The following is a 226,426-nucleotide window of genomic DNA, read 5'->3' on the forward strand; positions in this document are numbered from 1 at the left end:
GCCCACCGGTAGGGCCTTGCCCAGAGTCTTTTCGCCTTTTCCGGTCTTGACCAAAACTGGCTGACAATCGACGGCCTTCGCCGCCTCCAGGTCACCGAGGCTGTCGCCGACAAACCACACGCCCGACAGCGCAACGCCATAGTGAGCGGCGATGGTTTTCAGCATGCCGGGCTTGGGCTTGCGGCAATCGCAGCCTTCGTCCGGCCCATGTGGGCAATAAACGATCAGCCCGATGTCACCGCCCTGCCCGGCCACCAGCTCACGCAAGCGTTCATGCATGGCGTTGAGGACGGCGAGTTCGTAGTAACCGCGCGCAATGCCCGACTGGTTGGTGGCGACCGTCACCGTCCAGCCGGCCTTGCTCAATTGTGCGATGGCCTCGATGGAACCGGGAATCGGCAACCACTCCTCCACCGACTTGATGTAAGCGTCGGAGTCGTGATTGATCACTCCGTCCCGATCGAGAATCAGCAGTTTCAAGACTTACCCCAGCAGCGAAATATCGGCAACACCGAGGAACAACCCACGCAGACGCGCCAGCAGCGCATAGCGGTTGGCTCGCACGTTGGCGTCTTCGGCATTGACCATCACCGCTTCGAAAAACGCATCCACCGGTTCACGCAATGCTGCCAGGCGCGCCAGGGTTTCGCTGTACTGACGCGCCGCTGCCATCGGCTGGACTGCCTGGTCCGCCTGCTGGATCGCCGAGTACAGGGAGAACTCATTGGCGTTGTCGAAGTACTTGGCTTCAACGACGGCCGCAATGTTGCCTTCGGCCTTGCTCAGCAGGTTCGACACGCGCTTGTTCACCGCCGCCAGCGCCGCCGCTTCCGGCAGTTTGCGGAACGCCTGCACTGCCTGTACACGTTGGTCGAAGTCCAGGGCAGAGCCCGGTTTCAGGGCTCGCACCGACAGGTAGGTCGCGACGTCGACACCTTCGTCTTCATAACGCGCACGCAGTCGGTCGAAAATGAATTCCAGCACCGCGTCGGCCAGGCCGGCAGCCTTGACCTTGCTGCCGAACGCATTCACGGCGAAGGCCACGGCGTCGTTCAGGTCCAGGTCCAGCTGCTTGTCGATGAGGATGCGCAGCACACCCAGCGCTGCGCGACGCAGTGCGTACGGGTCCTTGCTGCCGGTGGGCAGCATGCCGATACCGAAGATGCCGACCAGAGTGTCGAGCTTGTCGGCGATCGCCACGGCCGCACCGGTCAGGGTGGTCGGCAATTCAGCGCCGGCGCCACGCGGCATGTACTGTTCGTTCAGCGCCAGGGCAACATCCTGCGGCTCGCCGTCGTTGAGGGCGTAGTAGTAACCGGCGATACCTTGCATCTCCGGGAACTCACCGACCATCTCGGTGGACAGGTCGCACTTGGACAGGATGCCGGCACGTGCAGCGCGCTGGGCATCGCCGCCGATGCGTGGAGCGATGAATGCTGCCAGTTTCGATACGCGCTCGGCCTTGTCGTAGACACTGCCGAGTTTTTCCTGGAACACCACGTTGCGCAGGCGCTCGTTGAAGCTTTCCAGGGGCTGCTTCTTGTCTTGCTTGAAGAAGAACTCGGCATCGGTCAAACGCGGACGTACGACTTTTTCGTTACCGGCGATGATCTGCTGCGGGTCCTTGCTTTCGATGTTGGCCACCGTGATGAAGCGCGGCAGCAACTTGCCTTCGGCGTCCAGCAGGCAGAAGTATTTCTGGTTGTCCTGCATGGTGGTGATCAGCGCTTCCTGGGGCACTTCAAGGAAGCGTTCCTCGAACGAGCACACCAGTGGCACCGGCCATTCCACCAGCGCGGTCACTTCGTCCAGCAGGTTGGCCGGCACGATAGCCGTGCCTTCCTGGGCGGTCGCCAGTTCTTCGGTGCGTTTGCTGATCAGCTCGCGGCGCTCGTTGGAATCGGCCAATACATAGGCAGCGCGAAGGTCGGCCAGGTAATTGGCCGGCGACGTGATACGCACGCTCTGCGGATGATGGAAACGGTGACCGCGAGAATCACGACCGGCCTTTTGGGCGAGGATCGTGCAATCGATGACCTGGTCACCGAGCAGCATCACCAGCCATTGGGTCGGACGCACGAACTCTTCCTTGCGCGCAGCCCAGCGCATGCGCTTGGGAATCGGCAAGTCATTGAGGGAGTCTTCGACGATGGTCGGCAACAGGCTGGCGGTCGGCTTGCCCTTGATGCTCTGGCTATAGCGCAGCTTCGGGCCGCTCTGGTCGATTTCGCTCAGATCGACGCCGCACTTCTTGGCGAAGCCCAGGGCGGCCTGGGTCGGGTTGCCGTCGGCATCGAACGCGGCTTGCACGGGCGGGCCGTCGAGGTTGATGCTGCGGTCCGGCTGTTGCGTCGCCAGGGCGGTGATCAGCACGGCCAGGCGGCGCGGCGCGGCGTAGACATGCTTGGTTTCGAAGTTCAGGCCAGCGGCTTGCAGGCCTTTCTCGATGCCGGCCAGGAATGCATCGGCCAGGGTGTTCAGGGCTTTGGGTGGCAGTTCTTCGGTGCCCAGTTCAACCAGAAAATCTTGAGCACTCATTGTGCAGCCTCCAGCTTAGCCAACACTTCATCACGCAGGTCCGGGGTCGCCATCGGGAAGCCCAGCTTGGCACGGGCCAGCAGGTAGGCTTGCGCGACGGAACGCGCCAGGGTGCGCACACGCAGGATGTATTGCTGGCGCGCGGTCACGGAAATCGCCCGGCGTGCATCCAGCAGATTGAAGGTATGAGATGCCTTCAAGACCATTTCATAACTCGGCAGCGGCAGCGGCTGGTCCAGTTCGATCAGGCGCTTGGCTTCGCTTTCATAGAAATCGAACAACTCGAACAGCTTGTCGACGTTGGCGTGTTCGAAGTTGTAGGTCGATTGCTCGACTTCGTTCTGATGGAACACGTCGCCATACGTCACTTTGCCGAACGGACCATCGGCCCATACCAGGTCGTAGACCGAATCCACGCCTTGCAGGTACATGGCCAGGCGTTCCAGGCCGTAGGTGATCTCACCGGTCACCGGGTAGCATTCGATGCCGCCCGCTTGCTGGAAGTAGGTGAATTGGGTCACTTCCATGCCGTTGAGCCAGACTTCCCAGCCCAGGCCCCAGGCGCCCAGGGTTGGCGATTCCCAGTTGTCTTCGACGAAACGAATGTCGTGCACCAGCGGGTCGAGGCCCACGTGTTTGAGGGAGCCCAGGTACAGCTCCTGGAAGTTTTCCGGGTTCGGCTTCAGCACGACCTGAAATTGATAGTAATGCTGCAGGCGGTTCGGGTTTTCGCCGTAGCGGCCGTCAGTCGGGCGGCGGCTTGGTTGCACATAAGCGGCGTTCCAGGTTTCCGGGCCGATGGCACGCAGAAACGTGGCAGTGTGGAAAGTGCCGGCGCCTACTTCCATATCGTAGGGCTGAAGTACCACGCAACCTTGCTCGGCCCAGTATTGCTGGAGGGCGAGGATCAAGTCTTGGAAGGTACGCACGGCTGGCGTAGGCTGGCTCACGAAATTCACCTGTTTCTTGGGCTGCGATTTAAAGAGCGGGAGTATACCCGATTCGTTCGTGCGCACGCCCCCTGGAGCCTTATGCCACGCTGCTTTTGGTGTTCCGAAGATCCGTTGTACATGGCTTATCACGATCAGGAGTGGGGGACGCCGCTGCGCGATGCGCAAGGTTTGTTCGAGTTGCTTCTGCTCGAAGGGTTCCAGGCCGGTCTGTCCTGGATCACCGTTTTGCGCAAACGCGAACGTTACCGGGAAGTGCTCTACGGCTTCGATGTACAACGGGTGGCGCAGATGAGCGACGCCGAAATCGATGAACTGATGCTCGACCCCGGCATTATCCGCAACCGCCTCAAGCTCAAGGCGGCGCGGCGCAATGCCCAGGCCTGGCTGGCGCTGGAAGACCCGGTGGCATTCCTCTGGTCGTTCGTAGGCAACCAACCGATCATCAACCATTTCAAGGACCGCACCGAAGTGCCGGCCATCACCCCCGAGGCACTGGCGATGAGCAAAGGCCTGAAAAAAGCCGGGTTCACCTTCGTCGGCCCGACCATCTGCTACGCCTTGATGCAGGCCTCGGGCATGGTCATGGACCACACCCAGGACTGCGACCGCTACGCCGAGTTGGTAAACGGCGGTTAGAATAGCCGGCTCGCAACACGGCCCATGAATTCAGGAGTGACCTGTGGATAAATTGAAAGGCGCCTTGCTGGTCGGCGCTCTGCGGTTGTTTGCGCTGCTCCCTTGGCGAGCGGTGCAGGCGGTGGGCTCGGCCATTGGCTGGCTCATGTGGAAATTACCCAACCGTTCCCGCGACGTGGTGCGGATCAACCTCGCCAAGTGTTTTCCCGAGATGGACCCGGCCGAGCGCGAGCGCCTGGTGGGCCAGAGTCTCAAGGACATCGGCAAATCCCTGACCGAAAGTGCCTGTGCCTGGATCTGGCCGGCCCAGCGCTCCATCGAACTGGTGCGCGAAGTCGAAGGCCTGGAAGTGCTGAAAGAAGCGCTGGCCTCGGGCAAAGGCGTGGTCGGCATCACCAGCCACCTGGGCAACTGGGAAGTGCTCAACCACTTCTATTGCAGCCAGTGCAAACCGATCATTTTCTACCGCCCGCCCAAGCTCAAGGCGGTGGATGAGTTGCTGCAAAAGCAACGCGTGCAACTGGGCAACAAGGTCGCGGCGTCCACCAAGGAAGGCATCCTCAGCGTCATCAAGGAAGTGCGCAAGGGCGGCCAGGTGGGGATCCCCGCCGATCCGGAGCCGTCCGAATCCGCCGGCATCTTCGTGCCCTTCTTCGCCACCCAGGCCCTGACCAGCAAGTTCGTGCCGAACATGCTCGCCGGCGGCAAGGCGGTCGGCGTCTTCCTCCACGCCCTGCGCCTGCCGGACGGCTCCGGCTACAAAGTCATCCTCGAAGCCGCCCCGGACGAGATGTACAGCACCGACACCGAAACCGCCTGCGCCGCCATGAGCAAAGTGGTCGAGCGTTATGTACGGGCCTACCCGAGCCAGTACATGTGGAGCATGAAACGCTTCAAGAAACGCCCGCCGGGCGAGGCGCGGTGGTACTGAAAACCTGTTCTGGATGGCGCACCGCGAACCCTGTGGGAGCGAGCTTGCTCGCGATAGCGCCCTGACAGTCGCCACATGACTGACTGTCCCCACCCTCCCCGTGACGAGGGAGCTTGCTCCCGCTGGGCTGCGCAGCGGCCCTTCATCGATATGCACAACATCAACCGGTGGGAGCGAGCCTGCTCACGAAAAGATATTCACCCATACATCACCATCGCGAACGAACTCCAACGCATCGGCGCCGCTCTCAATCATTAGCTGAGGACAGGCGCAAATCATCAATCGTGTCCATGATGAGTACCTGCGATATCCGGGGGGCCGGCGTATTGCCCGGCCAAAAATATCGCCTTGTCCCTTTGATCCATCAATTAAAGGAGTCACGCTCATGAACATCGACTTCACCGGACGTAACGTATTGGTCACCGGTTCCACCAGCGGAATCGGTTTTGCGACCGCCAAAGGTTTTCTGGAAGCCGGTGCCCAGGTCGTCATCAACGGGCGCAGCGAAAGCAGCGTGGAGGACGCGTTGCAGCGCCTGGGCAATCTGGCTTCCAGGGCGACAGGCTTTGTTGGCGATCTCAGCAACGAACCGGGCTGCAAGGCATTGATCGCCAGGCATCCAAGTTTCGATATCGTCATCAACAACCTGGGCATTTTCAAGCAGGAGGACTTCTTCGAGACGCCGGACAGCGAATGGCAGCGTTTCTTCGAAACCAACGTGATGTCGGGCGTGCGTGTTTCCAGGGCCTACGCGCAGGGCATGGTCGAGCGTGGTTGGGGGCGGATCGTGTTTGTTTCGTCGGAGTCGGGCGTGAACATTCCTGCCGACATGATCCACTACGGCTTCACCAAAACCGCCCAGCTTTCAATCGCTCGCGGCCTGGCCAAACGCCTCGCGGGCACGGGCGTGACGGTGAACTCAGTGTTGCCTGGGCCGACACTGTCCGAAGGCGTTGCCAAGATGCTCCAGGCGGACGTCGAGCGCAGCGGGGAAAGCCTGGAGAAGGTCGCGGCAGATTTCGTCAACGAGCACCGCAGCACCTCGATCATCCAGCGCGCGGCACGGGTAGAGGAAGTCGCCAACATGATTATCTATGCCAGCTCGGAACAGGCCTCGGCCACCACCGGAGCGGCGCTGCGAGTTGACGGCGGTGTGGTGGACAGCATCGTTTAGCTGCGTTGCCAAAAGCATGGCAAGTGTCCTTGCTCCGGTTCCCATGACGCCATACAAAAAAATGCCGCTTCCTCATCCGAGAGAAGCGGCGTTTTTTCTTTTGGAAGCAACATTGGTTGATTTGACCAACTTTCGAAACGTTGAAGGGATTGGTTCAGCCCGCCCCTGTTTTGCAGTGGATCCGAGCCCCTTCGGCTAGCCGTTCTCGCCTAGGCGATCCGAGCCAACTTCGGCTACCCGTAACTCGATCAGACGATCGGAACCACCTTCGGCTACGCGTTTCTCGATAAGACGATCGGAGCCGCCTTCTGCTACCCGGTTTTCGATCAGGCGATCCGAGCCGCCTTCGGCTATGCGTTTCTCGATAAGACGATCGGAGCCACCCTCGGCTATTCGTTTTTCGATCAGGCGATCCGAACCGCCCTCAGCGAATGTAGGTTGAACAAAAGAAGTCGCGAACGCATTGCCGAGCGACAGTGCCAGAAGCGAGCCAACGAGTGTTTTGCTGAAAGTGTTCATGTCCTGATCCTTATTTATTCGTAGATGAGTGAGTTAGACGGCGACGTGCAAACGGACGTCGACGTTGCCGCGGGTCGCGTTGGAGTACGGGCAAACCTGGTGAGCCGCGTCGACCAGCGCTTGAGCATCGGCTTGATCCAGACCTGGCAGGCTGATGTGCAGGTCGATGTCCAGACCGAAACCGCCAGGGATCTGGCCGATGCCGACGTGTGCCGTGATCGAGGCGTCAGCCGGAATGCTGCGTTTGCTTTGGCTGGCGACAAATTTCAACGCGCCGATGAAGCAGGCGGAGTAGCCGGCTGCGAACAACTGCTCAGGATTGGTGGCTTCACCACCGGCACCGCCCAGGGCTTTTGGCGTGGCCAGTTTCACGTCGAGGATCTTGTCGCTGGAAACAGCACGGCCATCACGGCCACCGGTGGAGGTTGCGACTGCGGTGTAGAGAACGTTCATGGGGTGCTTTCCTTTTTTCCTGATGGGTCTGATTGAGTTTGGTTTGCGCTAAATGTTTGTGCGCTAACCAGTGGTGCTAAAGTTAACGCCCAAATACTTAGCGCGCAAGATAAATTTTCGAGAATATTCTCAGATTTCTTTAAGCTATTGATAAATTAGAAAATTTATTTTTAAGCGACGCAGCGGTGCCAGCCCGCGCGAATTGAGGGGTGAGCCAAGAGAACAAAGGTGGCAGGGGTACTGGCCGAGCCAGCGCAATGGTGGGCCCTTGGAGAAAGGGAATTCACAAGCAGGATGACGGGGTTGAACGAACCACCCTAGTGAGCGACGGCAACCTGGTTACGCCCCAGCGCTTTCGCCCGATACAGCGCCTTATCAGCGTTATTCATCAAGCCATGCAGATCCTTGTGATTCGCCTCCGTCGACGCCACGCCAAGGCTGGCGGTGATGCGATGGACAGGCTCGATCATCAAGCCAGCGATACTCTGGATAAGTCCTTCTGCAATTTCTATAGCGACGTCAATGGACGTATCCGGAAGCAGAATGGCGAACTCTTCCCCACCGAGCCGACCGTGTATATCCGTGGCCCGAAACGACGAGCTGATGACCACGCCCATCTGGCGTAGGACCTGGTCCCCGACCTGATGGCCGTAGGTGTCGTTGATGTGCTTGAAGTGATCCATGTCCAACATGACGGCGCACAACCCCAACCGGTTGGTTCTGCATTCGTCGTAAAGCTGCTGGGCATGCTCGAAAAAAGCCCGTCGACTTTTCAGGCCGGTCAGTTCATCGGTTTGTGCGGCGCGGGTTGAAATGCTGTTCGCCTGTTCCATCTCGCGGGTGAGTCGAAAAGCGGTTTCCAGTGCCTGGGACATTTTGTGGGTGGCGCGGGCAGCAAATGCCGCGAACACCAGGATCGAAAGCGCCATGCCGACTTGAATCGGCGACGGTTGGAACAGCAGCCACACCGTGCACGGAAACAGCACAAGGCCAATGGAGACCAGTGTCATGTCCCGGTAGGCGGAGTAACAGGAGACCGCGCTGACAGTCATCCCCACGGTAAAAAGCATGACGAGAGCTTGCGAGAGGAGATCATCTTGCGGCATCAAAACAAGCGCGCCGCCGCCCCAGATGCTCGCGGACAACACCAGCGAGACCCAGTATCTGCGCTCCCAGCGTTGAGGCGTGCGCTGAACCTCGTCGCTGCGAAAATAGGCAACGAACATCGCGATCCGCAGCAGCGTCGATCCGCTTAATATGGCCAGCCACCACACAACCGTGCTGTGCTCAAAGCGATCCCAACACAGCCAACACAACATGATGGCCGCGAGGTAACTACCAAACACCGCGGAAACGGATTGGCGAAACAGTTGCTGCAGTCGGTCAGTGCGCACTTGTCCGGCTATGCAAAAGTCCATGCCATTGCGAGATCTCGGGCCATCCATGTGATCCACCTGATCGTGAAGCCGCTAGAAAACGCGATTGTGGCACCCTGCCAGCAACGCAAACAACCGAATTACGCCTGCACTCACAAAGCTTTAAATCGTGGCGAGGGGATTCATCCCCGCTGGGTTGCGCAGCAACCCCATAATTCCCACCCCTACCCTGACTAAAACCGGCCCCCTGTGGCGAGGGAGCTTGCTCCCGCTGGGCTGCGCAGCGGCCCCAAACAGGTCGACGCTTTCCTACAGACAAACTCGTGATTCGGTTGCGACGGCTGCGCCGGAAGCGTCGGACCGGCCCAGCGGGAGCAAGGGATCGAGGTCAAAACAAAGCGCTGTTTATTCCCGCTCTGCCATCTTTCCATCAAGCTACACATCCTTGCGCCATTACCTACAACTACGCCAGAATCCGCCGGCTTGTGCGCCTTGCCCTCGGGTTCTATTGTCGTCCTGCCACTGCCCATCAGTGGTCGGGTTTAGTAGCTCGAGGTTGTGTCAGTAAGATGCACGGGTTCTCCATCGAGGTAGATTCCTACCTTGCACTTGATGGTGGCTGTGCGCAGGGCGCTTCGGCGCGCCGGCAATGCTGATCTCCCCGGTCTACTAACCTGCGTACAGCTGCCACCCTTCTTTTAGTAGGGAAGAGGTTGTGGCTTAACCTTGGAGTATCAGCTCATGTCGAAATCTACAACGAATCCGCCTGAGGCGGACCGCACCTCCTCGCCACCAGAACCGAAAGATGCTCTCCAATCCGCTCAACTCTTCACCGTCGTACAAGACACCGACAACGAATGCCTGCTCGCCAACCTCAGCGAAACCCTGGCTTCAGCCGACGCCATGGTCAGCAACCTCGCGTTCGATCTGGAAGGCTCACACCGCCACATCGCCCTCGGCGTCCAGCAACTGATCGAGCTGAGCTCATTACTGGCGAACCGAGTTCTGGACAACGTTGATCCAAGATAAACGTCACACTGCAACCCCGTGGCGAGGGAGCTTGCTCCCGCTGGCTGCGAAGCAGCCCATTGGATAACGCTGAGCCGCGATAGCGAGCGAACCCCACCAAAGAAAAACCCGACGCTTTACGTCGGGTTTTTGTGTGCGGGTTACTCGACTTGCGACAGTTTGGCGTCGTCGCAACCGGCAGCGCGGCACTCGCGCTCGACAGCCTTGAGTATGACGATACGCGCCTCGGTCTTCTCATTGGCACAGTCCAGGTAGAGCAGGCCATCGTTGGAACAGGCGTTGTCACGAATCTTGATCCACTGGATCTGAGCGGCTTTCACCTTCTTCTTTTGATCCGGGTTCAGGGCACTCATCGTCTTTTTGTATTGCTCGTTGATTTCCTGGTCCGACTGAACCATTTTCAGCGACGCGCAATAGGTTCTGTCATAGGCGTTTCTAGGGTTATCGCAACTCATCGCAGATGCCGATGCTGATGCCATTGCCAGCAATGCCCCAACCAACAAAGACTTGATCACTCACTTTTCTCCCTGAATGCCCTCTATTGATTAGAGGTCGCGGCGGGGAATTTATCATGAGGGTCGTAGAACAATGAAGCGGATCCTGGGGTTCATTCGGCCCTGTGTATGACTTTTTTCGGGCCGAAACCAAGCTCCTGATTCTTCCGCTGGCGTAATCCTTGCGGCAAGCTACACATCCTTGCTCCTTGGCCTACAACTACGTCGGAATCCGCCGACTTGTAAGCCTCGTCTATGGCTTCTATTGTTCGTCTACGCTTACATTGGCCTGAAAGTTGGAATGTTTAAACCTTTACTCGGACCAAATCACGAGGGCTAAAGTGGAAGATTTTTATGCAAATTGAATACGCCATGGTCGCGTTGGGGTTTTTTGCTTTTTGCGGGGGGATGATCGATGCTGCTGTAGGGGGCGGAGGCTTGGTTCAGGTACCCGCTCTACTTCATGCATTACCTCAGCACTCGCTAAGCACAGTTTTTGGAACTAATAAGCTCGCTGTACTTGCAGGAAATATTTCTTCTATATTTAGTTACGTTAAAAGAATAAAAATCGTCTGGAAGCTGATGCTTCCAACCATGCTCTCGGCTTTTTTATTTTCGTTTTTGGGGGCTTTTTCCGTCTCGCTCGTTCCGAAGGCGATCATGGAATATTTTGTGTTTTTTGTATTGGTGGTCATGGCTGTTTATACATTTGCAAAAAAGGATTTAGGGCTTGTTCACTCGGACGCTCAATGCGGATCCAAAGAAGTGCTCCTTGGGGTTTTTTTTGGCGGCATAATTGGATTTTATGACGGAGTTTTTGGACCCGGCAGTGGTAGTTTTTTGTTATTTGTTTTCGTTAAATATTTTGGCTACGATTTTCTGAATGCATCCGCTTCAGCAAAACTGGTTAACTTGGGAACATTTAGCGCGTCGCTGCTATTTTTCATACCTTCAGGTCATGTGCTGTGGGTAATTGGTGGACTGGTCGCGGTGTGTAATATGGCGGGTGCGCTGACAGGCACTTTTTTGGCTTTGCGCTATGGGAGTGGATTAATTCGTATCTTGTTTCTCTTTTTATTGGTTTTCCTTATTGGCCGAATGGGATTGTCCATATGGCTGTGACAGGTTGCGCGCAATGCCTTCAGATAAAAAAAACGGGACCTCGCTTTCACGCAGTCCCGTCTTTCACACCCGATCAGCTCAAAACGCCGGCAGAACCGCGCCTTTGTACTTCTCGAGAATAAACGCCTTCACTTCCGGCGTATGCAGCGCTGCAACCAGCTTCTTCATGGCCTCGCTGTCCTTGTCGTCCGGACGGGCTACCAGAATATTCACATAAGGCGAGTCGTTGCCTTCGATCACCAGCGCATCCTTGGAAGGGTCAAGCTTGGCCTCCAACGCATAGTTGGTATTGATCAATGCCAGATCCACTTGAGTCAGCACGCGCGGAATGGTTGCCGCTTCCAGCTCACGGAACTTCAGATCCTTCGAATTCTCGGTGATGTCTTTGGTAGTCGACAGGATGTTGTTCGAATCCTTGAGCTTGATCAGCCCGGCTTTGGCCAGCAACAACAGCGCACGGCCACCATTGGTAGCATCGTTCGGGATCACGACATTGGCGCCGCCTGGCAGTTCTGTAAGTGCCTTGTACTTGCTGGAGTACGCGCCCAGGGGTTCCAGGTGCACACCGGCTACGCTCACCAGATTCGTGCCCTTGGCCTTGTTGAACTCATCCAGGTACGGCTGGTGCTGGAAGAAGTTGGCGTCCAGGCGCTTTTCGGCGACTTGTACGTTGGGCTGGACGTAGTCGGTGAAGACTTTGACCTTGAGGTCCACGCCCTCCTTCGCCAATGCCGGTTTGACGAACTCGAGAATTTCCGCGTGAGGAACCGGCGTGGCCGCGACGGTCAGGGTGTCGGCGTGTGCGGAGAACGCTGCGGCGGCAGCGAAGGCGACCAGTAGTTTTTTCATTCAGCTAACTCCTTTTGAGGCGCTTGCTCTTGGCGCCTGCCAGCGAATGGCCGGCTCATGGTTTATTGGCGCGAGGCCTTATTTTCTAGAGAAATGCACAACCAGTTTGTCGCCCACGGTTTGCAGGACCTGGACCAGCACCAGCAGCAACACCACCGTGACCACCATCACGTCGGTCTGGAAACGCTGGTAGCCGAAGCGGATCGCCAGGTCGCCCAGGCCACCAGCGCCGACCACACCGGCCATGGCCGTGTAGGACACCAGAGTAATCGCTGTCACCGTAATCGCTGCGAAAATGCCCGGACGGGCTTCCGGCAGCAATGCGTTGACGATGATCTGTCGCGTGGTAGCGCCCATGGCCTGGGTCGCTTCGATGATGCCGCGATCGACTTCGCGCAGGGCGGTTTCCACCAGGCGGGCGAAGAATGGCGTTGCGCCGACCACCAGTGGCGGGATCGCGCCGGCCACGCCCAACGACGTGCCGGTGATCAACACCGTGAACGGGATCATCACGATCAACAGGATGATGAATGGCAGCGAACGCAGGACGTTCACCATCAGCGACAGCAGCGCGTAGAGTCCCCGGGCTTCAAGCAATTGGCGCGGGCTGCAGAGAAACAGCAACACGCCCAGCGGCAGGCCGAGCAGTACGGTGAAGAGCAGCGAACCGAATAGCATCAGGAAGGTGTCGCCGGTTGCCAGCCAGATTTCCAGCCAGTCGATGTTTGCAAAAAATTCCATCAGCGCAGCACCTCCATGTGGACATCGGCCGCGGTGAAGCGGGCGAACGCCGCTTCCATGTCACCGCCGGTGATGGCGAGGGTTAGTTGCCCGTAGGGGGTGTCTTTGATGCGGTCGATACGACCGGCCAGGATGCTGTAGTCCACACCGGTTTCGCGGGCGACGGTTCCAAGTAACGGCGCGTAGGTCGCTTCGCCCTGGAATGTCAGACGCACGATGCGCCCCGGGACGTGAGCGAAGTCGTCGCGCTGTTCGCTTTCGTCGATCTGCTCGTCTTCCTGGACGAAACGCTTGGTGGTCGGATGCTTGGGGTGCAGGAACACCTCGGCCACCGGGCCTTGCTCGACGATCACGCCGGCGTCCATCACCGCAACCTCATCGCAGACACGCCGGATCACGTCCATCTCATGGGTGATCAGCACGATGGTCAGCTTCAGCTCACGGTTGATCTCCGCCAGCAGTTGCAGCACCGAGGCGGTGGTCTGTGGGTCGAGCGCGCTGGTGGCTTCGTCGCACAACAGGATCTTCGGCTTGGTTGCCAGTGCGCGGGCGATGCCGACGCGCTGCTTCTGGCCGCCGGACAACTGCGCCGGGTATTTGCGGGCGTGGTCGGACAGCCCTACCCGCGCCAGCAATTCGGCGACGCGGCGGTCGATATCGCTGCGGGACAGTTCGCCCGCCAGCGTCAGCGGCATGGCCACGTTGTCGGCCACGGTCTTGGACGCGAGCAGATTGAAGTGCTGGAAAATCATCCCGACCTGCTGGCGAAAACGGCGCAGGCCGTTGGCGTCCAGGGCGGTGACTTCTTCGCCGTCGACGATGATCTTGCCGCCGCTGGAATCTTCCAGGCGATTGATCAGGCGCAGCAGGGTACTTTTTCCCGCACCGGAATGGCCGATCAGGCCGAAGACCTGACCGTTCTGGATGGTCAGACTGGTCGGGTGCAGCGCGGGGATATCCCTACCGGCAACCCGGTAGGTTTTATGGACGTTTTGAAACTCGATCACGTAGCGAACCTTGTGGGGCGCGGTGGAAAAGGATCAGCGGTAAGCCGGGCGCGCATTTTAGCCTGTCCGTATAGAGGTCCTTAGCATTTATTTGAGATTGAACCAGCGATTTGGCAATAAGGCGATCAAAGGGCATAAAAAAGGAACACAGCGAAACGGTATCGGTCACTCATTAGGCACCTCCACATATGCCCAGGTACCGTGCCTGGCGCATCGAACTCACGGGTCCTGGCCACGGCGGGGATCGCAACGAGGAGTCATGCCTGATGAGCACTAAAAAACCTGCCGCCCCCAGCCAGATGGCCGGGACCGACACGCTGGATCGCAGCAATACCAACGCCAAGCTGGAGAGCCTCGAGCAGTTTCGCTCCGATGCCACCGAACAGGCCTTGCGCACCAACCAGGGCGTGAAGATCGCCGATAACCAGAACACCCTCCGCGTCGGGCCGCGTGGGCCGTCGTTGCTGGAAGACTTCATCATGCGTGAGAAAATCACGCATTTTGACCATGAACGTATTCCCGAGCGCATCGTTCACGCCCGAGGGACCGGTGCCCATGGCTACTTTCAGGCCTACGAATCGCATGCGGCCTTGACCAAGGCCGGTTTCCTGCAAGACCCAGGTAAAAAGACGCCAGTGTTTGTACGTTTTTCCACCGTGCAGGGCCCACGGGGTTCCGGTGACACGGTGCGGGACGTGCGCGGCTTTGCAGTGAAATTCTTCACCGACGAAGGCAACTTCGATCTGGTGGGCAACAACATGCCGGTGTTCTTCATCCAGGATGCGGTGAAGTTTCCGGATTTCGTCCATGCGGTGAAACCCGAGCCCCATAACGAAATCCCCACCGGCGGATCGGCCCACGACACCTTCTGGGACTTTGTCTCGCTGGTACCGGAGTCGGCTCATATGGTGATCTGGGCGATGTCCGACCGGGCAATTCCGAAAAGCCTGCGCTCCATGCAGGGTTTCGGCGTGCACACCTTCCGCATGATCAACGCCGAAGGCCGCAGCAGCTTCGTCAAGTTCCACTGGCGGCCCAAGGCCGGGACGTGTTCCCTGGTATGGGACGAAGCCCAGAAGCTCGCGGGCAAGGACACTGATTACCACCGTCGCGATCTCTGGGAGTCGATCGAGATGGGCGACTACCCCGAATGGGAATTTGGCGTACAGATCATCGCCGAGGAAGACGAGCACAAGTTCGACTTCGACCTGCTCGACCCGACCAAGATCATCCCCGAAGAGCTGGTACCCATTACGCCGCTGGGCAAGATGGTGCTGAACCGCAACCCGGACAACTTCTTCGCCGAAGTCGAGCAGGTTGCGTTCTGCCCCGGACATATCGTGCCGGGCATTGATTTCAGCAACGACCCATTGCTGCAAGGCCGGCTGTTTTCCTACACCGATACGCAGATCAGCCGACTTGGTGGGCCGAATTTTCACGAGTTGCCGATCAACCGCGCCATCACCCCGGTGCACAACGGCCAGCGTGATGCCATGCACCGCACCACTATCGACAAGGGGCGCGCGTCCTACGAGCCGAACTCCATCGATGGCGGCTGGCCGAAGGAAACCCCGCCCGGTCCGCAGGATGGTGGTTTCGAAAGTTATCCGGAGCGCATCGACGCCCACAAGATCCGCCAGCGCAGCGATTCGTTCGGCGATCATTTCTCCCAGGCGCGGTTGTTCTACAAGAGCATGAGCCCCCACGAGCAAGAGCACATCATCGCGGCGTACAGCTTCGAACTGGGCAAAGTGGAACGCGAGTTCATCAGGGCGCGGCAGGTGAACGAGATTCTCGCCAACATCGATCTGGAACTGGCCGGGCGAGTTGCGAAGAACCTCGGCTTGCCGGCTCCCACTGCCGGTACGGTCGATGTTCCGACGCCTTCCCTGGAGCAGTCCCCGGCGTTGAGCCAGGCCAATCTGCTGTCCGGCGACATCAAGACCCGCAAGGTCGCGGTGTTGGTGGCCAATGGCGTCGAGGGGACAATCATTGATGCGCTCAAGCAGGCACTGGAAGCCGAAGGGGCCCACGCGAAAATCCTCGGCCCAACCTCCGCGCCGGTGACCACCGCTGCTGGGCAAACGCTGCCGGTGGATGCGTCCATGGAAGGCTTGCCGTCGATTGCCTTTGACGCGGTGTTCGTGCCGGGCGGGGTGGAGTCGATCAAGGCGCTGAGCGCCGATGGCGTGGCGTTGCATTACCTGTTGGAGGCCTACAAGCACCTGAAGGCCATCGCGCTGCATGGCGAAGCGCGACAGTTGCTGGTGTTGTTGAAGCTGGAGGCGGATGCGGGGCTGATTCCGGACGCTGATGCGGGCAAGTTCCAGGCGTTTTTTGACGCGATTGCCCAGCATCGGGTTTGGGCGCGGGAGCCTAAGGCCAAGGCTATTCCAGCCTGAAGAGATTTGTTGTTTGGTAGGACGCCTTCGCGAGCAGGCTCGCTCCCACAGGGATATGTGTCGATCACAACACCCATGTGGGAGCGAGCCTGCTCGCGAAGCTTTCAGAGCTTACGCGGAGTCAGAACCACTTGCGCCGGCACGCTACGCAAGATCTGCTTCTGCAGTTTCAGATCAAACCCGGGATCGAGTTTCTTGACCCGCTTGGTCAGCAATGTCGCCAACCAAGGGTAATCATCGGTGCGCGGGGCCTGGATGCTGACGTCGCACTGGTAATTCACCACATCGGCGGCGATAGCGTCCAATTGATGACGCATTTTCTGGATATCGCCGATATTCAGCGCAACCGTGGTGCTCTGCGCACTCGGGTCGATCACCTTTGCAACTGGCTTGGCTTCGGCGGCCTGGAGGGCGGCTTCGGCTTTTTCCAGCTCGGCCTTGCGGGCCTGGGCGATCGCACTGTTCACTTCGCCGGTAAGTGCCGGCGCTTTTGGCATCAGCGCGCGAGCCCGGCTCAGGGCGGTGGCGGCCGCGTTTACATCGCCCTTTTGCAGGTCGATCTGGCTGCGGCGCAAGTACGCCTCGGCCAGTTGCCGCTGGTAAGGCTCCAGCGACGGATCTTCAGGCGTCTGGGCTTGCAACGCGGCCAGCTGACCTTCTGCGGTGGCCAGTTCATTGCTGGCCAGGCTCTGTTCGAGCTGCGCGATGGCCGGGCCCCGGGTGTCCGGGGTTTCGACGGTCGGCGGCGTGCTCTGGCAGGCGCCCAGCAGCAGGGAAAACGCGACAAGGAGCAGATAACGGGAGGCGAACGGCTTCATTCCTGCGACTCTCTAATTGCGCAAAAAGCGAGCAAGTCTACACCCCTCGACGGGGCAGGACAAAACTCAGCAGAAACAACGCCGCCGCGCTGACCACGATCGACGGTCCGGCCGGAGTGTCCTTGAACCACGACAACGCCAGCCCGCCACACACCGCGAGCATGCCCAGCAGGCTTGCGCCCAAGGCCATCTGCTCCGGTGAGCGGGCGTGACGCTGTGCCGCAGCCGCCGGAATGATCAGCAATGAAGTAATCAGCAATACACCGACGATTTTCATCGCCACGGCAATCACCACTGCGATCAACAGCATCAGCGCCATTCGCAGGCCCACCACGGGCAGGCCCTCGACCCGTGCCAGTTCCTCATGGACGGTAACCGCCAGCAACGGACGCCACAGCGCCACGAGCAACAGCAATACCGCCGCGCTACCGCCGAGGATCCAGGCCAGGTCCATCGGACTGATCGCCAGCAGATCGCCGAACAGATAGGCCATCAGGTCGATCCGCACGTCGCGCATGAAGCTGAGCACCACCAGCCCTAGGGATAGCGTGCTGGGAGCCAGGATGCCCAGCAGGGTGTCGGACGCCAGCGGCTGGCGCTGTTGCAAGGTCACCAGCACCACTGCGAGCAGCAGGCAACCCACGGTCACCGCGATGGCGGGGCTGACGTCCAGCAGAAACCCCATGGCCACGCCGAGCAGCGCCGCGTGGGACAAGGTGTCGCCGAAATAGGCCATGCGCCGCCAGACCACGAACGAGCCCAAGGGGCCGGCGACCAGCGCCAGCGCCAAACCTGCAAGCAGGGCGTACAACAGAAAATCAGCCATGCTTGCAGCCGTCTCCATGAACATGATTGGAAGCAGAAGGAGCGCTGACCACCGAACCGTGCAGGTCATGGGAATGGTCATGATGGTGGTGATAAATCGCCAGGCTTTGTGCGTTTTTTCCGAACAATTCGACAAAGGCCGGATCGCCACTGACTTGCTCGGGATGCCCGGAGCAGCAGACGTGACGGTTGAGACAGACCACCTGGTCGGTGGTGCTCATCACCAGGTGAAGGTCGTGCGACACCATTAATACCCCGCAGCCGTGGCGGTCGCGCAGGCGGGTGATCAAGCTGTAAAGCTCGGCCTGTCCCGCCACATCGACGCCTTGCACGGGCTCGTCGAGCACCAGCAGCTCGGGTTCGCGCAACAGGGCGCGGGCCAGCAATACACGCTGCATCTCGCCGCCGGACACACTCTGCACCGGGCTGTCGATCACGTGCTCGGCGCCGACTTCCTTCAGCGCCGCCAAGGCTCGCTCGCGGTCGACGCCCGGCACCAGGCGCAGAAAGCGCAGCACGGACAGCGGCAAGGTCGGGTCGACGTGGAGTTTCTGCGGCATGTAGCCGACACGCAGCCGGGGCTTGCGCCAGACGCTGCCGCTGTCCGGCTTGAGCAGGCCCAGCACGGCGCGCACGAGGGTGGTCTTGCCGGCGCCGTTGGGGCCGATCAGGGTGACGATCTGCCCCGGTTCGACGCTCAGGTGAATGTTGTCCAGCACGCTCTGCCCGGCGAACGTCACGGCCACCTGTTCGAGGCGGATCAACGCGTTGCTCATCAGGCCCCCTGGCAACCGGAGCACAGGCCGACCACTTCGACGGTCTGGGTGTCGACAACGAAGCCGACGTCCTTGGCGCTGGCGACGATCGCGTCGCTGATGGACTTCTGTTCCAGCTCGATGGCCGCATGACATTCGCGGCAGATCAGGAACTGGCCTTGGTGGGCGTGCTCCGGATGGTTGCAGCCAACGAAGGCGTTCAGCGAAGAAATGCGATGTACCAGGCCGTTTTCCAGCAGGAAATCCAGCGCCCGGTAGACTGTCGGCGGCGCGGCACGGCGGCCGTCCTGCTCGCTGAGTACCGCGAGGATGTCGTAGGCACCCAGCGGCTTGTGGCTTTGCCAGACCAGCTCCAGCACTCGCCGACGCAAGGCGGTCAGCCGCAGGCCCTGGCGCGCGCAAATGGCGTCGGCCTCGGACAGCGCGCTGTGCACGCAATGGGAGTGATCATGGGGACGACTGGCAAGGGGGGTAATGGGCATGGGCAGCGACGAGTTTAGTGAGAGACGTTATTATGTTACCCGTTCTCGCCTCTTCGAGTGGTCATCGTGTCCCGAATTTTTTCGCTCTTTGTCGCTTTTGTCGCAACATTTCTGCTGATTGGCCCGGCCCGGGCCGACGTCAAGGTGCTAACCAGCATCAAGCCGCTGCAACTGATTGCCGCCGCGGTGCAGGACGGCGTGGCCGTTCCGGAAGTGCTGTTGCCCCCTGGTGCCTCGCCTCACCACTATGCGCTGCGTCCATCCGACGTACGGAAGGTGCAATCGGTGGACCTGCTTTACTGGATCGGCCCAGACATGGAAGGTTTCCTGCCGCGTGTGTTGAATGGTCGTACGCAGCCTTCCGTCGCCGTGCAGGATCTGCCGGGGCTCAAGTTGCGTCATTTCGCCCAGGACAGCGCGTCCCACGAGGACGAGGACGAGAAGCATGCCGACGAACATGACCACGACCATCGTCCCGGCACCGTGGATGCCCACTTGTGGCTGTCGCCGCTGAACGCCCGGGTGATCGCCGCCAGAATGGCTGCCGACCTGAGCGCGGCGGATCCGGCGAACGCGGCCCGCTATGACAGCAACCTCAAGGCTTTCAACCAGCGCCTCGATGCATTGGACGTACGCCTCAAGGCGCGTCTGGCCGGGGTCGCAGGCAAGCCGTATTTTGTGTTCCACGAAGCGTTCGACTATTTCGAGGACAACTACGGCCTCAAGCATGCCGGGGTTTTCGCCGTGGCCGCCGAGGTCCAGCCCGGTGCCCAGCACGTGGCGGCGATGCGCACGCGCTTGCAGGCGGTGGGCAAGACCTGCGTTTTCAGCGAACCGCCGCTGCGTCCGCGCCTGGCCGAGACGCTGGTGGCCGGGCTGCCGGTGAAGCTGGCCGAACTGGATGCGCTGGGCGGCTACACCCCGGCAACGGCACAAGGGTATGAGCAATTGCTGGAAAAGTTGGGGAATGATCTGGCGGGGTGCCTGGAGTCGTTGTAACACCCCGCTCTCGTGGCGAGGGAGCTTGCTCCCGCTCGGTTGCGCAGCAACCGCAAATCTTGGGCCTGCTGCGCAGCCCAGCGGGAGCAAGCTCCCTCGCCACAAAGGCATTCAGGTCCGCTGGTTGCTAAAGGGCGAACGGCAACAGCGTGCTGACCTTCTGCCGCTGCGCCAGCCGCCGCTGAAATTCCTTCGGATCATGAATCAACACATCCTGCCCGGCGAACGATTCGGCGGCAATCAGCCGCGACAGCCAGAACCGCACGCACGCCACGCGCAGCATGGTCGGCCATAGTTGCGCCTCGGCGGATGTGAACGGCCGCAGCGCCGCATAAGCGCCAAGCAACGCTCGCGCCCGCGGGCCATCGAGCATGCCTTCGTCATCCGAACACCAGTCATTCAGTGCAATGGCGACGTCATACAGCATCGGCCCGGAACAGGCGTTGTAGAAGTCGATCAACCCGGTCAGGTGGGTGCCTTCGAACATCGCGTTGTCGCGGAACAGGTCGGCATGGATGTTGGCGCGGGGCAGCGCGAGGATGCCGATTTTCTGCACGGTGATTTCGTCCAGTGCCGCCTCCAGCAACTGACGGGCATCGGCGTCGAGGTGTGACAACAGCGTGGCGCCCTCCTCCTGCATCCAGTCCAGGCCACGGTCGGTCTTGCGCTTGATCATGTTGTCGCGGGTCGCCAGGTGCAGGTGCGCAAGTAATTCACCAACCTGGGCGCAATGCTGGGCGTTGGCCTGCTTGACGTGCTTGCCGGCCAGGCGCGGTTGCAGCAGCGCCGGTTTGCCGGCCAGTTCCCTCAGTGCGACCCCCTCGGTGGTGCGCAAGGCGTAAGGCACCGGCAAATTGGCGCCGTGCAGCACGTCCAGCAGTTCGATGAAGAACGGCATCTCCTGCACCGGGCCGCGCTCGACCAGCGTCAGGACGAACTCGCCCTGTTCCAGGCTGATGAAAAAATTGGTGTTTTCGCTGCCGGCGGCGATCCCCTGGAAATCAAGCAGGCGGCCGAGCCCGTAAGGGGCAAGAAAGGTTTCCAGCTCGGGCCGAGCCAGGGGCGTGAACACAGACATGGTTAGAACTGCCAGTACGGGCGCCCTTCAGCGGGCGCCGGTTGAAGTCGCGAGCGGTATCACCACTCAAAAATTTTCCACGAAGGGATCAGCATATCCGGCTGGTCCGAACGAATGAAATTTGCATCAGTGCCGTCGGCGCGTACCAGGAAATAAGGCTTGCCGTTCTTTGGCGTGACCTTGATCGCGTACAGGAAGCCGTTTTGCCGATATTCCTGAATGGTTCTGTCGCCTTCGGTGCGGATGGTGACATCCGGGTCCGCCGAAGGAGCGTCATCCGCCGCCATGACGGCCAACGGTGTGAATGCAAACAAGCCAGCCAGTAACAGGCGATTTAGTGTACGCATGATAACCTTGTCCCTTTGTCGTCAACGGTCCCGCTATTCTAGCCCCGGACCCGCCGAAAAGGTTGATCCTGCTCATGAGCCAAGCCCCCCTCGTCCTGGTGGACGGTTCTTCTTATCTGTACCGCGCCTTTCATGCGCTGCCACCGCTGACCACGTCCAAAGGCCTGCCGACCGGTGCGGTCAAGGGCGTGCTGAACATGCTCAAGAGCCTGCGCAAGCAGTATCCGGACAGCCCGTTCGCGGTGGTCTTCGACGCGAAGGGTGGGACGTTTCGCGATGCGTTGTACGCCGAATACAAGGCCAATCGCCCGAGCATGCCCGACGACATGCGCGTGCAGATCGAGCCGCTGCACGCCAGCGTCAAGGCCCTGGGGTTCCCTCTATTGTGCGTGGACAACGTCGAAGCCGACGACGTGATCGGCACCCTGGCCCGCAGCAGTGCCGCAGCCGACCGCCCGGTGGTGATCTCCACCGGCGACAAGGACATGGCGCAACTGGTCGACGGGCACATTACCTTGGTCAACACGATGACCGGTAGCTCACTGGACGTGGCTGGCGTGAAGGAGAAGTTTGGCGTCGCTCCGGAGCAGATCATCGATTATCTGGCATTGATGGGCGATTCGTCCGACAACATCCCGGGCGTTCCGGGCATCGGGCCGAAGACCGCATCCGGCCTGCTGGTGGGCGTCAACGGTGGCCTGACCGAGCTGTTTGCGCAACTGGACATCGTGGCCACGCTGCCGATTCGCGGTGCCAAGACCTTGGCCGCCAAGCTGGAAGAGCACAAGGAAATGGCGTTTCTTTCCTACGAGCTGGCGACCATCAAGACCGACGTTCCCCTGGATATTGGCCTCGACGACCTGCAGATGGGCACGCCGGATCACGAAAAGCTCGCCGAGCTGTACACCCTGTTGGAATTCAAGAGCTGGTTCGAAGAAAACCAGCGCGACGCCAAACGTGCCGGGCAGGAAATCGTTGAAATCGCTGATGAGCCAGCGGCGGGCGTCGAGAAGCGGTATGACCTTATCCTCGATCAGGCGAGCTTCGACGCCTGGCTGGCCAAGCTTGAAAAGGCGCCGCTGTTTTCCCTGGTCACGCAAACCAACGGTCGCGACGCCCAACACTCGCAACTGGTGGGGTTGTCCTTCGCGGTTGCGCCGTTTGAAGCGGCTTACCTGCCGCTGACGCATTCCTACATGGGCGTGCCGGAGCAACTGGACCGCGACACCGTGCTCAAGGCGCTCAAGCCATTGCTGGAAAATCCGGCCAAACTCAAGGTCGGCCAGCATGCCAAATTCGAAATCAACATCCTGGCCAATTGCGCTATCGATGGTGATCAGAACAACGGCATCCTGGTGCAAGGCATCGCTTTCGACACCATGCTTGAATCCTATGTGCTCGATTCCACGGCGACTCGTCACGACATGGACAGCCTGGCGCTGAAATACCTTGGGCAAAGCAAGACCGATATCCAGGACATTGCCGGCAAAGGCGTCAAGCAGCTGAGTTTCGATCAGATCTCCCTCGAACTTGCCGGCCCATACGCCGCTGAGGATGCTGACGTGACCTTCCGCCTGCACCAGGCCTTGCAGGAAAAACTCGCCGTCACGCCAAGCCTGGGCAAGGTGCTCAACGAGATCGAAATGCCGTTGATGCCGGTCCTGGCGCGTATCGAGCGCCAGGGGGCGTTGGTCGATGCCAACCTGCTGGGCGTCCAGAGTGTCGAGTTGGGCGAGAAGCTGGTGGCACTGGAGCGTGAGGCATTTGCCATCGCCGGTGAGGAATTCAACCTCGGCTCACCGAAGCAATTGGGCGTGATCCTTTACGAAAAACTCGGTTTGCCGGTGCTCAGCAAAACCGCCAAGGGCCAGGCGTCGACTGCCGAAGCGGTGCTCGCCGAACTGGCCGAGCAGGATTATCCGCTGCCCAAGGTGCTGATGCAGTACCGCTCGCTGAGCAAGCTCAAGAGCACTTACACCGATCGCCTGCCGGAGCAGATCAACAGCCGCACCGGGCGCATTCATACGTCTTATCAACAGGCTGTGGCCGCCACCGGACGTCTTTCGTCCATTGACCCGAACCTGCAGAACATCCCGATCCGTACCGCCGAAGGGCGGCGGATTCGCCAGGCATTCGTCGCGCCGAAAGGCTACAAGCTGCTGGCGGCGGACTACTCGCAGATCGAACTGCGGATCATGGCCCACCTGGCCAAGGACGCAGGGCTGCTCCATGCGTTTCGCAACGACCTGGACGTGCACCGCGCCACCGCAGCGGAGGTCTTCGGGGTCGAGCTGGACGCCGTCAGCCATGACCAGCGCCGTAGCGCCAAGGCGATCAACTTCGGCTTGATCTATGGCATGAGCGCGTTCGGCCTCGCCAAGCAGATCGGCGTCGATCGCAAGCAGTCCCAGGCTTACATCGACCGCTACTTCGCGCGTTACCCAGGGGTACTGGAATACATGGAGCGCACCCGCGCCCAGGCCGCCGAGCAAGGCTTCGTCGAGACCATCTTCGGGCGCCGGTTGTACCTGCCGGACATCAATGCGAAAAACCCTGCCCTGCGCAAAGGCGCCGAGCGCACCGCGATCAACGCGCCGATGCAGGGTACGGCCGCCGACATCATCAAGAAAGCCATGGTGGCCGTCGATGGCTGGCTGGCGACGTCAGGGCTCGATGCGAAAGTCATCCTGCAGGTGCACGACGAATTGGTGCTGGAGGTTCGTGAGGACCTGGTCGACCAGGTGAGCGCGGAAATCCGCCAGCACATGAGCGCCGCCGCCACGTTGGACGTGCCGCTGCTGGTGGAGGTGGGCGTGGGCAATAACTGGGACGAGGCGCACTGAACCGAAGCCCCGTGGACGGCCTTTGTGGTGAGGAGCTTGCTCCCCTCACCTCAGGGTTGGGTGTCGGTTGACCTGTTTGCAATTAATGGGAGATTGCCATCGCGAGCAAGCTCGCTCCCACACGGGTTTGGATTGAGCCGGATACCCTAGCCCGACACCGACCCACTGTGGGAGCGAGCTTGCTCGCGATGGCGTCAGCCCAGCCAATACATGCCACGTTGAGGCGCTGCAAACCCAGGTACGGCATCGTCAGTTCTGAGAATGCCAACGATTATTACCAAAAATAATCTGAACTAAACCCGTGAATTGCTACTCAGAGATTCTGAATGGCTGGTGAAGCCCTTCAATGCTCCTATGTTGTGTTAAGTGTTGGCAGATATCTGGACCCCGCCCTAGCGGTCCGGAACTTGGACCCCGAACTTCCCCCTCCCCATACGAAGTCCGGGGTTTTTTTTGCCTGCGATTTGGCTTACTCGGCCGCTTCGCTGCCCTTGTCCGCTAATTCCATCCAGTCCGCCAACACCGTGTAGGCCTCTTCAAGGCCCATGCGCTTGGGCGCGGAGAACAGCTGGATGGTGATCGTGTCGCCCCAGCCCTTGCGAATTTCCGACTGCACTTTGAGCAGGGTGTTTTTCGCTGCGCCGTAGGTGAGCTTGTCGGCCTTGGTCAACAGGATGTGCATCGGCATGCCGCTGGCAACGGCCCAATCGAGCATCAGCAGGTCGAAGTCGGTCATTGGATGGCGGATGTCCATCATCAGGATCAGACCTTTCAAACTCTCGCGGCTGCCCAGGTAGGCTTCCAGGTGACGCTGCCAATGTTGCTTGAGCGGGATCGGCACTTTGGCGTAGCCATAACCGGGCAGGTCGACCAAACGGCGTTCATCGTCTAGCTTGAAGAAGTTCAAGAGTTGCGTGCGGCCCGGGGTTTTCGAGGTGCGTGCCAGGCTCGCATGGGTCAGGGTGTTCAGCGCGCTGGATTTACCGGCATTGGAACGCCCGGCAAAGGCCACTTCGAAGCCTTCGTCGTCAGGGCATTGATCGACTTTGGCGGCGCTGAGCATGAAGGTGGACTGTTGGCACAGGCCGAGGATGGGGTTTTTCAGTTGCATGGGATTTCCGATGTGGGCGGCGTCGGGAATGGACGCGGCAAGCTGTGTCGTTTCCGTTTCAGTGACGCCAGTATATAATGCCGCAGATTTTGTGTGCGCTTTGTCCCAGCGTAGGATGAAGTTCACGGGAGCGACCGACCGAAATTGCGCACTAGAACGCAGCTCGCTCTCAACCCTGAAAAGGTCGTTTTATGACGAAATGGCTGCTAGCTGCCGGTGTCTTGATGCCGCTTTACAGCGCTCAGGCTACACAGGATCCGGAAGCTGTGTACAACCGTGTTTGTGGTGCCTGTCATTCCGGCCAACTACCCACGGCGCCCCGCAAGGGTGACCGCGAAGCCTGGACGCCGAGGTTGGCGAAAGGCATGGGGACGCTGGTGCAACACGTGACCCAGGGTTTCAAGGCGATGCCGCCGCGTGGTTTGTGCATGGACTGCAGTGCCGAGGATTACCAAGCCATCATCCAGTGGATGAGCGAGTAAGCCCGGTCCATAACTCTTAACCCTTAGCCGTAGTTGGATTAGCTGATGAACAAACTGATCGTGAGTCTGCTGTTGACCTTGGGGATATCCGGTGTAGCCCACGCCGCAGGCGATGCTGCCGCAGGCCAGGCGAAAGCCGCCGTGTGCGGAGCCTGCCACGGTCCGGATGGCAACAGCATGGCGCCCAACTTTCCGAAACTGGCCGGCCAGGGTGAGCGTTACCTGGTCAAGCAGTTGAAGGAAATCAAGGACGGCAAGCGTGTCGTGCTGGAAATGACCGGCCTGCTGAACAACCTGAGCGATCAAGACCTGGCGGACATCGCGGCCTACTTCGCCAGCCAGAAAGGCAGCGTCGGCGCCGCTGATCCAAAACTCGTGGCACGGGGTGAGGCGCTGTTCCGTGGCGGCAACCTGGCCAAGGGCCTGCCAGCCTGCACGGGCTGCCATTCGCCTGACGGCAAGGGCAACGCCGCCGCCGGCTTCCCGCATCTGGGTGGCCAGCACGCCCAGTACATCACCAAGCAGTTGACCGATTTCCGCAAGGAAGAAGGCGGTCGTGCCAACGACGGCGACGCGATGACCATGCGCACCATCGCCCGCAAGCTGAGCGACGAAGATATCGCGGCAGTCTCGAGCTACATCCAGGGCCTGCATTGAGGCAGCTGCAAGGGGGAAACCTCTTGCAACGTTAACGCCCGATTAATCCGTCGGTGCAAACATCAAAAGGGTGGCTTTGGCCGCCCTTTTTTGTGGCCGCTGCCGTTACACTAGCGAAACTGAACCCGTGGCGGCCTGTCTGAAAAACACGCCCCGCGAGGCCACCTCATTGTCCAGGAGTAAAGCATGCGTAATCTGATCATCAGCGCCGCGCTCGTCGCCGCCAGCCTGTTCGGCGTGACTGCCCAAGCGGCTGAAAAGCCCGCTGCCCCTTATGTCGAATTGACCAACCCCGTTCCGGTGGCGGTGCCTGGCAAGATCGAGGTCGTGGAGCTGTTCTGGTACGGTTGCCCGCATTGCTATGCCTTTGAGCCGGTCATCAACCCATGGGTTGATAAGCTGCCTTCGGACGTGAATTTCGTGCGCATCCCAGCCATGTTCGGTGGCCCATGGGACGCCCACGGCCAGATGTTCCTGACTCTTGAAGCCATGGGCGTCGAGCATCAGGTTCACGCGGCGGTATTCAACGCGATTCAGAAAGAACACAAAAAACTGACCGACAAGAACGACATGGCCGACTTCCTCGCCACCCAAGGCGTCGACAAGGACAAGTTCCTGGCGACTTTCGACTCCTTCGCTATCAAAGGCCAGATCACCAAGGCCCGCGAATTGGCAAAGAAATACGAGATCACCGGCGTACCGACCATGGTCGTCAACGGCAAATACCGCTTTGACATCGGCTCCGCTGGCGGCGCGAACGAAGCGCTGCAACTGGCCGACCAGCTGATCGCCAAAGAGCGGGCGGCCACCAAGGCTGCTGCCAACTAAGCGCGGCCACGTCCATGGCCCGCTGGAGTACCGAACGCATCGTTGGCCTGCATGAACCGCGGGTCAACGAGCATCACGTCACGTCCACGGGCCTGCCCGCCGACAATCGCCTGCGGTTGCTCAGCTTCAACATCCAAGTGGGCATCAGCACCGAGCGCTACCGGCACTATCTGACCCGGGGCTGGCAACACCTGCTGCCCCACACCGGGCGAGCCGGCAACCTGCAGAAGATCGGCGACCTGCTGAAGGATTTCGACCTGGTCGCATTGCAGGAAGCCGACGGCGGCAGCCTGCGCTCCGGCTACGTCAATCAGGTCGAACACCTCGCCCAACTGGGCGCGTTTCCTTATTGGTATCAGCAACTCAATCGCAACCTCGGTCGTCTCGGCCAGCACAGCAATGGCGTGCTGAGTCGTCTGCGGCCCTGGGCGATCGAGGATCACCCGTTGCCGGGCCCCAAGGGGCGCGGAGCGATCCTGGCGCGTTTCGGCGAAGGTCCGGAGGCGCTGATAGTGGTGATGATGCACCTGGCTCTCGGGGCTCGGACCCGAACCATGCAACTGGCCTACATTCGTGAGTTGATTGGCGGCTACAAGCACCAGATCCTGATGGGCGACATGAATACCCATGCCAATGACCTGTTGCAGACCTCACCGCTGCGCGACCTTGGCCTGCTCGCCCCGCAACTGGAAGCCACTTTTCCCAGCTGGCGCCCCCAGCGCTGCCTGGACCATATCCTGCTGAGCCCTACCTTGGCCCTCGAACGGTTCGAAGTGTTGGCCCAGCCCATTTCCGATCACCTGCCGGTCGCGGTCGAAATACGTTTGCCGGGTTCGCTCACGGCCGATGCATTTCCCGCGCTGAGTCCTGCCCCTCGCGGATCCGATGAATGAGCGACGACGCCGAACGCTGGAGAGAGAAATACCTCAAGAGCATCGAGCAACAGGAAAAGCTCGAGCGTCGCTGGGACGCCCGGCTCGACCTGCTGCGTCGTGGCCTGGTGCGCAGCACCCTGGCCGCCGAAGGCACCGATCGCGCGGTAGACCAGTGCATGAAAGAGATGCGCGAAGTGGTGCGCACCGATGACATGGACGCCGCCCTCGCCGCCCTGCTGCCGCGCCTGGAAAAAGCCGTACTCGATTCCGAGCAGCGCCGCGAGACCCGGGTAGAACAGATGAGCGCCGCGCTGACCGCCCTGGTCGTCCAGTTGCAAAAGCTGCCGCTGCCGAAGGACGTCAGCCGGCCCTTGAAGAAATTTTCCAAGCAACTGGAGACCCGGGTTGGCCAGGCCCGGGAAATCCCGTTGCTGCTCAGCGAGCTGAGCAGCCTGCAGGGCAAGGCGCTGGGTGCGCTGGACGCGCCCGACGAGCCGAGCCGTCCGGGCCTGCTGCAACGATTGTTCGGCGGCCATGGCCATGAAGAGCCGCTACCGTCGCCCGAGCCTGCCCAACCCGGCGCTACGCCTGAGCCGAAGGCGGTTATTTCGGCTCCTGCCGAGCCGACCGCCGAAGCGTTCTCCGCCGCACCTGCACCTGCACCTGAACTTGAACCTGAACCTGAACCGCTGGTCGAGCACCCCCCCACACCAGATGCGCCGCCAGCGCCGGTTGAGTCCCATGCTCCGGTCGATGAGCCTGACCCGGCGTCCGCGCCAGCATCGGTTGCCTCTGTTGCCCAGCCGACCGCCGAGCCGGCACCGATCGACCCTGAGCCCGCCGAACCGGTACCGGCGCTGGACAATCCCGACGAACTGACGCCGGGTGAACCGCCGCTCGACGAGGCACCGATCGCCCCTGCGGAACCCGCCGAACCTGTGGCGCCTGAGGCATCCGCTGATCCCGATGAGACCCACTACGCCCTGCCCGACTCCCCGGAACCTTCCTACAGTTCGGTCGCCAGGCATATCGAAGACACCTTGCTCGGCCTGCTGGGCGACCTGACGCTGCCCGAGCGCCACCGCCCGCAAGCCGAGGCCATGCGCGAGCGCCTGCGAAACGGCTTGAACTGGTACGAGTTACTGCCGATCCTCGACGATCTGGCGGTCCTCATGCTGGCGATCACTGACAGTGGCCAGCATGAATTCGAAGCGTATCTGCAGCGACTCAACGATCGACTGGAATCTTTCCAGAGCACGTTGCAGGCCGCCAGTGAGGACCACGCCGATAACCTGTCCGCCTCCAGGGAAATGAACAACCAGATTCGCGAGCAGGTGGATGGCTTGCAGAGCAGCGTGCAGCAAGCCGACGACCTGGAAGGCCTCAAGCAGGTACTGGAGAATCATCTCGAAGGCCTGATCGGCACGATGGATCAGCATCAGAAGCAGCGTGACCAGCGTGAAAAGGAAGTTTCAGCCCGTCTGAAGAGCCTCGCCGAGCGCGTTGCACTGATGGAACAGGACGCCCTGATTGTCCGGGAGAACCTGGAAGAGCAACGGCAAAAAGCGCTCATCGATCCGCTCACCGGGCTGCCTAACCGCGCGGCCTGGACCGAGCGTCTCGAACATGAGGTCGAGCAGTGGCAGCGGCACGGCAACAGTCTGTTGATCGCCATGCTCGACCTCGATCATTTCAAGCGGATCAACGACAACTACGGTCATCTGGCCGGTGACCGAGTGCTCAAGCTGATTGCCTCGGTACTGCGCAAGCGCGTGCGCGGCAGTGATTTCATCGCCCGTTTTGGTGGTGAGGAGTTTGTCCTGCTGGTGCCCGATACGTCGCTGGCCGCAGGCGCCAAGCTGGCCGAGGCCTTGCGCGCCGCCATCGAAGCCTGTCCGTTCCACTTCAAGGGCGAGCCGGTCACGGTCACGGTATCCATGGGCATGACGGCGTTCAAGCCGGGCGAGCACAGCGATCTGGTGTTGAAAAGAGCCGATCAGGCGCTATATCGGGCTAAAAGCGCGGGACGCAACCGCGTGGAGTTGGGCTAAGGCGCAACTTCCTTTTTGTAATATCCAATTACCGGCCGGATCATTACTGGGCGATACGTTACACTGTTGCATTATTTTCTTCGGGCATGTCCTCGCCATGAAATTTTTCCCGATCATTCTTTCGTTGATTGCCCTGGCCGGATGCGCCAGCGGCCCTCGGCTCGATACCAGCCATCCTTCCGTCAACCACGACAGCCGCATCCAGTTTGTGGTGGTTCATTACACCTCCGCCTCCCTGGAGCGCTCCCTGGCCCTGCTGACCCATGGCGAAGTCAGCGCCCATTACCTGATCGGCGACGATAAGGACGCCACCATCTACCAACTGGTGGATGAAAGCCGGCGCGCCTGGCATGCCGGGGAAAGCGAATGGCAGGGCCGCACCTGGCTCAACTCCAGCTCCATCGGCATCGAAATCGTCAATCAGGGCTATGTCGACACGCCTGAAGGACGGCGCTGGTACCCCTACAGCGAAGCCCAGGTGCAATCGTTGATTGTCCTGCTCAAGGACATCACCCGCCGTAACGGGATCAACCCGGTCAATATCATTGGCCACAGCGACATTGCCCCCATGCGTAAGCTGGATCCCGGGCCGCTGTTTCCCTGGAAACGCCTGGCGCAAGCGGGCCTGGGTGTCTGGCCGGACGAAGGGGCTGTCGCGCGTCAGCAGACGGCTTATGCGGGACAACTGCCCAGCGCCAGCTGGTTCCAGGCTGAACTGGCCCGCCTTGGCTACCCGACGCCACGGACCGGCGAGTGGGACGTCGCCACGCATCAGGTATTGGCCGCCTTCCAGATGCGCTACCGGCCAGGCCGTTTCGACGGCGCGCCGGACACCCAAAGTGCGGCGATTTTGCAGGTGCTTAACCAGACAAAATAATGACGCTCGTCCGACTGATCGGGCCGAATCCAAAACAGCAGCTATAACTCATTGGTAACTTTCGGATTACCGATGATGACGGCTGCACGCGAAACCCTGCAGAGTTGGCTCCATCGCCCTATTTTTCTGGCGATGATGGCGGCTGCCCTGAGTACGGTGCTGCTGTTGGCCGGGAGCCTGTTTGTAGTGATGCAGCAGATCCAGCAGCGTGAAAGCGAGCAGATGAATGCCCAGGGCGAGCGTTTCCTGCAGCGGCTGGAACAGCTTTTCGGGCAGTTGCGCGAGAGTCTCGACGATTTGCAGGCGCAACCGCTGCGCGGCTGCAACGACGACATGATCGCCACGTTGCAGCAGGTGAGCTTCAGCTACCGCTTTGTCTATGAGGCGGCTTATCTCGATGCCAACGGTGTCTGCTCGAATCGACCGCGTCAGAGCGGTATGTCGTTGGTTCGTCCGCCCGATCTGCGCGGCCCGGCCTACAGCTACTGGCTCAACACCACCACCGAGCCCGACGAAAATCGCGCGGCGTTGATGTTGGGGCGCGGCAATTTTCGCGTCGCTACGTCCCGCGGGCACCTGACCGATGTGGTCGACTTGCCGCCCGGCAGCAGCCTGCTGGTGGTCCTGGACCATGGCGAGCGGGCGATTCCGGTGCTGGGCAGCGCGCAGCGTTGGCCTCCGACAGAGCCTTGGCCACTGAAAAGCCAACAGTCTCTGCAAGTGACCCAGACTCGGCTGATCTATCGGATGCCGACCGACAATCCGGAGTACCAATTGGTGCTCATTGCACCGCGCAACGGTCTGCGCATTCCGGCCAATGCCTGGTGGATGTTGCCCATCAGCCTGATGCTGGGGCTGGGGATCGGCTTCCAGGTCTTCCTGCTGGTGCGCCAGCGCCAGTCCATGGATGCCGAGTTGCACGGGGCTATCCGGCGGGGTGAATTGCAGGTCTTGTACCAGCCGATCTTCGATCTGCACAGCCGCAACTGCGTCGGTGCCGAAGCGCTGCTGCGCTGGCGGCGGCCGGACGGCACGCTGACCAGTCCGGACCTGTTCATCCCGATGGCGGAAAATACCGGGCAGATACGCCAGATCACCGATTTCGTCCTGCAGCGGCTGTTCGACCAGTTGGGCCAGATGTTGCGGGCCAACCCGCACCTGTATATCTCGGTGAACCTGGCGGCATGTGACGTGATGGTGCCGCGCATCGGCGAGGTGATTGCCCGCTTGCTGGCGCTGCATCGGGTGTCGGCGCGCCAGATAGCCTTTGAAGTGACCGAGCGCGGGCTGGTTGATGTGCTGGTTGCGAGGGATAATTTGCAGTCGCTGCGCGATGTCGGGCATCAGGTGCTGATCGATGACTTCGGCACCGGCTATTGCAGCCTCGCCTATCTGCAAACGCTGCCGGTTGATTGCCTGAAAATCGACAAGGCCTTCATCGATGCGCTGGGTCATGACGCCGCCAGCAGTGGCGTGGCCCCGCACATCATCCGCATGGCCCACGCCCTGGAACTCAAGGTGATCGCCGAAGGCATCGAGCATGAGGCCCAGGCGTCCTACCTGAGCAGTGAAGGCGTGAAGTTCGGCCAGGGCTGGTTGTTCGCCCATGCGCTCAGCGCGGTGCAGCTTATCGAATTGATTACGCGCGGGCGGCGCCTGCTTGGACGGCGCCTGGACGACGAAGCCTGATGGCCCCTCAGACGGTCAGTGCCATGTAGAACTGAGTGCCCTGCCCTGGCCTGGAATAAACGCCCATGCGTCCACCATGGAGCTGGACGATTTCCTTGCACAGCGCCAGACCGAGGCCGGCGCCACCCTTCTTGCGCCCGACCTGGACGAAGGGCTCGAAGATCCGTCCTTGCTGGCCGTAGGCAATGCCCTCGCCATTATCTTCAACGCTGATGATCACCCGCTCGCCGTGGCGCCGGGCCTGCAGGCGGATCTGGCCGTCGCCGTTGGTGTGGCGCATCGCGTTGTCGATCAGATTGTCCAGGACCCGGTCCAGTTGCGCGGCATCGGCGTGCAGGCGCGGCAAGGGGCCCTGGATCTCCACGAGCAGCTCGATGCCCTTCTCTTGCGCCTGCTTGGCAAAGCGCATCCTGGCCGTTTCCAGCAGGTCTTCGATGGAGCAAGGCGCCAGGGTGAGCTTTTGCAGGCCATTCTGGTAGCGAGAAAAATTCAGCAGGTCGTTGATCAGCTGCATCAGACGCTGCATTTCTTCGTTGACGGTGTTGAGCAGGTCCGCCTCGCGTGAATCTTCAGGAAAATGCATGCGTTCCTGCAGTAGCCCGAACGCCATGTGCATGCCTGTCACCGGTGTGCGCAACTCGTGGGACGCCCGCAAGACAAACTCGCTGCGTACCCGTTCGAAGGCGCGTTGTTCAGTGACGTCGTGCAGGATCATCACCGCGCCGAGAATCTGGCCCTGGGTATGGATGACGGGCGTGAGGCTGTAAGTCAGCACCCGGGACTCTCCATCCACTTCGATGCTCAAGTCGTCCGGTGCGCGCTCCTGGCTGCCACCGCGCAGTACCAGCTGCAGCTCTTCATCCAGCTCGACGCGTCCAAGGGCCTCGCCCAAACCCTGGCCCAGGCGCTCCTCGTCCCAGCCCAGTTGACGCTGGGCCACCGGGTTGAGGTGTTCCAGGCGGCCCTGGCGGTCGATCATCAGCAAGCCGTCGTCGATGCTGTCGAGGACCGCTTGCAGGCGCTGCTGGCCGGCAAGCAATTCGTCCACATTGGTGGCCTGATGTTCCCGTAATGCCTGGGCCATGATGCCGAAGCGACGCGTCAGCAGGTTCAGTTCAGCCGCCGAGGAAACCGGCAAGGTCACTTCGAAATTGCCTTGGCCGATATCATCCGCCGCCGCGGCCAGGGCTTCGATCGGCGCACCGAAACGTCGGGCGATGCCGTGGGCGGTAATGAAACCGATGATCAGCACAGCCAATCCCACCAACCCCAGCAGACCGGAAATCAGCAACGCCCGGGCGCGGGCGCGGTCCTGGGTTTCGCTGATCTTGTTCAGGGCATGACGGTAGCCTTCGATCAACCCTCCGCGCAGCACGTTGAATTTTTGCGTCAGGTCCTGGATGCCAGTCAGTTGTGTCGGTTGCCGACGAGAGGCCTCGAAGGCCTCGAGGAAACTGAGGTAGTCGGCTTTCGCGCGACTGAAGCTGGTGGTCGATTCAGCCAGTTGCTCCTCATGGGCAATGCCTTCATCCAACAACTCGAAATACTGCCGTTTGGATTGCTCCAGCACTGTCAGGTCGGGCTTTTCCTCCAGCATGATCATTAATTGATCACCGAGTGTCTGGCGCAGCTTGAGGCCCAGGTCCAGCAAGAAGAAGTTGTCACGCACCGATTGTTCCTGGGTATTGGCCATCTGCATGACGCTGACCAGGCCGAGCAGCAGCCCCAGCAACGCCACGGTAATCAGTGCCGAGATACTGAGAAACAGCCGTGTGCGCAGCTTCATCGCCAGTTTCATAAGATGGCGCTCATAAGTTGTATTGCTTGCGTTTGCGATACAACGTGGAGGCGTCGATACCCAGGGTCTTTGCCGCCTGGTCCAGCGTGTCGGCGGTGGCCAGCACTGCGCCGATGTGGGCTTTCTCCAACTCGTCGAGGCTCAGCGCCGCGCCGATCCGCGGGGCGTTGTTGACCGGTTGTTCGGCCATGCCCAAATGGCTGATCTCGACTTTTTCCTGTGGGCAGATGATGCTGGCGCGCTCGACCACGTTGCGCAGTTCCCGGATGTTACCGGGCCAGCGATAGCCCAGCAGCGCTTCGCGGGCCTCATCGCTGAAACCCCGGGCCGGGCGTGCGTATTCCTTGACGAAGCGCGCCAGGAAGCGATCGGCAAGGGTCAGGATATCTTCGGCCCGCTCGCGCAATGGCGGCAGGTGCAGGGTAATCACGTTCAGGCGATACAGCAGGTCCTCGCGAAAACGCCCGTCGCGCACCATGTCCTCGAGGTTGAGGTTGGTCGCCGCGAGAATCCGCACATCGGCACGGCGAGTGACCGGGTCACCCACTCGCTCGTATTCCTTGTCCTGAATGAAGCGCAACAACTTGGGCTGCAGTGCGAGGGGAAAGTCGCCGATCTCGTCGAGAAACAGCGTCCCGCCATCGGCCTGGTTGACGCGCCCCAGGGTACTTTCGCTGGCGCCGGTAAATGCGCCACGGCTGTGGCCGAACAGTTCGCTCTCCATCAGCTCGGTGGTCAGCGATGGGCAGTTGATGGTGACGCAGGATTTTTTCGCGCGTTTGCTCCAGCCATGAATGGCCCGCGCCAACTCGCCTTTACCAGTGCCGGACTCGCCAAGAATAAGGATGTTGGCATCAGTGCTGGCGACCTGGCGGGCGGTTTCCAGCACCACTTTCATTGCTGGGCTGTGGGAGTCGAGCCCATCCTTGGGCTTGCGCACCTCGCCTTCGAGGGCTTCGAGTCGGGCGGACAGCTGGCGCACTTCCAACTGCTTGGCCGTTGCCAGGCGCAGTTGGTCAGGGCTGCACGGCTTGACCAGGTAATCAGCGGCGCCGGCCTGAATTGCGTCGACGGCGGTGTCCACCGCGGAATGCGCGGTAACGATGACGACGCGCATCCATGGCGCCTGGATGCGCATCTGCGCCAACACATCGAGGCCATTGTCCTCACCCAGGCGCAGATCCAGAAAACACAGGTCGAACACCTGGCGCTGCAGCAGGGCATCGGCCTGGGCTGCGCTGTTGGCGGTAGCGACGGTATAGCCTTCGTCTTCCAGGCAATAACGGAAGGTACGCAGGATGGCGGACTCATCGTCTACCAGCAGAATGCGGCCTTGATGCTCAGTGGCGGATTCCATTTTTCCTACGCTCCTTAAAGAATGATGATGATTAGTGTCAGAAAAATCGGGCAAGTTGCATGGTCGATTCTGACTGAATATTACCCATCGAGCGTACGTCTGTGGATCATCGGTTCACAACAAACTGATTTTAAAGCGGTTTTCCCCCGCCTCCGGGCTTCATACGTTTCGGCTCGCTCATTCCGACATCCATTTCCGACTTTCAATTCAAAAAGAATCTTACGCCTCTTCTGTAGGGAGTCGTGCAGAACGCACGACACTTGGCTGGGCCATCGTGCAGGATGCGCCCCGGCTAGTTTTTATTGCGATCATAACTTATTGATTATAAAGGGTTTTATATGCTCTTTATTTCTGGCACGGCGGCTGCAATGTCCTAGTCAACGTGGCGTTTGAGCGCCTCAACCAGATCACCGCTAGGGTGGGGAGGAATTCCAGGATGAATCGTCAATGTGCCGCCCAATTTCGCATCAGCCCCCTGCATATCCAGCAGGGCCTGTGGGCTGTCGTCGCCCTGTTGATTACTCTCGTGGCCGGTCAGCAATTAATGCTCTGGCACGAAAGCCAACAGCCGGAAGCGCCGCTGGTATCGGTTCAACGAGCTCCCCAGACCCATTTCACTTCCGTCAGCAACCTCGCCGATGCAGCCGCTTCGATGCGCATGATGGAAGTCGACCAGGCGCAGACCGCCAACGACATGCCCCGTGAAGAACGCTGGGTCTTCTGACCCGCCGAACCGGCTGTCCGTTGTGTCGGAACCATTACCGCCAGACCCTAACTAAATAGAAAAGTGTAAGGAGAATCATCATGTTGAGCTGGGCAATTACATTCCTGATCATTGCCATCATTGCCGCCGTACTGGGCTTCGGTGGTATCGCGGGCACCGCCACGGGCATCGCCAAGATTCTCTTTGTCGTGTTCCTGGTCATGTTCATCGCTTCGTTCTTCTTTGGCCGTCGCGGCCGAGGCTGACCATGAATCGGTCATTAAAAGGACTGGCCGCCGCCCTGCTTCTGGGCGGCAGCGCCATGGCAATGGCTGCCAATGATGGACAGATGCGGGTTAACCAAGTGCTTCAGGCGGATCCGCAGTACCGTGAGACCTGGCAGCAAGTGGTCAAGAAGGAGGAGCGTCTGCCGGAGTGGGTCATGAACCTGACCGGTGTTTCCGAGCAGATGAACGCGGTCGAGGAGGACGGCGATAAATATCTGGTCGGACCCTTGTGCGAAACCCAGGATACCTGCCGCAGCAAGCGCATGTTCGTTGCTTTCAGCTTCGACAAGGACGAGGCCTACGCATTGTTGGTAGAGGTCCCCGCGGGACTGCCGGCCGACAAGTCGCCAACCCGCCATGCGGACTACCGCTTTCTCGGCAACCCCGACGAAGGTATGCAGGAAATGTTGATGGAACAGCTCAAGAAAGATCCGAATTGGTACTGACTTGAAAACAAGGAAGACAGCCATGTCTTTCTTTCTGCGAGGCCCGAGGAGGGCCGTCGCATGACCAGGGGGCTGGGACGTTCTGACCATTGAAGGTCGGAGTGACCTACGGGCACAAGGGGTGCCTGCGAAAGGGCCGGGTCAGGTAAAAAGCTGCGACGCAAGTTCGCAAAGCCACCTTGGCTTTAGCGAACTTGCGGAGAGCTTTAGCTGCTCAGGCTTGTGCCAGAGCGGTTGCCTCCTTGCAGCGAGAGTCCTCGCATGTGTTGCGGCGTATTGCCTCGCCAAATTCCTTCCTCCACTGATACCTGACCGTATATCGGAGAGCGCCCATGGCGTTTTCATGATCAAGGCAGGCTCGAGGCGTTGTCCTTTCATCGCCTTCCGCGCAAGCCAGGTTGAGCCCGGCTACGCTGAAATGGCCGGTCCACGGCAGTTATACCCGCATAAATGGCGTCTTCGAACCGGTTGGGACGCGCGTTTCATTCGCGTAATCTCATGCCGATTCGGCATAGGGTAGGCGTTTACGGCATTAGACGATCCCCCCTTGCATCGCAATAGTTGCGCCTTTTTTCGCCTGCCAGTGAGCCGCCGTGGCCGCTCGGGGCAACCTTATACGGGGGCAGAGGACACGAATTGCGATCGTCTACGCTGATCGGTTCATGTCGCTGCCCGAGTCAAACTGAAGTAAGGGTAATGATATGAAGAAGGCACGACTAAGCCTCGCCTGGCAGATCCTCATCGGTCTGGTGCTCGGGATTGCAATCGGTGCGCTGCTCAACCATTTCAGTGCCGAGAAGGCCTGGTGGATCAGCAATGTGCTGCAACCGGCGGGCGATATCTTTATCCGTCTGATCAAGATGATCGTGATACCGATCGTGATCTCTTCGCTGATCGTCGGTATTGCTGGCGTGGGTGACGCCAAGAAGCTCGGGCGCATCGGCTTCAAGACGATCATCTACTTCGAAATCGTCACTACCATTGCCATCGTCGTTGGCCTGTTGCTGGCCAACTTCTTCCAGCCGGGCAGCGGCATCGACATGAGCACCCTGGGCACGGTGGATATTTCCAAGTACCAGGCCACCGCCGCCGAAGTCCAGCATGAACATGCGTTCATCGAGACCATCCTCAACCTGATTCCGTCGAACATCTTCGCGGCGGTTGCCCGCGGCGAGATGCTGCCGATCATCTTCTTCTCCGTCCTGTTCGGCCTCGGTTTGTCGAGCTTGCAAGCGGATCTGCGCGACCCGCTGGTGAAGATGTTCCAGGGCGTGTCGGAGAGCATGTTCAAGGTCACTCACATGATCATGAATTACGCCCCGATCGGCGTGTTCGCGCTGATTGCGGTGACTGTCGCCAACTTCGGTTTCGCCTCCCTGCTGCCATTGGCGAAACTGGTGATCCTGGTTTACGTCGCCATCGCCTTCTTCGCCTTTGTGGTGCTGGGCCTGATCGCGCGCTTGTTCGGCTTTTCGGTGATCAAGCTGATGCGCATCTTCAAGGATGAGCTGGTGCTGGCTTATTCCACCGCCAGTTCCGAAACCGTGCTGCCGCGCGTGATCGAGAAGATGGAAGCGTACGGCGCGCCGAAAGCTATCTGCAGCTTCGTGGTTCCTACCGGTTACTCGTTCAACCTCGATGGCTCGACGCTGTACCAGAGCATTGCGGCGATTTTCATCGCGCAGTTGTATGGCATCGACCTGTCGATCAGCCAGCAGTTGCTGCTGGTGCTGACCCTGATGGTCACCTCCAAAGGCATCGCCGGCGTGCCGGGCGTCTCCTTCGTGGTTCTGCTGGCGACACTCGGCAGCGTGGGTATTCCGCTGGAAGGCCTGGCGTTCATTGCCGGTGTCGACCGCATCATGGACATGGCCCGTACCGCGCTGAACGTCATCGGCAACGCCTTGGCCGTGCTGGTCATTTCCCGCTGGGAAGGCATGTATGACGATGCCAAGGGCCAGCGCTACTGGAACTCCCTGCCGCACTGGCGCAGCAAGGAGCCGCTGCCGGCGGGGGAAACTTCCAGCCGTTGAGAAGGCCTTCGCGAGCAGGCTCGCTCCCACAGGTGGTTGGGGTTGTTGCAGATATCTCAGCCAGCACAGGTCCAATGTGGGAGCGAGCCTGCTCGCGAAGATCGCGGTACTTGATGATGCCAACCAGACCCCGGAGAAATCCGGGGTTTGTCGTTTCTGCGGGCCCCGCTATCATTCGCCGCATCTTCCGGGGGACTTACCGATGCTCAATGGCCTGTGGCTTGGCTTCTTTATCGTGGCAGCCGTGTCGGCGCTGGTGCAGTGGCTGGTCGGCGGCAACGCCGGCATTTTCGCGGCGATGGTGGAAAGCATTTTTGCCATGGCCAAGCTGTCGGTGGAGGTGATGGTCCTGCTGTTCGGCACCTTGACGCTGTGGCTGGGCTTCCTGCGCATCGCGGAAAAAGCCGGCATTGTCGATTGGCTGGCCAAAGCCCTCGGCCCGCTGTTCCTGCGCCTGATGCCGGAAGTCCCGGCCGGGCATCCGGCCATCGGCCTGATCACCCTCAACTTCGCGGCCAACGGCCTGGGGCTGGACAACGCGGCCACCCCGATCGGCTTGAAGGCCATGCGCGCCCTGCAAGACCTCAACCCGAGCCCGACCATCGCCAGCAACGCGCAGATCCTGTTCCTGGTGCTCAACGCATCGTCACTGACACTGCTGCCGGTAACGATTTTCATGTACCGCGCCCAGCAAGGCGCGCCGGACCCGACCCTGGTGTTCCTGCCGATCCTGCTCGCCACCAGCGCCTCGACCCTGGTGGGGCTGTTGTCCGTGGCGTTCATGCAACGGCTGCGCTTGTGGGATCCGGTGGTACTGGCCTATTTGATCCCGGGCGCGCTGGTGTTGGGTGGTTTCATGGCGTTGCTGGCGACGCTCTCGGCCACGGCGCTGGCGGGGCTCTCATCGATTCTCGGCAACTTGACGCTGTTTAGCCTGATCATCCTGTTCCTGATGGTGGGTGCGCTGCGCAAGGTCAAAGTGTATGAAGCCTTTGTCGAAGGCGCCAAAGAGGGATTCGACGTCGCCAAGACGCTGCTGCCGTATCTGGTGGCGATGCTCTGCGCTGTCGGTGTGCTGCGGGCTTCGGGGGCGCTGGATTTCGGCCTGGACGGTATCCGCCATCTGGTGCAGTGGGCCGGCCTGGACACGCGTTTTGTCGATGCCTTGCCCACCGCCATGGTCAAGCCGTTCTCCGGCAGCGCCGCCCGGGCGATGCTGATTGAAACCATGAAGACGTCGGGGGTGGACAGCTTCCCGGCCCTGGTGGCGGCAACTATTCAGGGCAGTACCGAAACCACGTTCTACGTGCTGGCGGTGTATTTCGGCGCCGTGGGCATCCAGCGAGCCCGCCACGCGGTGGGTTGCGCCCTGCTGGCCGAGCTGGCCGGGGTGATAGCGGCCATCGGAGTCTGCTACTGGTTCTTTGGCTGATCTGTAGGAGCGAGCCTGCTCGCGATAAGGTCCGCAGGCCCTTCAGTCCTTCACCTCGAACCTCAACACACCAATCATCTGGCCATTTTCGGTGAGTATCCGCACTTGCCATTTTCCCGTCGGGTTGTCCGGGAAGTTCTGCTTGTGGGTCCAGGCGCGATAGCCTTCCTTGCGTCCGCCATGGATGTCCAGAGCGATGCGATCCACCTCTTTGCCGTTGAACTGCCAGACGTGGTAGATCCGCTCATCGAGCCCGCGCGGTGCGTTGATGGCGGTGTAGGCGTACAGGCCGTTACCACGGATCTGGGCCGCGCTGACTTCCTTGAGACTGGCGCCAGGCGTGCGGTCTTCCAGCTGGGTACTGATTGCCACTTCGGTCATCCAGAGCGTGGCGGGTGGCACCCAGGAGCGCAGCACCCAGCCGGCGGCGCCGATGCCCAGGGTGATGCACAGAATCGCCAGGGCGTTGCGCACGGTGCGGATCGGGAAGATCGAGGCCAGGCTCGGGAACGACAACAGCATGGCGGTGCCCAGTGCCAGCTTGAAGCTCTGGTCAGTGGTCAGGTGCAGGATCACCGGCAGCGCGGTGAGCAGGGCGGCGAACAGCGTCAGCGTGTGCAACGCCAGGAACGCCCAACGCCGGGGCGCCAGCCATTTGTAGTACAGCGGATCGATGATCGAGACCAGCGCCGACGCCGCCAGCAAGCCGGTAAAGAGCAGCTGGCTGCTGTTCCAGGTTGTCGTGATGAAAAAAAACGGCAAGACGAAGAACAGGCTTTCCTGGTGGATCATCTGCGTGGCGTAACGCAGCAGCGGCTGGGGTATTTCCCGTTTGAAAATCCGCGTGAACAGCCGCGTCAGGCTGTTCTCCAGCATCAGCCAGAGCCAGCTCACCAGCATCATGATGGCGATCCAGGTCGCCAGACCCTGCTGGCGATCCACCAGCATGAAACTGCCGACCCCGGAAATGAAACCGCCGAGCGCGATGACCCCCGGATAGCGCTTCATCAGTTCGAGGATGCGCTGGATTAAATGAGTCAGGTTCGGCATCGGCGGTTTCACAGTAAGTCTTGGGAAATATCCCTGACAGAGTATCGCCAGGACGGTGACATGGCGAGGATCGCGACGCCTGCCGCGGTGATCTTTCGTGGCGAGGGAGCAAGCTCCCTCGCCACGGGATTTGTGTTGTCCCATCGCGGGCAAGCTTGCTCCCACAGGTGTATCAGTCTGGCTGCGGTCGCGCCCTGCGCTTCCATCGCCAGCCAATTCCCACCAGCAGCAACACCACCAACCCAGCCAACACCCAAACGAGTTCGTCATCACCAAGCAACGGCTTCTCGATCCGCAGGTAACCCGGATCCTTGAGAAGTTCGCGCAGGGCCTGGTTGGCCTGCTCCAGGCTGACGGCCTGCAAGCGGGCGGCCGGATTGGCGAAGCGGCCATCCTCATAGTCGCCCAAGGCGCCCCAGTAATAGTCGGCCAGCGCGCTGTTGCCTTGCACCGCCCAGGACTGATGGGCGATAGCGGCGCGTTTGATCCGCACGAAGCTCTCGGGGTCCAGGCCGTCCTTGAGCAGCGTGCCGCGCAATTGTTCCAGCACCTGCTCGGCTTTCGGCAGGTCTTCGCGCGCCAGGTCTGCGTTCAGGCTGAGAAAACCGACACCGCCAAAGACTTCCCGCTCCACCCAGGGGCCGTAGGACAGGCCGTTGGCCAGGCGCAACTGGCGATAAAGCGCCCAGTCCAGATAATCCTTGAGCAGGTCGAAGGTTTCGTCGTGCTGCTGTTCCAGCACCGGTTCCGGGAACAGCCAATGAAGCTTGGCGCCATCGCCGGCCAGGCCGCGAATCAGGTTGCGTTTGGTGACCGCGCTGTAGCGGATCTGCGGCAGCGGCTCGTGGACGCTGGGCTCGACCGGTTCGAGCTCGCCGAAACTGCGTTCCAGGTAGGCCGGCAATAACCGGTCGAGATCGCCGACGACGATCAGCGTCATATTGTTGGAGGCATACCAGGCCTTGCGCACCTGCTCGACCCGGGCCAGGGTAAGGTGACCAACCTCGGCCCGTTCCGCGCACCGCAAGCCCAGTTCCACGGCCAATTGATTGCTGGCTTTATGGCCCAGGTCCTGTCGGTCGAGCCAGCGTTGCAGATGGGTGTAGTGACCGCCGTCCTCGCGCTCGACCACCCGTTTGGCCGCCTCCAGGGCTTTTTCGTCGATGCGGGTGCGGGTCAGCAGCGCCAGCAACAGGTCGAGGACCTTGCGCTGATTGCGCGCCGGTGCCTCGATGACAAACGTTGTATCGGCATTGCTGGTAAAGGCGTTCCACTCGCCGCCCAGGGCCTGCATGCGTTCCTCCAGGCCACCTTCGCCGCTGTCGTCGACCCCACTGAACAGAAGATGTTCGAGCAGATGCGGCAGCTCCTTGTCGGCGCAGCTGAAATCGTCGAGCCCCACGCCGACCACCAGCCGAATCGCCACGTGCCCGCGTTCGGTGCCGGGTTTGAGCAACAATTGCAGGCCGTTAGGCAACGTATAGCCTTCGACCTGAAAGCGATCCTGGGCAATGGCGGGGAGTGAGCCGAACAAAAGCAAGGCGAGCAGCAGACAACGCATAACGGGCTTCCTGGCGGCTGAGTGAAGATCCATGGTGCCGGGTCAGCCTTCATCGCGAGCAGGCTCGCTCCCACTTCGCGGAGTTGTCTGGCTGGCGATGGGCTTGAGCCCCGGCCCCTTTTAATGACTGACCAGGACGCCAGTCGTTCACGGCGAATGGGTGATGTCGGAAATTTCATCGACGGAAAGGGCGCCGATCTCCGAGGTTTCCAGCACCACATAGGCGCTGCCGCAGAACAGCGAATTCAGGCGCCGCATGTCAGCGATCAGCTCAAGATGCAGGGAACTGGTCTCCAGGCTCTGCACGACCTTGCGTTGCAGACGGCTGACATGGGCATGGGCCATCCGCCGTTCCTGCGCGCGAAAGCGACGTTTCTCACGCAGCAACTGCCGTGCGCTTTCCCGATCGGCACTCAGGAATACCGTCAACCCCAGCCGCAGGTTGGCCAGCAGATGACTGTGCAGCCCCGCCAGTTCTTCCAGGCCCACATCGGAAAACGACCGGCGTTGCGAGGTCTTCTGCTGCTGGACCTTGCGCAGCATGCGTTCGATGAGGTCGCTGGCCAGCTTGAGATTGATCGCCAGCTCGATGATTTCCGCCCAGCGGCGGCTGTCCTGTTCGCTGAGGTCCTCGCGGGGCATTTGCGCCATATACAGCTTGATGGCGCTGCACAGTGCTTCGACATCGTCGCTCATGGCGCGCACTTGCTGAGTAATCGCCGTCTGCTCGCCGCGCAGTACGCCGAGCATGGCTTCGAGCATGTTTTCGATCAGGTCGCCGATGCGCAAGGTTTCCCGGGCCGCGTTCGCCAGGGCCAGGCTCGGGGTCGCCAGGGCGGTGGGGTCGAGGTGCCGGGGCTTGGCCGTGCCGTTGGTGTCCGGGCGCTCCGGCAGCAGCCACGCGCAGAGCCGGCCCATCGGCCCGACGCTAGGCAGCAATACCAGGCAACGCACGGTGTTGTAGAGCAGATGAAAACCGATGACGGTTTCCTGGTGGCTGAAATCCAGGCTGTCCAGCCAGCCCACCAGCGGATCGAGTACCGGAATGATCAGCAACAGGCCAATCAGCTTGTACAGCAGGCTGCCGAGTGCCACCTGGCGTCCGGCGGCGTTCTGCATGCTGGTGCTGAGAAACGCCAGGATGCCGCTGCCGATATTGGCGCCGATCACCAGGCCGATAGCCACTGGCAAACTGATCACCGCCGCGCCGGCCAGTGTCGCGGTCAGCAGCACGGCGGCGAGGCTGGAATAGGAAATCATGGCGAACAGCGCGCCGACCAGCGCATCGAGCAGGATATCGCCGGTCAGTGAGGCGAAAATCACCTTCACGCCCTGGGCCTGGGTGATGGGCGCAGCGGCTTCGACGATCAGTTGCAGGGCCAGGATGATCAGGCCCAGGCCGATGGCGACCCGGCCCATCTGCCCGACGCGCGTCTGTTTGCGCGACAGGAAAAAAATCACCCCGAGGAAAATCAGCAACGGTGACAGCCACGACAGGTCGAGGGTCAGCACCCGTGCCATCAGCGCGGTGCCGACGTCGGCGCCAAGCATGGTCGCCAGGGCGGGCGTCAGCGACATCAGGCCCTGGCCGACAAAAGAGGTGACGAGCATGGCCGTGGCGTTGCTGCTCTGGACCATGGCGGTGACCATGATCCCGGCGATGAAAGCCAACCAGCGCCGGGACATGTTCTGGCTGATGACGTGACGCAGGTTCGAGCCATAGACCCGCAGAATGCCGGTACGGACGATGTGCGTGCCCCAGATCAGCAAGGCCACGGCGGAGAGCAGATTCAGCAGGGTCAGCATGAGAAGCCCCCTGTTAGCGTCCCAAAGGAACAAATTGACGATGCCACATCGTTCTACTGGTACTTAAGCTGTAGTTGGCGAATGGTTCGGACGCCAGCATTGCATAGCTGAAGATCGCTTTGAAACAAAACTGTCATGAAATACTTCCTCGAAAACACCCACACCCCTGTGGGAGCGAGCTTGCTCGCGATGAGGCCATAACATCCAACATTTTCTTCGACTGTCAGGCCGCTATCGCGAGCAAGCTCGCTCCCACAGGTATTGCATCCGGCTGCTTCCTGCAGACATGAAAAAAGGGGCTCCCAAGAGCCCCTTCGTTCATTGCCCTGCATCTTTACTGACCCGGAACATCCTTGCGCAGTTTCACCGGATCCTGCTGCTTGCGCTTGCGTGCCATCGCGGTACGCATCTTGATATTGATCGCTTCCACCGCCAGCGAGAACGCCATGGCGAAATAGACGTAGCCTTTAGGCACATGCACATCGAACGATTCGGCGATCAGTACGGTACCGACCACCAGCAGGAACGACAGCGCCAGCATCTTCAGCGACGGGTGCTTGTCGATGAACGTGCTGATGGTGCCCGAAGCCAGCATCATCACCAGTACGGCGACGATGATCGCGGCAACCATGACCGGTACATGGGAGACCATGCCGACCGCGGTGATGACCGAGTCCAGGGAGAACACGATGTCGATGATCGCGATCTGGATGATGGTGTAGATGAAGTTGCCGCCCTTGACCGAAGGCTCGTCGCTGTTTTCCTCTTCGCCTTCCAGCGCGTGGTACATCTCCTGAGAGCTTTTCCACAGCAGGAACAGGCCACCGAAGAACAGGATCAGGTCGCGGCCGGAGATGCCTTGGCCGAATACTTCGAACAGATCGGCGGTCAGGCGCATCACCCAGGTGATGGACAGCAACAACAGGATCCGCGTGATCATCGCCAGCGCCAGGCCGAAGATCCGGGTGCGTGCCTGCATGTGCTTGGGCATGCGGCTGACCAGGATCGAGATCATGATGATGTTATCGATACCCAGGACGATTTCCAGGGCGGTCAGGGTAAAGAAGGCAACCCATATTTCCGGGTTGGTCAGCCATTCCATGTGAGTTCCTTTGAGCGAGTGTTAGGCCGCGCCGCGCCTTCGGTTAACCGACAGGAGCGACGCGGCGGGCGTTGCTTTTATAGAGTGCTGAACAGCGGAAAAATCCCCATCAGCAAGGCGGCGAACATTATGCACAGGCAAACCAGTACTGCCCACTTCAAGGTGAAGCGTTGGTGATCGCCGAATTCGATCCCGGCCAGGGCCACCAGCAGATAAGTCGACGGAACCAGCGGGCTCAGCAGGTGAACGGGCTGGCCGACGATCGAGGCACGGGCCATTTCGACGCCAGTGATGCCGTAATGGCTGGCTGCTTCGGCCAAAACTGGTAACACTCCGTAATAAAATGCATCGTTCGACATGAAGAAAGTGAACGGCATGCTCACCAGCGCAGTGATGACCGCGAGGTAAGGACCGAGGAAGTCCGGGATCACTGCCAGCAGGCTCTTGGACATGGCATCGACCATACCTGTGCCCGACAGAATGCCAGTGAAGATACCCGCCGCGAAGATCAGCCCGACCACCGCCAACACGCTGCCGGCGTGAGCCGCGACGCGGTCTTTCTGTTGTTGCAGGCATGGATAGTTGACGATCATCGCGATACTGAACGCCACCATGAACAGCACCGGCAGCGGCAACAGGCCGGCAATCAGCGTGCACATCAGGGCCAGGGTCAGCGCGCCGTTGAACCAGATCAGCTTCGGACGGCGGGCGTCCGGAAATTGCGAGACGCTGATTTCGCTGTGGTCCATGTCGTCACCTGCCAGGTGCAGCTCACCCAGACGCGCACGCTCGCGTTTGCCGTACATGTAGGCAATCGCCAGGATCGCCACGACGCCGGCCAGCATCGCCGGGATCATCGGGACGAAGATGTCCGACGGATCCACATGCAGCGCACTGGCCGCCCGAGCGGTTGGCCCGCCCCAAGGGGTCATGTTCATCACGCCGCCGGCGAGGATGATCAGGCCCGCCATGATCTGCGGGCTCATGCCGATACGGCTGTAGAGCGGCAGCATGGCGGCTACGCAGATCATATAAGTGGTCGCGCCGTCACCATCGAGGGAAACGACGAGCGCCAGAACGGCGGTGCCGACCGAAACTTTCAGGGGGTCGCCCTTGACCATCTTGAGGATCTTGCGCACGGCCGGGTCGAACAGGCCGGAGTCGATCATCAGGGCGAAATAGAGAATCGCAAACATCAGCATCACCCCGGTCGGGGCAAGCTTGGTGATGCCTTCGAGCATCATCGGGCCGATCTTCGGCGCAAAGCCACCGAACAGCGCGAACAGGATCGGAATAATGATCAGGGCGATCAGCGCAGACAGGCGCTTGGTCATGATCAGGAACATGAACGTGATGACCATGGCGAAGCCAAGGAAAGTCAGCATGGGAAATACTCCAGGCGTGGCGCGGCGGGCAAAGGCGAACCGGAACGGTCAGCGCAGGATGCAGGGCTCGGGACGGACGGATGGAGGGGGTGCAACGGGACGGGTAGCAGCGGACATCAGAATCACCATTGTTGTTGTTAAAAAGGCCGCACGAGCATTCGAAAGCTCGTTTCTGGCCACCGGTCTTTTGCCGGTAGGTGAGGCGATCCTAATCGCGCAAGCTTTCAGCAGCCTTTCGCAAGCCGAGCGTATGACCAAACGCACGAAGTTACTTTGTGGCGAGGGGATTTATCCCCGCTGGGGCGCGGGAGCGACCCTAGAGTCCGTTATCGCGCAATGTCGGGAAAATGCGCTCTATCTTTTTGGGCCTGCTTCGCAGGCCAGCGGGGATAAATCCCTTCGCCACAAAAGGCAATCAGGTCCTTGCTTCGAACGCTGAAAGATTCAATGGCCGCACCGCGCCCATCCAGATCGCATGATCGGTGTGATCGGCCAGATCATCACCAGTGTCCGGGTGCAGGAATATCACCAGCCCGTTGCGATTGAGCGCCAACCACGGCAGGACCACGCCGATGTACTGCGGATCGAATGCCAGCTGGCAGCTCCAGTCCGGGTGCGGGCCGACCGGCCGTTGGTGCACCCGGCCCATCTTCAGCGGGAACAGCTGCGCCGCTTGCTCGCACAAGGCCCGCGCCTGATCGATGGTGCCGGCGTCGAAATAAACATGGGCGTGATAGCCCTTGATCCGTTGCATCTGTCACTCCTCGAAAGACCAGCCGAACCCTCGCGGTTAACCACGGGTCAGAGCCTTTACACGCGGGAAAAAAGGAATACCAGCCATGAGAAACGCCGAAACCCCGGTCATCAAAGTGGTGCTCTATGGTGCCATGAGCAGCCTCGGAAGTGCGTTGATGGCTGAGCTGTTGCGACGCCAGCACGAAGTCATCGCCATCCTCGATGATCTTACGGCCTTGGCGCCACGCCCGGGCCTGCGGACCAAGACCGGCGATCTCTTCGACCCCGAACGGGTCAAGCAGAGCGTTGCCGGCGCCACTGCCGTGGTGTGTCTGTTGAACGCGCCGGGGCTGCCAATGAACAGCGAGCAAGTGGAGCGCACGCTCATTCCCGGCCCGGTGGAGCAGGTCCTGGCCGTGGATGCGCTGATTGCGGGCATGCAGGCGGTCAATATCCCCCGGCTGTTCCTGGTGGGCGATTTCGCTGCCCTCGATGAGCAGGAAGCCGAAGACGACTTGCAACGCCATGCCGCCGAGGAAATCCTCGACGCCCTGAAAAACAGCGCCTTGCAGTGGACCCTGGTCAACGCGCCCTACGCCGCGCCGGGCTTGAGCATTGAGCATTTCAGCCAGGTCAGCACCAGCCTGGAGTCCGGAATGGCCGAGTCCCTGGAGCGCCTCAATCGGGTGGCCGTGGGCATTGTCGATGAACTGCGCTCGAACCTGCATGTGGGCGAGCATGTGAGTTTTGTGCCCGCCCTCTAAAGGCGTGCTCATCCCGTGGCGAGGGAGCTTGCTCCCGCTGGGCCGCGTAGCGGTCCCCGGAATTGCCAGGTTGATGGAGCACGAGCCTCAAACCGCAATCGAAGGCAACGGCAATCCCGTCAGCGACTCCGCGCTGTTGGCCTGTTCTTCCATCAACCAATCCACGAACAGCTTGATCAGCACACCTCGGCGCTTGCGTTGGGGCAAGACCACGTAATACCCCAACCGGGACAACACCGTTTCTGCGATCGGTCGGCACAAAAGTCCTTGCGCGAGCAAGTTATCCACAAGGTGCCGCCAACCGATAGCGACGCCTTGGCCGCCAATCGCCGCCTGGATGAGCAGGGTGTAGTTGTCGAAGCGCAGTTGGCCCGGCGCCGGTGGCGAGGTGATGCCCAGTTCACGAAAAACGCCGCTCCAGTCGAACCAGGCGCTGCTGTTGCCGCCGCGCAAATGCAGCAGCGGGAATTCCGCGAGGGCGTGGGCGGGCAGGGGTTGGGGGCGGTCCTTGAGCAGCAGTGGGCTGCATACGGGAAAGACTTCTTCGCTGAAAAGCCAACGACTTTCGCCCTGTTTGAAGCGACCGTCGCCAAATAGCACCGCAACATCGATATCGGTGCGCAGCATGTTGTGGTTGCGCTCGCTGGTCACCAGGCTCACATCCACCTGCGGATTTGCCGCGTGGAACCTATGCAGTCGCGGCATCAGCCAATAGGCGGCGAAAGCGAAATCCGTCGCGACTTGTAGCACTTCATGCTGGTGCTGGGCCGTGATCGCGTTCAGCCCCGCATCGATGCTCTGCAAGCCGGCCTGGACCTGCTCGAACAGGATCGCGCCGGCCTCGGTCAATTCGATGCCGCGATAGATGCGATCAAACAGGCGCGTACCGAGCTGCTCTTCCAGCCGTTTGATCTGTTGGCTGATGGCGGGTTGGGTCGTGCCCAGTTCAATCGCTGCCGCAGTAAAACTTTGCTGGCGAGCCGCTGATTCGAAGGCGCGGAAGAGATCCAGGGACAGGTCACCCAAGGCGTCATACATAAGCTCAGCTTATCCTAGTCATTATCTTGCATGGGCTTTACCCCAACCAGCATGGGCTACATGCTCGTTCGCAGCAATATCGCATAACCGTTCACTATGGAATGCCGCGAATACATGAAGCGCAAGAACATTCTTTTCATCATGGCCGATCAGATGGCCGCGCCAATGTTGCCGATCTACGGTCCGTCGCCCATCAAGCTGCCCAACCTGTCACGCCTGGCCGACCAGGGCGTGGTATTCGATGCCGCGTACTGCAACAGCCCGCTCTGTGCGCCGTCACGCTTCACGCTGGTGAGCGGTCAGTTGCCGAGCAAGATCGGCGCCTATGACAACGCGGCGGATTTTCCGGCGGACGTTCCGACTTATGCCCATTACCTGCGCCGTCTCGGCTATCGCACGGCGTTGTCCGGCAAGATGCATTTTTGCGGGCCGGACCAATTGCACGGTTACGAAGAGCGCCTGACCAGCGACATTTATCCAGCGGACTACGGCTGGGCCGTGAACTGGGACGAGCCGGATGTGCGGCCGAGCTGGTATCACAACATGTCGTCGGTGCTGCAGGCCGGACCGTGCGTGCGCACCAATCAGCTGGATTTTGATGAAGAGGTGGTGTTCAAGGCCCAGCAGTACCTGTTCGACCACATCCGCGAGGACGGCGACCAGCCGTTTTGCCTCACCGTATCCATGACACACCCACACGATCCGTACACGATTCCCAAGGCATTCTGGGATCTGTATGACGACAAGGACATCCCGCTGCCCTACACCCCGGATCAGACAGAGCTTGATCCACATTCCCAACGCCTGTTGAAAGTCTATGATCTGTGGGGCAAGCCGCTGCCTGTGGATAAGATCCGTGATGCTCGCCGCGCCTACTTCGGCGCGTGCAGTTACATCGACAGCAATGTCGGCAAGTTGCTGCAGACCTTGGAAGACACCGGGTTGCTCGACGACACCATCATCGTGTTCTCTGGCGATCATGGAGACATGCTCGGCGAAAAAGGCCTCTGGTACAAAATGCACTGGTTTGAAATGGCCGCTCGCGTGCCGCTGCTGATCAGCGCCCCAGGCCAGTTTGCCAGCGGCCGCGTCGGCGCGGCGGTGTCCACCGCCGACCTGCTGCCGACCCTGGTCGAACTGGCCGGCGGCACCCTGGAACCAGGCTTGCCGCTGGATGGGCGTTCGCTGGTTCCGCATCTGCAAGGGCAGGGCGGGCACGATGAAGTCTTCGGTGAATACATGGCCGAAGGCACCGTCAGCCCGTTGATGATGATCCGTCGCGGCCCGTGGAAATTCATCTACAGCGAAGATGACCCGTGCCTGTTGTTCGACCTGCGTAATGATCCTCAGGAGGTGACAGATCTCAGTCAGTCGGCTGAGCATCAGGCGCTGTTCAACGATTTTCTCGCCGAAGCGCGGGCCAAATGGGATATTCCAGCCATTCACCAACAGGTGCTCGCCAGCCAGCGACGCCGTCGTTTCGTTGCCCAGGCGTTGACCCTGGGCAAACTCAAGAGCTGGGATCACCAGCCGCTGGTCGATGCCAGCCAGCAATACATGCGCAACCACATCGACCTCGACGATCTGGAGCGCAAGGCCCGTTATCCACAACCCTGCCAATAGACCAATAACGTAAGGGGAAGCGCATGCAAAAGTTATCCACAGTACTGACCGCCGGGCTGTTGGCGTTGAGCAGTGTTTCGGCGTGGGCCGAGCAGAGTTGCGAGACCGTGAAGATGGCCGATCCGGGCTGGAGCGATATCGCCGCGACCAACGCCGTCGCCGGCTTCCTGCTTGAGGGCATGGGTTACAAGGCCAAGGTCGACACCTTGGCGGTACCGATCACGTTCGGTGGCCTGAAGGATGGCCAGGTTGATGTTTTCCTGGGTAACTGGATGCCGGCGCAGCAAGGGTTCTATGACAAGTTCGTCGCCAATGGCGATGTCACGCAGTTGGCGAAGAACCTGGACGGCACCGAATTCACCCTGGCGGTGCCGGACTACGTCTGGGACGCCGGTGTGCATAACTTCGCCGACCTGAACAAGTTCGCCGACAAGTTCGACAAGAAGATCTACGGTATCGGTTCCGGCGCCCCGGCCAACCTTTCGCTGAAAGAAATCATCAAGACCAACGATTTCGGCATGGGCGAATGGAAACTGGTGGAGTCCAGCGAGCAGGCAATGCTGGCGGAAGTCTCCCGGGCCGTGAAGAAGCAGAAATTCGTGACGTTCCTCGGCTGGACCCCACACCCGATGAACGTGCAACTGAAAATGCATTACCTCAAGGGCGGCGAGAAGTACTTTGGCGATACCGGCAGCGTGTACACGCTGACGCGCAAGGGTTATGCACAGGCCTGCCCGAACGTCGGGAAGCTGCTGACCAACCTGAGTTTCACCCAGGAAATGGAAAACAGCATCATGGCCGAAGTGGTGAACAAGAAGGTCAGCAACGCCGAAGCGGCCAAGGCCTGGATCAAGGCCAACCCGGCGGTGCTGGACAAATGGCTGGACGGCGTGAAGACCGTGGATGGCAAGGACGCGCTGGCGGCGGTCAAGGCCAAGCTCTGACAGCAGCGCCGGGCTCCTGTGGCGAGGGAGCTTGCTCCCGCTGGAGCGCGCAGCTCTCCCAAAACCTGACACGCGGTCTATCTGACACTGCGCCTTCAGGTTTCGGGGCTGCTTCGCAACCCAGCGGGAGCAAGCTCCCTCGCCACGTTGGTTCACCTGATATTCTTGTGCCAAACCCCATCTTTGAGGCTCCATGGCAATCCCCACGCGCCATTCACTCTTTCCATTCCTCAGCTGGCTGCCCCGGCAGACCCGCGCCAGCGTCGGCCGTGACCTGATCGTCGGCCTCAGCGGCGCGATTCTCGCGTTACCGCAGTCCATTGCCTACGCACTGATTGCCGGCCTGCCGCCGGAATACGGCTTGTACGCGGCAATCGTGCCGGTGCTGATCGCCTGCCTATGGGGGTCGTCCTGGCATTTGATCTGTGGTCCTACGGCGGCAATCTCCATTGTCCTCTACGCCACTGTCAGCCCATTGGCGGTGCCTGCCACCCAGGACTACATCACGCTCATCCTCTTGCTGACGGTGCTGGCAGGTATTTTCCAGTGGCTGCTCGGGCTGTTGCGTTTCGGTGCGCTGGTCAATTTCGTCTCCCACTCGGTGGTGCTGGGTTTCACCTTGGGCGCAGCGGTGGTTATTGCCCTCGGGCAATTGCCGAACCTGCTGGGCCTGGACCTGCCGAACGAAGCCACGGCATTGAAGAGTTTGCTTATGCTTGCCAGCCATATCGGGGCTGTGGATGAACCTTCGCTGCTGCTGGGTTTGGGGACGCTGGCGGTGGGGATCGTCCTCAAACGATTGCTGCCGCGCTGGCCAACCTTATTGATTACGCTGGCCCTTGGCAGCCTGTTGGTCTGGGCGTGGCCCGCGATGTTCGGGCATGTGGCGTTGGTCAGCGCCTTTGTCGGACGCCTGCCGCCGTTCACGCCGCTGTCGCTGGACCTGGAGCTGATCTTGCGTCTGCTGCCCGGTGCCGTTGCGGTGGGCATGCTCGGGCTGGTGACCAGCCTGTCCATCGCCCGCTCGTTGTCGGTCCGTTCCGGGCAACTGCTCGATGCGAATCAGGAGGTCCGGGCGCAGGGGCTTTCCAATATCGTCGGAGGATTTTTCGCCGGATCGCTGTCAGCCGGCTCCTTTACCCGGTCCGGTCTCAGCTATGAAGCGGGTGCCTGTTCGCCCCTGGCCGGAGTGTTTTCGGCGTTGTGGGTGGCGCTGTTCGCGGTTGCCGGCGCGACACTGATCGCGCACATTCCCATTCCCGCCATGGCCGGCAGTATTCTGCTGATCGCCTGGGGCCTGGTGGACCATCGGGGTATCCGGGCGCTGTACCGTGTGAGTCGTTCCGAATTCCTGGTGATGGGGCTCACCTGCCTGGCCACGCTGCTGCTTGAACTGCAAACGGCTATCTACGCTGGCGTGTTGGCTTCGCTGTTTTTCTATCTCAAGCGCACTTCGCAACCGCGGGTCCAGCATTTCCGGGAAGGTGAGGCGGACGTCTTGCGGGTGGGCGGCTCGATCTTTTTCGGCGCCAGCCATTATTTGCAAGTGCGCCTGCAACGCATGCCCGCCCAGCAGGTGATCATCGACGCCCAGCAGATCAACTTCATCGATTACTCCGGCGTCGAAATGCTCCACCAGGAAGCCCGGCGCCTGCGCAGCCAGGGGCGCAGCCTGACTTTGCGTGGGGCAAGGCCACCGGTGGTGGAGGAATTGTTGAAGCTGGAAGGACCGGAGAAATGCCCGATCCTCTTCAGGGATTGACCGCAGCGAGTTGACGGCGCAACTCCGCCAGCACCGGGGCGGTGTCCGGACGTACGCCACGCCACAGGAAAAACGCTTCGCCCGCCTGTTCGGCGAGCATGCCCAGGCCATCCATCACCACCGCCGCGCCGTGTTCTTCGGCCCAGCGGCAGAACGACGTCGGCTCCTTGCCATACATCATGTCGTAGCAGAATGTCTTGCCTGGCTCGATCAGACTTCCGGCAATCGGCGGTACTTCGCCTGACAGGCTGGCGGATGTGGCATTGATGATCAGGTCCACCGGCTCGCGCAACCAGTCGAAACCGCTGGCCGAGACCGGACCCAGGTCGGCGAACAGCTCAGCCAGCAATTCAGCTTTTTCCACCGTGCGATTGGCAATGATCACCGACGACGGCGCTTCCGCCAGCAACGGCTCCAAGGCGCCCCGTACCGCGCCGCCGGCGCCCAGCAGCAGGATGCGCTTGCCCTTGAGGCTGAAACCGGCGTTGACGGTCAGGTCCCGAACGAGCCCGGCGCCGTCGGTGTTGTCGCCCAGCAGGCGACCGTCGGCCTGTTTGCTCAAGGTGTTGACCGCCCCGGCCCGTTGCGCCCGTTCGGTCAGGCTGTCAGCCAGGCGAAAGGCGTCCTCCTTGAACGGCACGGTGACATTTGCCCCACGCCCCTCACGGAAAAATTCCCGGGCGCAAGCGGCGAAGTCCTCCAGCGGCGCCAGCAGCGTGGTGTAGTCCAACGCTTGCCCGGTTTGCTCGGCAAACAGGCGATGGATCAACGGCGACTTGCTGTGGCCGATCGGGTTACCCATTACAACGTAGCGATCCATGGACCTTTCCCCATTCAGGCCGTAGCCAGCCAATCGCGATCCTGCAGGAAATAATCGGTCAGCCGCGCCTCTTCGCTGCCCGGCTCGGCTTTCCAGTCGTAGCTCCAGCGGACCTGCGGTGGCAGCGACATCAGGATCGACTCGGTACGCCCGCCCGATTGCAGGCCGAACAGGGTGCCACGGTCATAGACCAGGTTGAATTCCACGTAGCGCCCACGGCGGAACTCCTGGAATTGTCGTTGCGCGGCGGTGAACGGGTCGTGTTTGCGCCGCCGCACGATAGGCAGGTAGGCATCGATGTAGGCGTCGCCGATGGCGCGCATGAAGGCGAAGCTGGTATCGAAGTCCCACTCGTTCAGGTCATCAAAAAACAGACCGCCGATGCCGCGCGGTTCGTTGCGATGCTTGATGTGGAAATAGCTGTCGCACCAGGCCTTGTAGCGCGAATAGACCTCCGGGCCGAAGGGCTCGCAGGCTTGCTGGGCGACGCGGTGCCAATGCACGCAATCTTCTTCCACGCCGTAGTAAGGGGTCAGGTCGAAACCGCCGCCAAACCACCAGACCGGCTCTTCGCCTTCTTTTTCGGCGATGAAAAAGCGTACGTTGGCGTGGGACGTAGGCACGTGGGGATTGTGCGGGTGGATCACCAGCGACACACCCAGGGCCTCGAAGCCGCGCCCGGCCAGCTCCGGCCGGTGGGCGCTGGCCGAGGGTGGGAGACCGCTGCCAAAGACGTGGGAAAAGTTGACGCCGCCCTTCTCGATGACCGTACCGTTTTCAATCACTCGGGTGCGCCCGCCACCGCCGGCAGGTCGGGTCCAGGCGTCCTCGACGAAGCGAGTGCCACCGTCCTCGGTTTCCAGGGCGGCGCAGATGCGGTCTTGCAGGTCGAGCAGATAGGCTTTCACGGCCTCGGTGCGAGTAGTCATGACATCACCTTGATCAGGGCTACGCTGCGCGGCGTACAAGGGCCGCCGGCAAATGGGCGCACAGGATAACACCGCATCCGCCCACGCCACAGTTGACGGAGATCAAGCTTAGGAGTCCGATAGCAGGCTTGGTAAAAAGTCCCACGATAAGGAGAGAGCGAAGATGGCCAAACGTATCCAGTTCAGCGCCCACGGCGGCCCGGACGTGCTTGAGTACGTCGAATACCAGCCGGCCGAGCCCGGTCCGCAGCAGGTTCGCGTCAGCAACAAGGCGATCGGCCTGAACTTCATCGACACCTATTATCGCAGCGGGCTTTACCCGCCACCGGCGCTGCCATCGGGACTCGGTGCCGAGGGTGCCGGCGTGGTCGAGGCCGTCGGCGCGGACGTCACGCGCTTCAAGGTCGGTGACCGCGTGGCCTATGGCAGCGGTCCGCTGGGGGCCTACAGCGATGTGCATGTGTTGCCCGAGGCCAATCTGGTCCACTTGCCCGAATCCATCAGTTTCGAACAGGCCGCCGGGGTGATGCTCAAGGGCCTGACCGTGCAATACCTGCTGCGCCAGACCTACGAGCTCAAGGGCGGCGAAACCATCCTGTTCCATGCCGCCGCCGGTGGCGTGGGCTCGCTGGCCTGCCAATGGGCCAAGGCCCTGGGCGTGAAGCTGATCGGCACCGTCAGCTCGGCGGAAAAAGCCGCTATCGCAAAATCCCACGGCGCCTGGGAAGTGATCGACTACAGCAAGGAAAACGTCGTACAGCGTGTACTGGAATTGACTGACGGCAAGAAGGTCCCGGTGGTGTACGACAGCGTCGGTAAGGACACCTGGCTGACCTCCCTGGATTGCACGGCTCCCCGTGGCCTGGTGGTGAGCTTTGGCAATGCCTCCGGCGCGGTGGAGGGCGTGAACCTGGGGATCCTCTCGGCCAAGGGCTCGCTGTACGTCACCCGCCCGACTCTGGCGACCTACGCCAATAACTCGGAAAACCTCCAGCACATGGCCGATGAGCTATTCGCCATGATCGCCAGCGGCAAGCTTACCGTGGATATCAACCAGCGTTATCCGCTGGCGGAAGCGGCCAAGGCCCATACCGAATTGTCGGCGCGGCGCACGACGGGGTCGACCATCCTCCTGCCTTGATCGAGAGGTCGCTAAAAGAACCTGTGGGAGCGAGCCTGCTCGCGAAGGCGTCAAGTCAGCCAACATCAATGTTGACTGATACACCGCCTTCGCGAGCAGGCTCGCTCCCACAGTTGATTGTGCGCTGATAAAAAATCAGTCCGGCCGCACCACCTTGCCGGTCGCCAGGTCACGGATCACGCTCGGGTTCCGACGCCCGCCCAGGTTGCCGCCGAGCACCAGGTCGATCTGCCCGCGGAAATACTGCTCCACGCGGATCCGCGTGCGTGCCGCCGGGCGCCCCTGGGGGTTTGCCGAGGTAGAGACAAGCGGGCCGACCAGCGAACACAGGTCGCGCACGATCGGATGATCGCTGACCCGTAGCGCGACGGTGTCGTGCACGCCGGTAATCCATTCCGGCAACAGGTTCTGGTGCGGGACCAGCCAGGTGTTCGGCCCAGGCCAAGTGCTGGCCATGCGATCCATCCAGGTCTCGGGGAAATCCTCGAACAGGAAATCGAACTGGTGGATATTGTCGGCCACCAGTATCAGTCCCTTGTCGGGCAGTCGGGACTTGATCGCCAACAGACGCTCCACCGCATCTTCGTTCCACGGGTCGCAACCCAGGCCCCAGACCGCTTCGGTTGGATAGGCAATCACCGCCCCGGCGCGAATTTCTCGCGCGGCTTGTTGCACACGCCAACTGTTGACCATGAAAGATTCTCCGCAACGCAAATAAGGCTGTGCGCAGTTTACCGATCTTCCTCATAAAACCTAGCGAGCAAACCAGCGTCCATGCTCGCACGCAGCCCTTCCGTCCATTTCGAGGTCGGTCAGTGCCGCCAGGACCTTGGACAAGCCCCAGCCGCTGGCGTCGGCCAGTGCTTCGCTGGTCTGCGGCGCGGCGTGCAGCAGGCGCAACAGCGGATGCGTCACGGGGACAGGCTCGGCGCTGAAGGGTAAGCGTTGCCAACCGCGTAGCGCTTCGAGGATGTGCTCCACGGTTTCCACCAGCGCCGCGCCGTCACGGATCAGTTGATGGCAGCCCCGGGCGCCGGGATGGTGAATCGACCCCGGAATGGCATACACCTCACGACCCTGTTCCGCCGCCAGGCGCGCGGTAATCAGCGAGCCACTGGCGACGCTGGCCTCGACCACCAGCACGCCAAGGGACAAACCGCTGATAATCCGATTGCGGCGCGGGAAGTTGCTGGCGTGGGGTGGCGCGTCAAGGGGGAACTCCGACAGTACCGCGCTGCCCTGGGCAATCATCGCTTCTGCCAGCCGACGATTGCGCTGTGGATAAAAATTTTCCAGGCCCGTGCCCAGCACACCGATTGTCTGCCCGCCGACATCCAGCGCAGCCTGATGCGCGGCCGCGTCGATACCCAAGGCCAGACCGCTGGTGATGACAAATCCAGCTCCGGCCAGGCTCCGGGAAAATGCCGCCGCGGTGTCCATGCCGGGACGCGAGGCGCGACGACTGCCGACCATCGCCAATTGCGGTTTCTCCAGAATCGAGGTGTCGCCGGCAACGAACAGAAGCGGCGGCGCGTCGCAGATCTGCGCCAGCAACGCCGGGTAGTCGGGCTGGTCCCACATCAATAGACAGTGGGCCGGACCCTCTAGCCAGGCTAATGCACGGGCCGCGCCATCACGTATTTCCGGCGCGCGTCGGGCCTCGGCGCACTGCGCCGGCAACCCCAGCGCTCGCCATGCGCTGGGCGGGGCGCTGATGGCTTTGGAGGCCGAGCCGAAGGCTTCCATGAGGGTCATGAAACGTTTGGGTCCCAGTTCCGGCAAGCGATGCAAGCGCAGACGGGCCTCCAGTTCCGCGGGCGGAACCGAAGCGGATTCAGGCAATGGCATGTGATCAATCCTTGATCGTCATAAGCCCCGTACAAACGGGAACAAGTTGTGGATAACTCTGTTGGTAACTTGTGAGACCCGTTACGGATTGCGCACCTTGTCGAGGATTGCCAGCGAGCGCGAGGCGTACAGCACCAGGCCATAGCTGAGCTTGTCGTAGGTGCGGAACACCATCAGCAGGCCGGCACGTTCGTCGGGAATCTTCACCGGGGCGCCGGTGATGCGGTCGCGCACTGTTTCACCGGTCTTCATGACCGCCAGGACGTTGCCTTCGGCCAATCCGTCACGGCGCCCCCTGTTCAGGGTGACCACGTCCATCGCGCCGATCTGGGTCACGCCCCGGGGCACATCGAGGATCAACCCGTTGATGTCCGATTTTGGCGCGCTGGGCATGAAGGTCGAATTGATTGAGCGTTCTTCACCGCTGAACAGCCGATCGCCGAGGCGCACCTCCTGCGTGGTGCGCTGCAGGGCCAGGGTGGTGACGTCGCCTTCGGTGGCGACGATCTCGCCGCTGCCGATGTCGTCGGCATTGATCCCGAGAAATTCCTTGGTTTCGGGGTCGGTGTAGACTTTGCCCTGGCGGAAGATGCCGTAGGCCGACTGGCTCGCATCGAAGGTGCCGCGGGCGAAGATCCGGTCGCCGGTGCCGCTGAGCACTCGTTCGGCATCGCCTGCGACGACGTAGGGCGCCTTGTTGAAATCCTCCGCCGTGTCGACGATGCGGTTGCTCAGCAGGAAGCTGTTGATGGCCTGGAGCGGGATGCTCGGAATGGCGTCTGCCACCGGCGAGCTGCGGATTCGCGGCGACAGTTTGATGGTGCCGCGCGAGGCACCGCGATTGAGGGTCAGGCGCGGCTGGCCGTTGACGTAGATCAGCGACAGGGTGTCGCCGGGGTAGATCAGGTGCGGGTTTTCAATCTGCGGGTTGGCCTGCCACAGCTCGGGCCATTTCCAGGGTTCGCGCAGGTATTTACCGGAAATGTCCCACAGCGTATCCCCTGGAACCACCGTGTATTGCTGCGGAAAACCTTCCCGAAGTTGCACTTGCCCGTGCGCGATACCGGCCGAGGCCAGGAGCAGCAGGGCGAGTAGTGATTTCCTCATGCGGTGAATCCCTTTATTATGTGCGTTCGCGTAAAACGCCAGAGCCCCCGTGGCTCGCTCCGATTCAAGGAGCAACGTTTTACAACGGTAGCCTGCATTCCAAGACACGCCAGGCCAGCCACCCGACCTTACTTCACACGTGCATTTATCAAGCTTATGGCCATTTTGAACATTCTCGAATTTCCGGACCCGCGCCTGCGCACCATCGCCAAACCGGTGGCCGTAGTGGACGACGAAGTGCGCCAGTTGGTCGATGACATGTTTGAAACAATGTATGAGGCGCCCGGCATCGGCCTCGCCGCGACCCAGGTCAACGTGCACAAGCGCATCGTTGTAATGGACCTCTCCGAAGACCGCAGCGAGCCGCGGGTGTTCATCAACCCCGAGTTCGAAACCCTGACCGACGAGATGGAGCAGTACCAGGAAGGCTGCCTTTCGGTGCCGGGCTTCTACGAAAACGTCGACCGTCCGCAGAAGGTCAGGATCAAGGCCCTGGACCGTGACGGCAAGCCTTACGAGCTGATCGCCGAAGGCCTGCTGGCGGTGTGTATCCAGCACGAATGCGACCACCTCAATGGCAAGCTGTTCGTCGATTACCTGTCTAATCTCAAGCGTGACCGGATCAAGAAAAAACTGGAAAAGATTCATCGCCAGAACGCTTGATGCCCTTCTTCAAAGGCTTGCCGCGGCAAGCCTTTTTCTTTTTGCGATTGCTTTGTAATTGAGAGCTTCCCATGACTGAGCCACTGCGCATCGTCTTTGCCGGCACCCCCGAATTTGCCGCTGAACACCTCAAGGCCCTGCTGGCCAGCCCTCATGAAATCGTCGCGGTCTATACCCAGCCGGATCGCCCTGCCGGTCGTGGACAGAAACTGATGCCCAGCCCGGTCAAGCAACTGGCTCTAGAGAATGGCCTGCAAGTGTTGCAGCCGCCGACGCTGCGCGATGCGCAAGCCCAGGCCGAACTGGCCGCGCTGAAGCCAGACTTGATGGTAGTGGTCGCCTACGGCTTGATCCTGCCGCAAGTGGTGCTGGATATCCCGCGTCTGGGCTGCATCAACAGCCACGCGTCGCTGTTGCCGCGCTGGCGCGGTGCGGCGCCGATCCAGCGCGCCGTGCAGGCCGGCGATGCCGAGAGCGGCGTGACCGTGATGCGCATGGAGGCCGGCCTGGACACTGGGCCGATGCTGCTCAAGGTGAGCACGCCTATCGGCGCTGAAGACACGGGTGGCAGCCTGCATGATCGCCTCGCGCTGATTGGCCCGCCGGCCGTGGTCGAGGCCATCGCGGGCCTGGCTGCCGGCACTTTGCAGGGCGAAGTGCAGGATGACAGCCTCGCCACGTACGCGCACAAATTGAACAAGGACGAAGCCCGCATCGACTGGAGCCGCCCGGCTGTCGAACTGGAACGCCTGGTGCGCGCCTTCAACCCTTGGCCGGTCTGCCACAGCACGTTGAACGGCGAAGCCGTGAAAATCCTGGCCGCCAGCCGCGCCGAAGGGAAGGGCGCACCGGGTGAAATCCTCGGCGCCAGCAAAGACGGCCTCATCGTCGCCTGTGGCGATCAGGCGCTGTGCCTGACGCGCCTGCAATTGCCCGGCGGCAAGGCACTGGGCTTCAGCGATCTGTTCAACAGCCGCCGTGAAAAATTCGCCGTCGGCACCTTCCTCGGCCAAGCGGCGGACGCTTCATGAATCCGCGTCTGGCCGCCGCCAAGGCACTGGCCGCCGTCCTCGGCGGCAAGGCTTCGCTCAACAGTTCCCTGCCGACCCAACTGGACAAGGTCGAAGACCGTGATCGCGGTTTCACCCAGGACCTGGCGTTCGGCACCGCCCGCTGGCAACCACGGTTGTCGGCCCTGGCGGCCAAGCTGCTGCAGAAGCCGTTCAAGGCGGCCGATGCCGACGTCGAGGCGCTGCTGCTGGTGGGGCTCTACCAATTGCTCTACACCCGCGTTCCGGCCCACGCCGCTATCGGCGAAACCGTGGGTTGCGCCGACAAACTGAAAAAACCGTGGGCGAAGGCGCTGCTCAATGCCGTGCTGCGCCGCGCACAGCGGGAAAGCGAAACCCTGCTGGCGGAACTGGAACATGACCCGGTGGTGCGCACTGCCCACCCGCGCTGGCTGCAGAAATCCCTGAAAGCCTTCTGGCCTGACCAGTGGGAAGCCATCTGCGCGGCCAACAATGCCCATCCGCCGATGATCCTGCGGGTCAACCGCCGTCATCACACCCGTGATGCGTATCTGGCCTTGCTGGGCGAAGCCGGCATCCCGGCCATCCCGTGCCAATACAGCCGCGACGGCATCGTCCTGGAAACCCCGGGCGACGTCCGTGCCCTGCCAGGTTTCGCCGACGGCTGGATCAGCGTCCAGGACGAAGCCGCGCAGCTGGCCGCCGACTTGCTGGAACTTGCGCCGGGCCAACGGGTGCTGGACGCCTGTTGCGCCCCGGGCGGCAAGACTTGCCACATCCTTGAGGCCGAGCCAAAACTGGCCGGTGTGGTGGCGGTGGACCTGGAAGCCAAGCGCCTGGTGCGGGTGAAGGAAAACCTCGCGCGCCTGGGCCTGGATGCCGAGCTGTTCGCCGCCGATGGCCGCGACACCGCCGCCTGGTGGGACGGCAAGCCATTCCAGCGCATCCTGCTGGACGCGCCTTGCTCGGCCACTGGCGTCATCCGCCGACATCCGGACATCAAGCTCACCCGTCAGGCGGACGACATCGCCCCGTTGGCGCAACTGCAAGGGGAACTGCTCGACGCCCTGTGGCTGACCCTCGAAGTCGGCGGCATGCTGCTGTACGCCACATGCTCGACCTTGCCGACCGAGAACACCGAGGTGATCGAAGCATTCCTCGCCCGCACGCCGGGTGCACGGGAGTTGGACATCGCCACCCAGGCCGGCATCAAGCAGCCCCATGGCCGCCAGTTGCTGGCCCAGGAGGGCGGGCATGACGGGTTCTATTACGCCAAGTTGATCAAGATTGCCGCCGCACGCGGTTAAACCGATTCGATAGGAGTGGCTGGATGAAAATCATCATCCTCGGTGCAGGGCAAGTCGGCGGTTCGCTGGCAGAACATCTGGCCAGCGAGGCCAACGACATCACTGTGGTCGACACCGACGGCGAGCGCCTGCGCGACCTCGGCGACCGTCTCGACATCCGCACCGTGCAAGGGCGTGGCTCCTTGCCCACCGTGCTGCGCCAGGCCGGCGCCGACGACGCCGACATGCTGGTGGCCGTGACCAACAGCGACGAAACCAACATGGTCGCCTGCCAGGTCGCCCACACGCTGTTCCACACCCCGACCAAAATCGCCCGGGTGCGTGAAGCGGCCTACCTGACTCGCGCCGACCTGTTCGACAACGAAGCGATTCCGGTGGACGTGCTGATCAGCCCCGAGCAGGTGGTGACCAACTACATCAAGCGCCTGATCGAGCATCCCGGCGCGTTGCAGGTGATCGACTTCGCCGAGGGCAAGGCCCAGCTGGTGGCGGTCAAGGCCTACTACGGCGGGCCGCTGGTGGGCCAGCAACTGCGTCAGTTGCGCGAACACATGCCCAATGTCGAAACCCGAGTCGCGGCGATTTTCCGCCGTGACCGACCGATCCTGCCCCAGGGCGACACGGTGATCGAAGCGGACGATGAGGTATTTTTCATCGCCGCCAAGGCGAATATTCGCGCAGTCATGAGCGAAATGCGCCGTCTCGACGAGAACTACAAGCGCATCGTCATCGCCGGCGGCGGGCAGATCGGCGAGCGCCTGGCCGAAGCCATCGAAAGCCGTTACCAGGTCAAGATCATCGAGATGAACCCGGCGCGCTGCCGCTACCTCTCGGACACCCTCGACAGCACCGTGGTGCTACAGGGCAGCGCCTCGGACCGCGACCTGCTGCTGGAAGAAAACATCGCCGATGCCGACATCTTCCTCGCCCTGACCAACGACGACGAAGCCAACATCATGTCCTCGTTGCTCGCCAAACGCCTGGGTGCGAAGAAGGTCATGACCATCATCAACAACCCGGCCTACGTCGACCTGATCCAGGGCGGCGACATCGACATCGCCATCAGCCCGCAACTGGCAACCATCGGCACCTTGCTCGCCCACGTGCGCCGCGGCGACATCGTCAGCGTGCACTCCCTGCGCCGCGGCGCGGCAGAGGCCATCGAGGCGATCGCCCATGGCGATGCCAAGTCGAGCAAAGTGATCGGCAAAGCCATCCGCGACATCGGCCTGCCGCCCGGCACCACCATCGGCGCAATCATCCGCGACGAACAGGTGCTGATCGCCCACGACGTCACCACCATCCAGACCGGCGACCATGTGATCCTGTTCCTCGTGGACAAGAAGCACATTCGTGATGTCGAGAAGCTGTTCCATGTCGGGTTGAGCTTTTTCTGATCCAGCGTTTGCGGTGAGGCTACTGGCCTCATCGCGAGCAGGCTCGCTCCCACCAAGGGGCCGTGTTGTTCACAGCGTCTGTGGGCGACGGAGATCCTCTGTGGGAGCGAGCCTGCTCGCGAAAGCTATCCGCCAGCCAACCGCTCAACCCCTGACCCAACCGATAAGGACGCCCCCATGCTCGACTCCCTGGAAAAAATGCTCGCCAAGGGCGTGGACAACTCCCTTCTCCGCTTCGGCCTCGGCAAAGGCTACCTCGACCTAGGCGAATTCCCCCGCGCCGCCGAACACCTCCAACGCTGCGTCGAATTCGATCCCAAGTATTCGGCAGCTTGGAAGCTACTGGGCAAGGCTCATCAAGGCCAAGGCGATGTAGCGGCAGCCCGTCAAGCCTGGGAACAAGGCCTGGAAGCCGCCCGGGCTCATGGTGACAAGCAGGCGGAAAAGGAAATGACTGTGTTCCTCAAGAAACTGGATCGCCATTCCTGAACGCCACGCACCTGTGGCGAGGGAGCTTGCTCCCGCTTGAGTGCGCAGCACTCACAAAAAAGCCCCACCGCGTTCTCAATACCAGACCGCCAAACAGCCAACACACAAAACCCTGTGGTGAGGGGATTTATCCCCGCTGGGCTGCGCAGCGGCCCCAAACAGTCATGCAGTTTGGCCGGTATATATCGGAACTAACAAAGGCTTCTTCTTAATAGATATCTGCTTTCGGCCAGAAGCAGCCCATCAGCGCAGTAAATAAATATGTCCGCTTTCCAAGTCCCTTTCCCTAACCAACTATTTGCCTCTCCACTTACGCCTTGCCCAGCGCGCTACCGCATTAAAATTAATGCCGACACCCATGAAGTTAGGTTTTATTTCCAATATGTCATCTGGAGATGAGTGGTTTTCTTGATGTGCTGGTGTACCTCTGAGGAGTAGAGCTACTACTTCAGAGTCAATTGTTTCTTTAGCTGCGCTGATGGTGTCAGACATGTCACGTAAATCTTCGTTTTTAGGGAAGCCATCCCCTTTTAGAGCTTGGTGCGTTGCTGCAATTTCTTTCCATAAACGGCTAACCATAATTTTCAGAAGGTCAGCGCCCTCCGTTAAAAATTCTTCAGGGGGAAGGTTTTTCTTAATACACTCTCTTTCTATCTCGGAAAGTGCTTTTGGTATCTCATGGTTAAAAAATGGCTGAAAATAGCCCCAAAATACCCTTTCAGGAGAACCGGAATATTTTATACCCTTGTACGATATTTTCTTGCCATAGAAGTCTTCTGTTTCTAGCTCCCATAGCGCAGGAAACATTCGCCACTTTTGGATTCTTTCAAAAATAGAGTTGTCGAGAATCTCTATTTTTCTTACTGTTTGTGGATACAGTGGGGTTCTATTGCCAGTTAGGGATAGCTGCTCCACTCGGTGTCTCCATAGACTATTTGGTAAAGGGGTAAACTCTAGATCGTCCCAGTGCGCGAAGCAAACGATTTGAACCGCTTGTTAGGCACTATGGCCTCGATTTGTTTCGCCAAGGGAAACCGGGACAGACCACGATTTGGACTCATCTGTAATCGGACTGTCTCATAATCGTGGCCTGCCCCCGGTTTCCTGTCCCCCGTTTCCCCGCTGTCGGTCCTGGCCTTGGCGTTGAGGATGGGGTTATTTGTAAAGCGGAAGCAGCTCGAGCAGATTGATAGAGCGGATAAGGTGGGCGGATTAAATAAAATAAATCCGCTATCTTATTTCTGGTGATCGTTCTGATATTCCATTGATACTCGGTTGGAATACTTGAAATGCTTTGCGGTCATGAACATTTCGAGAAGGGATTCGCCGTGAGCCTTCTCCGTCACCGCCCGACTCTCATTCCGGCGAAGATAGCTGAAGCTCCACCGCATTTCCGATGACATCTGTAGCTCAGTGAGGTAGAGCAGTGCTTCCAAGGCGCTGCTTTCGGCAGGCAGCCTTTCGTCCAGGTGCTTGGCAGGAGTTGACTGAGTAAGCGGTGAGGGCTCTGCTTTACTCTGTCGCAAAAAAATCGATGGCCACACAGGTCGTTGCAGAAATCAGAGCGCTGGGGGTAGGTCTTGGTTCAAGCTCAGCACCCAGCCAAGTGATACTGGTACAGACACATTCAGCGCACATAATCGGCGGGCCACAGCGCAGGTGGATGCCTCTGTGACCCCGGACAGCGCGAACCTTACCAACTTAGGATGTTGGAGGTACTGGACGCTGACCTCGTGCACCAACGCTTTGCTCAGCCTGTAGTGGCCTTTGTCACCGATCCATTCGCAGGCAGCCAGGACAAACAAGTCAGTAGACGCAACTCGATGGAGGCAGTTCTTTGCTCCATCTACCAGGGTATCGGCCTCAACTCCGGAGGTTTCCGCCTCGCGCCAGAGGGCATAGAACTCGCCCAGCAAGGCCTTACCATCCTGCTCAAGGTTGGCCCTATAGAGGCGGAGGTAAAAATCGTTGAACCGGATCATGTCCATGTGAATTGGCTCCGAGGGCGTCGGTACGCATTAGGATGATACTACGCCGCCCCGTAGCTGCCCCAGCGCTGATTTACCAGTAAAGCAATGACCGGTAGAGAATCATGGAGCAACCAATATCTACAATCAGTCGTTTGAATCGCCCCGGATTTCTTAAATACAGAACGTCCGCTTTTGGTCGAAAGTGGACAGTTTAACGTATGAGGCGAACCTTTGGAGAGTTTCCAGCCAATGGATCAATGGCTTTGACCAAACGAGCAATATGTAAGCATGGATCTAGAGACATGTCTTTTATTTTAAATTTAAATTCGTTTTCTATGTGTGGCATGGCTTGTTTTTGCTTTGAGATTATTGCTCCTAACCGTACTGAGGAATGATGCGCTTTTAGCGTGGCCGCGAACGGTTGAGGTGTTTCTTGATACCTCATCGCAGTCGTGCACATAACATCCGATAGTAGCGCTTCCGGCAATGCGGGTAGGCCGGCATTTTTCCATTCAGTGTGTAATGCGCCTTGAATGTCGTGGCCATCCGCCCCGCTCATTTTAATGTCGAATGCACGCAGGATCTCTTTCATGGTTTTTTCCACAAATGAAAGACTTTCCCACCGAGCAAGGGCATAAGTAGCCTTGCTGTGAAGAATATAGTTGGCCGTAGCGCTCAGGTGAATAATGCTCGCAGGATTGAAAACACTAATATTGTATAGAGCGTTATAAAAATCCGTATATTCTTGCTCCAAATGCGAATGTCTTTTCGAAGAAATTGAAGAAGCACTACTTTCTGTGATATCAATCACTGCTTGGGTCAACGGTATTTCATCTACGCGCAGCAAGGGCATTCTCAGTAAATACGCGCTGCCGTCAATCTCACAAGCTATGGAAGGAAAGCAATAGGAAATATGACTTCTGTCTCCATAATGCTCGTCAATCCAATTACTAACATTTTTACCGGCACTATCTGGGTACGAACCGAAAATTATTCTATAGCCATCTTTTTGGATGGTATCTATAGCGGTGAATACCGCCATTCTGGGGTCCGCTAGTCCGGCTATCCGATGTTTTACATAAAGCATGTATAAATGGAATCTTTCGGTGCCCTGGTCTAGGTCATCCTGTGTGATCTCGATTTTTTTCATTCTCTGGAAGTCTATTTATGTTACTCAGGCCGTACAACCACAAGGTGGCGTTCTGGGTTAGGACAGCAGCAACAGTGTATGCCGTATTAGAGGTGGATGGGTGAGTCGCTTCTGGCCAGCAGCGCTTGCTAAGAGTCTACTTCTGGTTCATTGCTGTCGCTCATAAAAAACCGCTTCCGGACTCACCACCGGAAGCAGATTCAGCGTCGCTACTGCTACGTTTATGTTCCGCTGGCCTGCCCAGCACATAGCAGGCAACCGCCTGCGCTTGGTGGTGTTCATAACCGGGCACAACGGTTAAGAGTTTCCATCCGTCAGCCAAACGCAGATTGGCCTGCGCCACGTGCAGCTCTTCCACCACCTCCACTGCCTCATTGATCTATATCGGTCTAGCTCCTTGAGGATTGAGCCGACCGGGCTGGTTCTCAATTCCTTTCATTAGGCGCCATATTTCTACCTGCGGTCGAGGTCCAGAATCATCCCAGGCTCGTCAATCAGGACAAGTCTAGTGTCGGATTGCGGAAGCGCGTCAGCCCATGTTGGAAGATTCGATCCTCGAATAAATCGGCTCAAGATCAGAAAGTAAAGTCGATTGCCTAACCCTTTCCTCGAATCCAAATTGTCTAGCAACAACCTTAACTGCTCTAACATATGAAGCACTGCAGAATGGCGAAACTACAATTCCATCAATCAAAGAGGCGCAGTCAATAGGGGCGGTGTGTGCCTTAAAAGTTTCAATATCATCTAGCTTAGCTCCTTTAATTTGCATATACGCTCGCACTTCCCGTTCATGAGCATAGGAGCTTCTCTTATAAATAGGGTCAAGAAACGCTTTTTGGTCATACGCGCTCATCACTGCATCATATTCATTTTGCGTTGCGTGCGTATAACTGATGTATCGAACTCTTGCAATCTTACCGTCGAAATCAGCACCAAGTGCATCTGCAAGTTTTCCAACCGTCGTGCGGATTGCTACTGCTTTTCCTGTATCGCCATACAATTTCCACATTGCTTCGGACTCATCATCACCTTGATACCAGCAAGACACTACTCTCGCTTGGAACAATCTCTTGGCAAAGACTCTGAAATTACTTAGATCTTCAGAACCGTTATCGTCACTTGAACAATACATGGAGGGCGGGCATTTATCCTTGATAACTTTAAGTACTCCGGGTGGAGGATAGCCCTCATAAGGATCGCTTGCGTTATATGTTCCTAAGGTAGCCATAAATAGCGCCTTATCATCTAGAAGATTAAGAAGTCTATCGAGAGTGATGTATCGCCAAACAACCTCTTCGCCAGTGAGGTCGCCCACTAATGTCGCTGACATCTGTCCCCCCTTATAATAGATATTGATCAAGTTCGTGATGCAAGCCTTGACAGAACGCTCATATCGAAATACTACAGTGTAGGTCATCGCCTAATCCCGATTCTACAAGGAATTCGGTTGTATGTTCGGGATGGCTGTAGCAATTTAAAGGATCGGGCGACTATACCTCTATTGCTTGAGATAAGGCGCCCTCGGTGAGGTTGTCGGCGCCGGGTTCTCACGCTCATGAGCCAGATTTAAGCATTCGCTCCAGAATAGAGCGCCAGTCCCATGGGGCTATTGTTCGGATAAAAAAAACAAGCCACCGATGTTTTTTTTGGAATCAGGGTTTGGGTTTACAGAATGTGGCGGTGGAGGAGAGATTCGAACGCCCAATACGTTTGCCATCATAATCGCTTCTCACGATACATCGTCACTGTCTGCTTATGGCCGTTTTCGGTCATTCTCGAAGGGCAGAGGCAAAAAGAAACCCGGCGCAGAACGCCGGATTTTATCATTGGGACAAAATACTACCGCCGCGGCTCCACGTTATTCAACACCTCATTCGCCAACAACGAACTCAGCTCAATCAACTGCTGAATCCCCAGCGCCACATGACGCCGTGTCCCATCCAGATCAAACGCCAGATCACTCACCATGGCATCAGCCGAAGCCAGGGTTTCGCTGAGGTTGGCGAGCAGGCATTCGTTATCGAGGCCTTTCACGACGGTGAATAGCTGCCCCGGTTTGAGGTCGTCTTGAGATTCTTCCGGTTTCGGTTCGGTGGTTTCGTCTTGTTGCTTGGCTTTGGATTTTGCGGAGGTAGAGGTGGAACCAGCCTCTGGCTGGTTCGGAGTTTCTTTGAACATGCTCACGTTTCCTTTGTTAGTAGCCGCTACCGTCTCGCTACTAAACGAAAGGGAGGCAGCTGTGCGCAAGTTAGTAGACCGGTAGGAAAACGGAAAACCCGGCGCGCCCGAAGGCGCCATGCGCACAGCCACCATCGAGTGCAGGCAATGCCCGACTGATGAGACTCATGCGACCGTATCCTTAACCGGGCTACTAAACCCGACCACTGATGGGCAGTGGCAGGAAGACAATAGAACCCAGGGGCAAGGCGCACAAGCGGGCGGATTCTGGCGTAGTTGTAGGCAAAGGCGCAAGGATGCGTAGCTAGATGGGCGTTGTAGGCGGGGGCTGTAGGAGAGGGGTGTTTTGGCGATGCAGGTGGGTTGTTTTGCTCAATCCAGCAGCACGAAATGATTTGAATCCAACCCCCCCCGTTTCAGAGAATTGTCCCCTTACCCCAAAAGGATACGGGCGATGAAGTTCGAAGGGACTTTCCAATACATGGGTAATCACGGGATCGTCTTCAACGTCTCGCAGATCACCCTCACCGACAGCGAACGTGGACGCTTGCGCGAGCTGCATTTTGGCGAGGCAAAACACGCTCACTATGTAGTCAACAGCAAGGTCGTCGAGGTATACGACAAGATGCAGGCCAGGGGCCTGCCTTGCGTGATGATGATCGGCATCTCCAGGCCGCTGACCCGACAACAGGGCGATGCCCTCAACGCCCAGGGCACCACGATCGCCACCCGTGCAGCCGCGGCCTTCGCTTCCGCCGCCAAGGCCGTGGCCCCCCTTACATGGCGGCATCTGTAGGGGTGGCTGTGCGCACGTATACCAATCAAATTCTACCTACCTACCATGCGGGCGACGTACTGGTCAGCATCGAGGCGCAGGTCAACGGCGGCATCGGCCCGCAACGCACCCTCTCGACATTGATCATCAAGGCCTGACCGGAGACGTACATGTCCGAAATTACTCAATTGGTCATTGCCTTGGTGGTGTCCTTTCTTCTTGATCGATTCCTCAAGCCCTATCTGCTACGTAAGTGGCTAGGCGTGGTGTTGATGGCGGCGGGTGTGGTTGGCTGCTTTGTGGCAGGTCAGAAGCGCTTGTTGGGGTTTGATCTGGGGTTGCTGGCGGTTTTTGCCGTGGCGATAGGGATGGGATTGTTCTCGAAGCGGCGGCGGTTTGAGGAGGTTGGCTGAGTGGAAAAAAGGGCGGATCTCACATCCGAAAAGATCTGGGTCGCCTATGGAATGCTAGCGATGTATAGCTAAAGCTAGCTAGCTTAGCTAGCGTTAGCTATCTCTCTGTAGGTATTGGTATTTTTGCGCAGAAACCGGGGATAGACCACGATTTGGGCTCATCTGTAATCGGACTGTCTCATAATCGTGGTCTGTCCCCGTTTCCCGCCGTTTCCCCGCAACTGCGCGCGCAGCCCTTGCAGGAGAGCTTCTGACTTGGATAGGCAATGAAGTGCTTTTTTCCAGAAGCCGTCTTGCTTCCAAAATGAATACATGAACTAATTGTCCCGAGTCCCGGGATCCGGGACATGTGGTTCGAGGTAGACATGAAAGGTCAAGACATTGGCGTACTCCTCAAATTAATTTGTCTGCAACGACACGAATTGCGCGGGAAGGCTATGGCTGCCTGGCCGCATGACTGGAAAGACTGGAAGAGCCTTGAAGAGGATCCTTTGGGAGCAACGGAAGAAGAGCTGGATCAGGATGTCGGAATCATCAGCCTTTCACGCTATACGGCCCGCTCTCTGGAGATGCAGACTGGCATCAGCAAGACTCAGATAAACCGCTCGCTCAAACACTGTATGGACATTGGTCTGGCCAGGAACGACCGCAAGCTAAATGTTCCCAGGGTCAATACTAAAGCGCTGCTGGAGTTCATCGTTTACGGTGTGAAATATGTTTTTCCTGTTCGACCCAGCGAACTGACTCGTGGCATTTCGACCAGCTTTGCCGCCCCTGTGCTGGCCAATCAGCTTCTCAGCGCTGGAGAGCACCCGCTGGTTTGGTCATACGCACGCGGCAACACCATGGGCATGAAGGTTGAACCGCTGTTCAAGACAGCGCCCGACGCGGCGAGAAGGGACCCGGAAATGTACGCGCTACTCGCCTTGGTCGACGCAGTACGCCTCGGCCAGCCACGCGAAAGCAATCTGGCAGCAAAAAACCTGCAAGAGCGCTTGGAGTTTCGATGACCGTATTCAATGTCCTGCGAGACATGCTTAAAGAGGTTGCCAAGGCCCTTGGGCCCGATATGTGCCAGCAGATGACCTTTGTTGGTGGTTGTACCACCGGTCTGCTGTTGACCGATGACTTCACCCGCGAGCAGGTCCGAAGTACGGAAGATGTCGATCTGATCGTGCATGTTATGGGGGCGATAGGCTTCGTACGCTTACAAGAACAGCTTTCCCTGCGAGGCTTTCGGCTCAGCCCGAACGACGAGGGGGATGACCTACCGATCTGCGCTATGAAGCTGGGCGAGTTGCGCGTCGATTTCATGCCGGACGACGACACCCTCGGATTCAGCAATCGTTGGTACAAAGACGCCATGGCCACTGCAACGCCATACGAGCTGGATGCGGAAACCACCATCAATCTGGTCAGCCCCGTCTACTTTGTAGCCACCAAACTGGAGGCTTGGAAAGGCCGTGGCCGTGGCGATGCGCTAACCAGCCGAGACATTGAGGACATTCTCCACTTGGTCGACGGGCGCTCCGAGTTGTTGGGCGAAATTCAGAGCGCCAAGGTTGAGGTCAGCACTTACATAAGCCACGAAGTCGCCAAGTTGCTGGACAATAACAATTTCGAGTATGCGGTAAGCGCCCAATCTAGAGGCGATTCAGATCGAGAAAATTTGTTGTTCGAACGTCTGGAGTCACTGGCCGGAGTCCGTCCTTGACGCAAATTGACTGGAGCAGCCGTCAAGGATGGCGGACACAAAGCAACAATGATGCCGCCGCTGTCGGTCAAAAAGGTCACTTCCTGCTGGCAATGCTGGTGGATGCAGCCGAGAGAGGTGAGGGTCAGGCCCTGGCGCGACACTGGGCCCAAATCATTGTCAGAAACGCACTTGTCGCCAACGAGCCGCCGAGTACGGCCAGCCTGCTCGATGTGATGCGCGTCGAACAGCATAAGCTGCGCCATCAGCACCTGCATGCCGTCGCCAGCTACTGCTGCGCGCTTATCGACCTGCGGTTGCAGCACCTGTATCTCCTGCACGTGGGAGATTGCCGGGCCGGCATCCGCCAGAGCAGCGGTCATATCGATTGGCTGACCCGTCCGCATGATCTGAGCCAGCAGCCCATTTGGCCTTCCTCATACGCGGAGGCTTCGCAGTACCGCCATATGCTGACCCGCTCTTTGAATGCAAAGCGCTTCTACGTTCCGGAATGCCAGAATATCCCCTTTCCCGCGGATGCCAGTCTGGTCCTTTGCAGCGATGGTTACTGGTACGAACATCAACAATTGGGTGTTGCTCTGCAAAAAGTAGAGGACGACACGAGTATCCTGGCTTTGCAGCCGAACAAACCTGCTCGCGCCCCAACGAACAGCGAAGGGCTTTTCGTCATTTCGGTATGAGCGAATCGATTAACCCGACTTGATAGGCATCAGATAATCGCTTTTGGGCCGGTTTTGGCTTCTAGCAACGAGCAGCTTCTGGTCGTCCCCCCCCCCCCGAACCACCCCTCAGCTCCCCTCATTGTTGCAACTGGCCGCGTGCTTGAGATACGTCAGGGTTTTCCGCTCACCCATCGAATCAAGGTAGGTGATTTGCGCATTCACCAACCCGCAGGTCTGGCCACTGTCTTCGGTCAGCGAGACCACTTTGTCGATGTCCAGGTGGGTGCCGTAGGAATAGCTTTCGCTGGTTGCTTTGTCCTGGGCCAAGGCGGGTAATGCGCCGGCGCTCAGAGCGGTGATCAGGCAAGCAGTCGCGATGGTCTTCAGGTTCATGGTCGTTTCCCTTCAATGAGTTGATGGCGCTCATTTAAAGCCCGTGAGGTATCTCGGCTGTGTCGAAAAACGCCGTGGTTGGATGCGTTACGTATCTGAGGTGAATTGCGATACAGATCGATACAATCGCCACTGTTTTTGCTTGGCTCTGGCTTGATCCAAGGCTGGATAAGCTGAACGCACGGTGCGTAGCCAACCGGCAACCGGGCATCGTCACACTGCGCAATCGATGCGCGCATTTCGGAGAGCAGGGCATGGAACATGTCGATCACGTATTGATCGTGGATGATGATCGGGAAATCAGGGAGCTGGTCGGCAATTACCTGGTGAAGAATGGCCTGCGCACCACCGTGGTCGCCGATGGCCGTCAGATGCGGGCCTTTCTCGAAGCCAATCAGGTGGATCTGATCGTGCTCGACATCATGATGCCGGGGGATGATGGGCTGCTGCTGTGCCGGGAACTGCGCGCCGGCAAGCATAAGGCGACACCGGTGCTGATGCTGACGGCTCGCAGCGACGAGACTGACCGCATCATTGGCCTGGAGATGGGCGCCGATGACTATCTGGCCAAACCCTTCGCGGCCCGTGAGCTGCTCGCGCGCATCAACGCGGTGCTGCGGCGCACCCGCATGCTGCCGCCGAACTTTGTCGTGACCGAAAGCGGTCGGATGCTCAAGTTCGGCCGCTGGCGCCTCGACACCACTGCCCGCCATCTGCTCGATGAAGACGACACGCTGGTCTCGCTGAGCGGCGCCGAGTACCGGCTGCTGCGGGTTTTTCTCGATCATCCGCAGCGGGTGTTGAGCCGCGACCAGTTGCTCAACCTGACGCAGGGCCGTGACGCCGACATTTTCGACCGTTCCATTGACCTGCTGGTCAGCCGCGTGCGCCAGCGCTTGTTGGATGACGCTCGCGAGCCGCTCTACTTGAAGACGGTGCGCAACGAAGGGTACGTCTTTACCTTTGCGGTGGAAATGCTTGAGGAGCAGGCATGAAACTCGCGTTGCAATGGCCCCGCACGCTGGCCTCGCGGCTGTGGCTGGTGTTCCTTGTCGGCTTGATACTGGCCCAGGCCCTGACGTTCGCAGCCCAGTACTACGAACGCTACGAAAGCACCAAGACGGCGATGTTGGGCAATTTCGAGCACGACACGGCGACCTCCATCGCCATCCTCGACCGTCTGCCGGCCGCCGAACGCCTGGAATGGACCAAACGTCTGCAGCGTCGCAACTATGACTATTTGCTGCGCGAACATGATCCCGGCATTCCGCTCACTTCGAACGATCTCGCGGCGACGGCGGCGCAATCCCTTCAAGTCTCGCTGGGCCGCAACTATGACCTGACCATTGTCGAGATCCCTGGTCCACGCCAGCATTTCCAAGCCCAGGTGCGATTGGCTGACGGCAGCCCGGTGACCATCGATGTGCGTCCCTCGGTCAGGCCGTTGTCGCCCTGGTTGCCCTTTGCCCTGGTCGGTCAGTTGCTGTTGATGATCGGCTGCACCTGGCTTGCCGTGCGGATCGCGATACGCCCGCTCAGTCGACTGGCCGAGGCGGTCGAGAACCTCGACCCGAATGCCCATCCCGTGCCGTTGGACGAAACCGGTCCACGGGAAGTGGCCTACGCCGCCCGGGCCTTCAACAGCATGCAGGCGCGCATTGCCGCTTACCTGAAAGAGCGCATGCATTTGCTTGCGGCGATTTCCCACGACTTGCAGACGCCCATCACGCGCATGAAGCTGCGCGCGGAGTTCATGGACGACTCGGTGGAGAAAGACAAACTGGGCAACGACCTGAACGAAATCGAGCACCTGGTGCGCGAGGGTGTCGCTTATGCGCGCAGTGTCCATGGTGCGACGGAGACCAGTTGCCGCATCAGTCTGGATTCTTTCCTCGACAGCCTGGTGTGTGACTATCAGGACACCGGCCGCGAGGTCAGTCTGCGCGGCCAGAACGGCGCGATCATCGAGACAAGGCCCCATGCCCTGCGGCGTGTTCTGGTGAATCTGGTGGATAACGCGCTGAAGTACGCCGGCACCGCCGAGGTGGAAATCCACGGCGATGCGAGCACGGGCGTTTCCATCAGTGTGCTCGACCGAGGGCCGGGCATTCCCGAGGAAATCCTGGCAGAGGTGGTCAAGCCGTTCTACCGGGTGGAAAGCTCACGCAACCGCAGCTCTGGCGGCACCGGCCTGGGGCTTGCCATCGCTCAACAGTTGACCGTCGCGATTGGTGGCTCACTGAGCCTGCGCAACCGCGACGGCGGCGGTCTTTGCGTGACCCTCGACTTCGGCGTCGATCAGTAGGCCGAGCTGGCTGCACGTCACGTGCAGCCGCTACTGCCGGATCATCGGCATGCATTTGTAAGCCACTGTATCCAGCGCATCTACATACGCAAAAAAACGCATAACGGCCGGGTGTCGAACATTTCCGGTATACATGCCGCTGCAAGAATTCTCCCCATCAACTCGCCATCGGATCCCCCGAATGGCGAGCCCTGACCTAAGGAGATCTTGCGATGAATACCCAGTCCCAACGCGCTCAAGCAGCCAACCAAGCCCAGGCCGGCAGCTATATCACCACCCAGGACGGCGTACAGCTGTATTACAAGGACTGGGGTCCGAAAGATGGGCCAGTCGTCACCTTCAGCCATGGCTGGCCGCTGAATTCGGATAGCTGGGAGTCGCAGATGCTGTTCCTGGCGGACCAAGGCTATCGAGTGATCGCCCACGACCGCCGCGGCCATGGCCGTTCCAGCCAGCCGTGGGAAGGCAACGACATGGATCACTATGCCGATGACCTGGCCGCTGTGATCAACACACTGGACCTTAACGACGTGACCCTGGTGGGCTTCTCGACCGGTGGTGGCGAAATCACCCGCTACATCGGCCGCCACGGCACCGACCGGGTGAAGAAGGCCGCACTGATCAGCGCCGTTCCGCCGATGATGCTCCAGACCGAAGACTACCCAGGCGGCTTGCCGATCGAGGTGTTCGACGGCCTGCGCAGGGCCTCGCTGGACAACCGCTCACAGCTGTATCGCGACATTGCGTCTGGGCCGTTCTTCGGCTTCAACCGCGACGGGGCGAAAGTCTCCCAAGGGCTGATCGATTCGTTCTGGGTGCAGGGCATGCAAGCGGGCCACAAAAACACCTATGACTGCATCGCAGCGTTCTCGGCGACAGACTTCCGCGCCGACCTGGCCAGGTTCGACGTGCCGACACTGATCGTGCATGGCGACGATGACCAGATCGTCCCGATTGACGCCTCCGCCCATGCCGCCGCCGAGCTGGTGCAGAACGCCGAGTTGATCGTCTATCCGGGCGCCCCGCACGGCCTGACCGACACCCACAAGGACCGACTCAACCAGGATCTGTTGGACTTCCTGGCCAAGTGAACCCATCGCTGCAGCGTCACCCCTCCAATCAATGAAAAAAGGAATGATCATGCTCACTATCAAATCGCTGTTGGCCGTCACCATCACCGCTGCGCTGGCACTCGCATCCGTCCAAAGCGCAACCGCCGCGCAACCCGATGCCGCCAAGCCCACCATCGTGCTGGTGCATGGCGCATTCGCCGAATCGTCCAGCTGGAATGGCGTTGCCGCCCAGTTGCTGACCCAGGGTTATCCGGTCGTTGCCGCGGCCAACCCGCTGCGGGGCGTGAAGCAGGACGCCGATTACGTCGCTGATATCGTCGAGCAAACCGCCGGCCCGGTGATCCTGGTAGGTCATTCCTACGGCGGCGCCGTGATCACCAACGCCGTGCACGACAACCCCAAGGTCAAGGCGCTTGTCTACGTCGCGGCCTTCGCGCCGGACAGAGGCGAAACCGCCATCGAACTGTCCGGTCGCTACCCTGGCGGCACCCTTGGCCCGACCTTGGCTGCTCCGGTGCAGTTGGACGACGGCAATAAGGATCTCTACATCCAGCAGGACAAATTCGGCCAGCAGTTTGCCGCCGACGTCGCAGCGGCGGACTCCGCCCTGATGGCCGCGACACAACGCCCAATCAGCGAGGCTGCATTGAAGGAAGCGTCTGGCGACCCGGCCTGGAAAAAACTGCCGTCCTGGTTCATCTACGGCTCGGCGGACAAGAACATCCCCGAGGCCGCCCTGAAGTTCATGGCCGAACGCGCGGGCTCGAAGAAGACTGTCACCGTTCAAGGGGCTTCCCATGTGGTGATGACCTCCAACCCGCAGAAAGTCGCGGAGTTGATCATTGAAGCGGCGCAGGCCAGTTCCAAAGGATGACCGCGTAAAGCGGGGCGACTGACCTAAAAGCCTCATCCGTTTGTCTTCGAGAAGAACCAAAAACCCGGCACAGGTGGCCGGGTTTTTTCGTTGGGGCATAAATACTATTGCCGCGGTTCCACGACCTCAGCTCAATCAGCGGCTAGTACTCTGCGCCACATGACGCCTCGATCCATCCAGACCAAATGTCAGGTCACTCACCATGGCGGCGCGCAGTGTGCAGCCTTGGGCTCGGTATTCGGTTCGACACAACCCCCTGTGGCGAGGGAGCTTGCTCCCGCTGGCCTGCGCAGCAGGCCCCTGCATTCCTCCAGGCAAACCGCATCGCCCGGTTTTGCGACTGCTGCGCAGCCGAGCGGGAGCAAGCTCCCTCGCCACGGGCGGTGTCTGGGCTGGCGTCATCGCGAGCAAGCTTTGCTCCCACAGGTTTGTGGCTTAACTGACCGGCAGTCACCGCTCTGCGCTTCACTCTGGGTGTGCTTAAGCCAAAGTCGGCGAACCAGGAGCCCAGCTCCGATATCGCTTTCCCCTACTCCTGCTTTGCCAGCAGAAAGACCTTGAGGTGTTGAATCACCTGCTCTGGTTGGTCTTCATGAACATACAACTTGGCCTTGTCGATGCTGATAAAGCCGGCAAGGTTGGCAAAGCTTCGGCTCATCTCAATGGCATACGGCTCAGGGAAGGTATCGTCCTGCCGCCCCCAGATCAGCAAGGTCTGCGCCTCGATCTGGCCATGAAGGCGGCTCAAGGCATCGAGCTGCGGCCAATCAAGCACTGCGATAAAGGCGCACCGGGCTTGCTCCATGCTCTGCGCGGACTGGATCAGCGGCGCGATAAAGCGCCGATGAAAGCTGCCGAGCAAGTGCTGGTGATCGTAGAGCGTTCCGCCAAACCCCCGCTTCGAACACAGATAGGCAGCACTTCTTAGCTGGATGCGAGCAAGCGCGCCGTATCCCGGTAACCAACGCGCCAGTTGTTTGTACAGACGCTGGTTGGGTGCGCGATGCCCAGGTATTTCGCTATTGAGCAGAATCAACTTGGCCACGCGGCCGGCGTCCCAAAGTGCAAGGTAGCGGGCGGCGATACCGCCGCTGTCATTACCCAACAGGCTATAGCCCTGCGCAATGCCCAAGGCCGCAAGTAAACCCTGGAGCAAACGCGCCTGGCCGGCGGGGCTCAGATCATGTTCTGTTGACCAAGCTGTCATGCCTGCGCCAGGGAGATCCGGCACAATGCAACGAAAGCCTGAGGCAAGCGCATCGACCAACGGCGCAAAGGTATCGCCATTAAGTGGCCAGCCGTGCAGCATCAGCAGTACCGGACCTGTTCCACAGTCGCGATAACCAAAACGCAGCCCTTCGATACTGATGAATTGATGCGGCGCGGCAAGAAAGCCGCTGGCGTATGCATTCATTGTGCTGCCTCAAGTGCTGTGGAGTTTCGGCCAATGTAGTGGCAGACAGGGCGAGCGACTTGTAAGAACCAACTGACTTGAGGACGCCGTGCAGAGTTTTTTGATCCTGGGCAATCAGCTCACCCTGTATGTCGGGCCGCTACCCGACATCAGCCTCCATCGACATAGCGCCAGCGCTCTATGCCTCGGGTTACAGGCGCCGATTCAGGCACGGGGCACCGACGCAAGCCCATGGCAGCGTTACGATCAGTTATTCGTGCCAGCAGGTGTCGCGCATGCTTTGGCGTTTGCCGGGCAATCTGTGGCGGTGTTGTTCTTTGAGAAACAGAGCCGCCTCTATCAGCAGTTGCTGCTGCGTTACAACCTATCTACCGAGCACTTGAGCGATCCCGGGCCGAGCGCTGGCAACTGGCTGACGGAACTCAAAGGGTTGACGGGCCGCGATGTGCAGGAAGGCGAAGCCCTTCTCGGGCAAATCGCCATGCGCTTGCTGCCCGATACGGGCGAGTCGAACTACGCAGACCCACGGGTACTCAAGGTGCTGGATGCGATGCAGGCGCAGCCCCAGCGCAATTTCACCACCCAGGAACTGTCGGCCCTCGTTTGTCTGTCGCCAAGCCGCCTTTCTGCACTGTTCAACCAGGCCATGGGGCTGCCGCTGAGGCGCTACCGGGTGTGGCTGCGTCTGCGCGCGCTGGTCAGTTTTGTCAGCCAGGGGCTATCGCTCACCGAAGCCGCGCAGATGGCGGGGTTCAGCGACTCAGCCCACTTCAGCAACAGTTGCCGCAAGCTACTGGGGGTCAAGCCGACTGACGTGCTTGCTGGCGATGATCTACGCATCCTCTTTTCCAATCGCCTGTGAACAGCCTTTATGATCCTCGCTACACATTGCGTCGATCTCAAAGCCACCATCAAGAACAGAGTCAGGGTCTGTAAAGCGACCTGGCGCAGAGCAGCTTTTGTGGCGAGGGAGCTTGCTCCCGCTGGCCTGCGCAGCAGGCCCCCGCATTTCTTCAGGCAAACCGTATCGTCCGGTCTTGCGGCTGCTGCGCAACCGAGCGGGAGCAAGCTCCGTCGCCACAGGTCTTGCATCGTTTATTTGTGTTTCAGCATCTCCGGCAACTGCGCCACCAACTTCTGATTATTCATCGGCGCCCGAATAAACCCGCGTTGGGTGCCGTCCGGGCCGATGACGGCGAGGTTGCCGCTGTGGTCGACGGTGTAGTTGGGCTTGCTGGTGTCCGCCGGGATGAACGGGATGCTTACCGCGTTGGCGAGTTTTTGCAGGTCTTGCACCGAGGCGGCGGTCAGGCCGATGAACTGCGGGTCGAAGTAACCCAGGTACTGCTTGAGTTGCTTGGGCGTGTCGCGGTTCGGGTCGACGCTCACCAGCACGATCTGCAACTTGGCCACCGCCTCGGGCGGCAGCTCGCTCTTGATCTGGCGCAGCTGGGCGAGGGTGGTCGGGCAGATGTCCGGGCAGAAGGTGTAGCCGAAGAACAGCAGGCTCCATTTGTCTTTCAGCTCGTTCATCGTCACTGGTTGGCCGTCCTGGTCGGTCATTTTCACGTCCGGCAGGTTGCGGCTTTGCGGCAGCAGGATGATGCCAGCGTCAATCAGTGCGGTCGGGTCGCCCTGGCCTTTGCCAGACAGCACTTTATTGATGGTCAGGCCGAGAATCAGTGCGATCACGGCCACGAGGATGAAGACGGTTTTCTGGGTTCGGGTCATAGGCTCAACAGTAAGTAGTGATCTACAAGCAGGGCGATGAACAGCAGGAACAAGTACCAGATAGAGTACTTGAACGTGTTGATCGCCGCGTGCGGCCGACTGCCACGGTACAGCACCACGGCCCATTGCAGGAACCTGGCGCCCAGTACAAGCGCGCACGCCAGGTACAGCAACCCGCTCATCTGGATCACGAACGGCATCAGGCTGACCGCCAGCAGCACCAGGGTGTACAGCAGGATATGGATCTTGGTGTAGTGCTCGCCGTGGGTCACCGGCAGCATCGGGATATCAGCCTTGGCGTATTCCTCCTTGCGATGGATCGCCAGGGCCCAGAAATGTGGTGGCGTCCAGGCGAAGATGATCAACACCAGCAGCAACGGTTCGGCGCTGACGTGACCGGTGGCCGCGACCCAGCCCAGCAACGGTGGCGCTGCGCCTGCGAGGCCGCCAATGACGATGTTCTGAGGCGTCGCGCGCTTGAGAAACCCGGTGTAGATCACCGCGTAGCCGAGCAGCGAGGCCAGGGTCAGCCAGGCGGTCAGCGGATTGGTGAACACCAGCAGCAGTGCCTGACCGGCCAGCGCCAGTGCCAGGGCGAACGTCAGCGCGGCGGCCGGCGAGACCCGGCCCTCGGCCAATGGCCGCTTGTGAGTGCGCGCCATCACCGCGTCGATACGCCGGTCCACCACGTGGTTGACCGCCGCCGCGCCACCGGCGCACAGCGCAATTCCCAGATTGCCGAACACCAGCACCGTCCAGGGCACTCCGGCACGGGTCGCGAGGAACATGCCGACCAGCGAGGTGATCAGCATCAACACCACCACCTTGGGTTTGGTCAGCTCCAGGTAATCGCGCCAGATCGCCTGGCTGTTGCGTGTACCGGTCAGGGTTGCCATGGCATCTCTCCTTTGATCGTGATGGGGCCGACGCCGTGTTCAGGCGGATTGAAGCGCCAGCGCAGCGGGACCTGATGCCGTACCCGGACCAGGCTGGTCCGGGCGTGGTAGTTGACCAGCACCAGGCTCAGCAACAGCGCGGCGCCCCCAGCGTTATGGGCCACCGCCACCGGCAGCGGCAGATGAAACACGACGTTGCTTATACCCAGGGTAATTTGCGCTGCGAGTGCGGCGAGGACCAGTCCCGCCAGTCGGGTCATGCCCACAGTCTTGAGCTGCCAGGCCAGCCCCAGCAGCACCACCGTCACCAGCAAGGCGCCGATGCGGTGGGTTACATGGATGGCGGTGCGGGCGTCGCTGTCCAGTTGCCCACCGAGGTAATTCGGGCCGATGTGCTGGGTCAGGTGGAAGCCATTGGCGAAATCGGCGGGCGGCATCCATTGGCCGTGGCAGGTAGGAAAGTCGATACAGGCCACCGCGGCGTAATTGGAGCTGACCCAACCGCCCAGGGCGATCTGGCCGATCACCAGCAACAGCCCAGCCGTGGCCCAGTGTTGCAGGCGCTTGGGCACGGTCAGCGCCGGCAACACACCGGACAATCTCAGCGTGAGCAAAAACAGCAGGCTCAACGTCGCGAACCCGCCCAGCAAATGCCCGGTGACGACTTGCGGCCAGAGCTTGAGCGTGACGGTCCACATGCCGAACGCCGCTTGGGCGAACACCACCGCCAGCAGGAACAGCGGCAGTTTTAATGGCAGGCCGGGGTGGCGGCGGTTTGTCCAGGCGCGGGCGGCCAGCGCGGCAATCATCAGTGCCAACGCACCGGCGAAATAGCGATGGACCATTTCGTTCCAGCCTTTATGGGCTTCCACCGGGGTGTCGGGAAAATGCAACTCGGCATGGGCCAGTTGGGCTTCGCCCTTGGGCACGCTGATGAAACCGTAGCAACCGGGCCAATCGGGGCAACCGAGGCCGGCGTGAGTCAGGCGGGTGTAGGCGCCCAACAGTACGACAATCAATGCCAGCAACGTGGCAAACAGCGCGAGGCGAAATCCAGGCTTGGCCATGTCGATGCCCTTATCCGATGTTGGACAATTTCAGCAGGTGGCGCAGGTCGTTGAGCAGGTCTTTGCCCTTGACCCGGGCGTCGTAGCGCAGCACCAGGTTGCTGTGGGGGTCGATGATCCACAACTGGGCGCCGCCGGAGCCCTGGGCGCCTTTCTGATAGGCCGGCAGGTCCAGCGGATAACGTTGTAGTTGCGGATATTCGCGCTGCAGTTGGGCGTCGTATTCCGCCTCCAGCGGTTGCGCTATCGCCAGGGCATGGCTGGCGCGGCCGGCCTCGCGGCCCAGGCCGATCTGCACCTGCCGGGCCAGGTACACCAGTTGCCGGCAATCCACCGAGCACTCCTGCGGCGCCGTTACCAGGATCTGCCAGCGCTGCTCGTCGGCCTGCACGCCGATGTCCGCGCGGGACTGGCCGTTGCCGATCAACTCGCCGTGATAGCTGCGGCTGTCCGGAACCCAGAACTGGAACTTGTACATGCCGGTGGCGAGGATCATCGGGCCGACCACGCCCAGCACAATCAACAGCAATTGCACGCGTCCCTTGCGCCGGCTTCGTGCGTCGGGCGCGTCAGACATGTTGGTTGGATTCATGGTGCTTCCCATGGTGTCTCCCTGCGTTGTGCCATCCGAGATAAAGGAAAAGGCCGAACAGCGCCGCCGCCATGGCGAACCACTGCACGGCATAACCAAGGTGTTTTTCCGGGCCCATGGCAACCACCGGCCAATCGGTCCGGTAGGCGCCAGGGCCGCTTTGTTGTCTCAATTCGTAGGCGAAGCCGCCGCGGCCCAGTTCGGCCCAGAGCTTCTGCGGTTCGATAGCGGTGACCAGCCGCGGCCACGGGGCGCTGGCCGGGTCGGCGTGCAGTTGGAACGTGGCGCCGGGCGCGACGTAGACCCAGGCTTGCAGGTCGATGGGTTGCTCGGGCGTATTGAAGACTGGCGGCGTACGGCGATCAGGCCAGGGCAGCCAGCCGCGATTGACCAGCAACCACAGCCCGCTGGCGTGGTCGAGGAACGGTTGCAGCAGTTCGACGCCGACCTTGCCGTCGTGCTGGCGGTTATCCAGCAGCAGGCTGTGTTCGGCGTCGAACTGGCCGTGCAGGCTGACGAGACGAAAGGCCGGATCCGTTGTTTGCGAAAGCTCCACGCTGTCCATCGGCTTGGCCACGCGCCGCTCGGCGTAGGTGTCCATGAGCAGGCGTTTCTGCTCGCCCCGGCTCAATTGCCAGAACCCCAGGCACACCATCACCGGCACCAGCACGGCCACCACCAGCGACGGCACGAGGCCCGGCCGGAACCCTTTCATGACGCCGGCCGAAAGCTGTAGAACGGGATAGCTATACTCACGTGCATCGCGTTCCCCCGGAGTGTTTCTGATGCTAAAAGCAGCCATCGTCCTGATGCTGATCGCCACGATTGCCAGCCTGTTCAGCGGCTTGTTTTTTCTGGTCAAGGACGACAGCAATTCCAATCGCCTGGTCATCGCCCTGGCGATTCGTGTCAGCCTGGCCGTCGTCACCGTCGGCTTGATCGCCTGGGGCTTTTTCAGCGGCCAGTTGGTGTCCCATGCTCCTTGGTAAAAAGCCGCCCTGATAACGGTTGCCTCAGAGTATGTAGACGAAGAAGAACAAGCCGATCCACACCACATCGACGAAGTGCCAATACCAGCTCGCGGCCTCGAAGCCGAACTGATGCTCGTTGTCGAAATGCCCGCGCATGATGCGCATCAGCATCACGAACAGAATGATCGTGCCGATGGTGACGTGGGCGCCGTGGAAGCCGGTGAGCATGAAGAACGTCGCGCCATAGATCCCCGAGCCCAGGGTCAGGCCCAGTTCCTTGTAGGCGTGGATGTATTCCTCGGCCTGGAAACCCAGGAAGGCGCAACCCAGCAGCACGGTGATCGCCAGCCAGATTTTCAGCGCGCCGCGATGACCTTTCTTCAGGGCATGGTGGGCGATGGTGACGGTGACGCTGGAGCTGACCAGCAGGATCGTGTTGAGCAGCGGCAAGCCCCACGGGCTGATGACGTCCTTGGGCGCCGGAAAGAGTTTCGGATCGGGGTTGTTCAGCAACGGCCAGACGTATTCGAAGTTCGGCCAGAGCATTTCCGACAGGCCCTTGCTGCCTTCGCCGGCCAGGCCGGGGGCCGACACCACGCGCACGTAGAACAGCGCGCCAAAGAAGGCGACGAAGAACATCACCTCGGAAAAGATGAACCAGCTCATGCCCCAGCGGAATGAGCGATCGAGCTGTGCGCTGTAGAGCCCGGCGCGGCTTTCCTTGATGACCGCGCCAAACCAGCCGAACAGCATGTAGGCCAGCAGCAGGCCGCCGACGAAGAAAATCAGCGGGCCGTGGGAATCCGGGCGCGCCGCTTTCAGGTCGTTGAACCAGGTCGCCAAGCCATACACCGTGACGAACATCCCGACCGTGGCGATGATCGGCCATTTGCTCTGGGCCGGAACGTAATAGTGCTCATGAGTTGCCATTTATTGTTCTCCTTATCGGGCACGCTATCGGTCAGTGTTGTTTACAGCCACCGGTGGATGACGAGCGGTGATATCGAACAGCGTGTAGGACAGCGTCAGGTGCTTCACTTCCTTGGGCATGTCCCGGTCGACGATGAAGCGCATGGGCATTTCGATGCGTTCGCCGGGTTGCAGCACTTGCTGGGTAAAACAGAAACATTCGGTCTTGTGGAAATAGGCCGCAGCGTTGCTCGGCGAAATGCTCGGAACCGCCTGGGCGCTCATCGGCCGATCGGTGGGGTTATGGGCGATGAACACCATCTCGTTGACCGCCCCCGGCTTGACCACCAACTGGTCACCCCTTGGGTAGAAGTCCCAGACCATGTCCACCGAGTTGGTCGACAAGAACTGCACCCGGACCTGCCGCGACTCATCAACGGTTTGCTCGCCCGTGTACTGCCCGCCCGTTTTACCGTTGATGCCGAACGCCTTGCACATCACGTCGTAGATCGGCACCAGGGCAAACCCGAAGGCAAACATGGCCACCACCACCAGCAACAGGCGGGTGACCAGTTTTTTCAGCGAGATCGAGTCAGCCATGGCCTGCGCTCCTCACCGAGAACCCTGTGGGAGCGAGCCTGCTCGCGAAAGATGCGACGCGGTGTGCCAGGCATACCGCTTTCGCGAGCAGGCTCGCTCCCACCGAAGCTGGCGTGTTCATTTCACTTCCGGCGGCGTGGTGAAGGTGTGATATGGCGCCGGCGACGGCACGCTCCATTCCAGCCCTTCGGCGCCATCCCACGGTTTGGCCGGCGCCGGTTCACCGCCACGGATGGTCTTGATCACGATGAACAGGAAGAAGATCTGCGTGGTGCCGAACATGAAGGCGCCGATGGACGAGACCATGTTGAAATCGGCGAACTGCAGGTTGTAGTCGGGAATCCGCCGGGGCATGCCCGCCAGGCCGACGAAGTGCATCGGGAAGAACGCCATGTTCATGCCGATGAACGAGAGCCAGAAGTGCAGCTTGCCGAGGGTTTCGTCGTACATGTGGCCGGTCCATTTCGGCAGCCAGTAGTAGGCCGAGGCGAAAATCCCGAAGATCGCACCAGGCACCAGCACGTAGTGGAAATGCGCGACCACGAAGTAGGTGTCCTGGTACTGGAAGTCCGCCGGCGCGATAGCCAGCATCAGCCCGGAGAAACCGCCGATGGAAAACAGGATCACGAACGCCACGGCAAACAGCATCGGTGTCTCGAAGGTCAGCGAGCCTTGCCACATGGTGCTCGCCCAGTTGAACACCTTCACCCCGGTGGGCACGGCGATCAGCAGGGTGGCGTACATGAAGAACAGTTCGCCCACCAGCGGGATGCCGACCACGAACATGTGGTGCGCCCAGACGATGAACGAGAGGAAGGCAATGGCCGCCGTGGCGTAGACCATCGAGGTGTAGCCGAACAGCGGCTTGCGCGAGAATGCCGGGATGATCGAGCTGACGGCACCGAAGGCCGGCAGGATCATGATGTACACCTCGGGGTGGCCGAAGAACCAGAACACATGCTGGAACAGCACCGGGTCACCGCCACCGGCGGCGTTGAAGAAGCTGGTGCCGAAGTGGATGTCCATCAGCATCATCGTCACGCAGCCGGCCAGCACCGGCATCACCGCAATCAGCAGGAAAGCGGTGATCAGCCAGGTCCAGACGAACAGCGGCATCTTCATCAGTGTCATGCCGGGGGCGCGCAGGTTGAGGATGGTGGCGACCACGTTGATCGCGCCCATGATCGAGCTGATGCCCATCAGGTGGATGGCAAAGATGAAGAACGTCACGCTTTCCGGCGCATAGGTGGTGGACAGCGGCGCGTAGAAGGTCCAGCCGAAGTTCGGTCCGCCGCCCGGTGTGAACAGGGTGGAGACCAGCATCAGGAACGCCGCCGGCAACAGCCAGAAACTGAAGTTGTTCATCCGCGGCAGGGCCATGTCCGGCGCGCCGATCATCAGCGGGACCATCCAGTTGGCGAGGCCGACGAAGGCCGGCATCACCGCGCCGAAGACCATCACCAGGCCATGCATGGTGGTCATCTGGTTGAAGAATTCCGGCTGCACGATCTGCAGGCCGGGCTGGAACAGCTCGGCGCGGATCACCATGGCGAACGAGCCGCCCAGCAGGAACATGGAGAACGCGAACCACAGGTACAGCGTGCCGATGTCCTTGTGGTTGGTGGTCAGTACCCAGCGCATCAGGCCCTTGGCGGGGCCGTGGGCGTGGTCGGCGCCGGCATGACCGTGGTCATCGATCACAGCACTCATGTCCTGTCTCCTTCGAACGAATGGGCTGGTCGGCGCGGGGCAACGAGCCCCGACCGGTTGCGGGAACAGACGTCAGGGCGGCTCATTGGCTTTCTGCCTGTTTGAGTTCCAGCACTTCTTTAGGCGTAACCATGTCGCCCTTGTTGTTGCCCCAGGCGTTACGCTCATAGGTCACTACCGCGGCGATATCGACTTCCGATAGCTGTTTGCCGAACGCGGCCATGGAGGTGCCGGGCTTGCCGTGGAAGACAATGTTCAAGTGATCCTTGATTGGCCCGGTGGCGATTTTCGAACCCTTGAGCGCCGGGAACATCGGCGGCAGGCCCTGGCCTTCGGCCTGGTGACAGGCCACGCAAGTGGTGTGGTAGACCTTGTCGCCACGTTCCTTGAGTTCTTCCAGGGTCCATTCCTTGCTGGTCAGCTCTTTGAGCTGCGCGGCTTCGGCCTTGCGTTCGCCCAGCCATTTTTCGTAGTCGGGCTTGCTCTTGACCTCGACCACGATCGGCATGAAACCATGGTCCTTGCCGCACAGCTCGGCGCACTGGCCGCGATAAATGCCGGGCTTGTCGACGCGGGTCCAGGCTTCGTTGACGAACCCCGGAATGGCGTCGCGCTTGACGGCGAAGGCCGGCACCCACCACGAGTGGATCACGTCGGCGGAGGTCACCAGGAAGCGCACCTTGGCGTCAACTGGCAGCACCAGCGGCTTGTCGACTTCAAGCAGGTAGTGCTCGCCCTTGGTGCTCTGGTTGTGGATCTGTTCGGCAGGCGTGGCCAGGTTGCTGAAGAACTCGACGTCCTGGCCCAGGTATTTGTAGTGCCACTTCCATTGGTAGCCGGTGACCTGGACATCGATCTCCGATTCGCTGGAGTCGTACATCTTGATCAGCGTGGCGGTGGCGGGAACCGCCATGGCCACCAGGATCAGGAAGGGCACGATGGTCCAGAGGATTTCCACGCGGGTGTTTTCGTGGAAGTGGGCGGCGTTCTGCCCGGTTGAGCGGCGGTGCATCATCATCGACCAGAACATGGCGCCGAAGACGATGATGCCAATGACCACACAGATCCAGAAGATGGTCATGTGCAGGTCGAACACTGCGTTGCTGATCTGTGTCGCTCCAGGCGCCATATTCACAGTCCAGGCCGCTTGCGCCTGGCTGAAAATCGACCACAACAGGAGGCCCATCCATACGTGTGGATGTCGCGTCATTGCGGGTTCCCCTTATCGTTCTTGTTATCCCGTAGGCGTAACGCCTGCGGCAAGGGATCGGCATTCCAGACTGCTTACTTGACTCGCCGCGCCTTGCTGCACATGCAATCGGGTGTCATCGGCTAACTCCATTCCAAACCGAGTATAGACAGCACCCGCAACCTCGCAACGCGACGGCGTAAATCGTTTGAAACAGCTGGGACTTGCGCCAGAGCCCACGAATGGAGAAGGATGCGCAGCAGAGTGATGGCAAACCGATATAACGGCGACGTATCAAGGATGAGGCAGTTATGAAAAATAGGTCTTAGGAGTTTTTATGCGCCAGCTAAGTTATGTCATTCCTATTTCATTGCCTGTTGTTTCCTGGAGTTGTCATGAACACCGCCGCATTGCGCGAGCAGATCCAAAAAGCCCAACAGCACGAGGCCGAGACCGGCCTGCTGAGTCGTCAGCTGACGGCCCAGTTACCGACGCTGCACCCCGCCATTCAGCTCCCGGACGCGAACGCCAACGACGTTCTGGCGCGGTTTGTCGCAGCCTATATCAACGAAGTGCCTGACCTGCTGGATGCAGCCAATGACGTCGCCAGGGAGGCGGGTATCGAGTCGCAGATCAAGCCCGTACTGAAAATTGCCGAGCAGTATTTCCTCCAGCCTCCGACGATCATGGCCGGGCATGTCGGGCTCAACAGCCTGCTCGACGAAGCCTATCTGGCGCACCGGTTTGTCGAGGAGGTCAACGACCTGTACATCAAGCATTTCGGCCAGCCGCTGATCCCCTTGGACATGACGGTTGCCAATCTGATTGCCCATCAGTTGATCGGTGAGGAATTTGCCAACCAACTCGATGAGGTGGTGCATCACGCGTTCGACGAGATGCTCAACGACGAGACGTTTGCACTGGAGTCGGTGGAAACCTACCGCGAGAAGCTCAGCAGCCCGGAAACCGGCGCAGCCTGGAAGCGCTGGCCCTGCATGTCCCGCCGCTTGGGCGTCGGGCTGGAGCTGGATCAGCCGGCTGCTTGATCCTTCAGGAAAAACCCAAAACCCTTGTGGGAGCGAGCCTGCTCGCGAAGCGGTTGATCATTCAACATCATGTCGACTGAAACACCGCTTTCGCGAGCAGGCTCGCTCCCACATGGGGTCTGTGTTGCTCATCATGAGCGCTGGCGAAGCGGGGTCAGCCAGCTGTTGCGCCAACCCCCACGGTCGTGCGCAAGCGTCCTTCCAACCGGCGCTTGAGCCCGCGCGATTCGATCAACAACTTCGAACCCTTGCTGGCATTCGCCCGGCTCCATTCTTCGAGCAATTCCAGGCAGGAATGGTCGATATAGCTCAGGTTGTTGAGCGGCACATGCACCGTTGCGCCTTCGGGAATGGTGTTCAGCACCTGGGTCAGGGCTGGAACCTTGAGGAAGGTCGCCGCACCCACCAAGCGCAGTTCCATCTCGCCGTCCTGGGGCAAGTCGATCAGGCTGATCTTCAGGCGCGAGGCTTTCCACGCCAGTTTCACCAGGGTCAGGCCAAAACCGATCAGCACGCCGGTCAGCAGGTCGGTGAAGATGATCGCCAGCGCCGTCGCGGCGTAGGTGAACATCGGCATCCGGCCATAACGGCCCAGGCCACGGAACGCCTTGATATCCACCAGTTTGAAACCGGTGTAGACCAGCACACCCGCCAGGCTCGCCACCGGGATGCTTTGCAGCACGCTGGACAGCAGCAGCACGAAGAGCAACAACCACAGGCCGTGGAAGATCGTTGACATTCGTGTGGTCGCGCCGGCCTGGACGTTGGCCGAACTGCGTACGATCACGCCGGTCATTGGCAAGGCGCCGAGCAGGCCACAAAGCATGTTACCGACACCTTGGGCGGACAGTTCCCGATCGAAATCCGCCCGCTCGCCGCTGTGCATGCGATCGACGGCAGCCGCCGAGAGCAAGGTTTCCGCACTGGCGATGAAAGCGACCGCGAACGCGGCGATCAACACGGAGGGGTCGGCCAGGTTCAGCAAATCCGCCGGGCGCAGCCAGTCGATGGCTTCGGCCATGTTTTCCGGGACCTCCACGCGCTTGACCTGCAACGCCAGCAGCAGGCTGGCAACCGTTGCCAGGCCCACGCCGAGCAGGGCGCCAGGAACGAAGCGCAGGCTATGGGGGCGAAACTTTTCCCACAGCCACATCACTGCGATCGTCGACAGGCCGAGCAAACCGGCCTGCCAGCCGAACGAAGGTAAAGCCTGGGCCACTGCCGCCGGGAACGCCGCCAGGTTATCCAGCCCGGAAGGCTTGGGCGCCGCGTCAAGCATCACATGGACCTGGGACAAGATGATCAGCACACCGATACCGGCCAGCATGCCGTACACCACGGCAGGCGCGGTGACCCTGAACCAGCAACCGAGGCGAAAACGCCCGGCCAGCAGTTGCAGCAGCCCGGCCAGCAAAAGGATCGGCCCGAGCATTGCGACGCCATGCTGGCGCACCAGTTCGAAGACCAGCACCGCCAAACCGGCCGCCGGGCCGCTGACTTGCAGCTTGGAGCCAGCCAGGAAGCCCACGATCAAGCCACCAACGATACCGGTAATCAGGCCTTTGGCGGGTGGCAGGCCCGATGCAATGGCAATGCCCATGCACAAGGGCAGCGCCACCAGGAATACAACCACCGAAGCCAGGAGCTCCCGTGGCAGAACAGCTTTTAATTGAGCAGCACGCATGGCGACTCTCCCGAAATTTTCTTCAGGCATGGCGAGGCCCGCCCGCGCAAATGGCGGGAGGCTCGACCACACAAGGATGTTTAGGAGCGGTTAGAAGCGCGCTTTGGGCGTCGCCACCGGTATCGGATGGCTGCCATCGAGCGGCAGGAAACAACCCTGGTCCGCATCAAAGGCTTTGATCTCGCTGGTCTCGATGTTGTACACCCAGCCATGGATGAACAACTGGCCGCTGGCCATGCGAGAGGCCACCGAAGGGTGCGTTCGCAAATGCTGCAACTGGGCGATCACGTTCTCTTCGGTGAGGACGGGCATGGTCTGCTTTTCGTCACCGCACGGGCAGTTGTCGTGGACCATGGTCTTGGCGACTTCGGCGTGGCGCAGCCAGGCCTTGACTGTCGGCATTTTTTCCAGGGTGTCGGGGTTGAGCACCGCACGCATGGCGCCGCAATCGGAATGGCCGCAAACGATAATATGTTGCACACCCAGGGCCAGCACGGCGTATTCAATGGCGGTGGAAACGCCGCCGTTCATTTGTCCGTACGGTGGAACGACGTTGCCGACGTTACGGGTCACGAACAGGTCGCCTGGGGAGCTATGGGTGATCAGCTCAGGCACGATGCGCGAATCGGCGCAGGTGATGAACATCGCCCGGGGTTTCTGGGCGGTGGCGAGTTTCTTGAAGAGTTCTTCCTGTTGGGGAAAGATCTCGTGATGGAAATGCAAAAAGCCGTCAACAATGTGCTGCAGCGCTGCATCGGCGGTTTCCGCCTCGGGTTGGGCTGAAGCCGACGCAGCCAACGGCTGTTTATCCTTGTCACTCATGATTCATCCTCTTGACGGTTACGACGCCAGTGGCTGGTTAAAAAACATCCGGATCGAAGCTCGACCCGTCAGTCACTCGCTGAACAAGGTAGCGGCCGAAACTTAACTCAAACTGAATCGAAGGCTCTAGGACAACGATTCCAGGGGTGGCGAAACACTGGCGCAGCTCATGTCCAGTGCCCGTTCCAAGGTCAACTTTAATCAAATCAACGACATCTGTCGGCCGGGCGGACAGAAGGCATCGCAGTCAAGATTGTAACCATCTCGTCGGTTCAGGCCCAAACGCTTGAGCGTCTTGGCGAAGCGCTGGGCCAGCAGGTCGGCGAACGGGCCTTCGCCGCGCATCCGCACGCCAAACCGGCTGTCATACAATTCGCCGCCGCGACTCTGGCGCACCAGGCTCAGGACATGGGCGGCGCGCTGCGGGTAGTGCGCCTGCAACCACTCCTCGAACAGCGGCGCCACTTCCAGCGGCAGGCGCAACATGACGTAGGCGGCATTCTGTGCACCGGCAGCTTGGGCTTCGGCCAGCAGGCTTTCAATCTCGCTGTCATTGATCATCGGGATCATCGGCGCGCACAGCACGCCGACGTTGATGCCCGCCTCGCGCATGACCTTTATCGCCCGCAACCGGGCCTTCGGCGCCGCCGCGCGGGGTTCGAGGATGCGCTTGAGTTCGTCGTCCAGCGTGGTGAGGCTGATCATCACATGTACCAGGCGTTGCTCTGCCAGTTCGGTCAGCAGGTCGAGGTCGCGCAGGATCAGCGAGCCCTTGGTAACAATCGTCACCGGGTGCCGATAGCGCAGCAGCACTTCGAGAATCCGCCGGGTGATGCGCTGTTCGCGTTCGATCGGCTGGTAGGGATCGGTATTGGAACCCAGGGCAATCGGCGCGCATTGATAGCCGCGCCGGGACAACTGCTCCTCCAGCACATCGGCGGCGTTGGTCTTGGCGATCAGCCTGGTTTCGAAATCCAGCCCGGGCGACATGTCCCAGTAGGCATGGCTGGGGCGCGCATAGCAGTAGATGCAGCCGTGTTCACAGCCGCGATAAGGATTGATCGAACGATCGAAAGGGATATCCGTGGAGGTGTTTCGAGTGATGATGGTCTTGGCCGTTTCGATGCGCACCTCGGTGCCCTGGGTCGGCGGCACTTCCTGATACCAGCCATCGTCCTCGGCCACCGAACGGCTCGGCGCGAAGCGGTTGTGCGGGTTGGTGGCGGTGCCGCGGCCACGGGGCGGAAGTGAGACGGACATGGGAATACTCCGAAAGCTGTATGCGCATACAGTATTCGCTGCCGTCGATTCAAGCCAGTGCCGTTTGGCGGTTCAGGAAACGCAGGCCCTGGTTCACGGCGCTTTGACGTCTTGCTCACAGGCTTTTAACCGAGGCGAACCGAAACTGACGACTTCAAAATCCTTGGTCGGCGGTTGCTCCCCATGCTCAAGCTCTGTTTGCGTTCCCTGCTTTGCCTGGCGTTGCTCGTCGCGCTGGTCGACTCCGCCGCCCAGGCCGCCACCGGCGCCGAGGCCAGGCCCGGCGAATGGGCCCAGCCCGTGGAAAAACGCTACGACCTCTACCAGATGTCGCCTACGCTCTATCGCAGTTCCTTGCCGGACGGCGGTGCCTTGCCCCTGTTGGCGAAACTCGATATCGGCACAGTCATCAATTTTCTGCCTGATTCGGACGCGAACTGGTTGTCCGCGCCTGACATCAAGCAAGTGCAGTTGCCCTATCGCACCAATCACGTCGACGACAGCGACGTTCTCAAGGCCCTGCGCGCCATCCAGGACGGGCAAGCCAGGGGGCCGGTGCTCATGCATTGCAAGCATGGCTCGGACCGTACCGGCTTGATGGCCGCCATGTACCGGGTGGTTGTGCAGGGCTGGAGCAAGGAAGACGCGTTGGAGGAAATGACCGAAGGCGGTTTCGGCGACAGCCATCACTTCAAGGACGGGGTTCGCTACATGATGCAAGCCGATGTCGAGAAGCTCCGTGTTGCCTTGAGAGACGGCGATTGCAGTACCAGCGTCTTTGCGCTGTGCTCGTTGAAAGGCTGGGTCAATTCAACGACCACGGCGCGTCACCTCGATCCTCAGTCATTGGCCCCTTCACGCTGATTGGTCGCGCTGAGGAAGGCGCTTATGGATTCGGATAACGGCCGCGAGTCGCCCGGCCCGAATATGTGTTCGCGAAGCGCCCTGCCGGTCGTCGCTTTAAAGATTCCGTCGCGCTGGAACCTCTGGAAAACCGACTCGGCCAGGGCCTTGGACCACGAGTAGGCGTACACTCTTGCGCCGTAGCCCGTCACCATATAGTCCAGCCCGTTGGCCAGGCGTGCATTGGCAATTACCGGCAAGTGGCGGGTCTTTTCGCTGACCTGCTGGAAGACTTGCTGGACGCTGCGTCCATCGGCGTGGGTGCGATGCAACTCGAAATCCAGCAGCGCCTTGCGCAACTCGTTGGCGGTTTCCCAACTGGCCTGAGTGCTGATGAGCCTCATGAACTGATCGGCCATCTCGTCAGGCAAGGCTGCTCCGGTTTGATGATGCGCCGATACGCGGATCAGAAAATCCTTGGCGAAGCACCATTTTTCCAGCAGACACCCGGCGAATTCGACCGTATCGCGGGATGACTTATTGATCGCCGATAGGTCGCGATAGGCTGCCTGGCTCAAGACCTGATGCAGGCAATGGCCGAATTCATGGACAAGGATGCGTAGCTGCAGATGGTCGAGCAAGGTCGGGTTCGCCGCTGTGCCCCGTGGCAGCCAGCCATGCAGTGCGGCGATCGGGCGTCGGAGCACGCCTTCGGCGGTAATCTGACGGTCGCGAATGGTCGTGGTGTAGGAGAAACCTTCTCGATCATCAGATTTGAACGGATCGAAATAGATATAACCAATGCTCGTTCCGCTCTCCGTGACCTCAAAAAGACGTACGTCAGGATCCCAGCTGGCCACATCCTTGCGTTCGATGAAGTTCACGGCGAATAGATTCGACGCGATCACCAGCAGCTTGGAAAAAACCGCTTCCAATGGAAACCAGACACTCAATGCCTGCTGTGAGATGCCCGCCTCCCGCTGGCGAATTTTTTCCGCCAGGTACCAGTAATCCCAAGGTTCGGGCTCGCTGAGACCTCGTTCACTGGCGAAGGCCTTGAGCTCATCGGTCTCCAGGCGGAAGGTGCTTTGCTGCGACTGGAGTTGATTGTCCAGAAAAGCCAGGACCTCTGCGGTGGACTCGGCCTGCTCCGACGCGATCGCGTATTGAGCGTAATCCGTGTAGCCCAGTAACTTGGCATACTCGTGCCGGTCGTCCAGCAGTTGCTTGAGGACGTTGCCATTGTCGAATTGCCCGGCTTGCAGGCCTTGATCGGACGCACGGGTGTTATAGGCAACGTGGATCTGCTGGCGTAACGAGCGATTGTCGGCATAGTGGGTGACGATGCGATGCGACTCTTCATTGAGAGTCAGCAGCCATCCGGTGCGCCCGACCTTGCGGGCCAGGTGGGCCATGTGCTGTTTGAACGCCACCGGCAAGCCGCTGAGCAGGGCCTCATCGTCAATGAGGATGTCCCAGGCGTTGTTGGCCGACTCCAGCTGGTCCAGAAACAGACCTTCGGCGTTTCGAATACGGACTTGCACCTGGCTCAGGTCGCTCGCCGTGGTCATCGGCATGTTTTCACGAAACTGTCGCAGGTTTTTTTCCAGGACCCTCTTGCGTGCCGGTTCGAAATTTCCGGCTATTTCGCTGTTCGCCAGGCGCTCGTAGAGCTGGAACAGTTCGGTGTTTTGTTCCAGTCCGACCTTAAATTCGTACAGCCGTGCATCGCAATCGAGCGAGGCCTGCTTCCAGGCGTCACCTGTCCGGGTCGAGGCCAGGCGGTTTAGCAAGTAGCCGAAACCCTCCAGCCGCGTGTGGATTTCATCCATTGCCAAGACGAGGTCGTCCCAGGTTGGGAAGGGTGTCTGGCTGGCAATGATCGCGGCAACTTTGATGCGGCTTTCGGCGATTATCTGGTCGAGGGCCGGGGAAAAGTGTTCGGCCTGGACGCGCGAAAAGGGCGGCAGGTCGTAGTCCTGCAGTAGCGGGTTATCAGCGTTTGGCATGGAAAGCTTCCTTTCAGTCTGGACGTGTCGGACCAGTCTGAAGAGGAAGGCAGGGCGCCCTGCGGTATATATGTATCGCTTCCGGGCCGGGCAGCCCGGAAGGTGATGCCGGAGATTTCAGTCGGTTTTTTTCTTCAACTTGGGGTTGGGGAAGAACTGCACCGCCTGGACCTTGGCGTCCGGTGCTTTCAAGGCGGACGTATTGACCCGGGTGCCCAATTCCTTGGGCACCGACAGGCCTTGTTCGTTGAGCGTGTCGGAATAACCACAAGCCACGCACTCGCGATGGGGCACGCCGTCTTCGTTCCACATCATCAACTTGTCCGGTTCACTGCACGCCGGGCAGACTGCCCCGGCGATGAAGCGTCGTTTGGTAATCACAGGCCCCTCACTCATGCTGCCGCGTCCTCGCTCAGGCCGCTATGGCGCAAGAGTGCGTCAATCGATGGCTCACGGCCACGGAAGTCGACGAACAGCACCATTGGCTCCTGGGAGCCGCCACGCGCCAGGATCGCCTCGCGGAAGGCGCGACCGGTGTCGGCGTTGAGCACGCCATCTTCTTCGAATCTGGAGAACGCATCGGCCGACAGCACTTCCGCCCATTTGTAGCTGTAGTAACCCGCCGCGTAACCGCCGGCAAAAATATGCGCAAAGCTGTTGGGGAAGCGGTTATAGGCAGGCGGACGCATCACCGACACCTCGTCGCGTACGCCTTCGAGCACTTGCAGTACGCTACGACCATCGCCATGGGTGGCGTGCAGTTCGAAGTCGAACAGCGAGAATTCCAACTGGCGGACCATCATCAGGCCGGACTGGAAGTTCTTTGCGGCGAGCATTTTCTCCAGCAGGTCCTGGGGCAATGGCTCACCGGTTTCGTAGTGACCGGAAATCAGCGCCAGGCCTTCAGGTTCCCAGCACCAGTTTTCCATGAACTGGCTCGGCAGCTCCACGGCGTCCCAGGCCACGCCGTTGATGCCCGACACGCCGGCATGATCGACGCGGGTCAGCAGGTGATGCAGGCCGTGGCCGAACTCGTGGAACAGCGTGGTCACTTCATCATGGGTTAGCAACGCCGGCTTGCCACTGTCGGCCGGGGTGAAGTTGCACACCAGGTTGGCGACCGGGCTTTGCAGCGCGCCATCAAGGGTGCGGCGACGATCGCGGGCGCCATCCATCCAGGCGCCGCCACGCTTGTTGGGCCGGGCGTACAGATCGAAGAAGAAGCGCCCGACGTGCTGGCCGTGTTCCTTGATCTCGAACAGGCGCACGTCCGGATGCCAGGCGTCGAAACCCTTCAGCTCCGCGATCTCGATGCCATAGAGGCGTTGCACGATGGCGAACAGGCCGCTCAGTACCTTGTCGATCGGGAAGTAGGCGCGCAGGGCTTCCTGGGCGACGCTGTAACGTTGCTGGCGGAGTTTTTCGCCATAAAAGCCGCTGTCCCAGCTTTGCAGGTCGGGGCAGCCCTGTTCGGCGGCGAAGGCTTTCAATTGTTCCAGGTCCTGGGCGGCGAACGGTTTGCTGCGCTTGGCCAGGTCGCGCAGGAAGCTGAGCACCTGATCGCTGGATTCAGCCATCTTGGTTGCCAGGCTCAATTCGGCGAAGTTGGCGAAACCCAGCAACTGGGCCAGTTCCTGGCGCAGGTCGAGGATCTGCTCCATCACCGGGCCGTTATCGTTCTGACCGGCGTTCGGGCCCTGGTCCGAGGCGCGGGTGCAGTAGGCGGCGTAGACTTCTTCGCGCAGGGCGCGGTCTTCGGCGTAGGTCATCACCGCGTAGTAGCTGGGAAACTCCAGGTTGATCAGCCAACCGTCGAGGCCTTTGGCCTGGGCCGCGGCGGCCATCTGCGCCTTGGCCGAGTCGGTCAGGCCGGCGAGGGCGGCCTCAGAGGTAACATGCTTGGTCCAGGCCTGGGTCGCGTCGAGCAATTGGTTGGAAAAGCGGCTGCCGAGTTCGGACAGCTTGCTTTGCACTTCGGCGTAGCGCTTTTGCTGCTCGGGCGGCAGATCGATGCCCGACAGGCGGAAGTCGCGCAGCGAATGTTCCAGGATGGTTTTCTGGGCCACGTCGAAACCGGCGGCCTCGGGGCTGTTCGCCAAGGCTTCGAACGCCTGGAACAGTTCGCGGTTCTGGCCCAGCTCGGTGGAATAGGCACTCAGCGCCGGCAGGCAAGCCTCGTAGGCTTCGCGCAACTCGGGGCTGTTGCGCACCGCGTTCAAATGGCTCACCGGGCTCCAGGCCGCGCCCAGGCGATCATTGAGCTCATCCATTGCCAATACCAGGCCGGCCCAGGTGGGCTGTTCGACTTGCGTCTTGAGGATCTCGGCGATGGCGGCGCGGTTGTCAGCCAGGATCTGCTCGATGGCCGGTTGCACGTGCTCGGCACGGATCGCCGAGAATGGCGGCAGGTCGTAGGGCTGCAAAAGAGGGTTGTTCACGCTCACGGTTGGCACCTTGGCTGGAAGAAACATGGGCCCATCTTAATTACAATCGACGTTCACCGCAGCTAGCAGCGCCTATCATCGGACAAGAGAGAGCCTATCGTGACCCTTCGAACGTACCAGAACCACAGCCCGCGGCTTGCCCGGGGCGCTTTTGTCGACAGCACCGCGGTGGTGATCGGCGACGTCGAGATCGGCGAAGACAGCTCCGTCTGGCCGCTGACAGTCATTCGCGGCGACATGCACCGCATCCGCATCGGCGCCCGTACCAGCGTCCAGGACGGCTGCGTGCTGCACATCACCCACGCCGGGCCGTTCAACCCCGATGGCTTCCCGTTGCTGATCGGCGACGACGTGACCATCGCCCATAAAGTCATGCTCCATGGCTGCTCGGTGGGCAGTCGGATCCTGATCGGCATGGGCAGCATTGTCATGGATGGCGCGGTGGTCGAAGACGACGTGATCATCGGCGCCGGTAGCCTCGTACCGCCGGGCAAGCGCCTGGAGAGCGGCTTTTTGTATGTGGGCAGCCCGGTGAAGCAGGTCCGGCCGCTGACGGACAAAGAGCGGGCCTTTTTCACCTACAGCGCGGCGAACTACGTGAAGCTCAAGGATTTGCATCTGGCTGAAGGCTACGACCAGCCTTGAGTGATTTGCCAGGCCCTTATTCTCGTGGCGAGGGAGCTTGCTCCCGCTGGGCTGCGTAGCAGCCCCACTTACTTCCTCAGGACCAGCCATGCACTACCAGACCATACTCTTCGACCTCGACGGCACGCTTACCGACCCGCGCGAGGGCATCACCCGTTCGATCCAGTTCGCCCTGGGCAAACTGGGCATCGACGAGCCCGACCTGACCCGTCTCGAACACTTCATCGGCCCACCGCTGTTGCAGGCCTTCATGCAGTTCTATGCCTTCGATGAAGCGAAAGCCTGGGACGCGGTGAATTTCTACCGCGAGCGCTTCAAGGTCACCGGCCTCTACGAAAACCGTGTCTTCGACGGTGTCGTGCCGCTGCTGGAAACGCTCGGTGGCCAAGGCCGACAGCTTTATATCGCCACGTCCAAGCCCTGGCTTTTCGCCCGGGAAATCGCCCGTCATTTCGATTTCGCCCGGCACTTCAAGGTGATCTACGGCAGCGAACTGGACGGTACCCGTACCAACAAGGTCGAGCTCATCGCCCACCTGATGGCCGAAGAAAGCCTCGACCCGGCCAGCACTCTGATGATCGGCGACCGCGAACATGACTTGATCGGCGCGCGCAGCAATGGTCTGGACGCGGCGGCGGTGGGGTACGGATTCGGCAGTTTCGAGGAGTTGAGTGCGCAGAACCCGGTACATCATTTCCAGACGCTGGAGGAGCTGCACCAGGCATTTTTGCGGGGCTGAAGACACAACTATCGGAAACGTCCGACATGCTCTAAAGAATTGTCTGATTTTCAGCACCTGCCACCGGGCATAGGTTCTCTGCAGACAGTTTATCCATCGAGCAAGGAGAACAGCATGATTCAGCTGTCGCAAACGGAGCAGGTGATTTGGGATATGTATTTTGTCAGCGCCTTGCCGCAGGTGATGCAGCAGTTACCGGGCCGCCGTCCCGAGTTGATTGCGGAGAGCGCGGCTGAAGTCGCCGATGAAATGCTGGTGGAGCGCCGCGAGCGTCGCCCGGTGGCACAAAGGACTCTGCCGGTCAGGGACGCAACGATAAAATGAAAAAATAAATCCGGGACATGGTGGACCCCTGTGGCGAGGGAGCTTGCTCCCGCTCGGCTGCGAAGCAGTCGTAAAACCAGCGGATAAGGTGTGCCTGACGCCCCACGCCCGGCGGATTTTGGGGCCGCGCCACGCCCCAGCGGGAGCAAGCTCCCTCGCCACGCGAGCCCGGCGTTGTTCACTCCGGCGCGTCAAACACCAGCGATCCCTTGATCGTCGCCCAATGCGCCGCTTCGGCGTCGCCCAGCTTCTCGGCCTTGACGTAGCTCAGGGCGAGCATTTTGCGCGTGCCCGGCAGTACCAGGGCGAGCTGATACTGAAAGACCTTTTCGTTGCCCTTGTTGAACTGGCTGCGTAGCTCGATGGCTTCGACTTCCTGCCGAGCCCCCACGCGCAACGTGGCGCCGGGTTGGCAGCGCAGATCCTGGACCTGCTTTTCCAGGCGCTTGAGCTGGTCGTCGAGGTTGCTTTGCAGGGTTTCTCCTTCGGCGAGCAGGCTGCGGCTGACGATCAGGGACGTGCCTAGTCCGGGGAACTTGAGGATGTTGATCGAGGCGTCGAGCAACTCGCTGGGCGGCAGCTGGAGCTGAAATTCATTCAAACGGTAAGTCATGGCGCATCAGGTCTCGAAGTTAGCCTTTGGGTTAGCCTTTGGGAAAGGCGGCAGCGACGTTGGCATCGATGCTGGCCTTGACGCCCTGGCCGTCCGGCGTGGCACCGGGGCCGCCGCCGTTGTTCAGGTGCAGCACACCGCCGGTGTTGAACTCGGCATCGCCGCTGGCGTAGAAGCTGATCTGTACGCCGGTCAGGTTGATCTGGCCGCTGGCGTTGAGCTCCAGGATGCTCTCGCCGCATACCAGGCGCAGGTTCTCGCCCACTTCAATGACGTAGCTCTGGCTGATGCTGTCGGTCTTGCGCTGGCCCACCGACAGGATGTCCTCCTGCTTGACGATGCGCAGGCGGTTGTTGCCGATGATCACCGTTTCGTCGTGGCCGATGCTCTTGGTGCGGTCGTGGCCGACCGAATGGCTCTCATCCACCTCGACCACGATGTCCTGGTTGCGCTCGGCATGGATGTAAAGCTGCTCGGCGCCTTTCTTGTCTTCCATGCGGATTTCATTGAAATTTGCCGGCGTGCCACCCTTGCTCGAACGGCTTTTCATGCCGCTCTGGGTGGCATTCTCAGGCAGGTCGTAAGGCACGGTTTGCTCGGCGTTGTAGACACGACCGGTGATGATCGGTCGATCCGGGTCGCCTTCGAGGAAGCTGACGATGACTTCCTGGCCGATACGCGGAATCTGCATCGAGCCCCAGTTTTTCCCGGCCCAGCTTTGCGACACCCGAATCCAGCACGAGCTGTTTTCGTTGGATTGATCGTGACGGTCCCAATAAAAATGCACCTTCACCCGGCCGAACTGGTCGGTCCAGATTTCCTCGCCCTTGGGTCCGACCACCAAAGCTGTCTGCGGCCCCTTGACGATGGGGCGGTGGGTGATTGCCATCGGGCGGAAGCTTTGCTGGGCGTCGATGCAGGTCAGACTGCTTTCGAACTGCGCCGAAGGCGCGCCGACGCCGCTCTCGCCGCTTTCCTGGGAGAGGTAATAACGCGCGCCGACGATCAGGTATTCGCGGTTCTGGTCCTGGCGGCTGAAGCCGGTCAGGCTGAACAAATGCCCCGAGCCCAAGCCTCGGGCATTGCCGGCCAGCTCGACCTGCTCGTGCAGGGTCTGCAAGGCTTCGATGCGGGTGCGGGCGTAGTGCTCGCCGTCCTCGCTTTGCACGTAGGTGCCGGGATAGTCATACAGCGGATAGTCGCCAGCGGCGTGCGGGCGCGGCATGGCTGCGCGTACGTCAATGTGTGCACTTGGGCGCTGGAAGTCGTAGTCGTTGAGCTCAAGCGACCCCGGTTGGACTTCCTGAGCCAAGTGCCAATCATGGATATGATCGCGTTCACGCTGCTGCTCGTTCTTCGGGTAATACGGCACCGAGGCGTAGCCGGGCGCTTGGGTATGGGCGCCGTAGGCGTCGGCCAGCACCAGCACATGGCGACCCTGTTCATGACGGAAGAAATAGTAGATGCCTTCCTGTTCCATCAGCCGGCTGACGAAATCGAAGCTGGTCTCACGGTACTGGACGCAGTACTCCCACTCGCGATACGGGCGGCTGAGGGCGTCTTCGAAGTCGGAGAAACCCAGGTCGCGGAACACCTGCTTGATGATCTGCGGAACCGTCAGGTTCTGGAAAATCCGGCAGTCGGAGGTGCGCGTCAGCAGCCACAGCCAGGGCCTTAGCGTGGCCTGGTAACTGGCAAACTGGCCCTGGTCGATGTTCTGGCTGAAGCGCGCGACGATGCCGTGGAAGTGCCGCTCGCCACCGCCATCCAGCTGAACGCTCACGCACATGGGTTTGCCAAGCACCTGATTGAGGTCGATGGCGTTGTCCAGCGAGTGCAGCTGCAACTCATAGTTGAACAGCCGCCCCAACTCTTCGCCGCCGCCCATGTCCTTGAGCAGCAGCACCTCGGGTCCCAAGGGGCTGGTGATTTTCGCCAGGCGGGAGGCTTGGTTGAATAGCATCGGTTGTCCTTATCGCTGCCGCAGTCCCTTATGCTGGCGAAGACTGCAATCGTCTGATTCAAAAAATCAACAGAATATGCCCTTTGACGGCTTCTGCAGAGGCGTGAATCGCCAGAGTGGTGACGCTGATCGCATAATGTAGAGGGTTACCTGGAGGAGAGGAACCCGGTTCTTGATTGTTGCCAGGCATTACCCGAATATCTGCTCCTCCACGCGTCACCTCATGTCCATGGAAAGCGATTACCGTGACCTCATACCGCATTCAAGAAGCCGATCTCGAAATCCCCGATACCTGGCAGGACCAGAGCATCAACATTTTCAAGCTGCCGGCAGTGGGACCCGCCAAAGAGGCCAGTTTCGTCATCAGCCGCGATGCCACCCAGGGTGACGCTCCCTTTGCCGAGTACGTGGACCGCCAACTCAAAAGCGCGGAGCAGCAATTGCCGGGCTTCAAGCTGGTTCAGCGCTGGGACACGGTGCTGCATGGACACACCACCACCTTGCTGGATTACACCTGGCAGCGCGAAGGACGCGACCTGATGCTGCGCCAGGTGTTCATCGAGCGTAAGCCGTCCGTGCTGATCACCACCTTGACCACCACACCCAACGACTTCGCCTATCACGAGCCGGCCTGGAAGCTGGCGATGCATTCGCTCAAGCCACAGCCTCCGATTGCCTGAGATTCGATACGTGCCACTGCGCAGTCAGTCGAAATGAACCCTGGCACCGCCATTCGTTTGCGCGAACCGCGACCACGATCTACGAGCCATCGATACATCCCTGTGCAGTTGTACAAACCAGTAAGGTAAATTTTCGCAATGGATGCACAGGCAGCAGCACGTCTGGGTGATGAAATAGCCCACGGGTTCGGGTTGGCCGCTATGGTCGCCGGAGCCGTGGCCGGCGCCTTGATCGGCGCTGCGGTCGTTGCCGCGACGGTGGCCACGGGCGGTGTGGCGCTGGCGATCATGGCCGGCTCGATTGCCGCCGGCGGCTTGTCGATGTTCCAGATCGTCAAGGGCCTGTCCACCATATTCAACCTGCCCGAGCCGACCACGGGGGCGTTGATAATGGGCAGCTTCAACGTCTATATCAACGATCGAAATGCCATGCGGGCGGGCGAAGACATCGCCTCCTCCTGCACCGGCCTGCCGATGAACCATCCGATCTGGCCCTTTCCGGTGCTGATCGCCGAAGGCAGCGCCACGGTGTTCATCAACGGCAAACCAGCGGCGCGCCTGCACAGCAAAATGGTCTGCGGCGCCCACATCAAGACGGGCAGCCCGAACACTTTCATCGGCGGACCGACGGTGTCGGTGGCGTTTGTGCTCGACCTCGAAGGCTGGATGCACTCCGGGCTGGAAGTGTTGGGGTTGCTGGCTGCGGGCGGAGCCTTGTTACTTGCGGCTTTTGCCGGAGCTGCTGCTTTTTTCGGCGCCCTGGCCATCGGTGGTGCGTTGTATGCCGGTATGGAGCTGCTGGGAGATTTGGGTGATCGCCTCGGCCCCGGATATAGGGACCTGTTTCAAGGCGTGGCAGGAATGGCTCTGCTAGGTGCCGGGCCGAAGTTGGCACGTAAGCCCATGACTGCGGCCGAGCGGACGATCCTGGCGCGTCAGCGGCAAGAACAGATGCTCAAGGACAATCGGGGGTTCAACATTAGCCCGACGGCGTGGGACGCCTATCCGACGATTGGGCGGGCCGGTACTTTTGTTTCTGATAAGAAAGGCATCACCGACGTTATCGGGAACATCTCGGGGCGTTCCAAGATGACCATCAGTGGTAAAAAAGCTGCGGAGCTGGAACGCGCCTTTGGTTTGGAAAAAGATGCGCTTAAAGGCGGATTCAAAATCAGGCAGGTCGAGGATGTCGCAGGGCGCATGCCCAGAAGTCCGATGGAGGGGAACCAATATTTCCTGGGGCCAGGCAAACACTTGCCGGGTGGAGCTCCAGAAATGGTTGTCGAGTCGATTCCTACCAAGGATGCGGACGGTATTACCACTTTAACCGAGGTATTTGTCAGTGATTAATGATGGGCTGAAGGCGTACGTGGAAAAAGCGGACGGCGATGTGATTCGTGTCCAGGTGATGGATAACACGTTGGATTCGTCCCTGCGTGCTATCGGATTTTCTAACGCGGCAGAGAAAGATATCTACGTTTTGCAGGTCGCGGACAACACCCAGAAGGCCAAGGTATTCGATGAGCTCCGTTCGTTGGGGGTGGCCTTTTCGGCGGGCAAGGAATGGTGCCCCTCCGAAGTGTTCGAGTATCTTCGTGACGAGCAATTGCTGAGCGGCAAGTACTTGCGAGTCGCGTGGACGCAGCCTGGGCAATATCTGCTTACGGACGCATGAAGTTTCAAGATGCCCTGGTCTACCGTGAGCATGGATTCTGTGTGGGGACGGAACAGTGCTCGGGTCGATTCTATGTCTCCATACCGGTCAGCAATGGCATGGCTGACTACGAGGAGTACTACGAAATTAATCAGGCGACCTTTGAGCTATTCGAGCGTGACCCGGAAGCTGCGCTTCCTTTTGTGTCGCGTTGTAGAAAACGAGAGTTGGACGAGCTATTGATCATTCAACCGGGAACGAACCGCGGCACAGCCATCTGACCGCCGAAAGGGCCGGTGGGTCGCAGTTTTCAATAGGTCCGTAAATACCCCGTGGCGAGGGAGCTTGCTCCCGCTGGGCTGCGTAGCAGCCCCTTTTGTGAGCGCTTCGCACTCAAGCGGGAGCAAGCTCCCTCGCCACGGGATCAGCGTTTTTCTTGAGTGAGTCAGGCTGGGGTTGTTCTGCGGTGAATCTCACTGCTTGGCCTTTGCCGGGAATAACGCTTTCACCGCCGCCTCGATCACGCCCTTGATGCCCTTGCCCTTGGGGTCCACGGCGCTGGCGCCACCGGAGTTGAGGTCAAGGCGGCCGCCGGTGTCGATGTTGCCATTGCCACTGGCGTAGAGGTTGAACGCGGTGCCGGAGATATTGATCTCGCCACTGGCGTTGAACTCCAGCACGCTTTTGCCACACACCAGCCGAATCTGCGAACCCGCCTCGATGAGGTATTGGGTCGCGATACTGTCGCTCTTGGCCCCGCCGACGAGCAACGTGTCGTTGCGCTGTACGGCCCGCAGCCGGTCTTCGCCAATGCGTACGGTTTCGTTGCGGTCGATATTCTTGCGACGATCGCGACCCACCCAGTGGCTTTCATCCACTTCCACGGCGATGTCCTGGTTGCGCTCGGCGTGGATGTAAAGTTGCTCGGCGCCCTTTTTATCTTCCATGCGGATTTCGTTGAAATTCGTCGGCGTGCCGCCCTTGCTCGAACGACTCTTGGTACCGCTCTGGGTGGCATTGGCGGGCAACGCATAGGGGACGGTCTGTTCGGCGTTATACACACGACCGGTGACGATGGGCCTGTCAGGATCCCCTTCAAGGAAACTGACGATGACTTCCTGGCCGATGCGCGGGATCTGCACCGAGCCCCAATTCTTTCCGGCCCAAGCCTGCGACACGCGAATCCAGCACGAACTGTTTTCGTTGGATTGATCGTGGCGATCCCAATAGAAGTGCACCTTCACCCGGCCGAACTGGTCGGTCCAGATTTCCTCGCCCTTGGGTCCGACCACCAAAGCTGTCTGCGGCCCCTTGACGATGGGGCGGTGGGTGATTGCCATCGGGCGGAAGCTTTGCTGGGCGTCGATGCAGGTCAGACTGCTTTCGAACTGCGCCGAAGGCGCGCCGACGCCGCTCTCGCCGCTTTCCTGGGAGAGGTAATAACGCGCGCCGACGATCAGGTATTCGCGGTTCTGGTCCTGGCGGCTGAAGCCGGTCAGGCTGAACAAATGCCCCGAGCCCAAGCCTCGGGCATTGCCGGCCAGCTCGACCTGCTCGTGCAGGGTCTGCAAGGCTTCGATGCGGGTGCGGGCGTAGTGCTCGCCGTCCTCGCTTTGCACGTAGGTGCCGGGATAGTCATACAGCGGATAGTCGCCAGCGGCGTGCGGGCGCGGCATGGCTGCGCGTACGTCAATGTGTGCACTTGGGCGCTGGAAGTCGTAGTCGTTGAGCTCAAGCGACCCCGGTTGGACTTCCTGAGCCAAGTGCCAATCATGGATATGATCGCGTTCACGCTGCTGCTCGTTCTTCGGGTAATACGGCACCGAGGCGTAGCCGGGCGCTTGGGTATGGGCGCCGTAGGCGTCGGCCAGCACCAGCACATGGCGACCCTGTTCATGACGGAAGAAATAGTAGATGCCTTCCTGTTCCATCAGCCGGCTGACGAAATCGAAGCTGGTCTCACGGTACTGGACGCAGTACTCCCACTCGCGATACGGGCGGCTGAGGGCGTCTTCGAAGTCGGAGAAACCCAGGTCGCGGAACACCTGCTTGATGATCTGCGGAACCGTCAGGTTCTGGAAAATCCGGCAGTCGGAGGTGCGCGTCAGCAGCCACAGCCAGGGCCTTAGCGTGGCCTGGTAACTGGCAAACTGGCCCTGGTCGATGTTCTGGCTGAAGCGCGCGACGATGCCGTGGAAGTGCCGCTCGCCACCGCCATCCAGCTGAACGCTCACGCACATGGGTTTGCCAAGCACCTGATTGAGGTCGATGGCGTTGTCCAGCGAGTGCAGCTGCAACTCATAGTTGAACAGCCGCCCCAACTCTTCGCCGCCGCCCATGTCCTTGAGCAGCAGCACCTCGGGCCCGAGGGGGCTGGTGATTTTCGCCAGGCGTGAGGCTTGGTTGAATAACATCGGGGGTCTCGTGCAAGTTAGTAACTGAAGGAGCCAAATACCCACTGTGGGAGCGAGCCTGCTCGCGAAAGCGGTGTGTCAGTCAACAAGGATGTTACTGACAAGTTGCATTCGCGAGCAGGCTCGCTCCCACAGGGGTTGTGCGGTGTTTCCTGAAGTCAGGCCGCGTCGCTGAAATCGTACTTCAGTTCGTTATCCACGGCGCTGATCCGCACGCCGGCCATGGCCTTGCCTTCGAGCATGCGAGTCAGGAACTCGCGGCTCATGTCCGGCAGCAGGCTGTTGGTCAGGATGGTGTCGATCATGCGCCCGCCGCTTTCGGTTTCGGTGCAGCGCGAGACGATCAGGTCGATCACCGCGTCGTCGTAATCGAAGGCCACTTTGTGGGTGCTTTCCACGCGCTTCTTGATGCGGTTGAGTTGCAGGCGGGTGATGGCCTTGAGCATCTCGTCGCTGAGCGGATAGTAGGGGATCGTCACCAGTCGGCCGAGCAGCGCCGGCGGGAAGATTTCCAGCAGCGGCTGCCGCAGGGCCTTGGCGATTTCTTCCGGCTCGGGCACGTTCTGCGGGTCCTTGCAGACCTGGGCGATCAGCTCGGTGCCGGCGTTGGTGGTCAGCAGGATCAAGGTGTTCTTGAAGTCGATCACCCGGCCTTCGCCGTCCTCCATCACGCCTTTGTCGAACACCTGGAAGAAGATCTCGTGCACGTCCGGGTGGGCTTTTTCCACCTCGTCCAGCAACACCACGCTGTACGGTTTGCGCCGCACGGCTTCGGTCAGCACGCCGCCTTCGCCATAACCGATGTAACCCGGTGGCGCACCCTTGAGGGTGGACACGGTGTGGGCTTCCTGGAACTCGCTCATATTGATGGTGATGACGTTCTGTTCGCCGCCGTACATGGCTTCGGCCAGGGCCAGGGCGGTTTCGGTCTTGCCCACGCCGGAGGTACCGGCGAGCATGAACACGCCGATCGGCTTGCTCGGATTGTCGAGGCCGGCGCGCGAGGTCTGGATGCGCTTGGCGATCATCTGCAGGGCATGGTCCTGGCCGATGATGCGTTTTTTCAGGTGCTGGTCGAGGTTGAGCACGGTCTCCAGTTCGTTGCGGGCCATGCGGCCCACCGGGATTCCGGTCCAGTCGGCGACCACCGAGGCCACGGCCTGGTAATCCACGGTCGGCAGGATCAGCGGGGTCTCGCCTTGCAGGGCGGTCAGGCGCTGTTGCAGGTCCACCAGTTTCTCGCGCAGGGCATGGCTGTCGTTGTCGGAAGCTTCGCTGCCGTTCTCGCTGTCCACCAGGCCGACGCGCTCGCGCAGGGTAGCGCGGGTTTCCAGCAATTCGTCGACCAGGGTTTTCTCTTCGGCCCAACGGCTTTCCAATTCGGCCAGGCGTTCGCGCTCGGCGGCGAGCAGGCTTTCGGTCTGGGTCTGGCGGGTGCCGATGGCGATGCCGATCGCATGTTCACGGGCGATGATCTGCAGTTCGGTTTCCAGTGCTTCGATGCGCCGACGGCTGTCGTCCACTTCGGCCGGCACGGCGTGCAGGCTGATGGCGACGCGGGCGCAGGCAGTGTCCAGCAGGCTTACGGACTTGTCCGGCAACTGGCGCGCGGGAATGTAACGGTGGGACAGCTTGACCGAGGCTTCCAGGGCTTCGTCGAGGATTTGCACCTGATGGTGTTTTTCCATGGTCGAGGCCACGCCGCGCATCATCAGCAGGGCCTTGTCTTCTGACGGCTCAGCGACTTGCACCACTTGGAAGCGCCGGGTCAGGGCCGGGTCCTTTTCGATGTGCTTCTTGTACTCGGCCCAGGTCGTGGCGGCGACGGTGCGCAGGGTACCGCGCGCCAGCGCTGGTTTCAGCAGGTTGGCCGCGTCGCCGGTACCGGCGGCGCCACCGGCACCCACCAGGGTGTGGGCTTCGTCGATGAACAGGATGATCGGTTTCGGCGAGGCCTGGACGTCTTCGATGACCTGACGCAGGCGCTGCTCGAATTCACCTTTCATGCTCGCGCCGGCCTGCAACAGGCCAACGTCGAGGCTGCGCAGCTCCACGTCCTTGAGCGAAGGCGGCACGTCACCGGCGACGATGCGCAGGGCAAAACCCTCGACCACGGCGGTCTTGCCGACGCCGGCTTCACCGGTGAGGATCGGGTTGTTCTGCCGACGGCGCATGAGGATATCCACCAGTTGGCGGATCTCTTCGTCTCGGCCGACGATCGGATCGAGCTTGCCGCTGCGGGCCTGCTCGGTGAGGTCGACGGTGAAGCGCTTGAGCGCCTCCTGCTTGCCCATGGCGCTGGGGGCCATCGCGCCGCTGGCTTCGCCGGGCACGGCGCCGGCGTTGAAGCCGTCGCTGGCGGTCAGGGCGTTTTCCGGCGAGTCGCCGACGTATTCGTCAAACCGTTCGCTCAGGGCTTCGACCTTGACCTTGTCGAACTCCGACGACAGGCCCAGCAGCGCATGACGCAGGCTCGGGGTCTTGAGGATGCCCAGCACCAGGTAACCGGTGCGCACCTGGCTTTCGCCGAACATCAGGCTGCCGTAGACCCAGCCGCGTTCCACGGCTTCTTCCACGTGGGAAGACAGGTCGGTGATGGAGGTCGATCCCCGTGGCAGGCGATCCAGCGCCTCGGTCAGGTCGCGGGCCAGGCGTGCCGGCTCGATGTTGAACTGGCGGATGATGCGGTGCAGGTCCGAGTCCTGCAGTTGCAGCAATTGATGAAACCAGTGGGCCAGTTCCACATAAGGGTTACCGCGCAACTTGCAGAACACGGTGGCGGCTTCGATGGCTTTGTAGGCCACGCTGTTGAGTTTGCCGAACAACGCGGCGCGACTGATTTCACCCATGCTCATGGCTCCTTGAGGTCTGTGAGGTGTTGGCCTGTTCGGCGTAATGCCGGGCCAGTATTAGATCGTTGGCATCTTTTTCAGGGCGTCCCAGCCAGGTGTTGAAACCCAGGCGGAAACGACCATTGAGTTGTAGTGCGGGCACTTCGGGCTGCTCCAGGACCAGGTTCAGGTCCCAGTCCAGTTCGTGCCCCAGGTATTCGGCGACCCAGGCCACCAGCTCATTGAACGGTTGGCTGCCGGGCAGCATGCCCATGTAGTCGACGAGCTTGAGCGGTCCCAGGCGAATGCGGAATTTGTGCTGGCGATCCCAAACATAGCGGCCCAGGCAGAAGTCCACGCCCAGTTGATGGGCGCTGACACCAACGCGGCTGCGCTCCGGCAGTTCCAGCCATTGGCCGACGTATTCTTCGATTTCCACCGGCAGGCCGAAGTACTCGCCGAGGATCGCTTTCAACCCGTCCGGGTAGCGGGTTTGCGCCGACAGGTGACCGCTGTAGTGCAGCTTCGCCGTATCGGGAATCAGCCCCTGGTTGAGCAGGCTCGGCATGCCCCGGCCGCTGAGTGCCGCCAGGCGCGCCGACCAGTAATCATCGTCCGGGCGATCGTGGCTGACCGTCGGCCGTGCTTCGGCCCAGGCCCGGTAGAACAGGCTGAGCAGGCGATGATGGAAGACGTCGAGAAAGCGTTTGCTGGTGCTGTCGCCATTGTTGCGCTGGCGTTCGCGCACGTATTCGGTGATGTGCAACGGCATCGGGCCGTTGGGGCCACCGAGGCCGAAGAAGAACTGCTCCAGGCGCGCCGGCGCACCGTCGACGCCCGGTTGCACCGAGGCCAGGGTCGCCGGCGCGAATGTGCACTCGGCCTGTTGCCCGAGACGCAGCGGATCATCGGCCAGGCGCAGGGAATGGCCCAGGCGCGGCAGTTCGGGGGATTCGCACTCGATGCGCCGCAACGCCTGGAAGAAGTCGTATTCCCAGGGTTCCTGGTGCATCGCTTCCAGGGTACTCACAGGGTCGGACGACGTCCGGGCTTGGCTTTCCATCGCATGATCTCGCCGCGTTCGGTGGTACGGATCACCGTCTCGGTAAAACTGTTGATCGACACGTAGCGTGCCAGGAAGCGTTCGAACACCGCGCCGAGCAGGAACACCCCGGTGCCGCGAAACGCGTTTTCATCGAATTCCAGGGTGATCTCCAGGCCGCGACCAAACACGATCGGGCCGGGCATCGGCAGGCGCCGGGTGCAGGCCTTGCTGCTGACTTCGCGCAGGCCTTCGATCTGCAATTGCAGCGCCGCATCGTTGCTGTCGCCATACAGGCGCAGCAGTTCGCGCAGGGCGGCCGCGCCCTGGCCTTGTTCGCTCAAGGACAGGTAGTTCAGCGACAGCTGGCTGATCAGCCGCCAGGCCTTGGCGTCGTGGGCATGGCTCGCCCGTGGGCGACTCGGCCCGGCGACGCAGCGCACCGCGCCAACCGGCGCACTGTCGGCCAGGGTGAAGTCGGTCTTGCCGTTGCCCACGCTCATGAACAGCGGCAGGTCGCGGTTGGTGCACAGCGCCGTCACGCCCAATTGACGCAGGTCGTGGCGATAAGGCGTTTGCTGGCTGTCCACCAGGCTGACGAAGGTCTCGCTACCGATATAGGTCGAGCGCGGGCCGTTGCGGCGTTGATCGCTGGACAGCACGCGCGGTTCGCGGCGCACCGTGTAATAGGCCTTGTCGCGGCCATAGCGGGACGGATCGCGCACGGCGTAGAAGGGCAGGAACGGCTGCTCCGGGCCGGTGCCGTGGCCGGCCAGCCCGGTCAGCGAATGCACTTCGAAATCCATCGGCCGGGTGCGGTCGGCAATCACATGATGTTCGTTGACCCGGTCCGACAAGTGAATGCGGTCCAGGCGTTTGGGAAACAGATTGATCGCCGGTGTGCAGAACGGCAGGAACTGCGCAGCGCCGACGCTGCCTTCCAGGCTCGGATCGTGGCGGTCGAACAGCACGATCAGCTCAAGCTCCTGGCCGTCGCAACGCTTGACCGCGCGGCCGAGCTGGGTGAAATCGACGAACAGGAAGCGGTGCGGCAGGGCGAAATATTCCTGCAACAGGCGATAACCCTGGAACGCCCGCGACACCACCGGCAGCGCGGCCTCGGCGTCATCGAAGCCTTGCGCGCGCAACGCATCCTGCGGCAACCGTTCGACCCAGTTGCCGCCGGGCTGGCGGGCGAACACCGCGCAGGCATTACCCAGCAGTTGTTCGTAGAGGCGGAAGGGCTGTTCATCGGCGCCGCTCAAGTACAGCGGCAGATTGTCCAGGGCCAGGCTGTTGAATGGCAGTTCGGCGCCGGTGCGCAGGGTCAGGCGCAGGCCGGCCTTGGCTTTCGGTTCGCTGGCGGCCAGGCGCCCGAGTACCGCGGACGGGTTGCCGAAGTACTCGGCCTGGCTGACCTGCAACGGCCACAACGTCACCGCGTGGGCGGTGCGGTACTCGCAGCAGGTCTGGGATTCGCGACCCAGGGCAGCGCGCAGAACGGTGTCACGGGGCAGCGGGAAACCGCTGCTCAGCGAACCTTCGTCCGGGTCGGCCTGCATCTGCACCACGGTCATCGACGGCGTCGGTGCCAGGTAATGCGGATAGGCGATTTCCAACAGGTTGTGGGTGAACGTCGGGTATTCGGCGTCGAGCTTGAGCTGCACCCGTGCCGTCAAATAAGCGAAGCCTTCCAGCAGGCGCTCGACGTAAGGGTCGGCGCAGTCCATGCCGGCCAGCGACAACCGGCTGGCAATCTTCGGGTATTCCTGGGCGAACTCCGCCGCGCTTTCGCGCACGTGGTGCAGCTCCTGGTTGTACAGCTCCAGCAGGCGCGGATTCATGGGCGTCTCCGCTGGTCGGCGTTGACTACGCGCACGTGGCCGGTCTCCAGATCCAGGTCGGTCTGCAGCATCAGGCGCAGCGGCACCGGCTGGGCCCAGAGATCGCCTTCGATCTCGAAGCTAAGGGCGTTATGGTTCATCTCGGCGGTTGCTCGGGCGCGCACGCGCAGGGTGTGGCGCAAGATACGCGGCTCGAAGGTGGCGATGGCCTGGTGGATCAAGGTTTCCAGCGCGGGCACATCGATGTTCGAGGCACTGTTGCCGGCTAGCGCCGGCAGCCCGAAATTCACCACCGAGGTGCCCGCCGGGGTGTGCACCGTGGCATCGGCGTCGAGCAATGACGTGGTGTTGAGCAGCCACGCCAGGTCACGCAGCACCGAGGCTTTTAATTGGGTAAGGGACAGCACGCGCTTGTCGGCGCTTTCCTTCGGGTTGCTCGGATCGTCGTCGGTCAGCCGGTCCAGCAGGGACGGTTGCAGGCGATCGCGGGTGGCGATTTCGGTTACCAAGTGAAATGGCCCGTGTAATTCTTCTGGTCACCTGTGCCGCGCATGCAACTGGCGTTGCGAGCGATGATCGAGGGTTCGAGTTGGCCTTTGAACTGGCGTATGGCGCGATACTCGGAGCGACACTCCTGATTGTTATGAGGACCAGCCGCTACATGGACAACGATGACAATGGGCACGTTATTGAAGGTTTCGACATGGGGTTTGCCTTGTCGATCGACCGTGAACTGGCAGGGCCAGGCCAAGTCGAGTGGCATCAGGGTCTGGTCGGGCTTGCGGAGCACGCAGCGCGCCTGGTCGTTCTCCAGCGTCAGCGTTTGCCCACCCATCGAGACGACATGCTCCACCGGGGCGGAGGAAGTCGCCGATGGCGACTGCTGCTGGGCACAGGCGGTCAGGCTGGTCAACAGACAGCCGACCCATATCGCGCAATGGGCCTTGATCATACGAGCTCCCAGAACCAGATCGCTCGGGATCGATAGGCCGGATCGTCATAACCGAGGGTCAGGCCACGGTTCCAGAGGTCGATATGATCGCCGGTACGACCCTCCGAGGCTTCCCCCACTTGCTGGAAACAATCCTTGAAGAAAATCAGGCCCGTCTTGTCTTGCAGTTTGCGTCGGTCCGCGGCGGTTCCGCCGAGAATCGTCGGGCGGCCCAGATGATGTTTCCACAACCAATTTGCCAATGACTCGGCCCCACGCGCATGCCCATGGGCACATTTGGGTTCGGTGTAGGTGGACTTGTTGACCTTGATGGTCAGTTCGGTATTGAGCGTGATGCTCATGCGAATCGCGCACTGATTTGCCCAAGGGCCGTCGCAAGGTTTCGCGTCGGGATGGGTGGCCAGCAAATCGGAATAGGCTTTCCACAAATTGATAAACGCAGGCTTGGCCATGACTCAGACACCGGAAGGGAAAGGATGGGTTGCGAGCAAGCACCAAACACCCCCGGCGCGTGGCGCCGGGGGCGTGTTCGATTACACCTTGACGTTCTGACGGATGTTCCAGCCGAACTTGACCGGACCGCCTTCCTTGGTGCCGTCGGCTTTCTGTGGCTGGTAGTCCACCAGCACCTTGGCGAAGTTCAGGGTGACGTTTTCGGTCAGACGATCATCGCCGCCCGAGCCGCCGGTGCTCAGGGAAGTGATCAGTACTTCTTCCAGGTTGATGATCATGTACTCGACCTGGCTTTCGCCGCCGGCCTTGCGCACGGTCAGCTTGACCTTGTCGACGTGCTTGCCGCTGGCGCAGTGCATCATCAGGTTCGGCGAAGCCTTGTCGACGTACTTGGTCAGCGACAGGTCCTGGATGCTCACCTTGCCCGCGCCACCGCCACTGCCGACGTGCATGTTACCGGTCTGGGACATGCCCCAGCTCCAGTTCAGGACGTCGATCTCGTCCTTGTGGACCTTGTCCATGGACTCGCCCTTGATGTCGCCGATCTTGATGAAAATATCAACAGCCATGTTTTCTCCCTGTGTGGTCTTTACCACATTGTTTGGTTGACGCTGACCTTGCGAAAATTTTTGTTGCCGACCGGAACCAGGGTGTTCTCCAACCCACTGAAGATCCCCTGTGGGAGCGAGCCTGCTCGCGAAGGCGATGTCTCAGGCAACACAAGTGGCGACTGATGCACCGCTTTTGCGAGCAGGCTCGCTCCCACATTTTTCCATTGCGTACCGCTCAGTAAATCCTTACGCGCCCTTGGCCGACGGCAGTTTCGATACCAGGCGCAACGACACGGTCAGCCCTTCGAGCTGATAGTGCGGGCGCAGGTAGAACTTGGAGTTGTAGTACCCCGGGTTGCCTTCGACTTCTTCGACGATCACTTCGGCGGCAGCCAGTGGATGCTGGGCCTTGGTGGTCTCGGTGGAGTGCGCCGGATCACCGTCGACGTAGTTGAGGATCCAGTCCTGCAACCAGCGCTGCATCTCGTCCTTCTCTTTGAAGGAGCCGATCTTGTCGCGCACGATGCACTTCAGGTAATGGGCGAAACGGCAGGTGGCGAACAGGTACGGCAGGCGCGCGGCCAGGTTGGCGTTGGCGGTGGCGTCCGGGTCGTCGTATTCGGCCGGTTTCTGCAACGACTGGGCGCCGATGAAGGCGGCAAAGTCGGTGTTTTTCTTGTGCAGCAGCGGCATGAAACCGTTCTTCGCCAGTTCCGCTTCACGGCGGTCCGAAATGGCGATTTCGGTCGGGCACTTCATGTCCACGCCACCGTCATCGGTAGGGAACGTGTGGGCCGGCAGGTTTTCCACTTCACCACCCGATTCCACGCCGCGGATGCGGGAGCACCAGCCGAAGTGTTTGAACGAGCGGTTGATGTTCACGGCCATCGCATAGGCGGCGTTGGCCCAGGTGTACTTGGAGCTGTCGGCGCCGTCGGTGCTTTCTTCGAAGGCGAAGGCTTCCACCGGATCGGTCTTGGCGCCATACGGCAGGCGCGCCAGGAAGCGCGGCATGGTCAGGCCGATGTAGCGCGAGTCTTCCGATTCACGCAGCGAACGCCAGCCGGCGTATTCCGGAGTGGTGAAGATCTTGGTCAGGTCGCGCGGGTTCGACAGTTCCTGCCACGAGCCCATGCCCATTACCGTCGGCGAGGCGGCGGCAATGAATGGCGCGTGCATGGCGGCGCAGACTTTCGACAGCTCGCCCAGCAGTTCCACGTCCGGTGGCGACTGGTCGAAGTAGTAGTCGCCGACCAGGCAGCCGTAAGGCTCGCCGCCGAACTGGCCGTATTCTTCTTCATACATCTTCTTGAAGAGCGGGCTCTGGTCCCACGCGGTGCCCTTGAATTTCTTCAGGGTCTTGTGCAGGTCGGTCTTGGAGATGTTGAGCACGCGGATCTTGAGCTGCTCATCGGTCTCGGTGTTGTTGACCAGGTAATGCAGGCCACGCCAGGCGCTTTCCAGTTGCTGGAAGTCCGGGTGGTGGATGACCTGATTGACCTGGGCGGTGAGCTTGGCGTCGATCGCGGCGATGATCGACTCGATCGACTTGATGGCGTCGTTGGACACCAGGTCGGTCTGCGCCAGGGCCTGTTCGGCCAGCGTACGCACGGCGGTCTCGACGGCTTCGCGGGCGCGTTCGGTCTTGGGCTTGAACTCTTGCAGCAGCAGCGAGGCGAACTCGCTGGTTTCTTCGGTGGCGCCCAGGTTCTGGGGCTGATTGTCGCGTACCAAATCGTTCATGATCGTTTGTCCTTAAGCCTTGGGCTCTGCATCGGCGGGCTTTGGCGCGCTGGCAAGGGCCTGCAGCAGCGCTGGGTCCTTGATCGCCTTCATGATGATTTCCTCGGCGCCGGTCTTGCCGTCCATGTAGGTCAGCAGGTTGGCCAGTTGAGTGCGCGCTTCGAGCAGCTTGTTCAGCGAATCGATCTTGCGGGCCACGGCCGCAGGGCTGAAGTCGTCCATGCTTTCGAACGTCAGGTCCAGGCTCAGGTTGCCTTCGCCGGTCAGTTCGTTAGGCACATGGAACGCCACGCGAGGCTGCATGGCCTTGAGACGCGAGTCGAAGTTGTCGACGTCGATCTCGAGGAACTTGCGATCGGCCACCGGCGCCAGAGGCTCCGCGGGCTTGCCGGCCAGGTCCGCCATTACCCCCATGACGAAGGGCAACTGGACCTTTTTCTCGGCGCCGTAGAGCTCGACGTCGTACTCGATCTGCACTCGAGGCGCGCGGTTGCGCGCGATGAATTTCTGAGAACTTTGCTTCGCCACGTTGCTGCTCCTGGTCGCTTGAGCGACGGTGTTGGCGTCATCGGGGGTACCTATGACGTGACTGCGTGATCCGCTCGCTTTTTATTCGCTTTCCGGGCCGCGCAGGTTTTCAAATTGACTCATGCCGTCGGGAATCAGGTTGCGTACGATCGCCGCGAAATCGGCGTGCACCAGATTCTTCGCCCGGTTCAACAGCACCGGCAGCGGGCTGGAGGGCTCATGACGGGTGTAGTACGCCAGGATCCGGTCCAGGCTGCGCAGGACATCGTCGCGGTTGTTGATTTCTCCGGCGACGGTACTGCGCGGCGTGCTGGGGGCGCTGGCGTATTCAACCGGCGCGGCGTTGTCGGTTTCGACGGGATCGGCAAGGGCACTGTCGCCGCTCTGCGGGGCGAACTGACCGAGAATCTGCAGGGCCATCTTCAGCGGTTGTTTCAGCGGGCCGAGGTCCACGCCCTGGGCGGAACCGACCTGGTCGCTGACTTGCTGTTCGATGGATTCGGCGGCGCTGCGGGCTTCCAGCAGGGCGGCACGAATGACTTCCAGCTGCTCGGGATCGCTGTCGAGAAGGGCGCCGGCGAGTTGTTCGGCGCCGAGGCTTTCATCGGGGAAACTTTGCAAGCCGCTGGCGTTGGCGGCGGCGCGCAGGCTGACGTTGCCGAACGTGCGCGAGCGAGCCAGGATGCTTTCGCGCAGCAGGCGGATGGTGACGTCCGACGTCAGGCCGGCAAGGGCATTGATGCGCACGGTGGGGTCGTTGTCATCATCGGCATCCAGGCGCGGGTGCAGGTCGGCCCAGTATTGCTTGAGCAGCTCGTTGATCAGCGTCAATACACGGGCCAGGCCGGGAATGCCTTCCAGGGCCAGGGAGCTTTGCAGCAGGAAATGGGTGATGCGCAGGTCTTTGCTGCGCGCGAGCAGGTCCAGGCTTTGCTGCTGGATGCTGCGCCATTCAGGGGGTTCTGCAGGCAGAATCGAGTCGCCCATGCTGCGCTCGGGCTGGCCTCGGGAGTCGCGTTCCAGGCGCAAGAAATCCGCGTCATATTCCAGGTCTTCACCGCAAGGCGAATTCGCGGAAACGGCGGCGAGCAGCAAAGGCACATCCACTTGGATCGATCTCCCTATCACCCGCTGAAGAAGTCGGGCAGTGCACATGAAAGTTTCGGATGAAACTTCACATGTTCCTTGACCGTAATGGCGCTATAAGTGCGAGATGATCTTAAAGTGCCATCATGTATATTCAAGAAGTTGTGCATTTTTGGTGTAGTACTTATCCCTTGTCAAGGTAAGCTATTTCGCCGATGTGACAGTTGTGAGGTGCTTAACAACCCGCGCGACTGGTAGGTCGAAGCAGGCACCGATGCAGGTTTTTTTGTCACGCAGGCCGGTTAAGATCAGCAATCATGCTGGCAAAACGCCGTTCCGGGTTGTTTGCAAGGTTTTTAGCGCGCAGCCGGGGGGCTCAGGTCCATTGTTCCGTCGGCAAAAAGAAGTAATCAGCAAGGAGGCAAGATGCCGCTGTGTTTGACTATCACTAGTTATCACAAGATTACCCCTGGACAGTGTTCTGAAAAGACCCTGAACCAAGGGGTGATGGCAATTGGCCGTAATTCCGATAACGACTGGGTATTGCCCGACCCGGAGCGCCTGGTTTCTGGGCAACATTGCGTTATCCAATACAAGGACGGGCGCTATTATCTGACCGATAACAGCACCAATGGCGTGGAGTTGGTCAAGGCCGGCATTCGCCTGCGCAAAGGCAACAGCGAGCCGCTGCAGGATGGCGAAGTCATTCGCATCGGTGATTACGAGATCCAGGCGCGCGTGGATTTCAGCCTGCCGGTCACCGACAGCAATCCGTTCGCCGAAGCGCCCAGCAGCTTCGAAGCCCTGATGGGGCGCCAGGGTGCCGCCGTGAATACGCCGGCGCCGATACCCGTGGCCACGCCTGCGCATTTCCAGGGCGTGTCGTCCATGGACACGCTGCCGGACCTGTTCGACTTCCTTGCTCCGAGCAGCGTCCCCCCAGCCACCCAGCCCGATCACGTTCCGGCCGAGCAACATGATTTCCGCCCGCCCACGCCGATTCCGCGCCCGAGTCCGCCGCCAGTGGTCCAACCGCTGCCAATGACGCCTGCTCCGGTTATCCCGGATGATTGGGACCTGTTCAGCGACACGCCTGCGCCGGTTGCGCCGATTCCCGTCGCGCCGCTGCCGGAGCCGGTTTCCGTGCCGCCATTGCCGGTGATCGAGCCCGTTCCCGCGCCGCCGATCCCGCAAGTCGTTGCGCCGATCGAGCCCGCGCCACCGCGCGAAGCGCCGGTCAGCCGCGTCGAGCCGACGGCTACCCCAACCGACACCTCTGGCCCCGACCTGCTGCAAGCGTTCCTGCGCGGCGCCGGGCTGGATCAGTTGCGCCTGGACAAAGTCCAGGCTGAGGCGCAGATGGAAAGCATCGGGCGCAGCTATCGATTGATGGTCGAGGGCCTGATCGATGTGCTGCGCGCCCGCAGCAGCCTCAAGGGTGAGTTCCGCATCCAGCAGACAATGATCCAACCGGTGGAAAACAACCCGCTCAAATTTGCCCCGAACGTCGACGAAGCCCTGCTGTTGCTGTTGCGCCACGGCAACCAGGCCTTCATGGCGCCGGACGTGGCGGTGCGCGACAGCTTTGACGATTTACGCGCGCATCAACTGGCGGTGATGGCCGGTGTGGAAGCGGCCATCAAGCATCTGCTGGCGCGTTTCGAGCCGGCCCAGCTGGAAGAGCGCATGGGCAAGCCCGGCGGGTTGTCGGGGATTTTCAGCGGGTCGCGCCAGGCCCAGTACTGGCAGCAATTCACCGAGCTCTACAGCAACATTTCCCGGGAGGCCCAGGAAGACTTCCAGGACCTGTTCGGTCGGGAGTTCAGCCGCGCCTACGAAGAACACAGCACGCGACAGCGACGTCGTTGAGCGGCACCGGGCCAGACAACACTTTTCAAGCACACAACGGATAGCTCAAACGTCATTGAGGACGCAGGATGATTCCCAGGTTTTTACTCGCAGTCGCCACAGCACTTCTGCTGACGGCGTGCGCCAAGGATGCGGCCGCTCCCCAGCCCGAAGAGGCTGAAGCCGACACCGCCGCCGTCGAGTTGCACTTCCACGCCATCGCCGGGCTCAACCCCGGCGCCAGCGGCCAGCCGGCGCCGGTACGGGTGCGCATTTTCGAGTTGAAGAACGCCGCCACCTTCGCCCGCGCCGACTACTTCGCCCTGGCCGAACGGGCGCAGGCGACATTGGGGGCTGACCTGATCGACCAGGACGAAGTGCTGATCCAGCCGGACCAGCAACTGAGCCTGCAACGCGATCTCGACCCGGCCACCCGGCATATCGGAATCCTGGTGGGCTATCGCGAGCTGGACCAGTCGCTGTGGCGCACGGTGATGAATGTCCCGGCGCGCCAATACACCGAATACCAGATCAGCCTCGATGTGCGTGCCGTGCGCAGCGCCGTCGTCGTCCCCCCATCCAGCCCTGCCCAATAAGCAATCGGAGCCCCCATGTCCTGGAACAATCGCGTGGTCTGGTCGGAAGGCATGTTCATTGGAACGCAGCACTTCCAGCAGCATGACCGTTACCTGGAAAACCTCATCGATTCCCGCAGCCGTCCACTGTCGGCAGGCGCCTGGGGTTTTTCCGAATTGCTGATCGATCAGGGCCTGCTGGCCCAGGGCAAGCTGGCGATCATCTCGGCCAAGGGCCTGCTGCCCGACGGCACGCCGTTCAATATTCCCCAGGACGACGTTGCGCCGACGCCGCTGAACATTGACGACAACCTGCGTGACGGCCTGGTGTACCTGGCCCTGCCGCTCAAGCGCGCCGGCGCCCGCGACACCGTGGACGAAGGTGAGCCCTTGGGCGCTGCGCGCTACGTGAGCCAGGTCTGCGAAGTGCGTGATGACAATGCGCCGTTCGAAAACCGCGCACCGGTGGCCGTGGGTTCCCGGGCGCTGCGTTTGCTGACCGCCCAGGATGGCATCGGCGATTACGCCGCGATTGGCGTGGTGCGCATCAAGGAAAAACGCGCCGATCGCGCCCTGGTGCTGGATGAAAATTACATCCCGCCGCTGCTGGACGTAGCGGCTTCGAAGTCACTGGCAGCGTTCCGCAGTGAGCTGCTGGGCCTGCTGCACCAGCGCGGCGAAGCCCTGGCCGGGCGGGTCGTGGCCTCCGGCGCGGGTGGGGCCTCGGAGATTGCCGATTTCATGCTGCTGCAACTGGTCAACCGCGCGCAGCCGTTGATCCAGCACCTGAGTCAGCTGAGTCCGCTGCATCCCGAGCGTTTCTACAGCGAGCTGGTGAGCCTGGCCGGGGAGTTCTCGACCTTTACCGCATCCGGCCGCCGCCCGCAGGAATATCCGCAGTACCAGCACGATGACCTGGTGCTGAGTTTCACGCCGGTGATGCAAGCCTTGCGCGAGGCCCTGTCGATGCTCATCGACAGCAAGGCCACGCCGATTCCGATTGTCGAGAAAGCCTACGGCATCCATGTGGCGATGCTGGCCGACAAGACCCTGCTCGACAGCGCCAGTTTCATTCTCGTGGTGCGCGCCGACGTTCCCGCCGAAACCCTGCGCGGCCGCTTCGGCCAGCAGAGCAAAGTCGGCTCGGTGGAGCACATTCGCGACCTGGTCAACCTGCAACTGCCGGGCATTGGCCTGCTGCCGTTGCCGGTGGCGCCACGCCAACTTCCGTACCACGCCGGATCCACCTATTACGAGCTGGACCGGGGCAGCGATCACTGGCAACAGTTGAGCAACTCCGGCGGCTTTGCGTTCCACATCGCCGGCCAGTTCCCGGGGCTGAACCTGGCTTTCTGGGCGATCCGAGGATAAACCGCGATGAGCAACGACGATCGTACCCAGTTCATGCCGACCCCCGGTGGCCGTGGCGCGGACCCTTTCCGCCCGGACCCGGGGCGTCCGCAACCGGCACCCGCGACGGCGCCGCTGTCGATGCCGGCCGCGCCGCTGTTGACCGGCAAGGCCCAGGGCCTCAACCCGCTGGAGAGCGCCGCCGGCCCGCTGCTGGCCCTGCTGACGCGCTTGCGCAGCACCATCGCCCACCCGGCTCCGGCCAGCTTGCGCGCCCAATTGCTGGCCTACCTGCGCCAGTTCGAAGAGCGCGCCGAAGCCGCCGGCGTGGTGCGCAACGACGTCTTGCTGGCCCGCTACGCCTTGTGCACCGCGCTGGATGAGGCGGTGCTGAGCACGCCTTGGGGCGGCACCAGCGACTGGGGCAAGCAGAGCCTGTTGATCACTGTGCACAACGAAGCCTGGGGCGGCGAGAAAGTCTTCCAGCTGCTGGAGCACTGCCTGCAAAGCCCGCGCGAGCGTCTGTACCTGCTGGAGCTTTTGTACCTGTGCATGTGCCTGGGTTTCGAAGGGCGCTACCGGGTCATGAACGACGGCCGCAGCCAACTGGAAGCGCTGCGCGAACGCACCGCAGCGGTCATCCGCAGCGCCCGTGGCGACTACGAACGCGAGCTGTCGCCGCACTGGCGTGGGGTCACCGTGGCCCGCGATCGCCTGGCGCAGTTCATGCCGCCATGGATCGCCGTGGCCATTGGCATTGCCCTGTTGCTGGCGTTGCTGTTCGGCCTGCGCATGAAGCTGGCCGCTGATGCCGAGCCGGTGTTCAAGAATATTCATTTCCTCGGTGAAATCCCGGTGCAGACCATCGACCGCCCAGTGGTCCAGCCGAAAGTGATCGAACGTCCGCGCCTGGCCGGGTTCCTCGCCGATGAAATCAGGGCCGGCCGGATTGCTGTGGAAGATGCCGTCGACCGCTCGGTAGTGACCATCCGTGGCGATGAACTGTTCGCCTCCGGCAGCGCCAGCATCAAGGATGATTTCCAGCCGTTGATGCTGCGCATCGCCGATGCTGTGCGCAAGGTCAAGGGCCAGGTGCTGGTGACCGGCCACAGCGACAATCGTCCGATCGCCACCCTGCGGTTTCCGTCCAACTGGGCCTTGTCCGAAGCACGGGCCCGGTCGGTGCTGGACATTCTTTCGGCCAAGACCGGCCAGCCCGAGCGCTTCAGCGCCGAAGGCCGCAGCGACACCGAGCCGTTGGCGTCCAACGCCACGACCGAGGGGCGGGCGCGCAATCGTCGGGTTGAAATCACAGTATTGGCGGAGGGGGTCGAGTGAAGGCGTTTTTCAGTTTCATGACCCGTTGGGTCATCCCGTTGCTGGGGCTGATCGCCCTGAGCCTGATCATCTGGTTCGTCGGCCCGCTGCTCGATTGGCTGGTGCCTGAAGGGCGCCGTTGGGCGCTGATCATCCTGGTGTTTGCGGTATGGATCGCCTATCGCCTGTTCCGCATCATCCAGGCCCGCCGGCAGGCCGCCGAAGTCATGCGCAGCCTGGCCGCGCAGACTCCGCCGGACCCGACCAGCATCGCCACCGCCGAAGAGCTCGAAACCTTGCGCCAGCGCATGGACGAGGCCCTGGCCTTGCTCAAGAAAGCCAAGCTGGGCGGTGACGAGCGCCGTAACCTCTACGAGTTGCCGTGGTACGTGATCATCGGCCCACCGGGCTCGGGCAAGACTACCGCACTGGTCAACTCAGGGCTGCATTTCCCGCTGGCGGCGCAATTGGGCGCCGGCGCAGTACGCGGTGTCGGTGGCACGCGCAACTGCGACTGGTGGTTTACCGACGAGGCGGTGTTGCTCGACACCGCCGGTCGCTACACCACCCAAGACAGCGATGCGACCGTCGATAAGGCCGCGTGGCTGGGCTTCCTCGGCCTGCTGAAAAAACAGCGGGCGCGACGCCCGATCGATGGCGCGTTTATCGCCATCAGCCTTTCGGACCTGCTGTTGGGCAGCGACGCCGAACGTGCCGCCCACGCGGCGGCAATCCGCCTGCGGATCCAGGAGTTGTACACGCAGCTGGGCGTGCGTTTCCCGGTGTACCTGATGCTCACCAAGCTCGACCTGGTGCCGGGGTTCATGGAGTACTTCGACAACCTGAGCAAGGAAGAGCGCGCCCAGGTCTGGGGCATGACTTTCACCCTGGACGACGGCAAGAGCAATGACAGCCCGCTGGCGCACCTGCAGAGTGAATTCGCCCTGCTCGAGCAGCGCCTCAATGATCGCCTCGTCGAGCGCCTGCAACAGGAACGCGACCCGGCGCGGCGCGACCTGATCTACGGCTTCCCGCAGCAGTTCGGTGCATTGAAGGATTGCCTGCAAAGTTTCCTCGACGGCGTGTTCAAGCCCAATGCGTTCGAAGAGCGTGTGTTGCTGCGTGGCGTGTATTTCACCAGCGGCACCCAGGAAGGCAGCCCGATCGATCGCCTGATCGGCTCCATGGCCCAAAGCATGAACCTGGACCGCCAGCACCTGGCGCGCCAGACCGGTACCGGGCGCAGTTACTTCATCGAAAAACTCTTCAGCGCCGTGGCCTTCGCCGAGCGCGGGCTGGTGGGGGTGGACCCGAAAGTCGAGCGCCGGCGCAAGTGGATCGCCCGCGGCGTGCTGGCGTCTACCGTACTGGTGGTGCTGGTGGTCGGTACGTTGTGGTGGGTCAGCTACCGCGCCAACCAGGCCTACATCGCCCAGGTCGACCAGAAGGTCGCGCCGCTGGGCCAGACCGTGCAGAACCTCAGCCCGGCCCAGCGCGACGTACTCGCGGTATTGCCGCTGCTCAACGCCGTGAAGCATCTGGCCGACGATGCTCCGGACTGGGCCGAAGGCCTGGGCCTGTATCAGGGCGACATGCTCGAAGCCGAGTCCGGTAGCGTCTATCGCAAACTGCTGATCGCGGTGTTTGCGCCGCGCCTGCTGACGCGCATCGAAGAGCAACTGCACGGCGGCGGCAACTCGGACTTCCTTTACGAGGGGCTGAAGGCCTACCTGATGCTCGCGGACAACGAGCATTACGACGCCGATTTCATCAAGGCCTGGATTGCGCTTGATTGGGACCGCAGCCTGCCGCGCGACCTGCCGGCCGAACAGCGTCAGGCTTTGACCGGGCACTTGCAGGCGCTGTTCGAGCGGCGTCCGCCGACCGCGCGCCTGGACCCACGCCTGATCGAGGACCTGCGCCGCCAGCTGCAACAACTGCCGGTGGCCCAGCGCGTCTACGACCGCATCAAACGGCAGAAGCTGCCCGACGGCATCCCCGACTTCCGCATCAACGAAGCCGCCGGGCGTGACGCCGCGCTGGTGTTCAGCCGCAAGAGCGGCAAGCCGTTGGGTGAACCGCTGAGCGGCTTCTTCACCGTCAAGGGCTACCGCCAAGGCTTCTTGCTCAGCAGCCTGAGCCAAACCGGCACCCTGGCTGAAGAGCAATGGGTGCTGGGCCACGAACAGGCCGACCAGCAGAACGTCGCCAGCCTCGCCGCCGATGTGCGTCGCTTGTACTTCCAGGACTACATGCGCCAATGGGACGCCTTGCTGGCCGACATCGACTTCGTCCCGATCACCAGCGTGGCCCAGGCCGCCGATGTGCTGCGGGTGATTTCCGGCCCGACCTCGCCGCTGAAAAAACTGCTGGTGGCGGTGGCGAAGGAAACCGACCTGCAACAGGACGAACGCCTGCTCGCCGCCCAAGGCGTACCGGCGGGCGACGGCGTGGACAAGCTCAAGGAGCGTCTCGGCAGCCTGCTCGGCCAGGAGCAGACAACGTCAAACGCGCCGCAAACCAGCGATGATCCGATCACCGCGCACTTCGCCGAGCTCAACAGCATCGTCAGCAAGAGCGAAGGCGAACCGGCGGCCATCGACGGCCTGCTGTCCGACATGAACGCCCTGTATGTGCAGGTCAGCGCCATGGTCGGCGCCAGCGGCGACGCCTTGCTCGGCGAAGCGAAGAACCAGGCGTCGGCCGCCGCCACCCGCGTCAGCCTCAACGCTGAACGCCAGCCACCGCTGGTGCAGGGTCTGGTCAAGTCGGTGGTCAACTCCACCACCAACACCATGATGGGCGGCGTACGCAATCAATTGAATGCTGCCTGGACCAGCGAAGTGGTGAATATCTATCGCCAATCCCTGGCCGGGCGCTATCCGATGTCGCCGGGCAGCGCGCGGGACGCGACCCTCGATGACTTCGGCCAATTCTTCGGCGTCGGCGGGGTGATGGACAACTACTTCCGCAAGTACCTGCAACCCTACGTCGATACCTCGGCCCCGACTTGGCGTTGGCAGCCGGGCGCCGCGCAGAAGCTCGGGATTTCCCCGGGTGTGCTGCAAACCTTCCAGCGCGCGGCGACCATTCGCGATGCGTTCTTCCGTTCCGGCGGCACGCAGCCGATGGTGCGCTTCGAGCTCAAGCCGGTGGCGATGGATTCGACCATCACCCAATTCCTGCTCGACCTCGACGGCCAGCAGTTGAGCTACGATCACGGCCCGAGCCGGCCGACCGCCATGCAATGGCCGAACCCGGGCAGCATCGGTGTGGTGCGCATCTCGATCATGCCGCCGTCGTCCAGCGGTCGTTCCGGCATCACCTTGGATGGGCCATGGGCCTGGTTCCGATTGCTGGAGCAGTCGGACCTGACCGCTGGCAACTCGCCGGATCGCTTCAACCTGCGGCTGCGTGTCGATGGCGCCAGCGCCTCTTACGAGTTGCGGGCCAACAGCGCCTTCAACCCATTCAAGAGCCGGGTACTCAGTGGCTTCAGCCTGCCGGAGCGCCTATGAGCAGTACAGCGGGTTTCTATGGAAAGTTGGCCAGCCGTGGGGACTTCGTCAGCCGTGGCTTGCCGCAGAGTTTTATCGGCCCTTGGGACTCATGGCTGGCGGCGGGTTTGCTCGCCAGCCAGGCCAGCCTCGGCGAGCGTTGGCTGGATGCCTATCTGGTCAGCCCGCTGTGGCGCTTCATGGTCGCGCCCGGCGTTTGCGGGCCGGACGCTGGGGTTGGCGTGGTGATGCCAAGCATTGACCGGGTCGGGCGGTATTTCCCGCTGACCGTTGCAGCGTTGCTCGACCCGGATGCCGACCCGGCCTCGGTGGTCGGCGGCGCGGACGACTGGTTCGAGCGGGTCGAGAACCTGCTGTTGAGCACACTGAACGTGGAGGCCAGTTTCGAAGCTTTCAACGCGGAGCTGGAAACCCTGGATGGCCCGATGTACCTGCCGCGCACCCCGAGCAGTCGCTTCGCCAGCCTGCATCGCTTCGATGCCACCGATTCGCAGCGGCGAATGAGCGCCCTCGCCGAGTCGGCTTGCGAAGGCGTCAGCCTGTGGTGGGGCCAAGGTTCGGAGCGCATCGCGCCCGGTTTGATGCGGTGCCAGGGACTGCCGGCCGCCGCTGATTTTGCGCAATTTTTGCTCGGCCAAGAAGGTGTTGTGTAGATGCGTCCAAGTGCTGGAAAAGCCTTCAAGTCTGCAAGCAAAAGCCATGTCGGCATGGTCCGCCAGGTCAACGAGGACGCCTGCCTGGACCTGCCGGAAAACGGCCTGTGGGTGGTCGCCGACGGCATGGGCGGGCACGCGGCGGGCGACTACGTCAGCAGCCTGATTGTCGACAGCCTGCGTAGCATTGCGGTGGGCCGCTCGCTGGACGAATACATCGCGGCGCTGCAAAGCGACCTGCTGCGGGTCAACGCCGCCGTGCGCGAAGAAACCGCCAACCGTGGCGTGACCATGATGGGCAGCACCGTGGTGGTGCTGGCCACGCGCGACCTGCGCGGCATGTGCCTGTGGGCCGGTGACAGCCGCTTGTACCGCTTGCGCGACGGCGTGCTGGAAGGCATCTCGCGCGACCACAGCTACGTCCAGGATCTGCAGGACAGCGGCCTGCTCAGCGAGGCCGAAGCTCGCGTGCATCCGCGGGCCAACATTGTCACCCGCGCCATCGGCGTCGAGGCGCAATTGAACCTGGCGATGACCGAGCTGCTGCTGGTGCCCGGCGACAGCTACCTGCTGTGCAGCGACGGCTTGACCAAGACCGTCGAGGACGAAGAAATCCGAGAAGTATTGAGCCACGACGAGCCCGGCGAAATCGCCAGCAGCCTGGTGTCCCTGGGCCTGATGCGCGGCGCGCCGGACAACATTACCGTGGTCGTTGTGAAGGTGCCGTCATGAGCTTGCCCCTGAATATTGTCATCCCCGGCTACGACATCGATGGCGAGATCGGCGAAGGCGCGATGGCCAGCGTGTACCTGGCGACCCAGCGTTCGCTTGAGCGCAAGGTCGCGTTGAAAGTCATGGCCGCGGCGCTGGCGGCCGACCCGACTTTCTGCGAGCGCTTCTTGCGCGAGGGCAAGACCCTGGCGCGCCTGTCGCACCCGCACACCGTCACCATCCATGACATCGGCAATGTCGGTGAGCTGTACTACATGGCGATGGAATACCTGCCCAACGGCACGCTCAAGGAACGCATCGCCGCGGGCCTGACGCCGGAGCAGGGCCTGACCTACATCCGCCAGATCGCTTCGGCCCTGGGTTACGCCCACGGCCTGGGCCTGGTGCACCGTGACGTCAAGCCGGCCAACATCCTGTTTCGCGCCGATGGCACGGCGGTGCTCTCGGACTTCGGCATCGCCAAGTCCCTGGACGATCGCACCCAGTTCACCCAGGCCGGGTTTGCCGTCGGCACGCCCAGCTACATGAGCCCTGAGCAAGCCCGTGGGCAAGACATCGACGGCCGCGCCGACCTGTACGCCCTGGGCGTGGTGCTCTACGAGATCCTCGTCGGCAAGCTGCCGTATATCGGCAACGACGCGCTGTCCACGGCCCTGGCCCACCTGACCGAACCGCTGCCGGAGTTGCCGGTGCACCACGGTCGTTACCAGGAAGTGCTGCGCAAACTGCTGGCAAAGGATCCGGCGGAGCGTTTCCCGGATGCGACTGCGTTGCTGCGCGCGTTGGATAACCTGCCAGAGGAATCGTCGGAAGCGACGCTGATCCGGCCGTTGTCGTTTGAACTGCCTGCCGCGCCGCCTCCGGTGGATGACTTGGCCGGCCTGACGCCCGTGTCCATCGACATTCCCAGTGGCCCGGCTTACGCACAACCGCAGCCCAGGCCGATCCCGCCGCCGGTAAAACCGACGCCTCAGTCGCCGGTGTCGGAGCAGCGCAAGCGGCCGGTGTTCGCCCTGGCCGCCGTTGCGGTCGCCGTGGCGCTGGCCTTGGGCGGCGCAGGTTATTGGTGGCTGTCCGGCGATGATGGCAAAGCCGCGAAGCCGCCGATGGTGTCCACGCCGCCGGTCAACAAGACTCCGCAGAAACAACCTGAAGCGCCACCGGCCAAGCCACCCGTGACGCCGCCAATAAACCCGCCCGTGGCGACCGAGGCCGATGGCGGCCAGCGACCATTGCTGATGGCCGGCAAGAAAACCCTATTCCAGCGTGTGCTCAGCAAGCCGGGGGCGAAACTCGCCGACGCGCCGGGCGCCGCAGCGGGCAAGTCGCTGCCGGCGTTCTCGGTGTTGTATGTGTATCAGCGCAAAGACGTGGAGGGTAGCGCCTGGGTGCGGGTCGGCGCGGCCACCGACGGGCGCAGCGACGGCTGGTTGCCCGCCGCCCAGGTCAGCGACTGGAAACAGAGCCTGGTGCTCAAGTTCACCGAACGCTCCGGCCGTGCGCCGGTAATGTTCCTGCGCCAGCCCGGCGAAGTGGAGAAGCTCCTGGCGAACCCTTCCGCCGCGAAAAATGCGTTGCTCAAGGCCCAGCAAAGCCCTCAGGACAACCAGCAAGTGCTGGCCCTGGAACCGGCCGCCAGCGCCGTACCGCAAAACCAGTTCTACCTGTTGCCGATCTTCGATTCGCGCGAAAGCTTCGACGACAACGGCCAGCCGGTGCAGTTGCTGAACGTTGCCTCCATCGACCCCGGCAACACCCCAAAGGCCGCGACCAACACGCCGATCACCTCCGCCAATGCCGACGCGTTCCGTACCGCCGTGGTGCTGGTGGTGGACACCACCGTGTCCATGCAGCCCTATATCGATCAGGTCCGCGACGTGGTGCATCAGTTGCAGACCCGCATCGGCGAACGTGGCGAGTTGGACAGCGTCAGCTTCGGCATGGTCGGTTTCCGCAGCAGCATCAAGAAAACCCCAGGCCTGGAGTACACCGCCAAGACTCTGATCACGCTGGAGCAGGGTCGCGACCCGCAACGCTTCCTGGAGATGGCGCGGCAGGTCAAGGCGTCTACCGTGTCGAGCCATTCGTTCAACGAGGATGCGTTTGCCGGGGTCATGGAAGCCGTGGAAGGCGTGGACTGGTCCGGTTACGGCGGGCGCCTGATCCTGCTGGTGACCGATGCCGGTGCCCTGCGCAAGAACGACCCGTTTGCCGCGACGCAGATGAACGAGGCCGAAGTGCGCCAGGCCGCGTTGGGCAAGCAGATCAAGATCTACGCCTTGCACCTGCTCAGCGACGCCGGCAAGAAAACCCACGCCGGCGCCCAGACCCAGTACCGCACCCTGACGGCCGACGCCAATCCACAGATCGGCGACCTGTACATCCCGGTGCCGGGCGCCGACGTGCGCAAGTTCGGCGAGCGGGTCGACGAGATCGGTTCGGTGTTCGCCGATCTCGTGCACCAGGTGCGCAGCAACAAGCCGCAAAGCGTGCCGCTGCTCAGCGCCGCGCCAAGCCTGGCGGACAAATCGGCGGCGGTCGGTTACGCCATGCACATGGATTTCCTCGGCCGCAAAACCGCTAGCCAGGCGCCGCAACTGGTCAGCGCCTGGACCGCCGACCGCGACCTGACCAACCCGGCGCTGCCGGCGTTCCAGGTCTGCGTGATGCTGACCAAGCTGCAGCTCAACGACCTGCAGCAATCGCTGAAGCTGATCGTCGATGCGGCCCGCAAGACCCAAAGTTCGCCCAAGGATTTCTTCCAGGAAATCGCCAGTGCCAGCGCCTACATGAGCCGCGACCCGTCGGCCCTGCGCAAGGGCGGCAATCTCGCCACCGGCGGCATCCTCGGCGAGTACCTGGAAGGGCTGCCGTACCGCAGCAAATCGTTGAACATGACCCAGGACCTGTGGCTGTCCTTGAGCGTGGCCGAGCAGGAAGATTTCATCGACGAGCTGGAGTCGAAGATCCGTCTCTACGAAACCTTCCACAACGATCTCGCCAACTGGGTGCGTTTCGGCGATGCCGAGCCGGGCGATGCCTTGTACCGCGTTCCGTTGTCGACGCTGCCGTGATGCTGAACCTGAACGCCGTGCACAAAAGCCGGGGCACCGGCAGCCAGCGCTACAGCCTGGTGATTCCACTGCTGCAACTGCGTGGCGGTGAACAGCTGGCGGTGGTCGGCCCCAGCGGCTGCGGCAAGAGCACCCTGCTGGACTTGCTCGCGCTGGTGCTGGCGCCGGATCAGGCCGGGCAATTCGATTTCACGCCCGCCAATACGCCACTGGACATCGCCAAACTGTGGCGTGCGTCGCAACAGGACACCTTGGCCGAGCTGCGCAGCCGTCACCTGGGCTATGTTCTGCAAACCGGAGGCCTGCTGGGCTTCCTGGACGTGCGCGGCAACATCGCGTTGTCGCGCAAATTGCTGGGCTTGAAGGATGACGGCAGCGTGACGCGCCTGGCTGGACAACTGGACATCGCCGATCAACTGGACAAGAAACCGACGGACCTGTCCGTGGGTCAGCGCCAGCGGGTCAGTTGCGCCCGCGCTTTGGCCCATGGCCCGCGCCTGCTATTGGCCGATGAGCCGACCGCCGCGCTGGACCCGTTGAACGCCGAGCGCGTCATGCAGTTGCTGGTGACCCAGGCCCGGGAGCAGGGTGTGTGCTGCGTCGTTGCCACCCATGACGAGGCACTGGCCCGCACCAGCGGCTTGCAGGTGCGACGCATCAGCTGCCGTCGCGACACGGACGGCGGCGTCACCGCCACCCTTGGGGAGGCTTGCTGATGCGCGGCGCGCTGGTGGCTTCCCTGGCCTGGCAGGATTATCGCAACGACGCCTGGCTGTCGGCCTGTTCGGTGCTGGCGCTGGTCGCGGTGGTGGCGCCATTGCTGGTGTTGTTCGGCCTGAAGTTCGGTCTGGTCAGCAGTCTGACCGAGCGCCTGGAACGTGACCCCGCGACCCGGGAAATTATCCCCTTGGGCGGCGGCCGTTTCAGCGCCGGATTCGTCGAACAACTGGGGCAGCGCAACGACGTGGCTTTCGCCTTGCCGCGCACCCGGCAGATCGCGGCCACGGCGGACCTGAGCAATGAGGCTTCGGCGGTCACGGTCGAAATGATTCCCACGGCCATGGGCGATCCGCTGTTCGACCAACTGCCGGTGCCGCAAGGCCTGGAGCAAGTGGTGCTCAGCCAGACCGCCGCGGAAAAACTCGGCGCCAGGGCCGGCGATTGGTTGCAGGCCAGTTTCGGCCGGCAGGTGGCCGGTCGTAGCGAGGCGCAGCGCACACGGGTGCAGGTGTTGCAGGTGCTGCCGCTGGAGGCCTTCGCCCGGGACGGTCTGTTCGCGCCACTGGCATTGCTCGAGGCGGCGGAGGATTATCGCGACGGCCGGGCCGTGCCCGCGTTCGGCTGGCCGGGCGATGCGCTGGGCGAGGCCGGGCAGCGGGTTTATCCGGCGTTTCGTTTGTATGCCCGCAGCCTCGGCGATGTCGAGCCGCTGCGTCAGTACTTCGCCGGACAGAACCTGCTGGTGTCGACCCAGGCCCATACCATCGCACAAGTGCAATCGTTGAGCCGCAACCTGTCGATCGTGTTCTGGATCATCGCCGGCTTGGCGCTGGCCGGTGCATTCGCGGCGATTTTTGCCGGTGCCCTGGCGGCCGTCGAGCGCAAGCGCCGGGAGCTGTCGGTGTTGCGCCTGCTGGGTGTGTCCACGGCGGCGCTGTTGTTGTTCGTGGTCTTGCAGGCGCTCTACAGTGCCATGTTTGCGGCCCTGCTGAGTGTTGGCCTGTATGGCCTGGCGCAGTCGGGCCTGAATCATTTATTTGCGCAGATGCCCGGCGAATACGCCAGCCATCTGCTGGTGCGCCATTACACCTTGGCCCTGGTGGCCGTGCTCGGCGTCAGTGCCGTCGCGGCGGCCTGTGGCGGCTGGCGGGTGGCGCGCATCCAGGCGTGTGAAGGAATTCGCGATGTATAAGTTATTGGGCGCCGCCGTGGCGCTGAGCCTGGCCGGTCTGGTCTGGGCTGATGAAGGCACGGATAAACTGGACAACCCCAAGCCATTGCCCGACGACGTCAGCCTGCCGCTGCCGTGCGAGGGGCAGATGGTGTTCCGCTACGTCTACATCCTCGCCCAGGGCACCCTGGACGACCGCGAGATCAGCCTCGGCTACCCGTTCAGCGAAGGCGAGGCGGGCTATCAACAGTCGTTCATTTCCGGCTACCGGCGCGACTTCATCAACGGCCAGTTCACCCTCAAGGATTTGCCCAAGGACTGGAACAAGACCATCACGCCGTTGATGCCCAAGACTGACGCCAAGACGCCGCTCAAGCCGATGCTGTACTTCATCGGCAAATACGAAGTGACCGCCCGCCAGTACGCCCAGGTCATGGCGCAGGCGCAATCGCTGGCCAGCGGCGAGCCGGCACCGGCCTGCGAGGCGCTGCTGGCCGAGTTGCCCCAAGGCATGGCCGGGCGCTTGCCCAAGGTGAAGCTGTCGAAGTTCGAGGCCGAGCGCTTCTCGGCGGTATACAGCGCCTGGCTGATGAAATACCACAAGGACCTGTTGCCGGTCAGCGGCCGCGGTACCTCCGCTGAAGACGGTGGGCTGGGCTTCGTGCGCCTGCCCACCGAGGTCGAATGGGAATTCGCCGCCCGTGGTGGACATGCCGTGAGCCGCCAGGACCTGGAAGGACGATTGTTTCCCCGACGCCTGGAAGGCAGCGAAAGCGACGGGCCGTTGGCCGATTGGGCGGTGTTCAACCAGGTCGCCGGTGGCACCGGCCAGGCGGCGCGACTGATGCCCATCGGCACCAAGCTGGCGAACCCGATCGGGTTGTTCGATGTGGTGGGCAACGCCGCCGAGATGGTCCAGGAATCCTTCCAGCTTGTGCATGCCGGCCGCCGTCAGGGCGCCTATGGCGGTTTTGTAGTCAAGGGTGGCAATTACCTGGAAGGCGAGGGCACGTTGTTTACCGGCATGCGCCGCGAGTACCCGTTGTTCGCCGCCGACGGCACCGAACAGAGCAACGAAACCACCGGCTTTCGCGTGGCCGTCGGGGCGTTGTCGGCGCCGCGCTCGCGCTACAAGGAATTGTTCGCTCAATGGCAGAAGGAAGGCCGGCTCGCGTCCCTCACCGATGCCATCGACGATGCCGAAGACCCGACCAAGCGCCTGGACAGCATTATCGCCGCCAGCGCCGACCCGCGCCTGCAAGCCGAGCTCGGGCTGGTCAACGAAGAGCTCAAGCGCAACGTCTCGCTCATCGCCCAGCAGCGCGAGGAAGCGGCGGGCAACCTGATCCAGTCTTCGGCCCTGGTGGCGGAGACCATCAACAACTACAACATTCGCCTGACCAACCTGCAAAACAGCCGGCAGGCGGCCCTGGACGCCAAGGACGAGGCCAGCGCCACGCTGTTCGCCACGGCCATCGACAACGGCCGCAGCGCGCTGGATGGCGCGGTGGCGATCTACATCGACAACCTGGCAACCGGCACGCGCTACACCGATGCCGTGATCCAGGCGCAGTTCCAGCGCATCAAGGAAGAGCTGGAGCGCAAACCGGTACTGGGCAAGAGCCTGGTGGCGCGTGCAACGTTATTCGTTCGTCATGTCGGGGATTATCGTCAGCAGAAACGAGCCGACCCGGCGGCGATATTGAAGGAATTGCTCGCATCGAGCGCTCAGCGGTCTTGAGTGTTCGTTGTCAGCGAGCTTGGAAGGGACTCAGGCGGCGATAGGGCTGTGCTGAGCTGGTCAAAACTTAAACGAGAACACAACTATGCTTTTCTCCCGTAAACCTTTTGCTTCGGTTTCCAAGCGTCATTTGCTGATGGTCGCTGTTGGCTTCAGCACCGTACTGACCGGCTGCGCCACGTCGCCGACGTCCAAGGTCGCTTCGAGCACCAAGGTCGAGTACTACCCGAACTGCTACGAGCCGGTGCAGCACCTGCGCTCTACTGAAGGCAACATGACCAAGTCCGTGGTCACCGGCGCAGCCGTCGGCGCCGTCGGCGGTGCCTTGCTGGGCGCGCTGACCGCTGACAAGGAAGACCGTGGCCGCAACGCCGCCATCGGTGCCGCGGGCGGCGCCCTGGCCGGTGGCGCAGCCGGTTACTACACCGAGCGCCAGAAGCAGATCGCCGATGACAACATGCGCATCGCCTCCTACGCCGCCGATGTCAGCAAAAGTGCTTCGGACATCGACCGCAGCACCGCGTACGCCAAGGCTTCGCAACAGTGCTACCAGAACGCGTTCAGCAAACTGGTCGCCGACCGCAAGGCCAAGACCGTCAACGACACCGAAGGCCGCAAGCGCCTGGCGGAAATCGTTGCCGGCCTGAAAGAGTCCAACGACCTGATCGTCGCCGTGAACGGCAAAGCCGCCGAAGACCTGAACAACTACACCCAGGCCTATGAAAAAGACCTGCAGCAAGTGGGTGTGCAGCGTACCGACGTGGTGACCGTGGCCACTGCTGATACCACGCAAGTTGTGGCGGCACAGACCAGCACCAAGAATAAAAAGAAAGTGACGCCGGCCAAGAAGAAAGAGCTGCCAACCGTGCCGAAAGAAGCGGTCGCCACCGAGAAGACCCTGCAGACCGCCAAGGCCAAGCAGGATGAAGGCAAGCAGGTCGCCAGCGCCGGCACCACCCAGGTCAACAGCATGTGCAAAAACCCGGACCTGGGCGATTGGGCACCGGTGCCTTGCCCGAATGTCTGATTGATTGATGACGGTTGGTCACTCCCTCAGGGGGAGTGATCACCGCGTAAAACCCGTGGGAGCGAGCTTGCTCGCGATAGCGTCCGTTCAGTTGGCATTGATGTCGACTGAGGCATAGCTTTCGCGAGCAGGCTCGCTCCCACAGTTTTTTGTGTGTGGCTGAAGATCCGCATCAAACCCAATCCCCTGTGGGAGCGAGCCCGCTCGCGATAGCGTCCGTTCAGTCGGCATCAAGGTAAAAACGTGACTTGGCAGTCATCATGCAGGATTCCAGGTCTATCTTCCGCAAACCGGATTCGATGATGGCGTTCTGGTGCGGAATCGCTAAACTGCGCCGGCCGTTCATTTTCTCACGAGGCTGTGCCCATGAAATTTCGTTTGCTGCTGTGGATGCTCGGGTTGTTGATGGGCAAGGCCAGTCGTAACAATCCGGCGTTCCAGCAACAGTTGGCCGACCGGGAGCTGGTGTTCCAGCTGCAAACCCTGGACGGCAAGGTCGCCAGGCATTACACCGTGAAGAACCAGCGCATCACCAGCCACTCCGGTGTCTACCCGACACCGGCCTTCGCCATCGCCTTCAAGGATGCAGCCTATGGCTTCGCCACGCTCCAGGCGAAGAACAAGCAGTTGGCATTCATGACCGGGATCCAGGACAAATCGATCCAGATCAAAGGCAACCCGGCGCTGGTGATCTGGTTTCAGGGGTTGATGAAGTATTTGAAGCCGAGGAAACCGAAGAAGGTTTAGCCAAGATCCCTGTTTGGTCCGGGGTCATGGTTAACACCCGTGGCGAGGGAGCTTGCTCCCGCTGGGCTGCGCAGCGGCCCCAAGATGGGCTGGCGCGATCCTTCAGGCGGATCGCGTCGGCTGGTTTCGCGACTGCTGCGCAGCCGAGCGGGAGCAAGCTCCCTCGCCACGGAGGCTCATCAGTGAGCTTGTCCAGCAGCTGATCAATGGCTGAACTGCGAAGCCAGTTCCCGCAGCAGCACTTCGGCTTCGAGCACTTTGCTCACCACGTCGTTGGCCTTTTCCCGGGTCAGCCCCACGCGTTCGAGCAGCGAGTCCGGGATGTCCTCGTCCGGGCCCGAGCCGATGCTGCGCGAGCGCAGCAGGCGAACGGCCAGGCACACCAGGTTCGGGTAGGCGGCGTATTCACCGTCGTAGTGAGGGTCGTGCTGGAAGCGCAGGGCGGTGGCCAGTTCGTCGGGCATGTCCCAGTAGCGCATCAGCCAGGCGCCAATCTGCTCGCGACTGATGCCCAGCAAGTGCTGTTCCACGTAGCTGTGGCACAGGTGCGGGTTGACCTCCAGATGCCGGCAGATCAGCGAGAAATGCGGCGGGAACACGTGGGCCAGCAGCAGATAGCCGAAGTTGTGCAGCAGCCCCGACAGGTAGGTCAGGCCGCCTTCGGGGCGCTGGGCGCGCGGCATGGCGCGGGTCAGGCCTTCGATGACGGCGGCGGTGTAGATCGACTGCTGCCAATAAGGCGTGGTGTGTTGCGGGTGGTCCTTGGGCAGGCTCAGGGTCTTGCCCAGGGCCAGGCCCAGCGCCAGGTTGATCACCAGGTCGAAGCCCAGCACCCGGACAATCGCGTCTTCCACCGAACGAATCTTGCCCGGCGAGGCGTAGTACGGCGACGCGGCCCAGCTCACCACTTGCGCGGCCAGGGCCGGGTCGGTTTCCACCACGCCGGTGATGTCATCGATGGTCGCGTCGGGATCGACCCGCAACTTGATGATCTTCTGCGCGGTTTCGGCCAGCGGCGGAATCTCGATGGTTTCTTCCAGGCGTTGCTGGATACGCCGCGCGGTGAAGGCCTGCACGGCCATGGTGATTTCCTTGCGGTCGTCGTCCGGGCGGTCCAGGTTTGGCGTGATATTGCTCAAAGGCTCGCCGAACGTCGCGGCGCTGGCCTTGGTGAGCATGGTCTTGAAGGCTTCGCTGGTGACTTCCAGCAGCAGCCCCGGCTCGCCGGAATTGATCAACAGTTTCGGCTCGCGCAGCAGGCCTTCTTCATACAGGCACGGCGAGCTGGTCAGCGCTGGCAGGCCGGGCAGCAGGCTCAGGTTGTGCTTGCCGAGCATGCGTTCCAGGCGCTCGGTCGGCACAGCCGTGAGTTTACGACCGGTGAGCTCGGCCAGCCGGTTGAGGTCCAGCAACTGGTTTTGCGGAAACAGGACCATGAGCGCGCCGACAGCGTCGTGCAACAGCACGGCCTGCACTTTACGAGCGGGGTTCAAGCCCGGTCGCTCGATGACTTCGTCAAAGGCGATGCCCAATTTCTCGAGCAACTGCCGAATAACAGACGGAGCGTGCGGGGTTTCGGGGACGAGGGCAGCTTCGGTCATGGTCTGTATCCGTTTTCCTACAAGTTGGTCAGTATAACCAGCTTGTCGGGCAGGCGCGTCCAGAAAACTGAGCGCGTGCTCACACTTGGCCGTATTGCTGCCCGTGGCGCAACCAGCGATCCAACAGCGGGCTGACGTGGTCCGGCCAGCGCTCCAGCAACGCCTGGGCGGCGTCGCGGACCGCAGGGAGCAGGTCGGCGTCGCGCATCAGGTCGGCTACCTTGAATTGAAGCAGACCGGTCTGGCGCGTGCCGAGCATTTCACCCGGGCCGCGCAGTTCGAGGTCTTTTTCGGCGATGACGAAACCGTCATTGGTTTCACGCATGATGCCCAGCCGCTGGCGGCCGATCTGTGACAGCGGCGGGTGGTACAGCAACACGCAATGGCTGGCCGCGCTGCCCCGGCCGACCCGGCCACGCAACTGGTGCAACTGCGCCAGGCCCAGGCGCTCGGGGTTCTCGATGATCATCAGGCTGGCGTTGGGCACGTCGACGCCGACCTCGATCACCGTGGTGGCAACCAGCAATTGCAAGGCGCCGGCCTTGAATTCGGCCATGACCGCGGCTTTCTCGGCAGGCTTCATGCGACCGTGGATCAGCCCGACCTTCAGTTCGCCAAGGGCGGCGGTGAGGTCCTCGAAGGTGGTTTCAGCCGCCTGGCAGGTCAGCTCTTCCGATTCCTCGATCAAGGTGCACACCCAATAGGCTTGCCGGCCTTCGGCGCAGGCGCTGCGCACGCGCTCGATCACTTCGACCCGCCGGGTGTCGGTGACCAGCACGGTGTTGACCGGCGTGCGGCCGGGCGGCAGTTCGTCGAGGATCGAGGTGTCGAGGTCGGCGTAGGCGCTCATCGCCAGGGTCCGCGGAATTGGTGTGGCGGTCATGATCAACTGGTGCGGGCACATTCGGCCACCGACACCTTTCTGCCGCAGGGCCAGGCGCTGCTGGACGCCGAAGCGGTGTTGTTCGTCGATGATGACCAAGGCCAGGTTCTTGAACTGCACTTCGTTCTGGAACAGCGCGTGCGTGCCGACCACCATCGGCGCGCCCTCGGCGATCTGCGCCAGGGCGGCGACGCGGTTCTTGCCCTTGAGCTTGCCGGCCAGCCAGGCGACTTCGATGCCCAGCGGTTCGAGCCAGCGCTGGAAAGTGATGAAGTGCTGTTCGGCGAGAATCTCGGTCGGCGCCATCAACGCCACCTGATAACCCGCCTCCAGCGCTTGCAGCGCGGCGAGAGCGGCGACCACGGTCTTGCCGGCGCCGACGTCGCCCTGGATCAACCGCAGCATCGGCTCGGGCTGGCTCAGGTCGTAGGCAATTTCATTGCCGACCCGTTGCTGGGCGCCGGTGGGGGTGAAACCGAGATTGGCCAGGTAGCGGGCTGGCAGTTTTGTCGCCTTGGGCATGGCCGGGGCGCGCAGCGAGCGCAGGCTTTCGCGCAGGCGTTGCTGGGACAGTTGATGGGTCAGGAGCTCTTCGAACGCCAGGCGATGCTGGGCCCAGTGATGTCCAAGGGCGAGCTCTTCGACGTCGGCATCGGCGGGCGGGTGGTGCAGATAACGAATCGCGTCGGCCAACGGCGCCAATTGATAGTCCCGCGCCAGTTCCTTGGGCAGCCAGTCCGGCAGGCTGGTGGGGCCGAGCATCGTCAGGGTCTGCTGGCAGAGCTGGCGCAAGCGCTGCTGGGTCAGGCCTTCGGTGAGGGGGTAGACCGGCGTCAGGGTTTCAGCCACTGGCGGCGGTTCATCGCCGGTGATGGCGCGGTATTCCGGGTGGTAGATTTCCAGCCCGGACGCGCCGGGCCGCGCCTCGCCGTAGCAGCGCACGCGGGTGCCCCGCTTGAGGCCTTCCTTTTGCGCGTTGCTGAAATGGTAGAAGCGCAGGCTGAGCCCACCGGTGCCGTCCTGCAGGCGCACCACCAGGCTGCGCCGCCGGCCCATGACCACGTCGGCGCCGCTGACGGTGCCTTCGACCACCGCATCCTGCCCGGGTCGCAAATGGCCGATGGGCACCACGCGGGTGCGATCCTGGTAACGCAGCGGCAGGTGGAACAGCACGTCCTGGAGGGTTTCCAGGCCGACCTTGGCGAGTTTCTCGGCCATGGCTTCACCGACACCCTTGAGTGCCGTGACCGGCACTTTCGACAGCTCAGTCATGGCAGCGGCTTACTTGGCGGCGGGCGGCTTGGCCACGGAACACAGGCGGATCGAATCGGCGAGGATCTCGATGGCCTTGGGTCGCGGGAAGCTGGCGCGCCAGGCGATGGCAACGGTGCGGAACGGCACCGGCGCGGTCAATGGACGGACTTCGATCACGCCGGGTGAATAATGATGGCTGTCCACCGCCGACAGCGGCAGGATCGAAATGCCCAGGCCGGAGGCGACCATGTGGCGAATGGTTTCCAGGGAGCTGGATTCCACCGTGGTGTGCTTGGCGCCTTCGCTGCCCTTGGTCAGGGTCGGGCAGGCTTCGAGCACCTGGTCGCGGAAGCAGTGGCCTTCGCCGAGCAACAGCAGGCTCTTGTCATTGAGCAGGGCGGCGTCGATGGTTTTCTTCTGGGTCCACGGGTGTTGGGCCGGCATCAGGACGTAGAACGGCTCGTCGTAGAGCGGCAGGGTCAGGACATCGGCTTCGTTGAACGGCAGGGCGATGATGATCGCGTCCAGCTCACCGTTGCGCAGCTTGTCGCGCAGCACATGGGTGAAGTTTTCTTCGATGTACAACGGCATCTGCGGGGCGACCCGGTGCAGTTGCGGGATCAGGTGCGGGAACAGGTACGGGCCGACGGTGTAGATCGCGCCGACTTTCAGCGGGGCGGTCAGCTGGTTCTTGCCGGCCTGGGCCAGCTCGCGGATGCCCTGGGCCTGTTCCAGGACTTTTTGCGCCTGGGCGACGATGCCTTCACCGACCGGCGTCAGGCGCACCGCGCTTTTGCTGCGCTCGAAAATAAGCACACCGAGTTCGTCTTCAAGCTTTTTCACGCCCACCGACAGCGTCGGCTGGCTGACATGGCAACGCTCGGCCGCATGGCCGAAGTGCTGCTCTTGGGCGAGGGTCACGATGTAGCGTAATTCTGTGAGGGTCATGGCGAGCGTCCGTGAAGTTGCGAGCCAAGCATACCGGCTGCAATCGATAGACGCACGTTATCAGACTGGAGGCGCGGTGCGACACTGGCGAATGCCTGTGTGGTCGTTGCCGGATATGAAAAAGGCATCTTTCGATGCCTTGGTCATTTGTGGCTGGGAGTAACCAGCCCCCGGCCCAAACAGGACGCTGCCTGGAACTCAGCGCCGGCGCTTGTCGATGGAGTACAGGAACGGTGCGGTCAGTTCGACCGTGCCGTTGCTCAGCAGGTCGGCCGGTGGCTTGGGCAGCGGTTGGGCGCGGCGGATCATTTCCAGGGTGGCCCGGTCCAGATCGGCGTTGCCTGACTTGCCCACCAGTTCGAACGACACCACGTTGCCTTCGGCATCCACCACGAACCGCAAGCGGTTCATGCCTTCCTTGCCACGTGCCTGGGCGCTGGCCGGGTACTTCTTGTACTTGCCCAGGTGCGCCAGCAACGTACCTTGCCAACTGGCCTTGGCGGCCATCTGCGCGGGCGATGGGCCAGGGGCCGGTTGCGCGGACTTCTCGGTCGGTGCCTGGGTCGGCTGAGTGTCGGCGGGCTTTTGCTCCGACGGCGTTTCCTTCGGCGGCTCCGGCTTTTTCTCCACCGGCTTTGGCTTGGGCGGTTGTGGTTTTGGCTTGGGCTTGACCGGTTTGGGCACGGCGATTTCCGCCTTCGGTGCCTCGGCCAGTTTAGGCAGCGGCAGCTCTTCGACCGGCTCGGGCGGTTGCGGCGGCGTGACCACTTTTGGCGGTGCGGGCGGTGGCGGTGCTGGAACCGGGGCCAGCTCCACCATCATCGCCTGGGGTGGCAATTCGATGGGGGCACGCGTCGTCCAGTTCAGCGCCAGTGCGATGGCAAGCGCATGCACGCCCAGCACCACGGCCAGGCTACCGCTGTAACGCGTCAGCTTTTGGCGCGTCGTGATCATTTCTTCGGCGCCGTCTCGAGTCCGACCAGACCGACCTTCAGGTAGCCGGCGCCACGCAGGGCGTCCATCACGCTCATCAGGTCGCCGTAGTCCACGCCTTTGTCGGCCTGGAAGAAGATCGTCGTGTCTTTCTTGCCCTGGGTCTTGGCGTCCAGGGTCGCGCCGAGGCTGTCGACCTTGATTTCTTCTTCACCGAGGAACAGGCGCTGGTCGGCCTTGACGCTCAGGAACACCGGTTTCTCCGGGCGTGGCGACGGCTTGGCCGTCGATGCGGGGAGGTCAACCTTGATGTCCACGGTGGCGAGCGGGGCGGCCACCATGAAGATGATCAACAGCACCAGCATCACGTCAATGAATGGCGTGACGTTGATTTCGTGGTTCTCGGCCAGATCGTCGTCTGCGCCTTCTTTCAAATGCAGGCCCATGGCCGATTACCCCACTTTCACCATGTGCGGTTGCGAGCTGCGCTCGGGCGGCAGGTGGTCGAGGTCGCGACTGACCAGCAGCAGGACTTCGGCCGAAGCGTCGGAGACCTGGGCCTTGTAGCCGGCGATGGAGCGGGCGAAGACGTTATAGATGACCACGGCGGGGATCGCTGCGACCAGGCCCAAAGCCGTCGCCAGCAAGGCTTCGGCGATGCCGGGAGCAACGACGGCGAGGTTGGTGGTCTGGGTCTTGGCGATGCCGATGAAGCTGTTCATGATCCCCCACACGGTGCCGAACAGGCCGACGAAGGGCGCGGTGGAACCGATGGTGGCGAGCACGCCGGTGCCGCTGCTCATGTTGCGACCGCAGGCCGCGACCAGGCGCTCGAGACGGAAGCTCACGCGTTCCTTGATGCCTTCCTTCTCGCGGCTGTTGGCCGACAGGCGCATCTCTTCGAGCGCATCGTGCACCAGCAGGTTGGCGAGGGTGCCTTCCTTGCCGGCGGTGGTGCTGGCTTCCTTGAGGGTGGCGGCTTTTTTCAGGGCGGCGATCTCGCCACGCAAGCGGCGCTTGGCACCCAGCAGCTCGAAGCCTTTGGCGATCCAGATGGTCCAGGTGATGATCGAGGCAATGGCCAGGCCGATCATCACGGCTTTGACGACCACGTCGGCGTTCTTGTACATGCCCCAGGGCGACAGGTCGTGGGCCATGCCCAGGGTGTTGTCGGCTTCAAGCACTTGAGGCGCGTCGGCTGCGCTGGCTTCGACGGCCTGGGCCGGGTCGCTGGCTGCGGGAGCGGCTACAGGTGCTGTCGTGTCGGCCGGCGCCTGGGTGGCAGCGGGTGCCGTGGTGGACGTGCTGGCCGGCGTCTGGGCATCGGCGAATGCGGCGGCAGGCGCCAGCAGCAGGCTGAACAGCAACGCTGCCACAGCGCTCCAGGCGCGAGGTCGATTGGTTGGCGAAGCGGAGGAGAGAGAGCGTGTCATGCTGGCCGGACCTGAGAGAAAAAAGAAGGTTGATGTTCTTCCAGGCCTCGTGAGGCCGAGAACAAAAGTGGCGAGCATTATTGCAAGTAATTCTTGTTAACAAAAGTAATACAGTATCTTTTTTTCGTAGAATGCTAGCCGCTCGTCCTCTCTGGCAGCTAGTCTGCGGCTTTGCCATAGGAGATTCTGATGTCCGCGCCTTCTGTTCTAATTGCCGGCTGTGGTGATATCGGCGGCCGTTTGGCCAGCCAACTGGTGACCGAACATTGGCGGGTGCACGGCTTGCGGCGCACGGTTTCGAACCTGCCGGCCGGGGTCATCGGTGTCGGGGGCGACTTGTTCAACGAGCGATGCCCCACCGATTGGCCCAGCGGGCCATTGGACTACCTGGTCTACAGTGCTGCCGCCACCGACCATGACGAAGCGGGCTACCGCATGGCATACGTCGAAGGGTTGCAACATGTGTTGGGCTGGTTGAAGCAACATGGCCAGCAACCCAAGCGTTTGCTTTTTGTGTCCAGCAGCAGCGTCTATGGACAACAGAACGGCGAGTGGGTCGATGAAAGCTCACCTACCGAGGCGGGTGGTTATTCCGGGCGGGTCATGCTCGAAGCCGAGCAAGTGGCGCTGGGCAGTGGCATCCCGGCCAGTCGTGTACGCCTGACCGGCATCTACGGGCCGGGCCGGGAGTGGCTGCTCAGCCAGGTGCGCCAGGGTTATCGAGTGGTGACCGATCCGCCGCTGTACGGCAATCGCATCCACGCGGACGATGCCGCCGGCCTGCTGGCGTTCCTGCTCAAGGCCGACAATCAAGGCCAGGCGTTGAAGGACTGCTACATCGGCGTTGACGACGCTCCCGCGCCGTTGGCGGAAGTGGTGGGCTGGTTGCGCGAGTACATGGGCATCACCGAGTGGGCCGAGGACGCCAGCGTGCGCCGCGCCGGCAGCAAGCGCTGCAGCAATGCGCGGGCGAAGGCCCTGGGCTGGACACCGCGTTATCCGAGTTTTCGCGAGGGGTATGCGGCGATCCTGGAAGGGCGTTGCTGATTTTCCCGGCACACCAAAAGCAACTGTGGGAGCGAGCTTGCTCGCGAAGAGGTCATGACATTCAACGGCAGCGTTGACTGTCACACCGCTATAGCGAGCAGGCTCGCTCCCACAGGGGATTACTGCTTCTCCAGTACCCAGCGCCGGTCACCTGGCGTGAACGAAGGCATCTCATCGGCCAGCGCCGCATTCACGGTCTGGAAGATCTCCAGCTTCTTGCCATTACGCGCGAAAATCCAGGTGTTGCCCTGGCCGTTCTGCTGCAGCCAGATGTTGTCGTTGCCGCCGCTCATCGAGGCGCAGTCGCCGGCGAGACACAAGGCGTAGCGATCAGCGCCCGGCAGGCCGCTGACCTGGCCATCGGGCTGGAATTGCACCGTGGCGCCTTGGCCGGGGCCTTCGGCGATGTTCCAGGTGCCGCCCAGGTAGGCGCCATACAGCGCCCGCTCGAAGCTGGCGCCGATGGGCGCGCCGTCCGGGACCTGCACCTTGGCGCGCTCGAATACCTGCTGCGGTTCGTTTTCGGTGGAAGCCTGGCTCAGTTGGTCGCCGTCGCGCTTCAGTTCGCTGGCCGAGCTGCCATAAAAATCGACTTTCCAGGCACCGTCTTCTTCGCCGAGCAGCTTGCCTTCGACGTTTTCAAAACCGTTGGTGTAGCGCGCCTGACCGGCCCGGGTGTTGACGTCCCATTCCAGGTTCGGGCCGTAGCCTTGCAGCGCTTCGCGCAGCGGGCCGCCCTTGGCGGCAGCGTCGATGGCGGCCTGGTTGATCCAGGTGCCGCTGATGTCACGGTCGGCAGGGTCGCTGGCGCAACCGCCGAGAATCAGGGCGAGCAGCGAGAAAGCAAGCGCGTTGCGCATGGAGGAATCCTTTCAGAACGAAAACGGCGCAGCGGGGGAAGCTGCGCCGGGTTTATTACTCGATGACCAGGATGGCGTCCATCTCGACCTGGGCACCCTTCGGCAGGGCGGCCACGCCAATGGCGGCGCGGGCAGGGTAAGGCTGGTCGAAATACTTGCCCATGATCTCGTTGACCTTGGCGAAGTGGCTCAGGTCGGTGAGGAAGATGTTGAGCTTGACGATGTCCTTGAGCGAACCGCCGGCAGCTTCGGCCACGGCCTTCAGGTTCTCGAAGACCTGCACGGTCTGGGCTTCGAAGCCCTCGACCAGCTCCATGGTTTTCGGGTCCAGCGGGATCTGGCCCGACATGTACACCGTGTTGCCCGCCTTGATCGCCTGGGAATAAGTACCGATGGCGGCCGGGGCCTTGTCGCTGGAAATAACGGTCTTGGTCATTCATGACTCCTTGTAATGAGGGCGGCTATAAAGCGCTATGCGCGCATGCGGGTAATGCGAATGACCCCGGTCAGGGCGCGCAGTTTCTTGATCACGCGGGCCAGGTGCACACGGTCGTGCACGCTGACCACCAGTTGGACGACGCTGATGCGGCCGTCGCGTTCGTCCATGCTGATTTTCTCGATGTTGCCGTCGGCGGCGTTGACGCTGCTCGCCAGCAAGGCGATCAGGCCGCGCTGGTGTTCGAGTTCGACGCGCAGCTCGACGTTGAATTCGCCGGTAACATCCTTGGCCCACGAAAGCTGGATGCATTTTTCCGGGTTGTGGCGGATTTCGCTGATGTTGCGGCAGTTGTCCAGGTGCACCACCATCCCCTTGCCGGCGGACAGGTGGCCGACAATCGGGTCGCCCGGTATCGGCGTGCAGCACTTGGCGTAGCTGAGCACCAGGCCCTCGGTACCGCGAATCGCCAGCGGGCCCTCTGGGCTTGGCAACTGTTCGCCTTCGCCGAGCAGGCGGCGGGCGACGACATAGGCCATGCGATTGCCCAGGCCGATGTCTTCTAGCAGGTCTTCGATCAATTCGAGGCGGTACTCGTTGAGCATGACCTGCACGCGCTCGGCCGGGATCTTGTCCAGCGAGCTGTCGAAACCGTTCAGCACTTTGTTCAGCAGGCGCTCGCCAAGGCTGATGGATTCGGAGCGACGTTGCAGCTTCAGCGCGTGACGGATGTGCGTGCGGGCCTTGCCGGTGACCACGAAATTGAGCCAAGCCGGGTTCGGCCGCGCGCCGGGGGCGCTGACGATCTCCACGGTGGAGCCGCTTTGCAGCGGTTCGGACAACGGGGCCAGGCGGCGATTGATGCGACAGGCGATGCAGCTGTTGCCGACGTCGGTGTGCACGGCGTAGGCGAAATCCACCGCGGTGGAGCCTTTGGGCAGCTCCATGATCCGGCCCTTGGGCGTGAAGACGTAGACCTCGTCCGGGAACAGGTCGATCTTGACGCTCTCGATGAATTCCAGGGAATTGCCGGCGCGCTGCTGCATTTCCAGCACGCCCTTGACCCACTGACGGGCGCGTGCGTGAGTGCTCTTGGGCTGTTCATCGCCGCTGGATTTGTACAGCCAGTGGGCGGCGATGCCGTTGTTGGCCATCTCTTCCATTTCACGGGTGCGGATCTGGATTTCGATCGGTACGCCATGCATGCCGAACAGCGTGGTATGCAGCGACTGGTAGCCGTTGGCCTTGGGGATCGCGATGTAGTCCTTGAAGCGCCCCGGCAGTGGTTTGTACAGATTATGCACAGCACCGAGCACGCGGTAGCAGGTATCGACCTTGTCGACGATGATCCGGAACGCATAGACGTCCATGATCTCGTTGAAGGCTCGGCGCTTGCCGCGCATTTTCTTGTAGATGCCGTAGAGGTGTTTCTGCCGCCCGCTGACTTCGCCTTCGATGCCGTCGATTGCGAGGCAGTGGCTCAGCGACTCTTCGATCTTGTTGACGATTTCCTTGCGATTGCCCCTGGCGCGCTTGACGGCCTGGTTGATCCGCGCCGAACGCATCGGGTGCATGGCCTTGAAACCCAGGTCCTCGAACTCGATGCGGATCGCGTGCATACCCAGTCGGTTGGCGATGGGTGCATAGATTTCCAGGGTTTCCTTGGCGATGCGCCGGCGTTTTTCGCCGGACAGCACTTCCAGGGTGCGCATATTGTGCAAGCGGTCGGCGAGCTTGACCAGGATCACCCGGATGTCGCGCGCCATGGCCATGGCCATTTTCTGGAAGTTCTCGGCCTGGGCCTCGGCCTTGGTCTCGAAGTTCATTTGGGTCAGCTTGCTGACCCCGTCGACCAGCTCGGCCACGGTTTCGCCGAACTGCGCTTGCAGCGCTTCCTTGGCAATGCCGGTGTCTTCGATCACGTCATGCAGCATCGCCGCCATCAGGCTCTGATGGTCCATGTGCATGTCGGCAAGAATATTTGCCACCGCAAGCGGGTGCGTGACGTACGCCTCGCCGCTGCGGCGGCGCTGGCCGTCGTGGGCTTGTTCGGCGTAGAAATAGGCTCGGCGGACCAGGTTGACCTGGTCTGTGCCGAGGTAGGCCGATAAGCGATCGGCGAGGGCGTCTATGCTCGGCATGATGATGACTCCTGCCGTCTGCTGTGACCCCGCGCCGTGCTACGTCGACCAGGCATAGGCTTAGACCGCCTCGTTGGACTCGTCCTCGAACGCTGCGAACAGCGGTTCGTCTTCAACGATTTCAGCGTTGGCGATGAACTCGTAGCTCATCAGGCCTTCGGCGATTTCACGCAGCGCTACCACGGTAGGCTTGTCGTTTTCCCACTGGACCAACGGCTCTTTGCCACCGGTGGCCAGTTGACGGGCACGCTTGGTAGAGAGCATGACCAGCTCAAAGCGGTTTTCCACGTGTTCTAGGCAGTCTTCAACGGTTACGCGGGCCATGGTATTCCTCGGAGCGAATGCAATATGCGCGCTGCCCGGTTGGGCGAGCGGACTCGACAGTTTAAAAAAACACCAGCGTTTAGGGAAGCGCTGATTTTTTGAGCAAACCCCTCGGCGCGCTGCGACTACCAATGTAAAGCCGTCGCAGCGGTTTTGGGAAGGGCTGTTCAGCCCAGCAGTTCGGCCAGTAATTTACCGAAACGTTGCTGCTGGCGTTTCTGCTGGAGCTGGCTGGCGCGGAAAATCGCCTTCAGATCGTCCAGCGCGTGGGAGAAATCGTCGTTGATGATCAGGTAATCGTAGTCAACGTAGTGACTCATTTCGCTGACCGCTTCCCGCATCCGCCCTTCGATGATCTCGTCGCTGTCCTGGCCACGGTTGGTCAGGCGCTGGCGCAAGGCCTGCTGGCTCGGCGGCAGGATGAAGATCGAGCGGGCCTGGGGCATCAATTTGCGCACCTGCTCGGCGCCTTGCCAGTCGATTTCCAGGATCAGGTCGTGGCCTTCGTCCAAGGTCTGCTGAAGGACGCTTTGCGAGGTGCCGTAGAGATTGCCAAAGACTTCGGCGCGCTCCAGGAAGTCGCCGTGCTCGGCCATCCGCACGAACTCTTCGCGGTCGACGAAGTGATAGTTCACGCCGTTCACTTCACCAGGACGCATGGCGCGGGTGGTGTGAGAGACCGAGACGCGAATTTGCGGCTCGGCGTCGATCAACGCCTTGACCAGGCTGGTCTTGCCGGCGCCGGAGGGCGCGGAAATGATGTAGAGGGTGCCAGTGCTGTGGGTCATGTCGGGTTAGCCTTACTCAATGTTCTGCACTTGTTCGCGCATTTGTTCGATCAACACCTTGAGGTTGACCGCCGCCTGGGTGCTGCGCGGGTCGAAGGCTTTGGAGCCCAGTGTATTGGCTTCGCGGTTGAGCTCCTGCATCAGGAAGTCGAGGCGGCGGCCGGCCGCGCCACCGGACTTGAGCACCCGGCGGACTTCAATGATGTGGGTGCTCAGGCGATCCAGTTCTTCGGCCACGTCGCTCTTCTGGGCGAGCATGACCATTTCCTGTTCCAGGCGCTGCGGGTCCAGCTCCGCCTTCATGTCGGCGAAGCGGTCGAGGACTTTCTGGCGCTGCGTGGCGAGCATCTGCGGAACGAGTTCGCGCAGGGTGGCGACGTCCTCTTCGATGGAGGTCAGGCGCTCGTTGATCAGTCGGGCCAGTTCCGCGCCTTCGCGCTCGCGGCCGGCCTTGAGCTCGTTCAGCCCTTGATTGAACAATGCCAGGGCCTCGGTGTTCAGCGCCTGCGGGTCGCTCGCGTCACCCACCAGCACGCCCGGCCAGGCCAGGACTTCCAGCGGGTTCAGGGCGGCGGGATTGTTGATCAGGCTGGCGACGGTTTCGGCGGCGGCGACCAATTGCGCGGCGCGCTCGCGGTCCACTTGCAAGGTTTTGCCGCTGCTCTCTTCGGTAAACCGCAGGGTGCATTCCAGTTTGCCCCGGGACAGGCCCTGGCGCAGCGCTTCACGCACGCCGCCTTCGAGGTCGCGGAAGGACTCGGGCAAGCGCAGGTGCGGCTCCAGGTAACGGCTGTTGACCGAGCGCAGCTCCCAGCTCAGCGTGCCTTGGGCGCCGGCCTTTTCGACGCGGGCGAAGGCGGTCATGCTGTGCACCATGGGGGTTCCTCGCAATGCAGGCTCGCCACAACCGTTGATTGTGGGGCCTGGGATCTGTGGGTGGATGCCGAAGGGCAGCAAAGGCGCAGGATTGTAGCGCAGTGGGACGCAAGCGCCCAAACAGCTCCGGTTACAAAGCGCTGCAGCCCGTCGGGCGGGGCTTTGAGTGCGTTCACCCGTCGCGTCAGTTTATTAGAACTGCCCTATGACGATTCGCGGCTCTATAATGCCGGCAGTTTTCCGTCCTCTGTACAGGTGTTCCCTATGAAACGTCCAAGTGGTCGCGCTGCCGATCAGCTTCGCTCGATCCGCATTACCCGCAACTACACCAAACACGCCGAGGGATCTGTACTGGTGGAGTTCGGTGATACCAAGGTCATCTGCACCGTCAGCGTCGAAAACGGCGTGCCTCGTTTCCTCAAGGGCCAGGGCCAGGGTTGGTTGACTGCCGAATACGGCATGCTGCCGCGGGCTACCGGCGAGCGGAACCAGCGCGAGGCCAGTCGTGGCAAGCAGGGCGGACGGACCCTGGAAATCCAGCGCCTGATCGGTCGTTCGCTGCGCGCCGCGCTGGACATGTCCAAGCTCGGCGATGTGACGCTGTATGTTGATTGCGACGTGATCCAGGCTGACGGCGGCACCCGCACCGCCTCCATCACCGGTGCCATGGTTGCGCTGGCCGATGCCTTGAAAGTGATCAAGAAGCGTGGCGGCCTCAAGGGCGGCGATCCGCTCAAGCAAATGATCGCCGCGGTGTCGGTGGGCATGTACCAGGGCGAGCCGGTGCTGGACCTGGATTACCTGGAGGACTCCGCTGCCGAGACCGACCTGAACGTGGTCATGACCAGTGCCGGCGGCTTCATCGAAGTCCAGGGCACCGCCGAGGGCGCGCCGTTCCAGCCGGAAGAATTGACCGCTATGCTGGAGCTGGCGAAGAAAGGCATGGGCGAAATCTTCGAATTGCAAAAGGCCGCGTTGGCCGACTGATTTTTTTGCGCTTCAGACAAGGAGAGTGTCATGAGTGATGAGCAAGTCCTGTTGCCCCAGCCGAGCAGAGAAGCGCGGCAGTGGGCAATGTTTTGTCACCTGTCTGCACTATTGGGCATTTTCATTCCGTTCGGTTCGCTGATCGGGCCGCTGGTCATCTGGCAGCTCAAGCGTGAATCCGACCCGTTCATCGATGCCCAGGGCAAGGAAGCGCTGAACTTCCAGATCACTGTGGCGATCGCCGCGGCGATCAGCTTGTTGCTGATGATCGTGGTGATTGGTTTCTTCCTGTTTGGCCTGGTGGCGATCGGTGCGCTGGTGCTGACCATCATTGCTGGCGTGAAGGCCAATGAAGGGCAGCCGTATCGGTATCCATTTACCTGGCGGCTGGTCAAATAACGAGCAGCACATATATCCCCTGTGGGAGCGAGCCTGCTCGCGATGGCAATCTATCAGTCAGCATTGATGTCGGCTGACCCACCGCTATCGCGAGCAGGCTCGCTCCCACAGTTGTTTTCGGCGCTCATAAAAAAACCGACATTGCTGTCGGTTTTTTTATGGGTACGAAAAGGACCTAGATGGTCAGCGTCCAGTCGTAGTCCACGATCAGCGGCGCATGCTGCGAGAACCGCGGCTGGCGTGGCAGGCGGGCGCTGCGGACGAAGCGGCGCAGCCCGGGCGTCAGCAGCTGGTAGTCGAAGCGCCAGCCGAGGTTGAGCATCTCGGCCTGCTCGTTATCCGGCCACCAGCTGTACTGGTCGCCTTCGCGGCTGACTTCGCGCAGGGCATCGACATAACCCATGTTGCCGATGATCTCGTCCATCCAGGCCCGTTCCGGCGCCAGGAAGCCAGGCGACTGCTGGCTGTCGCGCCAGTTCTTGATATCCAGCTTCTGTTGCGCCACGTACAGCGAGCCACAATAAATGTACTCGCGACGTTTGCGCCGCTGTTTATCAAGGTAACGGGCGAAGTCGTCCATCAACTTGAATTTCTGATTCAAATCTTCATCGCCGTTCTGCCCCGAAGGGAGCAGCAAGGTCGCGATGCTGACCTTGTCGAAATCGGCTTGCAGGTAGCGCCCGTAGCGGTCCGCCGTCTCGAAACCGAGACCGTTGATGACAGCCTTCGGTTGCAGCCGCGAGTACAAAGCCACGCCACCCTGGGCGGGGACTTCGGCATCGCAGGCGTAAAGGAAGTAACCGTCCAGTTGGAAGGCTGCATCGTCCAGTTCAAAGGCGGAGGCGCGGGTGTCCTGCAGGCAGATGACGTCGGCATTCTGTGCTTGCAGCCAACTGAGCAAACCACGCTCCACTGCAGCCTGAATACCATTGACGTTCACACTGATGATCCGCATAAATGGCCCCAAAAATCACGTGCGTGTATGATACACGCCGTCTACCTATTTAGCTAAATCCGCGGTATTTGAGGCTTTTTTCATGCAGGCGTATCAGCGCGATTTCATTCGCTTTGCCATCGATCGCGGCGTTTTGCGCTTCGGTGAATTCACCCTCAAGTCCGGGCGCACCAGCCCGTACTTCTTCAACGCCGGCCTGTTCAACAGTGGAACCGCCCTGGCGCAGTTGGGCCGGTTCTATGCCGCCGCCATCGTTGAAAGCGGCATTCCGTTCGACGTGCTGTTCGGCCCGGCCTACAAGGGCATCCCATTGGCCGCCACTACCGCCGTCGCCCTGGCCGAGCACCATGGCCGTGACCTGCCCTGGTGCTTCAACCGCAAGGAAGCCAAGGCTCACGGTGAAGGCGGAAGCCTGGTCGGCGCGCCGTTGACCGGCGAAGTGCTGATCATCGATGACGTTATAACCGCCGGTACCGCCATTCGCGAGGTGATGCAGATCATCGCTTCCCAGGAAGGCGCCAAGGCTGCCGGCGTGCTGATCGCCCTGAACCGTCAGGAGCGCGGCAATGGTGAGCTGTCGGCGATCCAGGAAGTGGAGCGCGACTTCGGTATCCCGGTGATCAGCATTGTGTCGCTGAACCAGGTGCTGGAGTTCTTGGCCGATGATCCGCAGCTCAAGCAGCATTTGCCGGCGGTTGAGGCCTATCGCGCCCAGTTCGGCGTCTAAAAAGCCCCGCTGGTTTTGATCTTGTGGCGAGGGAGCTTGCTCCCGCTCGGTCGCGCAGCGACCGCAAAATGTTGGGGCCGCTGCGCAGCCCAGCGGGAGCAAGCTCCCTCGCCACACAAGCATCTTCTGAAGAAGTGATGAAAAAGACCCCGCTCAACCAGGTTGAGCGGGGTCTTTTTTACAGGTGTCGCTTAATGACGCTTGCGATTGCTGATCAGCGTACCCACGCCGGTATCGGTGAAGATCTCCAGGAGGATCGCATTCGGCACGCGGCCGTCGATGATCAGCGAGCTGCCAACGCCGCCCTGGACCGCTTCCAGCGCGCAACGGATCTTCGGCAGCATGCCGCCGTAGATGGTGCCATCGGCGATCAAGTCATCGACTTGCTGGGTCGACAACCCGGTCAGGACCTTGCCGGTCTTGTCCATCAGGCCGGCGATGTTGGTCAGCAGCATCAGCTTCTCGGCTTTCAGCGCTTCGGCAACCTTGCCGGCCACCAGGTCGGCGTTGATGTTGTACGACTCGCCATTGGCGCCCACGCCGATCGGCGCGATGACCGGAATGAAGTCGCCCTTGACCAGCAGGTTCAGCAGATCGGTGTTGATGCCGACCACTTCGCCGACCTGGCCGATGTCGATGATTTCCGGCTGAGTCATCTCCGGCGTCTGGCGGGTTACGGTGAGTTTCTTCGCCCGGATCAGTTCGGCGTCCTTGCCGGTCAGGCCGATGGCGCTGCCGCCGTGGCGGTTGATCAGATTGACGATGTCCTTGTTCACCTGGCCGCCGAGGACCATCTCCACCACATCCATGGTCTGCGCATCGGTCACGCGCATGCCGTCGATGAAGTGGCTTTCGATCGACAGGCGCTTGAGCAGGTCGCCGATTTGCGGACCGCCGCCGTGAACCACCACCGGGTTGATGCCCACCGCCTTCATCAGCACGATGTCGCGGGCGAAGCCGGTCTTGAGCTCCTCGCTTTCCATTGCGTTGCCGCCGTACTTGATCACCAGGGTCTTGCCGACGTAGCGTCGGATGTAAGGCAACGCTTCGGACAGGACCTTGGCGGTGTTGGCGGCGGCTTCGCGTTCGAGGGTCATTCAGGGCTCCGGTGGTGATTCAAATCAGAACGGTAGTTGGAGATCAGGTGCAACACGCTTGAGTTGGCTGTGGAACACATCCTTGATGCGCTGCAGTTCCGCCTCGTTGTCGGCCTCGAAACGCAGCACCAGCACCGGTGTGGTGTTGGAGGCGCGAACCAGGCCCCAGCCTTGTGGGTAGTCGACCCGCACACCGTCGATGGTGGTCAGTTCGGCGCCTTCGCCCCACTGGGCGTCGTGCAGTGCATCAATGATGCTGAATTTGCTCTCTTCGGTCACATGGATATTGATTTCCGGCGTAGAAATATCGTTCGGGAAGGTCGCGAACAGCTCTTCGGCGGTGGATTTCTCCTTGCTGAGGATTTCCAGCAGGCGTGCCGCGCTGTAGATGCCGTCATCGAAACCGAACCAGCGCTCCTTGAAGAAGATGTGGCCGCTCATTTCGCCGGCCAGCAGGGCGCCGCTCTGTTTCATTTTTTTCTTGATCAGCGAATGGCCGGTTTTCCACATGAGCGGACGACCGCCATATTCCTTGATCAGCGGCACCAGGCGACGGGTGCACTTCACGTCGAAGATGATCTCGGCGTCAGGGTTGCGCGCCACCACGTCCTTGGCGAACAGCATCAGCAGACGGTCAGGAAACACCACGCTGCCGGTATTGGTCACCACACCCACGCGGTCGCCGTCGCCGTCGAAGGCCAGGCCCAGGTCGGCGTTGGTTTCCTTGACCTTGGCGATCAGGTCCTCGAGATTTTCCAGCTTGCCCGGATCCGGGTGGTGATTTGGGAAATTGCCGTCGACGTCGCAGAACAACGGGATGACTTCGCAGTTCAGCGCTTCGATCAGTTGCGGGGCGATGACGCCGGCCGCGCCGTTGCCGCAATCGACCACTACTTTCAGGCGGCGGGCCAGTTTCACGTCCTTGACGATTTCGTCGTTGTAGCGCGGGAGGATGTCGACCTTGGTCACGCTGCCCTGGCCACTGCTCAGGTCATTGGTCTTGAGGCGGGTGTGCAGGGCCTGGATCTGCTCGTTGGCGAGGGTGTCGCCGGCGATGACGATCTTGAAGCCGTTGTAGTTCGACGGGTTGTGGCTGCCGGTGAGCATCACGCCGGATTTGCCGGCCAGGACATTGGCGGCGTAATAAAGCGCCGGGGTCGGCACCAGGCCGACGTCGCTGACGTGGCAACCGCTGTCGGCAACGCCTTTGATCAACTGCTCGACCAGCTCCGGGCCGGACAAGCGACCGTCGCGGCCGACATTCACGTTCGGTTCGCCCTGGGCCAGGCTCTGGGAGCCGATGGCGCGGCCGATCCAGTAGGCGGTTTCAGCCGTCAGGGTTTCCGGCACGACGCCACGGATGTCGTAGGCGCGGAAGATGCTGTCAGGGAAGATCGGGGCGATTGCGGCTGGGGTGTTCATGGGCGGGGTGCTCTATCAGGAAAGTGACTGGACAGGCCGACGACGGGCGTCGGCAGGCTCAAGCTGAAGGGTATGACGGCGTTTTCTACAGAGAGTTCGCGGTGGGAAAGTGCCATGAGACAGCGTTACCCCAGCCCGAACGGCCTAAAACGTTGATTCCGGATGGGAAACGTCGCCTCGAGCCGTTACGCATTTTTCGTCCTGAAACAGAAGCTTAATAAAGCGGCCGGGCCTGTTGCCCGGCCCGAGCAGCCGGATCAGTGGCTACCGGAGTGACCGAAACCGCCGGCGCCGCGCTGGCTCTCGTCGAATTCCTCGACCAATTCGAAATGGGCCTGGACCACCGGCACCAGCACCAGTTGGGCAATGCGTTCGCCCACGGCGATGTTGAAAGCGGTCTGGCCGCGATTCCAGCAGGACACCATCAGTTCGCCCTGGTAATCGGAGTCGATCAGGCCCACCAGGTTGCCCAGCACGATGCCGTGCTTATGGCCCAGGCCCGAGCGCGGCAGAATCAGCGCGGCGAGGCCCGGATCGCCGATGTAGACCGACAGGCCGGTGGGAATCAGCAGGGTCTGGCCCGGTTCCAGGATCGTGTCCTGCTTGAGCATCGCCCGCAGATCGAGGCCGGCTGAGCCCGGCGTGGCGTACTGCGGCAGTGGGAATTCGTTGCCGATGCGAGGGTCGAGGATCTTGGCTTGTAGAGCGTGCATTGAAATTAAACCTGGTTCAGCCGTTCGGCGATGAAAGTAATCAGTTGGCGGGCAATCTTGCCCTTGCTGGTCTGGGCGAAAAGCGTGGCGTGCAACTGGCGGTCGATCACGCTGCAGGCGTTCTCTTCGCTGTTGAAGCCGATGCTCGGGTTGGCGACGTCGTTGGCGACGATCAGGTCCAGATTCTTGTCCTTGAGCTTGCGCGCGGCGTAATCGAGGAGGTGTTCGGTTTCGGCGGCAAAACCGACGCTGAATGGACGGTCGGGACGGGTGGCGATGGTGGCCAGGATGTCCGGGTTGCGTACCATTTGCAGGAGCAGGCCGTCGCCGCTTGTAGGGTCTTTCTTCAATTTTTGCGGGGCAACGACTTCGGGGCGGTAGTCCGCCACCGCCGCCGAGGCGATGAACAGGTCGCACGGGATCGAGGCCTCACAGGCCGCAAGCATGTCCCGGGCGCTGACGACGTCGATGCGGGTCACTCGATCCGGGGTCGGCAGGTGCACCGGCCCGGTGATCAGCGTCACCCGCGCGCCCGCTTCGACGGCGGCTTCGGCCAGGGCGAAGCCCATTTTCCCCGAGCTGTGGTTGGTGATGTAGCGCACCGGGTCGATGTTTTCCTGGGTCGGGCCGGCGGTAATCAGCACATGCTTGCCGGTCAGCGCCTGGCGCTGGAAGCAGTCGGCGGCGCACTGAACCAGGTCGTTGGCTTCGAGCATGCGGCCCATGCCGACATCGCCGCAGGCCTGGCTGCCAGAGGCTGGGCCAAAAACTTTCAGATCGCGGCTTTCGAGCAGTTGCAGGTTGGCCTGGGTGGCGGGGTCGCGCCACATGGCCTGGTTCATGGCCGGCGCCACGGCGACCACGGCGTCGGTAGCGAGTACAAGGGTGGTCAGCAGGTCGTCGGCGATGCCTTGGGCCAGGCGGGCGATCAGGTCGGCCGTGGCCGGGGCGATCAGCACCAGGTCAGCCCATTTGGCCAGCTCGATATGACCCATGGCGGCCTCGGCCGCCGGGTCGAGCAGATCCAGGTGGACCGGGTGCCCGGACAAGGCTTGCATGGTCAGCGGGGTGATGAACTCACTGCCGCCGCGGGTCATGACGACCCGTACTTCGGCGCCCTGGTCGATAAGCCTGCGAACCAGCTCGGCGCTCTTGTAGGCGGCAATGCCGCCGCCGACGCCCAGAACGATGCGTTTCCGATACAGCCGCTGCATAGGCCTGCCTTTCGATTTTAATGGTCAGTGCAGGGCGAACCCTCGGCAGCAGCCTGCCTGGGTGCAAATCGCCTGCAAAAAAGATGGGCTAAGATATCACAGCGTCCGCTACGGAACAGCGGCGCCCATTATCAGGGAGATGCCATGAGTATTCGGGACTGGCCGGTGGCCGAGCGGCCACGGGAGAGATTGTTGGTGTCGGGGGCGGAGAGTCTTTCAGACGCCGAGCTGCTGGCGATATTTTTACGCACGGGTGTGTCGGGTAAAAGCGCGGTGGATCTGGCTCGACATCTGCTGTCCCAATTTGGCTGCCTGCGGGCGTTGCTTGAGGCTGATCAGCTCACGTTCAGCAGTCATATGGGGCTGGGTCCGGCGAAATTCGCTCAATTGCGCGCGGTGCTCGAAATGGGCCGGCGACACTTGGCGGCGCGGACTCGGCAGAATTCAATGCTGGAAGACCCGCAGGCCGTTCGTGACTATCTCAAGTCAATGCTGCGCCACGAACCTCACGAGGTTTTTGGTTGCCTGTTTCTCAACTCGCGGCATCAGGTGCTGGCGTTCGAAGCGCTTTTTCGTGGCTCCATCGCCTGCACCAGTGTCCACCCCCGGCAAGTGGTCAAGCGCGCCCTGGCCCACAACGCCGCTGCCGTGATCCTCTGCCACAACCACCCCTCCGGCAGCACCGAGCCCAGCCAGGCCGACCGAATGCTCACCGAGCGGCTCCAGGACGCGCTGGAGCTGATCGATGTGCGGGTGCTCGACCATTTTATCGTCGGCGATGGGGAGCCGTTGTCGATGGCGGAGTGTGGGTGGATGTAGGCAGGGCTGACGATATGGAGCCTTTGTGGGAGCGAGCCTGCTCGCGAATGCGGTGTATCAGTTGACTCAAAGTTGGCTGACAAACCGATTTCGCGAGCAGGCTCGCTCCCACAAGGGGACTGGGGCTAGGCCGGGTTACTTGAGGTTGACCTTGGAATAATCCTGCCGCCCAAACGGGCTGACCGTATAACCCTGCACATCCTTGCGGGTCAGCGCGAATGCCGTCGGGTGCGCCAGGGGCAGCCAGAGGGCCTGCTGCTGGATCTGCGCCTGGGCCTGTTCGTAGAGTTTGGTGCGCACGCCCTGTTCGCTGGTGGTCTTGCCGGCACTGATCAGTTTGTCCAGATCCGGGTTGCAGTAACGAGCGAAATTGGTCCCGGACTTGACCGCCGCGCAGGAAAACTGCGGCGTGAGGAAGTTGTCCGGGTCACCGTTGTCGCCGGCCCAGCCCATGAACAGCAGGTCGTGCTCGCCGGCCTTGGCGCGGCGGATCAGCTCGCCCCATTCGATCACGCGGATTTCCGCCTGGATGCCGATTCCCGCCAGGTCCGATTGCAACAGCTGCGCGCCGAGGCTCGGATTGGGATTGAGCAGGCTGCCGGAGGGGCGAGTCCAGATAGTAGTCTTGAAGCCTTCCTTCAAACCGGCCTTGGCCAGCAATTCCCGAGCCTTGGCCGGGTCATGGGCATAGCCGGGCAGGTTTTTCGCGTAGCTCCAGGTGTTTGGCGGATAAGGGCCGTTGGCCGCTTCGGCCGTGCCTTCGAAAACGGTCTTGAGGTAGCTGGGCTTGTCAAAAGCCAGGTTGATGGCCTGACGGACTTCCGGCTTGTCCAGCGGCGGATGCTGGCTGTTGATCGCCAGGAAAGCGGTCATGAACGCGTCAGTCTGCGCCACCTTCAATGTCGGCTCCTGCCGGGCGGCCTGCACGTCCAGCGGCTTGGGCGACAGGGCGATCTGGCATTCATTTCGGCGCAACTTCTGCAGGCGCACGTTGGCGTCTGGCGTGATGGCAAAGATCAGCGGGTCCACCTGGGGCTTGCCGCCGAAATAATCCCCGTTGGCCTTGTAGCGAATCGAGGCATCTTTCTGGAACCGGTTGAAAATGAACGGGCCGGTGCCGATGGGCTGGCTGTTGAGTTGCTCCGGCTTGCCGGCCTTCATCAACTGGTCGGCATATTCAGCCGAATAGATCGATGCGAAACCCATGCTCAACGTCGCCAGGAAGGTCGAATCGGCATGGTCGAGGGTGAAGCGCACTGTCAACGGGTCCAGGGCATCGATTTTTGTAATCAGCGCCGGCAGTTGCATGGATTGGGCGTGGGGGAAGCCGCTCTGGGCGACCTTGTGCCAAGGGTTGGCCGGGTCCAGCATGCGCTCGAAGCTGAACTTGACGTCTTCGGCCGTCAGGTCGCGACGCGGTGTGAAGTAGTCGGTGTGGTGAAACCTGACCTTGGGGCGCAACTTGAAGACATAACTCAGGCCATCGGGCGAAACTTCCCAGCTCTCGGCCAGGCTGGCCACCACCTTGCCGCTGGCGGTGTCGAAATCTACCAGGCGGTTCATCAGCACGTCGGCCGAAGCGTTGGTAGTGGTCAGGGAGTTGTACTGGACGACATCGAACCCTTCCGGGCTGGCCTCGGTACACACGCTCAGGGCGGCGGCCTGGGCCAGCGGAGTGAGTAGCAGAGGGGCGAGCAACAGCGGTAGGGCAGCGAGGCGCATGATTGATTTCCTGTGCAGGTCGGAGGCCCATCTGCGAGTGCAGTCTGGAAAAGGTCTACCCTAGTGGGCTCGCCTGCAAATGACTATCCCCTTTTTGCATTTTCCGGCACTCTTTGCAGCGCTTCGCGGGACGTGCTCAGGGCGCGAGCTCGCCAATGAATGAAAAAAACCTGCGCGCCGCGACGAGCGGTCAGGGCATCGCGGGCCCTTGCCGCAGCCGCCTGAGGCTGTTGATCGAGGGTTTCCAGTAAAGACAAATCACACCGGCTGTTGTTGTGCCTGGGTCTTTCTGGTATAAAGCAGCGCTCTTTTCTAGGGGCCCGGTTCCTTCACTGTAGGTGTAGCCGGTAAGACCCTTAAAGAAACGCGGCGCCTGGCGCCAAATGACTGAGAGATTAAGCGGCCAACCCATGCCGGGTTGGGCATGTGGTTTTAGAGGGCTGAGGCATGTCGAGAGTCTGTCAAGTTACCGGTAAGGGTCCGGTGACTGGGAATAACATTTCCCACGCAAACAACAAAACCCGTCGTCGTTTCCTGCCGAACCTGCAGCATCACCGCTTCTGGGTTGAAGAAGAGAAACGTTTTGTGCGTCTGCGCGTATCTGCCAAAGGCATGCGCATCATCGACAAGCGTGGCATCAGTGTCGTGCTGGCCGAACTTCGTCGCGATGGCAAGGTTTAAGGGAGCTAATCATGCGTGAATTGATTCGTTTGATCTCGAGCGCCGGTACTGGTCACTTCTACACTACCGACAAGAACAAGCGTACTACCCCGGACAAAATCGAGATCAAGAAATATGATCCGGTTGTTCGCAAGCACGTGATCTACAAGGAAGGCAAAATCAAGTAATTGATTTTCCCTCCTTACGAAAAAGGCCCGTATCGCGAGATACGGGCCTTTTTCTTTCAGGGCTGAAATCCTGACCGTTTACAAGGTTGCCTGATAATTAATCAGCCACACTTGTGACCGGTATAAAAGTTTTCCTTGTCGCTGAAGACGTAGAGCCGATCATCTCGATAGTCCATGGTGTAGGCTTCGCCTGCGCGTATATGGCGTACGATCTTGGCTCCCGAATAGGCTTGCATGTCGTGCAGAAATTGCGCGTCTACCTTCATCGGCAGCAGGGAGTTGAAAGCAAAATTAGCCGTGCATACGCCTGAAGGGTGGATCTCGTTGGCAATTGCTTCAAGCGCTCCAATGTTTAGTGTCAGCAGGGCAGCCAGTGCTGCGATCCGCGGTGTAGTAGCTTTTTTTTTGGCCATGTTGCCTCCTGGCATAATTTATAATCAGCGCCTCCTCATTGAGGCGCCCGGATATAATTACAGGAGGGTGGCGGCCATGTATATCGTACTGTGTAAGCGTTTGATTCATTCCTGTTTCTCAAACACTACATAAATCTTGCGGCACGCTTCCAGCACTTCCCAAGTTCCTTGGAATCCGGCCGGAATTACAAAACGATCGCCCGCTCGAAGTGTCTTGGCATTCCCTTCATTGTCCCGCAGCACCGAAACACCTTGGACGATTTCGCAGTATTCGTGCTCCGTATAGTTGACCGTCCACTGGCCCACCGCGCCTTCCCACACCCCCGCATTCATCTGTCCGCAAGGACTGCTGTAATGATTGAACACCGCTTGCTCGGGATCACCTTTAAGTACCTTGACCGGGTCCGGTCGATAGCGGTCGGCGGTGGTATTGGCCTGGCTGAAATCGACGATGTCCTGGATGCTCATGCGGTTACCCTCGGTGCTTGCGGCGCGGATGGCTGGGAGAGCAAAAGTCTATGTTTATTAAAACGAACATCGCAAGGCCGTTTGCTGGTTTTCTGTCAAATATATTGAAACATCCCCGGTCGCTGGTTTAGGGTGGCGGGTGCCTTGTGCCGAATACACATCGGCAAGGCAGAATTCTTGAACGCTACGCATAGCGTGGCGTTCGTACCCAAACAAGAGGAGGACACTCGCATGACCACCCTGACTCGTGCCGACTGGGAACAGCGCGCCCGCGACCTGAAGATCGAAGGCCGCGCCTTCATCAATGGCGAATACACCGATGCAGTGTCCGGCGAGACCTTCGATTGCCTCAGCCCGGTCGACGGCCGCCTGTTGGGCAAGATCGCCAGTTGCGACGTGGCCGACGCCCAGCGCGCCGTCGAAAACGCCCGCGCGACATTCAGCTCTGGCGCCTGGTCGCGCCTGGCGCCGAGCAAGCGCAAAGCCACCATGATTCGTTTTGCCGGCCTGCTCAAGCAGCACGCCGAAGAGCTGGCCTTGCTGGAAACCCTGGACATGGGCAAGCCGATCAGCGACTCCCTGAATATTGACGTTCCAGGCGCGGCGCAGGCGCTGAGCTGGAGCGGTGAAGCCATCGACAAGCTCTACGATGAAGTGGCCGCCACCCCGCATGACCAATTGGGCCTGGTCACCCGGGAACCGGTCGGCGTGGTCGGTGCCATCGTTCCGTGGAACTTCCCGTTGATGATGGCCTGCTGGAAGCTCGGCCCGGCGTTGTCCACCGGCAACTCGGTAGTGCTCAAGCCGTCGGAAAAATCCCCGCTGACCGCCATTCGTATCGCCGCGCTGGCCATCGAGGCCGGCATCCCCAAAGGCGTGCTGAACGTGCTGCCAGGCTATGGCCACACGGTCGGCAAGGCCCTGGCCTTGCACATGGATGTCGATACGCTGGTGTTCACCGGTTCCACCAAGATCGCCAAGCAACTGATGATCTATTCCGGCGAGTCGAACATGAAGCGCGTCTGGCTGGAGGCGGGTGGCAAGAGCCCGAACATCGTATTTGCCGATGCTCCGGACCTGCAGGCCGCCGCCGAAGCCGCCGCCAGTGCCATCGCCTTCAACCAGGGCGAAGTCTGCACGGCGGGCTCGCGCCTGCTGGTGGAGCGTTCGATCAAGGACACGTTCCTGCCGCTGGTGATCGAGGCTCTCAAGGGCTGGAAACCTGGCAATCCACTGGATCCAGCGACCAATGTCGGTGCCCTGGTCGATACCCAGCAGATGAATACCGTGCTGTCTTACATCGAAGCCGGTCACAGCGACGGCGCCAAGCTGGTCGCGGGTGGCAAGCGGATTCTCCAGGAAACCGGCGGTACCTACGTCGAGCCGACGATTTTCGATGGCGTGAGCAACGCGATGAAAATCGCCCAGGAAGAAATCTTCGGGCCGGTGTTGTCGGTCATCGCCTTCGACAGTGCCGAAGAGGCCGTCCAGATCGCCAACGACACCCCGTACGGCTTGGCTGCGGCAGTGTGGACCAAGGACATCTCCAAGGCTCACCTGACCGCCAAGGCCTTGCGCGCCGGCAGCGTATGGGTCAACCAATATGACGGTGGCGACATGACCGCACCGTTCGGTGGCTTCAAGCAGTCGGGCAACGGCCGTGACAAGTCGCTGCATGCGTTCGACAAGTACACCGAACTGAAGGCGACCTGGATCAAGCTCTGATCCTTCTGTACGAGCGGAGCTGGCGGTCGACACACATCCCCTGTGGGAGCGAGCCTGCTCGCGAAAGCGGTATGACAATCGACGATTTTGTTGAATGTTGCATCGTCATCGCGAGCAGGCTCGCTCCCACATTGTTTTGTGGTGATGCCTGGAGTCGATAGTTAGCCACGGGAGCGTGGAAATGCGTTGGGCGACCTATTTCGCCGTGTTGGCCTCTGTCCTGAGCGTCGGCCTTGCCCTCGGCGTAAGCATGCCCCTGGTGTCGCTGCGCCTGGAGGGCTGGGGTTATGGCTCGTTCGCCATTGGCGTCATGGCGGCGATGCCAGCCGTTGGCGTACTGGTCGGGGCCAAGGTTTCGAGCCGGCTGGCGGCGCATTTCGGTACGGCGGCGCTGATGCGCCTGTGCCTGTGGGGCGGGGCGGTGTCCATCGGGTTGTTGGCGCTGTTGCCCAGCTATCCGGTCTGGCTGCTCTTGCGGCTGTTGATCGGAGTCGTCCTGACATTGGTGTTCATTCTCGGCGAGAGCTGGATCAACCAGCTGGTCATCGAGCAATGGCGCGGGCGGTTGGTGGCGCTGTACGGGGCCAGCTATGCCTTGAGCCAATTGTCCGGCCCGCTGCTGCTCGGTGCGCTGGGGACCGATCATGACTACGGGTTCTGGGTGGGTGTCGGGCTGCTATTGATCGCCCCGTTGTTGTTGCTTGGCCGCAGCGGTGCGCCTGCCAGTGAGGCGGGCAGCGTTACCTTCGGCGATTTGTGGGAATTTTGCCGGGGCCTGCCGGCAATCGGTTGGGCGGTGTCGTTGTTCGCCGCATTCGAGGCGATGATCCTGACGCTGCTGCCGGTCTATTGCCTGCGCCAGGGCTTCAGTGCCGATATTGCGCTGGCGATGGTCAGCACGGTGGTGGTCGGCGACGCCCTGTTGCAGCTGCCCATTGGCGCCCTGGCCGATCGCCTGTCGCGCCGGTCGCTATTCACCGGCTGCGCGGTGGCACTGATGTTGTCCAGCCTCGCGGTGCCGCTGCTGATTGATACCTTGTTGATCTGGCCGCTGTGGGTGCTGTTTGGCGCCAGCGCGGGTGGGCTGTTTACCTTGTCGCTGATCCTGATCGGCGAGCGCTACCGCGATGATGCGCTGGTACGGGCCAACGCCCATGTTGCGCAGCTGTGGGGGATCGGTTGCCTGGTCGGGCCGCTGGTGGCGGGGGCGGGCAGCCAGTGGGTCAGCGGCCATGCGCTGCCGTTGTTCATGGCGGCGGGGGCGTTCGGCCTGGTCATTCTGTTGTTGCGCCAAGGGGCGTTCGGCGCGACACAAACCGCTTGAGCTCATCCAGATACCCTGTGGCTCCAGAGTGCCCAGATTCTAAAGCATCCGCTCCAACCCGATCGTCGTGGCGAACCAGGCATTGAAGCGGCGCCACCAGCTGCCCGGTTCGCGATCCAGGTCGTGCAGCTTGCCGTTGTCCTCGGTGGTCCAGACCAGTCTTTCATCTTCCAGGCGGGCCTGATAACTCAGGGTCGGGGCCATGCCCTGCAAAGCCAGCTCCCGAACCTGGCCGGCGAGTTTCGGGCTGTCTACCAGTACGCCGACCTCGGTGTTCCAAAGCACTGAACGAGGATCGAAATTGAACGAGCCAATGAACGACTTCTGTTGATCGAAGATGATCGCCTTGCTGTGCAGGCTGGAGTCCGATTCGCCATAAGACTTGCTGTAGAACAGATGCGGGCTGCCGCCGCTGTCGCCGGGTTGGCGGCGCAACTCGAACAGCCGTACGCCATGCTGCAGCAAGGCCTTGCGATACGGCGCGTAGCCGCCGTGCACCGCCGGCACATCGGTGGCTTCCAGCGAATTGGTCAAGAGGCTCACGGAGACACCGGCATCGGCACGGCTGGTCAGGTACACCAGCCCTGGCTGTCCGGGCACGAAGTAGGCGGAGATCATGATCAGTTCCTTGCTGACGCCGGTCAGCTCCGGCCCCAGTTGTGTCGTCAGCAGCAATCGAGGGTCTGGCTCATCCTTGGCCAGTACCTTGCTAGGCGCATCCCACAGCGCCTGGTTCCAGGCCCAGATCAACTGTCCGCGCCAGATGTCCAGGCGCGGCTGGGTCTTGTAGGCGGTCAGTTGCTGGTAGAGCGTCTGGTTTTCCTTGTGCGTCTGCTCAAGCGAAGCTTGCAGGCGCAAGCGGCTGTTCTCCAGGTCCTTGGGAGTTGGTCGATGGGAAAGGAATTGTTCGATCGGTTTGCTCAGCGCGCTGTTCCAGTATTGGTCGAAGCTGTGCCCCAATTGCTCGGCCACCGGGCCGACGCTGAGCAGGTCGATGTCGGTGAAGTTAAGGTTGGGTTCGGCATCGAAATATTCGTCGCCGAGATTGCGGCCGCCGACGATGGCCATGCTGTTGTCCGCCAGCCAGAGCTTGTTGTGCATCCGACGATGTTGCAGCGACAGATTGAACAAGCGCCCCAGGCTGCGGGTCACGCCGGTGGCGCGGCCAAGATGCAACGGGTTGAACAGGCGAATCTGGATGTTCGGGTGCGCGGCCAGGGTCGCGATGACTTGCTCCTGGCCGTCGCTGGTGGTGTCGTCAAGCAGGATCCGCACGCGCACCCCACGGTCCGCTGCCTTCAGCAGTTCGTCGACCAGCATGCGCGTGCTGATGCCGTCATGAACGATGTAGTACTGCAAATCCAGGCTGCTTTGAGCGTTGCGAATCAGCTCGGCCCGGGCGGTGAAGGCTTCGGTACTGTCGGACAGCAGGCGAAAGCCTGAGCGGCCCTCGTGCGGGGCGGCCTGTTGCGCCACCGAGCGGCCGAACGCTGAGTCGGAGGCCGGCAACGCCTGGGAGGGTTCGCGGGTGACATCAAGACTGGCGCAGCCGCTCAACAGCGAGGCGACTAGCATTAGCGCGTGCAGGATCGGTCTGGATCTCACGTAGGCTCGTTCCGATTGTTAGCGTGGGTCGGCTGTTGGGTGCTGCTTCCCTGCCTACACGGTCAGACGGTGTCTCGCTGGGTTTCGTTCAACAACGCTATAGCCACGGCACCAACCTTGCGCACCGCATCCTCGATCTGTGCCGTTGGCTTGGCAGCGTAGTTCATGCGCAGGCAATTGCGATATTTGCCCGAGGCCGAAAAGATACTGCCGACGGCGATCTGCACGCCTTGGTCGTGCAGCATCCGGTTGAGCTTCAATGTGTCGAAGCCCTCGGGTAATTCGACCCACAGCATGAAGCTGCCGCGGGGACGGCTGGCGCGGGTACCTACCGGGAAATAACGGCTGACCCAATCAATCATCACGTCACGATTGCGCTGGTATTGGCTGCGCATCCGCCGCAAATGCGGCTCGAAATGTCCGCCTTTGAGAAACTCCGCGATGGCTATCTGGGGTTGCGGCGCGGTCGAGCCGGTGCTGATGTATTTCATGTGCAGCACCCGTTCCAGATAGCGCCCCGGCGCTACCCAGCCGACCCGAAGGCCAGGGGCAAGGGTCTTGGAAAAAGAACTGCAGAGCAGGACGCGACCATCGTCGTCGAAGGACTTGATGGTGCGAGGACGCGGATAGGTGTAGGCCAGTTCCCCATACACATCGTCTTCGATAATCGCCACATCGAAGCGCTGCGCCAGGGTCAGCAAAGCGCGCTTGTTGGCCTCCGGCATGATGTAGCCCAGCGGGTTGTTGCAGCTGGGGGTCAACTGTATGGCCTTGATCGGCCATTGCTCCAGTGCCAGTTCCAGCGCTTCCAGGCTGATGCCGGTGAGTGGATCGGTGGGTATTTCCAAAGCCTTCATGCCCAGGCCCTTCAGCGTCTGCATGGCACCGTGGAAGCTGGGGGAGTCCACCGCAACGATGTCGCCCTGCTCGCAGGTGGCGCGGATGCTGACCGACAACGCCTCGTGGCAACCGGTGGTGACGATCAGGTCGCTGGCGCCGAGTTGGCAGCCCGAGTCCAGGGACAGCCGGGCGATCTGCTCACGCAGTTCGAGGTTGCCGTAGATATTGTCGTAGTACAGGCCGGGCATGTCTTGGCGCCGGCTGATCTGCGCCAGGCTGCGCAGCAACGGTTTCATGGTCGGTGAATGGATATCCGGCATGCCGCGGCCCAACTGTACGACATCCTTGCGCGGCACCGCGCGTATCAGCTCCAGCACCTGGTCCCATTGGGAGATGTCCACCGGGCGCTGGGCCGGGCGGCCAACCGCTGGCAGGTCCGGCAGCTCGCGGCTGACCGGGACGAAATAGCCGGACTTGGGTTTCGGCATCGCCAGTCCGCTGTCTTCCAGGACGCGATAGGCCTGCTGCACGGTACTCAGGCTGACCCCGTGTTCGGTGCTCAAGGCACGCACCGACGGCAGCCGGTCGCCGGGGCGGTAGAAGCCCTGTTCGATGCGAGTGCCGAGCAATTCGGCGAGGTTCACGTAAAGAGTCATGGTGCATCCCGATGAGATGAAAACGCCAACCGATACAGATGAGCCGCAAAATTATAATTCAGTGCCCGAAACGCTCAATCTGTATGGCTATAAAAGGTATTGGTTGAATCTGTATTGAATCTGGCCGCCCGCGCATCATGAAAGCTCTGGCTACCCAAGTAAACAGGAGCGATCAAAATGAACGGCTTGAGCGATGTACGGCTGACGTTACACAGTCAGGAACTGGCGGCGGGGCAGGAAAAGGGGCTGCGTGATGCCATGCTGCGCAATGCCCCGTCCGGCTTGAGCCGCTGGGGCCTGTTCTGGCATCGTCTGCATACACGCAAGGCCTTGTTGGAGCTGACAACCGAACAGTTGCGCGATATCGGCCTGAGCCGGGAGCAGGCCCGGGCGGAAGGGTTGAAGCCGTTCTGGCGGCTTTGAAGCGATATCACATAAACCTGTGGCGAGGGAGCTTGCTCCCGCTCGGTTGCGCAGCGACCGCAGGATCTCAGGGCTGCTACGCAACCCTGCGGGAGCAAGCTCCCTCGCCACGGTCAGATCAATTCTTTCAACCGGTGCCACAGCATACCCAGCGCCAACAGCGGCGAGCGCAAATGCTTGCCGCCCGGGAATGTCATGTGCGGTACCTTGGCAAACAGGTCGAACCCACCGCCCTGCTGGCCGCTGATAGCCTCGGCCAACAACTTGCCGGCCAGGTGCGTGGCATTCACCCCATGACCGGAATAGGCCTGGGCGTAATACACGTTGGGCTGATCCTTGAGCCGGCCGAGCTGCGGCAGGCGGTTGGCGCCGATGCCGATCATCCCGCCCCATTGATAATCGATCTTCACGTCTGCCAGTTGCGGGAAGACCTTGAGCATTTTCGGCCGCATGTACGCGCCGATGTCTTGCGGGTCTCGGCCGGAATAGTGACAAGCCCCGCCAAACAACAAGCGTCGATCCGCCGAAAGCCGGTAGTAATCCAGCGCCACCCGCTGGTCACAGACCGCCATGTTCTGTGGCAACAGCGCGTTTGCCTGCGCTTCGCTCAGCGGTTCGGTGGCAATGATATAGCTGCCAGCGGGCAGCACTTTGCCGCTCAGCTCCTGGTTCAGGCCGTTGAGGTAGGCATTGCAGCCCAGCACCAGTGTCGTGGCGCGGACCGAGCCTTGTTGGGTGTGTACTTTTACCTGTGGCCCGTAGTCGATGCGTATCACCGCCGATCGTTCGAACAGCCGGACCCCCAGTTGCTGCGCTGCGGCCGCCTCTCCCAACGCCAGGTTGAGCGGATGCAGGTGGCCCGAGCCCATGTCGACCAGGCCACCAACATAGCGATCCGAGCCCACCACGCTGTGCATTTCATCGGCTTGCAGCAGTCGCGTCTCGTAGCGATAGCCCAGGCTGCGGAGTTCTTCGGCATCCTCGGCGAAACCCTGAAGATCGGCGGGTTTGTTGGCGAGGTCGCAGTAGCCCCAGGTGAGGTCGCAAGGAATCTGAAAACGATCGACCCGCTGGCGGACGATTTCCACCGCTTCGAGCCCCATCAATTTCATCTGACGCACGCCGTCGGTGCCCACGATTGGCGCAAACTGATCGAGACCATGGCCCACGCCGCGAATCAGTTGGCCGCCGTTCCGCCCGCTGGCGCCCCAACCGATCTTATGAGCCTCAAGCAGCACCACACTCAGGCCGCGCTCGGCCAGCTCGATGGCTGTGTTCAGCCCGGAGAACCCGCCGCCCACCACGCAGACATCCGCCACCAACTCGCCTTGCAGCACCGGATGGTCCGGCTGCGGCAGGCTGCTGGCGGCGTAGTAGGAGGCGGCGTGCGCGTGGCTCGGGACAGGTTGCTGAACACGGGCGTTCATGTGCGTAATCCTGATTGTTGCGTTTGAGAAATTTTACGGAGCATAAGCCGGGCTTTCCCCAGTCGGCAACACTGGTCGGCGGACGCTGTCTGGCATGGGGCTTTTAAGGCAGAATCCTCAGCTGTCCCGATTCGGTAATGGCCTCGATGAGCTGCAACAGTCAAAAAATCCGCACGCTACGTCAGCAGATTCCTACGTTCGAGTGCGTACCGGGCTGTCATGACTGCTGTGGTCCGGTGACCACCTCGCCCGAAGAAATGGCTCGTTTGCCACGCAAGAGCCGCGCCGAACAGGACGCGGCCCTGGAGGCGCTCGATTGCGTGCACCTGGGGCCGAACGGTTGCACGGTCTACGATGAAAGGCCGCTGATCTGCCGGTTATTCGGCACCACCGCGACCTTGCCATGCCCTAATGGGCGGCGGCCGGTTGAGCTGATTCATCCGCGGGTCGAGAAGCAGATTCATGCATACATGGCCAGCACTCGGCAGGTGTTGGTCTAGCCGCCGAGGGAAACCGGGTCGCGGCTTTCGCGAACAGGCTCGCTCCCACAAGCTCGCCACCTACCTGCGTGGGAGCGAGCCTGCTCGCGAAAGTGTTCTGGAGCCGGGCTCAATCCGGAATCGGCAGGTTCAGGCTCTCCTTCACTTCCTCCATCACGATGTAGCTCTTGGACTCACGAACGTGGGGCAGCTTGAGCAGGATGTCGCCCAGCAGCTTGCGGTACGAGGCCATCTCGGAAATTCGCGCCTTCACCAGATAGTCGAAATCCCCCGACACCAGGTGGCATTCCAGTACGTGAGGCAACTTCAGCACGGCACGTCGGAACTCTTCGAACGTGTCGCCGGATTTATAGTCGAGGCTGATTTCGACGAACACCAGCAGGCTGCCCTTCAAGTGCTGCGGATTGAGCCGGGCGTTGTAGCCCATGATGATCCCCTCGCGCTCCAGCCGTCGCACCCGCTCGGTGCAAGGCGTGGTGGAAAGCCCGACCTTTTCCCCCAGCTCGGTGAAAGAAATTCGCCCGTCGGCCTGGAGGATGCGCAGGATGTTGCGGTCGATCTTGTCCAGCTCGCGTTTGGTCTGGGTATTGGTACGCACAGGTGATGCGCCTCCGTGAAAAGGGTTTTTGCCGAGAATTCTCGCCAAATATAGGCATTTATATAGTGAAAAGCACTGGCTGATCTTTTTTACACTGCGCGCATCTAAGCTTTGTATAACAAACGTCAGCGGTTATCCGCGATGAGGGTTTCAACATGCGCGTCTTGGTCTTGGGTAGCGGCGTCATCGGTACCGTCAGTGCTTACTATCTGGCACGTGCCGGGTTTGAAGTGGTGGTGGTCGACCGTCAGCCGGCGCCAGCCATGGAAACCAGCTTCGCCAACGCTGGCCAGGTATCGCCGGGCTACGCCTCGCCGTGGGCTGCGCCGGGTGTGCCACTCAAGGCCATCAAGTGGCTGCTGCAGCGTCACGCGCCGCTGGCAATCAAGGCCACCGCCGACATCGACCAGTACCTGTGGATGGCGCAGATGCTGCGCAACTGCACCGCCAGCCGCTACGCGATCAACAAGGAGCGCATGGTCCGCCTGTCCGAGTACAGCCGTGACTGCCTCGACGAATTGCGCGCCGAAACCGGCATTGCCTACGAAGGTCGCAGCCTGGGGACTACCCAATTGTTCCGCACCCAGGCCCAGCTCGATGGCGCGGCCAAGGACATCGCCGTGCTCAAGGAGTCGGGCGTGCCGTTTGAAGTGCTCGATCGCGAAGGCATCGCCCGGGTCGAACCGGCCCTGGCCAATGTCACCGACATCCTGGCCGGTGCGCTGCGCCTGCCCAATGACCAGACCGGCGATTGCCAGATGTTTACCACGCGCCTCGCGGAAATGGCCGTGAAGCTCGGCGTACAATTTCGCTTCGACCAGAACATCGAGCGCCTGGATTTTGCCGGGGATCGCATCAATGGCGTCTGGATCGACGGCAAGCTCGAAACCGCCGACCGTTACGTCCTGGCCTTGGGCAGCTACTCACCGCAACTGCTCAAGCCGCTGGGTATCCGCGCGCCGGTGTATCCACTCAAGGGCTATTCCCTGACCGTGCCGATCACCAATGCGGCGATGGCGCCGACCTCGACCATCCTCGACGAAACCTACAAGGTTGCGATCACCCGGTTCGACAACCGGATTCGCGTCGGCGGCATGGCGGAAATCGCCGGTTTTGACCTCTCGCTCAACCCGCGTCGGCGTGAAACCCTGGAGATGATCGTCAACGACCTTTATCCTCAGGGCGGCGACCTGGCCCAGGCCAGTTTCTGGACCGGCCTGCGCCCGACCACCCCGGACGGCACGCCGATAGTCGGCGCCACGCCGTTCAAGAATCTGTTCCTCAATACCGGCCACGGCACCCTCGGGTGGACCATGGCCTGTGGTTCCGGTCGCCTTCTGGCGGACCTGATGGCGAAGAAAAAGCCGCAGATCAGCGCCGAAGGCCTCGATATTTCCCGTTATGGCAGCAAACCTCAGGAGTCCGCTAAACATGGCAATCCAGCGCCAGCTCACCAATGACCGCATGAGTCAGGTCGTTGTGCACAACGGCACCGTTTACCTGGCCGGGCAGGTCGGCGACGACATGAGCGCCGGCATCGAGCAGCAGACCCGCGAGACCTTGGCAAATATCGAGCGTCTGCTGGACCTGGCCGGGACCGACAAGAGCCGCCTGCTGTCGGTGACGATCTACCTGAAGGACATCGACGCCCATTTTCAAGGCATGAATGCGGTGTGGGACAAATGGCTGCCCAAGGGCGTCGCCCCGGCCCGCGCCACTGTCGAGGCCAAGTTGTGCGAACCGCAGATCCTGGTCGAGCTGTCCGTGGTGGCCGCGCTGCCCTGACAACTGTCAAAAAGCTCCCTCTCCCGGCGCCGTTGATGGCTGATGCCGTCAGCCGTCGCCGGTTTTTTTACCCATGACCGCCTAGAAGCCTGCCGCCATGCGTCCTGCCCGTGCCCTGATCGATCTCCAAGCCCTGCGTCATAACTACCAACTGGCCCGTGAAGTTACTGGGACCAAGGCCCTTGCAGTGATCAAGGCCGACGCCTACGGGCATGGCGCGGTGCGCTGCGCCGAGGCTTTGCAGGAGACGGCGGATGGGTTCGCCGTGGCCTGCATTGAAGAGGCCCTGGAACTGCGGGCCGGTGGTATACGTGGGCCGATCCTGTTGCTGGAAGGGTTCTTCGAGGCCGATGAGCTGGCATTGATCGTCGAGCACGACTTCTGGTGTGTCGTGCATGCGTTGTGGCAGCTAGAAGCGATAGAGCGCGCGACGCTGGGCAAGCCGATCACGGTCTGGCTCAAGCTCGACTCGGGCATGCATCGGGTCGGTTTGCATCCGGCCGATTATCAATCGGCCTATCGTCGCCTGCTGGCGAGTGGCAACGTGGCGAAAATCGTCCTGATGAGCCACTTCGCCCGCGCCGACGAGCTGCACGACCCGAGCAGCCTCCAACAATTGGCGGTATTCGAGCAGGCCCGCCAGGGCCTGGTGGCTGAGGTCAGCCTGCGCAACTCGCCCGCGGTGCTGGGTTGGCCGCAGATACCGAGCGACTGGGTGCGGCCGGGCATCATGCTGTACGGCGCGACACCCTTCGACGAAGCCAATGCCATGGCTTCGCGCCTGCAACCGGTGATGACCCTGGAGTCGAAGATCATCAGCGTGCGCGAGCTTCCCGCCGGCGAGCCGGTGGGCTACGGTGCCCGTTTCGTCACCGCCCAGCCGACCCGGGTCGGCGTGGTTGCCATGGGGTATGCCGACGGTTACCCGCGCCAGGCGCCCAACGGTACGCCAGTGCTGGTGGATGGCCAGCGCAGCCAGCTGGTCGGGCGGGTCTCGATGGACATGCTGTGTGTCGACCTGAGCCATATTCCCCAGGCCGGGCTCGGCTCGACCGTCGAACTCTGGGGCAAGAGCATTCTCGCCAGCGATGTGGCGCAGGCCGCCGACACGATTCCTTACCAGATATTCTGCAACCTGCGACGTGTCCCACGGCTCTATTCCGGGACCTGAGACCAGGCGACGCATACCGGAAGTCGCTTCACCGCACAGGATTCGGGTCAAAGTGTTGTAAATACTGAACGCTGTCGCCATGATAACGCTCACTTTCCACACAACCTGATTCCCTGGAGGCTCCAGCATTGGACGTCGGTGAACGACTGCAATCCATTCGTAAACTCAAAGGCCTTTCCCAGCGTGAACTCGCCAAGCGCGCGGGCGTCACCAACAGCACTATTTCGATGATCGAGAAAAACAGCGTGAGCCCCTCGATCAGCTCGCTGCGCAAGGTCCTTGGCGGGATTCCCATGTCCATGGTCGAGTTTTTCTCCGAAGAGATCCTCCAGGAGAAACCGACCCAGATCGTCTATAAAGCCAACGAACTGATCGACATCTCCGACGGCGCCGTGACCATGAAACTGGTGGGCCGGGCGCATCCGAGCCGGGCGATTGCCTTCCTGAACGAAATCTATCCGCCTGGCGCCGACACCGGTGACGAAATGCTCACCCACGAGGGCGAGGAAACCGGGATCCTGGTGGAAGGGCGACTGGAACTGGTGGTGGGCGCAGAAACCTTCGTGCTCGAGGCCGGCGACAGCTACTATTTTGAAAGTACCAAGCCACATCGTTTCCGCAATCCGTTCGACGTGCCGGCGCGACTGATCAGCGCAGCCACTCCGGCGAATTTCTAGACCAAGAGGCGCCAGGCCCGCACGCCACAGGCGCCCGCATGTTGGGCTGTCATGACAAACAAGACCCTTGTGACTTTGGGGTTGTTTCAGAGTGACAGGCTTACCGCTATACTTGCGCCCGCCTGCAAACCGTGGCCGCAGGCGTGACTAGCCACCATTGAGGGTGTACGCGTGAACCTAATTATGAAAATGCTGGCTGCACCAGCAACCGTATTGGCCCTATGGGCTGCGAGCGCTCAAGCGGCGCCGAACGACGAAATCGCCAAGCGCCTTGAACCCGTTGGCCAGGTTTGTGTTCAGGGCAAGGAATGCAAAGGCATGGAAGTGGCCACTGCAGCCGGCGGCGCAGGCGGTGCCAAGGCACCCAAAGACGTCATTGCCAAGCATTGCAACGCCTGCCACGGCACTGGCCTGCTGGGCGCTCCGAAAATCGGTGACAAGGCGGCCTGGAAAGAGCGCGCCGATCACCAGGGCGGCCTCGACGGCATCCTGGCCAAGGCTATTACTGGCGTAAACGCCATGCCGCCCAAAGGCACTTGCGCCGACTGCTCCGATGATGAGCTCAAGGGCGCCATCAAAGAGATGTCCGGCCTGTAATTCGCCAGCATCTTTCACGAAAAAGCCGCTTTCGAGCGGCTTTTTTGCGCCTGGAATTTTTCCCAGGGCTGTTCATCGCAACCAAGACCCGGCAAGCTCGGTCCAACCCACATTCAAGGAATGTCCCGGAGGGTCGGATGGTGCAGTTGTGTTCAATCGAACAGGCAGTGGATGACGTGCTCGAGCGCTTGCCCGCGCATATCCACCTGGGCATGCCATTGGGGCTGGGCAAGCCCAACCTGTTCGCCAACGCGCTGTACCGGCGCATCGCCCAACTGCCCGAGCGGCAGCTGACTATCTACACGGCGTTGAGCCTGGGTCGACCGAGCCTGGGCGACGGTTTGCAGAAGCGTTTCCTCGAGCCCTTCGTCGAACGGGTCTTCGGCGACTATCCCGAACTCGATTACCTTGCCGATCTGCAGCGCGACAGCCTGCCGGCAAACATCCGCGTGCAGCAATTCTTCATGCAGCCCGGCAGCCTGCTGCACAGTGCAGCGGCGCAGCAGGACTACGTCAGCAGCAACTACAGCCACGCGGCGCGGGACATCAACGCGGCCGGCCTGAACCTGATTGCGCAATTGGTGGCGAGCGACCCGGAACATCCGGATCGCCTGAGCCTGAGCTGCAACCCGGACATCACCCTGGACCTTTTGCCGATGATTGCCAGGCGACGCGAGACGGGGGAGACCATCCTCATGGTTGGGCAGGTCCACAGCGAATTGCCCTACATGCCCGGTGATGCGGAAATCGGCATTGACGATTTCGACCTGCTGATCGACGAGAAGGACAGCCACACGCTGTTCTCCACGCCGAACATGCCGGTGGGGTTCCAGGACCATTTGATCGGCCTGCATGCCAGCACCCTGGTACGTGATGGCGGTACGTTGCAGATCGGCATCGGCTCCATGGGCGATGCGTTGACGGCGGCGCTGTTGGCGCGCCAGGCCGATAACGCCGGTTACCAGGCGTTGCTGGCGGACCTGAATCTCAGCCAGTGGGCGCAGTTGATCGAGCGAGAGGGTGGGACCGAGCCGTTTGCCAAAGGGCTGTACGGTTGCAGCGAAATGTTCGTCAACGGTTTGCTGGTGTTGGCGGAGGCCGGGATTATCCGGCGCAAGGTCTATCCCGATGAGCCGACCCAGGAGCAGGCGAACGCCGGGACACTCGACGAGGCGGTGCAACCCGACGGCATTTGCATCCATGGCGGGTTCTTCCTCGGCCCGGGCAGTTTCTACGAGCGCCTGCGCGAGTTGCCGCAGAGCCGGCGCTTCGAATTCAACATGACGCGCATCAGCTACATCAACGAGCTGTACGGCCAAGAACAACTCAAGCGCCTGCAGCGGCTTGATGCGCGGTTCATCAACACGGTGTTCACCATGACGCTGATGGGCGCCGGGGTGGCTGACCAATTGGAAGACGGGCGGGTGCTCAGCGGTGTGGGTGGGCAATACAACTTTGTTGCCCAGGGGCATGCGCTGGAAGGGGCGCGCTCGATCCTGCTGCTGCGCAGTTGGCGCGAGTCAGGCGGCGTGGTCAGCTCCAACATCGTCTGGGAATACGGTCATTGCACGATTCCCCGGCACCTGCGGGACATCGTCGTGACCGAGTACGGCATTGCCGACCTGCGCGGCAAGACCGACGCGGCGGTGATCGAGGCATTGCTCAACATCAGCGATTCACGCTTCCAACCGGGGCTGATCGAGCAGGCCCAAAGCGCCGGCAAATTGCCGAAGGATTTCCGTCTCGACCCACGTTTCGCCGACAACACGTCGGAGCGTTTGCAGGCGATCCAGGCGCGGCATCCCAATCTGTTCCCGGAGTATCCGTTGGGCTGCGATTTCGATGGGCTGGAGCGGGATCTGCTGCGGGCGCTGAACTGGCTCAAGAGCAAGTTCAAGCTCACCGAGATCCTGGAGTTGGGCAAGGCCGCGCTGGATGCACCGGAGCCTTGGGAGTTTGCCGGGCATCTGGAACGGATGCAGCTGACGAGCCCGGAGGGGCTGAAGGAAGAGTTGGCCCAGCGGTTGCTGCTGGCGGGGCTGAAGGCGACCGTGCAACAAACAGCAACCTGACCCCTGTGGGAGCGAGCTTGCTCGCGATGGCGGTGTATCTGCTAAATAAAATGTGTCTGACAGACCGCTATCGCGAGCAAGCTCGCTCCCACAGAGGATATGGGAGATCAGTCGATGAACGTCACTACCCCACCCGCCAGCGATTTCACCCGCGCCAACGACTCGACGCGGTAGCCCTGGGCATCCAGCTCAGCGCGGCCACCCTGGAAGGCTTTCTCGATCACGATGCCCAGCCCGGCCACGGTAGCGCCGGCCTGCTTGATGATGGAAATCAGCGCCTGGGAGGCTTTGCCGTTGGCCAGGAAGTCATCGATGATCAGCACTCGGTCGCTGCTGGTCAGGTGGCGCGGGCTGATGGCGACGGTGCTTTCGGTCTTCTTGGTGAACGAATACACGGTGGCGGACAACAGGTTCTCCGTCAGGGTCAGCGACTGCTGTTTGCGCGCGAAGATCACCGGCACGCCAAGGTTCAGCCCGGTCATGATCGCCGGGGCGATGCCCGAGGCCTCGATGGTGACGATCTTGGTGATGCCCGAATCCTTGAACAGCGCGGCGAATTCGTCGCCGATCAGCTTCATCAACTGCGGGTCGATCTGGTGGTTGAGGAACGCATCAACCTTCAGGACCTGATCGGAAAGCACGATGCCTTGTTCACGAATTTTCTGGTGCAGGGCTTCCATGAAGCCTCCTCTGATGACGCGTCGGCGCCTGAAGTCAGTAAAAAATAATCGATTCTAGCGCTTCAACATCGCGCGTATATCCGCCAGGGCGCTGTTGCCGCGAACGGCTTTGACTTCCGTCGGCGTGTCGTCATTGCCTTCCCAGGCCAGATCGTCCGGCGGCAGCTCATCAAGAAAACGGCTCGGGGCGCAGTCGATGACTTCGCCGTACTGCTTGCGCTTGGCGGCGAAGGTGAAGGCCAGCGTCTGGCGCGCCCGGGTAATCCCGACGTAGGCCAGGCGCCGTTCTTCTTCAATAGTGTCGGCTTCGATGCTGGAGCGGTGCGGGAGGATTTCCTCCTCCATGCCCATGATGAACACGTAGGGAAATTCCAGGCCCTTGGAGGCGTGCAGCGTCATCATCTGCACGCCTTCGGCGCCTTCTTCCTCTTCCTGCTGCCGCTCGAGCATATCCCGCAAAACGAGCTTGCCGATGGCGTCCTCGACGGTCATGTCGCCGTCTTCATCCTTTTCCAAAGTGTTTTTCAGCGCTTCGATCAGGAACCAGACGTTGCCCATGCGGTAGTCAGCGGCCTTGTCACTGGAACTGTTGGTGCGCAGCCAGTTTTCATAGTCGATGTCCATGACCATGCTGCGCAGCGCCGCGATCGGGTCTTCGCCGGCACACTGCTCGCGGACCTTGTCCATGAAGCGCTTGAAGCGCGCCAGGCGGTCGGTGAAGCGGCTGTCCAGGTGTTCGCCCAAGCCGATTTCATCGGTGGCGGCGTACATCGAGATCTTGCGCTCGGTGGCGTAGTTGCCGAGTTTTTCCAGGGTGGTCGAACCGATTTCCCGGCGTGGCACGTTGATCACCCGCAAGAATGCATTATCGTCGTCCGGGTTCACGATCAGGCGGAAGTAGGCCATCAGGTCCTTCACTTCCTGGCGTCCGAAGAAGCTGTTGCCCCCCGACAGACGATAGGGGATCTGGTGATGCTGCAACTTCAGCTCGATCAGCTTGGCCTGGTAGTTGCCGCGATAGAGGATCGCAAAATCGCTGTAGGGCCGGTCGGTGCGCAGGTGCAGGCTGAGGATTTCCATGGCCACGCGCTCGGCTTCGGCGTCTTCGTTGCGGCAACGGATCACACGGATCTCGTCGCCGTGGCCCATTTCGCTCCACAGCTGCTTTTCGAATTCGTGGGGGTTGTTGGAGATCAGCACGTTGGCGCAGCGCAGGATGCGGCTGGTGGAGCGATAGTTCTGCTCCAGCATCACCACCTTGAGCGATGGGTAGTCTTCCTTGAGCAACATCAGGTTTTCCGGCCGCGCGCCGCGCCAGGCGTAGATCGACTGGTCATCGTCGCCGACCACGGTGAACTGGTTGCGTTTGCCGATCAGCAGTTTCACCAGCAGATACTGGCTGGCGTTGGTGTCCTGATATTCGTCCACTAATAGGTAACGGACTTTGTTCTGCCATTTCTCAAGGATGTCGGCGTGGTCCTGGAACAGCTTGACCGGCAGCAGGATCAGGTCGTCGAAGTCCACCGCGTTGAAGGCCTTGAGGGTGCGCTGGTAGTGGGCGTAGACGATGGCGGCGGTCTGTTCCTTGGGGTTGCGGGCGTTCTCCAGGGCTTCGGGCGGCAGGATCAGGTCGTTTTTCCAGGCGCCGATCATGTTCTTGATCTCGTCGACGCCGTCGTCGCCCGAGTATTCCTTCTGCATGATGTCGGTCATCAAGGCCTTGACGTCGGTCTCGTCGAAAATCGAGAAGCCCGGCTTGTAGCCAAGTCGCGCGTGTTCCTTGCGAATGATGTTCAGGCCCAGGTTGTGGAACGTACAGACCGTCAGGCCACGGCCTTCGCCGGCGCGCAACAGACCGCCGACCCGTTCCTTCATTTCCCGCGCGGCCTTGTTGGTGAAAGTCATCGCGACGATGTACTGGGCGCGGATGCCGCAATTCTGGATCAGGTGCGCGATCTTGCGGGTGATCACGCTGGTCTTGCCGGAGCCTGCACCGGCGAGCACCAAAAGAGGGCCGCCGACATAGTTCACGGCTTCTTGCTGCCGGGGATTGAGTCGGGACATGACAGGGTTCAGGGAGTCGTTTGCGAAATGGGCCGGCATTTTAACAGGCTCTGAGATTTGTGCTGCTCTGTCCGACTTGTGACGCTGCACATCATCTTCAATTGCCGCTTTTGTTACTTTCCCTCAGGATGCGGACGGGATTTGGGTCTAACGTTCGTTTTTAAGGTGAAAAACCGTCAAAACCGAGTGTTTGAGAACCATTGGCATTGGTGATTGCCCGTCGGCGAGTCATAATGCCCCGCGCCTACCACCTTGCAGAGTCTAGGGAGTCAGCTTGTCTACGCCTGTCGAACCCTTGCGTTTGCTCTTATTGGCCGAAACGCCTGAGTGGTCAGCGATATTGCGCGAGTGCCTGGCGCCCATGGGCCCCTCGGTCGTGTTGATCAGCGCCCCGAGCTGGGAGTCGGTCAGCAGCCTGTTCGAAGACAACCGCAATGCGGTCCTGTTGACTGTCGCTGCTTTGCAACCAGCGCCCGGTCGTTGCCGCCTGCCAACGGTGCTGTTGCTTGAGCACGAGCCGGCGACTCCCCCGGACGGCGTCAGCGACTGGCTGGTGCGTGACGTACTCGATGAGGCGACGCTGCGTCGTTGCCTTCGTCATGTGCGCGAGCGCGGGGTGTTGGAAAACACTCTGCAACGGCTCGCCGAGCAGGACCCGTTGACCGGCATCGCCAACCGCCAAGGCTTCCAGACCCTGCTGGCGGCACGCCTGGCTGAAAACGAAGGCCGTGGCCTGGCGCTCGGCCATCTGGATCTGGATAACTTTCGTCACGCCAACGACGCGCTCGGTCATCAGGCCGGCGACCGTCTGATCCTGCAGGTGGTCTCGCGGCTCAAGGGCGCGCTGGAAGTCGGTGATCAACTGGCGCGGCTGGGCAGCGACGAATTCGCCCTGCTGATCGATACCCGCCGCGCGCCCCAGCGGGCCGAGTGGATGGCTGAGCGCATCACCGAAGCCATGGCCGAACCCTACTGGGTCGATGGCGAAAGCCTGCTGATCGGCTGCAGCCTGGGGATCGCCCATGCTCGCGCCCAGGCCGGTGCCGACCCGCTGATGTGGCACGCGCATATCGCCATGCAGCAGGCCAAGAGCACGCAAGGCTGCACTTTTCATATCTTCAATGAGCGCATCAATCGCAACGCCCGCAGTCTCGCCGACCTGGAAAGCGAACTGCGCCGGGCGCTGCGTCGCGACGAACTTGAATTGCATTACCAGCCGCGGCTGAACCTTGCCGATGGCACCATCGTCGGCCTCGAAGCCCTGGTGCGCTGGCGTCACGGCGAGCGCGGGCTGTTGCCGCCGAGCGAATTCGTGCCACTGGCCGAGCAGAGCGGCCTGATCGTACCGTTGGGCTACTGGGTAATTTCCCGGGCGTTACGGGACATGCAGGCCTTGCGCGAGCGCGGGCTCGCGCCGCTGCATATGGCGATCAACCTGTCGTTCCGGCAATTCCAGGACAGTCAGCTGCTGCCGACCTTGAGTCGGTTGATCAGCGAACGGGGTGTCGAGGCCCAGTGGCTGGAGTTCGAACTCACCGAAACCGCCGTCATGCGTCGCAGCGAAATGGTCAAGCAGACCATGGATGCCTTGGGCCGCCTGGGCGTGCGGTTCTCCCTGGACGATTTCGGTACCGGATTTTCCTCCTTCGTGCACCTAAACAGCCTGCCCATCGCCCTGCTCAAGATCGACAAGAGTTTCGTTGGCGGCATGGAGCAGCGTGAAGAGAACCGCAAGCTGGTGCACGCGATGATCAACCTGGCCCATAACCTCAATCTTGAAGTCGTGGCCGAAGGCGTCGAGACCCGTGAACAGATGGATCTGCTGCGGGGTTTCGGTTGCGATCAGGTGCAGGGCTTCCTGATCAGCAAGCCGCTGCCGTTGGTGGAGTTGGTTGAATACCTGGCGTTTGAGGGTGGCCAGGCGACGCAGGAAATCGTGAGCTGACACAAACCCTGTGGGAGCGAGCCTGCTCGCGAAGGCGGTGTGTCAGTTGGTGGATGTCCGGCTGACACCCCGCTTTCGCGAGCAGGCTCGCTCCCACAGGGGATGTATTTTCACTTCGCCTGGATCGCTTCGAAATTCCGCTGCTCCGGCTCGCTGCGAATCATCCGCTTCATCTTCCACTCGAATGCCCACGTCAGGCTCACCGCCGCGCACGCCAGCCCCAGGGCCAGGCCCCACCAGACACCAGTCGGCCCCCAGTTCAAATGAAAGGCCATCCACCAGGCAGCGGGCGCGCCAATCAGCCAGTAGCAACCCAGGCCTACCAGGAAGGTGGTCTTGGCGTCCTTCAGGCCTCGGATACAGCCCATGGCAATGGTTTGCGTACCGTCGAACAGCTCGAACCACGCCGCCACGGCCAGCAGGCTCACAGCCAGGTCGATCACCGGGCGGAACGCCGGGTCATTGTGATCCAGGAACAAACCGATCAGTTGATTGGGCAGCAGCCAGAACACCATGGCGAAGGCCAGCATCGCCGCTGCCCCAAAGCCGATCCCGACCCGTCCGGCCAGGCGTGCCATGAGCAGTTGCCCGGCGCCGTAATGCTGGCCGATGCGCATGGTGATCGCGTACGACATGCCCGCTGGAACCATGAATGCCACCGAGACGATTTGCAGAGCGATCTGGTGCGCAGCCAACGGCGTGCTGCCCATGGTGCCCATGCACAGCGCGGCGAACGCGAACAGCCCGACTTCCACGGCGTAGGTACCACCAATCGGCAGGCCAAGGCGCCACAGTTCCTTGAGGTATTGACGATTGGGCCGCGACAGGCCTTCAAGCAATGGATAGGCGCGGTAGGCCGGGTGCCGGTGGATGTGCCAGGCGAGCACCAGGGCCATGCAGTTGGCAACAATCGCCGTCACCAGGCCGATCCCCATCAGGCCGAGCTTCGGCAAGCCGAACATGCCGGTGATGAGCGCGTAATTGAGCAGGAAGTTGGCCACCGTGCCGCCGAGGCTGATCACCATGACCGGAGTGGCCCGGCCGATCGCGCTGGTAAATCCACGCAGGGCCATGAAACTCAGGTAGCCGGGCAGGGCGAACGGCAGCACCAGCAGGAACTGGCCGGCGGCGAGGACGTTGGTTTCAGTCTGGCCGAACAACAGCAGCACCGGCTTGAGGTTCCACAACAGCAACCCGGCCACCAGCGCCATCAACCAGGCCAGCCATAACCCGGCCTGGGTCAGCCGGGTGGCGCCTTCAATATCGCCAGCGCCCTGGCGGATCGCAACCAGCGTACCGACGGCAGCGATCACGCCGATGCAGAAAATCGACACGAACGAGTAACTCGCCGCCCCCAGACCACCACCGGCCAGGGCTTCGGGACTCAGGCGCGCCATCATCAAGGTGTCGGTCAGCACCATCAGCATGTGCGCCAACTGCGAAGCAATCAACGGCCCCGCCAGCCGCAGGATGGCCCAGAGTTCGATACGCACCGGATGCCGCATGATCATCACGCTCCATGTTCAAACAAGGCAGTAAGACGTCGATTCTCGGCGCTTGCGGTGGTTTGCACAAAAGGATAAATCCGATTGCTGGCATGATTAAAACTCATGCTGGGCGAATCTTCTGATAGGGTTCGAAAAAAGCCACAGGAGCCTTTCCGATGTCTCGTCGCCTCCCTCCTCTTTATGCGTTGCGGGCATTCGAAGCGGCGGCGCGATACAGCTCGTTTACCCGGGCCGCTGAAGAACTGTCGATTACCCAGAGCGCGGTCAGCCGGCACATTCGCACGCTTGAGGAACACTTCGCCTGTCGGCTGTTTCAGCGCAGCGGCCGCAACCTGCAACTGACCGAGGCGGCACGCCTGCTGCTGCCGGGCGTGCGGGAGGGTTTCATGGCGCTGGAGCGTGCTTGCCATACCTTGCACGGCGAGGACGGAATTTTGCGCATGAAGGCGCCTTCGACCCTGACCATGCGTTGGTTGCTGGCGCGCCTGAGCCGCTTTCGGCATCTGCAACCCGGCAACGAAGTGCAATTGACCAGCGCCTGGATGGACGTCGACTCGGTGGACTTCAACACCGAGCCGTTCGACTGCGCGGTTCTGCTGGGCAACGGGCACTTTCCGGCGGACTGGGAGGCCAGTCTGCTGTTCCCCGAGGAGCTGATTCCAGTCGGCGCACCGACTCTGCTCAACGACCAACCCTGGGACGTGGCGCGGCTGGCCAGCGCGGAGCTGCTGCACCCCACGCCGGATCGCCGGGACTGGCGCAACTGGTTGCAGCGCATGGGGCTGGCGGACAAGGTCTCGCTCAAGGGCGGCCAGGTATTCGATACGCTGGAACTGGGCATGATCGCTGCGGCGCGGGGCTATGGTGTGTCCATGGGCGATTTGTTGATGGTCGCCGAGGACGTTGCCCAGGGACGCTTGAGTCTGCCGTGGCCTACGGCTGTTGCCAGCGGCGAGCACTATTACCTCGTCTGGCCGAAGACCCGGCCTGGAGGTGAACGTTTGCGCAGGCTCAGCGATTTTCTCCAGGGCGAGGTAAGCGCCATGCAACTGCCCGACGTGAAACGCCTGGCCTGAAGGGACAAACAGGCCCCGCTGGCGACTTGGCTTTATTCCTTCCAAAGCGCTCAAGTATTCGATTTTGCGGCCGAATCCGTGAACATAGAACCTTCGTACAGAAAGGGCCCACATCTCAAAAATTGAATGCCGAGCGTGCGACGTGATCAGGATGATCCAGTCTCTCGGCCAGGAGCCGTCATGTCTCAACCCCGCGCCCGGATCGCCTCACAGCTAGGCCTTGCCCTTGCCGTGATACTGGCGGTCGTGATTTCCGGCAGTACCGTCTTCGCCTTGCGTTCACTGGACGCCGCCAACCTTTCCACTCGTGAGGAGCATCTGGCCAGCGAAGCGCGCCTGATGGCCGACCAGCTCAATACCTTCCACAGCACCTTGCGCGAGAGCACCCAGCGCTTGGCTGGCCTGTTCGAAAAGCGCTTCAGCGCGGGCCTGAGCGTGCATCCGGACCAGCCGGTGACAGTGGCGGGCGTGCAGACGCCAGGCTTGAGCCTGGGCAGCGAAGTGTTGAACAACAACTTCAAGGAAGTGGACGAGTTCAAGGCGATGACCGCCGGCGTGGCGACTATATTCGTGCGCAGCGGCGACGACTTCATCCGTGTCAGTACTTCGGTGAGCAAGCAGGACGGTACGCGGGCCATCGGCACCGTACTCGACCGCGCCGGCCCGGCGTACGGCCCGGTGATCAGCGGGCAGAGCTACATCGGCCGGGCCTTGCTCTTCGGTCGTTTCTACATGTCGCAATACACGCCCGTTCGCGACGGCAGTGGCAAGATCATTGCCGTGTTGTACGTAGGATTCGATTACACCGATGCGCAGAATGCGCAATTCGACAACCTCAAGCGCTTCCGCATCGGCCAGACCGGTTCCCTGGCGCTGTTGGACGAACAGAACAAATGGTTGGTACCGCCAGCGGGTGTGCAGGCGCTGGACAACGCCACCGCGGCTATCACCGGTCTGATCAAGAAGCCAGGCAAGGGTGCGTTCTGGGAAGACACCGCAGAAGAATTCTACAGCGTCGCCGTGCCGTTCGAGGGCGGGCCGTGGGCGGTGGTGGCGAGCATGCCGAAAACCGAAATCAACGCAGTAACCTGGAATGTCGGTACGCAACTGGCCATTGGCAGCCTGCTGGCAATGTTGCTGGCGGTCGGTGCTGCAGTGTGGCTGTTGCGTAGCAAACTGGCGCCCCTGGGCGACCTCGTACGTCAGGCCGAAGCGCTGGGCGCCGGCGACCTGAGCGTGCGTCTGAACGTATCCAGCCACGATGAAATTGGCCAACTGGCCCGTGCCTTCAACCAGATGAGCCAAGCCTTGTCGACCATGGTCGAGCATATCCGCAAGGCCTCGCAGGAGGTCAACAGTCGTGCCCAGGCGTTGTCCGGACTGTCCAGCGGTGCGTATGAAGGGATGGAGCAGCAGTCCGGCGAAATCACCAGCATGGCGGGCGCAGTGGAAGAGTTCAGCGCCACCTCGTTGAACATCGCCGATAACATGGGCAATACCGAGCGTCTAGCCCAGGACAACGCCCAGCAGACCCGCATCGGCCGTACCTCGATGGACGAAGCTTCGTCATCGCTGGAACAGATCGCTGGCGCGTTGAACAGCACGGCCACGGTCATCAATACCTTGGGTCAGCGCTCCCAGGAAATTGGCGGCATCGTCGGCGTGATTACCTCGATTGCCGAGCAAACCAACCTGCTGGCCTTGAACGCTGCCATCGAAGCCGCGCGCGCGGGTGAACAGGGCCGTGGTTTTGCCGTGGTGGCCGACGAGGTCCGTAGCCTGGCGTCGCGTACCCGCCAGGCCACTGACGAAATCTCTGGCATGATCAACAGCATCCAGCAGGAAACCGGCAATGCCATCAGTACGATGGAGAAGGGCAACCTGCTCATGCAGGAAGGCTTGTCGCGCAACGCCAATGTCGCCTCGGCCCTGGCGCGCATCGACGAGCAAAGCCGCTCGGCCGGCCAGCAGTTTGCAGCGATCACCACGGCCACCCAGGAGCAGAGCAGCACCGCGACCTTGCTCAGCAGCAACCTGCAAAGCATCGCGATGGCCAACAGCGAACAACGCGAAGTAGTTTCGAACCTGGCGATCACCGCCAAAGAACTGGAAAAACTGGCGCAGGACCTGCGCAAAGAGGTTGATCGGTTCCGCTGAGGCTTCCTGCGGCAACATCACGAGCAAGCTCACCCAGATTACTGTGGGGGCGAGCTTGCTCGCGATGACGGCTGACCAGCCACATCTCTATCAACTGACCCACCGCTTTCGCGAGCAGGCTCGCTCCCACAGAAGAACTGTGGCGGCCCCAATTCTCACGCCCTATCCAAAACCAATGTGGGAGCGAGCCTGCTGGCGAAGGCGGCCTTCCTGCCACCTCTCTATCAACTGACCCACCGCTTTCGCGAGCAGGCTCGCTCCCACAAAAATCTCCCTAATTCTGCAGTCGCCTTCCTTTTTGCGGTTAATTGCTGTTTTTCGGCTTGCTGAAACGTTTCTTCAAGTCTATAAAAACCGCACAACTCCAATAAAAGGTCGTTTCCATGACTCCGCTCAAACTCCTCGTTGCCCTCAGCGCCCTCGGTGCTGCCTCCCACGCCATGGCCTGGGATTATGTCCTGCTCGATACCGACAAGGCCGCACAGCCCTGGCAAATCACCAGTCAGCAGCTCGGTGTGAAGACCGACAAACCGTTTTCCGTGACGATGCGCACCCTGCACGGCGGTCGCCAGGAAGGCGTCAGCATCGTCGATATCGACAACGGCACGATGAAACTCTCGGTCGTCCCGACCCGCGGCATGAATGTGCTGCAGGCCTCGGTCGGCGATGTCCGTATGGGGTGGGATTCGCCGGTCAAGGAAGTGGTCAATCCGGCATTCATCGAGCTCAATGGCCGGGGCGGCTTGGGCTGGCTGGAAGGGTTCAACGAGCTGGTCACCCGCTGCGGCTACGAGTGGGTCGGTCATCCGGGCATGGACAATGGCGAGCTGCTGACTTTGCACGGCCGCGCGGCCAATATCCCGGCGAACAAAGTCACCCTGCACATCGATGAAAAACCGCCCTACGCGATTACCCTGCGAGGCGAGTTGAAGGAGCAGGCGTTCAAGAAAGTCGACTTTTCGGTGCAGACCGAACTGGTCACCGAACCCGGCAGCGTGACCTTCGCGCTCAGCGACACGCTGACCAACAATGGCGACTATCCGAAGGAATACCAGGCGCTCTATCACAGCAACTTCAGTACGCCGTTCCTGGAGCAGGATGCGCGCTTCGCAGCACCGGTCAAACAGGTGTCGCCGTTCAACGACAAGGCCAAGGGCGACCTGAAAGGCTGGCAAACCTATCGCGCCCCAACCAGGGACTACGACGAAACCGTCTACAACGTCGTGCCGTATGCCGACGCCAAGGGCGATACGCTGACCGTGTTGCACAACAAGGCCGGTAGCCTCGGCGTGTCGGTGGGCTTCAACACCGGGACGCTGCCGGTATTTTCCCTGTGGAAAAACACCGATACCCAAGGCCAGGGCTACGTGACCGGCCTGGAGCCGGGCACCAGTTTCTCCTACAACCGTCGATATCAGCGACCACTGGGCCTGGTGCCGACCATCGCGCCGAAAGAGCGTAAGCAGTTCCAGATCCATTACAGCCTGTTGGCGGACAAGGCTGCCGTAGACAAGGCGCTCAAGCGCATTGATGACATCCAGGGTGATCGGAAAACCGAGGTGCGCGATGCCCCGCTGGTGGACCTGAGCAAGCCGTAAGCGGTTCAAACCGAGGCGGGGCGATACTGCAGGGCTTCGGCCAGATGTTCGCGGCTGATTCGCTCCGCTTGCTCAAGGTCGGCCAACGTCCGGGCGACCTTGAGCAGGCGATGGGCGGCTCGCAGCGACAGGGTCAGCCGTTCGCAAGCGGTTTCCAGCCAGGCTTCGTCGGTCGTGGACAGTTTGCAGTGCCGGCGCAGGCCCGGCAGATCCAGGAACGCATTGGCACAGCCTTGGCGTGCTTGCTGGCGTTCACGGGCATCGGCCACCCGTTCGGCGGCGGTGGCGGTGTCGTCCCCCGGTTCGCTCTTGGGGTTCAGTGCGGTGGCTTCCCGGGCCACGGTCAGGTGCAAGTCGATCCGGTCGAGCAGCGGGCCGGACAGTTTGTTGCGGTAACGCTGCACCATGTCCGGTGTGCAGGAGCAACGACCGCTGGGCTCGCCGAGATAGCCACACGGGCAGGGATTCATCGCCGCCACCAGCTGGAAGCGCGCCGGAAAGCGCACCCGGTCCCGGGCGCGGGATATCACGATGTGCCCCGACTCCAACGGTTCTCTCAGCACTTCCAACACCTTGCGGTCGAATTCCGGCAACTCATCCAGAAACAGCACGCCATGATGAGCAAGGGTGATTTCTCCCGGTTGCGGCTTGGACCCACCGCCCACCAGCGCCGGGCCGGACGCCGAATGATGCGGCTGACGGAACGGACGCTGCGGCCAATGGCTCAACGGCACGCAACTGGCGACCGACTGGATCGCCGCGACTTCCAGGGCCTCGCTTTCGGCCAAGGGTGGCAATAACCCTGGCAAACGGCTCGCCAGCAGCGTCTTGCCGGTACCGGGCGGGCCGCTGAACAACAGGTTATGGGCTCCTGCTGCCGCGATCAGCAACGCGCGCTTGGCCCCGGCCTGGCCCTGGACTTCACTGAGATCGGGGTAGGGCTTGCTGGCCGAAAGCAGCCCGTTGGAAACAAAGGGTTCGACCGGGGTGTGGCCATTAAAATGCGCCACCGCTTCGAGCAGGTGATTCACCGCGATCACTTTCAGTCCCGACGCCAGGCAGGCTTCCTCGGCATTCGCCCAAGGCACCACGAGCATGCGTCCAGCCTTGCGTGCCGCCAGCGCCGCGGGCAACACCCCGCGTACCGGTCGTACCGCCCCGGACAACGCCAGCTCGCCGAGGCATTCGACATCGTCCAGCATCAGCGTCGGCACCTGCACGCTGGCCGACAGGATGCCAAGGGCAATCGCCAGGTCGAACCGCCCGCCGTCCTTGGGCAGGTCCGCCGGCGCCAGGTTCAGGGTGATGCGCCGCGCCGGAAAGCTGAGCCCCGAGTTGATGATCGCACTGCGTACCCGGTCCTTGCTTTCCTTCACCGCCGCCTCCGGCAGGCCGACCATGGTCAGCGACGGCAAGCCATTGGCCAGATGGACTTCGACGGTGACAGCGGGTGCTTCGACGCCAACCTGGGCGCGGCTGTGAACGATGGCGAGTGACATGAATCGTTCCTTGAGTGGTAGAGAGGACCGCATCCTGCGGTTCTTGAAGGTTAGTTGTGAGGGAGCGTTTGGTTATGGCGATCGATGACAAAAGGTTGGCAGAATGTTGCGCCAGAGTTGAATCAGCGCCGCTCGTGCCCGGTTCCATCGCGGTTTTATGAACCCGGCACCTCGACAAACCCGGGCGTAAGCCCCTGCACGACCACTCCTTGCGCGACGGTTGTGCGTGGGCTGACCATTACGCGCTCGGGGCGGGCTTGTGCTGTCGCCCGGTACAGCACGTAGGTGGCACCGGACTCATCGCGGCGAAGGGCGCGCGGCGGCACGGCGATGCCTTGTTCGTCGCGGTACAGAATCACTGCCAGGCGGGCGCTCATACCGGTCCGCAGCGGAGGGTCGAAATCGGCGACGGCCGTATCAATTGACACCTGGACCTTATAGCGCGCGCCCGTGTCCTGCTGGTCGGCCGCCTCATTCTGGATTCCGATGGCCAGTATGCGGCCGCTCAGTTCACCGGCGAATCCATCACCAGTGATTTGCACCGGCATGCCTTCACGTAACAGGTGCAGGTCGGTTTCATCCACGCGAGCAAGGGCTTGGAAACGGTCCAGGCCAATGACGCCAAGCAACGGCGTGCCCCGGCTCACGGCCACGCCAGGTTGCACCGCTACCGGTTGGCCGTCACCCGGCATGACAGGTCGCACGACGTAACCGCTCACTGGCGCCGTCACTTCTCGGCGGGCATGCAGCGTTTCGAAGGCCTGGTGATGCGCCTGCGCGTTAGCCAGCTCCATCTCGGCGATATGGCGTTCCTCGCCCTGGCCGTACGCCAGTGTCGTGGCCAGTTCCTCGATTGCCGCGCTGAGCTGTTGCTGGTCGCTGCGCACCTGCTGCTCCAGCGTTTCGAGTTCCATCCTCGCGACGATGCCACGTTCGAACAACGCTTGCGTGTCACGCCGGTTACTTTCGCTGGCGGCCAGGCTCTGCCTGGCATTGTTCAGAGCCCGTCTGGCATTGCTGACCTCGGAGCCTTTGCTCCAATGTTGCAAGCGGCGGGCCTCGCGCTGTGCCTTGAGCAGTTGCGCCTGGGCCTGGCGCAGCTGGATCTGCAACTGCGCGGGGTCCAGCGTCAGCAGCACCTGGCCTTTCTCGACCCGTTGTCCTTCGTGTACCCGCACCTCGGCAAGCAAGCCATCAAACGGGGCGGTCAAGGTAACCTGGTTGACGGCCTGGATACGTCCGATCAGCCCCAGCCGGGTTTCCAGCAATCGCGGTTCGATATGCACCCAGTCAGGCGCTGTGCTTGTCGTTGCGCGGGTGCCTGCGGGCGCCGGCGGCCAGCGCAACGCGATAATGATCAACGCGCCCAATCCGAAAAAGAGCAATGCAGGCTTGAGTGTGATGGGGTTAGTCATTCAACGCGATGTCCCAGCTTTGCAGGGTGGTGCCCAAGGTCTGATCCAGTTCCGCCTGGGCGTTGAGGTAACTGATGAGTGCGGCCAATCGGGCACTCTGCGCCATGCGCAGGTCATTTTCGAAGCTGAGAACCTGAAAGTTGCTCGAACGCCCCACGGTGAGTTTTTCTTGCTCGATGTCCAGCTTTCGCTGGGACAGCTCCTCGGCGCGCCGGGCGATTTGATACTGTCGCCAGCGCGCGCCGATGTCGCGTACTGCGTTGGTCACGCCACGCTGCAGTTCCTGATGAGCCTCTTGCGTGCGGACCTGCTGGTTCTCCACGTCGACCCGGGCCTGGACTTCAGCCTGGCGGGCGCTCAGGTCGCCGATCGGAATCTCCACCTGCACGCCCACGTAGTTCTCCCAGCTTCGGGTGCTGCCGTGGAGATTGTTGCGATCACGGACCTGACCGCCGCCGCCGACCAGCGATACGTCCCATAGGCGCTCGTTGCGTGCCACGACCCTGTTTATCCGGGCCTGCTGGCCGGCGATCAGTTGGATGAGGTAGGTCGGTTGCAATGCTTCGGCCTGGCGCACGGCCTGCACAGTGTCGATGTCGAGGGGCGCGGCTTGCATGGCCTCGCTGGCAATGATTGGAGTGTCGAGGTCCAGCGCAAGCAGTTGCAACAATGCCAGGCGAGTGTTTTCCAGTTGGTTGCGGGCGTCTTCGTGGCTCAGCTCCTGGTTGGCGACTTCGGCCTCGGTCTGGACGATCTCGAACGCGGCCATGCGCCCGGCGTCGATCATCGCCCGGTTGACGCCGAGCAGTTGGTGCGCCCGCGCCAAGGCGTTGCTGGAGATGTTCAGCTGTTCCTGAGCCTGCAGGAGCGTGCGGTAGGCGGTAATGATCCGGGTGATCGTCTGCGCCACCCGGTCTTTCAGCGCCAGGCGGTTGACCTGCTCGCTCAGGCGCGCCAGTTGTACTGGGGCGGTGGCGACATCGCGGCCGGCGCCGCGCAGCAGCGGCTGGATGATCGTGATATTGGCGCCGTCATTGCGTGTCAGTCCCGCCCTGTCGGCATCGGTCTGGCGCCAGGTCCAGCCCAGGCCGACGCGCGTGCCGTAAGGGGTGAGCAGGGTTGAAACCGGTGCGATTTCACCTTGCCGATAGCGATCGAGCTGGTTATGGCTGGACAGGTAACTGCCGCGCACGAACAGCTTGGGGCTGAAGCGGTCCTCGGCCACGCGCAAAGCGAATTTCTGGCCGATCCGTTCCAGGTAAGCGCTGCGAATGGCGCGGTTGTCGCGCAGTCCCAGGTAGATCGCATCGCTGAGGGTCAGCTCGATGCCGTAGGCATTGAGCGAGGCGCTGGCGACAGCCGCGGAGGGAGTGCCCGGCCGAGTCGCCTGTGACGGTGACAGCGCTGTATCTGCCAGCACCGCCCCACTGGGCGGCGTCAGCAGCAAGGCGACCGCCCAGGCTTTAATCATCACGCAGCGCCTGCACGGGCTGCAGGCGCGCGGCGGACAGCGCCGGGCTCAGGCCAAAGAGCAACCCCGTGAGCAGCGCACCGCCCATGCCCAGCGGCAATGAAAGGGGCGAGAGCGTGAAATCCATCCAGCCTGACAGCACGACGAACAACCAGCCGGTTGCCACTCCGAGCAGAGCACCGGTGGACGCTCCGGCGACTGTCAGCACCATGGCCTCCAGCAGAAACAGCCAGGCGATGTCCCGCGGGCGAGCACCCAGTGCCATGCGCACACCGATTTCGCCGCGGCGTTCGGCGACGTTCATCAACATGATGTTCATCACGCCGACGCCACCGACCAAGAGCGAAATTCCCCCCAACCCTGCCAGCAACCAGGAGAACAACTGCGATTGCTGGGCGAGACCGTCGAGTAACCGCTGCGGGACCTGCACGTCGATCTCCCGACCGGGCAAGGATGTCAGCAGGTAGTCATGCAGTTTCGGGGCTAGGGTTTGTGAGCCCGCGCCTTCGTTGCTGCGCACCAGCACAGTGCCGATTTGCGGTGCGAAAACGAGGCGGCGCATGCCCTCGATCGGCACCAGGATGCTGTCATCGATGGGCAGCGGCAGCAGGGGGTTTTGACCATGGCTGTGGAGTACGCCGACCACCTGGAACAGATAGCCGGCCAGTTGCAACGTATCACCCGGCGCGACGGGGGCATGCTGAGCGGCCAACGTCGCGCCGAGCACTGCATGGGTGCTCTGGGCATCGTAGCGGCTGAGGAATCGTCCTTGCTCCGGCTGCAGGCCAAGCACCGAGGCTATTTCCGGGTCGACCCCGGCCAGCAGGGTGCTGAGCGGTCGCCCATGCATGCTTGCCGGCACTGAGGCCAAGTTCAGGGCGCTGACCGCCAGCACCTCAGGTAACGCCTCGCGAAGGGCCTGGTTATCGAGATTGGTCGGGGCATGCCCCGGCACTCCCTTGTTCGAGGCCGGCTTCACGTCCGCGATCAGCAGGTCGCTGCCCATCGCCTGGAATACCTCCATGCTCCGGGCTTGGGCGTTATGGCCAATGTTCAGCAGCGCAACTACCGCCGCGCAGCCAACCGCGATACCCAGCAATGCCAGCAAGGCTCGTCGTCCCAGGCGGCGCAGGCTGTCGAGGGCCTCGGTCAGCAGTTGCCAGGGCAACGGTCCGTAGCGAGTCGACTCAGTCATGAGGCATTTCCCACAGGCGGCCCTCGCTGATCCGCAGGCAGCGCTGCATGCGCTTGGCGATGTCCGGGTCGTGGGTGACGACTATCAAGGTGACGCCCCGCTCCCGATTGAGCGCCAGCAGCAGTTCGATGACCTCGCTGGCGGTCTGGCTGTCGAGGTTGCCGGTGGGCTCGTCGGCCAGCAGCAAGGCCGGCTCTCCCACCAGCGCTCGCGCGATGGCCACGCGCTGGCGTTGGCCTCCGGACAACTGTGCCGGGCGATGATGCAGGCGTTCGCCCAGACCGAGCTGCAATAGCTGGCGCCGCGCGGCTGCCTGGGCAGCCTGGCGAGATATGCCGCGGTAGAGCAGCGCCAGCGCGACATTGTCCAGGGCGTCCAGGCGTGGCAGCAGGTTGAAGCTCTGAAAGACGAAGCCGATGTGTCGGTTGCGCATCATCGCGCGAGCATCAGCGCTTGCCTGGGTCATGTCGCGGCCAGCCAGGTAGACCTGCCCGGTCGAAGGTTGGTCAAGCAGGCCGATCAAGCCGAGCAGGGTACTTTTGCCGGATCCCGAGGCGCCGATAATGGCGCAGCTCTGTCCTGCATTGATGGTCAGCGACACATCGCGCAGGGTGGCGCGTGCGGTCGCGTCGATGCCATGGATATGGCTCATGCCTTGTACGCGGATCAGCTCGGGAGCGGGATTTTCAGGCATTCGTTGTCCATCCTGAGCGAGCCCCCTTTCGGGGAAAGGGGGCATCGGTTGATGCCTGCTCAGGCGTCTGTCGCGGGCGTTTCGGGTTTGTCTTTCTGCTGCTGCGCCAGCATCAGCTCAAGCAACGATTGCCATGGGGGCATTCCGTCGTCGCTGCCACTTAACCTCCGCGCTTTGGCCAATTCGGCGCTCTTGATCTGTTGAGTAAAGTCGGCTTCGTAATCGCCGAGCATCAGAGACTCCTGAATGGGGGGCAGGCTTTTGTAGTAATTGAGAACATCCCTGATGGTTTCCGGGGTTTTATCCTCGTCCATCAGCTTATTGGTGACTGTGAAGGTCCAGGCGCCGTGCGCGTCGCTATAGGTTTCCCATGCCACTCTGCGTTCATTGTGAGTAAAGTCACCGCTGTCGTCATAGATGATCAGCGTCAGTTGCTCGATGGAAAGGTTCGCGAACGGGTTGCCGCCTTTCTTGTTGAGGAAGTTCGTTGCCTGCTGTGCCTGATCCAGGCGCTGCGGATCGTCCGAGGGCGGCACTTCGGCGTCGCGGATTTCCTTGTTTTTCGCGACATAGGGGATGAAGAAATCTTGCGTGGCTCGCCGGGCAATGTCCGCCAAGCCTGCACGATCATTGCTGGCGTCCCGCTCCGCAGCGCGTGCTGCTGCGTCGCTGAGCAGCTGTGCCATCGGCGAGAGTCGGGTGGTGGTATTGCCGCTCAAGGCGCCGGGTTGCACCTCGCTCCTCGGGCTGGCGCCGACCTTGTCGGTCGGCTCTAGCGGGCTTGCGGTGGCTTTCAGGTTCGTTGCGTAGTGCAGGCGTGCGCCGTTGATACCATCCATTGTTTTGCCTCCATCTCTAAGCTGCGGTGCGCTGTAAGTGCACCGCATTCGATCAGGCCAGGACTGCCTCGGATTTACCCTCCAAGGCAAACCTGGCCGGCTTTTACTGGATCGTGAACTCAATGTTCCACGAGTGATCGGACGCGTTTATTGCGGTAATCGTCGCATTGCAGCGGACTCGGCCGGTAGCCTGCGCGTCCTTGGTCCATTTAGGCAGCTTGGGGTTGATGTAGAAGGTGCTGAACACGCAAGTTTTGCCGTCGGCGCCATAGCGGACGACCGCAGTGGCAATCGCAGGGTTGCGCTGGTCTCGCACTTCGAAAGTGATGGCTTGCTGCGGATTGATCGTATCCGCAGGCTTGGGTGTCGCATTCGCGTGGGTGAGGGCTTCGTTGTTGCCCTGGAACGAATACTTGACCGTCGCGCTGCCAAGGTTCTTGACGGTAACCCGTATCGTTGGACCTGCTTGCGCCGCACCAGCGACGAGCAGGGAGCAGACGGCCAAAGCCGCGACGCTGCGTTTTTTCAATTGCATGCCGTTTTACCTGTTTGACATGTTCGTATGTCGCACGACGGACAGCCGTCCGCCTTGCCCGGTTTACAGCCTTGATGCTGGCTGCATATCCATTCCGGTTACTTCGCGTCGACCCCATTCGTTGAAAGTCCGACTTGCGCAAAGTCCAGCTCGTTAGCGCATTCCATTACGAAGATTTAGCGGCGAATGCCAGGGAAGCTTTAACAGGATTTTGGATAAAGTTCGCGTATTCGACGAATTTAGGAAGCTTTTGTAGGATTTTTCGCGAAGATGGCCGTCGCGGCTGATGCGCCGAACTCATCCGGAAGAGAAAGGGCGAGAGGAAGTTTCCCGCTATTGGGATGGCCGCAAGTAAAAAACCAAAAATCGCGGCCCTGGGTAATGCCTTCAGAAATACGCGTTATTCCGCAGGTGGATTCAGCCTCGCCTCCAACTCCGCCACCTTCGCCTCCAGGCTCTCCAACCGCGCCCGAGTTCGGGCCAGCACCACCATCTGGCTGTCGAATTCTTCCCGGCTGACCAGGTCCAGCTTGCTGAACCCGCTTTGCAATAAAGCCTTGAACTGGCTTTCGATTTCGCTTTTGGGCAGGGGGGTGTCGCCACTCAAGAGGCGGGAGGCGTGGCCGCTCAGGGCGTCGAGGAGATCTTTGGGGGCAAGCATGGCAGGTGTCCTGGAAACGATGGCGGGCAGTGTATCACGCAGGGTCTATAGTCAATTTGCCAGGCGCGGATGCACGCTTTTCGCGCACTGTGCCGGGCGCCACCGCACCGTTGTTGTGCGTATCGCTCCGGTTCGTGGCGCGTGCCGGGCGGGCGCGGTGGTCAAGGGGGTTGAAATCCGGGGGGTTGGGCACAGATGGCAAGCTTTCTGCTTAGTGGCTGATGACCCATGCACTGATGCAGTCGCTGTGACGAATGCAGTGCAGCAGGCGGAGCGGGGAGTTTCGTCAGGAGTAGTCAGCTGGCGCCAGTCGGGCAACTTGGGCCGACGACGCGTTACAAAGCCAGGCACTGCGCTTAGACTTGAGTCGGGTTTGTTTTCCTGGGGCAAGTCCACCAATTCGGGAGAGAGTTTCATGAAGCTAGTCACTGCCATCATCAAGCCGTTCAAGTTGGACGACGTGCGCGAGTCGCTGTCCGAAATCGGCGTGCAGGGCATTACCGTCACTGAAGTCAAAGGCTTCGGTCGGCAGAAAGGTCACACCGAGCTGTATCGCGGCGCGGAATACGTGGTCGATTTCCTGCCCAAGGTGAAGATCGACGTTGCCATCGACGACAAGGATCTTGATCGGGTCATCGAGGCGATTACCAAGGCCGCCAACACCGGCAAGATTGGTGACGGAAAGATCTTTGTGGTCAATCTGGAACAGGCTATCCGCATCCGTACCGGCGAAACCGATACCGACGCTATCTAAGCCGCCAAACCCCAACGCCCCAGGAGAAAACAATATGACTCTGCGTAAATTCGCAGGGCTAGGAGCCCTGTTGTCCTTCGTAATGCCTGGCCTGGCCATGGCAGAAGAAGCGGCAGCCCCAGTCCTCAATTCCGGCGACACCGCCTGGATGCTGACGGCCACGATTCTTGTTCTGTTCATGACCATTCCCGGCCTTGCGCTGTTCTACGGCGGCATGGTTCGGTCGAAAAACATTCTTTCCGTGATGATGCAGTGCTTCGCCATTACTGGTCTGATCAGCGTGTTGTGGGTCATCTATGGCTACAGCATCGCGTTCGACACTACCGGCATGGAGCAGGGCGTCGTCAACTTCAACTCCTTCGTCGGCGGCCTGGGCAAAGCGTTCCTGGCGGGCGTCACCCCGGCCAGCATCACCGGCCCGGCGGCGTTGTTCCCTGAAGCAGTCTTCATTACCTTCCAGATGACCTTCGCGATCATCACCCCGGCCCTGATCGTCGGCGCGTTCGCCGAGCGGATGAAGTTCTCCGCCATGCTGATCTTCATGGGCGTGTGGTTCACCCTGGTGTATGCGCCGATTGCGCACATGGTCTGGTCCGGCAACGGCGGCCTGATGTGGGACTGGGGTGTACTGGACTTCGCCGGTGGCACTGTGGTCCACATCAACGCCGGTATCGCAGGCCTGGTGGCGTGCCTGGTGCTGGGCAAGCGCAAAGGCTTCCCGACCACGCCGATGGCGCCGCACAACCTGGGTTACACCCTGATGGGCGCGGCCATGCTGTGGGTGGGCTGGTTCGGCTTCAACGCCGGTTCCGCCGTCGCGGCCAACGGCACCGCCGGCATGGCGATGCTGGTCACCCAGATCGCCACCGCAGCCGCCGCGCTGGGCTGGATGTTCGCCGAGTGGATCACCCACGGTAAGCCAAGCGCACTGGGCATCGCCTCGGGCGTCGTGGCCGGCCTGGTTGCAATCACCCCGGCGGCCGGCACCGTGGGCCCGATGGGCGCCCTGGTCATTGGCCTGGCGGCGGGCGTGGTGTGCTTCTTCTGCGCCACCACCCTCAAGCGCAAACTCGGCTATGACGACTCCCTGGACGCCTTTGGCGTGCATGGCATCGGCGGTATCCTCGGCGCCATCCTGACCGGTGTGTTCGCAGCACCAGCCCTGGGCGGCTTCGGCACCGTGACCGATATCGGTGCGCAAGTGTGGATTCAGTTCAAAGGCGTAGGCTTTACCGTGATCTACACGGCGGTTGTCACCTTCATCATCCTCAAGGTCCTCGACGCCGTCATGGGTCTGCGGGTTTCCGAGGAAGAAGAGGCCGTGGGCCTGGACCTGGCCCAGCACAACGAACGTGGTTACAACCTGTAATCGCGCTCCAATAAAAAATGCCCGGTTCGCCGGGCATTTTTTTGTCTGGAATTTGTCATTGCTCATAGGGCGTGCTGGTTTTTCCGACGCCTTTTGTTGTGTATGCGACACGGGTTTTTCTACCGCCAAAGACTTACAGGAAAGCAGGAATATTAGGCCCTTTGTTTTTTCCCAGAGCGCGCTAGAATGCGCGCCGAACGTGCGGAGAACTGTATGTGGCAACAGACGCTGATAACCCTGCGGGCAAGGCCCCGGGGCTTTCATCTGGTAACGGACGAGTTGCTCGCCGGCCTGCCTGAACTCAAGGCATGTCGTGTCGGTCTGTTGCATCTGTGGCTGCAGCACACCTCGGCCTCGCTGACCATCAACGAGAACGCCGATCCGGCGGTACGTCGAGACTTCGAACGATTTTTCAATCGGCTGATCCCACAAGGAACCGCCGACTATGAGCACAACGACGAAGGCCTGGACGACCTCCCGGCGCACTTCAAGGCCAGCGTGCTGGGATGCCAGCTCAGTCTTCCGGTGACGGCGGGACGGTTGGCGTTGGGCACCTGGCAAGGTGTTTATCTGGGCGAGCACCGTGATCATGGCGGTACTCGTAAAGTCCTCGCCACCTTGTACGGTGAAGGGGCATGACCGCTGATGGTTGGCGGATGTTGAATTTTTTCTGGCAGCCTTCGACAGATGGCGAAGCTGGGCTATAACTAATCTGCTTTTCGCAAGTCATGAGGTAGAACATGAGCGACGATGATCTGGAAAACGACGACCTCGAAGTAGGTGATGAAGACGAGGCCGAAGAAGGCCTGGAAGCGGCGGCTGAAGACGTCGCTGACGATGACGGTGCCGATGTTCCGGTCCCGACCGCCAAAGGCAAGGCCAAGGCGGCGGTATCGGTCGACGAGTTGCCGAGCGTAGAGGCCAAGAACAAGGAGCGTGATGCGCTCGCCAAGGCCATGGAGGAATTCCTGGCCCGGGGTGGCAAGGTGCAGGAAGTGGAGGCCAATGTGGTCGCCGATCCGCCCAAGAAGCCTGACAACAAGTACGGCAGCCGCCCGATCTGAGTATCTGCCCTTGCTTGCTGAAAAAGCCCGCCGTCGCTGCGGGCTTTTTCATGGGTCGGATAACGTTTAGGACCACACGCCGATCCTGTGGGAGCGAGCTTGCTCGCGATAGCGGTTTACCTGTCACATCGATGTTGGATGTGCCGCCGTCATCGCGAGCAAGCTCGCTCCCACAGGGTTTTACGCCTGGCTTGGAATCGCAAGGCATAAGAGATCCAGGGTGGGAGCGAGCCTGCTCGCGATAGCGGTGGGTCTGTTGACATCGATGTGGGACTGCCGCCGCCTTCGCGAGCGGGCTCGCTCCCACACAGGCGGCGTTGGGGACTCAGCGCGGGTTATGCCATCCTGCCAATAATCCCGGCAGTTCGGTCAGGCTGCGGATTTCCGCATCCGGCGCATGGTCGGCGTCCCACGCCTTGCCTGTCGGGTTGAACCACACTGCGCGCAGGCCGGCCTGTTGGGCGCCGGCGATGTCGTCGCCCGGGTGATCGCCGATGTGCACGGCAGTCTGCGCGGTCGCGCCACCGCGTTGCAGGGCTTCGTGGAACAGCCGGGCGTCGGGCTTGGCGATGCCGATGTCCTCGGCGCACAGGGCGAACTTGAAGTAATCCGCCAGCCCCAGGCGCCGGACATCGGCGTTGCCATTGGTGACGACGCCAAGGGCGTAATCATTGGCGAGCAATTCCAGGGTCGGCTGCACCTCGGGAAACACCTCCAGTTGATGGCGGGCATGCAGGAAGGCCTCGAATCCCTGGTCTGCCAGCTCCGAAGCCCGCCATTGGTCATAGCCGGCGTCTTGCAGCGCCCGGAACAGCACGCGTCGGCGCAAGGCACTGATGCGGTGCTTGAGGTCCGGCTCTTCGCTGAGCACTTGCGTGCGGATTGCCCACAAGCGCTCCACCGGAAAGTCGCCCAGGTCCGGTGCGTTATCGGTCAGCCACTGACGTAATACGGCTTCGGCGCTGGCGATCACCGGGGCGGTGTCCCACAGGGTGTCGTCCAGGTCGAAAGTGATGAGTTCGATGGTCATGATTCGTCGCCCTTGATGCGTTTGGCCCTGGGGTGGGCACTGTCATAGACCGTCGCCAGGTGCTGGAAGTCCAGATGGGTATAGATCTGGGTGGTCTTGATGTCCGAATGGCCGAGCAACTCCTGGACGGCGCGCAGGTCCTGGGACGATTCGAGCAGGTGACTGGCGAACGAATGTCGCAGCATGTGTGGATGCAGGTTCTGCCCAAGTTCGCGCTCACCGGCAGCCTTGACCCGCAATTGTATCGCTCGCGGCCCGAGGCGCCGGCCTTGCTGGCTGACGAAGACTGCTTCATCGGCCGGGTTGGCCATTGCCCGGAGCGGCAGCCACAGGTCCAAGGCTTCCCGGGCCTTGCGGCCGATAGGCAGCAGGCGGGTCTTGCTGCCCTTGCCGTGCACCTGAACCATGCCGTCGGCGAGGTCCAGTTGTTCCAGGTTCAGCCCGGTCAGTTCCGAAAGCCGCAGGCCCGAGGAATAGAACAGCTCCAGGATTGCCTGGTCGCGCCGCGCGAGAAAGTCATCCTCGACGGCGCCCTCCAGCAATTGCAGGGCGCGGTCGGTGTCGAGGGTCTTGGGCAGCCGACGCTCGCCCTTGGGCGGTGCCAGGCCGGTGGCCGGGTCGTGGTCGCAAAGGCCTTCACGATTGAGGTACTGGTACAAGCCGCGCACCGCCGACAACAGTCGCGCCAGGCTGCGGGAGGATTGTCCTTGTTGATGCAGACGGGCAATCAGGCTGCGCAGGCGTTGGATATCCAGCGCCGACCAGCTGCCGATATTTTGTTTCTGGCACCAGCCCAGCACCTTTTCGAGGTCGCGGCGATAGGCTGACAAGGTGTGGGGCGACACCTGGCGCTCACTGCGCAGGTGCTCGCAGTAGGCGTCCAGTTGCCGTTCCATCGTCAGCGTACCGAGCGCAGCGAACCGGCAACCCGTGGCAGCACGCGGCCGGTGACTTCGGCGATATAACTCAGGAACAATGTGCCGACCGAGCTCTTGTAGTGCTGCGGATCGCGGCTGGCGATGGCCAGCACGCCGTGCACACCCTGGTGGGCAATGGCGACGACGGCCGTAGAGCCGATCTGCTTGCGTTGTTCTTCGCCGAACAGGAAATCCAGCTCATGTTCGCGCAGGCTGCCGCTGACGCTTTTGTTTTCCGTGAGCAGGCCGCCGATGGCGGTCTGCGCTTCGGCGTGAGTCACCCAGCGCCCAACCGGCATGGCGTTGTCGCCAAACAGAATGAGGCTGACAAAAGGCACCTGGAAATCCTGGCGCAGGCTGTCTTCGACGCTCATCACCAGGTCTTCCAGGGTGCTGGCGTCCATCAACGCGAGGATCAGGCGACGGGTCTTGTCGAAGAGCCGGTCGTTGTCGCGCGCCACGTCCATCAGGTGCGAAAGACGGTGGCGCATTTCGATGTTGCGTTCGCGCAGGATCTTCATCTGGTGCTCCACCAGCGACACGGTATCGCCGCGCCGATGGGGGATGCGCATCGTCGAAAGCAGGTCTTCATGCTCGACGAAAAAGTCCGGATGGGCCTCCAGGTAAGCGGCCACGGCTGCGGCTTCCGGGTTCTGGCTCGGGGATTCGTCGGGCTGCGGGGCTGGAACCTGAGGCTTATCGGTCATGGTTTGGCTCACTCAAAGACGAACTTGTCCTTCGTATACGCGTACGGCCGGGCCGGTCATCATCACCGGTTGGCCAGGGCCTGCCCATTCGATGGACAGGCGCCCGCCGGGCAGGTCGATCAGCAATGGCGAATCCATCCACCCCTGGCTGATCGCGGCGACGGCCGCGGCGCAGGCGCCGGTGCCGCACGCCTGGGTTTCCCCGGCGCCGCGTTCCCAGACGCGCAGTTGCGCACGATGCCGGTCGATGACCTGCAGGAAGCCGACGTTCACCCGGGCCGGGAAGCGCGAATGATGCTCGATCTTCGGCCCCAGTTCGTGCACGGGCGCACTGTTTATATCATCCACCCGCAGCACGGCATGGGGGTTGCCCATGGACACCGCCGCCAGTTCCACCGGCGTACCGTCGACGTCGACGGTATAGCTCAGGGCCTGGGCCGGTGCCTGGAACGGAATGTCCGCCGGAACCAGGCGTGGGGCGCCCATGTTGACGCCGATCTGGCCGTCGCTGCGGACATCCAGTTCGATGATGCCGCTTTTGGTCTCGACGCGAATCTGCCGTTTGGCAGTCAGGCGCTTGTCCAGCACGAAGCGGGCGAAACAGCGCGCACCGTTGCCGCATTGCTCCACTTCGGAACCGTCGGCATTGAAGATCCGGTAGCGGAAATCCACGTCCGGGTTGTTCGGCGCCTCGACGATCAGCAACTGGTCGAAGCCGATGCCGGTGTGGCGGTCGCCCCATTGCTTGGCGTGCTTGGGCAGGATGTGCGCGTGCTGGCTGACCAGGTCGAGGACCATGAAGTCATTGCCCAGGCCGTGCATCTTGGTAAAACGCAGCAGCATGGTATTACTCCGGCAACAGGCTTTCGCCGGCAAACAGCTCGGCTACCGTCTCGCGGCGGCGCACTTCGAATGCCTGATCACCGTCCACCAGCACCTCGGCGCAACGGCCGCGGGTGTTGTAGTTGGAACTCATGACAAACCCGTAGGCACCCGCCGAATGCACGGCCAGCAGATCGCCTTCTTCCAGCGCCAGCTCCCGACCCTTGGCCAGGAAGTCGCCGGTTTCGCAGATCGGCCCGACGATGTCGTAGGCGCGGGCCGCGGTATCGCGTGGGCGCACCGCGGTGACATCCATCCAGGCCTGGTACAGCGCCGGACGGATCAGGTCATTCATGGCCGCGTCGACGATGGCGAAATCCTTGTGCTCGGTGTGCTTGAGGTACTCGACCTGGGTCAGCAGCACGCCGGCATTGGCGACGATGTAGCGACCGGGCTCGAACATCAATGCCAGGTCGCGGCCTTCGAGGCGCTCGCGCACGGTCTTGATGTAGTCGGCCACCAATGGCGGTTCTTCGTCGCGATAACGCACGCCGACACCGCCGCCCAGGTCGATGTGACGCAGGTAGATGCCGCAGTCGCCGAGGCGATCGACCAGCGCCAGCAGGCGGTCGAGGGCATCGATGAACGGTTCGAGGGTGGTCAGTTGCGAGCCGATGTGGCAATCGACGCCGAGCACTTCCAGGTTTGGCAGCTGGGCTGCGCGCACGTACACGTCCTCGGCGTCGGCAATGGCGATGCCGAACTTGTTTTCCTTGAGGCCAGTGGAAATGTACGGGTGGGTGCCGGCGTCGACGTCCGGGTTCACGCGCAAGGAAACCGGTGCGCGCACGCCCAGCTCGGCGGCGACGACCTGCAACCGCTCCAGCTCGTCGGTGGATTCGATGTTGAAGCAATGCACACCGACTTGCAGCGCGCGGCGCATGTCTTCGCGGGTCTTGCCGACACCGGAGAAAACGATCTTGTCGGCGCTGCCACCCGCGGCCAGCACACGCTCCAGCTCGCCTCCGGAGACGATGTCGAAGCCGGCGCCAAGGCGCGCCAGGACGTTGAGCACGCCCAGGTTCGAGTTGGCTTTTACCGCGAAGCACACCAGGTGCGGCATGCCTTCGAGGGCATCGGCGAAGGTGCGGTACTGGGCTTCGATATGGGCACGGGAATAGACGTAGGTCGGCGTGCCGAAACGTTCGGCTATCGCGGACAGGGCAACCCCTTCCGCGAACAGCTCCCCGCCACGGTAGTTAAAAGCGTCCATGGCGGTCCCTTAGTAAGTGGTGTGGGTGTCGTGCGCGTGTGACTTGGATTGCGACGACTTGGCCTGTTCTTCAGGGGACTTGCTGTCATCAGGCAGGTACAGCGGACCTTTTTGACCACAGGCTGTCACAAGGCAGGCAACCGCGACGAGCGCAGCAAGGGAAGAGATCAGGCGCTTCATGGCGAAATCCTTGAAAATGCGTTAATTGCGCCGGAGTATACCGGCCACCCGTCAGCTTGCCTATGCAACGGGGCGCCCGTCCGGCGGCGCTGGTTGTCTCAACCGGTATATCCTTTGCAATCGCCGGGAAGCGTCCGTATCTTGCGGCGCTTGAGCATGAGCAGACATTTTCGAGGTTGCCGCAATGAGTTTGACTGAAGCCCGTTTCCACGACCTGGTCGATGCGACCCAGCAAACGCTGGAGGATGTGTTCGATGACAGTGGCCTGGATATCGATCTGGAAATTTCCGCCGGTGTACTCACCGTCAAGTTCGAAAACGGTACCCAGCTGATCTTCAGCCGCCAGGAACCGTTGCGGCAGTTGTGGCTGGCGGCGGTGTCCGGTGGTTTTCACTTCGACTATGACGAGGAAAGCGAGCGCTGGATGTGCGACAAGAGCGAAGAGCAGTTGGGCGAGATGCTCGAACGCATCGTCAAGCAGCAGGCGGGCGCTGAGCTCGAATTCGAAGGACTGTGACGGCGTGAGCCAGCCAGCCCCGGCGCGGCCACCCAAGCCGCTCTACAGCAACGTCAGCCCCGCCGTTCCGTCGCCTTGCACCAGCGTGTGCAAGCTGGATGAGCAGAAGGTCTGCCTCGGCTGTTTCCGGCACGTGGAAGATATCCGCGAATGGCGCTCGGCGGATGATGAGCGCCGGCGGGTGATCTGTGCCGAGGCCGCCAAACGCAAGTCTTTGTCATGATGCCCGTGGCGAGGGAGCTTGCTCCCGCTCGGCTGCGAAGCAGTCGCAAGATTCTTGGGGTCGCTTCGCAACCCAGCGGGAGCAAGCTCCCTCGCCACAAAAGCCTTCCACCTGATGGGCAAGAACCATCCGGGTTGTATATTTATTGAGCTGTGGTAGTGTCCAGCAACGCCTCAACTCATCGAGGCGCGTGAAAACCCCGTCTTATGTGGCGGGGTTTTGCTTTTTTCGTGCAGAAGAAAGGAGTCTGCCTGGATCATGACCGCACCTTCCATCACCCTGACTCGCTTGGACGTACAACGTCTGGAGCGCTTGATCGACAGCCTGGATGACACGCTTCCCGGTGTGATCGCGTTGCAAACCGAACTGGATCGCGCCGAGACACTGGTCGGCCACGATGAAGTGCCCGCCGATGTCGTGACCATGAATTCGCGCGTGCACTGCCGCGAGGAAAGCAGCGGCAAGGATTACCATCTGACGCTGGTCTACCCGAAGGACGCCAACGCCGACCAGGGCCGGATTTCGATCCTGGCGCCGGTGGGCAGTGCCTTGCTGGGCTTGAAGGTGGGGCAGCACATCGACTGGCCGGCGCCGGGTGGCAAGACCTTGAAGCTGACGTTGCTGGAAGTCGAGTCCCAGCCGGCCAATGGCGGTGATTTCCCGTCCTGAACCCCGTCAGACCTGATTCAATGCCTCGTTCAGCGCACGCTCCAGGTCGGCCTTGTAGCGCAGGAACAAAATGCTCGGGCAGGCACTGTCACCGACCAGGCCGGAGAGGTCCAGGTCGGTGATATAGCAGCGATAGCGCTCGGCTTCGCGGCGCTGCCCGACGATTTCCCTGGCGACCACATGAAACAGTTGGTCGCCGTGCTCCAGCTCCGAAAATTCCCGCTGATCGCAATAGAGGGTGAGGTGCACTTGCCCGTGCGCCGCTTTGCCGATGATCGCCTGCACGTCGTAGAAGGGCTTGTTGGCCGGCGTCTGCGGCGCCTGCCGTGATTCGACCCGCCGGGCCCGCCCGTTACCCGAAGGCAGAAGCTGGTAATAAAGTACTTCCAGGGTCAACGGCTGGGTAGCGTCCATCGGCAGCAAGGCGTCGCGGCGATACAGCACCGACTGCAGGAAGCGCTGCAGCGGCACCAGCAGGCTTTGTTCATCGTGATAAGGCAGGCGCTGCTGCCACAATGCGTTGAATTCATCGAGCACATACAGCTCCGCTTCTTCCTCGTAGACCCGGTAGAACACCTGGATGCACTCGGGCTGGCCCATTGGCAGGATCAGGGCCGCGTCGTGTTCTTCCATGGCCATCGCGTCCAGATGCAGCGGGCTGTATGCCGTCAACTCTTCGCCCAGGTAGTCCATCAACGCCGGCAGGCTGCTCAACGCCACATGGTTGACCTGGCCGGGCACCAGCTCTAGCACGTGATAATGCTGCTGGACCTGAAGCAGGTAGCGGTAGTTGAGTTTGCTCAGGAGCAAGGTCTGGGCGGTCTCGATGACTTCTTCAACCCGTCGCGCGATGAACTGCGCACGGTTGTGGCAGAAACAGCGCACCTGCAAGCGTGGCTGGCGCTGCGTAAGGGGCAGGTCGTTGAGGTAGTCGCGCAGGCAATCGAGCAGGGCGTGCTCGCCGTCGAACCGGTTGACCAGTACTTCATTCCAGCTGTTGAGCGTGACCTGGTCGAGGGTCAACACCAGGTTTTCGCGAACACCGGCGTAGCTCAACGAGTCGGTGCGCTCGGTGGTCATCAGGATGTTCAAGTCGCGGTGATGCTTGAGCGGGTCGACGCCGACGTTCACCAGGATCAGCACTTCGCCGGGTACGCTGGCATGCAGCAGCTGTTCTTCGTCAACCGTGGCCAGGGGCAGGGCGATGGACTGTTGCAGGCTGCCCAGCAAGTTAAACAGCTCGAACTCGCTCAGGTCGCTGTCGCCGGGGTGTAGCGCCAGGCGCGTGCTACTGTCGATCACGCCGTTGCGGTGGCACCAGGTGAGCAATTCGAGCAATTCGCGGCTGCGCTTGATCGGCGCGAAATTCTCCCATTCCAAGGCATTCAGGCTGCCGTTGTACAACCCCCACTGGTTCTGCCCCGGCTCTTTCTTGTTCGGCGACTGGACCAGGGTCAGGGTGTCTTCGGCCAGGTCCGGGGCAATTCCAGGATTGATGAACTCGACCTTGTCGGCCTTGCGCTCGAAGGCCGCATACAGCCGTCGGCCAAGGACATTGAGGTCGCGCTTGTTGATCAGGCTGACGGTCTTTTCGGTGCGGGCGAACTGGGTCAGGAAGCGATAGCTGTAGGTCAGCTCGTTGACCAGTGCGCGCCGCTCATTGCTGACCTGGCGGACCTTCCATTGACTGCGGCTGTCGAGCAACGCGAGTTGGCGTTGATCCCAGCCCCAATCCCGCGCCAGGCGCTCAAGCAGATTGCGTTGCCAACCGCTGCTGCGGGCGTGGCCGGTGAGCTTGCGATTGACCTTCAGGTACAGCGCGCGGCGAATCAGCTCCAGGCGTTCCGGTTCGCCACGGGCGTTGAGGTATTCCTCGAGACGGCGGTAAACCACCATGTACGGGTCCAGCTCGTCCAGGTCCAGGCGATTGGCGAACACCGCCTGCTTGAAGCGCAGGCTCAGGCAGCGCACGTCCGGGTGTTCGCTGGCGTAGACCTCGGTCAGCAACAGTTTGAGCACGGATTTGTAGGGTGACTCGATGCCCTTGAACAACTGCCAGAGCCCGGCGCCGATGAATTCGCCCGGCGGGATGTAGGCCAGATGCCCCAGGTCCAGGGTTTCGTCGGCACGGATGAAGCGCTTGGAAATCAGCGTATGGGTGTATTGCTGGTAATTCTCTTCCTCATAGATCGGCACCAGCCACCAGATCGGTGTGCGTCCGGCCAGCCAGATCGCGGTGCGGTAGAACTCGTCCAGCAACAGATAATGCTGGGTGGTGCCGCAGTCATCGGAGCTGAGCTGGTTGTCCCGTTCGCCGCGGACGAATCGCGCCGGGTCGATGAGGAAAAAGTGAGCCTCGGCGCCTTGGGTGGCGGCCCAGATTTCCAGCAGCTGGCATTTCTTGCGTAGCTCGGCGAGTTCATCCTCGCTCAAGTCCGGGCCGTGGCACACCCATACGTCCATGTCGCTCTGGTCGGCCTGGGCGAGCGTGCCGAGGCTGCCCATCAGGAACAGGCCGAGGATTGGCCGCGGAGGGTTGCTGCCATGGCGCGGCTTATACGAAAACGAGCGGGTCAGCCGCTGGGCCTCGGCGAGGACATTGGCGTCGGGCTCGTAATTCGACAACCCGGCGGGCGTGCTGCCGGAGACATAGCCGGGCAGCAGTGGATGGTTGACGTGAAAGAACAGCGGAAGCAGCGTCAATACGCCCTGCTGGCGGGTCGACAACCCTTCGAGGGCGCGCTCCATGCGGCCGGTGTTGAGCTTGAGGAAACGCGCGCGTAACTGGCTCAGGACCTTGCGGTCGATTCCCTGGTCCAGATCGGGGCGTATTTCGTGATTGCGGGTCATGTCAGCTCAAACCGGCTCGCGGCGTCGCACGTGGGGAAGCACAAGTGATGGCAGGTTAGCGCCCGAATCGTGGAATTCTTGAGCTGAAAATGATTTTGACGCCAGGATTTTTACGAAAGAAGCCTGTGCGCCTGCGGAAACCCCGAGGCAAAGGGATTTCCGTGGGCGAGGGGGGATCAGGCGGCTTCTTGGACGCTCAGTATCGTCAAGACGGTTTGCACGTTCTGTGCGGCATCACGGCCCAGGCTGGTCAGGTAACCACCGTCGGGTTGGGTGATGAGTTCTTTTTCGTAGAGGCGCTTGGCAGCGGCGATGGCTTTCGGGGCAGCGGTCTGATGAATTTTCAGGCCTTCCTGGGAACTGTCCAGGTTGAAGAGTGCAAGGATTTCCAGTTCGGCAACCAGCTCAGGGGTAAGCGACATAAGGACTCCAGACTTTCTAGGAATTTGGTCGACAGCGTCACTAAGGTGAGCGCACTCGGCCGAGCTGTCCAGTGTCAGTGTGGTGCTTTTTTGTTTAAAGCGATTTTTTTGTGGCGAGGGAGCTTGCTCCCGCTGGGTTGCGAAGCGACCCCGAAAATTTGCGACTGCTGCGCCCGAAGCGTCGGACCGCCGAGCGGGAGCAAGCTCCCTCACCACAAGAGTGGCGTTGCCCGTCGGGTCATTTCTTTTCCGGCGGCAGCTCAGGCAAGGCGCGCAGGGCGGCTTCGTACCACTCGGTATTGAACGGACGGTCTTCTTCCAGGATCGCGTCGATTTCAACCGCCAGCACGTGGGCCATCAGGTTGAGGATTTCGTCACGCTCATAACCGACCAGGGTCAACTTGTTGAAGGTGGCCTTGGCCGCTGGCGGGTTGTCGCTTTCGATCTGGTTCTCGATGGCCTGGATCAGCGTGGATTCGACGAACTCTTCTTCGTCCTGTTCGATATCGCTTGGCTCGCTCATGGCAGCCTCCTGTAGAAAAGGCCGCCAGTTTACCTGCATTCAGCAGCGTGATGCGCCTGGCGCGAAATGTCCCGCCGGTCTATAACCCAAGGCTGCCAACCCCGCACGGCCTGGAGGCTATGGAATGCTCAAGCTTTATGGTTTTTCTGTCAGCAATTATTACAACATGGTCAAGCTGGCGCTGCTGGAGAAGGGGCTGCCCTTCGAAGAGGTCCAGTTCTTTGGTGCCCAAACCCCGGAAGCCCTGGCTATCAGCCCGCGCGGCAAGGTGCCGGTATTGAAGACCGAGCAGGGCTTTATCAACGAGACCAGCGTCATTCTGGAATATATCGAGCAAACCCAGCCGGGCAAGGCCCTGCTGCCCAACGACCCGTTCGAGCGCGCCCAGGTGCTGGCCTTGTGCCGGGAAATCGAGTTGTACATCGAGCTGCCGGGACGTGCCTGCTATCCCGAAGCGTTTTTTGGCATGGTGGTGCCCGAGGCGATCAAGGACAAGGCCAAGGGCGAGTTATTGCTCGGATTTGCCTCGCTTGGCCGGCACGGAAAATTCTCGCCTTATGTGGCGGGTGACAGCCTGAGCATTGCCGACCTGTATTTCTACTACAGCCTTTCGCTGGCCTTGCCGGTGGGCAAGAAGGTCTTCGATATCGACTTGCTGGCAGAGATGCCGAAGGCCAGGGCCTTGATGGAGCTGCTCGGGCAGAATCCGCACGTGCAGCGGATTGCGGCGGATCGAGAGGCGGAAATGCCGGCGTTCCTGGCGAAGATTGCTGCCAGGAAGTGAGTGGTTTCGTTGTCCTGACGACCGCTATCGCGAGCAAGCTCGCTCCCACATTTGATCTCCATGTTCACAAAATTTGTGTTCACTGAAATCCCTGTGGGAGCGAGCTTGCTCGCGATGCTCTTGCTTTAGCGGCTGGCGAGAAGCGCCTGGCCACGAACGACCGCTGCTTTTACCTGCGCCGGCGCCGTACCGCCAACATGATCACGGGCATTGACCGAGCCTTCCAGTGTCAACACCGCGAACACGTCCTGCTCGATCTGGTCGCTGAACTGGCGCAGTTCTTCCAGGCTCATTTCCGCCAGGTCCTTGCCGTTGTCGACGCCGTACTTCACGGCATGGCCGACAATCTCATGGCAGTCACGGAACGGCAGGCCATGGCGGACCAGGTAATCGGCCAGGTCGGTAGCGGTGGAGAAGCCGCGCAGGGCCGCTTCGCGCATGACCGCATGCTTGGGCTTGATGGCCGGGATCATGTCGGCGAACGCTCGCAGCGAATCGCGCAAGGTATCGGCGGCGTCGAACAGCGGCTCCTTGTCTTCCTGGTTGTCCTTGTTGTAGGCCAGTGGCTGGCCTTTCATCAGGGTCAGCAGGCCCATCAGCGCACCGAATACCCGGCCGCTCTTGCCCCTTACCAGCTCCGGCACGTCGGGGTTTTTCTTTTGCGGCATGATCGAGCTGCCGGTGCAGAAACGGTCGGGCAGATCGATGAACTGGAATTGCGCGCTGGTCCACAGCACCAGCTCTTCGGAGAAGCGCGACAGGTGCATCATCGCGATGCTCGCGGCGGAGCAGAATTCGATGGCGAAGTCGCGGTCCGAAACGTTATCAAGCGAGTTGCCGCCCACCGCATCGAAGCCCAGCAGTTGCGCGGTGTATTCACGGTCGATCGGATAGGTCGTGCCGGCCAGCGCGGCGCTGCCCAGGGGCATGCGATTGGTGCGTTTGCGGCAGTCGACCAGGCGCTCGTAGTCGCGGCTGAGCATCTCGAACCAGGCGAGCATGTGATGCCCAAACGTTACAGGTTGCGCGGTTTGCAAGTGCGTGAAGCCCGGCATGATGCTCTCCGCCTCGCGCTCGGCCTGTTCCAGCAGGCCTTTTTGCAGGCGGGTGATTTCTGCCAGGATCAGGTCGATTTCATCGCGCAGCCATAAGCGGATGTCAGTGGCGACCTGGTCGTTACGGCTGCGACCGGTGTGCAGCTTCTTGCCGGTCACGCCGATGCGGTCGGTCAGGCGCGCTTCGATGTTCATGTGCACGTCTTCAAGGTCCACGCGCCAGTCGAACTGGCCGGCCTCGATCTCGCCCTGGATGGTCTTCAGGCCATCGATGATGCTGTCGCGCTCGGCATCGGTCAGCACGCCGACCTTGGCCAGCATGGTGGCGTGGGCGATCGAGCCCATGATGTCGTGGCGATACAGGCGCTGGTCAAAGTTGACGGAGGCGGTGAAGCGGGCGACGAAGGCGTCGACGGGTTCACTGAAGCGGCCGCCCCAGGACTGATTGGTCTTGTCAGTGCTCATGAATTCGCTCGTGATCGGCTGAAGAAAAAGTAGCGGTTAAGGCTGCGGCGGATGATAGCAGGGTTGCCGGGGCTGGCGCTGGCAATGGTCGGCAGGTTTTTTACCCGGAAAAGCCACGCATTTGCCGGGTTTTTGCACAACGATATTTTTCGATTGAGCAATATCGTCGTGGCAACCGTCTACAGTGGACGTAGGGCTTTGCTTTTTCATCTTGGACGCATCGGACGCACCAAAAAAATGGGGGGTGCTCATATTGATCAGATCGAGTGTTAACAGTCCCTGTGGCGACGTTGTGCGACAACAGGCCTCGAGCTCCGGTAGGCAAGCGCTGGTAAAGATAGGCAACCACCTCGCGGCACTTTTTGGCCCTCGGACGAGTCTTAGCGTGGATCGCGGTGACGGATGTCACTTCCCCTGTCTACGCTATCCTTGTGCGAGACTCACGCAGGAATCCAGCGCAATATGAATGTCCTGATCGTTGACGACGAACCACTGGTCCGCGAGCGCCTGAGCCGAATGCTTGGCGAACTCGAGGGTTACAGTGTCCTGGAGCCGAGCGCCACCAATGGCGAAGAGGCGTTGGCCCTTATCGACAGCCACAAGCCGGATATCGTGCTGCTCGACATCCGCATGCCTGGCCTGGACGGGCTGCAGGTCGCGGCCAAGCTGTGCGAGCGCGAGTCGCCTCCCGCGGTGGTGTTCTGTACCACCCGGGACGATTTTCCTCCGGAGGTGTTGCAGGCCGGTGCCGTGGGCTATCTGATCAAACCGGTTTCCGTCGAGGCGCTGGAAGAAGCGTTGCGCAAGGCTGAGCGACCGAACCGCGTGCAACTGGCGGCGCTTACCCGCCCGGCCGCCGAGAGCGGCAGCGGCCCGCGCAGCCATATCAGCGCACGGACCCGAAAAGGTATTGAGCTGATTCCGTTGAACCAGGTGGTCTACTTCATTGCCGACCACAAATACGTGACCTTGCGCCACGAAAGCGGAGAAGTGCTGCTGGACGAGCCGCTCAAGGCGCTGGAGGACGAGTTCGGCGAACGGTTCGTACGCATCCACCGCAACGCCTTGGTGGCTCGCGAGCGTATCGAGCGTTTGCAACGCACCCCCCTCGGGCACTTCCAGCTTTACCTCAAGGGGCTCAATGGCGACGCGCTGATCGTCAGCCGGCGGCATGTGGCGGGCGTGCGCAAGATGATGCAACAGCTTTAGCGTGGCGTCCCGCAGCGTTCCATCTCCAGGATTGGCGGCCAGGGAGGCCTTTGCGTCGTGATTCAAGTCAAAGCGGATTTGGCTGAGCTGTTATTATCTGCCGTATCTTTTAAGTACGGATTGATCCATGTCCCCTCGCGAGATCCGCATCGCCACCCGTAAAAGCGCCTTGGCTCTCTGGCAGGCCGAGTACGTCAAAACCCGCCTGGAAGCGGCCCACCCTGGCCTGATCGTATCGCTGGTGCCGATGGTCAGTCGCGGTGACAAACTGCTCGATTCGCCACTGTCGAAGATTGGTGGCAAGGGCCTGTTCGTCAAGGAGCTGGAAACCGCCCTGCTGGACAACGAAGCCGACATCGCCGTGCATTCGATGAAAGATGTGCCCATGGACTTCCCGGAAGGCCTGGGCCTTTTTTGCATCTGCGAGCGGGAAGACCCGCGTGATGCGTTTGTCTCCAACAGCTTTTCCAGTCTTGAAGCATTGCCCCCGGGAAGTGTGGTCGGCACTTCCAGCCTGCGTCGCCAGGCGCAGTTGCTGGCGCGGCGTCCGGACCTGCAGATCCGCTTCCTGCGCGGCAACGTCAACACGCGCCTGGCCAAGCTCGATGCTGGCGAATACGACGCGATCATCCTCGCCGCCGCCGGCCTGATCCGGCTCGGGTTTGAAGATCGCATCACCTCGGCCATCAGCGTCGATGACAGCCTGCCGGCCGGTGGGCAGGGCGCGGTGGGCATCGAATGCCGTAGCGCCGACAGCGAAATCCATGCGCTGCTGGCGCCGCTGCACCACGACGACACCGCCACGCGGGTCTTCGCCGAGCGCGCCCTGAACAAGCATCTGAACGGCGGATGCCAAGTGCCGATTGCCTGCTACGCCGTGCTCGAAGGCGAGCAGGTCTGGCTGCGTGGCCTGGTGGGCGATCCCAGCGGCGGCCAACTGCTCAGCGCCCAGGCCCGAGCACCGCGCCGCGATGCCGAGGCGCTGGGCGTGCGGGTGGCCGAAGACCTGCTGAGCCAGGGCGCCGATGACATCCTCAAGAAAGTCTACGGCGAGGCTGGCCACGCGTGACGGGCTGGCGGCTGCTGCTGACCCGGCCGACGGACGAATCGGCGGCCCTGGCGGCTGTGCTGGCGGATGCGGAAATCTACAGCAGCAGCCTGCCGCTGCTGGATATCGAGCCGGTCCCGGTGACCGAGTCCGGGCAGGCGATCCTCCGTGAATTGAATCAGTATTGCGCCGTGATCGTGGTCAGCAAGCCCGCCGCGCGCTTGTGCGTGGAGCTGCTGCGTCAGTATTGGCCGCAACCTCCGGATTTGCCATGGTTCAGCGTGGGCACCGCTACCGGACAGATTCTTGCCGATGCCGGCCTCAGCGTGTTTTATCCCGATAACGGCGACGACAGCGAAGCCTTGCTTGAGCTCGGGGCGTTGCGCCAGGTGCTCGACCGGCCCGATCCCCGTGTCTTGATCGTCCGTGGTGAGGGTGGGCGCGGCTTGCTGGCAGAGCGTTTGCGCGAGCAAGGTGCTAGTGTCGACTATCTGGAGCTGTACCGGCGCGGCCTGCCGCAATACGCCGAGGGCGAACTGCCGGCCAGGGTCGAAGCGGAACGCTTGAACGCGCTGGTGGTCAGCAGTGGGCAGAGCTTCGAGCATCTGCGCCGGCTCGCCGGTGAAGCGTGGCCCGCCCTGGCGCGGCTGCCGTTGTTCGTTCCAAGCCCCAGGGTCGCCGACATGGCGCGTGCCGCCGGGGCCCGGACAGTTATTGATTGCCGTGGCGCCAGCGCCGCGGCTTTGCTGGCGGCATTACGGGAACAATCCGTGCCGTTTTCCAATGCAAAGGATGGATACGTGAGCGAAACAGCCTTGCCAAAAGATCAGGACCAGCCAGCGCTCGATGCGCCGCTTGAAACGGCGCCGCCGATAGCACCGCGTCGCGGCAACGGGCTGGCGATTGTCGCGTTGTTGTTGGGGGCTGCCGGCGTCGCCGTGGGTGGCTGGGGTGTATGGCAAGTGCGTCATCTGCAAGCCAACACCCAGCAGCAATCCGCGCAGGTCCAGTCGCTCAATGACCAGGCCCAGGGCCTCAAGCTCAATGAGCAACGCCTGAGCGCGCGCCTGGAGCAATTGCCTCCGGCCGAAGAACTGGAGGAGCGCCGCCGCCAGGTTGCCCAGTTGCAAGGCGACCAGCAGCGTCTCAACCAGCGCCTGGAAACCGTGCTGGGTGCCAGCCGCAAGGACTGGCGCCTGGCCGAAGCCGAGCATTTGTTGCGCCTGGCCAGCCTGCGTCTTTCCGCCCTGCAGGACATCAGCAGTGCCCAGGCACTGGTACAGGGCGCCGATGAAATCCTGCGCGAGCAGAACGACCCGGGCTCGTTCGCTGCCCGCGAACAATTGGCCAAGACCCTCGCTGCGCTGCGCAGCACCGAGCAGCCGGATCGCACCGGGCTGTTCCTGCAACTGGGTGCCTTGCGTGACCAGGTGCTGCAGCTGACCGAGCTTGCGCCCGAATACAAGGATCGTGGCGAGTCGCTGCTGGGGCTGACGAGTGACGGCGATGGTGCCAGTCGCTGGGCGCAGTGGTGGGACCGGATCTCGCGTTATATCCGCATCGATTTCAATGCCGATGAAAACGTCCGTCCACTTCTGGCCGGACAGAGCCTGGTCCAGGTGCGCCTGGCCTTGAGCCTGGCGCTGGAGCAGGCGCAATGGGCCGCGCTCAATGGGCAGGCGGCGGTGTACACCCAGGCGCTGGCCGAAGCGCGTGACGTGCTCAGGAACAACTTCAACCAGGACAACCCGCAAAGCAAGATCATGCTCGAGCGGGTTGGCGAGTTGAGCAAGTTGCCGGTGACAGTGGTCACGCCGGACCTGACCGGCACTCTGAGCGCCGTCCAGGCCTACCTCGAGCGCCGCAACCTGAATGCTGAAGACTCGGTCAAGCCGCTGCCCAAGGCGGGCGGGCAGGAGACCGCGCCATGAAACGTCTCTACGTGATTCTGTTCGTGGTCATCGCGGCCGCAGCCTTGCTGGGCGTGGCGATTTCCGAGCATTCGGGTTACGTGCTGGTGGCGTACAAGAGCTTCCGCTACGAAGCCGGCCTGTGGGTCACCCTCGCACTGATCGCGGTGATCTGGCTGTTGTGGCGCGCAGTGTTTGCTCTGGTCGGGCTGGTAACCACGTCCACTGGCGTGGTCAACCCGTGGTCGCGACGCAACCGGAGTCGTCGCGTACAAGTTGCAATCGAACATGGCCAGTTGGACCTGGCCGAAGGCCGTTGGGCCAGCGCCCAGCGGCATCTTCACCGCGCCGCCGAAGCCGAGCGCCAGCCCTTGTTGTATTACCTCGGCGCCGCCCGCGCGGCCAATGAACAAGGCCTCTATGAGCAAAGCGACAGTCTGCTTGAGCGCGCTCTGGAGCGGCAGCCCCAGGCCGAGCTGGCCATCGCGCTGACTCACGCCCAGTTGCAGACGGACCGGGGTGACACCGACGGTGCGTTGAGCACGCTGCAAGCCATGCATGAACGCCATCCTCACAATGCCCAGACCCTGCGTCAGTTGCAGCGCTTGCACCAGCAGCGCGGTGATTGGTCGGCGGTGATCCGGCTGTTGCCGGAGCTGCGCAAGGACAAGGTCCTGCCGCCCGCCGAACTGGCTGAGCTGGAACGGCGGGCCTGGGGTGAAAACCTCACCTTGGCTGCCCATCGCGAAGCTGACGGAAGCGTCGGCTTGCAATCGCTCGATCGGGCCTGGCAACAGCTCACCTCAGCCCAACGCCAGGAACCGGCAATGGTGCTCGCCTATGCCGAGCAACTTCGTCAGCTGGGCGCCCAGGCGCAGGCTGAGGAGGTATTGCGGGTTGCGCTCAAGCGTCACTACGACAGCCACCTGGCGCGTTTGTACGGACTGGTTCGCGGCGCTGACCCGAGCCGCCAGTTGCAAGCGGCCGAGGGCTGGCTCAAGGAGCATCCGAATGACCCGAGCCTGCTCCTGACGCTGGGGCGTCTGTGCTTGCAAAACAGCTTGTGGGGCAAGGCGCGGGATTATCTCGAAAGCAGCCTGCGCATCCAGCGCAACCCTGAGGCTTGTGCCGAACTGGCCCGCTTGCTGGCGCAACTGGGCGATGCGGAGCGCAGCAACCAGTTATTTCAAGAGGGGCTGGGGCTGCTGGACGAGCGCTTGCTGGCGGCACCCTTGCCGGTTCCGAGCACTTGAATTACTAATGAATCATCCTGGCGAGGAAGCTTGCTTCCTTGCCGCATTTCCATCCCGTCGAAGGTGAATTGGGTCCGTTATGCGGCCGCTGAAGCTCTCTTCAGTAAAATCCTACAGCCTGTTGCGCCAAGTCTCGTGGTGCTTGTCGGGTATTCCTTACATCTTTGACGAAGTCTCCGCAACGCCTCGTCTTGAAAGGTCCGAGGGCTTTCCTCTACCGTAACCGCTTGTCTTTTCTGTTACGGAACCGCCATGTCTTTGGCCAGCTCTCGCTCTCTGTTTCTCCTGGCTTCCATCGCCGCGGCTCTGGTTTTGGGGATCACGTTTTACCTGGAATATGCGGTCGGTCTGACCCCGTGCAGCCTGTGCATTTTGCAGCGGTTATGCCTGACGCTGTTCCTGATGACCTGTCTTGCCGCTTGCGTGCATGGCCCGGCTCTGAGAGGTAGCGTTGTGTATGCGGCGGTGGGCGTGGTCTTCGTCTCGGGAGGGCTGGCGCTGGCGTGGTATCACGTCCTTGCGCAGAGCGATTCGATCGAGCTGTTGCCCGACTGCCTCGCCAAGCTCAGGGGCGCCGATTTGTGGTGGCACGCCATGCATCGCGCGCTTGACGGAGCGATCGATTGCACGAGCGTCTCCTGGACGCTGTTTCGTCTGAGCATCCCTGAATGGAGCCTGCTGTTTTTTATCGCGCTCTTCATCTCGATGACTTATCTGCTGCTGCGCCTGGCCTGGAATGCCCTGGTGCCACCGCTCGGCGACGAGACGTCGCAGTTGGTCCGAAGGCTGGATCAAACACTTGTATGAACTTTATAGCCTGCGTACCTTGAAGCAGTTGTCGTGCGGGCATAATCTGGCCGGCACGTATCATTGGAATCATACCACTCGATCTGGTTGTGTCTGGCTCGTTCCTGGTCATCCAGGTGTGCTCCAGACTGCGAGGGGTGTGACTCAGAAGGGAAGAAATCACCATGCTCGAAAGTTGTCAGAATGCTCAGGAACGCTGGGGTGGGGTGCATCTGCTGATCGACCGCTGGTTGCAGGAGCGTCATGAACTGGTTCGAGCCTATGATGCTCTTGGCGACAAGCCTGAAGCACTGAGTGAAAGTCGCAAGCCTTTGCAGGAATTTTGCGGTGTGCTGGTGGACTATGTGTCGGCCGGTCATTTCGAGATCTACGAGCAACTGACGGGCGAGGCCAAGGCCTTCAATGACAAACGCGGCCTGGAACTGGCCGATACGATTTATCCGCGCATCGATGTCATCACCGAGAAGCTGTTGGCCTTCAATGACCTCTGTGATGAAGGTAAATGCGTAGCGGAAAAATTCAAGGAACTGGGCGGTTTGTTGCATGAGCGTTTCGAGCTGGAGGATTGCCTGATCGAGGTGCTGCACAACGCCCACAAGGAAGAGGCTACCGCCCAGGCTTGAGGGGTTGGCGGTGACAGGAAACGGTGCGCTTTGCGCGCCGTTTTTCGTTTAACGGCTTCAGGTCGTTGCGCCCAGCAATTCAATTTCGAACACCAGCGGCGTGAAGGGTGGAATCACGTCCCCGGCACCTTCGGCGCCATAGGCCAAGGCCGAAGGAATCACCAATCGCCACTTCGCGCCCACCGGCATCTGCGGCAGTGCGCTGCGCCACCCATCAATCACGCTGTCAAGATTGAACCACTGCGCCTGATGGTTGGAATCGAACACGGTGCCGTCCGGCAATTGACCGACATACCGCACCTGGACCTTGCCGTGGGGGCCGGCCTTCGCGCCGCTGCCCGGCTTGAGTTCGGTCAGCAGGATGCCGTCCGACAATTGCTGGACGCCCGGCCGGCCTTTTTCCTCATCGAGAAATTTCCGCTCGCTCTTCAGCGCCATTTGCGTTTGCGGCGTGGACGACTGCGCCAGGAGTTGCGCCTGATGTTCGGCCAGTATCCGTTCGATGCGTTCATCTGCCAGGGCCAACGGTTTACCCAGATAGGCCTGCTGCAGGCCTTCGACCAAGGCCTGGATCTCCAGGTCCGGCACGTCCTGACGCAGGCGCTCGCCCAGGCTGGCGCCGAGGCTGTAGGCCAGGTCGCGACCGTCGTTGGCGTCGGATTTTTCAGCGGCCTGAGCCAGGGAGAAAACCATGCAAAGAAATAAAAAAAGGTGACGCGACATGTGTACGTTCTCCGCCCTCGATTTTAGGGATTATGCCAGTGTCGATAACGCTCGAAGCGATTTGTCCTGGCAGTGCTGCAGACTATTTTTTGCCTCGTGCAACGCAACGCCTTGTGTAGTGTCAACATGCCCTAGCGGCGGTTGCAGCAGAGGTCTAGTATGAGCCGCACTCACGTCAGTCAGGAGGTAAACCATGTCGGCCACCAAGAAGCCTGTAAACACTCCGTTGCACTTGCTCCAACAATTGTCGGGCAGCTTGCTCGAGCATCTGGAAAATGCCTGCTCCCAAGCTCTGGCTGATGCTGAAAAACTGCTCGCCAAGCTGGAAAAACAACGCGGCAAGGCGCAGGAAAAACTGCACAAGTCGCGAACCAAGCTGCAAGACGCGGCAACCGCCGGCAAGGCCAAGGCACAAACCAAGGCCAAGGATGCCGTGAAGGAACTCGAAGACCTGCTCGATGCCTTGAAGGATCGTCAATCCGAAACCCGCGCCTACATCCTGCAACTCAAGCGTGATGCCCAGGAAAGCCTGAAGCTGGCCCAAGGTGTCGGTCGCGTTCAAGAAGCCGCCGGCAAGGCGCTGAGCCTTCGCGCGGCCAAGCCTGCCGCTGTATCGGCCAAGAAGCCAGCGGCTAAACCTGTCGCGGCAAAAACTGCGGCCAAGGCGCCCGTCAAGCCAGTCGCCAAAGTTGCCAGCAAGCCTGCTGCCAAACCTGCCGTGAAACCAGTCGCTGCCAGCGCTGCGAAACCTGTGGCGAAAAAACCGGCCGTGAAAGCAGCTGCCAAGCCTGCCGTCAAAGCTGCTGCTGCCAAGCCTGTTGCCGCCAAACCAGCCGCAAAAGTTGCCGCCAAGCCTGCCGCTAAAACCGCTGCTGCCAAACCCGCTGCGACGAAGACCGCCGCTGCCAAGCCTGCTGCGAAAGCGGCGGCCAAACCTGCTGCCGCGAAGCCGGCCGCCAAGGCTGCCGCTGCCAAACCCGCTGCCGCCAAGCCTGCTGTCAAATCGGCGGCCAAGCCGGTTGCTGCTGCCAAGGCTCCCGTCAAAGCACCTGTAAAGGCCGTGGCAAAACCCGCAGCAGCCAAACCAGCCGCCAAGCCGGCAACGGTCAAGCCGGCCGCTGCAAAACCTGCAGCCAAACCCGCTGCGAAGCCTGCCGTGAAAAAGCCTGCTGCTGCAAAACCGGTGACGGCTCCGGTTGCCAAGCCTGCCGCGCCAGCACCAGCGACCACAGTGACGCCTGCGCCAACGACCAGCACGCCGGCGCCAGCGGTGAACCCAAGCGTAACCACCGCGCCGAGTACTACTCCGCCCCGCGCTTCCTAAGGGGTGACTGCCGCGACGCGCAGCCGATGCAGCGCGTCGCGGTTGGTTTGGCCGGCATTCGCCACCAGCCTCTGCAGCCACTGCGCTGTCGCTTCATCCTGGCCCTTGGGCCAGCCCCCTGCCGTGGTTTCCAGCCGCTCCAGCAATTGTCGTTCGGCTTCCAGCTCCAGTTTCTTGATCTGTTCGCGCAGGCTACCCAGCCCGGCGTCCTGGCGGGCGAGGTCTTTCCATTGTGTGCGCAACGTCCGCAATGGCTGGACGACGGCTGCGTCCCAGGGGCCGGCCACGTGCCTAAGTTGCTGCAACCTCTGCTCATCACAGGTTACCCCGCGTTGTTCCAGCCACAGCCCGCAAAGCACCAGACAGACGTTCGCGCCTTCTGCCTGCAACGCCAGGCACGCCGCTTCCACGCCAGGCCTGGCATAAAGGTTGATCGAAAAGCTCCACAGATCAGAGGACATCGTGCTACTCGCGCCAGTTGCGAGCGAAGCTGGTAGACTCCGCCGCCATTATGATTCGACTTCAGAACCTGACTTTACAGCGTGGCCCGCAACGTCTGCTAGAAGACGCCGAGCTGACCCTGCACGCCGGCCACAAAGCTGGCCTCATCGGTGCCAACGGCGCCGGCAAATCGAGCCTGTTCGCTTTGCTGCGCGGCGAGTTGCACCCGGACTCCGGCGATTGCTTCCTGCCGGCGGATTGGCGCATCGCCCACATGCGTCAGGAGGTCGATACACTCGAGCGCCTGGCCGTGGATTATGTGCTCGATGGCGACCTGCGTCTGCGTGAGGTGCAGCGCGATCTCGCCGCGGCCGAAGCCGCCCATGACGGTGCCGCCCAGGCGCGCCTGCACTCGGAACTCGACAGTGCCGACGGCTACACTGCGGACGCCCGGGCACGTAAATTGTTGGCCGGCCTGGGCTTTACCAACGAACAGATGGATCGCCAGGTCGGCGACTTCTCAGGTGGCTGGCGGATGCGCCTGAACCTGGCGCAGGCCCTGATGTGCCCGTCGGACCTGTTGCTGCTCGACGAGCCGACCAACCACCTGGATCTGGACGCGATCATCTGGCTCGAAGAGTGGCTCAAGAGTTACCCCGGTACACTGCTGCTGATTTCCCACGACCGCGACTTCCTCGACGCCGTGGTGGATCACGTAGCCCATGTCGACCAGCGCAAGCTCACCTTGTACCGCGGCGGCTACAGTGCCTTCGAGCGTGCCCGTGCCGAACGTCTGGCCCAGCAACAGCAGGCCTACGAGAAGCAACAGGCGCAACGTGCGCACATGGAAAGCTACATTGCCCGCTTCAAGGCCCAGGCTACCAAGGCCCGCCAGGCCCAGAGCCGGATCAAGGCGCTGGAGCGGATGGAAGAACTGTCGGCGGCCCACGTCGACTCACCATTCGATTTTGTCTTCCGCGAATCGAGCAAGATCTCCAGTCCGCTGATCGACCTGTCCGACGCGCGCCTGGGCTACGGCGACAAGACCGTGCTGGAGAAGGTCAAGCTGCAACTGACCCCAGGCGCGCGGATCGGTCTGCTGGGGCCCAACGGTGCCGGTAAGTCGACCCTGATCAAGAACCTCTCTGGCGAGCTCCAGCCCTTGGCCGGACGCCTGACGCGCGGCGAAAACACGGTGGTCGGCTACTTCGCCCAGCATCAGTTGGACTCGCTCGATGCCAAGGCCAGCCCACTGTTGCATCTGCAACGCCTGGCGCCGACCGAACGTGAACAGACTCTGCGCGATTTCCTCGGTGGTTTCGACTTTCGCGGCGCGCGTATCGACGAGCCGGTGCTGAATTTCTCCGGTGGCGAGAAGGCGCGCCTGGCGCTGGCGTTGATCGCCTGGGACCGGCCGAACCTGTTGCTGCTCGACGAGCCGACCAACCACCTGGACCTGGAGATGCGCCTGGCCCTGACCATGGCCTTGCAAGAGTTCAGCGGCGCGGTGCTGGTGGTCTCCCACGACCGGCATTTGCTCAAGAGCACCACGGACAACTTCTTCCTGGTGGCCGACGGCAAGGTCGAGGAGTTCGATGGCGATCTCGAAGACTATGCGCGCTGGCTGGTGGAATATCGCCAGCGCAACGCACCGGTCAGCAGCACCCCGGTGAACCCGGACAAAACCGACAAGAAGGCCCAGCGCCAGGCCGCGGCAGCGTTGCGTCAGCAGTTGGCGCCGCACAAGCGCGAGGCCGACAAGCTCGAAGCCGAGTTGGGCAAACTGCATGAAAAGCTGCAGAAAATCGAAACCAGCCTTGGCGACAGCGGTCTCTACGAGGCAGCGCGCAAGGACGAGCTGCGTGATCTGCTGGCTGAACAGGCCAGGCTGAAAGTTCGAGAAGCGGAACTTGAGGAGGCGTGGATGCAAGCCCTGGAGTTGCTGGAAAACCTGCAAGCGGAGCTGGAGGCGTTGTCCTGATGGAAGCGTTGTCCCTGCCTATACCCGTCATGTGGATCGAGCCGATCTGGCTCGGTGTGCAAATCCTGCTGATTCTGTTGGTCGGTTATGTTGCCCAGCGTGTCGTCGCGCGCTTCCTCACCGGGCTCGGTGAACGTTACCCACTGCCGCCCCAATTGGTGATCATCCTGCGCGGTGTGCTGCGCTGGCTGATCATGGGCAGCGCGGTACTGGTGGCGCTCGAACGCCTCGGCGTCTCGGCTACGGTGCTGTGGACCGCGCTGTCTGGGTTCGTTGCCGTTGCGGCGGTGGCGTTCTTCGCCATCTGGAGCGTGCTGTCGAACCTGCTCTGCGCCATTCTGATCTACACCGTCGGCCCGTTCCGACTGGGTGACGTGGTCGAGCTGGTCGAGGCCACCGACAAGCCTGGCATCAAGGGGCGGGTGGTGGCGATCAACCTGCTCTACACCACCTTGATCGAACCCGAGGAACTCGGTACCGGCAGCTCCATGGTGCAGGTGCCCAACAGTCTGTTCTTCCAGCGTTCGGTCCGGCGCTGGCGCGGCAGCGAAGCGTTTCCGGTCGGCGGTTTCGTCGAGTAGTCCGATCCCTGGGCGGGTTATGAAAAAAACGGTGGTTATCCGCACGACGGCGCATTAGCTTATTCGTTTCGACGGAACTGAGCCGAGGTGTGCGATGTTGCTGGAAAC

At 61.4% G+C, this 226,426-nt stretch carries 217 protein-coding genes and 3 pseudogenes (2 of these 220 only partly in view); 107 read left to right on the forward strand and 113 right to left on the reverse strand.

Translation table 11 applies throughout. The features are described 5' to 3' along the window. The 3 genes in view from gmhB to glyQ are tightly spaced (at most 3 nt apart) and all read right to left on the reverse strand, a layout consistent with a single transcriptional unit that may run on beyond the window. Positions 1–480, reverse strand: partial view of a D-glycero-beta-D-manno-heptose 1,7-bisphosphate 7-phosphatase gene (gene gmhB / locus J3P84_RS00260; RefSeq protein WP_434626904.1) — the 5' portion only. The gene continues 54 nt to the left of window position 1, outside the view; the window shows 480 of its 534 coding nt (coding positions 1–480); its start codon is at positions 478–480; its stop codon lies off the left edge, out of view. A 3-nt stretch (positions 481–483) separates the two neighbouring features. Beyond that, positions 484–2,538: a glycine--tRNA ligase subunit beta gene (gene glyS, locus J3P84_RS00265; RefSeq protein WP_434626906.1), complete on the reverse strand. Its 2,055-nt coding sequence runs from the start codon at positions 2,536–2,538 to the stop codon at positions 484–486. After that, complete coding sequence (glyQ, locus tag J3P84_RS00270; protein WP_022641565.1) at positions 2,535–3,488, reverse strand: glycine--tRNA ligase subunit alpha; 954 nt, start codon at positions 3,486–3,488, stop codon at positions 2,535–2,537. The genes glyS and glyQ overlap by 4 nt, the downstream gene beginning before the upstream one ends. An 81-nt stretch (positions 3,489–3,569) precedes the next feature. On the opposite strand from glyQ, the gene J3P84_RS00275 reads away from it, so the two are divergent. The 3 genes from J3P84_RS00275 (at position 3,570) to J3P84_RS00285 (ending at position 6,232) form a co-directional block, all read left to right on the forward strand. Further along, positions 3,570–4,127 (forward strand): DNA-3-methyladenine glycosylase I, encoded by a 558-nt coding sequence (locus J3P84_RS00275; protein ID WP_305497757.1) that lies wholly within the window; start codon positions 3,570–3,572, stop codon positions 4,125–4,127. Between the two features lie 43 nt (positions 4,128–4,170). Beyond that, positions 4,171–5,058: a lysophospholipid acyltransferase gene (locus J3P84_RS00280; RefSeq protein ID WP_198796133.1), complete on the forward strand. Its 888-nt coding sequence runs from the start codon at positions 4,171–4,173 to the stop codon at positions 5,056–5,058. A 385-nt stretch (positions 5,059–5,443) separates the two neighbouring features. Beyond that, entirely contained in the window at positions 5,444–6,232 is a 789-nt protein-coding gene (locus tag J3P84_RS00285) for an SDR family NAD(P)-dependent oxidoreductase (protein ID WP_434626908.1), read from the forward strand. Positions 6,233–6,427: 195 nt separating this feature from the next. On the opposite strand, the gene J3P84_RS00290 is transcribed toward J3P84_RS00285, so the two are convergent. From J3P84_RS00290 to J3P84_RS00300, 3 genes are all read right to left on the reverse strand, one after another. Further along, the gene (locus J3P84_RS00290; RefSeq protein WP_434570720.1) at positions 6,428–6,751 is read right to left on the reverse strand and encodes a hypothetical protein; all 324 of its coding nucleotides are present in this window, start codon (positions 6,749–6,751) and stop codon (positions 6,428–6,430) included. 33 nt (positions 6,752–6,784) lie between these two features. Further along, complete coding sequence (locus tag J3P84_RS00295) at positions 6,785–7,204, reverse strand: organic hydroperoxide resistance protein (protein WP_434559736.1); 420 nt, start codon at positions 7,202–7,204, stop codon at positions 6,785–6,787. Between the two features lie 317 nt (positions 7,205–7,521). Further along, entirely contained in the window at positions 7,522–8,649 is a 1,128-nt protein-coding gene (locus J3P84_RS00300) for a diguanylate cyclase (RefSeq protein WP_434626910.1), read from the reverse strand. Between the two features lie 672 nt (positions 8,650–9,321). Here J3P84_RS00300 and J3P84_RS00305 point away from each other — a divergent pair. Next, positions 9,322–9,609, forward strand: coding sequence for a DUF6124 family protein (locus J3P84_RS00305; protein ID WP_434626912.1), 288 nt, complete (start codon positions 9,322–9,324; stop codon positions 9,607–9,609). A 140-nt stretch (positions 9,610–9,749) separates the two neighbouring features. Here the strand turns inward: J3P84_RS00305 and J3P84_RS00310 are convergent, their stop codons facing one another. After that, the gene (locus J3P84_RS00310) at positions 9,750–10,124 is read right to left on the reverse strand and encodes a lysozyme inhibitor LprI family protein (protein WP_305497763.1); all 375 of its coding nucleotides are present in this window, start codon (positions 10,122–10,124) and stop codon (positions 9,750–9,752) included. A gap of 333 nt (positions 10,125–10,457) precedes the next feature. Here J3P84_RS00310 and J3P84_RS00315 point away from each other — a divergent pair, with 333 nt between their 5' ends. Further along, positions 10,458–11,225, forward strand: coding sequence for a sulfite exporter TauE/SafE family protein (locus tag J3P84_RS00315; protein WP_434626914.1), 768 nt, complete (start codon positions 10,458–10,460; stop codon positions 11,223–11,225). A 78-nt stretch (positions 11,226–11,303) separates the two neighbouring features. On the opposite strand, the gene J3P84_RS00320 is transcribed toward J3P84_RS00315, so the two are convergent. From J3P84_RS00320 to J3P84_RS00330, 3 genes are all read right to left on the reverse strand, one after another. Beyond that, positions 11,304–12,074 carry a MetQ/NlpA family ABC transporter substrate-binding protein gene (locus J3P84_RS00320; protein WP_434570732.1) on the reverse strand — a complete coding sequence of 257 codons (771 nt, stop codon included), beginning with the start codon at positions 12,072–12,074 and terminating at the stop codon, positions 11,304–11,306. A 78-nt stretch (positions 12,075–12,152) separates the two neighbouring features. After that, on the reverse strand, positions 12,153–12,815 hold the full coding sequence (locus J3P84_RS00325; protein WP_434626917.1) for a methionine ABC transporter permease: 663 nt from the start codon (positions 12,813–12,815) through the stop codon (positions 12,153–12,155). Next, on the reverse strand, positions 12,815–13,822 hold the full coding sequence (locus J3P84_RS00330) for a methionine ABC transporter ATP-binding protein (protein WP_434570734.1): 1,008 nt from the start codon (positions 13,820–13,822) through the stop codon (positions 12,815–12,817). Before J3P84_RS00330 ends, J3P84_RS00325 begins: the two co-directional genes overlap by 1 nt. A 266-nt stretch (positions 13,823–14,088) precedes the next feature. Between J3P84_RS00330 and katE the strand changes: the two genes are divergently transcribed. Further along, entirely contained in the window at positions 14,089–16,224 is a 2,136-nt protein-coding gene (gene katE / locus J3P84_RS00335) for a catalase HPII (protein ID WP_434626919.1), read from the forward strand. A 104-nt stretch (positions 16,225–16,328) separates the two neighbouring features. Here katE and J3P84_RS00340 read toward each other — a convergent pair whose 3' ends face one another. The 4 genes from J3P84_RS00340 to zur are packed head-to-tail and all read right to left on the reverse strand — an operon-like array spanning position 16,329 to position 19,125. Further along, positions 16,329–17,042 (reverse strand): PA5502 family lipoprotein, encoded by a 714-nt coding sequence (locus tag J3P84_RS00340; RefSeq protein WP_434626921.1) that lies wholly within the window; start codon positions 17,040–17,042, stop codon positions 16,329–16,331. A 37-nt stretch (positions 17,043–17,079) separates the two neighbouring features. Further along, positions 17,080–17,868 carry a zinc ABC transporter permease subunit ZnuB gene (gene znuB, locus J3P84_RS00345; protein WP_434626923.1) on the reverse strand — a complete coding sequence of 263 codons (789 nt, stop codon included), beginning with the start codon at positions 17,866–17,868 and terminating at the stop codon, positions 17,080–17,082. After that, positions 17,861–18,643, reverse strand: coding sequence for a zinc ABC transporter ATP-binding protein ZnuC (gene znuC, locus J3P84_RS00350; RefSeq protein ID WP_434626925.1), 783 nt, complete (start codon positions 18,641–18,643; stop codon positions 17,861–17,863). Before znuC ends, znuB begins: the two co-directional genes overlap by 8 nt. Beyond that, positions 18,643–19,125: a zinc uptake transcriptional repressor Zur gene (gene zur, locus J3P84_RS00355; protein ID WP_053126886.1), complete on the reverse strand. Its 483-nt coding sequence runs from the start codon at positions 19,123–19,125 to the stop codon at positions 18,643–18,645. The genes znuC and zur overlap by 1 nt, the downstream gene beginning before the upstream one ends. Positions 19,126–19,191: 66 nt before the next feature. On the opposite strand from zur, the gene znuA reads away from it, so the two are divergent. Further along, positions 19,192–20,124: a zinc ABC transporter substrate-binding protein ZnuA gene (gene znuA / locus J3P84_RS00360; protein WP_434626927.1), complete on the forward strand. Its 933-nt coding sequence runs from the start codon at positions 19,192–19,194 to the stop codon at positions 20,122–20,124. 127 nt (positions 20,125–20,251) lie between these two features. Here znuA and J3P84_RS00365 read toward each other — a convergent pair whose 3' ends face one another. Together J3P84_RS00365 and J3P84_RS00370 are read right to left on the reverse strand one after the other, a co-directional pair. Beyond that, positions 20,252–21,202 (reverse strand): homoserine kinase, encoded by a 951-nt coding sequence (locus tag J3P84_RS00365; protein ID WP_434626929.1) that lies wholly within the window; start codon positions 21,200–21,202, stop codon positions 20,252–20,254. A gap of 59 nt (positions 21,203–21,261) precedes the next feature. Beyond that, entirely contained in the window at positions 21,262–21,549 is a 288-nt protein-coding gene (locus tag J3P84_RS00370) for a DUF2782 domain-containing protein (protein ID WP_122567709.1), read from the reverse strand. Between the two features lie 74 nt (positions 21,550–21,623). Between J3P84_RS00370 and polA the strand changes: the two genes are divergently transcribed. Further along, positions 21,624–24,392 carry a DNA polymerase I gene (polA, locus tag J3P84_RS00375; RefSeq protein WP_434626931.1) on the forward strand — a complete coding sequence of 923 codons (2,769 nt, stop codon included), beginning with the start codon at positions 21,624–21,626 and terminating at the stop codon, positions 24,390–24,392. Between the two features lie 469 nt (positions 24,393–24,861). Here the strand turns inward: polA and yihA are convergent, their stop codons facing one another. Next, the gene (yihA, locus tag J3P84_RS00380) at positions 24,862–25,503 is read right to left on the reverse strand and encodes a ribosome biogenesis GTP-binding protein YihA/YsxC (protein ID WP_025211089.1); all 642 of its coding nucleotides are present in this window, start codon (positions 25,501–25,503) and stop codon (positions 24,862–24,864) included. A 191-nt stretch (positions 25,504–25,694) separates the two neighbouring features. Between yihA and J3P84_RS00385 the strand changes: the two genes are divergently transcribed. The 7 genes from J3P84_RS00385 (at position 25,695) to J3P84_RS00415 (ending at position 32,962) form a co-directional block, all read left to right on the forward strand. Then, the gene (locus J3P84_RS00385) at positions 25,695–25,985 is read left to right on the forward strand and encodes a c-type cytochrome (RefSeq protein WP_030138991.1); all 291 of its coding nucleotides are present in this window, start codon (positions 25,695–25,697) and stop codon (positions 25,983–25,985) included. 45 nt (positions 25,986–26,030) lie between these two features. Further along, complete coding sequence (locus tag J3P84_RS00390; protein ID WP_305497775.1) at positions 26,031–26,642, forward strand: c-type cytochrome; 612 nt, start codon at positions 26,031–26,033, stop codon at positions 26,640–26,642. Between the two features lie 186 nt (positions 26,643–26,828). Further along, the gene (locus J3P84_RS00395) at positions 26,829–27,470 is read left to right on the forward strand and encodes a thiol:disulfide interchange protein DsbA/DsbL (RefSeq protein ID WP_434626934.1); all 642 of its coding nucleotides are present in this window, start codon (positions 26,829–26,831) and stop codon (positions 27,468–27,470) included. A gap of 14 nt (positions 27,471–27,484) precedes the next feature. Then, on the forward strand, positions 27,485–28,363 hold the full coding sequence (locus J3P84_RS00400; RefSeq protein WP_434626936.1) for an endonuclease/exonuclease/phosphatase family protein: 879 nt from the start codon (positions 27,485–27,487) through the stop codon (positions 28,361–28,363). Further along, complete coding sequence (locus tag J3P84_RS00405) at positions 28,360–30,396, forward strand: diguanylate cyclase (protein WP_434626938.1); 2,037 nt, start codon at positions 28,360–28,362, stop codon at positions 30,394–30,396. Before J3P84_RS00400 ends, J3P84_RS00405 begins: the two co-directional genes overlap by 4 nt. Positions 30,397–30,493: 97 nt before the next feature. After that, on the forward strand, positions 30,494–31,273 hold the full coding sequence (locus J3P84_RS00410) for an N-acetylmuramoyl-L-alanine amidase (RefSeq protein WP_434626940.1): 780 nt from the start codon (positions 30,494–30,496) through the stop codon (positions 31,271–31,273). 75 nt (positions 31,274–31,348) lie between these two features. After that, positions 31,349–32,962: an EAL domain-containing protein gene (locus J3P84_RS00415; RefSeq protein ID WP_434631573.1), complete on the forward strand. Its 1,614-nt coding sequence runs from the start codon at positions 31,349–31,351 to the stop codon at positions 32,960–32,962. 7 nt (positions 32,963–32,969) lie between these two features. Here the strand turns inward: J3P84_RS00415 and J3P84_RS00420 are convergent, their stop codons facing one another. Next, a complete protein-coding gene (locus tag J3P84_RS00420) occupies positions 32,970–34,760 on the reverse strand; it encodes an ATP-binding protein (protein ID WP_434626942.1) in 1,791 nt (596 codons plus the stop codon). A 10-nt stretch (positions 34,761–34,770) separates the two neighbouring features. Then, complete coding sequence (algB, locus tag J3P84_RS00425; protein WP_434626944.1) at positions 34,771–36,117, reverse strand: sigma-54-dependent response regulator transcription factor AlgB; 1,347 nt, start codon at positions 36,115–36,117, stop codon at positions 34,771–34,773. A 436-nt stretch (positions 36,118–36,553) separates the two neighbouring features. On the opposite strand from algB, the gene J3P84_RS00430 reads away from it, so the two are divergent. The 5 genes from J3P84_RS00430 to J3P84_RS00450 all read left to right on the forward strand — a co-directional run bounded on the left by J3P84_RS00430 (position 36,554) and on the right by J3P84_RS00450 (position 41,018). Next, a complete protein-coding gene (locus tag J3P84_RS00430) occupies positions 36,554–36,841 on the forward strand; it encodes a hypothetical protein (RefSeq protein ID WP_434570762.1) in 288 nt (95 codons plus the stop codon). Positions 36,842–36,921: 80 nt separating this feature from the next. Continuing rightward, on the forward strand, positions 36,922–37,086 hold the full coding sequence (locus J3P84_RS00435) for a DUF1328 domain-containing protein (RefSeq protein ID WP_003177151.1): 165 nt from the start codon (positions 36,922–36,924) through the stop codon (positions 37,084–37,086). 2 nt (positions 37,087–37,088) lie between these two features. Further along, positions 37,089–37,553 (forward strand): inhibitor of vertebrate lysozyme family protein, encoded by a 465-nt coding sequence (locus J3P84_RS00440; RefSeq protein ID WP_434626946.1) that lies wholly within the window; start codon positions 37,089–37,091, stop codon positions 37,551–37,553. Positions 37,554–38,254: 701 nt separating this feature from the next. Then, positions 38,255–39,586 carry a glutamate/aspartate:proton symporter GltP gene (gene gltP / locus J3P84_RS00445; RefSeq protein WP_434626948.1) on the forward strand — a complete coding sequence of 444 codons (1,332 nt, stop codon included), beginning with the start codon at positions 38,255–38,257 and terminating at the stop codon, positions 39,584–39,586. A gap of 202 nt (positions 39,587–39,788) precedes the next feature. Then, positions 39,789–41,018 (forward strand): nucleoside recognition domain-containing protein, encoded by a 1,230-nt coding sequence (locus J3P84_RS00450; protein WP_434626950.1) that lies wholly within the window; start codon positions 39,789–39,791, stop codon positions 41,016–41,018. Positions 41,019–41,060: 42 nt separating this feature from the next. Here J3P84_RS00450 and J3P84_RS00455 read toward each other — a convergent pair whose 3' ends face one another. The 5 genes from J3P84_RS00455 to J3P84_RS00475 form a co-directional block, all read right to left on the reverse strand. Next, positions 41,061–42,068, reverse strand: coding sequence for a DUF5924 family protein (locus J3P84_RS00455; RefSeq protein WP_434626952.1), 1,008 nt, complete (start codon positions 42,066–42,068; stop codon positions 41,061–41,063). A gap of 172 nt (positions 42,069–42,240) precedes the next feature. After that, positions 42,241–43,629 (reverse strand): M16 family metallopeptidase, encoded by a 1,389-nt coding sequence (locus tag J3P84_RS00460; protein WP_434626954.1) that lies wholly within the window; start codon positions 43,627–43,629, stop codon positions 42,241–42,243. Positions 43,630–43,776: 147 nt separating this feature from the next. Continuing rightward, the gene (locus J3P84_RS00465; RefSeq protein WP_434626956.1) at positions 43,777–45,435 is read right to left on the reverse strand and encodes a Na/Pi cotransporter family protein; all 1,659 of its coding nucleotides are present in this window, start codon (positions 45,433–45,435) and stop codon (positions 43,777–43,779) included. A gap of 334 nt (positions 45,436–45,769) precedes the next feature. Then, complete coding sequence (locus tag J3P84_RS00470; protein ID WP_305497790.1) at positions 45,770–46,537, reverse strand: TerC family protein; 768 nt, start codon at positions 46,535–46,537, stop codon at positions 45,770–45,772. Positions 46,538–46,614: 77 nt separating this feature from the next. Then, positions 46,615–47,922, reverse strand: a complete 1,308-nt coding sequence (locus J3P84_RS00475; RefSeq protein WP_305497791.1) for a CitMHS family transporter — start codon at positions 47,920–47,922, stop codon at positions 46,615–46,617. Here J3P84_RS00475 and J3P84_RS00480 point away from each other — a divergent pair. Beyond that, positions 47,882–48,361, forward strand: a complete 480-nt coding sequence (locus tag J3P84_RS00480; protein WP_434626959.1) for a hypothetical protein — start codon at positions 47,882–47,884, stop codon at positions 48,359–48,361. The genes J3P84_RS00475 and J3P84_RS00480 overlap by 41 nt on opposite strands. On the opposite strand, the gene J3P84_RS00485 is transcribed toward J3P84_RS00480, so the two are convergent. Next, positions 48,338–48,676 carry a DOPA 4,5-dioxygenase family protein gene (locus tag J3P84_RS00485; protein WP_434626961.1) on the reverse strand — a complete coding sequence of 113 codons (339 nt, stop codon included), beginning with the start codon at positions 48,674–48,676 and terminating at the stop codon, positions 48,338–48,340. The two genes, J3P84_RS00480 and J3P84_RS00485, sit on opposite strands and share 24 nt — an antisense overlap. A gap of 85 nt (positions 48,677–48,761) precedes the next feature. Here J3P84_RS00485 and J3P84_RS00490 point away from each other — a divergent pair, with 85 nt between their 5' ends. Continuing rightward, on the forward strand, positions 48,762–49,421 hold the full coding sequence (locus J3P84_RS00490) for an NAD(P)-dependent oxidoreductase (protein ID WP_434626963.1): 660 nt from the start codon (positions 48,762–48,764) through the stop codon (positions 49,419–49,421). Between the two features lie 87 nt (positions 49,422–49,508). Here J3P84_RS00490 and J3P84_RS00495 read toward each other — a convergent pair whose 3' ends face one another. Further along, positions 49,509–50,459 (reverse strand): choline sulfate utilization transcriptional regulator, encoded by a 951-nt coding sequence (locus tag J3P84_RS00495; RefSeq protein ID WP_434570780.1) that lies wholly within the window; start codon positions 50,457–50,459, stop codon positions 49,509–49,511. A 114-nt stretch (positions 50,460–50,573) separates the two neighbouring features. Here J3P84_RS00495 and betC point away from each other — a divergent pair, with 114 nt between their 5' ends. The 3 genes from betC to J3P84_RS00510 all read left to right on the forward strand — a co-directional run bounded on the left by betC (position 50,574) and on the right by J3P84_RS00510 (position 54,788). Next, a complete protein-coding gene (gene betC, locus J3P84_RS00500) occupies positions 50,574–52,082 on the forward strand; it encodes a choline-sulfatase (RefSeq protein ID WP_434626965.1) in 1,509 nt (502 codons plus the stop codon). 23 nt (positions 52,083–52,105) lie between these two features. Further along, positions 52,106–53,026 carry a choline ABC transporter substrate-binding protein gene (choX, locus tag J3P84_RS00505; protein WP_434626967.1) on the forward strand — a complete coding sequence of 307 codons (921 nt, stop codon included), beginning with the start codon at positions 52,106–52,108 and terminating at the stop codon, positions 53,024–53,026. A gap of 193 nt (positions 53,027–53,219) precedes the next feature. Next, complete coding sequence (locus tag J3P84_RS00510) at positions 53,220–54,788, forward strand: SulP family inorganic anion transporter (RefSeq protein ID WP_434626969.1); 1,569 nt, start codon at positions 53,220–53,222, stop codon at positions 54,786–54,788. On the opposite strand, the gene aroE is transcribed toward J3P84_RS00510, so the two are convergent. Beyond that, the gene (aroE, locus tag J3P84_RS00515) at positions 54,778–55,608 is read right to left on the reverse strand and encodes a shikimate dehydrogenase (protein ID WP_434626971.1); all 831 of its coding nucleotides are present in this window, start codon (positions 55,606–55,608) and stop codon (positions 54,778–54,780) included. The genes J3P84_RS00510 and aroE overlap by 11 nt on opposite strands. A gap of 14 nt (positions 55,609–55,622) precedes the next feature. Further along, complete coding sequence (gene hemF, locus J3P84_RS00520; protein WP_434570789.1) at positions 55,623–56,537, reverse strand: oxygen-dependent coproporphyrinogen oxidase; 915 nt, start codon at positions 56,535–56,537, stop codon at positions 55,623–55,625. Positions 56,538–56,700: 163 nt separating this feature from the next. On the opposite strand from hemF, the gene J3P84_RS00525 reads away from it, so the two are divergent. Further along, positions 56,701–57,678, forward strand: coding sequence for an NADPH:quinone reductase (locus tag J3P84_RS00525; RefSeq protein WP_434626973.1), 978 nt, complete (start codon positions 56,701–56,703; stop codon positions 57,676–57,678). A 135-nt stretch (positions 57,679–57,813) separates the two neighbouring features. On the opposite strand, the gene J3P84_RS00530 is transcribed toward J3P84_RS00525, so the two are convergent. The 3 genes from J3P84_RS00530 to J3P84_RS00540 all read right to left on the reverse strand — a co-directional run bounded on the left by J3P84_RS00530 (position 57,814) and on the right by J3P84_RS00540 (position 60,633). Continuing rightward, positions 57,814–58,371: an L-threonylcarbamoyladenylate synthase gene (locus J3P84_RS00530; protein ID WP_305497800.1), complete on the reverse strand. Its 558-nt coding sequence runs from the start codon at positions 58,369–58,371 to the stop codon at positions 57,814–57,816. Positions 58,372–58,431: 60 nt separating this feature from the next. Then, positions 58,432–59,526: a DNA-processing protein DprA gene (gene dprA, locus J3P84_RS00535; RefSeq protein WP_434626975.1), complete on the reverse strand. Its 1,095-nt coding sequence runs from the start codon at positions 59,524–59,526 to the stop codon at positions 58,432–58,434. Between the two features lie 81 nt (positions 59,527–59,607). After that, the gene (locus J3P84_RS00540; protein WP_434626977.1) at positions 59,608–60,633 is read right to left on the reverse strand and encodes a LysM peptidoglycan-binding domain-containing protein; all 1,026 of its coding nucleotides are present in this window, start codon (positions 60,631–60,633) and stop codon (positions 59,608–59,610) included. Between the two features lie 156 nt (positions 60,634–60,789). Between J3P84_RS00540 and def the strand changes: the two genes are divergently transcribed. From def to J3P84_RS00565, 5 genes are all read left to right on the forward strand, one after another. After that, the gene (def, locus tag J3P84_RS00545; protein ID WP_305497802.1) at positions 60,790–61,296 is read left to right on the forward strand and encodes a peptide deformylase; all 507 of its coding nucleotides are present in this window, start codon (positions 60,790–60,792) and stop codon (positions 61,294–61,296) included. Positions 61,297–61,367: 71 nt separating this feature from the next. After that, on the forward strand, positions 61,368–62,327 hold the full coding sequence (gene fmt, locus J3P84_RS00550; RefSeq protein WP_434626979.1) for a methionyl-tRNA formyltransferase: 960 nt from the start codon (positions 61,368–61,370) through the stop codon (positions 62,325–62,327). Beyond that, positions 62,324–63,634, forward strand: a complete 1,311-nt coding sequence (rsmB, locus tag J3P84_RS00555) for a 16S rRNA (cytosine(967)-C(5))-methyltransferase RsmB (RefSeq protein ID WP_434626981.1) — start codon at positions 62,324–62,326, stop codon at positions 63,632–63,634. The genes fmt and rsmB overlap by 4 nt, the downstream gene beginning before the upstream one ends. A 23-nt stretch (positions 63,635–63,657) precedes the next feature. Then, positions 63,658–65,031, forward strand: a complete 1,374-nt coding sequence (gene trkA / locus J3P84_RS00560) for a Trk system potassium transporter TrkA (RefSeq protein ID WP_305497805.1) — start codon at positions 63,658–63,660, stop codon at positions 65,029–65,031. A gap of 177 nt (positions 65,032–65,208) precedes the next feature. Continuing rightward, entirely contained in the window at positions 65,209–65,520 is a 312-nt protein-coding gene (locus J3P84_RS00565; protein WP_434626984.1) for a tetratricopeptide repeat protein, read from the forward strand. Between the two features lie 294 nt (positions 65,521–65,814). Here J3P84_RS00565 and J3P84_RS00570 read toward each other — a convergent pair whose 3' ends face one another. The 5 genes from J3P84_RS00570 to J3P84_RS00590 form a co-directional block, all read right to left on the reverse strand. Then, positions 65,815–66,435 (reverse strand): hypothetical protein, encoded by a 621-nt coding sequence (locus J3P84_RS00570; protein WP_434626986.1) that lies wholly within the window; start codon positions 66,433–66,435, stop codon positions 65,815–65,817. A gap of 644 nt (positions 66,436–67,079) precedes the next feature. After that, positions 67,080–67,508 (reverse strand): hypothetical protein, encoded by a 429-nt coding sequence (locus J3P84_RS00575; protein ID WP_434626988.1) that lies wholly within the window; start codon positions 67,506–67,508, stop codon positions 67,080–67,082. A gap of 193 nt (positions 67,509–67,701) precedes the next feature. Further along, complete coding sequence (locus J3P84_RS00580; RefSeq protein ID WP_434626990.1) at positions 67,702–68,532, reverse strand: hypothetical protein; 831 nt, start codon at positions 68,530–68,532, stop codon at positions 67,702–67,704. A 637-nt stretch (positions 68,533–69,169) separates the two neighbouring features. Then, positions 69,170–70,057, reverse strand: coding sequence for a DUF2971 domain-containing protein (locus tag J3P84_RS00585; RefSeq protein WP_434626992.1), 888 nt, complete (start codon positions 70,055–70,057; stop codon positions 69,170–69,172). 422 nt (positions 70,058–70,479) lie between these two features. Then, the gene (locus J3P84_RS00590) at positions 70,480–70,818 is read right to left on the reverse strand and encodes a DUF6124 family protein (protein WP_434626994.1); all 339 of its coding nucleotides are present in this window, start codon (positions 70,816–70,818) and stop codon (positions 70,480–70,482) included. A 454-nt stretch (positions 70,819–71,272) separates the two neighbouring features. Here J3P84_RS00590 and J3P84_RS00595 point away from each other — a divergent pair, with 454 nt between their 5' ends. The 6 genes from J3P84_RS00595 (at position 71,273) to J3P84_RS00620 (ending at position 74,400) form a co-directional block, all read left to right on the forward strand. Next, positions 71,273–71,614, forward strand: coding sequence for a hypothetical protein (locus J3P84_RS00595; RefSeq protein WP_434626996.1), 342 nt, complete (start codon positions 71,273–71,275; stop codon positions 71,612–71,614). An 8-nt stretch (positions 71,615–71,622) separates the two neighbouring features. Beyond that, positions 71,623–71,751: a hypothetical protein gene (locus J3P84_RS00600; protein WP_434602303.1), complete on the forward strand. Its 129-nt coding sequence runs from the start codon at positions 71,623–71,625 to the stop codon at positions 71,749–71,751. Positions 71,752–71,763: 12 nt separating this feature from the next. Further along, positions 71,764–72,006 (forward strand): hypothetical protein, encoded by a 243-nt coding sequence (locus tag J3P84_RS00605; protein WP_434626998.1) that lies wholly within the window; start codon positions 71,764–71,766, stop codon positions 72,004–72,006. A 347-nt stretch (positions 72,007–72,353) separates the two neighbouring features. Next, positions 72,354–73,016 carry a hypothetical protein gene (locus J3P84_RS00610; protein ID WP_434627000.1) on the forward strand — a complete coding sequence of 221 codons (663 nt, stop codon included), beginning with the start codon at positions 72,354–72,356 and terminating at the stop codon, positions 73,014–73,016. After that, positions 73,013–73,720 (forward strand): hypothetical protein, encoded by a 708-nt coding sequence (locus J3P84_RS00615; protein ID WP_434627002.1) that lies wholly within the window; start codon positions 73,013–73,015, stop codon positions 73,718–73,720. Before J3P84_RS00610 ends, J3P84_RS00615 begins: the two co-directional genes overlap by 4 nt. After that, entirely contained in the window at positions 73,717–74,400 is a 684-nt protein-coding gene (locus J3P84_RS00620) for a hypothetical protein (protein WP_434627004.1), read from the forward strand. Before J3P84_RS00615 ends, J3P84_RS00620 begins: the two co-directional genes overlap by 4 nt. A 108-nt stretch (positions 74,401–74,508) precedes the next feature. On the opposite strand, the gene J3P84_RS00625 is transcribed toward J3P84_RS00620, so the two are convergent. Further along, positions 74,509–74,775 (reverse strand): DUF2790 domain-containing protein, encoded by a 267-nt coding sequence (locus J3P84_RS00625; protein ID WP_434627006.1) that lies wholly within the window; start codon positions 74,773–74,775, stop codon positions 74,509–74,511. A 254-nt stretch (positions 74,776–75,029) separates the two neighbouring features. On the opposite strand from J3P84_RS00625, the gene J3P84_RS00630 reads away from it, so the two are divergent. From J3P84_RS00630 to J3P84_RS00645, 4 genes are all read left to right on the forward strand, one after another. Further along, positions 75,030–75,770 carry a response regulator gene (locus tag J3P84_RS00630; protein ID WP_186710633.1) on the forward strand — a complete coding sequence of 247 codons (741 nt, stop codon included), beginning with the start codon at positions 75,030–75,032 and terminating at the stop codon, positions 75,768–75,770. Then, the gene (locus J3P84_RS00635; RefSeq protein WP_434627008.1) at positions 75,767–77,080 is read left to right on the forward strand and encodes an ATP-binding protein; all 1,314 of its coding nucleotides are present in this window, start codon (positions 75,767–75,769) and stop codon (positions 77,078–77,080) included. The genes J3P84_RS00630 and J3P84_RS00635 overlap by 4 nt, the downstream gene beginning before the upstream one ends. Before the next feature lie 212 nt (positions 77,081–77,292). Further along, a complete protein-coding gene (locus tag J3P84_RS00640; RefSeq protein WP_434627010.1) occupies positions 77,293–78,171 on the forward strand; it encodes an alpha/beta fold hydrolase in 879 nt (292 codons plus the stop codon). A gap of 43 nt (positions 78,172–78,214) precedes the next feature. Next, positions 78,215–79,027: an alpha/beta fold hydrolase gene (locus tag J3P84_RS00645; RefSeq protein WP_434627012.1), complete on the forward strand. Its 813-nt coding sequence runs from the start codon at positions 78,215–78,217 to the stop codon at positions 79,025–79,027. A 529-nt stretch (positions 79,028–79,556) separates the two neighbouring features. Here J3P84_RS00645 and J3P84_RS00650 read toward each other — a convergent pair. Further along, entirely contained in the window at positions 79,557–80,441 is an 885-nt protein-coding gene (locus J3P84_RS00650) for an alpha/beta fold hydrolase (RefSeq protein WP_434627014.1), read from the reverse strand. Between the two features lie 88 nt (positions 80,442–80,529). Between J3P84_RS00650 and J3P84_RS00655 the strand changes: the two genes are divergently transcribed. Then, on the forward strand, positions 80,530–81,303 hold the full coding sequence (locus J3P84_RS00655) for a helix-turn-helix domain-containing protein (RefSeq protein ID WP_434627016.1): 774 nt from the start codon (positions 80,530–80,532) through the stop codon (positions 81,301–81,303). 233 nt (positions 81,304–81,536) lie between these two features. Here J3P84_RS00655 and J3P84_RS00660 read toward each other — a convergent pair whose 3' ends face one another. From J3P84_RS00660 to J3P84_RS00680, 5 genes are read right to left on the reverse strand one after another with little or no spacing between them, the layout of a single operon-like run. Further along, on the reverse strand, positions 81,537–82,172 hold the full coding sequence (locus J3P84_RS00660) for an SCO family protein (protein WP_434627018.1): 636 nt from the start codon (positions 82,170–82,172) through the stop codon (positions 81,537–81,539). Next, positions 82,169–83,068, reverse strand: a complete 900-nt coding sequence (gene cyoE, locus J3P84_RS00665; protein ID WP_434627020.1) for a heme o synthase — start codon at positions 83,066–83,068, stop codon at positions 82,169–82,171. Before cyoE ends, J3P84_RS00660 begins: the two co-directional genes overlap by 4 nt. Beyond that, positions 83,056–84,135 (reverse strand): COX15/CtaA family protein, encoded by a 1,080-nt coding sequence (locus J3P84_RS00670; protein WP_434627022.1) that lies wholly within the window; start codon positions 84,133–84,135, stop codon positions 83,056–83,058. The genes cyoE and J3P84_RS00670 overlap by 13 nt, the downstream gene beginning before the upstream one ends. Before the next feature lie 10 nt (positions 84,136–84,145). After that, positions 84,146–84,739 carry a hypothetical protein gene (locus J3P84_RS00675; RefSeq protein ID WP_434570817.1) on the reverse strand — a complete coding sequence of 198 codons (594 nt, stop codon included), beginning with the start codon at positions 84,737–84,739 and terminating at the stop codon, positions 84,146–84,148. Next, a complete protein-coding gene (locus tag J3P84_RS00680) occupies positions 84,705–85,442 on the reverse strand; it encodes an SURF1 family protein (RefSeq protein ID WP_434627025.1) in 738 nt (245 codons plus the stop codon). The genes J3P84_RS00675 and J3P84_RS00680 overlap by 35 nt, the downstream gene beginning before the upstream one ends. A gap of 70 nt (positions 85,443–85,512) precedes the next feature. Here J3P84_RS00680 and J3P84_RS00685 point away from each other — a divergent pair, with 70 nt between their 5' ends. Beyond that, a complete protein-coding gene (locus J3P84_RS00685; RefSeq protein ID WP_305497823.1) occupies positions 85,513–85,716 on the forward strand; it encodes a twin transmembrane helix small protein in 204 nt (67 codons plus the stop codon). 24 nt (positions 85,717–85,740) lie between these two features. Here J3P84_RS00685 and J3P84_RS00690 read toward each other — a convergent pair whose 3' ends face one another. From J3P84_RS00690 to coxB, 4 genes are all read right to left on the reverse strand, one after another. Then, positions 85,741–86,628 carry a cytochrome c oxidase subunit 3 gene (locus J3P84_RS00690; RefSeq protein ID WP_305497825.1) on the reverse strand — a complete coding sequence of 296 codons (888 nt, stop codon included), beginning with the start codon at positions 86,626–86,628 and terminating at the stop codon, positions 85,741–85,743. A gap of 24 nt (positions 86,629–86,652) precedes the next feature. Continuing rightward, positions 86,653–87,207, reverse strand: coding sequence for a cytochrome c oxidase assembly protein (locus J3P84_RS00695; protein ID WP_434627028.1), 555 nt, complete (start codon positions 87,205–87,207; stop codon positions 86,653–86,655). A gap of 117 nt (positions 87,208–87,324) precedes the next feature. Further along, a complete protein-coding gene (gene ctaD / locus J3P84_RS00700; protein WP_305497829.1) occupies positions 87,325–88,917 on the reverse strand; it encodes a cytochrome c oxidase subunit I in 1,593 nt (530 codons plus the stop codon). A gap of 82 nt (positions 88,918–88,999) precedes the next feature. Further along, positions 89,000–90,127: a cytochrome c oxidase subunit II gene (gene coxB / locus J3P84_RS00705; protein WP_305497831.1), complete on the reverse strand. Its 1,128-nt coding sequence runs from the start codon at positions 90,125–90,127 to the stop codon at positions 89,000–89,002. Between the two features lie 374 nt (positions 90,128–90,501). Here coxB and J3P84_RS00710 point away from each other — a divergent pair, with 374 nt between their 5' ends. After that, on the forward strand, positions 90,502–91,152 hold the full coding sequence (locus J3P84_RS00710) for a hypothetical protein (protein ID WP_434570825.1): 651 nt from the start codon (positions 90,502–90,504) through the stop codon (positions 91,150–91,152). Between the two features lie 154 nt (positions 91,153–91,306). Here J3P84_RS00710 and J3P84_RS00715 read toward each other — a convergent pair whose 3' ends face one another. The 3 genes from J3P84_RS00715 to J3P84_RS00725 form a co-directional block, all read right to left on the reverse strand. Next, on the reverse strand, positions 91,307–92,836 hold the full coding sequence (locus J3P84_RS00715) for a SulP family inorganic anion transporter (RefSeq protein ID WP_434627031.1): 1,530 nt from the start codon (positions 92,834–92,836) through the stop codon (positions 91,307–91,309). A 90-nt stretch (positions 92,837–92,926) separates the two neighbouring features. Continuing rightward, entirely contained in the window at positions 92,927–93,658 is a 732-nt protein-coding gene (locus J3P84_RS00720) for a carbonic anhydrase (protein ID WP_305497838.1), read from the reverse strand. 201 nt (positions 93,659–93,859) lie between these two features. After that, the gene (locus J3P84_RS00725; protein ID WP_434627034.1) at positions 93,860–94,918 is read right to left on the reverse strand and encodes a PA0069 family radical SAM protein; all 1,059 of its coding nucleotides are present in this window, start codon (positions 94,916–94,918) and stop codon (positions 93,860–93,862) included. Between the two features lie 183 nt (positions 94,919–95,101). Between J3P84_RS00725 and J3P84_RS00730 the strand changes: the two genes are divergently transcribed. After that, positions 95,102–95,782 (forward strand): phosphatase domain-containing protein, encoded by a 681-nt coding sequence (locus J3P84_RS00730; protein ID WP_434627036.1) that lies wholly within the window; start codon positions 95,102–95,104, stop codon positions 95,780–95,782. Here J3P84_RS00730 and J3P84_RS00735 read toward each other — a convergent pair. From J3P84_RS00735 to prlC, 3 genes are all read right to left on the reverse strand, one after another. Beyond that, positions 95,758–97,770: a M3 family metallopeptidase gene (locus tag J3P84_RS00735; protein WP_434627038.1), complete on the reverse strand. Its 2,013-nt coding sequence runs from the start codon at positions 97,768–97,770 to the stop codon at positions 95,758–95,760. The two genes, J3P84_RS00730 and J3P84_RS00735, sit on opposite strands and share 25 nt — an antisense overlap. A gap of 117 nt (positions 97,771–97,887) precedes the next feature. Further along, positions 97,888–98,166, reverse strand: a complete 279-nt coding sequence (locus J3P84_RS00740) for a YheV family putative zinc ribbon protein (protein ID WP_018600854.1) — start codon at positions 98,164–98,166, stop codon at positions 97,888–97,890. After that, positions 98,163–100,214, reverse strand: coding sequence for an oligopeptidase A (prlC, locus tag J3P84_RS00745; protein ID WP_434627040.1), 2,052 nt, complete (start codon positions 100,212–100,214; stop codon positions 98,163–98,165). The genes J3P84_RS00740 and prlC overlap by 4 nt, the downstream gene beginning before the upstream one ends. A gap of 99 nt (positions 100,215–100,313) precedes the next feature. On the opposite strand from prlC, the gene J3P84_RS00750 reads away from it, so the two are divergent. The 3 genes from J3P84_RS00750 to J3P84_RS00760 all read left to right on the forward strand — a co-directional run bounded on the left by J3P84_RS00750 (position 100,314) and on the right by J3P84_RS00760 (position 101,922). After that, positions 100,314–100,859 (forward strand): gamma carbonic anhydrase family protein, encoded by a 546-nt coding sequence (locus tag J3P84_RS00750; RefSeq protein WP_186643364.1) that lies wholly within the window; start codon positions 100,314–100,316, stop codon positions 100,857–100,859. 88 nt (positions 100,860–100,947) lie between these two features. Further along, positions 100,948–101,598, forward strand: coding sequence for an HAD family hydrolase (locus J3P84_RS00755; RefSeq protein ID WP_434627043.1), 651 nt, complete (start codon positions 100,948–100,950; stop codon positions 101,596–101,598). A gap of 114 nt (positions 101,599–101,712) precedes the next feature. Then, complete coding sequence (locus J3P84_RS00760; protein WP_305497851.1) at positions 101,713–101,922, forward strand: hypothetical protein; 210 nt, start codon at positions 101,713–101,715, stop codon at positions 101,920–101,922. A 178-nt stretch (positions 101,923–102,100) separates the two neighbouring features. Here the strand turns inward: J3P84_RS00760 and J3P84_RS00765 are convergent, their stop codons facing one another. Together J3P84_RS00765 and J3P84_RS00770 are read right to left on the reverse strand one after the other, a co-directional pair. Continuing rightward, complete coding sequence (locus J3P84_RS00765; protein WP_434627045.1) at positions 102,101–102,535, reverse strand: DcrB-related protein; 435 nt, start codon at positions 102,533–102,535, stop codon at positions 102,101–102,103. A 31-nt stretch (positions 102,536–102,566) separates the two neighbouring features. Continuing rightward, positions 102,567–104,498: a type VI secretion system tip protein VgrG gene (locus tag J3P84_RS00770; RefSeq protein ID WP_434627047.1), complete on the reverse strand. Its 1,932-nt coding sequence runs from the start codon at positions 104,496–104,498 to the stop codon at positions 102,567–102,569. A gap of 245 nt (positions 104,499–104,743) precedes the next feature. On the opposite strand from J3P84_RS00770, the gene J3P84_RS00775 reads away from it, so the two are divergent. The 4 genes from J3P84_RS00775 to J3P84_RS00790 all read left to right on the forward strand — a co-directional run bounded on the left by J3P84_RS00775 (position 104,744) and on the right by J3P84_RS00790 (position 107,113). Then, a complete protein-coding gene (locus J3P84_RS00775; RefSeq protein WP_434570845.1) occupies positions 104,744–105,178 on the forward strand; it encodes a DUF1795 domain-containing protein in 435 nt (144 codons plus the stop codon). Positions 105,179–105,316: 138 nt separating this feature from the next. Beyond that, entirely contained in the window at positions 105,317–106,528 is a 1,212-nt protein-coding gene (locus tag J3P84_RS00780; protein ID WP_434627050.1) for a PAAR domain-containing protein, read from the forward strand. Between the two features lie 19 nt (positions 106,529–106,547). Then, entirely contained in the window at positions 106,548–106,853 is a 306-nt protein-coding gene (locus J3P84_RS00785) for a hypothetical protein (protein WP_434627052.1), read from the forward strand. After that, the gene (locus J3P84_RS00790; RefSeq protein WP_434627054.1) at positions 106,850–107,113 is read left to right on the forward strand and encodes a hypothetical protein; all 264 of its coding nucleotides are present in this window, start codon (positions 106,850–106,852) and stop codon (positions 107,111–107,113) included. Before J3P84_RS00785 ends, J3P84_RS00790 begins: the two co-directional genes overlap by 4 nt. A 192-nt stretch (positions 107,114–107,305) precedes the next feature. Here the strand turns inward: J3P84_RS00790 and J3P84_RS00795 are convergent, their stop codons facing one another. The 11 genes from J3P84_RS00795 to tssA form a co-directional block, all read right to left on the reverse strand. Continuing rightward, positions 107,306–109,246 (reverse strand): type VI secretion system tip protein VgrG, encoded by a 1,941-nt coding sequence (locus J3P84_RS00795; protein ID WP_434627056.1) that lies wholly within the window; start codon positions 109,244–109,246, stop codon positions 107,306–107,308. Between the two features lie 158 nt (positions 109,247–109,404). Next, positions 109,405–112,095 carry a type VI secretion system ATPase TssH gene (tssH, locus tag J3P84_RS00800; protein WP_434627058.1) on the reverse strand — a complete coding sequence of 897 codons (2,691 nt, stop codon included), beginning with the start codon at positions 112,093–112,095 and terminating at the stop codon, positions 109,405–109,407. Next, complete coding sequence (gene tssG, locus J3P84_RS00805) at positions 112,088–113,140, reverse strand: type VI secretion system baseplate subunit TssG (RefSeq protein WP_305497867.1); 1,053 nt, start codon at positions 113,138–113,140, stop codon at positions 112,088–112,090. The genes tssH and tssG overlap by 8 nt, the downstream gene beginning before the upstream one ends. Further along, positions 113,104–114,963, reverse strand: a complete 1,860-nt coding sequence (tssF, locus tag J3P84_RS00810; protein ID WP_305497869.1) for a type VI secretion system baseplate subunit TssF — start codon at positions 114,961–114,963, stop codon at positions 113,104–113,106. Before tssF ends, tssG begins: the two co-directional genes overlap by 37 nt. After that, entirely contained in the window at positions 114,960–115,472 is a 513-nt protein-coding gene (gene tssE, locus J3P84_RS00815; protein WP_434627060.1) for a type VI secretion system baseplate subunit TssE, read from the reverse strand. The genes tssF and tssE overlap by 4 nt, the downstream gene beginning before the upstream one ends. Then, positions 115,466–115,915 carry a hypothetical protein gene (locus J3P84_RS00820; RefSeq protein ID WP_434627062.1) on the reverse strand — a complete coding sequence of 150 codons (450 nt, stop codon included), beginning with the start codon at positions 115,913–115,915 and terminating at the stop codon, positions 115,466–115,468. Before J3P84_RS00820 ends, tssE begins: the two co-directional genes overlap by 7 nt. Next, positions 115,912–116,367, reverse strand: coding sequence for a type VI secretion system amidase effector protein Tae4 (locus J3P84_RS00825; RefSeq protein WP_434627064.1), 456 nt, complete (start codon positions 116,365–116,367; stop codon positions 115,912–115,914). Before J3P84_RS00825 ends, J3P84_RS00820 begins: the two co-directional genes overlap by 4 nt. Positions 116,368–116,448: 81 nt before the next feature. Further along, complete coding sequence (locus J3P84_RS00830) at positions 116,449–116,937, reverse strand: Hcp family type VI secretion system effector (RefSeq protein WP_186615146.1); 489 nt, start codon at positions 116,935–116,937, stop codon at positions 116,449–116,451. Positions 116,938–117,165: 228 nt separating this feature from the next. Next, a complete protein-coding gene (gene tssC / locus J3P84_RS00835; protein ID WP_305497874.1) occupies positions 117,166–118,662 on the reverse strand; it encodes a type VI secretion system contractile sheath large subunit in 1,497 nt (498 codons plus the stop codon). Positions 118,663–118,674: 12 nt separating this feature from the next. Beyond that, a complete protein-coding gene (tssB, locus tag J3P84_RS00840) occupies positions 118,675–119,190 on the reverse strand; it encodes a type VI secretion system contractile sheath small subunit (protein WP_186633609.1) in 516 nt (171 codons plus the stop codon). 81 nt (positions 119,191–119,271) lie between these two features. After that, positions 119,272–120,297, reverse strand: coding sequence for a type VI secretion system protein TssA (gene tssA, locus J3P84_RS00845; protein WP_434627066.1), 1,026 nt, complete (start codon positions 120,295–120,297; stop codon positions 119,272–119,274). A 405-nt stretch (positions 120,298–120,702) separates the two neighbouring features. Here tssA and tagH point away from each other — a divergent pair, with 405 nt between their 5' ends. The 13 genes from tagH (at position 120,703) to J3P84_RS00910 (ending at position 138,749) form a co-directional block, all read left to right on the forward strand. Continuing rightward, positions 120,703–122,145 carry a type VI secretion system-associated FHA domain protein TagH gene (gene tagH, locus J3P84_RS00850; RefSeq protein WP_434627068.1) on the forward strand — a complete coding sequence of 481 codons (1,443 nt, stop codon included), beginning with the start codon at positions 120,703–120,705 and terminating at the stop codon, positions 122,143–122,145. A 68-nt stretch (positions 122,146–122,213) separates the two neighbouring features. Beyond that, positions 122,214–122,720: a type VI secretion system lipoprotein TssJ gene (tssJ, locus tag J3P84_RS00855; RefSeq protein WP_434627070.1), complete on the forward strand. Its 507-nt coding sequence runs from the start codon at positions 122,214–122,216 to the stop codon at positions 122,718–122,720. Between the two features lie 15 nt (positions 122,721–122,735). Continuing rightward, positions 122,736–124,070, forward strand: coding sequence for a type VI secretion system baseplate subunit TssK (gene tssK / locus J3P84_RS00860; RefSeq protein ID WP_434602265.1), 1,335 nt, complete (start codon positions 122,736–122,738; stop codon positions 124,068–124,070). A 6-nt stretch (positions 124,071–124,076) separates the two neighbouring features. Beyond that, positions 124,077–125,387, forward strand: coding sequence for a DotU family type VI secretion system protein (locus J3P84_RS00865; protein WP_434627072.1), 1,311 nt, complete (start codon positions 124,077–124,079; stop codon positions 125,385–125,387). Further along, a complete protein-coding gene (tssM, locus tag J3P84_RS00870; RefSeq protein ID WP_434627074.1) occupies positions 125,384–128,884 on the forward strand; it encodes a type VI secretion system membrane subunit TssM in 3,501 nt (1,166 codons plus the stop codon). Before J3P84_RS00865 ends, tssM begins: the two co-directional genes overlap by 4 nt. After that, positions 128,881–129,537 (forward strand): type VI secretion system-associated protein TagF, encoded by a 657-nt coding sequence (gene tagF, locus J3P84_RS00875; protein WP_434627076.1) that lies wholly within the window; start codon positions 128,881–128,883, stop codon positions 129,535–129,537. Before tssM ends, tagF begins: the two co-directional genes overlap by 4 nt. Next, entirely contained in the window at positions 129,538–130,269 is a 732-nt protein-coding gene (locus tag J3P84_RS00880) for a PP2C family protein-serine/threonine phosphatase (RefSeq protein ID WP_434570876.1), read from the forward strand. Next, the gene (locus tag J3P84_RS00885) at positions 130,266–133,343 is read left to right on the forward strand and encodes a protein kinase domain-containing protein (RefSeq protein ID WP_434627078.1); all 3,078 of its coding nucleotides are present in this window, start codon (positions 130,266–130,268) and stop codon (positions 133,341–133,343) included. The genes J3P84_RS00880 and J3P84_RS00885 overlap by 4 nt, the downstream gene beginning before the upstream one ends. After that, positions 133,343–134,059, forward strand: coding sequence for an ABC transporter ATP-binding protein (locus tag J3P84_RS00890; RefSeq protein ID WP_434631576.1), 717 nt, complete (start codon positions 133,343–133,345; stop codon positions 134,057–134,059). The genes J3P84_RS00885 and J3P84_RS00890 overlap by 1 nt, the downstream gene beginning before the upstream one ends. Next, entirely contained in the window at positions 134,059–135,255 is a 1,197-nt protein-coding gene (locus J3P84_RS00895) for an FtsX-like permease family protein (RefSeq protein ID WP_434627080.1), read from the forward strand. The genes J3P84_RS00890 and J3P84_RS00895 overlap by 1 nt, the downstream gene beginning before the upstream one ends. Continuing rightward, positions 135,248–136,975 (forward strand): formylglycine-generating enzyme family protein, encoded by a 1,728-nt coding sequence (locus J3P84_RS00900; RefSeq protein WP_434627082.1) that lies wholly within the window; start codon positions 135,248–135,250, stop codon positions 136,973–136,975. Before J3P84_RS00895 ends, J3P84_RS00900 begins: the two co-directional genes overlap by 8 nt. Positions 136,976–137,060: 85 nt before the next feature. Further along, a complete protein-coding gene (tagQ, locus tag J3P84_RS00905) occupies positions 137,061–138,002 on the forward strand; it encodes a type VI secretion system-associated lipoprotein TagQ (protein WP_305497890.1) in 942 nt (313 codons plus the stop codon). 366 nt (positions 138,003–138,368) lie between these two features. Beyond that, the gene (locus tag J3P84_RS00910; RefSeq protein ID WP_434570887.1) at positions 138,369–138,749 is read left to right on the forward strand and encodes a helicase; all 381 of its coding nucleotides are present in this window, start codon (positions 138,369–138,371) and stop codon (positions 138,747–138,749) included. Between the two features lie 203 nt (positions 138,750–138,952). Here J3P84_RS00910 and J3P84_RS00915 read toward each other — a convergent pair whose 3' ends face one another. The 6 genes from J3P84_RS00915 to exbB form a co-directional block, all read right to left on the reverse strand. Continuing rightward, complete coding sequence (locus J3P84_RS00915; RefSeq protein WP_434570889.1) at positions 138,953–140,350, reverse strand: HDOD domain-containing protein; 1,398 nt, start codon at positions 140,348–140,350, stop codon at positions 138,953–138,955. A 79-nt stretch (positions 140,351–140,429) separates the two neighbouring features. Then, positions 140,430–142,505: an ATP-dependent DNA helicase RecG gene (gene recG / locus J3P84_RS00920; protein ID WP_434602256.1), complete on the reverse strand. Its 2,076-nt coding sequence runs from the start codon at positions 142,503–142,505 to the stop codon at positions 140,430–140,432. A 9-nt stretch (positions 142,506–142,514) separates the two neighbouring features. After that, the gene (locus J3P84_RS00925; RefSeq protein ID WP_030142183.1) at positions 142,515–143,435 is read right to left on the reverse strand and encodes a hydrogen peroxide-inducible genes activator; all 921 of its coding nucleotides are present in this window, start codon (positions 143,433–143,435) and stop codon (positions 142,515–142,517) included. Positions 143,436–143,633: 198 nt separating this feature from the next. Beyond that, entirely contained in the window at positions 143,634–144,389 is a 756-nt protein-coding gene (locus J3P84_RS00930) for an energy transducer TonB family protein (protein ID WP_305497900.1), read from the reverse strand. Then, positions 144,386–144,814, reverse strand: a complete 429-nt coding sequence (gene exbD, locus J3P84_RS00935) for a TonB system transport protein ExbD (RefSeq protein WP_305497902.1) — start codon at positions 144,812–144,814, stop codon at positions 144,386–144,388. The genes J3P84_RS00930 and exbD overlap by 4 nt, the downstream gene beginning before the upstream one ends. A gap of 6 nt (positions 144,815–144,820) precedes the next feature. Beyond that, entirely contained in the window at positions 144,821–145,801 is a 981-nt protein-coding gene (gene exbB, locus J3P84_RS00940; protein ID WP_434627086.1) for a tonB-system energizer ExbB, read from the reverse strand. A 189-nt stretch (positions 145,802–145,990) separates the two neighbouring features. Between exbB and J3P84_RS00945 the strand changes: the two genes are divergently transcribed. Then, positions 145,991–146,848 carry an NAD-dependent epimerase/dehydratase family protein gene (locus J3P84_RS00945; RefSeq protein WP_434627088.1) on the forward strand — a complete coding sequence of 286 codons (858 nt, stop codon included), beginning with the start codon at positions 145,991–145,993 and terminating at the stop codon, positions 146,846–146,848. 119 nt (positions 146,849–146,967) lie between these two features. Here J3P84_RS00945 and J3P84_RS00950 read toward each other — a convergent pair whose 3' ends face one another. From J3P84_RS00950 to J3P84_RS00975, 6 genes are all read right to left on the reverse strand, one after another. Next, the gene (locus J3P84_RS00950; RefSeq protein ID WP_434627090.1) at positions 146,968–147,708 is read right to left on the reverse strand and encodes a hypothetical protein; all 741 of its coding nucleotides are present in this window, start codon (positions 147,706–147,708) and stop codon (positions 146,968–146,970) included. Positions 147,709–147,763: 55 nt separating this feature from the next. Then, positions 147,764–148,144 carry a RidA family protein gene (locus tag J3P84_RS00955; RefSeq protein ID WP_434627092.1) on the reverse strand — a complete coding sequence of 127 codons (381 nt, stop codon included), beginning with the start codon at positions 148,142–148,144 and terminating at the stop codon, positions 147,764–147,766. Between the two features lie 35 nt (positions 148,145–148,179). Beyond that, positions 148,180–150,285, reverse strand: a complete 2,106-nt coding sequence (gene spoT, locus J3P84_RS00960; protein ID WP_407682909.1) for a bifunctional GTP diphosphokinase/guanosine-3',5'-bis pyrophosphate 3'-pyrophosphohydrolase — start codon at positions 150,283–150,285, stop codon at positions 148,180–148,182. A 60-nt stretch (positions 150,286–150,345) separates the two neighbouring features. Beyond that, positions 150,346–150,609 carry a DNA-directed RNA polymerase subunit omega gene (rpoZ, locus tag J3P84_RS00965; RefSeq protein ID WP_003177259.1) on the reverse strand — a complete coding sequence of 88 codons (264 nt, stop codon included), beginning with the start codon at positions 150,607–150,609 and terminating at the stop codon, positions 150,346–150,348. 167 nt (positions 150,610–150,776) lie between these two features. After that, on the reverse strand, positions 150,777–151,397 hold the full coding sequence (gene gmk, locus J3P84_RS00970; protein ID WP_305497909.1) for a guanylate kinase: 621 nt from the start codon (positions 151,395–151,397) through the stop codon (positions 150,777–150,779). 12 nt (positions 151,398–151,409) lie between these two features. Beyond that, complete coding sequence (locus J3P84_RS00975) at positions 151,410–152,273, reverse strand: YicC/YloC family endoribonuclease (RefSeq protein WP_434627095.1); 864 nt, start codon at positions 152,271–152,273, stop codon at positions 151,410–151,412. A 264-nt stretch (positions 152,274–152,537) separates the two neighbouring features. On the opposite strand from J3P84_RS00975, the gene rph reads away from it, so the two are divergent. Both rph and J3P84_RS00985 read left to right on the forward strand, forming a co-directional pair. Then, positions 152,538–153,260 carry a ribonuclease PH gene (gene rph / locus J3P84_RS00980; protein ID WP_434570905.1) on the forward strand — a complete coding sequence of 241 codons (723 nt, stop codon included), beginning with the start codon at positions 152,538–152,540 and terminating at the stop codon, positions 153,258–153,260. Between the two features lie 30 nt (positions 153,261–153,290). Then, positions 153,291–153,659: a DUF4870 domain-containing protein gene (locus J3P84_RS00985; RefSeq protein ID WP_434570906.1), complete on the forward strand. Its 369-nt coding sequence runs from the start codon at positions 153,291–153,293 to the stop codon at positions 153,657–153,659. 175 nt (positions 153,660–153,834) lie between these two features. On the opposite strand, the gene J3P84_RS00990 is transcribed toward J3P84_RS00985, so the two are convergent. After that, positions 153,835–154,614, reverse strand: a complete 780-nt coding sequence (locus tag J3P84_RS00990) for an exodeoxyribonuclease III (protein ID WP_013694557.1) — start codon at positions 154,612–154,614, stop codon at positions 153,835–153,837. Between the two features lie 82 nt (positions 154,615–154,696). Between J3P84_RS00990 and pyrE the strand changes: the two genes are divergently transcribed. Further along, positions 154,697–155,341: an orotate phosphoribosyltransferase gene (pyrE, locus tag J3P84_RS00995; protein ID WP_434570908.1), complete on the forward strand. Its 645-nt coding sequence runs from the start codon at positions 154,697–154,699 to the stop codon at positions 155,339–155,341. 191 nt (positions 155,342–155,532) lie between these two features. Here the strand turns inward: pyrE and argB are convergent, their stop codons facing one another. The 4 genes and pseudogenes from argB to coaBC all read right to left on the reverse strand — a co-directional run bounded on the left by argB (position 155,533) and on the right by coaBC (position 159,787). Next, positions 155,533–156,438 (reverse strand): acetylglutamate kinase, encoded by a 906-nt coding sequence (argB, locus tag J3P84_RS01000; protein ID WP_305497915.1) that lies wholly within the window; start codon positions 156,436–156,438, stop codon positions 155,533–155,535. Between the two features lie 24 nt (positions 156,439–156,462). Continuing rightward, positions 156,463–157,869: pseudogene (locus J3P84_RS01005) on the reverse strand (phosphomannomutase/phosphoglucomutase); the annotation flags it as partial. 248 nt (positions 157,870–158,117) lie between these two features. Next, positions 158,118–158,573, reverse strand: a complete 456-nt coding sequence (gene dut / locus J3P84_RS01010; RefSeq protein WP_003206867.1) for a dUTP diphosphatase — start codon at positions 158,571–158,573, stop codon at positions 158,118–158,120. A 5-nt stretch (positions 158,574–158,578) separates the two neighbouring features. Further along, positions 158,579–159,787 carry a bifunctional phosphopantothenoylcysteine decarboxylase/phosphopantothenate--cysteine ligase CoaBC gene (gene coaBC, locus J3P84_RS01015; RefSeq protein ID WP_434627099.1) on the reverse strand — a complete coding sequence of 403 codons (1,209 nt, stop codon included), beginning with the start codon at positions 159,785–159,787 and terminating at the stop codon, positions 158,579–158,581. 144 nt (positions 159,788–159,931) lie between these two features. On the opposite strand from coaBC, the gene radC reads away from it, so the two are divergent. After that, a complete protein-coding gene (gene radC / locus J3P84_RS01020) occupies positions 159,932–160,606 on the forward strand; it encodes a RadC family protein (RefSeq protein ID WP_434627101.1) in 675 nt (224 codons plus the stop codon). 135 nt (positions 160,607–160,741) lie between these two features. Here radC and J3P84_RS01025 read toward each other — a convergent pair whose 3' ends face one another. Then, positions 160,742–162,328 (reverse strand): ABC transporter substrate-binding protein, encoded by a 1,587-nt coding sequence (locus tag J3P84_RS01025; protein ID WP_434627103.1) that lies wholly within the window; start codon positions 162,326–162,328, stop codon positions 160,742–160,744. A gap of 447 nt (positions 162,329–162,775) precedes the next feature. On the opposite strand from J3P84_RS01025, the gene rpmB reads away from it, so the two are divergent. Continuing rightward, on the forward strand, positions 162,776–163,009 hold the full coding sequence (rpmB, locus tag J3P84_RS01030) for a 50S ribosomal protein L28 (RefSeq protein WP_003177273.1): 234 nt from the start codon (positions 162,776–162,778) through the stop codon (positions 163,007–163,009). 11 nt (positions 163,010–163,020) lie between these two features. After that, positions 163,021–163,176: a 50S ribosomal protein L33 gene (gene rpmG / locus J3P84_RS01035; RefSeq protein WP_003177274.1), complete on the forward strand. Its 156-nt coding sequence runs from the start codon at positions 163,021–163,023 to the stop codon at positions 163,174–163,176. Positions 163,177–163,277: 101 nt separating this feature from the next. Here the strand turns inward: rpmG and J3P84_RS01040 are convergent, their stop codons facing one another. Both J3P84_RS01040 and J3P84_RS01045 read right to left on the reverse strand, forming a co-directional pair. Further along, complete coding sequence (locus J3P84_RS01040; RefSeq protein WP_434627105.1) at positions 163,278–163,589, reverse strand: hypothetical protein; 312 nt, start codon at positions 163,587–163,589, stop codon at positions 163,278–163,280. Positions 163,590–163,694: 105 nt separating this feature from the next. Further along, positions 163,695–164,057 (reverse strand): cupin domain-containing protein, encoded by a 363-nt coding sequence (locus tag J3P84_RS01045; protein ID WP_434627107.1) that lies wholly within the window; start codon positions 164,055–164,057, stop codon positions 163,695–163,697. 231 nt (positions 164,058–164,288) lie between these two features. Here J3P84_RS01045 and J3P84_RS01050 point away from each other — a divergent pair, with 231 nt between their 5' ends. Together J3P84_RS01050 and J3P84_RS01055 are read left to right on the forward strand one after the other, a co-directional pair. Then, entirely contained in the window at positions 164,289–165,782 is a 1,494-nt protein-coding gene (locus J3P84_RS01050) for an aldehyde dehydrogenase (RefSeq protein WP_434627109.1), read from the forward strand. A gap of 181 nt (positions 165,783–165,963) precedes the next feature. Then, positions 165,964–167,106, forward strand: coding sequence for an MFS transporter (locus tag J3P84_RS01055; RefSeq protein WP_434627111.1), 1,143 nt, complete (start codon positions 165,964–165,966; stop codon positions 167,104–167,106). A 39-nt stretch (positions 167,107–167,145) separates the two neighbouring features. Here J3P84_RS01055 and J3P84_RS01060 read toward each other — a convergent pair whose 3' ends face one another. Both J3P84_RS01060 and J3P84_RS01065 read right to left on the reverse strand, forming a co-directional pair. Further along, on the reverse strand, positions 167,146–168,711 hold the full coding sequence (locus tag J3P84_RS01060; protein ID WP_434627113.1) for a phospholipase D family protein: 1,566 nt from the start codon (positions 168,709–168,711) through the stop codon (positions 167,146–167,148). A gap of 62 nt (positions 168,712–168,773) precedes the next feature. Next, positions 168,774–170,207 carry a PLP-dependent aminotransferase family protein gene (locus J3P84_RS01065; RefSeq protein WP_434627115.1) on the reverse strand — a complete coding sequence of 478 codons (1,434 nt, stop codon included), beginning with the start codon at positions 170,205–170,207 and terminating at the stop codon, positions 168,774–168,776. Positions 170,208–170,384: 177 nt separating this feature from the next. Here J3P84_RS01065 and J3P84_RS01070 point away from each other — a divergent pair, with 177 nt between their 5' ends. Further along, positions 170,385–170,630: a DUF1127 domain-containing protein gene (locus J3P84_RS01070; protein WP_305497928.1), complete on the forward strand. Its 246-nt coding sequence runs from the start codon at positions 170,385–170,387 to the stop codon at positions 170,628–170,630. 113 nt (positions 170,631–170,743) lie between these two features. Here the strand turns inward: J3P84_RS01070 and J3P84_RS01075 are convergent, their stop codons facing one another. Continuing rightward, a complete protein-coding gene (locus J3P84_RS01075; RefSeq protein WP_434627117.1) occupies positions 170,744–172,057 on the reverse strand; it encodes an NAD(P)/FAD-dependent oxidoreductase in 1,314 nt (437 codons plus the stop codon). A 146-nt stretch (positions 172,058–172,203) separates the two neighbouring features. Between J3P84_RS01075 and J3P84_RS01080 the strand changes: the two genes are divergently transcribed. After that, a complete protein-coding gene (locus tag J3P84_RS01080) occupies positions 172,204–172,557 on the forward strand; it encodes a YkgJ family cysteine cluster protein (RefSeq protein WP_434570927.1) in 354 nt (117 codons plus the stop codon). Between the two features lie 109 nt (positions 172,558–172,666). On the opposite strand, the gene J3P84_RS01085 is transcribed toward J3P84_RS01080, so the two are convergent. Further along, on the reverse strand, positions 172,667–173,155 hold the full coding sequence (locus J3P84_RS01085; protein ID WP_003206849.1) for an Lrp/AsnC ligand binding domain-containing protein: 489 nt from the start codon (positions 173,153–173,155) through the stop codon (positions 172,667–172,669). 155 nt (positions 173,156–173,310) lie between these two features. Between J3P84_RS01085 and dadA the strand changes: the two genes are divergently transcribed. The 6 genes from dadA (at position 173,311) to J3P84_RS01115 (ending at position 179,457) form a co-directional block, all read left to right on the forward strand. Continuing rightward, complete coding sequence (gene dadA, locus J3P84_RS01090) at positions 173,311–174,615, forward strand: D-amino acid dehydrogenase (RefSeq protein WP_434627119.1); 1,305 nt, start codon at positions 173,311–173,313, stop codon at positions 174,613–174,615. After that, complete coding sequence (locus J3P84_RS01095) at positions 174,587–174,940, forward strand: RidA family protein (protein ID WP_434602243.1); 354 nt, start codon at positions 174,587–174,589, stop codon at positions 174,938–174,940. Before dadA ends, J3P84_RS01095 begins: the two co-directional genes overlap by 29 nt. A 97-nt stretch (positions 174,941–175,037) precedes the next feature. Further along, positions 175,038–176,111 (forward strand): alanine racemase, encoded by a 1,074-nt coding sequence (gene alr / locus J3P84_RS01100; protein WP_434627121.1) that lies wholly within the window; start codon positions 175,038–175,040, stop codon positions 176,109–176,111. A gap of 128 nt (positions 176,112–176,239) precedes the next feature. Next, positions 176,240–176,788 carry a cupin domain-containing protein gene (locus tag J3P84_RS01105; protein WP_030138196.1) on the forward strand — a complete coding sequence of 183 codons (549 nt, stop codon included), beginning with the start codon at positions 176,240–176,242 and terminating at the stop codon, positions 176,786–176,788. Positions 176,789–176,971: 183 nt separating this feature from the next. After that, positions 176,972–177,385: a c-type cytochrome gene (locus J3P84_RS01110; RefSeq protein WP_434574329.1), complete on the forward strand. Its 414-nt coding sequence runs from the start codon at positions 176,972–176,974 to the stop codon at positions 177,383–177,385. 137 nt (positions 177,386–177,522) lie between these two features. Next, complete coding sequence (locus tag J3P84_RS01115) at positions 177,523–179,457, forward strand: acetyl-CoA hydrolase/transferase C-terminal domain-containing protein (protein WP_434627123.1); 1,935 nt, start codon at positions 177,523–177,525, stop codon at positions 179,455–179,457. Positions 179,458–179,564: 107 nt separating this feature from the next. Here J3P84_RS01115 and J3P84_RS01120 read toward each other — a convergent pair whose 3' ends face one another. After that, positions 179,565–180,137, reverse strand: a complete 573-nt coding sequence (locus J3P84_RS01120; protein WP_434627125.1) for a xanthine phosphoribosyltransferase — start codon at positions 180,135–180,137, stop codon at positions 179,565–179,567. A gap of 54 nt (positions 180,138–180,191) precedes the next feature. Then, positions 180,192–182,201, reverse strand: coding sequence for a DNA helicase Rep (gene rep, locus J3P84_RS01125; protein ID WP_305497937.1), 2,010 nt, complete (start codon positions 182,199–182,201; stop codon positions 180,192–180,194). 274 nt (positions 182,202–182,475) lie between these two features. Between rep and J3P84_RS01130 the strand changes: the two genes are divergently transcribed. Next, positions 182,476–184,146, forward strand: coding sequence for a putative bifunctional diguanylate cyclase/phosphodiesterase (locus tag J3P84_RS01130; protein WP_434627128.1), 1,671 nt, complete (start codon positions 182,476–182,478; stop codon positions 184,144–184,146). A 110-nt stretch (positions 184,147–184,256) separates the two neighbouring features. Here the strand turns inward: J3P84_RS01130 and J3P84_RS01135 are convergent, their stop codons facing one another. Further along, positions 184,257–185,651, reverse strand: a complete 1,395-nt coding sequence (locus J3P84_RS01135) for a NorM family multidrug efflux MATE transporter (protein WP_434631580.1) — start codon at positions 185,649–185,651, stop codon at positions 184,257–184,259. Between the two features lie 158 nt (positions 185,652–185,809). Here J3P84_RS01135 and J3P84_RS01140 point away from each other — a divergent pair, with 158 nt between their 5' ends. The 3 genes from J3P84_RS01140 (at position 185,810) to J3P84_RS01150 (ending at position 190,485) form a co-directional block, all read left to right on the forward strand. Beyond that, positions 185,810–186,730, forward strand: a complete 921-nt coding sequence (locus J3P84_RS01140; protein WP_434602237.1) for a LysR substrate-binding domain-containing protein — start codon at positions 185,810–185,812, stop codon at positions 186,728–186,730. A 180-nt stretch (positions 186,731–186,910) separates the two neighbouring features. Then, positions 186,911–188,887, forward strand: a complete 1,977-nt coding sequence (locus J3P84_RS01145; RefSeq protein WP_434627130.1) for a methyl-accepting chemotaxis protein — start codon at positions 186,911–186,913, stop codon at positions 188,885–188,887. 383 nt (positions 188,888–189,270) lie between these two features. Further along, positions 189,271–190,485, forward strand: a complete 1,215-nt coding sequence (locus J3P84_RS01150) for an aldose 1-epimerase family protein (protein WP_434627132.1) — start codon at positions 189,271–189,273, stop codon at positions 190,483–190,485. Positions 190,486–190,490: 5 nt separating this feature from the next. On the opposite strand, the gene J3P84_RS01155 is transcribed toward J3P84_RS01150, so the two are convergent. The 8 genes from J3P84_RS01155 to J3P84_RS01190 all read right to left on the reverse strand — a co-directional run bounded on the left by J3P84_RS01155 (position 190,491) and on the right by J3P84_RS01190 (position 198,794). After that, entirely contained in the window at positions 190,491–191,984 is a 1,494-nt protein-coding gene (locus J3P84_RS01155; protein WP_434627134.1) for a YifB family Mg chelatase-like AAA ATPase, read from the reverse strand. A gap of 155 nt (positions 191,985–192,139) precedes the next feature. Beyond that, positions 192,140–193,399: an HlyD family secretion protein gene (locus tag J3P84_RS01160; RefSeq protein WP_434627136.1), complete on the reverse strand. Its 1,260-nt coding sequence runs from the start codon at positions 193,397–193,399 to the stop codon at positions 192,140–192,142. Next, entirely contained in the window at positions 193,392–194,870 is a 1,479-nt protein-coding gene (locus J3P84_RS01165) for a TolC family protein (RefSeq protein ID WP_434627138.1), read from the reverse strand. The genes J3P84_RS01160 and J3P84_RS01165 overlap by 8 nt, the downstream gene beginning before the upstream one ends. Then, positions 194,863–196,065, reverse strand: a complete 1,203-nt coding sequence (locus tag J3P84_RS01170) for an ABC transporter permease (protein ID WP_434627140.1) — start codon at positions 196,063–196,065, stop codon at positions 194,863–194,865. The genes J3P84_RS01165 and J3P84_RS01170 overlap by 8 nt, the downstream gene beginning before the upstream one ends. Further along, positions 196,058–196,759, reverse strand: a complete 702-nt coding sequence (locus tag J3P84_RS01175) for an ABC transporter ATP-binding protein (protein WP_434627142.1) — start codon at positions 196,757–196,759, stop codon at positions 196,058–196,060. The genes J3P84_RS01170 and J3P84_RS01175 overlap by 8 nt, the downstream gene beginning before the upstream one ends. 59 nt (positions 196,760–196,818) lie before the next feature. Continuing rightward, on the reverse strand, positions 196,819–197,598 hold the full coding sequence (locus J3P84_RS01180; RefSeq protein WP_434627144.1) for a hypothetical protein: 780 nt from the start codon (positions 197,596–197,598) through the stop codon (positions 196,819–196,821). 103 nt (positions 197,599–197,701) lie between these two features. Further along, the gene (locus J3P84_RS01185) at positions 197,702–198,133 is read right to left on the reverse strand and encodes a hypothetical protein (RefSeq protein WP_434627146.1); all 432 of its coding nucleotides are present in this window, start codon (positions 198,131–198,133) and stop codon (positions 197,702–197,704) included. Positions 198,134–198,533: 400 nt separating this feature from the next. Beyond that, the gene (locus J3P84_RS01190) at positions 198,534–198,794 is read right to left on the reverse strand and encodes an accessory factor UbiK family protein (RefSeq protein WP_434602221.1); all 261 of its coding nucleotides are present in this window, start codon (positions 198,792–198,794) and stop codon (positions 198,534–198,536) included. 415 nt (positions 198,795–199,209) lie between these two features. Between J3P84_RS01190 and glnK the strand changes: the two genes are divergently transcribed. The 4 genes from glnK to sutA all read left to right on the forward strand — a co-directional run bounded on the left by glnK (position 199,210) and on the right by sutA (position 201,981). Beyond that, a complete protein-coding gene (glnK, locus tag J3P84_RS01195; protein WP_002555808.1) occupies positions 199,210–199,548 on the forward strand; it encodes a P-II family nitrogen regulator in 339 nt (112 codons plus the stop codon). Between the two features lie 34 nt (positions 199,549–199,582). Beyond that, positions 199,583–200,917, forward strand: coding sequence for an ammonium transporter (locus J3P84_RS01200; RefSeq protein ID WP_305497956.1), 1,335 nt, complete (start codon positions 199,583–199,585; stop codon positions 200,915–200,917). A gap of 213 nt (positions 200,918–201,130) precedes the next feature. Then, positions 201,131–201,556 (forward strand): secondary thiamine-phosphate synthase enzyme YjbQ, encoded by a 426-nt coding sequence (locus J3P84_RS01205; protein ID WP_434570954.1) that lies wholly within the window; start codon positions 201,131–201,133, stop codon positions 201,554–201,556. A gap of 101 nt (positions 201,557–201,657) precedes the next feature. After that, positions 201,658–201,981: a transcriptional regulator SutA gene (gene sutA / locus J3P84_RS01210; RefSeq protein WP_007941277.1), complete on the forward strand. Its 324-nt coding sequence runs from the start codon at positions 201,658–201,660 to the stop codon at positions 201,979–201,981. A gap of 325 nt (positions 201,982–202,306) precedes the next feature. Here the strand turns inward: sutA and J3P84_RS01215 are convergent, their stop codons facing one another. From J3P84_RS01215 to lptM, 6 genes are read right to left on the reverse strand one after another with little or no spacing between them, the layout of a single operon-like run. Beyond that, positions 202,307–203,011 (reverse strand): HAD family hydrolase, encoded by a 705-nt coding sequence (locus J3P84_RS01215; protein ID WP_305497957.1) that lies wholly within the window; start codon positions 203,009–203,011, stop codon positions 202,307–202,309. Then, positions 203,008–203,907, reverse strand: a complete 900-nt coding sequence (gene xerC / locus J3P84_RS01220; RefSeq protein ID WP_434627150.1) for a tyrosine recombinase XerC — start codon at positions 203,905–203,907, stop codon at positions 203,008–203,010. The genes J3P84_RS01215 and xerC overlap by 4 nt, the downstream gene beginning before the upstream one ends. Positions 203,908–203,909: 2 nt before the next feature. Then, complete coding sequence (locus tag J3P84_RS01225) at positions 203,910–204,635, reverse strand: DUF484 family protein (protein ID WP_305497960.1); 726 nt, start codon at positions 204,633–204,635, stop codon at positions 203,910–203,912. 12 nt (positions 204,636–204,647) lie between these two features. Then, positions 204,648–205,478, reverse strand: coding sequence for a diaminopimelate epimerase (gene dapF / locus J3P84_RS01230; protein ID WP_434627152.1), 831 nt, complete (start codon positions 205,476–205,478; stop codon positions 204,648–204,650). Positions 205,479–205,482: 4 nt separating this feature from the next. After that, positions 205,483–206,730 (reverse strand): diaminopimelate decarboxylase, encoded by a 1,248-nt coding sequence (gene lysA / locus J3P84_RS01235; RefSeq protein ID WP_434627154.1) that lies wholly within the window; start codon positions 206,728–206,730, stop codon positions 205,483–205,485. Positions 206,731–206,739: 9 nt separating this feature from the next. Further along, complete coding sequence (lptM, locus tag J3P84_RS01240) at positions 206,740–206,910, reverse strand: LPS translocon maturation chaperone LptM (protein ID WP_047226132.1); 171 nt, start codon at positions 206,908–206,910, stop codon at positions 206,740–206,742. Positions 206,911–207,094: 184 nt separating this feature from the next. Between lptM and cyaY the strand changes: the two genes are divergently transcribed. The 3 genes from cyaY (at position 207,095) to rnk (ending at position 208,319) form a co-directional block, all read left to right on the forward strand. Next, entirely contained in the window at positions 207,095–207,427 is a 333-nt protein-coding gene (gene cyaY, locus J3P84_RS01245; RefSeq protein WP_434570964.1) for an iron donor protein CyaY, read from the forward strand. Positions 207,428–207,431: 4 nt separating this feature from the next. Continuing rightward, positions 207,432–207,650, forward strand: coding sequence for a DUF1289 domain-containing protein (locus tag J3P84_RS01250; RefSeq protein ID WP_305497964.1), 219 nt, complete (start codon positions 207,432–207,434; stop codon positions 207,648–207,650). A 258-nt stretch (positions 207,651–207,908) separates the two neighbouring features. Next, a complete protein-coding gene (rnk, locus tag J3P84_RS01255) occupies positions 207,909–208,319 on the forward strand; it encodes a nucleoside diphosphate kinase regulator (protein ID WP_434627157.1) in 411 nt (136 codons plus the stop codon). Between the two features lie 6 nt (positions 208,320–208,325). Here rnk and J3P84_RS01260 read toward each other — a convergent pair whose 3' ends face one another. The 3 genes from J3P84_RS01260 to J3P84_RS01270 form a co-directional block, all read right to left on the reverse strand. Beyond that, positions 208,326–211,169 (reverse strand): class I adenylate cyclase, encoded by a 2,844-nt coding sequence (locus J3P84_RS01260; RefSeq protein WP_434627159.1) that lies wholly within the window; start codon positions 211,167–211,169, stop codon positions 208,326–208,328. A gap of 176 nt (positions 211,170–211,345) precedes the next feature. Beyond that, positions 211,346–211,591 carry a TIGR02647 family protein gene (locus J3P84_RS01265; protein WP_434627161.1) on the reverse strand — a complete coding sequence of 82 codons (246 nt, stop codon included), beginning with the start codon at positions 211,589–211,591 and terminating at the stop codon, positions 211,346–211,348. A gap of 238 nt (positions 211,592–211,829) precedes the next feature. Beyond that, entirely contained in the window at positions 211,830–212,114 is a 285-nt protein-coding gene (locus tag J3P84_RS01270; protein WP_434627163.1) for a hypothetical protein, read from the reverse strand. A gap of 124 nt (positions 212,115–212,238) precedes the next feature. Between J3P84_RS01270 and J3P84_RS01275 the strand changes: the two genes are divergently transcribed. After that, positions 212,239–212,898: a glutathione S-transferase family protein gene (locus tag J3P84_RS01275; protein ID WP_434627165.1), complete on the forward strand. Its 660-nt coding sequence runs from the start codon at positions 212,239–212,241 to the stop codon at positions 212,896–212,898. 125 nt (positions 212,899–213,023) lie between these two features. Here J3P84_RS01275 and argH read toward each other — a convergent pair whose 3' ends face one another. Continuing rightward, positions 213,024–214,418: an argininosuccinate lyase gene (gene argH, locus J3P84_RS01280; RefSeq protein ID WP_434627167.1), complete on the reverse strand. Its 1,395-nt coding sequence runs from the start codon at positions 214,416–214,418 to the stop codon at positions 213,024–213,026. 51 nt (positions 214,419–214,469) lie between these two features. On the opposite strand from argH, the gene J3P84_RS01285 reads away from it, so the two are divergent. The 9 genes and pseudogenes from J3P84_RS01285 to rsd all read left to right on the forward strand — a co-directional run bounded on the left by J3P84_RS01285 (position 214,470) and on the right by rsd (position 221,268). Continuing rightward, positions 214,470–214,691 (forward strand): hypothetical protein, encoded by a 222-nt coding sequence (locus J3P84_RS01285; RefSeq protein ID WP_434602214.1) that lies wholly within the window; start codon positions 214,470–214,472, stop codon positions 214,689–214,691. Between the two features lie 43 nt (positions 214,692–214,734). After that, positions 214,735–214,884: pseudogene (locus tag J3P84_RS01290) on the forward strand (sensor histidine kinase); the annotation flags it as partial. Next, the gene (locus J3P84_RS01295; RefSeq protein ID WP_305497976.1) at positions 214,881–215,627 is read left to right on the forward strand and encodes a LytR/AlgR family response regulator transcription factor; all 747 of its coding nucleotides are present in this window, start codon (positions 214,881–214,883) and stop codon (positions 215,625–215,627) included. The pseudogene J3P84_RS01290 and the gene J3P84_RS01295, both read left to right, overlap by 4 nt. 127 nt (positions 215,628–215,754) lie before the next feature. After that, positions 215,755–216,696: a hydroxymethylbilane synthase gene (gene hemC / locus J3P84_RS01300; RefSeq protein WP_434627170.1), complete on the forward strand. Its 942-nt coding sequence runs from the start codon at positions 215,755–215,757 to the stop codon at positions 216,694–216,696. 56 nt (positions 216,697–216,752) lie between these two features. After that, positions 216,753–217,391: pseudogene (locus J3P84_RS01305) on the forward strand (uroporphyrinogen-III synthase); the annotation flags it as partial. Between the two features lie 84 nt (positions 217,392–217,475). After that, the gene (locus J3P84_RS01310; RefSeq protein WP_434574331.1) at positions 217,476–218,606 is read left to right on the forward strand and encodes a uroporphyrinogen-III C-methyltransferase; all 1,131 of its coding nucleotides are present in this window, start codon (positions 217,476–217,478) and stop codon (positions 218,604–218,606) included. Continuing rightward, positions 218,603–219,838, forward strand: a complete 1,236-nt coding sequence (locus J3P84_RS01315; protein WP_434627172.1) for a heme biosynthesis protein HemY — start codon at positions 218,603–218,605, stop codon at positions 219,836–219,838. The genes J3P84_RS01310 and J3P84_RS01315 overlap by 4 nt, the downstream gene beginning before the upstream one ends. Before the next feature lie 252 nt (positions 219,839–220,090). After that, complete coding sequence (locus tag J3P84_RS01320; protein WP_434627174.1) at positions 220,091–220,645, forward strand: disulfide bond formation protein B; 555 nt, start codon at positions 220,091–220,093, stop codon at positions 220,643–220,645. Between the two features lie 164 nt (positions 220,646–220,809). Continuing rightward, positions 220,810–221,268, forward strand: a complete 459-nt coding sequence (gene rsd, locus J3P84_RS01325; protein ID WP_305497980.1) for a sigma D regulator — start codon at positions 220,810–220,812, stop codon at positions 221,266–221,268. A 57-nt stretch (positions 221,269–221,325) separates the two neighbouring features. Here rsd and J3P84_RS01330 read toward each other — a convergent pair whose 3' ends face one another. Continuing rightward, positions 221,326–221,991 carry an FKBP-type peptidyl-prolyl cis-trans isomerase gene (locus J3P84_RS01330; protein ID WP_434627176.1) on the reverse strand — a complete coding sequence of 222 codons (666 nt, stop codon included), beginning with the start codon at positions 221,989–221,991 and terminating at the stop codon, positions 221,326–221,328. Positions 221,992–222,184: 193 nt separating this feature from the next. Between J3P84_RS01330 and J3P84_RS01335 the strand changes: the two genes are divergently transcribed. Next, positions 222,185–223,315 carry an AlgP family protein gene (locus tag J3P84_RS01335; protein WP_434627178.1) on the forward strand — a complete coding sequence of 377 codons (1,131 nt, stop codon included), beginning with the start codon at positions 222,185–222,187 and terminating at the stop codon, positions 223,313–223,315. Here J3P84_RS01335 and J3P84_RS01340 read toward each other — a convergent pair. Continuing rightward, positions 223,312–223,776: a TIGR02444 family protein gene (locus J3P84_RS01340; RefSeq protein WP_434627180.1), complete on the reverse strand. Its 465-nt coding sequence runs from the start codon at positions 223,774–223,776 to the stop codon at positions 223,312–223,314. The two genes, J3P84_RS01335 and J3P84_RS01340, sit on opposite strands and share 4 nt — an antisense overlap. Positions 223,777–223,826: 50 nt before the next feature. Between J3P84_RS01340 and J3P84_RS01345 the strand changes: the two genes are divergently transcribed. From J3P84_RS01345 to rhtB, 3 genes are all read left to right on the forward strand, one after another. After that, a complete protein-coding gene (locus J3P84_RS01345) occupies positions 223,827–225,737 on the forward strand; it encodes an ATP-binding cassette domain-containing protein (protein ID WP_434627182.1) in 1,911 nt (636 codons plus the stop codon). After that, a complete protein-coding gene (locus J3P84_RS01350) occupies positions 225,737–226,318 on the forward strand; it encodes a mechanosensitive ion channel family protein (RefSeq protein ID WP_305497985.1) in 582 nt (193 codons plus the stop codon). The genes J3P84_RS01345 and J3P84_RS01350 overlap by 1 nt, the downstream gene beginning before the upstream one ends. A 94-nt stretch (positions 226,319–226,412) precedes the next feature. Next, positions 226,413–226,426, forward strand: the 5' end (the start) of a protein-coding gene (rhtB, locus tag J3P84_RS01355) for a homoserine/homoserine lactone efflux protein (protein WP_305497986.1). The gene runs 619 nt beyond the window's last position; 14 of the gene's 633 nt are visible here — the first part of the coding sequence; the start codon lies at positions 226,413–226,415; its stop codon lies beyond the right edge, outside the window.

Source organism: Pseudomonas sp. Z1-29 (assembly GCF_051131995.1).
Classification (GTDB): Bacteria; Pseudomonadota; Gammaproteobacteria; order Pseudomonadales; family Pseudomonadaceae; genus Aquipseudomonas.

Coding starts and splice junctions, on each gene's coding strand:
- tagH (WP_434627068.1), top strand. CDS start 120,703: ATGCCGCTGTGTTTGACTATCACTAGTTATCACAAGATTACCCCTGGA.
- katE (WP_434626919.1), top strand. CDS start 14,089: ATGAGCACTAAAAAACCTGCCGCCCCCAGCCAGATGGCCGGGACCGAC.
- J3P84_RS01270 (WP_434627163.1), bottom strand. CDS start 212,114: ATGAGCGAGCCAAGCGATATCGAACAGGACGAAGAAGAGTTCGTCGAA.
- J3P84_RS00540 (WP_434626977.1), bottom strand. CDS start 60,633: ATGAGGAAATCACTACTCGCCCTGCTGCTCCTGGCCTCGGCCGGTATC.
- tssG (WP_305497867.1), bottom strand. CDS start 113,140: ATGGAAAGCCAAGCCCGGACGTCGTCCGACCCTGTGAGTACCCTGGAA.
- J3P84_RS01135 (WP_434631580.1), bottom strand. CDS start 185,651: ATGCGGCATCCGGTGCGTATCGAACTCTGGGCCATCCTGCGGCTGGCG.
- J3P84_RS00610 (WP_434627000.1), top strand. CDS start 72,354: ATGTGGTTCGAGGTAGACATGAAAGGTCAAGACATTGGCGTACTCCTC.
- J3P84_RS00420 (WP_434626942.1), bottom strand. CDS start 34,760: ATGAAACTGGCGATGAAGCTGCGCACACGGCTGTTTCTCAGTATCTCG.
- J3P84_RS00925 (WP_030142183.1), bottom strand. CDS start 143,435: ATGACCCTCACAGAATTACGCTACATCGTGACCCTCGCCCAAGAGCAG.
- J3P84_RS00605 (WP_434626998.1), top strand. CDS start 71,764: ATGTCCGAAATTACTCAATTGGTCATTGCCTTGGTGGTGTCCTTTCTT.
- J3P84_RS00475 (WP_305497791.1), bottom strand. CDS start 47,922: ATGCTGACTTTCCTTGGCTTCGCCATGGTCATCACGTTCATGTTCCTG.
- J3P84_RS01340 (WP_434627180.1), bottom strand. CDS start 223,776: ATGTCCTCTGATCTGTGGAGCTTTTCGATCAACCTTTATGCCAGGCCT.
- tssH (WP_434627058.1), bottom strand. CDS start 112,095: ATGGGTGAAATCAGTCGCGCCGCGTTGTTCGGCAAACTCAACAGCGTG.
- J3P84_RS00315 (WP_434626914.1), top strand. CDS start 10,458: ATGCAAATTGAATACGCCATGGTCGCGTTGGGGTTTTTTGCTTTTTGC.
- fmt (WP_434626979.1), top strand. CDS start 61,368: ATGACTGAGCCACTGCGCATCGTCTTTGCCGGCACCCCCGAATTTGCC.
- J3P84_RS01295 (WP_305497976.1), top strand. CDS start 214,881: ATGAATGTCCTGATCGTTGACGACGAACCACTGGTCCGCGAGCGCCTG.
- J3P84_RS00395 (WP_434626934.1), top strand. CDS start 26,829: ATGCGTAATCTGATCATCAGCGCCGCGCTCGTCGCCGCCAGCCTGTTC.
- J3P84_RS00485 (WP_434626961.1), bottom strand. CDS start 48,676: ATGCAACGGATCAAGGGCTATCACGCCCATGTTTATTTCGACGCCGGC.
- J3P84_RS01150 (WP_434627132.1), top strand. CDS start 189,271: ATGACTCCGCTCAAACTCCTCGTTGCCCTCAGCGCCCTCGGTGCTGCC.
- J3P84_RS00945 (WP_434627088.1), top strand. CDS start 145,991: ATGTCCGCGCCTTCTGTTCTAATTGCCGGCTGTGGTGATATCGGCGGC.
- J3P84_RS00450 (WP_434626950.1), top strand. CDS start 39,789: ATGCTCAATGGCCTGTGGCTTGGCTTCTTTATCGTGGCAGCCGTGTCG.
- J3P84_RS00405 (WP_434626938.1), top strand. CDS start 28,360: ATGAGCGACGACGCCGAACGCTGGAGAGAGAAATACCTCAAGAGCATC.
- J3P84_RS00435 (WP_003177151.1), top strand. CDS start 36,922: ATGTTGAGCTGGGCAATTACATTCCTGATCATTGCCATCATTGCCGCC.
- J3P84_RS00595 (WP_434626996.1), top strand. CDS start 71,273: ATGAAGTTCGAAGGGACTTTCCAATACATGGGTAATCACGGGATCGTC.
- dadA (WP_434627119.1), top strand. CDS start 173,311: ATGCGCGTCTTGGTCTTGGGTAGCGGCGTCATCGGTACCGTCAGTGCT.
- J3P84_RS00370 (WP_122567709.1), bottom strand. CDS start 21,549: ATGCGTACACTAAATCGCCTGTTACTGGCTGGCTTGTTTGCATTCACA.
- J3P84_RS00825 (WP_434627064.1), bottom strand. CDS start 116,367: ATGGCCAAGCCTGCGTTTATCAATTTGTGGAAAGCCTATTCCGATTTG.
- J3P84_RS00830 (WP_186615146.1), bottom strand. CDS start 116,937: ATGGCTGTTGATATTTTCATCAAGATCGGCGACATCAAGGGCGAGTCC.
- J3P84_RS00685 (WP_305497823.1), top strand. CDS start 85,513: ATGCTAAAAGCAGCCATCGTCCTGATGCTGATCGCCACGATTGCCAGC.
- coaBC (WP_434627099.1), bottom strand. CDS start 159,787: ATGCAGCGGCTGTATCGGAAACGCATCGTTCTGGGCGTCGGCGGCGGC.
- J3P84_RS01045 (WP_434627107.1), bottom strand. CDS start 164,057: ATGAGCATCCAGGACATCGTCGATTTCAGCCAGGCCAATACCACCGCC.
- rpmB (WP_003177273.1), top strand. CDS start 162,776: ATGTCGAGAGTCTGTCAAGTTACCGGTAAGGGTCCGGTGACTGGGAAT.
- ctaD (WP_305497829.1), bottom strand. CDS start 88,917: ATGAGTGCTGTGATCGATGACCACGGTCATGCCGGCGCCGACCACGCC.
- J3P84_RS00900 (WP_434627082.1), top strand. CDS start 135,248: ATGTATAAGTTATTGGGCGCCGCCGTGGCGCTGAGCCTGGCCGGTCTG.
- exbD (WP_305497902.1), bottom strand. CDS start 144,814: ATGGGCCTGCATTTGAAAGAAGGCGCAGACGACGATCTGGCCGAGAAC.
- exbB (WP_434627086.1), bottom strand. CDS start 145,801: ATGACACGCTCTCTCTCCTCCGCTTCGCCAACCAATCGACCTCGCGCC.
- tssJ (WP_434627070.1), top strand. CDS start 122,214: ATGATTCCCAGGTTTTTACTCGCAGTCGCCACAGCACTTCTGCTGACG.
- J3P84_RS00530 (WP_305497800.1), bottom strand. CDS start 58,371: ATGGTCAACAGTTGGCGTGTGCAACAAGCCGCGCGAGAAATTCGCGCC.
- J3P84_RS00285 (WP_434626908.1), top strand. CDS start 5,444: ATGAACATCGACTTCACCGGACGTAACGTATTGGTCACCGGTTCCACC.
- J3P84_RS00305 (WP_434626912.1), top strand. CDS start 9,322: ATGTCGAAATCTACAACGAATCCGCCTGAGGCGGACCGCACCTCCTCG.
- J3P84_RS00790 (WP_434627054.1), top strand. CDS start 106,850: ATGAAGTTTCAAGATGCCCTGGTCTACCGTGAGCATGGATTCTGTGTG.
- J3P84_RS01215 (WP_305497957.1), bottom strand. CDS start 203,011: ATGACCATCGAACTCATCACTTTCGACCTGGACGACACCCTGTGGGAC.
- polA (WP_434626931.1), top strand. CDS start 21,624: ATGAGCCAAGCCCCCCTCGTCCTGGTGGACGGTTCTTCTTATCTGTAC.
- J3P84_RS01285 (WP_434602214.1), top strand. CDS start 214,470: ATGATAGCAGGGTTGCCGGGGCTGGCGCTGGCAATGGTCGGCAGGTTT.
- gltP (WP_434626948.1), top strand. CDS start 38,255: ATGAAGAAGGCACGACTAAGCCTCGCCTGGCAGATCCTCATCGGTCTG.
- J3P84_RS00385 (WP_030138991.1), top strand. CDS start 25,695: ATGACGAAATGGCTGCTAGCTGCCGGTGTCTTGATGCCGCTTTACAGC.
- rsd (WP_305497980.1), top strand. CDS start 220,810: ATGCTCGAAAGTTGTCAGAATGCTCAGGAACGCTGGGGTGGGGTGCAT.
- rph (WP_434570905.1), top strand. CDS start 152,538: ATGAAACGTCCAAGTGGTCGCGCTGCCGATCAGCTTCGCTCGATCCGC.
- J3P84_RS00390 (WP_305497775.1), top strand. CDS start 26,031: ATGAACAAACTGATCGTGAGTCTGCTGTTGACCTTGGGGATATCCGGT.
- J3P84_RS00510 (WP_434626969.1), top strand. CDS start 53,220: ATGGCAATCCCCACGCGCCATTCACTCTTTCCATTCCTCAGCTGGCTG.
- J3P84_RS00325 (WP_434626917.1), bottom strand. CDS start 12,815: ATGGAATTTTTTGCAAACATCGACTGGCTGGAAATCTGGCTGGCAACC.
- J3P84_RS00740 (WP_018600854.1), bottom strand. CDS start 98,166: ATGAGTGAGGGGCCTGTGATTACCAAACGACGCTTCATCGCCGGGGCA.
- J3P84_RS00880 (WP_434570876.1), top strand. CDS start 129,538: ATGCGTCCAAGTGCTGGAAAAGCCTTCAAGTCTGCAAGCAAAAGCCAT.
- J3P84_RS00715 (WP_434627031.1), bottom strand. CDS start 92,836: ATGCGTGCTGCTCAATTAAAAGCTGTTCTGCCACGGGAGCTCCTGGCT.
- J3P84_RS01180 (WP_434627144.1), bottom strand. CDS start 197,598: ATGGATGGTATCAACGGCGCACGCCTGCACTACGCAACGAACCTGAAA.
- J3P84_RS00290 (WP_434570720.1), bottom strand. CDS start 6,751: ATGAACACTTTCAGCAAAACACTCGTTGGCTCGCTTCTGGCACTGTCG.
- J3P84_RS00670 (WP_434627022.1), bottom strand. CDS start 84,135: ATGGCCAAGCCTGGATTTCGCCTCGCGCTGTTTGCCACGTTGCTGGCA.
- cyoE (WP_434627020.1), bottom strand. CDS start 83,068: ATGGCAACCCTGACCGGTACACGCAACAGCCAGGCGATCTGGCGCGAT.
- J3P84_RS00645 (WP_434627012.1), top strand. CDS start 78,215: ATGATCATGCTCACTATCAAATCGCTGTTGGCCGTCACCATCACCGCT.
- tagF (WP_434627076.1), top strand. CDS start 128,881: ATGAGCAGTACAGCGGGTTTCTATGGAAAGTTGGCCAGCCGTGGGGAC.
- J3P84_RS00625 (WP_434627006.1), bottom strand. CDS start 74,775: ATGAACCTGAAGACCATCGCGACTGCTTGCCTGATCACCGCTCTGAGC.
- tssK (WP_434602265.1), top strand. CDS start 122,736: ATGTCCTGGAACAATCGCGTGGTCTGGTCGGAAGGCATGTTCATTGGA.
- pyrE (WP_434570908.1), top strand. CDS start 154,697: ATGCAGGCGTATCAGCGCGATTTCATTCGCTTTGCCATCGATCGCGGC.
- J3P84_RS00820 (WP_434627062.1), bottom strand. CDS start 115,915: ATGATCAAGGCCCATTGCGCGATATGGGTCGGCTGTCTGTTGACCAGC.
- J3P84_RS01205 (WP_434570954.1), top strand. CDS start 201,131: ATGTGGCAACAGACGCTGATAACCCTGCGGGCAAGGCCCCGGGGCTTT.
- J3P84_RS01115 (WP_434627123.1), top strand. CDS start 177,523: ATGGTGCAGTTGTGTTCAATCGAACAGGCAGTGGATGACGTGCTCGAG.
- J3P84_RS00465 (WP_434626956.1), bottom strand. CDS start 45,435: ATGCTGACCCTGCTGAATCTGCTCTCCGCCGTGGCCTTGCTGATCTGG.
- J3P84_RS01170 (WP_434627140.1), bottom strand. CDS start 196,065: ATGACTGAGTCGACTCGCTACGGACCGTTGCCCTGGCAACTGCTGACC.
- J3P84_RS01050 (WP_434627109.1), top strand. CDS start 164,289: ATGACCACCCTGACTCGTGCCGACTGGGAACAGCGCGCCCGCGACCTG.
- J3P84_RS00985 (WP_434570906.1), top strand. CDS start 153,291: ATGAGTGATGAGCAAGTCCTGTTGCCCCAGCCGAGCAGAGAAGCGCGG.
- J3P84_RS01185 (WP_434627146.1), bottom strand. CDS start 198,133: ATGCAATTGAAAAAACGCAGCGTCGCGGCTTTGGCCGTCTGCTCCCTG.
- J3P84_RS00580 (WP_434626990.1), bottom strand. CDS start 68,532: ATGGCGGTATTCACCGCTATAGATACCATCCAAAAAGATGGCTATAGA.
- J3P84_RS01315 (WP_434627172.1), top strand. CDS start 218,603: ATGAAACGTCTCTACGTGATTCTGTTCGTGGTCATCGCGGCCGCAGCC.
- alr (WP_434627121.1), top strand. CDS start 175,038: ATGCGTCCTGCCCGTGCCCTGATCGATCTCCAAGCCCTGCGTCATAAC.
- J3P84_RS00760 (WP_305497851.1), top strand. CDS start 101,713: ATGATTCAGCTGTCGCAAACGGAGCAGGTGATTTGGGATATGTATTTT.
- J3P84_RS01120 (WP_434627125.1), bottom strand. CDS start 180,137: ATGGAAGCCCTGCACCAGAAAATTCGTGAACAAGGCATCGTGCTTTCC.
- J3P84_RS00950 (WP_434627090.1), bottom strand. CDS start 147,708: ATGCGCAACGCGCTTGCTTTCTCGCTGCTCGCCCTGATTCTCGGCGGT.
- betC (WP_434626965.1), top strand. CDS start 50,574: ATGAAGCGCAAGAACATTCTTTTCATCATGGCCGATCAGATGGCCGCG.
- J3P84_RS01025 (WP_434627103.1), bottom strand. CDS start 162,328: ATGCGCCTCGCTGCCCTACCGCTGTTGCTCGCCCCTCTGCTACTCACT.
- recG (WP_434602256.1), bottom strand. CDS start 142,505: ATGACTGAGCTGTCGAAAGTGCCGGTCACGGCACTCAAGGGTGTCGGT.
- J3P84_RS00455 (WP_434626952.1), bottom strand. CDS start 42,068: ATGCCGAACCTGACTCATTTAATCCAGCGCATCCTCGAACTGATGAAG.
- J3P84_RS00720 (WP_305497838.1), bottom strand. CDS start 93,658: ATGAGTGACAAGGATAAACAGCCGTTGGCTGCGTCGGCTTCAGCCCAA.
- J3P84_RS00695 (WP_434627028.1), bottom strand. CDS start 87,207: ATGGCTGACTCGATCTCGCTGAAAAAACTGGTCACCCGCCTGTTGCTG.
- yihA (WP_025211089.1), bottom strand. CDS start 25,503: ATGCAACTGAAAAACCCCATCCTCGGCCTGTGCCAACAGTCCACCTTC.
- J3P84_RS01225 (WP_305497960.1), bottom strand. CDS start 204,635: ATGACCGATAAGCCTCAGGTTCCAGCCCCGCAGCCCGACGAATCCCCG.
- rsmB (WP_434626981.1), top strand. CDS start 62,324: ATGAATCCGCGTCTGGCCGCCGCCAAGGCACTGGCCGCCGTCCTCGGC.
- J3P84_RS00990 (WP_013694557.1), bottom strand. CDS start 154,614: ATGCGGATCATCAGTGTGAACGTCAATGGTATTCAGGCTGCAGTGGAG.
- J3P84_RS00495 (WP_434570780.1), bottom strand. CDS start 50,459: ATGTATGACGCCTTGGGTGACCTGTCCCTGGATCTCTTCCGCGCCTTC.
- sutA (WP_007941277.1), top strand. CDS start 201,658: ATGAGCGACGATGATCTGGAAAACGACGACCTCGAAGTAGGTGATGAA.
- J3P84_RS00660 (WP_434627018.1), bottom strand. CDS start 82,172: ATGACCCGAACCCAGAAAACCGTCTTCATCCTCGTGGCCGTGATCGCA.
- J3P84_RS00895 (WP_434627080.1), top strand. CDS start 134,059: ATGCGCGGCGCGCTGGTGGCTTCCCTGGCCTGGCAGGATTATCGCAAC.
- lptM (WP_047226132.1), bottom strand. CDS start 206,910: ATGAAGCGCCTGATCTCTTCCCTTGCTGCGCTCGTCGCGGTTGCCTGC.
- lysA (WP_434627154.1), bottom strand. CDS start 206,730: ATGGACGCTTTTAACTACCGTGGCGGGGAGCTGTTCGCGGAAGGGGTT.
- glyS (WP_434626906.1), bottom strand. CDS start 2,538: ATGAGTGCTCAAGATTTTCTGGTTGAACTGGGCACCGAAGAACTGCCA.
- J3P84_RS01275 (WP_434627165.1), top strand. CDS start 212,239: ATGCTCAAGCTTTATGGTTTTTCTGTCAGCAATTATTACAACATGGTC.
- J3P84_RS01350 (WP_305497985.1), top strand. CDS start 225,737: ATGGAAGCGTTGTCCCTGCCTATACCCGTCATGTGGATCGAGCCGATC.
- znuC (WP_434626925.1), bottom strand. CDS start 18,643: ATGAGCAACGCGTTGATCCGCCTCGAACAGGTGGCCGTGACGTTCGCC.
- tssF (WP_305497869.1), bottom strand. CDS start 114,963: ATGAATCCGCGCCTGCTGGAGCTGTACAACCAGGAGCTGCACCACGTG.
- J3P84_RS00480 (WP_434626959.1), top strand. CDS start 47,882: ATGAACGTGATGACCATGGCGAAGCCAAGGAAAGTCAGCATGGGAAAT.
- J3P84_RS00930 (WP_305497900.1), bottom strand. CDS start 144,389: ATGATCACGACGCGCCAAAAGCTGACGCGTTACAGCGGTAGCCTGGCC.
- J3P84_RS01320 (WP_434627174.1), top strand. CDS start 220,091: ATGTCTTTGGCCAGCTCTCGCTCTCTGTTTCTCCTGGCTTCCATCGCC.
- dapF (WP_434627152.1), bottom strand. CDS start 205,478: ATGCTGCTGCGTTTTACCAAGATGCACGGCCTGGGCAATGACTTCATG.
- rpoZ (WP_003177259.1), bottom strand. CDS start 150,609: ATGGCCCGCGTAACCGTTGAAGACTGCCTAGAACACGTGGAAAACCGC.
- J3P84_RS00585 (WP_434626992.1), bottom strand. CDS start 70,057: ATGACCTACACTGTAGTATTTCGATATGAGCGTTCTGTCAAGGCTTGC.
- xerC (WP_434627150.1), bottom strand. CDS start 203,907: ATGGAACGGCAACTGGACGCCTACTGCGAGCACCTGCGCAGTGAGCGC.
- J3P84_RS01065 (WP_434627115.1), bottom strand. CDS start 170,207: ATGACTCTTTACGTGAACCTCGCCGAATTGCTCGGCACTCGCATCGAA.
- J3P84_RS00470 (WP_305497790.1), bottom strand. CDS start 46,537: ATGGAATGGCTGACCAACCCGGAAATATGGGTTGCCTTCTTTACCCTG.
- J3P84_RS00630 (WP_186710633.1), top strand. CDS start 75,030: ATGGAACATGTCGATCACGTATTGATCGTGGATGATGATCGGGAAATC.
- J3P84_RS00400 (WP_434626936.1), top strand. CDS start 27,485: ATGGCCCGCTGGAGTACCGAACGCATCGTTGGCCTGCATGAACCGCGG.
- dut (WP_003206867.1), bottom strand. CDS start 158,573: ATGCACGCTCTACAAGCCAAGATCCTCGACCCTCGCATCGGCAACGAA.
- J3P84_RS00675 (WP_434570817.1), bottom strand. CDS start 84,739: ATGGGAAGCACCATGAATCCAACCAACATGTCTGACGCGCCCGACGCA.
- argH (WP_434627167.1), bottom strand. CDS start 214,418: ATGAGCACTGACAAGACCAATCAGTCCTGGGGCGGCCGCTTCAGTGAA.
- J3P84_RS00300 (WP_434626910.1), bottom strand. CDS start 8,649: ATGGATGGCCCGAGATCTCGCAATGGCATGGACTTTTGCATAGCCGGA.
- J3P84_RS00915 (WP_434570889.1), bottom strand. CDS start 140,350: ATGACCGAAGCTGCCCTCGTCCCCGAAACCCCGCACGCTCCGTCTGTT.
- J3P84_RS01040 (WP_434627105.1), bottom strand. CDS start 163,589: ATGGCCAAAAAAAAAGCTACTACACCGCGGATCGCAGCACTGGCTGCC.
- J3P84_RS00755 (WP_434627043.1), top strand. CDS start 100,948: ATGCACTACCAGACCATACTCTTCGACCTCGACGGCACGCTTACCGAC.
- zur (WP_053126886.1), bottom strand. CDS start 19,125: ATGCCCATTACCCCCCTTGCCAGTCGTCCCCATGATCACTCCCATTGC.
- J3P84_RS00295 (WP_434559736.1), bottom strand. CDS start 7,204: ATGAACGTTCTCTACACCGCAGTCGCAACCTCCACCGGTGGCCGTGAT.
- J3P84_RS01265 (WP_434627161.1), bottom strand. CDS start 211,591: ATGTCGCTTACCCCTGAGCTGGTTGCCGAACTGGAAATCCTTGCACTC.
- hemF (WP_434570789.1), bottom strand. CDS start 56,537: ATGACTACTCGCACCGAGGCCGTGAAAGCCTATCTGCTCGACCTGCAA.
- J3P84_RS01110 (WP_434574329.1), top strand. CDS start 176,972: ATGAAAATGCTGGCTGCACCAGCAACCGTATTGGCCCTATGGGCTGCG.
- J3P84_RS00910 (WP_434570887.1), top strand. CDS start 138,369: ATGAAATTTCGTTTGCTGCTGTGGATGCTCGGGTTGTTGATGGGCAAG.
- J3P84_RS00340 (WP_434626921.1), bottom strand. CDS start 17,042: ATGAAGCCGTTCGCCTCCCGTTATCTGCTCCTTGTCGCGTTTTCCCTG.
- J3P84_RS00415 (WP_434631573.1), top strand. CDS start 31,349: ATGACGGCTGCACGCGAAACCCTGCAGAGTTGGCTCCATCGCCCTATT.
- gmk (WP_305497909.1), bottom strand. CDS start 151,397: ATGACCCACAGCACTGGCACCCTCTACATCATTTCCGCGCCCTCCGGC.
- J3P84_RS01155 (WP_434627134.1), bottom strand. CDS start 191,984: ATGTCACTCGCCATCGTTCACAGCCGCGCCCAGGTTGGCGTCGAAGCA.
- J3P84_RS00770 (WP_434627047.1), bottom strand. CDS start 104,498: ATGCTATTCAACCAAGCCTCCCGCCTGGCGAAAATCACCAGCCCCTTG.
- spoT (WP_407682909.1), bottom strand. CDS start 150,285: ATGCCGAGCATAGACGCCCTCGCCGATCGCTTATCGGCCTACCTCGGC.
- tssC (WP_305497874.1), bottom strand. CDS start 118,662: ATGAACGATTTGGTACGCGACAATCAGCCCCAGAACCTGGGCGCCACC.
- J3P84_RS01095 (WP_434602243.1), top strand. CDS start 174,587: ATGGCAATCCAGCGCCAGCTCACCAATGACCGCATGAGTCAGGTCGTT.
- J3P84_RS01140 (WP_434602237.1), top strand. CDS start 185,810: ATGTCTCGTCGCCTCCCTCCTCTTTATGCGTTGCGGGCATTCGAAGCG.
- J3P84_RS00430 (WP_434570762.1), top strand. CDS start 36,554: ATGAATCGTCAATGTGCCGCCCAATTTCGCATCAGCCCCCTGCATATC.
- J3P84_RS00865 (WP_434627072.1), top strand. CDS start 124,077: ATGAGCAACGACGATCGTACCCAGTTCATGCCGACCCCCGGTGGCCGT.
- J3P84_RS00565 (WP_434626984.1), top strand. CDS start 65,209: ATGCTCGACTCCCTGGAAAAAATGCTCGCCAAGGGCGTGGACAACTCC.
- rnk (WP_434627157.1), top strand. CDS start 207,909: ATGACCGCACCTTCCATCACCCTGACTCGCTTGGACGTACAACGTCTG.
- rpmG (WP_003177274.1), top strand. CDS start 163,021: ATGCGTGAATTGATTCGTTTGATCTCGAGCGCCGGTACTGGTCACTTC.
- J3P84_RS00890 (WP_434631576.1), top strand. CDS start 133,343: ATGCTGAACCTGAACGCCGTGCACAAAAGCCGGGGCACCGGCAGCCAG.
- J3P84_RS01200 (WP_305497956.1), top strand. CDS start 199,583: ATGACTCTGCGTAAATTCGCAGGGCTAGGAGCCCTGTTGTCCTTCGTA.
- hemC (WP_434627170.1), top strand. CDS start 215,755: ATGTCCCCTCGCGAGATCCGCATCGCCACCCGTAAAAGCGCCTTGGCT.
- algB (WP_434626944.1), bottom strand. CDS start 36,117: ATGGAATCCGCCACTGAGCATCAAGGCCGCATTCTGCTGGTAGACGAT.
- J3P84_RS00735 (WP_434627038.1), bottom strand. CDS start 97,770: ATGCCAAACGCTGATAACCCGCTACTGCAGGACTACGACCTGCCGCCC.
- J3P84_RS00440 (WP_434626946.1), top strand. CDS start 37,089: ATGAATCGGTCATTAAAAGGACTGGCCGCCGCCCTGCTTCTGGGCGGC.
- J3P84_RS00490 (WP_434626963.1), top strand. CDS start 48,762: ATGAGAAACGCCGAAACCCCGGTCATCAAAGTGGTGCTCTATGGTGCC.
- dprA (WP_434626975.1), bottom strand. CDS start 59,526: ATGCCATTGCCTGAATCCGCTTCGGTTCCGCCCGCGGAACTGGAGGCC.
- J3P84_RS01190 (WP_434602221.1), bottom strand. CDS start 198,794: ATGCTTGCCCCCAAAGATCTCCTCGACGCCCTGAGCGGCCACGCCTCC.
- J3P84_RS01145 (WP_434627130.1), top strand. CDS start 186,911: ATGTCTCAACCCCGCGCCCGGATCGCCTCACAGCTAGGCCTTGCCCTT.
- J3P84_RS00975 (WP_434627095.1), bottom strand. CDS start 152,273: ATGGTGCACAGCATGACCGCCTTCGCCCGCGTCGAAAAGGCCGGCGCC.
- J3P84_RS00650 (WP_434627014.1), bottom strand. CDS start 80,441: ATGAATGCATACGCCAGCGGCTTTCTTGCCGCGCCGCATCAATTCATC.
- J3P84_RS00460 (WP_434626954.1), bottom strand. CDS start 43,629: ATGCGTTGTCTGCTGCTCGCCTTGCTTTTGTTCGGCTCACTCCCCGCC.
- J3P84_RS00680 (WP_434627025.1), bottom strand. CDS start 85,442: ATGAAAGGGTTCCGGCCGGGCCTCGTGCCGTCGCTGGTGGTGGCCGTG.
- J3P84_RS00525 (WP_434626973.1), top strand. CDS start 56,701: ATGGCCAAACGTATCCAGTTCAGCGCCCACGGCGGCCCGGACGTGCTT.
- J3P84_RS01055 (WP_434627111.1), top strand. CDS start 165,964: ATGCGTTGGGCGACCTATTTCGCCGTGTTGGCCTCTGTCCTGAGCGTC.
- tagQ (WP_305497890.1), top strand. CDS start 137,061: ATGCTTTTCTCCCGTAAACCTTTTGCTTCGGTTTCCAAGCGTCATTTG.
- J3P84_RS01345 (WP_434627182.1), top strand. CDS start 223,827: ATGATTCGACTTCAGAACCTGACTTTACAGCGTGGCCCGCAACGTCTG.
- def (WP_305497802.1), top strand. CDS start 60,790: ATGGCCATTTTGAACATTCTCGAATTTCCGGACCCGCGCCTGCGCACC.
- J3P84_RS00640 (WP_434627010.1), top strand. CDS start 77,293: ATGAATACCCAGTCCCAACGCGCTCAAGCAGCCAACCAAGCCCAGGCC.
- J3P84_RS00780 (WP_434627050.1), top strand. CDS start 105,317: ATGGATGCACAGGCAGCAGCACGTCTGGGTGATGAAATAGCCCACGGG.
- J3P84_RS00320 (WP_434570732.1), bottom strand. CDS start 12,074: ATGAAAAAACTACTGGTCGCCTTCGCTGCCGCCGCAGCGTTCTCCGCA.
- J3P84_RS00955 (WP_434627092.1), bottom strand. CDS start 148,144: ATGACCAAGACCGTTATTTCCAGCGACAAGGCCCCGGCCGCCATCGGT.
- J3P84_RS00690 (WP_305497825.1), bottom strand. CDS start 86,628: ATGGCAACTCATGAGCACTATTACGTTCCGGCCCAGAGCAAATGGCCG.
- J3P84_RS01080 (WP_434570927.1), top strand. CDS start 172,204: ATGAGCTGCAACAGTCAAAAAATCCGCACGCTACGTCAGCAGATTCCT.
- J3P84_RS01335 (WP_434627178.1), top strand. CDS start 222,185: ATGTCGGCCACCAAGAAGCCTGTAAACACTCCGTTGCACTTGCTCCAA.
- J3P84_RS00590 (WP_434626994.1), bottom strand. CDS start 70,818: ATGTTCAAAGAAACTCCGAACCAGCCAGAGGCTGGTTCCACCTCTACC.
- J3P84_RS00885 (WP_434627078.1), top strand. CDS start 130,266: ATGAGCTTGCCCCTGAATATTGTCATCCCCGGCTACGACATCGATGGC.
- coxB (WP_305497831.1), bottom strand. CDS start 90,127: ATGACGCGACATCCACACGTATGGATGGGCCTCCTGTTGTGGTCGATT.
- J3P84_RS00635 (WP_434627008.1), top strand. CDS start 75,767: ATGAAACTCGCGTTGCAATGGCCCCGCACGCTGGCCTCGCGGCTGTGG.
- J3P84_RS01070 (WP_305497928.1), top strand. CDS start 170,385: ATGAACGGCTTGAGCGATGTACGGCTGACGTTACACAGTCAGGAACTG.
- J3P84_RS00615 (WP_434627002.1), top strand. CDS start 73,013: ATGACCGTATTCAATGTCCTGCGAGACATGCTTAAAGAGGTTGCCAAG.
- J3P84_RS01160 (WP_434627136.1), bottom strand. CDS start 193,399: ATGACTAACCCCATCACACTCAAGCCTGCATTGCTCTTTTTCGGATTG.
- J3P84_RS00765 (WP_434627045.1), bottom strand. CDS start 102,535: ATGACTTACCGTTTGAATGAATTTCAGCTCCAGCTGCCGCCCAGCGAG.
- J3P84_RS00725 (WP_434627034.1), bottom strand. CDS start 94,918: ATGTCCGTCTCACTTCCGCCCCGTGGCCGCGGCACCGCCACCAACCCG.
- argB (WP_305497915.1), bottom strand. CDS start 156,438: ATGACCCTCGAACGCGAAGCCGCCGCCAACACCGCCAAGGTCCTGTCC.
- cyaY (WP_434570964.1), top strand. CDS start 207,095: ATGAGTTTGACTGAAGCCCGTTTCCACGACCTGGTCGATGCGACCCAG.
- J3P84_RS01075 (WP_434627117.1), bottom strand. CDS start 172,057: ATGAACGCCCGTGTTCAGCAACCTGTCCCGAGCCACGCGCACGCCGCC.
- choX (WP_434626967.1), top strand. CDS start 52,106: ATGCAAAAGTTATCCACAGTACTGACCGCCGGGCTGTTGGCGTTGAGC.
- J3P84_RS01165 (WP_434627138.1), bottom strand. CDS start 194,870: ATGATTAAAGCCTGGGCGGTCGCCTTGCTGCTGACGCCGCCCAGTGGG.
- J3P84_RS00795 (WP_434627056.1), bottom strand. CDS start 109,246: ATGTTATTCAACCAAGCCTCACGCCTGGCGAAAATCACCAGCCCCCTC.
- glnK (WP_002555808.1), top strand. CDS start 199,210: ATGAAGCTAGTCACTGCCATCATCAAGCCGTTCAAGTTGGACGACGTG.
- J3P84_RS01260 (WP_434627159.1), bottom strand. CDS start 211,169: ATGACCCGCAATCACGAAATACGCCCCGATCTGGACCAGGGAATCGAC.
- radC (WP_434627101.1), top strand. CDS start 159,932: ATGAGTATTCGGGACTGGCCGGTGGCCGAGCGGCCACGGGAGAGATTG.
- J3P84_RS00710 (WP_434570825.1), top strand. CDS start 90,502: ATGAACACCGCCGCATTGCGCGAGCAGATCCAAAAAGCCCAACAGCAC.
- rep (WP_305497937.1), bottom strand. CDS start 182,201: ATGTCCCGACTCAATCCCCGGCAGCAAGAAGCCGTGAACTATGTCGGC.
- J3P84_RS00275 (WP_305497757.1), top strand. CDS start 3,570: ATGCCACGCTGCTTTTGGTGTTCCGAAGATCCGTTGTACATGGCTTAT.
- J3P84_RS00575 (WP_434626988.1), bottom strand. CDS start 67,508: ATGGACATGATCCGGTTCAACGATTTTTACCTCCGCCTCTATAGGGCC.
- znuB (WP_434626923.1), bottom strand. CDS start 17,868: ATGGCTGATTTTCTGTTGTACGCCCTGCTTGCAGGTTTGGCGCTGGCG.
- J3P84_RS01175 (WP_434627142.1), bottom strand. CDS start 196,759: ATGCCTGAAAATCCCGCTCCCGAGCTGATCCGCGTACAAGGCATGAGC.
- J3P84_RS01330 (WP_434627176.1), bottom strand. CDS start 221,991: ATGTCGCGTCACCTTTTTTTATTTCTTTGCATGGTTTTCTCCCTGGCT.
- J3P84_RS00365 (WP_434626929.1), bottom strand. CDS start 21,202: ATGTCTGTGTTCACGCCCCTGGCTCGGCCCGAGCTGGAAACCTTTCTT.
- trkA (WP_305497805.1), top strand. CDS start 63,658: ATGAAAATCATCATCCTCGGTGCAGGGCAAGTCGGCGGTTCGCTGGCA.
- J3P84_RS00730 (WP_434627036.1), top strand. CDS start 95,102: ATGCTCAAGCTCTGTTTGCGTTCCCTGCTTTGCCTGGCGTTGCTCGTC.
- J3P84_RS00410 (WP_434626940.1), top strand. CDS start 30,494: ATGAAATTTTTCCCGATCATTCTTTCGTTGATTGCCCTGGCCGGATGC.
- aroE (WP_434626971.1), bottom strand. CDS start 55,608: ATGGATCGCTACGTTGTAATGGGTAACCCGATCGGCCACAGCAAGTCG.